The following is a 230,686-nucleotide window of genomic DNA, read 5'->3' on the forward strand; positions in this document are numbered from 1 at the left end:
AATGCTCAACGTGAATTTGAGCGACTCAGTAATATTTCAGTCAAAGGTTATTCATCTGCCAGTGAATTGGATAACGCACGAAATGCACGTGATATTGCTTACCAGAAAATGCTGTCAGCAAAAGCGGAGCTGGATGCAGGGAAAAATGGTGATCGTATAGAATTACGGCAACAATATCAGGCGGCATTGAATGAAGCTGAAGAAAAATTACAGGAGTTAAAAATTCAGAGTCATGATCTACAGGTAAAAGCTCCCGTTGATGGTGAAGTTGGGCCACTTCCGGCGGAGATCGGGCAACTTTTCAATGCCAATAGCCCATTGGCAACATTAGTACGTATGCCTGAAGCTTACTTTGTCTATAACTTGCGCGAAGATATTCTGGCTAAAGTCCGTAAAGGTGACAAAGTGACATTGCGTGTACCGGCTTTGGCTAATAAAGATATTGAGGCAGAAGTACGTTATATCGCTCCAATGGGCGATTACGCAACAAAACGGGCAACTCGTGCGACAGGTGACTTTGATCTGAGAACATTTGAAGTGCGTTTATACCCACTACAACCTGTTGATGGGCTGCGTCCGGGAATGAGTGCATTATGGCACTGGGATAAATAAGGTGGCAGCTTGATGAGCAGAAAAGCTGCGGGGCATGTCCTTGAATGGCGTGGTTTTGGATGGCACAGCTTTAAGCATGCGTTTACCCGCGAGCTGGTGGTTGCAGTCCGTAGCCCGATTTTTCACTGGCTGAGTTGGCTGTTTCCTCTGTTGCTGTTTATCTTAATCAGTGCCAATTTTTCGGAAGGAACACTGCTAAACCTGCCTGTTTCAGTAGTGGATAATGATCACAGTACCTTATCACGCACATTAATCCGCAACTTAAATGCGGCACCTCACGCTGATATCAAAACTTATGATAATGGCCTGACAGAATCATTAGAGAGATTGGGGAGTGCAAAGGATTACTCTTTACTCTATATCCCCCACGATCTAGAAAAAGATGCATTGAGTGGTAAACAGCCAACAGTGAGCATCTATTATAATGCCTTGTTTTATGGTTCAGGGCGTTATTCCGTTCAGGACTTCAGCGGATTGATGGCAGAAACAAATGCCAAATATCGTGAAATTATTGCGTCTGAAATTGGTCGTCAGCTTCCACCACTTGCTAAAGCGGCGATGTCTTATGACAGCCTGTTCAATACCAGTGGCAGTTATATCTATTACCAGCAATTTGCTGCAACCATCCATTTATTACAGCTTTTCGTCGTGACCTGTACTATTTATACGATGGCAAGAGGAAAGCAGCTCTTAAGCGCAAAATCTTTTGTACCGGCTTTATTAGGAAAACTTGCGCCTTACACCTTGATTTTTACCCTGTTGTTGATGATAGAAATTGCAGCATTGGTTGCATTTTCTGATGCCAAAGTTGCAGGTAACCCGATATATATGCCGATTGTTGGATTTTTCTATGTGATTGCGGCTCAAAGTATCGGTTTATTACTGTTTACTTTCACCAGTAGTGCATTGACGGCTTATTCGCTAATCGGAATGCTGGTCAGTATTGCGATGTCATTTTCTGGCATGGTGGTGCCTGAATTATCAATGGTATGGCCGGCAAGAGTTATTTCGAATCTGGAGCCATTGACTCACGCTTTAAATGCCATGTTCGATATCTTTCTGCGGGAAGTGTCATTAAAAATCATCCTGCATATTTGCATGCTATTGATGATTTATCCTTTGGTTTGTGCCTTGTTGATCCGTAATCGCTTGTGGAAACGGCTTAACCAGCCAGGAAAAGTTAATGATGCAGAGGAAGCAGATAAATGAATAACTGGAAGATATATTGGCAAACTTTCCGCAATGTATTGTTGGGAATGCTGGAAAAACCCTTGTGGTTAATGCTGATTGTTTCTCTGTGTGTGATGAGTCTGGTTTATGTCCGCCCTACATTATGGGATCTGCCCGTTGCGATTATTGATCAGGACAACAGTCACATGAGCCGTGCACTGATCCGCCACATTGATGCGACGGCGAAAGTTGAAACCAAAAGCTACGTTAGTCTTGCTAACGCCCGTAATGACATGTTACGACGGGAAATCTTCGCCATTATCATTGTGCCGCCGGATTTTGAAAAACGTCTTTTAGGCGGAAAAAATGTGACAGTACCGGTTTATGGTGACGCGACCAACCGTCTTGCTAATGGGCAGATTCAGCAGGATTTGGCGTTGGCGTATCAACAGTTATTATCTGAATATAATACACAGTTACTGCTGAAATCGGGTTTCAATACGGAACAGGTGAAAGTACTGCTACAACCGATTAAAGGAGAAACCATTGGATTATTCAATCCGGGGATCAGTTATGCCGCAATTGTTTTTCCCGGACTACTGGTGATGCTTTTGCAGCACTCTTTGTTGATTGCTTGTGTACGTGTGAGTATCACCATACGTGGCACTCCTAACGGTAAGCCTCCACTTCCTGTCTATCTGGGTGCTTTGTCTGCGCTGTTGCCTATTTGGTTGTTTCTGTCTGTGATCTTTTTTGTTTTGTGGCCATGGGTACTGGGATATCGGCAGGATGCACCAATTTATCAATTATTGCTGATAACTTTCCCGTTCCTGCTGGCAGTGTTGGGGTTAGGGAAACTGGTAACGGAGTGTTTGCGCAGTGTGGAAATGATTTATCTGACATTGGCGTTTATCACTACTCCTGTTTTCTATATTTCGGGGACTATCTGGCCGGTTCAGGCGATGCCCGGTTGGGTAAGAGCGATTTCATCCGCTTTGCCATCCACATGGGCAACCAAAATTATCGCAGGCATAAATCAAATGAACATGCCCTTACAAAGTATGTTGGGAGATATTGCAATGATCCTGTTCCTTGGTGTCGTGTACATGATCCTGGGGATTTTGGTTGGGATGTTGCGTAATGGTGAGCTGAGGGGACTGAGGATTTTTATGAAACGGCAGCGAAAGAATAAACAATAATCAAGAATTATCGTCAGACTGATAATGAAAATATATTGATTTGGGACGGGTTCCGTGCAAATGTCACTGGTGCTGATTTACTGGATCTCAGTGATAGAATTTTATTATCAATGCTTGAGATAGTATCAGGAAATATCACAGTATTTTGGCAAAATAACATGTTCCTTTTCACGAAAAGGGATCTGACTTGTGTTAGGTAAAATCCACTTTCCGTTTTGGTTTATTATCGTTAGCTGAATTTATCAAAGCGGAACAAAAAGAGGGCGCAGATCAGAACGATCGCGCGTTATCGTCATGTTAATCAGGGTCGAAATTCCGGTTGATGCCATGGGTATTGATCGCTTGCTGCGAGAATCCTTTGAGACATCGTCAGAAGCTGAGTTAGTTCATCGATTAAGAGAAGATGGCTTGTTGACGCTGGGTGTTGTTGCGACTGACGATGAAGGTCACGTGATTGGCTATGTTGGTTTCACACCTGTTGACATCAATGGTCAGGATCATAATTGGGTTGGATTGGCGCCATTGGTAGTGTCTGAACCGTATCGTCGTCAGGGCATTGGTGAGAAGTTAGTGTATGAAGGATTGGATAGCCTGAATGAGTTCGGTTATGGCGCAGTAGTCGTGCTTGGTAAACCTGAATATTATCACCGTTTTGGTTTCAGGCTTGCTAAAGAGTACCAATTACATTGCCAATGGCCTGATCGTGAGGAATTCTTTCAGATTTACACACTGGCTGATGTCTCGCTGGATGATTGTCATGGTTTAGTCACATATCCCAGTCATTTTGACTATGTGTAACTATAAGATGTAATTACAAGATGTAAATACAGAAGTAGTAAATACACGCTGAAGTAATGCCGGAGATACTCTGGCAACAACGTCTATTCTGATGAAGTCTCTGACAAATAGGTTGTTATACAGACAGGCTGGGTTGTAACCAGCCTCTCTTTTTGCTGTTTGTTTAGCTGCTTTACTCGGTATTCCAGCTTTAATGCCGTGCTCTTGTCCCGTACCAAACTGTGATAGACCAGAGTCAATGAGCCTTTTCCCCTCAAAGCTTTCGCCCCTTTTCCGCTACTGTGTTGTATCAGACGACGGGAAATATCTGTAGTAATTCCGGTATATAAAGAACCATTCTGGGTTTTTATCAAGTAAAGATACCAATCAGATTTGTTAATATTCATTATTTATATTAAATAGTTACAAATGTATAAATACGGTATGGGATTAAATCATTATGAGGCCATAGACTGCATTGTGGTTTTTGGAACAATGCAACATGATGAATTATATTAAATTACATATTTATTAACAGTAAGTGGCAGTATTTTTTATTCAAAATAACTGAAAAACTATAGCAATAATTGCTAATTATCATTTTTTGAAGAAGCGTATAACTTGATCCAAATCACAGAGAGACACTCTTTATATTGAAAAGTAGACAAAGGATCTAAAAATGAGAAATGCAAAATTTATTGCCGCTGTTTTAACACTATGTGCTGTTTCATTCGGTTCTTTTGCGGCAACTGAAGTGAGAAATGCTACAGGGGAGAAGATTGGAGTTGTTTCTGTGACGGGAGCAGAAACACTGGATAACCTGACAGAAGAGTTATCCAAAAAAGCTGACAAAGCTGGAGCATCTTATTTCCGCATTATTTCTGCTACTGGCGACAATAAACTGCATGGTGTTGCAGAAATCTATAAATAACTTATAGTTAAATCAGATTAAATCTTATACTACTGTACAAATATCAGAACACATGGCTGGATCAATATCCAGATGTGTTCTGGTTGAGATAAGCAAATATAACAATATGGAATTAGATGGAATTGAATAAAAATATCTTAACGATCTGCCAGTACCTTGCCGAGCAACATGTCTTCACAATTTGTACTTCTTCAAATCAGGATTTATGGTGCGCAAATTGTTTCTATGCTTTTGATGTCGATAAAATGGCACTCTGGTTTATGACTGAACCTGATACCCGCCACGGTAAAATGATGCAGGAAAACGCCGTAGTTGCAGGTACTATTGCCGGGCAAATTCACAATGTTTCCCAGATCAGAGGCATTCAGTTTCGTGGCGAAGTCGTTCCATTAACAGGTAAGGATGAAACAGTTGCCAGAGCAAGCTACTGCCACCGCTTTCCTATTGCGATAACAGCAAAATCGCCTATTTGGCAATTGAACCTGAATGAGATAAAAATGGTGGATAACACTCTTGGCTTTGGCAAAAAATTACACTGGCGGCGTTAGTATCAGTGCTGCAAATTTCGTATCATAAAATTATCGTAATTAATTATCGTAAATAGTGAATAACCTGATTACTACTGCCTCGCCAGATTAACGCCGGATCGTACGAAGCCTGTTCGAATTTCCCGTCAACTAACACATTAATATGACTGACAATTTCTTGTTGGAGAGCGCTTAACTCGTGGAGTAGATAACCTGTCCATAGCCAGATATCTTTATCCGGGCACTCTCTCTTTATCCGTTTGATCAGTTTGAGAATATCGGGTGTATTAGAGGGATGAAGAGGATCGCCGCCAGATAATGATATCCCTTGCCGTTTGATACGAAGATCTTTCAAATCAGCAATGATCTGATCTTCAACAGCCTGTGTGAAGGGACGACCTGAGTTAGCCCGCCATGTACTTTGGTTATAACAACCACGACATTGATGGGAGCAGCCAGCCACAAACAGAGTACAGCGGGTTCCGGGGCCATTAACCACATCAACCGGATAATATTGATGGTAATTCATGATATTAGCCAATTTGCCCATTGTTGAAATGTTTGATGCGACGTTTTACCTCTTCCTGTTTACCTGCATTAAACGGACGGGCATCAGGGCTGCCAAGATACCCACAAACCCGTCGGATCACAGAAACATGCGCTGAATCATGATTACCACAACGAGGACAGGCGAACCCTTTGCTGGTACAGGAAAATTCTCCGGTAAAACCGCATTGATAGCATTCATCAATTGGAGTATTGGTTCCATAGTAAGGGATAAGGGAATAACTGTAGTCCCATACATCTTCCAATGCCTTCAAATTATGTTGCAGATTGGGATATTCGCCGTAGCAGATAAAACCACCATTCGTTAATGGGGGATAAGGCGCTTCAAAGTCCAGCTTATCGTAGGGATTGACTTTTTTCTCTACATCCAGATGAAAACTGTTGGTGTAATAACCTTTGTCCGTGACTCCCTGGATCACGCCAAATTCAGCGGCATCAAGGCGACAGAAACGGTCACATAAACTTTCACTGGGTGTACTGTATAAACTGAATCCATATCCGGTTTCCTGTTTCCAGGTATCAACCGCTTTGCGTAATCGCTTGACGATAGAGATTGCTTTTTGGCGACGTTGTTCATCGTCAAATAGATGAATATGATCACCGTATAACGCATTAATCGTTTCATTGATACCAATATACCCTAATGAAATAGAAGCCCGCCCATGTTTGAAAATTTCGGCAACATTGTCATCTTCTTTCAATCTTACTCCGCAAGCGCCTTCCATATAAAGGATAGGGGCAACCCGTGCTTTGGTGTTTTCAAGGCGTTCAATTCGGGTCATTAATGCTTTTCTGGCAACCAGCAGACGTTGCTCCAGTAGCTGCCAAAAACGCGTTTCATTGCCTTTGGCTTCAATCGCGATGCGGGGAAGATTCAGGCTTATTACCCCCAGATTATTGCGCCCTGCATGAATTTGTTGACCATTCTCTTCATAAACACCGAGAAAGCTACGGCAACCCATTGGAGTTTTAAACGATCCGGTTACTTTAACCACTTGATCATAATTAAGAATATCGGGATACATGCGCTTGCTGGCACATTCCAGAGCCAATAATTTGATGTCGTAGTTGGGATCTCCAGGCTTATGATTCAGCCCGTCACGAATGGCAAAAACCAGTTTTGGGAATACGGCGGTTTTGTGATTTTTGCCTAAACCAGCAATGCGGTTACGTAAAATAGCCTTTTGAATCAAACGGGATTCGTTTGATGTTCCCAGTCCAAAACCGAGTGTCACAAACGGTGTTTGCCCGTTGGCGGTGTGCAGCGTGTTCACTTCATATTCCAAAGACTGGAAAGCATCGTAACACTCTTTTTCGGTACGGATTTCAGCATAGGCTGCGTGATCTGCAATATTCCACTCTTTTGCGATGGTCAAGTGTTTGTTATAGCTGGCTTTAACAAATGGAGCGAGTACTTCATCAATACGGTCGATGGTTGTACCGCCATAAATATGGCTGGCGACCTGTGCAATAATTTGGGCTGTAATGGCAGTAGCTGTGGAGATCGATTTTGGCGGTTCAATCTCGGCATTGCCCATCTTAAACCCCTTGGTCAGCATGCCCTGTAAGTCAACTAACATACAGTTAAACATCGGGAAGAATGGGGCATAATCCAGATCATGGTAGTGAATTTCTCCCTTTTCATGTGCCAGAACAACATCACCCGGCAACATATGTTGTTTGGCATACTGTCTGGCAACTATCCCTGCCAGTAAATCACGCTGAGTGGGGATCACTTTGGCATCTTTATTAGCATTTTCATTGAGTAAAGGCAGATCACTCTGTTCTATCAGGCCGCAAATTTCCTGATCTAGTCGATCATGCCATTCGTGGAGAGCCTTTTTCCCAACATTAACTGGCTGATCACTGTGCTGTATTACAACTGTTTTCATAATAGGGTTCCTCAATATGTTATCCACAAACTAAAACTGCATGATGGTCAGTTTTCAATTTGGTGTGGATAATCTTGTGTATAAACACTATATATAGTGATTTATTTATATTTAAGCACGATATATAGGTTTTTCTAGCCAATATACCATTCAATAAGTTGATCTAAGACAAAGAAAAGGGAAATTATTCTGAGGAGAAGCGGGGGGCAAAAAGAGAGAATACCAACCCTGATATTGAGTTATCAGGGTTGATGGAGCTATGAATTAGCTGCGGACTGCGATCGCTTCGATTTCAATTTTCACATCTTTCGGCAGACGAGCAACTTCAACACATGAACGAGCGGGAAAAGGCGCGTTATGTTCAGTAAAAAATGCTTCATAGGCTGCATTCACGGTAGCAAAGTCATTCAGATCTTTAACAAACACTGTAGTTTTTACGATATTCGCTACTTTCAGACCAGATTGTTCAATAATAGCCTTAACGTTTTCCAGTGATTGGCGGGTTTGTGCCGTGATATCTTCAGAAACGTCACCCGTTTTAGGATCAACAGGGATCTGACCGGAAGTGATAACCATGCTGCCCAGATCAACGCCCTGAACATAAGGGCCGATTGCGGCTGGTGCATTGTCGGTATGAATGGAATGTGACATTAGAGACTCCTGTTTAACGTCAGAGTGGAAAATTTTTGCGAGGTCAACATTATAGTGCCCCTCTGTCTGGCATCAACTGCGGTATTTTAATCGTTGCTGATGACAGCCTGACGATCAAACTCTTTTTCACAGTATTTGCAACAGACGATGACATCGTTAGCGGTTTTCATAACGCAAAAACTGCTTTCTACTGGTTCATTATGACTGATACAGTTACCGTTCGGGCATACAAGGATACCGTCAATCTGCTCTGGCAGGTTGATTGTCATCTTTTTCACGACAACGTAATTTTCAATATTATTCACAGTTGCATGTGGCGCATACATAGCGAGTTGATTTGCCTGCTGTTCTGTCAGGAACGTATTTTCAATCTTAATCAGATCTTTCTTACCTAATTGATTGGAGGGTAAATTCAGACCAATAGTAATGCGTTGGTCGGTTTCTGTGAGTTTGAATAGTGACAATAACTTAAAACCGACATGGGCCGGAATGTGGTCGATAACTGTGCCACATTTAATGGCTTCTACTTGTAATTGATGATCTTGCAGTGAATGGTCTTGGGTCATGTTGTGCTGTGAATACCGTTTAGGGTATTTCTCCTCCAGATATCAGGGGATCAGGGTCATGCACCTATTTTGTCATATAAGGTTTGGCATTTCATCTTGCATAATGAACATATCATAGTTGCTTGTGAAATCATTCCTTATGGTATTTCAACAAAATCATTTTGGTTCAATGCCTGATGGTAAATTTTTGTAATATCATTGAGAAATATATACTGTATTTCCATCAGTGTAATTCCAAATAATTATTTAATTTTCCCGACAGGAAGAAAATAAAATTTGATAGCCTGTATTTTTGTTGCTAGGCTGTAAATGTATTGTTGCTTTTAAAGAAACAAAATTAATGATCCAGTTTTTATTTCTTTAAATAACCAGTAAAGTCCATTTCAATGTAATATTTTGAAAAACAAGAGTAATATAAAGGTGAGTATGTTGCACTCTTTGACTGTGGAAAAAATCGTTACGGAAAGAACTTTTGAATGGAGCAGCATTAATAAAATACCCATCAATGAATGTCATGAATCTTTAGAGATAATTACCGAGACAGATAAAATAAAATCGCAACCCGTCTATTTTCTTGCTGATATAAAAGGTTCTGTTGAATATTGTGCAGTAAGAAAAAGTGTGGCTGAAAAGTTAGTGGAAGCCTCGCAATTGTTACCATCTCATTTAGGGATTTTGGTTTTGGATGGATGGCGTTCACGGGAAACCCAGCAGGCATTACAGGAAAAAACTCAGGCTAAAATAGCTGAGCAATACAGCCAATTATCCATTGAAGAACAAAAAAAATTACTGGAACAATTTGTGGCACCAGCTCCGACGGCACAAAATCCGATTAGCCCCCATCTGACCGGTGGTTCAGTGGATGTGACGCTGTTTGACATGACATCTGGAAAAGCATTGTTTATGGGGACTGAGTTCGATGAAGTGGCAGAGCTGTCTTATACCGCTGCGTTAGAAAATACACCGGAAAACAACATGCCTGCTACTTTATACCGCCGGATACTGTATCACGCCATGATTCAGGTTGGCTTTACCAATTTACCGACTGAATGGTGGCACTATGATTATGGTAATTCCTCGTGGGCTTTTTATAAAAACAGTAACGCCATTTATGGTGCTGTGGATGCAGATATAAACAAAACTACAACTTGAATGACAGCGGGTATATTGGCTTTAACTAAACAAAGGTTATTACAGGGGCAAATAATGAAAAGTACCTTAATTAGCGCTGATAATTCATTAATGCTTTGGGCTTTTATTATGGTTGCAGTAGCTTGTGCAATTATGATGGAGCAGAAGTATAAATGGGCAACTAAAATACCGGGTGCGATTATTGCTCTGGTAATAGCGATATTAGCCTCTAATTTACATATTATCCCGACTGAAGCTCCTGTTTATGATGCTGTCTGGGGATATATTGTCCCTTTAGCTATTCCGCTGTTGTTATTCAAAACTAATTTACAAAGCCTCATTAGAGGCAGTTGGCGGTTACTGATATTATTTTTAATTTCCTCTGTTGCTACGATGATTGGAACAATCATCGCTTTCCATCTGCTCAGGAGATATATTCCAGAACTGGATAAAATCAGTGGCATGATTTCCGCATCTTATACCGGGGGAGGTGTCAACTTTGCAGCGATGGCAGCTAAATTAGAGCCTTCTCAGAGTATGGTTGCATCCACCATTGTGGCTGATCATGTGATGATGGCAGGTTATTTTATTATCCTGATCGCTATATCGGGCTGGACAATGGCAAGGAAGTTCTGGGGAAGCCCTTACTCCGATGCGATAGATAATGGTCCCAATCTGGATAACTCCCAGACCTTCGCCGCAGCTTATTGGAAACCGAAAAATATCGCCCTGAAAGACATTGCATTATCGCTGGCATGGTCAATCTTTATCGCCGCTTTATCATTCCGTCTCTCATCATGGTTAAAGGCGTTATTTGGGCAACCTGACAATATTTATCAAGAGCTGGTTTTTAGTCTGATATCTGATAAATATCTGCTCCTTACCACGGTGACATTTATCCTTGTGTCGGTTTTCAAAAAAACATTCAGTAATCTAAACGGCACTCAGGAGCTCGGTACTTACGCTATTTATATGTTTTTTGTCGTTATCGGTATACCAGCATCAATTTACGCCATTATCAGCAACGCGCCGTTATTGTTTGTCTTTGTTTTCATCATTGTCATGATTAACTTGCTGCTCACCTTCACGGCGGGGAAAGTGTTTAAATTCAGTCTGGAAGAGAACATTCTTGCTTGTAACGCCAATATCGGTGGGCCAACCACGGCAGCAGCAATGGCAATCAGCCGAGGTTGGAATACTCTGGTCGGGCCGATTATGGTCATTGGCACAGTGGGTTATGTGATTGGTAATTACGTTGGCACGTTTGTGTATTTTGTCGTGGGGAAAATGTCATAGCCGGAGGAATGTTGTGTTGATAACATTTTCCCAAAAAAATTATGAGTAATGACCGATGCTGTTACCGTTGTTGTGTAACCGCTTACTTGATTGTCATCAGAGAAAATATTCAGGGATATTAAAACTGTTAAGTATACATCTTTCGACAAGAGACACATTTCATTATCACTAATAATAGAATCATTTTCTCTGTTTGATGTAGATACTTATGTATCGTTCGGAGAGAAAACGTTAACTTCCCCGCTTGCAGAAACTGGTAATTAATTATTATAAGGCCGCTGGATGCGGCCTTTTCTATACTCGCCAACGTAACACATCATTACACTCCCGATCCGTAATCTTCGCTGGGCAATATTGTTTTATATGATTATCAGGACAATATTGGCCAGGTGTAGTTTGTCGGACTCTAGTAAATTTTTCTGTTTGTTGAATACAAGCTCAGAATCACTTGCACCATGAGAGGATCACTGGTGTACAGAAAAATTACACTTGTACCTTCCACCCAAAGCATAAAAAACGCTCAGTTATGAATTAAAAATAAGCAATACCTTGCTCTGATAACGTCTTATTATTTATTGTATTTATTTTCACCAATCTGCTTTGCCTGCTCTATTGGAAGTTGTGATCTTTATCAAATTTCAGTCAGTATTATCAAGTGGGAGACAATTCGGTTTTCTCGTTGTATAAGAACGGAATAAGTATCACAATAAATCAGTTCGTCGTTTCTGATTCATCTGCCAATCCGTGGCCAATTTTTTGACCACCATGTTGAAAAATCGAGATTGTTATGAAATTCAAAACAAAAATAGAGCCTTATCGTGCTGCTGCGGGAGGTTGGGACTCATTGGAGGCAACAACACGCTTTGTCTTTGATAGTAAACAAGCATTAAAAAACATGGTTAACCTGATGCGCATGAACAAACCCAAAGGCTTTGATTGCCCAGGGTGTGCATGGGGAGATGATAATAAAAGCCTTTTCAGTTTCTGCGAAAATGGAGCTAAAGCAATGACCTGGGAGGCTACCCGTCGCCATGTAGACAACGAATTTTTTGCCAAATACAGCGTCAGTAAACTCTATCAACAAAGTGATTATTTTCTGGAATATCAAGGACGGGTCGTTGAACCGATGCGTTATAACCGTAAAACGGATCACTACGAACCAATTAGTTGGGAGCAGGCTTTTTCTCTTATCGCCAAACACATTAAGGCAATGGATAACCCCAATCAGTTGGAACTGTATACCTCTGGTCGGGCCAGTAATGAAGCTTCGTGGTTGTATCAGTTATTTGGCCGGGTATTGGGAACCAATAATTTCCCGGATTGTTCGAACATGTGCCATGAAGCAAGCGGTTTTGGGCTGCTGAAAAGTTTGGGTGTTGGCAAGGGAACCATTCGTCTGAATGATTTTGATCACGCTGATGCCATCTTTGTATTTGGTCAAAACCCCGGTACAAACCATCCACGAATGCTGCATAGTTTACGGCATGCTGCTGAGCACGGCGCCAGAATTGTCACCTTCAATACATTACGCGAACGTGGCTTAGAACGTTTTGCTGATCCACAAAAACCACTCGAAGTGGTCACGTCAATGGCGGGTAATATTAGCCATCGCTACTATCAGCCTAAACTGGGTGGAGATATGGCGGCTGTACGGGGTATGGTTAAAGCACTTTTGGAAACCCATAACGCACTTACGGGTGCCGGAAAAGCAGGTATTTTTGATCAAGATTTTATTTCGACCTACACCGAAGGTGTGGACGCTTATTTGCAGGAAGTTGCTGCTACTGAGTGGTCGTTTATTGAGGAACAATCAGGCTTAACGCAGGTACAATTACGTGAGGCTGCTGATATTTATCAGAACGCTGAACGGGTTATTTGTACCTGGGCGATGGGGATCACACAGCATAAACACTCTCTGGAAACCGTTCGTGAAATTACAAACCTGCAATTACTGTTTGGTCAATTGGGTAAACCCGGTGCAGGCGTATGCCCGGTTCGTGGTCACAGTAACGTACAGGGAAACCGGACAATGGGGATTAATGAACAACCTTCCCAAAATTTCCTTGATAGTTTGGCAAACCATTTTGGTTTTGAACCGCCTCGCACGCACGGTCATAATGTCGTAGAAGCGCTGGATGCTATGTTGCGTGATGAAGTGAAAGTGTTGATCGCTTTAGGCGGAAACCTCTCCGCTGCTGCGCCTGATAGCCGACGCACAGAAGAAGCGCTTCGGCATTGCGACTTAACTGTTCATATCAGTACAAAATTAAACCGGAGCCACCTTATTACCGGTAAAAAAGATGCTCTGATCCTGCCGGCATTGGGGCGTACTGAGCAGGATATCCAGCTCAGTGGTGCACAGTTTGTGACGGTAGAAGACTCTTTCAGCATGGTGCATGCTTCCGAGGGGGTGAATAAACCGCTATTTGATACCCAACGTTCTGAAACTGCCATTATTGCAGGCATTGCCGATGCGGTTTTGAGCAATACCCCAACAATTAACTGGCTGGAATTAGCCGGAGATTACAACAAAATCCGTGATCATATTGCGGCAACCATACCCGGATTTGCTGACTTTAATAAAAAATGTGAACATCCGGGCGGTTTCTATCTTGGCAATGCTGCGGCAGAACTGCGCTTTCCTACACCGAGCAAAAAAGCCCAGTTTAGCCACGCACCACTACCGAAAACACTGTTCCCGCAAATCGACGGAGCTGAAGTTCCCTTTACTTTGCAGACATTACGTTCGCATGATCAATACAACACCACCATCTATGGCTTGGATGACCGTTATCGTGGCGTTTATGGTCAACGGGAAGTCTTGTTTATGAACCCGGAAGATATTGCTCAATTGGGATATCAGGCAGGGGATCTGGTTGATATCGAGACAGTATGGCATGACGGTATTGAGCGTAAAGTACATGGCTTTAAACTCGTTCCTTATATTATTCCTCGCGGGAACCTTGCGGCTTATTACCCGGAAGCTAATCCGTTAGTGCCGATGGATAGTATTGGTAATGGTACTGGTACACCAACTTCTAAATCTGTTCCAGTGAAATTATCGTTGACTGAACTGAATGAATCAGAACCTCAGCGCCTTGTATAATTTTATGTAGCTCTGTTCAAGGAACTATTAACTCAAAAAATAGTTCTTTGAGCAGATATCGATTCAGGTTTGGTTGTTGAAATCACATCTGCATTTTCCATTTCATATAGCTTATTTCCTAATAACTCTAATAGCTGCTTTTCACTTAACTATATTCTCACTTAACAAAAATATTTTTTATTACAGGAATCAAATTGCATAAAAAGCAAATTGCATTATTGGCAATGTACTCATTATAGATTTTTCGGCACGATAATCATTGATATAAATATCGATTATAAATATTGATGTAAGCATGATATAGCTACAAAAAATTTCAGAATGATATTCACGGTCATTTTGTGGCGGTAGCATTCCCCAAATATATAGTTTTACATCCTATTTCAATAAAATTGACCATTTTTATTTTAAAAGAGGCTATTATGTCTATAAACACATCTCAAATTGCAGTTGAATATCCAATTCCCTCTTATCGTTTCATTGTTTCCGTTGGTGATGAACAAATTCCATTTAATAGTGTTTCAGGACTTGATATTAATTATGAAACCATTGAGTACCGTGATGGCGTGGGTAATTGGTTCAAAATGCCGGGTCAGCGTCAACCTATTAATATTACTCTGCGTAAAGGTGTTTTTCCGGGCAAAACTGAATTATTTGACTGGATTAATTCTATCCAGCTTAATCAGGTCGAGAAAAAAGATATTACCATCAGCTTAACCAATGATGCAGGCACTGAGTTATTAATGACCTGGAATGTGGCTAATGCTTTCCCTACCTCACTGACTTCTCCTTCCTTTGATGCGACCAGCAATGACATAGCTGTTCAGGAAATTACCCTGACAGCCGATCGCGTAACTATGCAGGCTATTTGAAACATTGATAGTTAATCATTTCGTATAAGGGTATTCTTATGACAACCGTTACCAGTTATCCTGGCGTTTATATTGAAGAATTAAATAGCCTGGCTTTATCCGTATCAAACAGTGCCACCGCCGTTCCTGTTTTTGCAGTGAATATAGAAAAGAAATATCTTCATGAAGATACTGCACTCCGAATTAATTCCTGGATGGATTATCTTAATCTGGTGGGCAACTTTGACAACGAAGATAAATTGTCAGTTTCTCTGCGGGCGTATTTTACTAATGGCGGAGGTTATTGCTACCTCATCAAAACTGCAAATTTAGAAAAACTCATTCCAACCTTAGATGATGTCACTTTGCTGGTTGCTGCGGGTGAAGATATTAAAACAGCAGCAGCCACTTTATGCCAACCAGGAAAAGGGTTATTTGCCATTTTTGATGGTCCTGAAGAAGCGTTGACTATCGCGAATGTAGAAACAGTCAAGAACAAGTATGACGCCACCGCGTTCGCCGCAGTTTACTACCCGTGGCTGAAAGCTGATTGGGCCAAGACGACCATTCCACCGAGTGCTGCTATAGCTGGCGTTTATGCTGCCGTCGATCTATCCCGTGGTGTCTGGAAAGCGCCTGCCAATATCGCATTGAAAGGCGGACTGGAACCTGCATTTCTGGTCACGGATGAAGTTCAAGGGAAATATAACTCTGGTCGCGCCATCAATATGATTCGACATTTCAGCAATACCGGCACCACCGTTTGGGGAGCAAGAACGCTGGAGGATAATGACAACTGGCGCTATGTCCCTGTGCGTCGCTTGTTTAACACCGTCGAACGCGATGTCAAACGTGCCATGAGCTTCGCCCTGTTTGAACCTAACAGCCAACCAACTTGGGAACGTGTCAGGGCAGCGATCAGCAATTATCTTCATGGACTGTGGCAACAAGGGGGATTGGCGGGCAGCAAGGAAGAAGAAGCTTATTTCGTACAGATTGGTAAGGGGATAACGATGACGCCAGAACAGATTAACCAAGGGCAGATGATTGTAAAAATCGGTCTGGCTGCTGTTCGGCCTGCGGAATTTATCATCCTCCAGTTTACGCAAGATGTAGAACAGCGTTAATCACATTGATTGATGAGGAATTATTATGCCCGCTAATCTAAAAACACCCGGCGTTTATATTGAAGAGGATGCTTCCCTTGCATTGTCTGTCAGCAACAGCGCCACTGCCGTGCCGGTTTTTATCGGTAAATTCACCCCAAAAAATGCAGTGTTAACCCAGGCCTGTATTCGTATCAGCAATTGGCTTGAATTTACTTCCGCTTTTTCTTTGGCACCAGTGACAGAAATTGTTATCCGCTCTAGTCTTGAAGCCTCTTCTGATGGAGCAACAAAAAAAGAAGAGGCCAAAAAAGAAAAAGTCGAAAATAAAGAAACTGAAACCCAAGAAACTCCCAAAATTCAAGCGCTCTCGGCAGCCGAAGAAGAGTCCAAAAAATGGATTCACAATATTGAGAAAGTCAATCTATCTCTGGCCGTAGAGGCCCTGAAGCTCTATTTTCAAAATGGAGGTGGGGCTTGTTATATCTACCCATTAAATAATATTAATGACCATTTGGCTCTGGCAGCTATCCCAGAATTAATTGAACAAAAAGGGGATATTACTCTACTGGTTTGTCCAGAAGCAGATTGGGATTATAAAAATAGAGTCTATGACGCAGTCAGTTCATTGTTGAATGATGACAAAGTGGGTTATTTTCTGATTGCAGATAGCCATTATGGTGAATCGATATCCGGGACGGGAAATAGCACTAAGATTGCCGCTTATTATCCTCAGTTGGAAACAAATCTGAAATTATCTACCTTACCCGACGATAAGGACGTTGTTATCAGTGGGTATGAGGATGGATCAGGCAAGGATAAGCTGAAAAATCTGGATGAACTTAAGAAAAAAGACGAAACACTGGCGCAGAATATTGATGCCATATTGCAGCAGCGACAACAAAATCAACTTACTCTTCCACCCAGTACCGCCATTGCAGGAATTTATTGCCAAACCGATAACCAGCGTGGTGTCTGGAAAGCGCCAGCCAATGTTGCACTTACAGGCATCAAAGGACTGACGGATAAAGTTGATGATGAACGACAAGGTGCCATGAATAACAAGGGCATTAATGTCATCCGTTCATTTACTGATCGTGGTCTGATGGTTTGGGGAGCCCGTACTTGTGCGCAGGCCAACGATATTCACTGGCGCTACATTCCTGTCCGCCGTCTGTTCAATTCCGTTGAGCGTGATATCCGTCAGGCACTGCGAGCTGTATTATTTGAACCCAATAATCAACCGACCTGGATGCGCGCCAGGGCTGCCGTTGACCAATATCTTTATAGTCTCTGGCAAAAAAATGCCTTGATGGGTGATCGTCCAGAAGAGGCTTATTTTGTCCATATTGGTCAGGATATCACCATGTCTGATACTGATATCAAACAAGGCAAAATGATCATGAAAGTAGGTCTGGCCGCAGTGCGACCGGCTGAATTTATCGTTCTGCAATTTACGCAGGATGTTGCTCAGTAATCTCCGAGATTAAACATCAGGCACTGTATTGGCAGTGCCTATCTCACCCAATTAAAGGAGATGACGATGGAAAGAATTCAACCGGGTGTAACCTTAACAGAAAGTATCATCACGGCAGGTCAGCAAGAGATACTTGGCGCAGTGCCGGTATTTATTGGTTATACCTCCCACGATGCACAACCAGCAAAAACCGCGGTACGTATCGACGATATGGCGGAATATATCCGGCTCTTTGGCGACAATCATTTGATGGCGTGGGCAATCAGACATTATTTCGATAATGGCGGACAACAGGCTTTTGTTTTACCGCTGCAAGGCAATATACCCTCGGCAAACATGACCCAAGCGGAAGCCGAAGCCCTGATAGCAGCATTAAGCTCTGACGCGGTGACAGAAGCCATTAGTGGTGAAACGCAGATTAGCCTGATTTTGGCACCGGATATTGCCCGACTGAATGACAGTGACATCAATGATCAACACACTTTAGTTAATTTGTGGTCTGAAAGTTGGATGACATTGCTGCAACTGAGTCAGATCCGTGCCAATCTCTTTGTACTGCTGGATGCGCCGGATGAGGTTGAACAGTCTCAGCAATGTCTGAAAGGCATCTCGTCAAAATATCGCCAATGGGGAGCCGCTTATTGGCCTCGTCTGGAAACCACTTATCAGGATCTGGTCAGCCCCAAAAATATCGTGCTCTCCCCCACCGCAGCCATTGCGGCAGTTATCCAGCACACAGATAGTGAAGTCGGAGTATGGAAAGCACCAGCCAATATTGCCCTGTCTCAGGTTATCCGGCCGGTTAAGTCTTATCTTCAAGGGAATGTGCTGTTTAACACCAATGGTACTTCACTCAATGTGATCCGCAGTTTTCCCGGCAAAGGCATACGCGTATGGGGATGCCGCACGCTGGAAAACACAGACAACACACCGTGGCGTTACCTGCAAACGCGCCGTCTGGTTTCTTATGTCACCGTTCATTTGGCGCAATTGGCCCGTATGTACATCTTTGAACCCAATAATGAACTGACGTGGATGAAATGCAAGGGACAAAGTTACAACTGGCTACGGCAACTTTGGTTACAGGGGGGCTTGTACGGTTCACGGGAAGATGAAGCATTTACTGTGTTGTTAGGGGTGAATGAAACGATGACCGAAGAAGATATCCGTGCCGGGAAAATGATCATGAAAGTCGCCTTAGCCGTCTTGTCTCCTGCTGAATTTATCGAAATCAGTTTGGTGTTTGATACCCAAACGGGCGCGCTTTTATCTTAAAAAGGAAAGAGCACCATGAATGATTATTATACACCCGTGGTATCCCACCGTTTTATGGCGAGTTTTATTTTTAATGGCATTCCTGATCCATTGGATATCCGTTTTCAACGTATTTCCGGCCTGAGTCGTGAACTTCAAGTCACTCAACACAGTCAAGGCGGTGAGAATGCCCGCAATAACTATCTGGCGGAAAAGATCCAACACGGCACATTAACACTCGAGCGTGGTGTGATGACGGTTTCTCCTTTGACCCGGATGTTTGATCGGGTATTGCGCGGTGAAAAAATCGCTTATGCCGATGTGGTGATTATGCTGTTAAACGAAAATTCACTTCCTTTGTCCAGTTGGACGTTGAGCAACGCTTTACCGGTACGCTGGCAAACCAGCGATTTTGATGCGAACAGTAACGCCATTTTGGTGAATACCCTTGAGCTTCGCTATCAGGATATGTGTTGGCTGGGAGTCAAAGTATGACAGTAGAAATCAGAGAATTAATTATTCAGGCAAAAGTAGTTTCATCAGCGCCAATACTACCAACACAAGCGACTGAATCAGCTCAACAAGGTCATTCTTTGATTCAGGAAAGTCTGGATGAAGCCATTTGGGTTGAAAAAATTAAACGCGAAGTGTTGGCAGCAATACGCGATGAGGAAGGGTGGCGTCCATGAGTTTGATAGAACGTGGTTTAGCGAAGCTGACCATTAACGCTTATAAAGACAGGGAAGGAAAAATACGGGCAGGCACCATTCAGGCCATATATAACCCCGATTCCCTGCAACTGGATTACCAGACGGATTACCAACAATCCCAGGCGATTAATAGCGAAAAACAGAGCAGCATTTATGTACAATCCAGGCCCGCAGGATTATCCCTTGAGCTGATCTTTGACGCCACGATGCCGGGCAACAAAACCCCCGTTGAAGCTCAGCTAATGCAGCTCAGGCAATTGTGCAGCGTGGATGCCACCAGTAATGAAACGCGATTCCTGCAAATTAAATGGGGGAAAATGCGTTGGGAAAACCGCGGCTATTTTGCCGGCAGAGCGAAAGGCTTATCGGTCAATTACACCTTATTTGATCGTGATGCCACTCCTTTGCGGGCGCGGGTCATCCTGACACTGGTGGCGGATGAAAGTCTGGTCTTACAGGAGACGGAGCAAAACCTGAAATCACCGGCGAAAATTGCCTTACGGGTACAGGATGGTGTTTCGCTGTCTCTGATGGCAGCCGGCACCGCATCAACGCTGTCTGGTGGTGTCGATTACCTGACACTGGCCTGGCAAAACGGTCTGGATAATCTTAACGGATTTGTACCGGGTGAGATATTGCAGGCCACCAGAGGAGACGCCTGATGAGCCATCAACTGAAAATCATTGCAGATGGCAAAATGTTGTCACTGTTGGCCGTTGTTGATGCAGATACCTATTACCGTGTTAACAGCATCCCGTGTGCCACGCTGAAACTCAGCCTGCCGGACAGACCGCTCTCCGCTTTCAGTCAGGCCGATATACAAGCAGAACTGGCTCATTGTCAGGCAGGGAAAACCCTGCGTCTGGAACTGATTGATAGTGGCAGGAAATCGGTACTGTTCAATGGCCTGATTACTCGTAACACGGTGAAGATCAAAAATAAGCAATTATTGCTTACTTTAGTCGTCAGGCATCGGTTGCAGCTAATGGTTGATACTCAGCACTCACAACTGTTTAAGGCCAGTAACGAAAAAACCATTCTGAACACCTTACTGAATCAGGCGGGTATCAAAGCGCATTTTGAACGGATAGCCGCATTGGATCAAAAACATGAACAAATGGTGCAATTTCGTTGTTCCGACTGGCGTTTTCTGTTGTGCCGGTTATCGGCAACCGGTGTGTGGCTGCTACCGACGATAGAAGGCGTTCAGCTTGTCCAGCCGGGTTCCCTGAAATCCAACCCAACCCATACCCTGAAAAGCCGGGGGGATGAGAAAAAAGATATCATCGTCAAAGATGCCAGTTGGCAGTTTGATAACCATCTTAACCCTGCTTCGCTGGAAGTCAGCGGTTGGGATATCAGTAAACAACAGGAATTATCGGGCGGTCGCCACGGCAGTATTGCCGTGGGTAAAGCAGCCCTCTCCCCTGACAGGCTGGCTTCTTTAAACAAAACAAGTTGGGACATTCGCTACAGCAGCCCGTTAACGACTCAGGAGAGTGGCTATCTGGCACAGGGACTATTACTAAATCAGCGCATCTCTGGTGTGACAGGCGAGTTCTTGCTTAAAGGTAATGGACGTTATCAGTTAGGGGACAACATTCAATTGACCGGATTTGGTGCACAATTGGATGGAACTGCAAGCATTACTGCGGTTCGCCATCGTTTTAATCGACGCATTGATTGGGAAACGACTTTGAGCATTGGCTTACAACAGGAATATCTGCCGATGTTGCCGGATGCTAGTGAACTACATATTGCGACAGTAGCGAAGTATCAGCAAGACAAAGCAGCCCTGAACCGCATTCCGATTATTCTGCCGGTACTGAATCGTCCGAATGAATTCTTATGGGCCAGATTAGGGAAACCTTACGCCAGCCACGAAAGCGGTTTTTGCTTTTATCCAGAACCCGGTGACGAAGTGATTGTCGGCTTTTTTGAAAACGATCCACGTTATCCGGTGATCCTGGGCGCAATGCACAACCCGAAAAATAAAGCGCCTTTAGAGCCTGCCCAGGATAATCAAGAAAAAGTGCTGGTGGTGAAAAAAGGAGAGTCTCAACAACAAATCAGGATTGATGGCAAAAAGAAAATAATCCAAATGAATGCGGGAGAAAACCAAATCGCGCTCCAGCAGGATAAAGACATTTCGCTGTCAACGAAAAAAGAATTAACGCTGAAAGCACAAACCATGAATGCCCAAATGGATAAATCGCTCAATCTGTCTGGCAAAAACAGTGTTGAGATCAAGGGTGGCAAAATTAATCTTACCCAGTGAAAGGTGAACAATGGAAAACCAAATACTGACACAACTCTACGGTCGTGGCTGGGCTTTTCCTCCCGCCTTTTCTCTTGAAAAGGGAGTGGAAATGGTGGAGGGAGCAGAAGATGTGCGCCAAAGTTTGCACATTCTGTTCAGCACCGAGCCGGGAGAACGTTTGATGCGTGAAAATTATGGCTGCGGATTAAATGATTTTATGTTTGAAAATATCCGTAACGAACTGTTTGCTGAAATCGAATCCCATATCCATGACAGCGTATTACGTTATGAATCACGGGCAGATATTACAGATATCCAGGTTCGACAGTCGCCAAATAGTAAGAGTACCTTGCAAGTGCAGGTTATGTATCACCTGCGGGGAAGCGATATTAACCAACAAATTCAAGGGGTACTGGCACTGAGTGAAGGCCGGGGAATGGAGGTGGTATGAGTGACGCTATTGCGACAGATGGTGACATACTACAGTTTGAACCCAACTTTGGGAATCGACAGGTAAAAATTCCCAACCCAGGCAGAATCAGTGGTACAGGACATGCACAGGTAAACGGTAAAAAAGTTTGCATTTTGGGAGATGAGAAGCGGGTTAGTGTTTCTGCAACTTATACCACAACAACCCATATGACACCGGGAACAGGCACCATTACTATCACCGCGTTAGATACCAGCCAGCAAGCCCTGCACTGTACCAGTGGTGCCGCCTTAATTATCAAAGGGCAAAAGTTTACCGCCATGTTTACGCCTCAATCACCAGCCATAAATAATAACGTGAACCCGCCGCAACCGGATGTTCCAGCTCCTTCATCGGGTAAAGGCAGTTTTATCACGCAACAAAACTTTGCCACCGTGAATTAAAGCATTGGTTGAATTAAATAGAAATTAAATGGTGTGAATAATCCATTTATTCACAGAGGAATTTCTGTGTCACACAGGTGATATTATGGAATTAACCGAGTTAAATAAAAAATTGTCAAATCTGGTGCCGATGAGCGATTTTAAATTAGATAATCGAACCAGTTTGCAATTACTCCAATATATTGAGAAGTACACAAAAATAATCCCATTCGATCATGGTGATAACCATTGGAATGATTTTTTCTTTATGGCGGATAATACGCCGAAGAAACTTGCCGAATTATATCAAGGGAAAATCGAAGCCAATGGAGAATTATTGCCTCATCAGGCTTTTCTGTTAGCCGTATTACGATTATTGGAAACACCAATATCTTTATTTAATACTTTACCTGCGGCTCATCGTAACCTCTATTACCGGGCACTTCTGGGGTTATCTCCCTGCCCGGCACAACCGGATCAGGTCGCCTTATCGGTGGAGCTGAATACCACAGTAACGGAACAACTACTCACTAAAGGCACTTTATTTGAAGCAGGGCAAGATGAACAAGGCAATGCCTTGCAATATGCGCTGGATGCCAGTTTGCTGGTGAACCGTGGTTATATCAGTGATTTGCGTTGGCTCCGAAACAAAGGACAGCAGCAATGGATGACCGCGACACCATGGGATTCAAAGGCACAGTTATCATTGCCATCTGGTGGGATACGGTTATTCAGTGAAACTGATCAGGATAAGCCTGTATTGGGTGGCGTATTAATGACTTCTGCACAACTGGCGATGGAAGAAGGAACAAGAAAGATAACGGTTACCTTTGAGAAAAATATTGATAGCCAAAATCTGGTGGCTCAAATCAGCAGTGGAAACCAATGGCTAACTTTACAGGTTGAGAAAAATAAAGCTGAGGGAGATAAAAAAGAAGTCATTCTGACGCTGGCAGATACAGAACCGGCAACCAGTGCGCCAGAAGATCTGGATAATCTGGTTTTCAGTGAGCCAGTACTCAGGCTACAGGGAAAAGACAGTCAAACCTTGCCTGCGGTGACAGAGCTCAGAGTGCAAGAAAAGGTCGTAACTAAAACCTCGTTTGAGACATATCATCTAAGCCCCTTTGGTTATTGCCCTGAAATTGAGCCATTGGAAGAAAATCCTGCTTTATATCTTGGTATCACTGACGTTGAGCCGGGGCAAACCCTATCGCTCTATTGGAAATTAAAATCGCCGCAGCAACCGAAAAACGTTTCCTGGTATTACCTGAACCAAAAGAATCAATGGGCTGCATTGGATGCGTGGGTCAATGATGCAACCGAACATCTGTATCAGGATGGCACCTGGCAGGTTGTACTGCCTGCGGATGCTTCTGCTCAAGCCACGCTAATGCCGACGGGGCGTTATTGGTTAAAGGCAGTCGTGGTCATTCCCGCACATGAAGGCTCATGGGGGAAAACCCCTTGGTTGTACGGCCTGATCTATAACGCCATCACCGCAACATTGGTGAATGCCGATAACATCAGCAACAGCCATTTCTCAACGCCATTACCGGCAGGCACAATTCAGCGTCCGGTTGAACCCATCATGGTAGTGGCATCGATCAGCCAGCCTTGGGCATCATGGAATGGACGTGTACCGGAAACCGACAGCGCTTTTTTTGAACGGGGAGCCCAACATCTGTCCCATCGTAACCGGGCCTTAACCTGGGGCAATATGGCGACACTGCTGAAAGAGCGTTATGTCAGTATTTTTGATGTTAAGTATCCCAGTAATGATGACCTCACCCGTGTACCCGCACTGGAGAAACAGCAACTGACCATCATTCCGGCCAATCGATACAACGACAGCGATGATCCTTTGCGTCCGGTACTAAATCCAGCGCGTCTGCAAGGAATGGCAGAGTGGTTACAACAAAAAGGCTCTCCCTGGGCTGAAATTGAGATCAGCAATCCTCAATACGTCGATGTGAACATCAATTACACGGTGATTTTTAAGCCGGATGTCAACGAAGATTTTGGTTATCGCCAGCTACGACAGCAACTCAGTGAGACATATATGCCCTGGAGCGTTAATGAGCAACGTCCCGTTATGTTGAATAACAGCATTAATTATTACCAGTTGCTGGCGACCATCCAGCAACAACCGCTGGTTGAGCGGGTCACTTGTCTGACGCTGTGTCGATCAGAGGCGGCTAAAGACAGTGATATCACCGCATCAGTGGAAGCCAAAGATAATGAAGTGCTGATTTTAGTCTGGGAAGCAGACAATAAGCTGCAATGCTGAGGAAATAACTATGAATAATCAAGATGCGCTGTTTCACAGCGTGAAAGACGATATTCACTTTGATACCTTGCTGGAACAGGCTCATCAGGTCGTTGAGCAACAGGCCGGAAAACGGTGGAGCGATACGGCAGAACACGATCCCGGAATGACTTTTTTGGAAGGACTCAGCTACGGTGTGTCAGATTTGGCTTACCGTCATACTCTTCCCTTAACAGACTTATTGACCCCTGCCCCCAATGAGCAGAAACAGCCGGATGGTATTTTCCCCGCTGAATTTGGCCCCCATAATATGCTGACTTGTGGACCAATCACCACTGATGATTATCGCAAAGCATTGCTGGATTTGCATAGCAGTGGCAGGACAAGAGCAGAACAGGATAAAGGGGATTTTCTGTTTCGTAACGTGCAATTGGTTCGTGAACCAGAAACGCAACGCTATACCTATTGGTATGATGCTACCAAAAGAGAATATAGTTTTGTCAGTCGTAAAGGAGCAAAAGAGTTTACGCTGCGGGGAAATTACTGGCTTTATCTGGAACCGACCCGTCGTACTCAGGAAAACTTAGCTGCCGCCAAACAGCAATTAACCGACTTTTTGACCAAGAACCGCAATATTGGTGAGTCGGTCAGTCAGATTATTTGGTCAGAACCGGTTGATTTTCCGTTGTTACTGGATATTGAACTGAGTGCCGATGTACAAGATATTGCTGGTATTTTTGCTGCCGTCTATAGCACAACAGAACAGTATCTGATGCCTGAAGCACAGCGTTACCACACGGAAACGCTGCAACATGCCGGAATGCGCAATGATGAAATCTTTGAAGGGCCACAATTGGAACATGGCTGGATCCCTGAATTGCCGGCAACCCGTGATTATACCAGGCGGCTTACGCTCAATCTTAGCCGGCTGGTTAATAAGCTGCTTGAAATTGAGGGCATTCAGAATGTTAATCGTCTTCGTCTGGATGATCATTTTGACAAGACCTTGATTGAGCCGATTAACGGAGATAGCTGGTCATGGTCAATTAAAGAAGGCTACTACCCTCGCTTGTGGGGTAAAGATCCCATCCATCAATTGGCACAACATGATGGCCCACTAAGAGTGATCGCCAAAGGCGGGATCAGCGTTACGGTGAGTGAACAACAGATTCGGGGCAGCTTACCTAATCCTTCCCTGATCCAGAATACACCTGTGGTATTGGCTTATGGACGGCATCGCGATGTGGGCCGTTATTATCCCGTCAGCGATACATTGCCCGCTTGCTACGAATTACAGCAGCCCTTATCTGAAATTGAAAATGAACATGCCCAACGTTTGTTGTCACTTCATCAATTTATGCTGCCATTTGAACAGTTGTTGGCTTGCGGCTGTCAGCAAATTGCCATGCTACCGAAATTACTGGCTTTTAAGCGTGAGGGATATGAAGTCTGGGGCGATCAATGGCCGTTTAAACCGGGTTCTGTCAATGATGACGTCCACCAGCGTTACTCGCCTGAATTAAAGGAACTGCTAAAACAGTTTGCGCACAATAGCGATCATGAATTGGATATCGTCAATTATCTGCTCGGCTATTTTGGCACCCAACGTGCACCGCGTACCTTTACCACCCCTATCGAAGATTTTCGCTCCGTGCAACAGGGCTATCTGAAGCAACAGCCGACATTAACTTATCATCGCGCCAATATTCGGATTGACCAAGTCTCGTCACTACAAAAGCGTATTGCTGCCCGTATGGGGTTAGGTGGTGAGCTGTTTAAACAGAAACCTGACCTGAGCAGACTGCCTTTTTATCTGGTGGAACATCGGGCATTGCTGCCAATCAAACCCAACAGCCAGTTTGATGAAGAGCAGAAGCCAGACTCTGTAACAGAAGAAAAAGACAGCCAGACTGATCAACATTATGTGGTGATTAAGCAAGCCGGCATTAAGGGCAAGCTGACACAAGGGCAAGTGATCAATTTAATCGTCTATGAGGGCGAACATAACGAAAACCGATTTACGGTACGTGGTCAAATGATAGTCAAAGCCGAGGGGGATCAGTTCTGGCTGGATGTGGATAACAGTACGCAACTGGAATATAACCTGGAACGGGTGCTGACAGCCGCCAAAGCAAAAAAACTGTTTTGGCAAAACAGCGTGGTCTGGATGGAAGACATGAACTACCGTCTGGCCTACGATAGCGATCAATCCCTGAATGGCAAGCCATTGCCTGATAATCAACGACGTCTGACCCGCACAGCACAAACTCCCTTCCCGGCCATGATTGCGGCAGGTAATGAAATTACCCTGACTAAACAGTCGGGAGTCGATTTGGTACAAATCGGTTTGGCACAAGGATCTTCTGATGAATCAGAAAAACTGTATGCCAACGTTGTCAGCTTTGATCGTATTAAGGGCACCTTGATTATTGAGCGTCAGCAACATTCTACGTTGGCATTTCCTGCCCCGGAAGAAGCCTGGCGGTACAGTTGGCATTTTTCCGGTGAGGAATATGAAAAGACAGATCGTTTCTCATTTGTGATTAGCGTGGTGGTAAATAGTGATTTAATTAAATCACGTGAACACAAAGTTGATCCATATCAATTGGAAGAGTGGGTCAAGGAAACGATTCTTACCGAATTCCCGGCCCATATTTCCATGATTATTCACTGGATGGACCGGGAAGCATTTTCAAATTTCGGTACGACTTATCAACGCTGGCAAAATAATGGTGCGCCACTAGGGGATGCTGCCTATTCGATTCTGGAGAGTTTGACACTAGGTAAATTACCTTCCGCTTTTAAAGGAATAGGAACAATGCGCATTGCTACATCGCATCAGAGAGAGGAAGTTGTCGGTAAAAATGGCGACCAATGGAATATCGATGGAATAAAACAAAACGAATTATTCTATGTTCCGAAAGAGAAAGAATAAAAAAATCAATCATCCACTAATAAAAACTTTAAATTAAAAATATTTTATGGAGTTAACCATGAAAGAACTTCGTTATTCTGAAAAAACACAAAAACAACAAACATTGTCTGACGCAAAAGGCGTTGGGCCTGAGACTGATAAATTAAAAGATAAGTTTAAAGAGGGAAGCATTCCCCTGCAAACCGACTTCAATCAATTAATTGATATTGCCGATATTGGTCGCAGAGCGACGGGACAAGCTCCCGATCAAAATGGCCCGGCAAAAGGAATGCATTTGGATAAAAATGGGCTTTTGCAGTTAAAATTAAATGAGAATTATTATAACAATGGAAATTACAGCCCTTTAAAATTGCATGATGATGTATTGGTTGTAGGTGTAGGCCCTGGTTTGACAACTTATACAAGGGCACACGAAATAGGTATTAAGGGTAAAGTGGGCCTTAATGTCAGTGATGATGGTGTATCTGTTAAGGCTGCCAATGGTATTGTTGTTGATGATAATGGTGTTTCAGTAAAAGCAGGTAACGGAATCACAGTTAATGCGGATGGTGTACAGTTAAAATTAAATGAGAAATACGACGATAGATATAACACCCCTTTAAAATTGCATAAGGATGTATTGGTTGTAGGTGTAAACGCTGGTTTGATAACTTATCATACTGAGGATAAAGAGTCACATTACATAGGTATTAATCCTGGCTATGGTCTTAAGATAGATGGTGATAGTGTTGCTATCGATACTGAGACTGTATTGCCAAGAGGTATGATTATGATGTTTTCTGGTGGTAATATTCCTACAGGATGGGCATTGTGTAATGGTGAAAATGGAACACCTGATCTGCGAGGAAGGTTTATTAAGGCATCATCAGACGGAGTGAAATCCTCTAGTGGAGGAAGTAATAAGATAAATTTCACCCCTCAAGGGAGTGTTAGTGTGAAACTGCATGAACTAACACTGGATCAGATTCCAGCTCACAATCATAAAACTAGCGTCAAAATAGATAGTAGTATATGGGGAGGTGTGGCTGGCAATGATGGCGAAAAATACCAAGGGGTAGGAATTATTGATCATTGGAATGAGTTTCCTATTGACAATTCAGGAGGGGGGAAAGGGCATTATCATGACGCAAGTTTTGCTGGTAAACTTAGTGAAGTTACTTTCGAACCGCCTTATTATTCCCTTGCTTTTATTATGAAATTATAATTATTTAACAATGGGCGTTACTATTTTCGCCCATTGAATTTAATCATAAATGATAAAATAAATATGGTTGTGAAAAAAATCAAGAAATGACTTTTAAAAAAGTGGTTGATAGGTTATTTATCTTACTGGATGTCGATAAATGTTATAGTAAGAAAATAATTAAAAATTGCTCTGAAACGTTTAAATCCAAAGTATGCTATTTAATTAATGAGGAAGTTGAAAAATGGTCAATTCAGAATGATGATTCTACATTGGAAAAAATAGTTCTAGCTCTTGGAGAGATAAATCTAGAAAATTTTGAACAACAATTTATTTATCGACTAACAAAAGAGTTAAAAAACAAAACTCATGAGTTCACTCTAAACATAAAAAATAATATTGATAATAACTTATCAAGTTCAGGAAAAATTAAATCCACAAGTAAGTTCCCATCAATATCCAAACGTAATTCCATTACATATGCTAATCCATATTCGGAACAATCTGCATTAAAGAATATTGATAATTATTTAAAACATGGTATCTGGAAATCACCAACTTTATGGCAGAAGATAAAAAATGTTGAATTCAGCTATTGGATAATAGAAAACATTAATCTTCAACCAAAACAATGGCTACATATGTTAGCTAAACACTGCTTACAACCTGTGGGGCTAAGTCGCTTAATTAAAATCTGCCAGCCAGACGTTCTTAGTATGCTTTGCCAGTTATTTACTGAAACAACAATATCCGAATTTGTTAATTTTCAAGCTAAGGTAATCACAGATACAAAAGTGACACCAGAAAAATTGAGTTTAGCGGCTGAATATTACCTGCAACATCAGATCAAATATACCCATGCCACACAACAAGCAGTTGGATTGCAAACTCAAAATAAGCAAACACCCCCTCAATCAGTGGCCACACATCAGCATTATGGTTTGATAAAGGAGACGATAAAACAAAACCCTGCAACTTTACAAAACAGAAAGCAACACAAGGAATTATTGCAATCGGCTTTAGCAGCATCAACGCAAATATCATCCATACCATCGGGTAATGGGATTCAATCTCCATCATCACAATCTGTTTTACCCATCAGCAACGCCGGCTGCATGATTTTATGGCCGTTATTACCAACATTTTTCCGCATCTTTGATTTACTGGAAAAGAACCAATTTATCAGCCTTGAAGCGCAAAGAGAGGCCGTCTGTTTACTTGACTGGCTGATTTGGGCGAAAGAGGAAATACCCGCATGGAGGTTAACACTCAATAAAGTAATTTGCGGCCTTCCTGTCAATGACAGCACGCTATGCAATCCTCCGGCACCAGCAACGCAAATTGCAATTAACCAATGGCTGGAAAAAACCATCGAACAACTTCCGGCCTGGAAAAAGATGGGCATAAACGATGTACGGCACTTATTTCTGCAACGTTCCGGGGAAATAAGCGAATTAAACAGTATGACAAATATCCATATTAAACCCGAAGATTATGATGCACTAATAAGCGAATGGCCATGGCCAATAAATATAGCGAGTTTTAGCTGGCTGCAACAACCCATCACCATCACGTGGTTATAACCATCAAACACAGTCAATGAGTCTGAGTAAAATTTTATGAATACAGCGCCTGTTTTCCCTGATTTATTTCAGCAAAACAATGACCCACATTTAGCGTTTTTATATAGCCAACTGGAACGTATCGATCTCATTCTTCAATATCATTTCCATTGCATATCAGGTCAGCGAGGTGAACTCCTCGATGAGTTCCTGTTAAGTGAAGAAGATGTGATAAACAGGCTGGATAATCCACTGGGTAAACCCCATTGGCTTAATGATGATTGCCTGACAATACCACAAACCATCACTCCTGTAGCCTCACGATTAACTGATCTGGTTGAACGTTTTGAACTGACTGATTTTGAAAGGGATGTTTTGCTGTTAGGTTTACTGCCCCATTTCGATAACCGCTATTATCACCTGTTTGCGCTGGTTCAGGGGGAACAACAATCCCGGCTGCCCTCTTTTGCGTTGGCTTTGGAACTATTTTGCCACTCAGTGCTGGAAAAACAGGCGCAGCAGGCCAGTTTTTTACACCAGGCTCCCCTGATTGGCTGCCAGCTATTATCGATAGAGAATCGTCAAAAAACGCTGTCCTGGCTCCAGACCCCTTTTATTACTGACAGCAGCGTATATCATTTTTTACTCGGTCATCACGATATTACGCCTGCTCTGGAACATTGTGTTGAGTGGATAACGCCCACAAAAATTGGCAGTTATCCCGCCGGCTTAAAAACAAGCATTGGGTAACATCCTGTTATCTGAACACGATGATATTCGGCCCGTTATCTTATTGCGAGGCATGGCCGATAGCGCCAGATCCCATGCTGTTGCCAACATGATGGCATCGGAACAGCGACAAACGCTGCTTGTGGATATCGCCAGACTGGCCGATAACGATGACAACGCCTTGCCCTGCCATATAAAAGCCATTTTGCGAGAAATTCGTATGCGCGGCGCCTGTTTATTATTGCGAAACTTTTGCTTATTCGCAGAACAGAATAAACAGCTGCTGGATTTCCTGTCAGGCTTATTAAGCCAACCTGAATTAAGGGTTATCTGTCTGGTCGAACCGTATTCACCGTTAGTATGGCTGAAAAAGATATCGACATTACTGATCGAAATGCCCGTTTTCACTTCGGTGGAAAAAGCGAGATTATTGACGGCTCACTTACCGAATCACTGTGCAAATGATATTGATGCAATAACTTTAAGCCAACGTTACACATTTAATCCCGCAACCCTGCCATTAATTTTACAAGAGGCGCAACTTTACCAACAACAGCGAGATCCTTCAGGGATCTTGCAGCAATGCGATATTCGCAAAGCACTCAATTTACGCGCTCAGCAAAATTTCGGCCAATTAGCGCAGCGAATTATCCCTAAACGTTCATTAAAAGACTTGTTAGTCTCTGACGAAATTACCCAACAGATACAAGAAATACTTGCGGCAATTAAGCATCGGGAAAAAGTTCTGGCAGGCGGTTTTAAAGATAAAGTGGGTTATGGCACCGGCATCAGTGCTCTGTTTTATGGTGATTCCGGTACAGGAAAAACCATGGCAGCAGAAGTGATTGCCAATTACATTGGTGTTGACTTAATCAAAGTGGATTTATCTACCGTCGTAAATAAATACATCGGTGAAACAGAGAAAAATTTATCACGTATTTTCGATTTGGCGGAACACGATGCCGGTATTTTATTCTTTGATGAGGCAGATGCTCTGTTTGGCAAGCGCAGTGAAACCAAAGATGCACAAGACCGACATGCCAATATTGAAGTTTCTTATTTACTGCAACGCATGGAGAATTTTCCGGGCTTAGTCATTTTATCGACGAATAATCGCAATCATTTGGATAATGCTTTTAATCGACGTTTTACTTTTATTACCCGCTTTACTTACCCGGATGAAACCATCCGTAAGAAAATGTGGCAGGCAATCTGGCCTGAAAATATAAAAGTCGCTCAAGATGTGGATTTCGATAAATTGGCGCAAAAAACAAGCGTAACAGGTGCGAATATTCGTAATATTGCTTTATTATCTTCACTTTTTGCCGCAGATAATAACCATAACGAAGTCAGTAATAAAAATATTGAAATAGCTTTATCACGCGAATTAGCCAAAGTGGGGCGCCTGAATTTCCAAAATTCATAGAAATAAAAATATCTGAAAATTAAATACACTGATGACTGAATAGTTATCACAATAATAAATTAAGAGGATTTTCTTATGTCAAAAACGCAAACCGTTATTGATGTCAATAAGGCAATGAAGACGATTCTGGAAAAATATCTGGATAAAAAAGTTGCGATCCGTTTTGATCTGCCTGAGCTGGATACCGTGCAATCTGATGCGATGGTGAGTGTCTTTCTTTATGATATCTATGAAGATCTACAGCTTCGTTCAACAGAATCCAGGGTGTTTAATGCCGCTTCAGGAAAGTTATTGCCGGGTTGGGTCAATATTAAATGTAATTATCTGATTACCTATTGGGAATCGAATAAACCCGCAACAGATCCCGGCAGCCCGGATAGCCAACCTGATAATCAGGCAATACAAGTCATGTCAAAAGTCTTGAATGCCTTAATTAATAACCGCCAATTAGCAGGCATTCCCGGCGCTTACACTCAGGTTGTACCACCGAAAGAAAGTTTAAATAGTTTAGGCAATTTTTGGCAATCATTGGGGAATCGTCCACGGCTTTCCTTAAATTATTCAGTGACAATACCCATTAGCCTTACTGATGAGCAAGATAATGTGACTCCAGTGAGCACTATTTCTCCTACAGTGGAACAAGTGACACAAACTCAGATATTATCCAACAGAACTCTCTGACAGAGATTAATGAAATTTCGGAATTTAATTTATTTTTATTTTACTAAATCCTTAAATAACAGTTTATTTAAATCGGAGTATTATGATGTATAGCTTAAAACAGAAAGAAGAAAAGAAAAATCCATCCCCGCGTCCTGCCCAAGATATTGTCAATGATGAGCATGTAATAACATCAAGAATAGCGGAATTGAGGAAAAACTTTCAGCAGACTGACGCGCAAACTGTGCGTCCACATATTGCCTCACGTCCTTTGAGAACAGCCCCATTTCAACAGACTACAAAAACACCTGTCGCCTCTGAGGTGAGCATCCCCGCCAGCACGACGACCAAAGCATCTGTCAGTAATACACAAACTCCAAAAGCGATACCAACTTCAACCCCGATGGCCTCAAACGGTGTAAAAAAACCATTTACATTGTATCGCGCAGATAACCGGGGTTTTGAAGAGTTACAAAAAAACAGCCCGGAGGGATTTAAGGCTTGGGTACATCTTGATAGTGAAAAAGCGAGAAAATTTGCCAGCGTATTCTTGGGTAATGACAATGCAGAAAGTTTGCCTGAACATATTATCGATGAAATTAATAAATGGAAGAAAGCGGGAACACCTAAGTTGAGTGATCTTTCCACATTTATAAAATATACCAAAGATCGCTCAACGGTTTGGGTTTCTACCGCAGTCAATACTGAGGCTGGTGGACAAAGTTCAGGAGCACCACTTTATGAAATATCAATGGAACTCTATGAGTTCGGGGTAGATAAAGGAAAATTGGTTCCATTACCGAATGGAAGAACGGGAAATATGAAACCTTCTATTCTTCTTGATACGCAAAATCTGGAAGATGCAACAATTATAGCCCTAAATCACGGACCAGTGAATGATGCTGAAATATCATTTTTAACAACTATCCCGATGAAAAATTTAAAACCCTATATAAGATAATGAGTTAATCAGGAATACTTTTTGCTTTTAGCATAAAAAGATCACTCACGAACAAACCTAATTCTAACTATATTTAAATAAAGCTTATAAATAACGATATAAATTTATTATATATTTTAAACATTCTATTGTTATTAAATAAGAATTTTTAATTTAGGAATCATATTCATGAATGCAATAATTTGTATATCCAATTATTGACAAATACTAATGTATATATATTATTACTGCATAATCAATGACTTCTGCCTGATGAGCTATTACATCAAATCATATAGTTAAAATAAAAATGTAACAAATTTATTAATAATTTTATAGCACCAGGAATAAATCCTATTGCATTTAGAAAGGAGTTAAGGTGTTTCTTTCAAAAGAATTAGCGAACTTTATTGTTGTAGCCAAAAATAAATCAATAAATAAGGCAACAAAGGAGCTTTTTATTACGCAGTCACCAATTAGCCGAAGTTTAAAAAAACTGGAGTTCTCATTAGGTGTAAAACTCTTTGTCAGAAAAGGTCAGGGACTGGCTTTAACAGAGGAAGGAGAGCATTTATACAATAAAGTTTTATCAATTTATGAACAACTTAAGAATATCGAAATGGATTACAAAAGTCATAAGTCCCCTTATTATGATATTTATAAAAAACAATATGATGATTAATGTAATAAAATTATAAGATAGATAAAAAATACTTCCAAATAATTATAGAACCATATTTAATACATTTTATTTATGGCGGCCCGGATAGCTTTACATCGGAAAAGATTAGATTCATCTGTAACATCTGGAAACGATTATATTATTTTTTAGATTAAATTATAAATATCAACAAACCTTAATCAAGCATTAAAGGAAACAACAATGACATACAGTTATGACAACAAAATGATTTATAAAAAAAAGCCGGTATTAAGTACGGCTCTGGAAAGTCTGCATCTCGATAAACCAGATACAGAAAGGGTTTCTGTTGCCTATCAGCACTTGCTGTCGTCTTACATGGATAATTTCCAGAATACAACGAGCTTGCTTCGTAAAGAGAAGAGCAAAAAAGCATTACAAAACTTTGCTGCCCATGCTGGCTATTTGCGTGATAAAGACGGTAAAGAGTATAAAGATCGTTTTGTTAACTTTAAGGATAATAATCGAAACCTGGCCCCTGGAAAATTATTTCCCGGTGTGAAATTAATACCTCAAAAAACTATTGAGGTAAACAGACCGATAGGGCCATGGAGAAATAAACTTGCCTATGATATCGAAGATATATTTAGAAATAATATGGCAAATGAATATCGGGTAACAAATACTCCTGCCTTTATTAAAGGATTACAGGATATGTATGAAAAAAATGGGCAAACGCTGCACCCGATGACTCAACGTCTGGTTGAAGAACATATTGCACATAACGGGGATATCTTGCCAACAATGGCAGGTATTGCCGGCCTGCATGCCGAAGTACAAGCGTTGAACCAGATATTTATTACAGCAGATCAGAATGAACCTCTAAACCCAGCACGCTATGACAAGGCAATGCTTCAATCATCAATTTTCACCAAACGGTTAACTACAGCAAATGCTGGAAAAGACTTCCCGGCATGTCATAACTGTTCGGGTATCATTAAATCACCGGCTAATGTGATTACGGGAATGGTTGACAGTGCAGGCAGTAATTTTTCTAAACAGATCGCAAAACGTTATCGTTCCCAGTCATTAAGTAATTAAATGATTTCTTTTGTGAAACTGGAAAATTTTTATTACCTAAAAATGACCATTTTCATCAAGTACTATTAACTAATAAACCGTTACCTGACAATATGAGAAGAAGATTTTAGGGGTAAGATACGCTATCAATCTGAATATGAGGAACTTGCAAATAATGCACGGTTTTATATCAATTTTTAAAAAATAATATTATGACCAAAATATAACTCACTTGGTCATAATATTAACGGCTGCTTATTTTTGTTAATAAGCTATTGCATTATTACGCGATAACGGCATTCTCATTCAATACCAGTGACAGCAGTGCCTGACGGGCGTAAATACCATTACCTGCCTGTTGGAAATAGTAGGCATAAGGTGTTTTATCCACATCAACAGTAATTTCATCGATACGTGGCAGTGGATGTAGTACTTTCAGGTTATCTTTGACATTGACCAAATCCGCTGCGCGCAGTACAAACTGGGCTTTGATATTGGCGTATTCAGAAGGATCAAGACGCTCTTTCTGTACACGGGTCATATACAGAATATCCAGCTCAGGCAGCACATCTTCAAAATTGTTGTGAATGCTGTAACTCACCTGTTTTTCATCCAGCATATGCAGGATGTAATTCGGCATGGAAAGGGCATCCGGTGCGATAAAGCAGAAATGGTTACCTTCAAATTTTGCCAGTGCCTGTGTCAATGAATGTACAGTACGGCCATATTTCAGGTCACCTACCATAGCGATTTTCAGGTTATCCAGCTTGTTTTGGGTTTCCTGAATGGTAAACAGGTCGAGCAAAGTTTGGGTTGGGTGCTGATTCGCCCCATCGCCAGCGTTAATGATCGGTATATGACCGGAAAATTCAGAAGCAAGGCGAGCGGCCCCTTCCTGTGGGTGACGCATCACAATCGCATCAACATACTGGCTGATAATAGAAATAGTATCGGCCAGTGTTTCTCCTTTTTTGCCTAATGACGTATTGCTGCTGTCCGCGAAGCCGACCACAGACGCACCAAGCCGCTGAATAGCTGTTTCAAAAGAGAGACGGGTGCGCGTAGAAGCTTCAAAAAAGCAGCTGGCGATAACCTTATGTTTCAGTAAGTCAGTCTGTGGATTGGCTTTCAGTGCTGCTGCCGTCTGCAATACCAATTCAAGATCTGTGCGGCTCAAATCATTAATTGAAATGATATGCTTGCGATATAACGGGTTAGCCATGTTTACATTCCTCTTTTATGACTTTTAGCCTTTGACTGGGCAGACAAAAAAAAGCCCCTCAACTGAGGGGCTTTTTAAATGATCGGTTTGGCAATGGGAAAAACAATACACCCAGGCTGCCAGTTGGCAGTGCTTCGTTAGATTGGTGTTTTGCAATGTTATATGCAATGCAGTATTTCATGTTTTCTCCCGGCAAATCGTCGCGCATTATACTCACGATTGTATTCACCGCAAGGTTTGTGGAAGAATTTTTATTTCAATCAGTGGCTCATGAACGAAGCCAGGGAGGGTATTAGTCGCTTTTGTCACCCAAACTGATTGCCATTTTGTTTATTGGTTTGGTTAAATAACGTTCACCGATTTATCATGATAAGTATAATTGATAATGTATTATAGTCTTATCAATTATATAAATATATTGAATATTTTATATAAAAATAATTTCATCTTTAATCTGCGAATAAAATATATTTGCGATTTTAGTGATTTTGATAACTATATAAAACATGACATTTATTTTAATAATCAGGATTATAATATGTTACTTTTTATTTTTTCATCAAATAAGTAAGAGGGTGGTATATGCCATTTTCTCCTCCTTTTAGAAATGAGTTTTTTGAGGGTGATCTGATATATGGTTTAACTGATGAGAGAGAACGTTATATCAGTCGTGTTGATAAATTTAAAATTGTTAAACATAAACTGACTAAATCTACTTCTGGACAAGAATTCTCTAAACCGGCAATGATTAATTATTATTTGATTCCGGTTGAAGAGGGAGAAATGGTATCTTTTTTAGATAATTTTAAGCGTTCAATAGGAAACAGGCAAAGAGTTCCCAATCAATGTCTTATTAATAGGGCAAATGAATACAAACGTTATCTTAATGTTGTTGCTTTTGAGGAATATGGAGAATATAAAGAAAGTTTCTATTCTCATCTTAGAAAACATAATAAATATTATACTGTGCTTGATGAAAATATAAGTAAGGATAATGTAATTATAGGAAGGAAATGTAAAGGGGGATTATCATGGGTAACTATGAGCAATTGCCAACTTACTGAGGATATGCATATACACTTCATCCTTGATGAAATAAATATAAAAGAAGTGATAGATAAAACAAGGGATTCTATAACTGCAAAAGAATTGAGGTGGATTTACAGACACAGAAATAATAAAAAAGTTGCTAGCAAAATACAATTTTGGTTGAATCAAGAACCTACTTTTCCACCTTGGGTTTCAGATGAAACATTATGGGCGAATTATTATCGGCGTAGTATACTTAACCACGATTTATCCGGGGAGTTTTCTAGATTATTTAACTACAAATACTGCAAAATCCTCAGCTAAATCAGTATTGGGAAATATTTCCCGGCATTCTGCCAATAATTGTGGACAATCTTTTTTGCTATAACGTCCGCTGATATGTGTTGCGATAAAATGTTTTACCTTAGCATCACGTGCCAGTGTTGCCGCTTGCTTAGTCGTAGAGTGTCCGCGTTCATTGGCTTTTTCTGCAAGGGCATCTTCCAGTGTGATTTCATGTACCATCACATCAACATTAGTGGCCAGTTTCAGGGCTTCCGTTGTGGGTTCTGTATCCCCGAAAATAGCCAGTGATTTGCCACGTATCGGCTCTCCCAGATAGTCTCTGCCACAAATCGTTCTTCCATCTTCCAATGTTATCGATTTTCCTTGCTTTAACGCTTGCATCCACGGGCCACGGGGAACTCCATCCTGATCCAGTTTTTGGGCATCAAGTACACCGGGTTTATCATGCTCTTCAATCCGATAGCCGTAACATTCCACGCGATGATTCAGAGCATAAGCAGTGACTTTCATTGTATCATCATCAAACAGTAATCCTGGTTGCACTTCGGTAATTTCTAATGGATAGGTCAGGAAGGAGCCACTTAGCTGTAATGCGGTTTCTACAAACTGGCGTATTCCTTTTGGGCCATATAGTGTTAAAGGAGCTGTAAAGCCTCCCATGGATCGGCTGCACAGTAAGCCCGGTAAACCAAAGATATGATCGCCGTGTAAATGGGTGATAAAAATCTTCTCCAGTTTGGAGATCTTAATTGGAGAATTAAGGACTTGATGCTGTGTTCCTTCTCCACAGTCAAACATCCACAGTGCACTGCGGAGCGTCTGTAAATCCAGAATAAGGCTGGTGACATTGCGCTCTTTAGTGGGAATGCCTGCGCTGGTACCGAGAAATCTCAATTCCATGTCATTTTCTCCTATACGCTTTATCTTGCGAGTTGGTTCCCGTTGGCTCTGTTAACAAAATCGGTGCGGAAGAACGCAGGGCGACATGTTCAATCTGGTCTGCGTCTGTCTAATATTTCTAATGTTGTGCGCAAAATTATGCTCAAAACTCTAATAGTAACTCTGCGTTTCATCCCTTTCCCTATCATTGAATTATCTCAATTTATAAATAACGATATTCAATATTGCAATAACTATAAGTGTTAACGCACTGAAGTCGCATGGAGTTCTAAGCAATGAAAGGAGAAAAAAATGAAAACAACTGAAATAAAAACCAACGGTTATAACTTATTGACGCAAAAGAATAGTGCTCTGGTAAGAATGTGGACGAATGGAGTCCCTGTTGATCCGAAAGCCATTACTCAATTACAGAATACCGCCAAGATGCCTTTTGTATTTAAGCATCTGGCAGTAATGCCGGATGTTCATGTCGGTAAAGGTTCTGCCATCGGTAGTGTGATCCCGACGGCGGTTGGGGTAGATATCGGCTGTGGAATGATTGCAGTCCGTACTTCACTGGTGGCATCAGATTTACCGGATAATTTGTTGAATATTCGTCATGCTGTCGAAGCCGCTGTGCCACATGGACGTAATATAAACCGTGGAGGACGAGATAAAGGATCATGGCATGATGCGCCGGAAATGAGAAAACGTTTTACCGTGAGCGATCAGAAAAGAGCTACTGCCCACGTAGAGTGTCGTAAAGACAGCGATGTGATTGATGAGATCCCGATGGCGTACAAAGATATTGATGCGGTAATGGCAGCCCAGTCTTCACTGGTGGAAGTTATACATACTTTGCGTCAGGTCGTTTGTGTAAAAGGATAATAAATAGAAATAGGTAAGAAAAAATGGAAAGGGAAATAGTCAGTCTAGCGATGAGAAAGCGTATCAAGAGGGAACTGGATAAGATAGAGAAAAAATATGACGTGCACATATTGTACGCCTGTGAATCGGGTAGCCGTGGGTGGGGTTTTGCTTCACCCGATAGTGATTACGATGTGCGGTTTATTTATGTTCATCCTATGGATTGGTATCTGAGAGTGGAAGCAGGACGGGATGTTATTGAACAGTCGATTACCGATGAGTTGGATATCAGTGGTTGGGAGTTACGCAAGGCCTTAAAATTACTGAAACAGGCAAATCCAACATTGATGGAATGGTTGGATTCCCCCATCATCTACCTGGCGAATGCGGCAGCAACCAATGGATTGAAAACGCTGGTGCCACATTTCTTTTCGGACATTAAAGCGCGTTACCACTATCTCTCAATGGCGAAGAAAAATTTCCGAGGTTATCTGCAAAGTGAAGAAATCCGGTTAAAAAAATATTTCTATGTATTGCGCCCGTTATTGGCTGTCCACTGGATCGAAATGGGCAAGGGTGTACCGCCGATAGATTTTGAAACGCTGGTGGAAGGAACAGTACATGATCCTCAATTAAAAGCAGAAATTGCCGATCTGCTGCGAATTAAACGATCTGCAAGTGAGGCAAAATATGGTTTGCGTAAGCCGAAAATTCACACATTTATTGAATCTGAACTTGATGAAACATTGGCGCGTTGTGAGCTTAGTGATAACTGTGAACGTAATCAGGAATTACTTGATAACTATTTGAAATGTTGGGTAATGAGATGATGCTAAAACAAAAAAATAAATAAATAAAAGAATGCCGATTACTGAGGGGGAAATATGGATCAAATCGATATATGAGAGTGATTTAATTTCATTAGTAAACATTGTTATCTCTCTTATCTTTAAGGATAAAAAATAATAATTATGGACTCCCTGCTGGCGTTTATGGTTGCCTAATTCACGGGTATTAATTCTGATTGAGTGCCGCGTTGGGTTTGAAAGCTTGTAACGGCAGAGGGAGACGCCTTTCAGTAATATTTGGAATTAATATGCCTGTAAGATTAAACATGTTCTGACATATTCTCTGTCCCTTACTATATTCAAGCAGAATATTTATATATGTCCTTCGTCTTTTAAGTTGCCTGCGTTCGTTCACCCCTGGCACCTAGTTATTGAGGCAGCTTCAGGACGGGGAGCGGATGTCAAAAGTGGTTCGCAACGGAGTTTAGTTGACAAAAACTGTTCCTGTCGAATATATGAGTATGAAATAACATCATAATTAAGCATTCTTACGTGCTCTTATTTTCGGAGATAAAAATGACAGTTTTGGATTCCTTACTTGCCTTTACAGTTGCGGCTACACTGTTAACTTTAACCCCTGGTTTGGATACCGCTTTGATTTTAAGAACAGCTGCGGCAGAAGGCGGGAAAAAAGCTTTTCAGGCTGCACTTGGGATCGATACCGGATGTTTGATATGGGGAGCGATGGTGGCATTAGGTTTAGGGGCGCTAATTGCCGTATCTGAACTGGCATTTAACATTCTGAAATGGTGCGGTGCACTGTATTTATGCTGGTTGGGGAGCCAGATGATCTGGCGGCCTGACTCAGATCTTGGTGGGGAAAACTCTTCTTCTGTGAAAGCATCGAATTGGTTTATCAAAGGAATGTTGGGAAATGTGTTGAATCCAAAAGTTGGTGTATTTTACGTCTCCTTCTTACCACAGTTTATTCCCCAGGGACATTCACCAATTATCTGGACATTTGGATTAGTGGCAATTCACATCATACTCGGCACGCTATGGTCATTGGCCCTGATTTATGCTACCCGGCCTCTTTCCCACATCTTACGCCGTGGGAACGTTATTAAATGGATGAATCGCACGACTGGCGGATTGTTTTTGTTTTTCGCGTTTAATTTGGCGTTGAGTCGGCGCTAACTTTGTGTCCAGGGTAAATGGATGCGATCAGCAAAGCTATAGCTTGAAAGATGACAGCTATATAGGATGTATCCTTATTTTTAGTAATTATTAATTGATGAATTCAATGTCGTTTAAGTTATTTTTGATTAAATCTTCCCCATTAAAAAATTGAATAAGGAGATTGGCCAGTACATCTGGGCGTTCCACCATTACAAGATGATCTGATTTTTTTATGATGGCAAATATTGAGTCTGGAAAAAGAGATGAGCAAATTTTAACATTTTCAGGCGGTGTGATGATATCGTATTCACCGGTTGTAAATAAAATGGGTTTATCAAAATTATCTGCTCTCTCGTATTTCTTTTGGTTCAAAAGATGCATTTGGAGATGCTTATATCTTTCTCCTTGATGTTGTGTTGATTCTAATAGTGTTTTTTTCAAAAGTTTATATGTCGTTTCTTTTCCTAATATATCAATGTCTGGTTCGAGACAGAGAAGGCTTGAAATTATCTTCTCAACAGACTCCTCATATTTTCCCTCAACTAGTAATTGTAACGCTGCATTTAGTCTGTTTTGAATGTGAAGTGGCTGAGTAAGTGCTGTGCCAACTAATACGGCTTTATTAATCCTGTCAGGCCATTGATACGCAAACGCCAGGGCGATAGCCCCACCGTATGAAATACCAATGAGGTTTATTGTCTGCAAGGAAAGGGCATCTAAAATATGTCGTGTACATTCGGCAAGAAACTCAAAGCTTTTATTGTCTGGAATATTGTCCGCAGATCCTATACCCGGTAAATCAACCATAATTAAAGGGCTGTCATCTTTGAGAAGATATTCAAGATGAGGTAAGGAGTACATATCCTGGAAACCACCAGCTATAACTAATTTGGGGACTCCTGTCGTGGTATTTATATCACCAATAACACGAAAGGCATATTTTACTCCATGCCATTCAATTTCCCTTCTGTCTTGAGGTGGAAGGCGGTAACTGGAATCAATAAAAGCAGCGAGGGATTCAACATTTCTGAATCTAAGTACGTCACTCCAATCTATTTTCTTTCCTAAATTTTCCTCAATAGAAATTTGTATTTCAACTAATGAAATGGAATCTGCTCCAAGACTGAAAAAATCATCTTTAATACTCATCGATTCTACGAGTAGCACTTCCTGGCATATTTTCAGTAATTCATTTCCAGTGTTATTTGGTAATGATGCTGTCATATCGAGCTCCTGTCATTATTTAATTAATCTTATATATTGATTGTCGTTCTGTGAAATTGGTAACTTAAGTATAAGATTAGATGATTTTTTGATTAGAGGAGGTTTCAGAAGACAGAAAATAAACTATTTTGCTACTGAAAAGTAATATAATGAAATTATAATTAAATGGTATTATAGGCTGGCATTGATAATGTTTGAGGATTGAGGCAGCCTTGCACGGTAAATTGGAATTCAAAAATCATGGGGAAGATACTATGGAAGCGTTATCCCCATGGCTGCCTGATAATGTGGTTCAAAAACAATGAAATGGTAATTTAAGTAGTGATGGATTGCTGATGGTTGCACATCAAATCACAAATTCAGCTCTTGTACCAACGTTGCTACCATGACAGCTTTAATGGTATGCATACGGTTTTCTGCCTGATCAAACACAATACTGTGTTTTGACTCAAACAATTCATTAGTGACTTCTAACCCACCATACAGTTTGAACTCTTCCGCTAATTGTTTACCAAGTGTTGTTTCTTCATCGTGGAAAGCCGGCAGGCAATGCAGGAATTTCACATTCGGATTTTCTGTCAATTTCACGATATCCATATTGACCTGATAAGGCTTTAATAAGTTAATTCGCTCCTGCCAGACGTTTTTAGACTCTCCCATTGAAACCCAGACATCGGTATAGAGAAAATCCACATCTTTAACGCCCATTGTAATATCTTCTGTCAGTGTAATCTTACCTGCCGTTTTTTTGGCCTGTTGTTGGCATTCTGCCACCAGTTTAGGCTCTGGCCAGCAGGCTTTCGGAGCGACTAAACGCAGATCCAAACCTGTCAATGCGGCTGCTTCTAACATTGTATTGCCCATGTTATTACGCGCATCACCCAGATAGGCCAGTTTTATTTCTGTGAGTGGTTTTTGGCTATGTTCCTGCATGGTCATGAGATCTGCCAGCAGTTGAGTCGGATGAAATTCATTTGTCAGCCCATTCCAGACAGGAACACCAGCATACTCCGCTAATGTTTCGACAATATGCTGTCCATAGCCACGATACTGAATGCCATCATACAAACGCCCAAGTACCCTTGCAGTATCTTTGATAGACTCTTTGTGGCCGATCTGGCTGCCACTGGGACCTAAGCAGGTGACATGTGCTCCCTGGTCATGGGCTGCAACTTCAAACGCACAGCGTGTACGGGTCGAATCTTTCTCAAAAATCAGGGCGATATTTTTTCCTGCCAGTAAGGGAGATTCTTTACCTGATTTTTTATTCGCTTTTAATTTAACTGCCAGTGTTAAAAGTGTATCAATTTCTGAGGGTTTATAATCAAGTAATCTCAGGAAATGATGTTGGAAAAATGGATTCATACAGCATTTTCTCCATGAGCAATATATTGAATTAATATTCACTATATATCGGTAAAAAATCTAATTACAACCCCTATAATGTGAATCGGTAATTTGAGGATCATTATGATAATTGGAATTCAGTCATTTACGACCAGTATTTTCTGTTTAACAAAATTGGATAGCTATATCCTTTGCAGGGAAAAGATGGGAGAATGCGAAACAGGATAGCCAACTGACAGGGGGATTGGCATGGCAGACCCACATGCATTAGAAGAACAGCGTGAAGAAACTCGCTTGATCATCGAAGAATTATTGGAAGATGGCAGTGATCCTGATGCGCTTTATATTATTGAACATCATTTTTCGGCAGAGGATTTTGATCTTCTGGAAAAAGCAGCTGTTGAAGCATTTAAACTTGGTTATGAAGTGACAGATGCGGAAGAGTTGGAAACAGAAGATCGCGTTGTTTTGATGTGTTGCGATGTGATCGGTGAAAGCCGTCTGGATGCTGAACTGATCAACGTACAGGTTGAGCAACTGATGGATCTGGCTGAAAAGATCGGCGTGAATTACGATGGTTGGGGTACATATTTTGAAGATCCGAATGCGCCGGATAATGAAGATGACGACGGTGCTCTTTTCCCGGATGAAGATGAACCCAGACTGCACTAACTTCTTTTCAAGAATCGGTTCATAACATATGCCCCGCGTAAACAGTGGGGTTTATTTATTGAAATCCAAAAGATATAGAGTTTGTTATAGTGCCTTGATCATTCTGATTTCACAATCACTGTGCCCGGTATTGCCCAGTGGTTCGTCAAGATAGCGAAAGCCCAGTTTTTCATATAGTGCAATGGCTGCTTTCAGATCTGCTGTGGTTTCTAAATAACAGCGTGTAAAGCCTTGTTCTGTGCCGAACTCCAGAGATTGTTTTACGATTTGTTTGGCAACGCCTTTTCCCCGCAGCTCCGATGAAAGATACATTTTTTGTAGTTCACAGGTATCATTGTCACCACCTGCCAGTGGCGCAATCCCTCCGCCTCCGACAATTTTCCCCTCCATTTCAACAACCCAGTAAGCGCTGCGTGGCTGGCTGTAAACTTCATACAGGGTATCCAGAATAGGATCGGCGACGGCGAAACCTTTGTCAGCGGTTAAACCGTGTTCGGCAGATACCTCACGGATAACAGCAGCAATGTCTGCATTGTCCTGTCGGGTGATAGGACGGATGATGTAGCCGTGTGTTGTACTGTTGGCCATTTTTTCCTCTTTGTATTTTTATTTTGTGATTAACGATAATCCGAGACAGTAGGTGTGTTTCGGAAAGTACGATGTAAGAAGCGTGGATATTGGAACCATGTTTCAGATTATCATCAATATTGTTGAGGTATTATTAAAGGATTCACGAAAATGATAAACAACACGGCATCATAGCGATGCCGTGGTTTTACGAATTGAGTGATGAGTTATTTCGAAATATCAGTACCGAAATATTTCTCAGAAATACGGGTATAGGTTCCATCATCTTTTATGTCTTGCAGTGCTTTATTGATGGCTTCTACCAATTCCGGATCACCTTTGCGCAGCAAAACGGCAGATTTACTTGCATCAGTCTGCTGGGCAACAATTTTAACTGGTGCGTTAGGGCGGTGTTTTTTGAAATCCAAAAATGACAGACGGTCATTTAAGGTTGCATCTGCCCGTCCGGTGACAACTAAATCAATGGATTGGTTAAAGCCATCCGTACTGACCAAATTAGCCCCATAAGATGTTGCTAACTGACCGTAGTTACTGGTCAGAGACTGAGCTGAGTGTTTTCCTTTGAGATCAGCGAATGATTTAATATTGTTGTTGTTATCTCTGGTGATCAAGGCAACCTGAGATGTTGAGTAAGGGATTGAGAAACTGTATTTGGCTTCCCGCTCTGGGGTGACACCCACTTGATTGATAACGGCATCAAAACGTTTGGCATCCAGCCCCGCAATCAGGCCATCCCATTTTACTTCCATAAACTCTGGTTTGACATTCAGGCGATGCGCAATTTCTTTGGCAATATCTACGTCAAAACCAGTGAGTTTGTTAGTGGTATCATGGTAGGTAAAAGGAGGATATGTGCCTTCTGTTCCAATCTTAAATACGCCAGAAGATTTGATGGCATCAAAATCTTTACCGGCATAGCTGGGAGCAGAAATAGCAAGGGCAGCGGCACCAGCCAGTAATAATTTCAAGAATACTTTCATTGTTTTTCTCCGAAGTAATTTTTCTTCAAATCAACTTTTTCAAACTAAATTTTTTTCAGAATAACGGTGGCACGGTGCTCTATATTTCCCAATCCGGTAAGGTTTCTGTCAGGGTTGAAATAAACTCGACAGTACGCTGTTGATTTGGGCGGGTAAACATGTGTTTTGCGCTTCCTGATTCAATAATTTCACCGAATTCCAAAAAGATAACATCATGGGCAAGATTAGCGGCCAGACGCAGATCGTGTGTTGCCATTAACATGGTCGTTCCTTCGTCCGCCAGCTGTTTCAATACTGAGACGACTTCTTTCGATAATTCAGGATCAAGGGCTGAAGTGGGTTCATCACACAATAATACTTTGGGGGATGGGGCCATCGCTCTGGCAATGGCAACACGCTGCTGCTGGCCTCCTGATAATGTGGTTGGCCAGGCATCAGCCTTATGGGACATATCCACTTTTTCCAGTAATTCAAGTGCTCGTTCTCTGGCGCGTTCACGCGGCCATTTTTGTACCCAAATCAGTCCTTCCATGATGTTTTCAATCACAGTGAGATGAGGAAAAAGCTGGAAATTCTGGAATACCATGCCAGTTTGCAGGCTAAAACGCTGGATTTCTTTGTGAGGCAGTCGCTCTTTACCTGTAAATGTGATTTTTTCCTTGCCGATCATTAGTTGGCCCGCTTGCGGAATTTCTAGCAGATTAATGCAACGCAACAGAGTACTTTTTCCACTGCCGGAAGGCCCGATAAGCGCTGTCAGATTGCCCTCCTGAATAGTCAGATTAATGTTTTTCAGCACCTTTTGTCCGTCGAAACTTTTTTCAATGTTAGAGAGCTGAATCATCTTTGACTTCCTTATTATTGCTATTTTGAGAGTATTGCCGGGAGAATTTCTTTTCCAGACGAACTTGCAGTGCCGATAGCAACGAACTCAGGATCAGATAAAGGATAGCTGCTTCGGTGTACAGGATCATTGGTTGGTATGTCACGGCAGCGATGCGTTGTGCAGCCAGGAACATCTCTGGCACGGTAATGACAGAAGCTAAAGAGGTATCTTTTACCAGTGAAATAAAGGTATTGGACAGTGGAGGTATTGAAACTCTTGCTGCTTGTGGCAGCACGATCCGACGCAAGGATTGCCACCAACTCATGCCGATGGAATGGGAAGCCTCCCATTGTCCTTTGGGAACGGAATTCAGAGCTGCGCGGATCACTTCCGAGGTATAGGCACCAACATTCAGGGTAAAGCCAATCACGGCAGAGGTGAATGCTTCCAATGTAATGCCGATGCTGGGCAGGGCGTAAAATATCAGGAATAGTTGTACCAGTAAGGGGGTTCCACGGATCAACCAAACATAAAAACGTACGACTGCAACCAGCGGCTTAGGCCCGTAAAGCCTGATCAGGGCAACAATAAACCCCAGTGTAAGCCCAAGAGCAAATGTAATCAGGGTAAGGGGAATAGTGAATGTCAGACCTGCGTAAAGCATGGGCCAAAGGGAATCGAGCGCTAAGCTGAGCCAGGATGGAGTCATATATTGTTCCTATATTTTATACCCGTCTTTCGTGTTGCAGCTTGCAATCCATTGGGTATATAGCCTAACTTCAAAAAGTATTTATTTCTTATGTGATTGTTTTATTGATGATATGGCAATAAGAGATCATAGTTATATAAAATAAAGTTATAGCTTAGAACTAATGGATAAGTTAGGAATATAAGGGAAGTATAGCGTCACTTGATTTGGAAAGATCAAGAGCCTGCTCCATCAGGCCCTGTTTGATTTATTTTGTTATTTCCTCGCCAAAATATTTATCCCAAATGCGTTGATAAGTGCCGTCAGCATTGATCTCAGAAATGGCTTTATCAACCGCGGCTTTTAATTCAGTGTCGTTCTTGCGCAGGAGCACGGCGGTTTGCGCTGCGTTGGTATCAGTTGCCACTATTTTTACTGGCGCTTCTGGTCGATGTTTTTTGTAGTCGAGATAGGAAAGTTTGTCATTAATGGTGGCATCAGCACGACCTGTACTGACAAGTTCCACCTCTTGATTGAAACCATTTGTACCGATAATTTCGGCACCATGTTTACGGGCAATCTGGGCGAAGTTATTGGTCAGGGTATGGGCAGAAGTCCGATCTTTCAAGTCACTGAATGTTTTAATTGTGTTGTTATCTGTTCGGATAATTAGCACGGCTTCAGAAATGACGTAAGGCAGAGAGAATATATATTTTTTCTTACGTTCAGGTGTAATCGCAATTTGGTTCATAACTGCATCTGAGCGTCCGGCATCAAGGCCCGCGATTAGCCCGTCCCATTTACCTTCAATAAATTCAGGTTTAACTTTCATACGCTGAGCAATTTCACGACCGATTTCCACATCAAATCCGGTTAGTTTTCCAGAAGCATCATGATAACTGAACGGAGCATAAGCCCCTTCCGTTGCAATTCTGAATACACCTGTGGATTGAATATTATCAAGGACAGATTTTGTATAAGCCAAATGCGTAAAACCTAATTGGATAATACTTGCTAATAATATCTTGCTTACAATTTTCATTTTACCTTCCTGATAAAGAGATTTATTATCAAATATAATACATGATTCATTTTTACGTCCAGCTGGTTTATATATAATATGAAATTATAAGGTATATTTTAATTTCCTTATTAAAATGTCAATAATCATCCATCGCAAACAGATAGTATTAAAAATATTGAATAATCATTTTTTTAATATAATGTTTTTATATCGTGATTTTGGGTGTGAATTTATTAATATTAAAATTTTGTGCTCAATGCAAAACTCATTATTCAGAAAAGGGATGCTGGATTATTTGCCCATCTGTATTCACTTTTACTGCAATAACTGTTTATTTTATTAGTAAACACACTGGCTCTATATTAAAGAGTTTAACTATACTAAACGGGCATATTGACCTTGCATCAAGATTTTTAACTTTGGAATCATGGCAGAGTGATGGTCTTCCAGTGAGGTTGGCAACAGAGAATGTAGTGCAGAAGCCCTTTTTTCAAAATAATGCCATACTCAGCCAATGTGATTGATCAGTCCCGTCTTTTCTTCTACCACGAGCGGTAGTACGAATCTTACTGCAAATGGATAGACTGATACCCTTTCTGCTGTTTATCGAATTTATTTTTTTATTTCATGAAAACTCCACCATATCCCAAATTTTTTCTCTCTTTTTTCTTTGTGCATAACGGAATACTTTTGAAGTGTTTTGTAGAATGCCTCCGTTGGGCCGAATTCTGCGAATGTCATAAACATTGTCCCTTCATCTGTCAGATAGTTACGATACTGGCTAAAAAGAGTTTCTCCGTAACTTGATATGGTATGTCCTGAAAGGCTTTTTTCTGACCAAGATTCGGGAGAAATTGGCCCATTAGCGAATATGTAATCATATTTACCTTCGACAGACTCAAAGAGATTACTATTCATAAAATGGATGTCAGTAACCTTATTCAAATAAGCATTGTTTTTAGCATGGTATAATATATGGTCATCGATATCTGTTGCTACTATCAAAGATGCGCCATTAAGAGCAGAATAAATGGCAAGAACACCACTGCCAGTTCCTATATCAAGAACTTTTTTCTCCGTAAAATTGTGATGTCTAATATTTTTTATAAGTAATGGTGTAGAATGCGTTTGTAATGGGGATGGAAGGAATACTTGAGGAATAACAGATAACTTAATTCCTGCCAGTGTGATTTTTACAGGGGTTCCATTATTTGTTCTTAATTTTTCCTGCTCCAACCACCATTTTATATAATTTTTGCTGTTCTTATTCATGGTAAACTCTTTTTGTTAGGATTATTTTCAATTATTAAGAATAGATGCGGTCGAGAGTTTTTCATTTCACGTGCCACACCATACAAAGATTGGCGTTTATCGCTTCATTATAATAAAAGCTAATGACCAATAGAAATCTGTAAAGGTCAAAACAGTTTAATTTCAGATGATGGGAATAATACTGAAAATTTGTTTGTAATCTCTGAATATTGCTGTTTCTGTGACTAAGCCTGTCTTTGGGAATATTGCTGCCACCCAGTCTATCAATTTGCTGTTAATTGCCGCTATTACAGATTTTGTTACGGGAGGCTTTTTTTAGGGGCATTTAATTGCTATTCCTCAGACGATTCTGTGCCGGTAAGAATCAAACCGAAATCTATTGGTATCTATTTTTTGATAATTATCTTAATAAGTCTTAAATCATTATAATGATTTAGTATATCAATCGGTGAAATTGAACAATCATCAATTAATTTGAGGAAAAAAAGCCACTGCATTTTTTTGCAGTGGCTTAATTCAATTTAAGAAATATTACAAGGCAGCAATGGTCTCTTTTTGCGCCAGTAATTTTTCTTTAGCAGCATTGTTTGTTGCCAGACGCTCACGTTCTTTGGTAACAACGGCTTCTGGTGCACGGCTGACAAAACCTTCGTTAGCCAGTTTGGTTTCGATGCTGTTGATTTCTTTATCCAGCTTCTCGATTTCTTTATCCAGACGAGCCAGTTCTGCGTCTTTATCTATCAAACCCGCCATTGGGATCAGTATTTCTGCACCGTTGATCAGTTTGGTCACAGAAACAGGCGCTTTTTCTCCGGCTGCCAATACAGTAACAGAAGAGAGACGGCCCATTGCCTGAATAAAGTTAAGGTTTTCAGCTACACGACGTTGTGCATCAGCATTTGCATCACGCAGCAGAACTTCCAGTGGCTTGCTTGGTGCGATGTTCATTTCTGCACGAATGTTACGTACCGCAATGATCGCTTCCTTGATCCACTCCAGATCGTTCAGCGCCAGTTCATCGACTTTAGCCTGATCGAATTCAGGGAAAGCTTGCAGCATGATAGTATCCGCATCAATACCTTTAACCACTTTCACACGTTGCCAGATAGTCTCGGTGATGAATGGAATGACTGGATGAGCCAGACGCAGCAAACCTTCCAATACTTCGATCAGAGTATGACGCGCTGCGCGGACTTCTGCTTCAGCACCTTTGTTGATAGCTGGTTTTGACAGTTCCAGATACCAGTCACAGAATTGGTTCCATGTGAATTCGTAAAGAATATTGGCGGCGATATCGAAACGGTAAGTATCCAGTGCTTCGCGATAGGCTTTTACTGTCTGGTTGAACTCAGCCAAAATCCAACGATCTGCCAGTGACAGTGACATTTCACCACCGTTTTGGCCACAATCCTGTCCTTCAGTGTTCATCAGCACGAAACGGCTGGCGTTCCATAGCTTGTTACAGAAGTTGCGATAACCTTGCAGGCGTTTCATATCCCAGTTGATATCACGGCCAGTAGAAGCCAGTGCTGCCAGTGTGAAACGCAGGGCATCAGTGCCGTGGGCTTCAATGCCTTCCGGGAACTGTTTTTCGGTACGCTTGCGGATTTTCTCTGCCATTTGTGGCTGCATCATATTGCCGGTACGTTTTTCCAGCAGAGTTTCCAGCGGGATACCGTCAATCATATCCAATGGGTCGATAACATTTCCTTTGGATTTTGACATCTTCTGACCTTCTTCATCGCGGATCAGACCGGTCATATAAACAGTTTTGAATGGTACTTGTGGTTTGCCGTTTTCATCTTTGATGAAGTGCATGGTCATCATGATCATGCGGGCAATCCAGAAAAAGATGATGTCAAAACCACTGACCAGCACATTCGTTGGATGGAAGGTTTTCAGGGCTTCAGTTTGCTCAGGCCAGCCGAGGGTAGAGAATGTCCACAGGCCAGAGGAGAACCAGGTATCCAGTACGTCTTCGTCCTGAGTCAGTACAATATCTGCACCCAGATTGTTTTCGCGGCGAACTTCTTCTTCATCGCGTCCAACATAAACATTGCCTTGTGCGTCATACCATGCCGGAATACGGTGGCCCCACCACAATTGACGGGAAATACACCAATCCTGAATATCCCGCATCCAGGAGTAGTACATGTTTTCGTACTGTTTTGGTACGAACTGGATATCACCGTTTTCAACCGCTTCAATCGCCATTTTTGCCAGTGGCGCTGTGCGGACATACCATTGGTCAGTCAGCATTGGCTCGATAACCACGCCGCCACGGTCACCGTAAGGTACGGTCAGCTCATGAGGTTTGATTTCTGCCAGCAGGCCCAGTTTTTCAAATTCAGCGACAATCGCCTTACGGGCAGCAAAGCGTTCCATGCCACGGTATTCAGCCGGAATTTCGGTCGAGTAAGTGTCAGAAACTTCACCATTAGTGTTGAAAACTTCTGCGGCTTCGCGGATATCGCCATCGAAGGTCAGGATGTTGATCATTGGCAGACTGTGGCGTTTACCGACTTCATAGTCATTGAAATCGTGAGCCGGAGTGATTTTCACACAGCCGGTGCCTTTTTCCATATCTGCATGCTCATCTCCCACGACAGGAATACGACGGTTGACCAGTGGCAGAATGATCTCTTTGCCAATCAGATCCTTATAACGCGGATCTTCCGGGTTAACGGCAACGCCGGTATCCCCTAGCATGGTTTCCGGGCGGGTAGTAGCAACAATCAGGTAATCTTTGCCTTCGGCAGTCTTGGCACCGTCAGCCAATGGATAACGCAGATGCCACATAGAGCCTTTCACTTCGCGGTTTTCGACTTCCAGATCAGAAATTGCAGTGCGCAGTTTAGGATCCCAGTTAACCAGACGTTTGCCACGGTAAATCAGATCTTCTTGATACAGGCGAACAAAGGCTTCTTTAACGGCTTTTGACAAACCCTCATCCATAGTGAAGCGTTCACGCTCCCAATCCACAGAGTTACCCAGGCGGCGCATCTGTTTGGTGATAGTGCCGCCTGATTCCGCTTTCCATTGCCAAATCTTGTCAATAAAGGTATCGCGGCCGTAATCGTGGCGGGTTTTGTTTTCTTCTGCCGCGATTTTGCGCTCAACAACCATTTGCGTTGCGATGCCTGCGTGGTCAGTACCGACTTGCCATAGCGTGTTTTTGCCCTGCATGCGTTGATAGCGCACTATAGTATCCATGATCGTCTGTTGGAATGCGTGCCCCATATGCAGGCTTCCGGTCACATTTGGTGGCGGAATGACGATGCAGAAACTTTCACGGCTGGTATCGCCATTCGGCTTGAAATAACCACTCTTTTCCCAGTGGTTATAAAGAGGTTGCTCTATCTCTGTCGGATTGTATGTTTTATCGAGAGATGGCTCAGATTGCGTTTTAGTAGCGGGTGTCTTTTCCATTGTATCTTGATATTCAATAGGTTGGCGGGGTTGCCATGGTCAAATTAAAGCCGACGCTACGATAGGATTTATATCGTTCGCGCGCTAACTGTTTCAGATTTTCATCAATAGGGACGAAGTCTATCACTTCATGGAAAGCCGTGGCAAAGTCTACAAAATGAGGAAGCAGCGTTACCAGAATATCACGGGGAGCGTTGCCTCTTTTTTGCGGCCAGCACAGTTCCACGGGGGCACCATGACGAGGGCCTTCTCCTGCAAGGTTATGTGGCACAAATTGATCTGGCTTTCGCTGCCATAGTGCTTCATCCAGTTTTTCGGCCTGTTGCTGGCTTTCACAAGCAATCAGAACCCGCTTCCCTGCACGCCATTGATCAGCAGCCAACTGACATGCCAGCCATTCATGCGGCTGCAATTCATCAAAAGACGATGATTCTTCCTGTAACGGTTTTTCCAACAACAGCTTTTCCAATAAATAGAAAGTAGCGTTTTTCATAAATTCTTTTACTGACAATGTCTCATGATTACAGAAAGCGAGTGATAGAAAAAATGATGGGCAAAGTGACGGAAAAGGGTATTGCTATTGCAATACCCTCAATCCCGTTGACTTTTTTAATACCTTTTACGTTAGCCTTTAAGCAAAAAATGGCTAGTCCGGGTATTAATCATCGGCATTCAAACCTGCACGATTTAACAGGAATTGTGACAACAGTGCAACCGGACGACCCGTTGCTCCTTTTGTTTTGCCTGAACGCCATGCTGTACCAGCGATATCCAGATGTGCCCAGTTGTATTTAGCTGTAAATCGGGACAGGAAAGCACCGGCAGTGATGGCACCACCAAGACGTCCGCACGAGTTGACCATATCAGCAAAATGGGATTCTAACTGCTCGGAATATTCGTCACCCAGTGGCAGACGCCATGCACGATCTCCCGCTTGTTCTGACGCGTTCAATAGCTCATGTGCAAGCGGGTTATGGTTGGACATCAAGCCTGTGTAGTGGCTTCCCAGCGCAACCATGCAAGCGCCTGTCAGAGTGGCAACATCAATAACCAGTTCTGGCTCGAAACGTTCAACATATGTCAGCGCATCACATAATACCAGACGGCCTTCCGCATCCGTATTCGTCACTTCAACAGTCTGACCGGACATGGTGGTCAAAATATCACTGGGACGATAAGCATGACCACCAGGCATGTTTTCGCATCCTGCCAATACCCCGATAATATTAATAGGTAATTGTAGCTCTGCGACAACGCGCATGGCACCATAAACAGAAGCGGCACCCCCCATGTCGAATTTCATCTCTTCCATGCCTTCGGCTGGCTTGAGAGAAATACCGCCGGAATCGAAAGTCAGCCCTTTACCCACTAACACGATAGGTTTCGCATTGGGATCTTTGCTGCCTTTATATTCGATCACTGACATCAGAGATTCGTTCTGGGAACCTTGCCCCACTGCCAGATAGGCATTCATGCCTAACTCTTTCATCTGTTCTTCACCAATCACTTTGGTGATCAGATTATCAGCACTGTCAGCAAGCTGGCGTGCCTGTGATGCAAGGTACGCAGCATTACAGATATTGGGTGGCATATTGACCAGATCTTTTGCCGCTTTAATACCGGATGCAATGGCAAGACCGTGCTGAATAGCGCGTTCACCGCTGGTCAATTCACGGCGAGTCGGCACATTGAAAACCATCTTACGCAAGGGGCGACGCAGTTCATTTTTGCTGCTCTTAAGCTGATCGAAAACATACAGAGATTCTTTTGCTGTTTCGACAGCCTGACGTACTTTCCAATAGTTATTGCGCCCTTTGACGTGTAATTCTGTCAAGAAACAGACCGCTTCCATTGACCCTGTTTCATTAAGGGTGCTGATCGTTTTCTGGATAATCTGCTTATACTGGCGCTCGTCCAGTTCACGCTCTTTTCCGCATCCAACCAACAGGATTCGTTCAGACAGCACGTTAGGAACGTGATGCAGCAATAAGGTTTGGCCCACTTTGCCTTCAAGTTCACCGCGGCGCAGTAAGGCACTAATATAACCGTTACTTATTTTGTCAAGTTGTTCTGCGATAGGGGACAGACGGCGAGGCTCAAATACGCCGACAATAATACACGCACTGCGTTGTTTTTCCGGGCTACCGCTTTTTACACTAAACTCCATGCGTTCTCCTGAATCTTAAAGACAAAGACAGATACAATCGCTAAAATACCACGTTCCGCGTTAAATCATCCCAAATAAAGTTCTCTGTTATGTTAAGCTGAGCATATTAATTTTAGATACTTAGCTAACGATAACTGTGCTCTAATTGAGAACGAATATATGGAATGCTTTGGTATCATTTTAGCAATGGGGAAGCCAAACTGATTCATATAAATGGTAGATATACGACGAAGTTAGCGACTTTCCTGCAAAAAGACAAGTTTTCACAGGCGTAATAAGCGTGATCATCATTAGATATCTGGTACGGGAAACTCTGAAAAGTCAAATCGCAATACTTTTCATCTTATTGCTGATTTTTTTCTGTCAGAAATTAGTTGAGGTATTGGGTGCGGCAGTAGAAGGTAATATTCCCGCAAATTTAGTTTTATCTTTGTTAGGCTTAGGCGTGCCGCAGATGGCGCAGCTAATTTTACCTCTGAGTTTGTTTCTTGGGGTATTGATGACATTTAGCAAACTCTATATGGAAAGTGAGATCACTGTCATGCATGCCTGTGGTTTAGGCAAAGGTGTGTTGGTGAAATCTGCTCTCATTTTGGCTCTGCTTACCGCAATGCTGGCAGCGGTCAATGTTATCTGGCTCACTCCATGGTCATCCAAATATCAGGCACAAGTGCTGGCAGATGCAAAAGCTAACCCAAGCCTTGCGGCGATAATGGAAGGGCAGTTCAAACCTTCCAGAGATGGCAACATGGTGTTGTATATCGGTGACGTCAAAGGAAATAATTTTGAGAATGTATTCCTTGCTCAGCTTCGACCAGTGCATAACCAGCGGCCTTCTGTGGTTATCGCTGATGGTGGGCATATGGAAGAGTTACCGAATGGCAATCAGGTAGCGGTACTTCATGAAGGAACACGTTACGAAGGTACTGCATTGTTACGTGATTTCCGCATCACAGAATTTCAAAACTATCGGGCAGTCATAGGGCACCAAAGCCCGGAAATTGACAACGGCAAAGTTGAACAAAAATCAATGGATGAGCTGTGGCATGGCAACGATCCGGATTCCCACTCAGAATTCCACTGGCGTTTAACCCTGATTGTTTCTGTCTTGATTATGGCGCTGATGGTTGTTCCGCTCAGTGCAGTCAATCCGCGCCAGGGGCGTGTGCTCAGTATGTTGCCAGCCATGTTGCTCTATCTGATTTTTTTCCTGCTGCAAAGTTCCCTCCATTCCAATGGCGGTAAGGGCAAACTTAACCCTCTGTTTTGGATGTGGCTGGTTAACGGTGCGTATTTTGCTTTGGCACTGGTGCTCAACGTATGGGATACCGTCCCGATGCGTAAGCTGCGTTCACGCTTTAAGATCCAAGGAGCAGCCTGATGTTTGGTGTATTAGATAGATATATCGGGCGGACGATCCTACAAACCATTCTGATGACACTGTTCACTCTGGTGTCATTGTCCGGCATCATCAAATTTGTTGAGCAGCTTCGTAAAGTCGGTCAGGGGGAATATACCGCTCTTTCTGCCGGCCTTTATACGCTGTTGAGTGTTCCCAAAGATATCCAGATTTTCTTCCCGATGGCAGCATTGTTGGGCGCACTTCTGGGTTTGGGAGCACTGGCAACCCGCAGTGAGCTGGTGGTTATGCAGGCTGCTGGTTTTACCCGCTTGCAAGTGGCTGGTTCGGTAATGAAAACCGCGATCCCATTGGTTCTGTTGACGATGGTTATCGGTGAATGGGTGGCTCCACAAGGTGAACAAATTGCCCGTAACTTCCGTTCCCAAAAGATGTATGACGGTTCTTTAGTATCCACTGCTAAAGGGATTTGGACAAAAGATGGTCAGGATTTTATTTATATCCAGAATGTGGGTAAAGATAACTCCCTGAATGGTATCAGTATCTATCATGTTGATGACAAAAGAAAACTGTTATCAGTGAGATATGCGGCTTCTGCTGTGTATGATCAGGGCAACAAGCAGTGGAAGTTGTCTCAGGTTGAAGAGTCTGATTTAAGTCAGTTCGGTCGGATCACTGGTTCACAGCGTATCTCTGCTGACTGGAAAAGTTGGCTGACACCAGAAAAACTGGGGGTTGTTGCTCTTGAGCCTGCTGCACTCTCTATTCGTGGTCTGCATCAATATATTACTTACCTGAAACAGGGTCAGCAGGATGCCGGGCGCTACGAACTCAATATGTGGAAAAAGATCTTTGCTCCGTTATCCGTTGCGGTCATGATGCTGATGGCACTCTCCTTTATCTTTGGCCCATTGCGTAGTGTTCCTATGGGGTTAAGAGTTGTAGTGGGGATAAGTACTGGCTTTATCTTTTATGTTCTCAATGAGATATTCGGCCCACTCAGTCTGGTTTATAGCATGCCACCAATATTGGGAGCACTGCTGCCAAGTTTGTTGTTCTTTGCAGTGAGTATTTACTTACTTTTGTACCGAAAATAACAGCAACTATCTTATATACAAATGAATTTTCTTATCGCCTCTGCCTTTAATGGTGGAGGCGATTTGTTTTGAGCTTTTGTATGACAGGCATATTTTGGATAAAATTAGTTTACTTGAGTTACTATTTGCTTATTATAAAATATAGTTATTTTCTGGTAATGGTACTCATTCCTTTAATTTATTTACCATCTATTCACTGCCTGTTTCTATTTTGTTTTATCTATCCTTACTTTTACTTATTGAAACTTGGGATTTGTGAATGTCATTAACATGTAAATAATCACTGTATCTTTCTGAAAAAACAGTTATTGATTGTTGTTGAGTCGCCGATGTGAGGTTTTTTTATGAAATACCTTAAATTTTTCCCAGAAGGATTCCATCTTTTTGAAGATGTACCTTATAACGCACCTAATGAGCGACGCTTGACTATATCGGGCCATGGCACATTAGGGGGAAGTCTTGGCACGCTAGATAGATCTTTAAATTTCATTAAACCGGAAAAATTAATATTGATTTTAAATAGATATCTTAAAAATGATATTTTTAGATATCGGCATATCCGTTTGTTATTCTGCTATTCGGCAGATAATAGGGGTTGGTATAGTGATTCTTTTGCAGGTAGATTTTCCCGATTACTACCTAATCCGGCCCGAATTATCGTCGAGGCTTATGAGGGAGTGATTGAAGTGATGGCCACTAATTATAATAAAAGAACCCGGGCTTTCGAAAATATATCACGATTAGATTGGAATGCTTCTGTCACTAACAATAGAGACGGAGAACCCAAAAGGGTATTGGCATCTGATTATGATATCGACGATATGTACGAGTTTCTGTTTGGGTCTGGAAGCACATGTAGTGAAACAACTCGTTTAAAGACTGCTTTTTGGAACTCAGTGAATGAATTTGAATACACATTTAAGACTTGTGATCCCGTTGAATTGAAGGACATCCTTGCTTCTCGGGTATTCTTTTGTAACGGAAGATCCAGCAGAAATATAAATGACTTCCGTTAATTTCTATCAGATACAGCCTGAATTTTTGAACAGTAAAACTCAGGCTGTTGCTTTTTTATCAATTATCTTTTTACCAATTCTAACGACTTTGCTCCTGAATTCTGATTATGGTTCTGTGCCAGCGCAGTGATCAGCTCATTTACACCCTTAGTAACACGATGGAACTTACTGTGCTCTTTACGAGTCATTACCACAAATACCCCGATATTTTTTTCAGGGATCATCGCCATATAAGTATTGAACCCGCCACCGCCGCCGGTTTTCTGATAGATACCCGGAATATCTTTTTTGCTATTCATATAAACCCAACCAAGCCCGATACCATCGGCCTGGCCTGCCACATCCATTCCTTTGATTGACGTCAGATCGGCGCGTTTAAAGTAGATACCCTGTTCACGGCTGGCTGTCTGCTTCCTCAACTGATTGTGAGAAGATAAAAACTGTTGCATCCAACGCTGCATATCGGCGGGGGTAGAATAAATTCCTCCACTGCCTGCTGCGGCAATAGTACTGATACAGGGACTGGATTTGATCCCTTCCATCAACCGGGCACATTGAGTTTGGGTAGGCGTCAGGGTTGTATCTTTCATCTTATAAGGATGGGTGATTTCTTCTCGCAGAAGTCGGGGATAAGGCTCTCCTGTCGCCTTGGAAAGCGCATCTGCCAATAAATCGTAGGCCAGATTGGAATAAGAAGCTGTTGTACCAGGAACGGCATTTATTTCAGCGGATTTCAGCCAAGTCCAACGATTGGATTGAGTTGGCCAGATAAACACCGGGCGTCCCCACTTTCCGCCAGGTTGTTCCCGTGGTAGCCCGCTGGTATGACTTGCCAGATGATACAACCGGATTGGTTGATTTGCGCTAAAGTTTGGTATACGGACGCCATAATAAGAATATTTCTGCAATGGATCGGTGATCCTAATCCGTTTTTTCTCTGCCAGTTTGATCATCACCTCGCTAGTCATCAATTTGGTGATAGAAGCAATACGAATTAAAGAATTCTGATTTGGCTTAATACCACTCCCTGGATAAGTTTCTCCAAAACTGCGATGCATGACCTGATTATTATCAATAACTACCATTGCCATACCTAACGGATTACCTTCATTAAAGATTGACTGGGCATACTGTTCAACCAGCGCTGAAGTTAGTTTTCGGCTGTAGGCATTGCCGTCAAACACTTCCCATTTTGTGGGCTGTATACTTGAGCGCTGAGTTTTGCTCTGATGTGAATGACCAGAGGTAGCGCAAGCTGAAAGCGCTAATGAAAGAGCGGAAACTATACAAAGTTTATAGAGCCGTTTGTTCATTTTTGGATTAACCAATCAGGGAGCGTAATTAATTGAGGGGACAAAACCGTTATTTGTTCTTCTTAAATATCGCAATAACGGCACCGATAATGAAGCCCAACAGAATACCAGCGAAGATCCAATTGATAAGAGTCATAGTTATTTACCTCAAGACAGTGTTTTGCTTTGAATTATATAAGGTGTTTATAGGTTGTCTATTGGTGATAAGGCGTTATAACGGGTTGATTGATGTTAGATAGAATGAATAAGGCTGAGATTTGAGCTTTTTTGTAGAAAAACAGGTAGATTTGCTTTTTTTTTCGGCGCTTGAACAAAATTGAAAGGATAAGTGTTGCGAATGGTCTTCTGACAAGTATAATGGCTCTCGTTTTCCGACCCCTTCAGTGCCGAAGTGGCGAAATCGGTAGACGCAGTTGATTCAAAATCAACCGCCTTCGGGTGTGCCGGTTCGAGTCCGGCCTTCGGCACCAACGGAATATCAATGGACGTCAACTGACGTCTTTTTTTATGTCTAAAATCCAGCAGTTACCCATCTTTTTCGTTATATTAACTCTCTCAAGGTCAACCGACTTCAACGTACATCTACCAACATATGTTGGTACAGATGATGGTATTTCTGGTTCGATAATGCTCGTACCAACAGGGAGGGCATAAGCATGGCGTTAACAGATATCAAAGTCAGAACAGCCAAGCCAACGGAAAAGCAATATAAGCTGACCGATGGCAGCTATGCATCTGCTCGTCCACCCGAATGGTTCTAAATACTGGCGTATGCAGTACCGTTTTGACGGCAAGCAAAAAATGCTGGCACTTGGGGTTTATCCTGACATCTCGCTGGCGGATGCCAGAACACGTCGTGACGAAGCACGTAAGTTGTTGGCGAATGGCATCGATCCGGGTAACACCATTCCTGATAATCGACATGATGTATCCATCCGATTTATGGATTTTATTCGTGATAACCCTCGTGCGCAGATGTTTGAGGACGATCTCTTCACTATTCGCTATTTCCAGAAGGGGACTGGGCACATCGCGTTTAAGCGTTTGGATCTGGTCGAAAAGATGAATGATATCGTGGCGAAGCACTATCCGGGGGCGTTGCCAGCAAAATGAGATGTGATGTTTTTATAAGCAGAGGGGAAAGTCGAAAAGTGTTATTCAAAGACTACGAGCTCACCGACACTGCTATCTACATCGTAGATCTCTGGCATACAAAAGAAGAATGATGAGGAAGCACTTTTTACGTTAACGAGTATTGCTTACCGATTTATAACTCTTTTTTGTGTTTTTTACTCATTAATGTGTTTTAATGGCATCCATTACTTTTAAGTAGGAGGTATGCCATCTTGCAAAACAAAATCAAAGAACTTCGTACCCAACTATCAATTACTCAGCGTGAGTTGGCAGATATGGTTGGTACCAGCCAACAGCAGATTCAGCGTATCGAAACAGGGAAAGTTGCGGCCAAATTGGGGCTAGCGCAAGCGATCAGCGCTGTCTTAAAGAAACCGTTAAGCGCTGTTTTTCCTGATAGCGATGACTTGCTGAAGAAATTGCGCAATCAAAGCAGTCGTAGTGACGATGAGCTGGAAAATATCGCCGCTAATGGTATTGAAATGGATGGTTGCTTTTGGAGTGTGAAACTCTGGTTACGAGGTCAGCAAGATTTTTTACTGTTACCTATTTCCCCGGCTGATAAGCGTCGTTTTTACTCATACTTTCAGGAAAGCGCAGTACCAGATCGTGAGCATTTTTTTGTTTTCGATTCTGAGCAGCATCGTTATGCCTTAAATGCCCGAGAAGTGATTTTCCACCAATTCCTGTTCGATGCGTTTCAACCTATTCCAGATGAAGAGGATAGCGATGCAAATGAGGAAAGCTATGGGAATGTCCATATCACTATAGTGAATGGTGGTCCTATTATTGAGCTGTGTTGTGAGCCTGAGATCTCTGAGGGCGACGGAATTGATGATATTGGTCAATTGAATGCATTTTTTGACATTCTTGAATCAGAGCCGGAATCAACAGAGCGATATCAGTTAACCGACATAGATGGAGAGGATGCTTTCATCCGTATTGGTTCTATTGCGATGGTCCGAATAGAGCTTGATGCTTTGGAGTCTGTCGAGGAAGATGATGCGTAATAGAATTCGGCATCTAACCCCAGTCATGCTCTTCCGGGATCGATGCCGAAAATCAATGAAATCACGTGTTGGTATCTGCGTTGGTATAATATCATAACGTTTATTATTAATTATTTTAAATCATGAGGTTGAGTGATATATGCGAGTCCGGCCTTCGCACCATTCGTTAGTTTTCTAACTTCTAATCAAGTCTATAAATTCCCTAAAAATTCCAATAAATCAACAAATTTCGTTATTTTGTCGTCTACTGTGGTCTGTTGCAATCAACATGCACCAAGGGGCATAATTTGGGGCATCTACACTTCGATTTTAAATGTGCCCAAAAATGAAACTAAACGCCCGATAAATCGAGACTACGAAGCCCAAAGAAAAAAACTACAAACTTGCCGATGTTATTATTTTGGAGAGTTATCCAATTAGTTTATTGTTGGTTGGTTCATTGCGCTATGCTGGCAGGCAAAGGGAATATTGTATCAGCAAATATGTCCGCACTGGAAAATGCACGGGATAGAGCACTGATTGTGGGCCACTCACTAATTATTTTGCCTGATCAAACTTGCTATGCAGGCGATGGTTCAGGCATTAAAGCGGCGATGAAGTTACTATCGAGAAGCATAAACAGCCCTATTCAACCCGCATTCCTGCTGTGGTGTTAGCGGTGAATAATAACGCCATGAGTTTCAGTGATCGCAGTGGCGGGGTGTCACGGCGCCGGGTGATTTTCAACTTTTCTGAGATCGTGCCGGAACATGAACGTGATCCATTTCTGCGGGATAAAATAGCGGCGGAATTGCCTGTGATTATCCAGCATTTACTTTATCGATTTGCTGCTCCGAAAGATGCAAGACGTTTACTGGCAGAGCAACAGAAATCCGAAGAAGCGCTAGATATCAAACGTGGCACAGATTCCTTAATGGATTTTTGCGGTTATCTGATTGCTTCCGATGAAGCTGATGGCATGTTAATTGGTAATGCGGAAATTATGCCGTTTAATCCCCGTAAATATTTTTATCATGCCTACTTTGCTTATATGAAAGGTAATAATCTGGATAAACCCATTTCTGTTACCTGATTTGGTATGGATATGCCGGGTGCGTTAGCAGAGTACGGCTTGCATTACCTGCGTAAGAAAAGTAAACAGGGCATTTGCAGCAATCTGAGCCTGAATATTGAAAACGTCAATGAATGGATGCTAAATTTAACAAGGGAAGACCTGCCAGACGAATAATTTTTTATTGAAATTTCTCAAAGAAATATAAAAAAGTGTTCACCACTGTTCACTCTATAATTTAAGCAAGATATATCAATGTATTATAGGGTGAATAGTGGTGATGAGTTTGGTTTCAAGTCATCACCCTTTAACAATATGAATTTAAATAAAAATATTTAAGAGTGAACAGTTTTATTACTAATTCTTTAACAGGGAGGGATAGATAAAAATGTTTTCTCTGGCAGGTGTTTTTCCAGCTTTCCGTGCTACTGGTTTAATTCATTAGCCAAGTAGCACGGAGAAGACAAGCGCAGCGCGTCAGTGTGGTTTTAATCTGTCGTCTTAAACAAAATATAACACAGGCAACTGTAACTATTTGTTTAATATGCGATATTAATTACGATTTTACAGCTTTCCCGTCAATCACACTAGAATAAATAATTATGGTATATTCTGTCCTGCGGTGTATCGAAAATATACAATTATCATGGGTAAGATAAAGAATTTTCTATATGTGGTTGTTTTTCGAATTGATAAAAATCATAAGTGAGGGTAAATGTGGATCAAGTTATTATTTAATATGTTGATAATAATAATTTTATTTATTTTTAGTAACATAGGATTTATTTCTATTAATTTAACTATAAAAGAAGTAATAATCCTGTGGACAAGTAAGAAATACACTCCATCCGAATTGTCTTTTTTTATTCATCTCACCAATTATATAATGCTGACTAACAATTTTCTGTTTGTTTTGTGCACTACCCTATTCTTGTTCCGAAAAAAATTAAGAAACAGTTTACGAATAATTTTTTTTATCTTTTTAGTTAGCCTACTGAATAATATAGCTACATTTATTTACACCCTAAATTTTTCAACTTTTTTTAAATTCATTAAAAATCAAGATATACATTGGATATTGACTTTATTTCCTGTATCAATGGTTATTATTTATATTCTTGCAAGGATAAAAAACAAATGAATAATAGGGATATAATCAGACAATCAAGGATTTTAGACAAACTCAACTCTCATACATTAAATATGTATGACACGACTTGTCGATGGCTACCTAAGGGTGTTTTTTTATGGGTAGAAACAAAGGGTACAGGCCATACATTTATTTCCGTTCATGCCGAAAGTGGAATAAGTGTATTTACCTATGGTCGTTATGCTGATACTGGACCATTAAGAATAACTGGTGATGGTGTTTTAATTTGGTTGCAAAATAATGAAGCAATAGAATATATGTCAACTGAGCTTTATAGAATGGAGGCTCAAGTTTATAACATCAGAGATGCAGATATTTTTGCAATAATGAGGTATTTTAAAGGCCTATGGTACACAGGTAAAAATATAGGCGGTACTTCCCGCCTGAGTCCACCAAAAAATTTGGGAAAATCATTGATGTTTATGATGTAACTGGGGTTAACTGTACAACTCACTCCGTTAAGGCGCTTAATTTCGCAAGCAGCGCAGTTTTTAAAAGAAAAAATATATTTTCTATCAATTATACTGAAGATTTTACTATCCCATATTCATTAAGAATATATATGAATGATATTGATACACTCAAGAAAAGTATGATTATCACTGATGTTACCTGGAGTTTTAAGCAACAAATGAGGAACACTAAAGGAGTAGTGCCTTTAAATGGAGCAGGAAAAGTGCAAGGAGCACTTGGTGTTGGTGCTAAATATTCAGGAACGCTAGACACTCAAAGTAGTGGATATGGTGGAGCAACTTTTGGCGGTTCGGCCGGTTGGAATTACACTCCGAAAGAAGAATAATCATAAATAATAAGTTACTCATCAATTATACTAAAGCGACTGAATAGACGCTTTAGTACTTCAATCAGTTAGAAAATTTTAGTCAATCAATTTATAGAATTTTGAAAAAATAATCTTCTTTTGGTGGCTGCCATAAATCTCTAGCAAAATACTTGTCATCCACAATAAAAGCAACACTATATCTAGCTCTTGTTATTGCCACGTAGAGTTTATTTTGGACTGTAGCTGTGGAATTTTTGGCAAATGGTTTTTCCTTTCCTTTTAGAAAATTAACTATAGATTCAGTAGGATGAATTAAGACATGTGCTGCTGTTTGGCCTTTGGCGTTACCAAAGGTTTTCAGGTTGCTATACTGTTCAAACTCTTTACCTGAGGCTGAGGAGTACCTGAGAATCATTGGTTGATACAGCTCAATGTAAGTTGCGGCATTATTCGGAGAAATATAGAAGACTCCTTGATGTTTTATATCTTTCGGAGGTCTAACTTTTGATATTGTTGGTACATAATTTTCTCCCTCGTGAACTGTATCCGCCAATTTGCAAATAAGATCAATGGATCGCCAGCAGTCGTTCATGGATTTTACCTTAAAACCCATTTTGGCATACGCAGCTAATTTATCAGCACTTGTTGAAGGTTTTTTGGGATTTGAAGAAGTATGATAAATGGTTTGTCTGAAATCACCAACTGCATGGAATTCGAGTTCTTTAGCCTTAACGATACGTTTTAGAAAGTCAAAGTCCCATCCAGCTAAGTCTTGTGTTTCATCAAGATAAACTCGTTGATAAATAGATTTTATCCTACTAGCGACATCAGCTTCAGATTCTGTAATTGTGCGACAGGCAAGTTTGGATATAAACTCTGTATGGGCTTGTCCTTTAGTGTCGAAGAAGTGTTTTGGATTGTACGTGTTACCATCTTTTTCTTTCCTTCCTCTTATCATGTATCCGTTTTTTATGTGAGGATTGCTACTATTAAGATTTATTCCAGTAATTCTACTAGGAAATATACAGCGTTGATAAGGTCTTACTATATCTTCCAAAATAAATGAGTACCAACCTTTAACAATAAATAGCTCTCTTCTAACTCTCCCCAACTCTTTGAACTAATGAATTAATTCATTCTGATTGCTTCGAGTGTAAGTTATAATTAGTACCTTAGAGTTATTATTTGTTAACTCTATTGCTTCTTTTACTATTTTCGTAGTTTTCCCAGCATCAGCACAGGCAATAAAAAGTTGCTTAGTCAAATTTCAATGCTTCCAATAAGTATTTGGGATACTGAATGGTTTTTTTGCTATCAAAGATTCGTATTGCAGAATCAACTTTCTTTGAACTATAGTCTTTATCGCTTTTTTCACCGATGTAAATTGACACAAAGTAAGGCTTTTTTCATATCTAAATCGGGTTTTTTATTAAAATTGTTATATGCTTTAGAAGATAAGGAAATTTTAGCTAGTGCGTCTAATGAATTAATATTTTTCGCATTAGCTTCAATTACAGATGGTTCGAGTGATTTTAATGAATCATTTTTTTCTGAAAAGAAACTTATATTGTCGAACTTGAATTTATTTGCGTAATCTTCAATGTTCGATTTGTAAGATCCATCATTTGAGGATGGCGTTCCTTGCAGTCAGCTCACCTCGTTGACCCGTCATACCTGGCGCTGCTCTATACGCCCATGATTGCCATCTATACTCTAATAAATATCATGCTCAACATGCCGAAAAGTGAGTTTCCAGCTGCGTATTCAAGAACAGTTTAATATCATCGTAAAATTCGCCCTGGTTACCTTTCGACCTCTGCACATAATCTGCCTTGCCTGCCACAATTTGGTTAGCAATTTGGTGCTGGCAACCCATGGCATCAATCATGATCGTCGTTTCTTCAATATCTAACAAGGCCAGAAGCTTCGGGATGGTTGTAATCTTATTGGACTTGTCCAAGACTTTGACCTGACCAAAACAAAGTTGATTCGCGACCGACCAGGCATTGACCAGATGGATTGCCTGAACACCATTAACCTTATCCCGTGTACCTCTCATCGTTTTGCCATCTAACGCAATAATGTCTCCTGATTTTTTTAAAAATAGACTGATTGATAGCTTGATATTTAAATTATTAGTTATTATATTAATGCATTGCACCCTTATGTTTAATGAGCATATTATTTTTTTGAAACAATCTTGTGATTGTTATAAGTGTAAATATCTTTTCTAAAATTTTGTTATTGGATTACAAGTATTATACTTGGATATTCAGAAGATAGGGTAGTGATATAGAATGTCTTTTTAAAGAAAAATTTTTTAACTTCATAATCATCTAAGCTAATTGTAAAATTTATTGAATTGATTTAAATCATATTATGGTAATGAAAAATGAATCAAAACAGTAAAGAAATATACATGTTAACTTTTGGACTACTTGGCTTGATTACATTAGGTGCTTTAGTTTCAATTAACCAATACTAAATTAACTTAAAGATACATTTAGTATTAATGTTAAGGTTATTTTGATAATTGCATTTTTGACTCAAATTTATTGTTCGTTAGGAATATTTTTTATTTCTCTATTGGGCGATAATTTTGAATGTGAAAAATTAATTTTTACTCAGATGCTGGCTAACCTGGACTATTAGTCTTTTCATCTTGTCAACATAAAAGTTGGCACTGATGACTGTATTTTTTTTAGAATACCATAAAACAGATAGAAAGTTATTGTAATTATTACAAGTGGATATTACTTAGTATATTATTAGCTCGAACAGTCAGTGGTTTTATTTTCTTAATTTTTGTAAAATATTAAATAGATTTAAATTAGTGAATTGATTTAAGGGAAAGAAATGGGAATTATAAAAACTTCATATGTTGATCGTGTTTATCTTCAAATTAAAAACAAAATCACTAATAATGAGTTCAAACCCAATGAACAACTGTGTATTTCTAAACTAACAGATCAGTTGAATGTCAGTTCTACGCCGATTAGAGAGGCGCTCAATAGACTTTTGCATGAACAATTTGTCATTAAAGGTGATAATAGAGGGTTCTATACGCGAAGTTTGGATTATAAAGAGCAATTAGAACTGGTTACTTTACGTGAAATACTCTTGCTATCTATAATTAAAATATACTTAAACAAAACATCTCAAGAAAATTTGAATGATTTTTCAAAAAAAATTGAGGATCTTATAAATAAAGAAACCAATTGTAATGCTGAAAAAATAAAAAATGTCGACAGTGAATTTACTGTTTTAATCCTCGATGCTATAAATAATAATGAACTAAGTAGGTTGTATACTAATTGTATAGAAAGAAATAGCTATCCATGGCATACTTTCATAAAACAAAATGCAGTATATTTCTTAGATATCTACGAGAAATTATCTTTCTATATAAAGAAACGTGATTTACTGAATGGCGAGTGGCTTATAAAGGGGATTTTTTGTAAATTAAAGAATAGTAAACACATAGAATTGTTATGTTTGGTTAGTGATTAAATATTTTTTTCAACCAAACATATTTTTAAAAAAATTTTATTATATTGTTCATCAAGAATAATGCTCACGTTTAATGAAAAAATTTACCACTTTATCATCACCGGAAAGCATTTGTAAAAAATCATATTCTCACTGGGAGATTTGATTAGAATATCCTTCCTCTTCTTATGATAGCATCTTGCCAGAGCTATCTTGACAATTACCGACCTGGCGGTTTTGATAATGACAACCATTTTCTGTAGTTTTTTATCTGTGCTCGACATCGATTTGTTTTCCTCTTTTGCCTGATTATGCCAATTATATAGGGTAGTTTTTATGTTGTAATGTGGCAGCAACTTAACCAGTGTAATGAATTTACGTTTCGATGAAATATTCGTCATGATAATAATATTACTAATATTCCATTTATTTCTTTATTGAGAGATTTATCCTGACAGATAGAGTATATGAAATCCGTATGTATAGTTCTGTGAGAGAAATGAGACAGTAATGTCTCACCCTACTTGATCCACGAAATTAATATCTATTAAGAACAAAATAGCTACTTAAAAATTATTCCCATATTATGAGCAAACACACGAGTAGTGGGTTTGCTCCCTATATTCTATATATTTAAACCACAAAGGTATGACAATATTAAATATTAGATGATTTTTTCCTTTCCGTTTCAAATCTAAAATCTTGTAGAGAATATTCTTTATCTGCTAAGTTAATAGCCTCTTCAATGCTCATAATAAGAGGTAGGTTGAATATTTTTGTTATTTCAGATAGACGTTCTTTCATTGTTCCGCTGATAATATAATAAGGAATTTTTAATTCATTTAGAGTTTTTAATAACATATCATCACAATAATCTCTAAAGTTTGTATTCATTGGACGATGACCATCTTTTTTTAACGGAAGTTCGTTCTTTAAATGGATGAATACATCGAATGTATCTTTCACATGTTGTTTGAAAGCATGGCCATATTGATTAGTGACTTGTTCAAAGAATACCATTTCTGGAGAAAGATTTGATCTAGGAATTGGATCCAGATGTCCTTCTTGATTGGGATTCATTCCATATTTAACACGGGCTGCAGCATAAATCCATTCTTGTAACGATGAACCATCAGAGACGAAATTATCTTTTAGTAGTGCTTCATGTACCGCCCTACCAATATGCCTTCTCATAGCTAATTGTAAAAATTCAGCGGGAGTACATTGTGCCAATCGTTTTCCGGGAACAGCATCAGGCATTATTTCACGAATTGTTTTTGCTAAAGTACGAGGATAGCCAGTTAAATGAGCTAACGCCATAACTGTCCTTGTTTTACCGGATGAATAAGTTCCTGAAATAGCTAATTTCATACCATATTTCCTATTTTATATTAAAAGAAGTTGGTAATTTATGCCCTAATGAACACTTTATTTTTATCCCTGCAAAATCTCCTTCAATATCGACATATCGCCAATACTCATTTCTAACTTTGAGTTTATAATTAGAAGTGATACGTGTTGTAGCATCATAATTAGATTGGAAATTTTTAATAGGTGTTGGTGCTTCGATTTCGGTTCTCAACATCCACAGAGTTTCACTATCTTTTCTATTAATATTATCAAGTTCATACATTAATACTTGAGCTAACTGTAGATGAACAACAAAACAGTCAACATGAGTGGCAGAAGGTTGATAGTAACCATCGATTCCATTAACTGAATGATAAAATTCAGGAATATTTAATTTCACTTTTGCTGAAGCTGTTTGATTTTCACTATCGTAACTTATATTTTGAAGAGATTGTCCACGAAGTTTAAAAAAGATCCCCATAATAGCGTGAATTGCTAGGCTCAAGAATATCTGTTGGAGATGTATAGCAACCATTTTTACAAATAATTTCTGCCACAGGGTGTTCTATCTCACAACGAGCTTCCATTTTTCCTATTTGACAATCAAAAATGGAAGTCATGGTATCATCATTTAATTGTAATTTTGATGTGGATTTCCAAATGATTTTAGCTGGAATATTATCAAGATCTTCTTGTGGAGTTATTCCTGATTTCAACTTTAAACTTTTCAGCCACATTTTTTTGCAATTAAAAGAGTCGAATTGAAAACTATGTTTCAAGAAAATTTCACAAAATTGAGTACTTAAGATTAGTGTGTCAATACTACTGAGATGTGGGCGTAAGTTTGTATCTTTTTTCTTTGACCAGTCTAATGGGTATTTGACTGATACGAGTGAAGTTAATTTTGGATGGTCATTTTCTGAATGATCAAATTGAATATCAATATTCTTGATATCATATACAACACGTCGGTATCCCATGCCAAAAAAACGTGTCTTACTATCACCTAAATAATCATCAATTGAATGACATAGAAATTTGGATTTCATAACTATCTCTCTTTAATATAAATGATATGGGGTTAGATATTATTTTAATCAGAGGTTATTTTTCTCTATAGTATTTATATATGCATTAATAATATCTTGCACATTTTTTATATCTGAAAAATGGTAGTCATTACCAAAAGGTTCAACTTTTAATCTTTCATTTAATTCCATAATTAAACGGGCAATCATAAGTGATGTAAAAGCTAAATCATCAATGAGATTTGAATTTTCATCTATTAAAATATTATTATAATCATCTCTAATGCTAGCCTGATTAAAAATAAATTTTACTTCCTTTATGATTATTTCTTTAACTGGAACTGGGTTTGTCTCTTTTAACATGATATTCCTCCATCAACGACAATGTTTTGACCTGTAATAAATGAAGCTTCATCTGAACAAATAAATAATGCTATTTTGCTAATTTCTTCAATTTTTGATAAGCGACCAATAGGTGTTCTTTTAATATCTGTTCACGCCTGTTTTCAGAAAGGTAAGACACCATTTCACTATCAAAAAAACCCGGTATCAGGGAGTTAATTCTTATATTAGCAGGGCCAAATTCACGCGCTAAGCTACGAGTCATGCCATCAAGAGCGGCTTTGGTTGCTGAATATAATGATACACCTTTATGACCCTTTATTGCATTTATAGAAGAAATATTAAGAATAACTCCTGTATTCCTTTTTAGCATGTTCTTACTACATTCTCTTGTAAGTATTATAGGTGCTAGTATGTTTGTATTAAGTAAAGAAATAATCTCATCATCTGAAGAAAGAACTAATAACCCTTCAGATAGTCTTGCAATATTATTTATCAAAATATCGATGTGACCGAATTTTGATTTTACATTATTGACAAATAATTTTATTTCATTCAAATCATTAGCATCAACGGATTCCCAATAGAAAAAATTAGCATTAGATAACTGTTGTTGAGTTATAAATTCATTTGCCTGACGGCTAAAAGTGGCAACGCGATAACCTTTATTAAGAAAGGCTGATGTCATTGTAGCTCCAAGTCCTTTGCTGCCACCGCTAATGACTACAGTTTTAGGGGGTAGCATTCGTAATCTCCTTTATTTTAAGTGAAGAACGCATTTTTTTAAATCGACTAGAATAGTGAGGTGCTATTGAAATTTCATAAATCATTGGAATTTTAAATTCTTCAAGAAAGTTTTTGCAATGAACGTATAATCGTGATCTTAGAACATCATAGTTTTCAGGTTCATTCAAATGTACAATAGCTTTAATTCCCATTCCTGTAATTGTGTTGGGAAATCCTACTACTGTTGCATCAGCTATATTATTAGCTTGCAAAAGAATATTCTCCACCTCATTTGGATAAACCTTTTCACCTCCAACATTAATAATATCTGATCTTCTACCTAATATTTTTACATAATCTCCATCAACTTCAACCATGTCTTCAGTATTGAAGTATCCCTCTTCATCAAAAGGTGATTGAGCATTTAAGTATCCTAACATAGCACAGTCCGATTTTATCCACAAAATATTGGATAGGACTTTGTATTTAAATCCATTATTACCAAGCTTAATCCATAATTCATTATTACTCTTAGATTTAGTCTGTAAAATACCTACTTCAGAGAGACCGTATGTTTGCTTTAACTTAACGCCTGGTAATTTTTCGCTAATCCTTTTTAAAGTAACCGGAGGCATTGGTTCAGTACCATAAGTAATTAATTTAAGACTTGATGTATTTGTTTTTTCTATAATTCTTGATATAAGGGCCATATTTAAAAAGGTTGGGGTGGTGGGTAAGACTTCTACAGACCATTTTTCTATGGCATTGAATACATTTTCAGGTGTGCGCAGAAGAGGAATAATTAATGTTCCTCCATGACTAATAGTATGTAATAGAGTATTAATACCGCCAATATGGTCTACGGAAAGGAATGAAAGGATTCTTCTGGCAAGTCTTTTTTCCAAATGCTTATCAATTAACTTATTGAAATCTAATACAGAAGCCTTTGGTTGCCCAGTGGTACCTGAACTAAAAAGTACTAAACCAGAATGTTTTATATCATGTATTTTTTTATATAATTCATGTTCAGCAATCTGACCAGTATCATTTAGTTCATAATCGTTGTTACTAACTTTGATTCTTACTTCAACCTGAGAAACATCCAAATATTCATTAAGTTTAATGTCTGGAATATCACTAATTGGAACGATAATATTATTATTATTAACAAGTGCTAGAATAATAGCAAAAGTTTTTGGAGAAAATTCTCCTTCTACAGATACAATCGCTCCCTCAGGGAGACCAATATCTTTTAAATAATTTATAACATCGATAGTATTAGAGTATAACTCTGAGTAAATATATCGGTCGTTTTTAAAAATAATTGCTTCAGTTGAATTAAATTTATTGCAACGTTCAATTAGCCAATGCAAAGTCATGTCATTCTCTCCTGTTTATGAGTTCTTTTGTTATATCACTTTTATATAAAAATGTTTCTATCTTTGAAAATATATTTCAATAAATATGATCCAAAGCTGTATTGACTATATTTATTCAAATTTTTAATTAAGGAGAAAATATTAAGGATTTAAAATGGTCAGTAATTTATTAAGATAGATTGACCATTATTTCTTAACAGGATAATAACATGAGCATTTCCTTTTCTGGATATATTTAAAGGCATCTACAATAAAAATGATAAGACATAACAGATATAATTTTATTTTCACTCATAAGAAAATGAATTTTGTTGACTATCTCCTTTGTCATGAGAATTGATATCCTTATTAAAATATTGATTGGAGTATGGAGAAATAAGGAATAGTAGAAGCTACCCTGCATAATTAGGGGTAGTCAAGTAAAAGTAGGGGAAAATATGATTGGAGGCAGATAAAACTACTGAACAATGGCCAGCCCGGTAAGAACGCTGGATACCAGCGTCCAAATAAAATACAGCGAATTGCGCCGAGCAGCTAAAGTTGAAAATAACGAATTCTATGGCTTCTTCAATGATGATGTAAGTAACGCACTGCCAGCAACGCAAAAGGCGGCCAGAAGAAGCATCAGCACAGATCCAACTAACAATGTGATAAAGCTGGGTATCCTTGTCGCAATAAGCGGGCCGATGCTAGCACCGATGAACAGAATGAACCCATTTAGAGCCATGCCTGCGCCACGATTGGGTGCTGCTATAGAGCCAAACTGAGTGATCATCGCCGGGACGGCAAGAGCTATACCAGTGACGAAAATCAAGCTACTGGTGGCGATGCCGATTAGGGATTGAGACAACATTGCTTCTAGTGCCAGACCCGATGCCGCAGTCACGTAACCAATAATTGAGACAATCGGCATGTTAAATCGGGTAGAAAGAGGGCCAACCAGCAGTGCTGCAAACATACCGGGTAGCCCAATTAAGCGCAGCAAAATGACCTTGTCTGGAGCAATGTTCAGCATCCACAGATGAGAACCCAATGCTGTGTACATGGCAACGAATGACAGCAATAGTGTGATATGAGCACATGATAGAAGTAGTACGGCTGGCCGTATGATAATTTTACCTAATGCCACAAAGCGATGTCCCAGATGTCCATCGACAATAGCACGCGGTGGTTCTTTGACCATTGCTGCGAATAGCGGAATAGCAACTGTCAGGCATCCTCCTGTCGCTATAAATACCCAGATCCAATCCCATTGTAGCGCTATCCAGGCGGCTAGTACCTGTCCAAAGATGCCTGCCACAAGGAAGGATGTGGACATAGTACCAATAGCAGTAGCACGATGGGGCACCGGTACTGCTTCAGTAAGATAGGCTAGGGCTATCGGTGCAAAACTGGATGCAGCTAGACCTTGCAGTATACGCAGTCCCGCCAGCCATGATAGTGATGGGGCGAAGGAACATGCGAATGTGGCGATCGACAAGATAATCAATCCCACCAACATCACTGGTCGGCGACCATACTGATCTGATACCGGTCCCCAGATAAGGAAACCACAGGCATAAGCCAGACTAAAACTTGTTGCGAGAGCAAATGTGGCACTCTCTGGATTCATTGACCCGAAATCCTGGCCAACATGCGTGAGTAGAGGAATTGCCATATAGAGCTGTGTCAGAACGAACAGGGCGATAGTAGCTAGCAAAACAACAACACTACGATTTGCGGTGTGAGTCTGATCGAGTGATGCTGATTTGCTTCCTGTATCATTAATTTTACTTATGTGATGTATTTGGTTACTCATTAGCTACTGTCTCCGATGCTGGTATCGTTGAACCAAAAATGATGGAATGAGTTCGACGTGTTGTATACAGTTTCCAGAATTCTTCGGCGATATCTGCCGGTTCTATCGTATTATTCTTGCCGGCTCCTCCCGGTGTTCTGTTGACAAAGCCATTGACAATTATTTCGCTCACATGAATGTCGTACGGTGCAAGAGTGTGAATCAGGATACTGGTGGTTTTGTGTTGGGCAGCTACACTGATAGCAAGCGCAGCGTGTCCAGTAGCAAAAATGTCAATTTTAGGATCATCTAGTGCCATGATACCGCTGGTGGTAAGTACGGAACCCTTGTGTGCTTTTAGGTCGGGTAAGCACTCCTGAATGGCGGCAATATAGCTAGTAACGCGGATCTCGAAACTTTTGCTCAGGTCTGAAGGTAAGGTAGACAGTAGACTGCCTTCGATGTCAAGGAAAGCGTTCCAGTGCAGGATGCCGATTGGCCCCAATGCGGCACGTACATCCGCAATAATTCGTTTCACCTCTTCAATATCACTTAAATCAGCTGGAAAAGCCCAAGCTTGGATGCCCTCAGCTGCCAATTCCTCTACCGCGGAGGACAAACGTTGTGCGTTGCGAGCGACAAGAGCAACGGGATATCCCGCTTTACCAAAACGATGAGCAACTGCGTGAGAGATCCCTGGACCGTAACCACAAATTAGTATGGTGTGCTTCATAATTCAATCTCCAACTAGAACGTTGGATTTGATTATAGTATGATTTTAGCGATGATAACAACTGTATAGATGAGAAAGTGTGCACGATGGCTTGGGATACCGAAGGAACAAAGCGCAAGATTTTGGAAGCAGCGGTGGCAGAGTTTGCTCGACTTGGTCCTGATGGTACAACGGTCGAAAAGATTGCTAAATCAGCTGGAGTGAATAAAGAACGCATTTACAATTATTTCGGCGACAAGCGAGCACTGTTCTCGGCCGTGTTGCGCAGAGAACTCGCTAAGGCAGCACAGGCAGTACCTATCATGTCTTTTGCAGTCGAAGACATAGGGGAATATGCTGGTAGAGCTTACGACTACCACTGCGAACACCCTGAACTTAGCCGTCTTATGCGTTGGGAAGGGTTGATTTTCGACGGTGAGGTTCCGGATGAGAAGCAGCGACGTGAATATTATGGCCACAAAGTCCAGGCTGTAATCAATGGCCAACGTCAAGGTATGGTTACACGAACTCTAGAACCCGACCATCTGGTATTTCTGGTGCTAGCATTGGCCGGCTGGTGGTCGGCTGTTCCCCAGGTAGCACGTATGCTAACTGGTTCTGATGATCGGCAAGAACAAGCCAGACGCAGAGCCTCTGTCATTGAGGCTGCTCGTCGTTTGGCATCACCATAAGTAGTGAAAACAAAATATTACAGGCTTAGCACCCTTAGCACCACAACCGAAAGGTGTAGTGAATTTGGTCTATTAAGGATATCTATTGTAGATGATAGGCACTAGTTGCGAAAACAATCGGCTATTTTATGGAGAACTTGTTGCGTATAACCTCCCAGATTGTGGCCTATATCTGAGGATGTTGGTAGATTATGTTCATTGTTTAAATATAAACAAAAAAAGCACTTCCCCTAAAAGAGAAAGTGCTTCTTCAACAACATGTTACTAGACTAGGATCAGTTCATGCCGTATTTTTTCAGTTTTTTACGCAGAGTACCGCGGTTGATTCCCATCATCAGCGCTGCGCGGGTTTGGTTACCACGGGTGTATTGCATCACCATGTCCAACAGTGGTTGCTCTACTTCAGCCAGTACCAGCTCATACAGGTCATTAACGTCTTGACCGTTCAGTTGAGCAAAATAGTTCTTCAGTGCTTGTTTAACTGAATCACGCAGAGGTTTTTGAGTTACCTGATCTTGTGAATTAACAGTAGCAACGGTTAGTACATCAGAATTTACGCGTTGTTCGAACATAGTTCTGTCAGCTCTTTTCTTTATTTACGCAAAAATTTTCGAAGTATGCTTCCAACACCTCCAGCTGTTCGCTGGCATCCTCAATGGCGTTGAATGAGCGCCGAAACTGGTCATCAGGAGCATGTTCCTTGAGATACCAAGATACATGTTTACGCGCAATACGAACTCCTTTGCCTTGACCGTAAAAGTCGTGCAACTCTCGTACATGCTCGCTCATCAAACGCTGCACGTTGCCAAGAGGCATCGGTGGCAGCAATTCTCCTGTTTCCAGATAATGCTGGATTTCCCGAAAGATCCAGGGTCTTCCCTGAGCAGCGCGGCCTATCATCAAGGCATCAGCCCCGGTGTATTCAAGCACTGCTCTGGCTTTTAGCGGGTCAGTAATGTCGCCATTAGCAATAATTGGAATGGCAACAGTCTGCTTAACTGTCCGAATGTTGTCGTACTCAGCTTCGCCATTAAACAGACAGGCTCGAGTCCTGCCATGAATTGTAAGAGCTTGAATACCACAACGTTCAGCCAATTGGGCAATTTCCACACAGTTCCGTTCTTCCGGTGACCAACCTGTACGGATCTTCAATGTAACAGGTACATCAACCGCATTGACTACCGCAGAAAGGATTTTTTGGACCAGTTCTGGATAACGCAGTAATGCAGAGCCTGCCAATTTACGATTTACCTTTTTGGCTGGGCACCCCATGTTGATATCGATGATCTGAGCACCATTGGCGACGTTGATTTTCGCCGCTGCCGCCATATCATCGGGATCACTACCGGCAATTTGTACAGAACGCACTCCGGGTTCGTCGCTATGAACCATACGTAGCCGGGACTTATCCGTCTTCCAAACCTGAGGGTTGGAAGAAAGCATTTCTGAAACTGTCATACCCGCACCCATGGTATAGCATAGTGATCGAAACGGGCGATCCGTTATGCCAGCCATAGGGGCTGCAATAAGACAGTTTTTCAACTGGTATTGTCCGATACGCATAGGCGAAGAAAGAGTGGCCAACTGTGACTAAGGGCGCGTATATTACGCATTTTTCACGAGATATGAAAGGCCAAACTTTGAGCGAAACGACATTTATAGCAGAATTTTTCCAGTTGATTTTTTCAAACTTGGTTTATTATCCTTAAATAACATAAAGTTATGTGTTTTTAATGAAATTTATTGTTCCCTGCATTTCTCATGATAAATAGAACGTATTAACACCAATTGATCCCTCAAGTAACCATTTTAGTGGATAATCTCGTTTTTCAATAGGGATTTGTTGCTTATTTTTTAACCCCTGTGATGCGACACCATTCTTCTTGTTCTGCAATCGGATCGATAATAAATTCATTACCATAGGCTTCAGCAACACTTTCTGCCTGATTTGCCAGTACCCCGGACAAACCTAATAATCCACCTGATTTTGGTAGTGAGCCAATGATCGGTGCCAGCTCGCGCAGCGGGCCAGCCAGTATATTGGCGATGACAATGTCACATTCTAAGTTGTCAGGTTGGTCTTTGGATAAATAGAGTGTCAGTTGCTCGGAAACACCGTTGCGTTCTGCGTTATCCCGGCTTGCCTGAATTGCTTGAGGGTCAATATCAATGCCGATAGCATGTTTAGCGCCAAGTTTCAGGGCTGCGATGGCCAAAATGCCTGAACCGCACCCAAAATCGATCACTGTTTTACCTTCCAGAGCAAGACCATCCAGCCATTGCAGGCAAAGAGATGTGGTCGGGTGTGTTCCTGTTCCGAATGCTAAGCCTGGATCTAGCATGACATTAACGGCATCGGGATCCGGAACTTCTCGCCAGCTTGGGCAGATCCACAAGCGATGACCAAAACGCATTGGGTGGAAGTTGTCCATCCATTCACGTTCCCAGTCTTTATCTTCCAGTTGTTCAATTTTATGGATAAAACCTTTACCAAGCTGAGGAATCTGCTCTAGCTGTCTGACAATCGCTTTCATATCAGTTTCAGCATCATACAGGCCGATAACATCGGTATCTCCCCATAAACGGGTTTCCCCCGGCAGAGGCTCAAAAATCGGTGTATCGTGGCTGTCCTGAAAAGTGATGGACACTGCGCCACTTTCTATTAGTTCATCACCAAGTGCTTCAGCTTGCTGTCCTGTAGTGTTTAATCTTAGTTGTATCCAAGGCATAAAAATTCTCTTTTAAACTGAATAAGTATGAAAAAATTATATCGCCGTCACTGAGATACGGCGGTTTGTTGTGGTTGTTTATTCCCAAAAACGTTTCCGATCCCGAATGCCAGTAAACTCAGCAGTAATGATGGCACTATCGGATGGAATCCAAAGAGGTGAATGTTGAAAGTCGCTAATAGGGTGTAGCTTACTGCACCGGTCAGCATAGAGGTTATTGCACCATGTGCATTAGCTTTTTCCCAATACAGGCCTAATACCAGTGGCCAGAGGAAAACGGCCTGTAATCCGCCGAATGCCAGCAGGTTCAGCCAGATAATCATCTCGGGTGGTTGCCATGCTGCCAGTAGCAGCAATATTCCCAGAAACAAGGTAGAAAAACTGGAAATGCGCGCCAGTTTTTTTTCCTTTTTGATCTGTTGTGGGAATAAATTTAAATAGAGGTCCTTAACGATTGTTGCCGAAGATTGCAGTAGCTGGGCATTAATCGTTGACATAATGGCTGCCATTGGCGCGGCCAGAAAAATCCCGGCAGCAATAGGGGGCAGGACGTTGATCATCAAAGTAGGGATCACTTGATCAGGGATCGTCAGATCAGGGATGATCGCACGACCCAGCGCTCCCGCAAGGTGCATACCAAACATCAGGATTGCCATGACGACCGTACCGATGATAATACCGCGGTGAACCGCTTTACTGTCACGATAGGAGATACAGCGCACAGCGGTATGCGGTAGCCCGATGACGCCAAAGCAAACCAGTACCCAGAATGAGGCCATAAATGGTCCTGTAAGGATATTATCGGTGCCATGAGGTGAAACCAGATTAGGATCGATGGTGCGCAGTGTTGAGACAGCTTCTGACAGTCCTCCGGCTTTATAGATAGTAGCAGCCAGCAATAGCACTGTTCCTAGCAACATAACCAGCCCCTGTAATGCATCATTGAGGACGCTGGCTCTGAATCCGCCAAATGCGGTATAGAGCGCGATAGAGACACCAAAAATCAGCAACCCAGTACCGTAGGGAATACCGGCAGCGGTTTCCAGCAAACGGGCACCGCCGATGAACTGTACAGTCATTGCACCAACAAAGGCAACTAACAGGCTCACGCTGGCAAACCAGACCAGAAAACGACTCTGATAGCGGGCATACAGCATATCGTTTAGTGTAACGGCGTTATAACGACGGGCAAGAATGGCAAATTTTTTCCCCAATACACCAAGAGAAAGCCATATTGCCGGTAATTGGATCAGGGATAAAAGAACCCAACCGATACCGTATTTGTAAGCAGCCCCGGGGCCACCAATGAATGAGCTGGCACTAATATAAGTCGCTGTAATAGTCATGGCCAGTACGAAACCACCCATTGAGCGATTACCGAGAAAATACTCATTCAGGAATGCACCTGTTTGGCGGCGGCGATAAGCATAGAAAGATAGCAGAAAAACCAGCGCCAGATATCCCACCAGAGGCAGGATTACTTCATTTTGCATTATCATCCACCAAATTGTCCTCTAATGGGACTTCCTTGAAGACAAATTTCACCATCATCCAGCAGAGGATGATAAATAGTATCGGCAGCATTAAACAGGATAATTCGAACCAGAGTGGCAATCCGGTGAATCCAGTTGTATTACCGGGTAAATAGGCACTCAGCAACCAACCCACAAGATAAGCTAACGTCAGAAATACTGCCCAGCGAGCTTCTTTATGGGATTGAACAAATCGTCTGTCCATCTGTTCTCCAGGGAATTTACATAAAACAGTTGATATAAAACAAGGGAGGGAATTGTACGGTAACATACAGATTTATTCAGAAGAAAATGTGCCGTCACAATATCAAAAGAATATGGAGCTATCTGAGAGTAAAAAAATCCCATCTTTTAACAGATGGGATTTTATGCAGGATAATAATGAATGTCAGAAAGGCACTTTACTTAATCTTGTAAGCCGAGTTTTTTCTCCAGATAGTGGATATTGGTTCCGCCTTTCCGGAAATTTTCGTCATTCATGATGGACAGTTGCAGATCGATATTGGTTTTGATGCCATCAATAATCAACTCTGCCAATGCGTTCTTCATACGTGCAATCGCCACTTCACGGGTTTCTCCGTAAGTGATTAATTTACCGATCATAGAATCGTAATAAGGCGGTACGGTATATCCCGCATAGATATGGGATTCCCAACGTACTCCGAAACCACCCGGAGAGTGGAAATGGGTGATTTTGCCTGGACTTGGCAGGAAAGTTTTTGCATCTTCAGCATTGATACGGCATTCGATCGCATGACCTTCGATCACAATATCTTCCTGTTTAATGGACAAAGGCATACCAGAAGCTATGCGTAGCTGTTCTTTAATCAGGTCAACACCGGTAATCATCTCTGTAACCGGGTGCTCAACCTGAATACGGGTATTCATCTCGATAAAGTAGAATTCACTGTTTTCGTACAGGAATTCAAATGTACCCGCTCCGCGATAGCCGATTTCGAGACAGGCGTTGGCACAGCGCTCACCAATGCTGCGACGCAGTTCTGCCGAAATACCCGGTGCTGGTGCTTCTTCCACGACTTTCTGGTGTCGGCGCTGCATGGAGCAGTCACGCTCAGCGAGGTAGAGTGCATTACCCTGACCATCAGCCAGTACCTGAATTTCAACGTGACGTGGGTTCTCAAGGAATTTTTCCATGTAAACCATGTCGTTGTTGAAAGCGGCTTTGGCTTCTGCACGGGTCATGGCAATGGATTGTTCCAGATCTTTATCACTGCGAACAACACGCATACCACGACCACCGCCACCACCAGATGCTTTGATAATCACCGGATAGCCGATACGCTGTGCAATTGATTTGTTCTTCTCTGTATCATCTCCCAATGGGCCGTCAGAGCCGGGAACACATGGAACACCCGCTTTTTTCATGGCACTGATAGCAGAAACTTTATCTCCCATCAGGCGGATTGTTTCTGCTTTCGGGCCGATAAAAGTAAAGCCTGAACTTTCCACTTGCTCAGCAAAGTCTGCGTTTTCAGACAGAAACCCATAACCCGGATGGATGGCTTGTGCACCGGTGATTTCAGCCGCAGAAATGATAGCCGGAATATTCAGGTAACTTTTTGCGGATGCAGCCGGGCCGATACAGACAGTTTCATCTGCCAGCAGGACGTGCTTCAGGTCACGGTCTGCCGTAGAGTGCACAGCAACAGTTTTGATGCCAAGTTCTTTACAGGCTCTCAGGATACGCAGTGCTATTTCACCGCGGTTAGCTATGACAATTTTCTCAAGCATGAAACGCCTCGTTATTCGATGACGACCAGTGGCTCGTCAAATGCAACAGGTTGACCGTCTTGCGCCAGAATCGCTTTAACTACGCCGGTTTTGTCGGATTTGATCTGGTTCATCATTTTCATAGCTTCAATGATGCACAGGGTATCCCCCTGTTTAATGTGTTGACCGACTTCAATGAAAGGTTTCGCATCTGGGTTTGGTGAGCGGTAGAATGTACCAACCATTGGTGAACGAACTATATAGCCGCTGATCTCTGCTGGGTTTTCTGCTGGGTCTTCTGCTGCGGCTGTTCGAGCTGCTATGGCAGGTTGTACAGGCTGTTGAACAGGGGCAGAAGCGTATTGTTGAGTGACTGGTATGACCTGGGTTGCCGTAGTGCGACTGATGCGAACTGACTCTTCACCTTCAGAAATTTCCAGTTCAGAAATGCCAGATTCTTCAACCAGCTCGATCAATTTTTTTATCTTACGAATATCCATGAGTGTGATTCCGTACTCTATTTATGTAATTAGTTGAATGTCGACAAGCGGTTGACCGCTGCCTGTAATGCGAAACTATAACCATCAGCACCCAAACCGCAGATCACGCCAACTGCAATATCGGAAAGATATGAGTGATGGCGGAACGGCTCGCGGGCATGCACATTGGAGAGATGAATCTCAATAAATGGGATATCTACCGCCAGAAGTGCGTCGCGTAGCGCCACGCTGGTATGTGTAAATGCCGCAGGGTTAATCAGAATAAAGTCAATATTGCCCCGCGCTGTATGGATCCTCTCAATCAATTCGGATTCTGCATTGGATTGCAGATGGGATAATTCAACTCCCGATTGGTGAGCTTCTTTTGACAGTTTGCTGACGATGTCATCAAGCGTTAACTTACCGTAGGTCTCAGGCTCTCGTGTTCCCAACATGTTCAGGTTGGGGCCGTTCAAGAGTAAAATGCGAAACTTGTCTGCCATTGTGCGGGTATCTCCGGCAATCTGTCAACAATCGTTCAAGATAACTTGATGTCAACAGTTTGTCATCTCTTTCTGCTATCAATATTTGTAAATTTGGCGATAAAGCCCGACATTATAAACATATCGTGACATTTAGCAGCTAAATACTGGTCTTATCAGCACAGTTTTATCCGCTTTGGCTTTATAATCTTGCTGTTATAGGCTCGTTTTACCGTACCCTCACCAGTGTTCTGCCAGTTACCTGATTGTTTACCAGCTTATTGGAATATTCGATCGCCTGGTCTAATGAAATTTCATTGGCTGTTTGTTGGTAAAAGGAATCAGGCAACAGTTCCTGCAATCGTTTCCAAATCTCAGGCCGTTTCGCGGCGGGCACTGCTGCTGATTCAACGCCTTGTAAACGAACATTACGCAGAATAAATGGCATAACAGTAGCAGGCAGATTAATGTCACTTGCCATACCACAGGCTGCTACCGTGCCGTTGTGAGAAACTTGTGCCAGTAATTTGGCCAGAATTGTACCGCCGACAGTATCAATGACACCTGACCAACGTTGTTTTTCCAGTGGGCGGGAGGGTTGATTGAAATCGGAGACAGGCAGGATCGCTTTTGCTCCCAGTGAAAATAGATACTCCTGATTTTCCAGTTTACTGCTGATGGCGACAGTGGAATATCCCAACAGAGACAATAAGGTAATTGCAGTACTACCGACGCCACCGCTGGCACCTGTAACGGCAATTTCCCCGCTTTCAGGTGTTATTTCTCCTTGTTCCAGTGCCATAACACATAGCATGGCAGTAAAACCGGCTGTACCGATAATCATGGCTTGTCTGGTAGTTAACCCTTGTGGCAATGGTGTCAGCCATTCCCCTGAAACTCTGGCCTGTTGTGCTAAGCCGCCCCAATGATTTTCGCCTACCCCCCAGCCAGTCAATAAGACCTGCTGACCTACATGAAAACGGGGATCTTCTGAATGGCGGACAACCCCGGAAAAGTCGATCCCCGGTATCATCGGAAATTGGCGGACAATCTTCCCCTTGCCAGTGATAGCAAGGGCATCTTTATAATTGAGGGTTGACCAGTGAATATCGACGGTAACGTCACCGGGTGGAAGTTGAGCGCTATCAATGTCCTGAATAGATGCTGATAGTGTACCGTCTTGTTCAAGCAATAAGGCTTTCATAATTCCTCTCCATTGATGGGTTTTATGTCTGTCACCATCACGATTCTTATGATTTCATCTCTTATGACATCATCAATATAGATAAAATTGAAAATGCGGAAATGGATAGGTTGCAATATTGTGATAGAAAGTCGCAAAACGGTGATTACTTAATTTTGTTTAAGATGACATTGTAAAAGATAAAAATGTTCTGGATAACAATCAGAATATTAATAATACCTTTCATTTTTATACCGCAATGGCTCAATAATCAGCAAATTTATCCCTTGCTCGTGTATTTCAGGAACAATTGTAGTGAATAATTTTTTCACGAATTTTCAGGGGCTTTTGAGAGTCATTCTGACATTCAATACATTGCCTTTATTGAAATTACTGGATAGCCGTATCAGGGCAGATAAAAATTTCTGATAAAAAGTGAATTCTGGTTGAACTTGCTGAAATCATTATAGGTCAACACAGAAAAGGAAAAAGTGGGTTAGCAACATCGCGGGATACACCATATATACACTATACTGTTGGTTTTTAGAGCATTTGGATATTTTGGGATTTAGTGATGGGGTTATTGGTGGAATTAACCCATTTTTATGCAGTTTTTTTCTGCTCTGTCAGAAAAAAGTAACGTAGAATATCGTGTTTCTGATGTGAATAACGTAGCCACTTTCATTGAAGTAGTAAAAAGTAGTTAGTGATGCGCCTTGTCGCTGCTTCATGTGGTTGGTAGAGTAGACGGACAACATCCGTCCCCAGCTTGCAGGATTATCCTTTCGTTATGTTAAAGAAATTTCGTGGCATGTTTTCCAATGATTTGTCCATTGACTTGGGTACTGCCAATACCCTTATTTATGTCAAAGGTCAGGGAATTGTCTTGGATCAACCCTCTGTTGTTGCTATCCGGCAAGACAGAGCCGGTTCACCAAAAAGCGTTGCAGCCGTCGGGCTGGAAGCAAAGCAGATGTTGGGACGTACTCCGGGGAATATCGCAGCCATTCGCCCAATGAAGGATGGTGTGATTGCTGATTTTTATGTCACGGAAAAAATGTTGCAGCATTTTATTAAACAGGTTCATAACAACAGCTTTATGCGTCCTAGCCCACGTGTACTGGTCTGTGTACCTGTGGGTGCTACGCAAGTTGAGCGTCGCGCTATTCGTGAATCAGCCCAAAGTGCGGGTGCACGTGAAGTCTTTCTGATTGAAGAGCCTATGGCAGCAGCAATCGGTGCGGGTTTACCTGTTTCTGAAGCGACAGGTTCCATGGTTGTTGATATTGGTGGAGGGACAACTGAAGTTGCAGTGATCTCCCTCAATGGTGTGGTTTATTCTTCCTCTGTCCGTATTGGTGGCGATCGCTTTGATGAGGCGATTATCAACTATGTTCGTCGCAACTATGGTTCATTAATTGGTGAAGCGACAGCAGAGCGCATTAAACATGAAATCGGTTCTGCCTATCCGACAGATGAAGTTCGTGAAATCGAAGTGCGTGGCCGTAACCTCGCGGAGGGTGTGCCTCGTAGCTTCACACTGAATTCTAATGAAATTCTGGAAGCCTTGCAGGAGCCGCTGACAGGTATTGTCAGTGCGGTCATGGTGGCATTGGAGCAATGCCCACCAGAGCTGGCCTCTGATATTTCAGAACGTGGTATGGTGCTGACAGGTGGTGGCGCACTGCTGCGCAATCTTGACCGTTTGTTGATGGAAGAAACAGGAATTCCTGTCATTGTGGCTGAAGATCCTCTCACTTGTGTTGCCAGAGGTGGCGGCAAAGCGCTGGAAATGATCGACATGCACGGTGGCGATTTGTTCAGCGAAGACTGAAAATAACTCTGCGGGCTGGGAGGCGTTTTTATCAGTGCCTCCTTGCTGTTTATCCGAGAGTTTATTGTTTATAACTCTTTTATTGTTTATGACACAAAACAGCTCAACAATGCGCAACTTATGAAGCCGATTTTCAGCAGAGGGCCTTCCCTACAATTACGACTCTTTTTTGCTGTTATTATTGCCATTATTCTGGTTGTGGTAGACAGCCGTTTTGGTTTTTTCAATAAAATCCGTAGCTATATGGATACGGCAGTGAGTCCTTTTTATTTTCTTGCCAATGGTCCCCGCCAATTCCTGGATGGTGTTTCCGATTCTTTGGCCACCCGTAAACAACTTGAACTGGAAAATAACACCCTGCGCAACGAGTTGAGATTACAGAACAGTAATCTTTTACTGTTAGGACAATTAAAACAAGAAAATGCCCGTTTGCGTGAATTATTGGGATCACCTTTACGCAGTGATGAACATATGATGGTATCGCAGGTGATTTCCGGTGGTATGGATCCTTATCGCGATCAAGTTGTTATTGATAAGGGCGCGAAAGATGGTGTCTATGAAGGGCAACCCGTTATCAGTGATCGTGGTGTCGTTGGTCAAGTTATCTCAGTAAGTCAATTAAGCAGCCGGGTGTTGTTAATTTGCGATCCAACCCATGCATTGCCGGTTCAGGTACTGCGTAATGATATTCGTGTGATTGCCGGTGGTGCGGGATGTACAGACGATCTTCACCTTGAACCGCTACCAAGTGATACAGACATCCGGGTTGGCGACGTGCTGGTAACATCGGGCCTTGGAGGCCGTTTCCCGGAAGGTTATCCTGTAGCAGTGGTTTCCTCTGTCAGGGTAGATAATCAGCGGGCTCATGCGGTTATTCATGCGCGCCCATTGGCAGAATTACGGCGCTTGCGCTATCTATTATTGTTATGGGGAGCGGATAATAACCCGTCTGAACCATTGCCGCCTTCCGAAGTGTACCGGGCAGCAAATGAACGTTTGATGCAGATGTTACCGCAGGTGCTGCCAAATCCCGCTGACGCTAAGCCCCAATTTCCGACAGAAGATTTAGGTGAAGGTAAAAACAAAACAGAGAAAGACGGAAGAGAGAAAGAGGGAAATAGGGCGTCATTCCCCGTAACAAAACCGTCATCTCCGGCAGCCGCATCAAGCAAGCTGCCAGCCGCGGAGAATCGTGGATGAGTCAGTATAAAGGGCGTGGCCGTTGGGTTGTCTGGTTATCTTTCCTGATCGCAATGGTGCTACAGAGTATGCCGTGGCCGGAGCAGTTTGATATGTTCCGGCCTACCTTACTCGTGTTGTGCCTGATCTACTGGCTCCTTGCTATCCCTCATCGTGTCAGTGTTGGTACTGGTTTTATTCTGGGTATCCTGATGGATTTATTACAGGGGAGTATTCTTGGCGCACATGCGCTGGCTTTCAGTCTGATTAGTTTTCTGGTCGCGTTCAAATTTCAGCTCATTCGCAATATGGCACTCTGGCAACAGTCCCTGATTGTGATGGTACTTTCGACACTGATAAACTTATGTGTTTTTCTGGCTCATGCCTTGATACCAAAGATTATTTTCCATCCTGAAGTATTCTGGAATGGTCCTGTCAATGGTATTCTCTGGCCCTGGCTATTCTTATTAATGCGGAAAATCCGTCGTCAATTTTCAGTTCGTTAAAGGCGGGCTCTGTTTTTTAATGGACGGCTTTCAATGAACTCTTGTCAATGAACTGATAGAAAGGATGACTCACGATGAAAACCCTTTACTTGGCTTCCTGCTCACCACGACGGCGTGAGCTGGTGGAATTGTTGGACTTTAATTTTCAGATCCTGACACCACAGGTCGAAGAGAAGTGGCAAGAAGGGGAGTCTCCGCAGCACTATGTTAATCGATTGGCCAGAGAAAAATCGCAAGCGGGAGTGAAGATTGCACCGGAGGATTTTCCAGTTCTGGGTGCGGATACAATTGTTGTACTGAATAATCGCATTCTGGAAAAACCCCGTAATGAGCAGCACGCTGCTGAAATGCTGCAAGAACTGTCAGGGCAGTGCCATCAAGTCATGACTGCTGTTGCTTTATCGAACAATCAGCATACCTTAAGTGAGTTAGTCATTACAGATGTGATGTTTCGCCATTTATCCCAGCGCAAAATACGGGAATATATTGCAACTGGGGAACCAATGGATAAAGCCGGTGCTTATGGCATTCAGGGTAAAGGCGGTTGCTTTGTCAGAAAGATTAATGGCAGTTACCATGCTGTTGTCGGCTTACCATTGGTGGAAACGTATGAATTAATCGAACGATTTTTAGCGTTAGCTGATGGGAAGGATCATTCATGACAGCAGAGTTATTAGTCAATGTAACACCATCCGAAACGCGGGTTGCTTATATAGATGGCGGTATTTTGCAAGAAGTTCATATTGAACGGGAAGCTAAACGGGGAATAGTTGGCAATATTTACAAAGGTCGTATCAGCCGTGTTCTGCCCGGTATGCAGGCGGCTTTTGTAGATATCGGGTTGGAAAAAGCGGCTTTTTTGCATGCATCCGACATTATGCCCCATACAGAATGTATAGCCGGTGAGGAACGGAAGAACTTCAATGTCAGGGATATTGCTGAGTTGGTTTGTCAGGGGCAGGATCTGCTTGTTCAGGTAGTGAAAGATCCCCTTGGCACGAAAGGTGCCCGTTTGACAACGGACATTACCCTGCCATCACGTTATCTGGTATTTATGCCGGGTGCCTCTCATGTTGGTGTTTCTCAGCGAATTGAAAGTGAAGAAGAACGTGAACGCCTGAAATCCATCGTGATGGATTATTGCGATGAACATGGCGGGTTTATTATCCGCACCGCCGCAGAAGGAGTGAGAAAAGAAGAACTTGGGCAGGATGCGGCTTTTTTGAAGCGTCTGTGGCGTAAGGTTATTGAGCGTAAGAAACGCAATATCACTAAAACGAAAGTATATGGTGAGCTTGCATTGGCGCAGCGTATTCTGCGTGATTTTGCAGGAGCCTCTCTTGATCGCATTCGGGTTGATTCCCGTCAGACCTATCTGCAATTGCAAGAATTCATTGATGAATACATTCCTGAAATGAATGCCAAACTGGAGCATTATCAAGGAACTCAGCCGATATTCGATCTGTACGGTGTAGAGAATGAAATTCAGCGCGCCCTGGAACGCAAAGTAGAATTAAAATCGGGTGGCTATCTGATCATCGATCAAACCGAAGCCATGACGACTATCGATATTAATACCGGAGCTTTTGTTGGGCATCGCAACTTAGAAGAGACTATCTTTAATACTAATATTGAGGCGACTCAGGCGATTGCCCGCCAGTTAAGGCTGCGTAATTTAGGCGGGATCATTATCATTGATTTTATCGATATGGGTAATGGGGAACATCGCCGTAGAGTATTGGCTTCTTTAGAGCAGGCATTAAGCAAAGATCGTGTGAAAACGACTATTAATGGTTTTTCCCAGCTTGGGCTGGTGGAAATGACACGAAAACGCACACGAGAAAGTCTTGAACATATCTTGTGTGATAACTGTCCGACTTGTCAGGGACGTGGCACCGTGAAATCTGTTGAAACGGTATGCTATGAAATTTTACGGGAAATTGTACGTGTTCACCGCGCCATTAATGCAGATCGTTTTCTGGTTTACGCATCTCATGCCGTGAGTGAAGCCCTTAAGGGGGAACACTCTCATGCTTTAGCAGAGGTAGAAATTTTTGTAGGCAAGCCAGTGAAAGTGCAGGCAGAACAACTCTACAGTCAGGAACAATTTGACGTTGTTATGATGTAATTACACGGGATTGAGTGATACTTCATATTTTTCAGGTTGCCTCTCTGTTTGGCTACAGTCATTCTGAAATGTGGCGTGAAATCTATTGGGTAGAAATATGCTGACAACCAAGGAGAAATGAGTGAGGCGACTGCTCGGGATATTATTAGCGACAGCCGCAATAGTCATTATCATTGTGGCTCTGCTTGTCAGCGGGTTACGTTTTTCCCTGCCACATATTAATGATTATCGTCAGCAATTGGCGCATAAGATTTCTGAATTGACGGACATTTCTGTCGATATTGGCTATATCAGCGGAAACTGGCAGCCATTCGGCCCCCAGTTGGAAGTCCGTGATCTTCGTGCTGTAACGGGGGAAACGGATATTAAAGCCAAAAAAGTGACGCTTTCTCTGGATATCTGGCGTTCACTGCTACAACGGCGCTGGCATTTCCGCGATCTCTCCTTTTACCAGCTTCAGGTTGATTATGATAAACCATTATTGGATGGGGAAGGTGAAAGCCTGTTTCCCAAGCCAGATGGCTTGTCCTCCCTGTTCCTTGAACGGTTTAATCATTTTGATTTGCACGACAGCAGCCTGACCTTTCCGACTCCATCGGGAGAAAAGATCCGGCTGATATTGCCGCAGCTGACATGGCTGAATAAAGATAATCGTCATCGTGCACAAGGCAATATTAATCTGTCTTCGATTAACGGACAGGAAGGTGTTGTGCAGGTTAAATTTGACCTGAAAGATATCAATAGTGTTTTAGATAGCGGCACGATTTATTTGCAGGCTGATGATATTGATATGCGGTTGTGGTTTAGCCGTTGGTTAAAAGACAATACCGGCCTGGAGGATGCCCGATTCAGTCTGGCGAGTTGGATTACCCTGAAAAATGGGAGGATTGATAACGGACATCTGCAACTTAAGCAGGGGCATGCCAACTGGCATGTGGGTGATGAAAAACATCAGCTTACCGTTCATGATTTACTCCTGCAAATGCGCCGTCAGGGAGAAGGCTGGCTGTTTGATATCCCCAATTTGGCGAGTCTGAAAACGAATGGTCAGCAATGGCCCGCAGGCCGTATTGCGGTATTGTATGCTATGCAGGCGCGGAAATATCAGAACAAAGATCATTGGCGGGTTCGAGCTGAAAATCTTCAGCTTGAACGCCTGAGTGGGATGTTGCCGATGATCTCTTTTGTGATCCCCGATATTGTTAAAGACTGGCAATACCGGCAACCCAAAGGATTAGTCAGCAGTCTTGCCCTTGATATCACCCCCGAATTACCTGATAGCGCGGAGATTGCCATCAAATGGCAGGATGTCAGTTGGTCTCGTTGGAAAAAGTTACCTTCAGTCAATCACTTCAGTGGTGCATTAGAAGGAAATAAACAGTGGGGAAACTTTAGATTTGAGCTGAAAAACAGCCTCATTGATTACCGGGCTATGTTCCAGGCACCATTTGATATTGCCAGCAGTGAAGGAAAAATCATGTGGAAAAATGGTCGGGATGGCTTGAAGATATGGAGTCAGGGGCTGGATTTGCAGGCCAGATCATTATGGATAAACGGAAATTTTCATTACACAGAATCCCAGAATCAGCAACCAATGCTAGGGATACTGGCTGGAATTCGTCTGGATGATGCGGGTGAAGCATGGCGTTATTTTCCCAAGCCATTGATGGGCGAATCGCTGACAGAATATTTAACAGCGTCGTTGATCAAAGGGAAGGTAGACAATGCTACTTTGATCTTTCAGGGGAACCCTCATGATTTCCCATTCAAGCATAATAATGGTCAGTTTCAGGTATGGGTTCCTCTGCGCCATGCGACATTCCAGTATCAGCCTGATTGGCCGGCCCTGTTTGACCTGGATCTCGATTTGAATTTCCAGAATAACGGCTTGCAGATACAAACAGAGAAAGCGAAATTAGGAAAAGTTAATGCCTCCCGGATCTCTGCTGTTATCCCCGATTACGAAAAAGAGAAGTTATTGATTGATGCTGAAATATCTGGAGATGGAAAGGATATCCACGATTATTTTCATCATAGTCCATTGACAGAAACGGTTGGTAGCGCGCTGGATAATTTGCAACTTAACGGTCAGGTTGATGGAAAACTTCATCTGGATGTGCTTCTGGAAAATGGTACAACCGATGCGAGTGGAGAGGTTGTATTGAAAAATACCGACTTGTTTATCAAGCCATTAGATAGCAAGATGAAGCACCTTAGTGGTAAATTCCGCTTTGATAATGGGGTTTTGCAAAGTGATACGCTTTCTGCTTATTGGCTTGGAAATCCCCTCTCTTTGCGATTTACCACTCAGGATTTACCGGGATATTATCGGGTCAATGTGGATTTGGATGCTCGCTGGCCTGCTGCAACATTACCGAAACTTCCGGTTAAAATTCGTCGTCAGCTATCAGGACGATTGGACTGGCAGGGAAAAGCGAACATTATGATCCCTTCACAGACCGAACCTTCACAAAGCAGGCCATTACAACATGGGGCGAAATATCAGATTGCAATCAACGCTGATTTGTCACATATCAGCAGTACACTGGTTGGACTGGAAACAGAATCTTTACGAGCATCGAATAACATCAATCTTCAGGCTACAGGGGATACGAGCCAACTTCGGGTTACCGGCTCATTGGGGAAAAGATATGCGTTCAATAGCCAATGGTTATTGGAGAAAAATTATGTCCGTTTACAGCGTGGCACTCTGAATACGGATGGTAATGGCATACCTGATTTACCGGAAAAGCCAATGCTGGCATTACACTTACCTGCGATTGAGGGTGAAAAATGGCTGGCACTGATTGAACCCTTGAAAGCTGAATCAGCAGCAAATAACAGGCTGAGATGGCCTGAGCTATTTGAAATATCAATGCCTTATTTGGATATCGGAGGACAGAGTTGGCATAATCTTATACTCAGTGCGACTAACCAACCTGATGGTCTGCATATCAATGCAATTGGTGAAGAAATCAATGGTGATTTGTTGATTAATGCTGGTGGAGTATGGCAGGCAACACTCAATTATCTCTATTATAACCCTATGTTTTCGGAGAGTTCTTCCAGCGATAATGAGTCGTTAGCTTCAAACGCAGCAGAAACAGAAACGCCAAAATATGCTCTCAATCATTGGCCTACACTCAACGTTAAATGTGATGAATGTTGGCTTGCCGGATTAAACATTGGAAAAATTTCAGGGACGGTAACACCAGAAGGTGACGCCTTGAGTCTGACTAATGGACGGGTAGAAAACAGTGCTGGTAAATTGACATTATCTGGGCGTTGGAGTGAAAGTAATACAGGAAATTATACTTGGGCTAAGGGCCAGATATCCGGGAAAAAATTTGATGATATGGCAGCCTATCTCGGATTTATTGTTCCAATTACTGGCGCTTCGTTTAAGTTTGATTTTGACCTGAACTGGAAGGATACACCGTGGAACCCTGATGTTAAAACGCTCAATGGCGCTTTAACAGGAAAAGTGGGGAAAGGAGCAATAGCAAAACTAGGCGGGGGCAGAGCAGGACAACTATTAAGGTTAGTTAGTTTTGATGCATTGTTACGTAAATTACAGTTGGATTTCAGTGATACATTCAGTAATGATTTTAACTTTGATTCTATGAGCGGCGATGCAGCGATAAAAAACGGTGTCATGTATACCGATAATTTCCGCATTGATGGGCTGGAAGCGGACATTCATGGAAAAGGCCAGATAAACTTTATCCGCCATCAGCTTAATATGGAGCTGGTGATCACCCCGGAGATATCAGCAACAGTTGGTGTGGCGACAGCTTTTGCGGTCAATCCTGTGGTAGGCGCTGCTGTTTTTGCAGCGACAAAAGCGTTAGGCCCGCTGTGGAATAAGATATCGGTCATTCGCTATCGGCTAACGGGTAGTCTGGAGCAACCTAAAATTGATGAAGTTTTACGTCAGCTTAAGGAGAATAAAGGGTCATGAAAAACGCCAATGTTGCACTCTTACAATTATGCAGTGGTACGAATATCAAACATAATTTAGCGCAAATTGAACAGCAGATTAAGCAGTTACCCAAAACGGTAAAATTGGTTCTGACGCCAGAGAATGCATTACTGTTTGCTGATGCTGATACTTACCGCGAATATGCAGAAGAGCAGGGAAAAGGCCCATTACAGCAAGCTGTAAGTGAAATTGCGCAACGTTATGGTCTCTGGTTGTTGATTGGTTCAATGCCGATGGTCAGCCGGGAAGATCCGAGCCGCATAACCAGCAGTAGCTTATTGTTTGATGATCAGGGTGAGATTCGTGCCCGTTATGACAAAATCCACATGTTTGATGTCAATATCAAGGATGAACATGGCTCTTATAACGAATCTTCCATCTACCAACGTGGGGAACATATCACCGTTGTTGATACACCAGTTGGTCGTTTGGGTATGACCATTTGCTATGATCTGCGCTTCCCTGGGCTGTTTCAGGCACTACGGGAGCAGGGCGCTGAGCTGATTTCTGTACCTGCTGCCTTTACCAGACTGACGGGTAAGGCACACTGGGAACCACTTTTAAGAGCCCGCGCAATTGAGAACCAATGTATCATATTGGCACCCGCACAAGTCGGGGTGCACGGTACTCGCAGAACATGGGGGCATTCAATGGCGGTAAATGGTTGGGGAGAAGTCATCAAGAAGAATCCTCTGACTGTCAGTGCACTACAGCTCAGTATCCGACGGGACAGTTTGACCCACATGCGTGAGCAGATCAAAGTGGTGAAACATAATCGCTTCCGTCCACAACTGACTTCTTTGATAAAAAAGAATACAAATTAAGGTAAAGAGTAATCACTATGAGTTTAACTTATGTCAGTGAACATTTACTGACTGCCAATGAACTGAGTCATAAAGATTTATTTTCTGTTTTGGGGCAATTAGCAGAACGCCGTCTGGATTATGCCGACCTCTATTTTCAATCCTGCTACCACGAAACATGGGTTTTGGAAGATCGCATCATTAAAGATGGCTCTTATAATATAGATCAAGGAGTGGGAGTCCGGGCGATTAGTGGTGAAAAAACCGGTTTTGCCTATGCCGATCAGATCACACTGAATGCTTTGCAGCAGAGTGCAAAGGCAGCACGCAGTATTGTAAGGGAAACAGGCAATGGCACCGCACATACACTAGGTGCTGTGACATATAATGTTTTGTATCCGGCTGTCGATCCACTGCAAAACATGAGCAGGGAAGAAAAAATTGCTCTGTTACATCATGTTGATCAAATCGCACGTGCAGAAGATCACAGAGTGCAGGAAGTGAATGCCAGCCTGAGCGGTGTTTATGAACAAGTATTGGTTGCAGCGACGGATGGAACATTGGCTGCTGACATTCGCCCACTGGTACGTCTTTCTGTCAGCGTATTAGTTGAAGACGATGGCAAACGTGAACGTGGTTCCAGTGGTGGTGGTGCTCGATATGGTTATGAATACTTCCTGCAAACCGCAGATGGACAGACATTGGCAGAACAATTTGCCCGTGAAGCTGTTCGCATGGCGTTGGTGAATCTTTCTGCTGTTGCTGCTCCGGCGGGAACAATGCCGATTGTATTGGGAGCCGGTTGGCCGGGTGTTTTATTGCATGAAGCGGTGGGTCATGGTTTAGAAGGTGACTTCAACCGCCGTGGTACATCTGTTTTCTCTGGTCAGATTGGGCAAAAAGTAGCATCTGAACTGTGTACTGTGGTTGATGATGGCACGATTGAAGGCCGCCGTGGCTCATTGTCTATTGATGATGAAGGTGTTCCGGGGCAATACAATGTTCTGATTGAGAATGGTATATTGAAGGGCTACATGCAGGACAAACTTAATGCGCGTTTGATGGGAGTCGCACCGACAGGTAACGGACGTCGTGAATCTTATGCCCACTTACCGATGCCGCGCATGACTAATACGTATATGCTGGCAGGAAGTTCTACACCAGAAGAAATTATTGCCAGTGTTAATCATGGGCTGTATGCACCGAACTTTGGTGGTGGTCAAGTGGATATCACTTCTGGCAAGTTTGTTTTCTCAACATCAGAAGCGTACTTGATTGAAAATGGCAAAATCACCAGGCCAGTAAAAGGCGCAACATTGATTGGCTCAGGCATTGAGGCCATGCAGCAGATTTCAATGGTTGGCAATGACTTAGCCCTTGATAAGGGGGTTGGTGTATGTGGTAAAGAAGGCCAGAGTGTCCCTGTGGGAGTTGGACAGCCCACATTAAAACTGGATAACCTGACTGTAGGCGGAACAGCTTAACATTTTTTGAATATACCTGTTTTTTTGAGTATCTCTGTCGTCTTTCAAGTTGCAGCTTTGTTGGATGCGCTCGCTCACCCCAGTCACATAGCTATCTATGCTTCTGGGGATCTACGCCCTTGCTGCCGCGATGCACCTTGAAATCTATTGGGTATAGCCTGATCAATTAAGCGTGGAGGTTAGTATGAAAAGAAGGGTGCTGGCAGGTGTATTACTGGTTCTGGTTGTTATATCCATTATTTTTATCAAAGATGTTGGATTACCTGGTTCTGATAAAACTCAGCAAGCTATTGCGATAGCGGGAAACGTTCCGTCTCAACAGATTGATATTCTGACTGAGCATCATCGGGTCGCGGATTATGTGCGTCAGCATAGCAGGTTACCTGGCTATTACATCACAAAGAAACAGGCTCGTCGTTTCGGCTGGGACGCTCGTAAGGGCAACTTGTGCGAAGTATTACCGGGAAAAGCAATTGGTGGAGATCGGTTTTCCAATCGTGAAAATAAGTTGCCAAATCAAAAGGATCGTCAGTGGTTTGAAGCGGACGTGAATTATAATTGTGGGCGCCGGGGTAGTAACCGGTTACTCTATTCTAATGATGGTCTTATCTATCTGACACTTGATCACTACAAGACTTTCACAAAGCTGGAAGAATGATATGAAAAAAGTGGAATTCGATTTTGACTATATCCCTGATTTAGAAACCTTCTATAGTCAGTTCAAGGAGTGTTTCGATCTTGATGATCATTTTGGTGCTAACCTGGATGCTCTATGGGATGTAGTAACGAGTGAAATTGGGTTGCCAGTTGACATTAGTTTTATCCGCCTGGATGTGCAGAAACGACCGCGCTTTGCTGCACTGGTACTCTTGTTTCAAGAGGCTGAAGAAGAGCTGGAAGGGAAATTACTTTTTAATGTGAAAAATTAAGCTCTTCTCTGACCTATGACAACACCTCCGTATTTGTCGAAACGCGGAGGTGTTTTTAAATTTCCGTGTAAAATTTTATCAGCTTCAAACTGACCGAAAATCAGGTTGCCTGGATTACTGATTATTTATTAATAACATGGCTATCATCGCCGGAAAAATATTTCTCAACGTTCTTAAATGCACTGTCGAAATAAATGTCATAACAGCTTTTAGTGACATAACCGATATGCGGGCTGCACAGGACGTTATCTCGTTTTAATAAAGAGTGATTGATATCCCAAATGGGTTCAATATCAAAAACATCCAGTGCTGCAAAACCCGGAGTACCCAGATCGAGGGCTTTCTCAAGTGCATCTGCCTCTATCAACCCGGCTCGCGCGGTATTGATCAGGACAGCACTATTTTTCATATGAGTGAGGTCGGAGAATGTGACATTGCCGGTAGTTTCTTTTACTAGGCGTTGATGCAGAGTAATGACATCAGATGTTTTAAAAAACTCTTCGCGGGAATGTGGAACAATCAGACCATGTTGGCGTGCTTGTTCTTGTGCGCGTGCCGAGCCCCATACCTGAACTTTCATATCAAATGCACGCGCATATTTTGCAACTAACTGACCTATTTTCCCATAGCCCAGTATCCCAAGCGTTTTGCCGGCAACGGTATCCCCCAGTTCAGTTTGCCAATAGCCTTTTTTCATCGCTTCTACTGAAGAAACAAACCTGCGAATGGAACTTTGGATCAACAGCCAGGTTAATTCTGCGGCTGCAATGGGAGAGCCTGTACCTTCTACGACAGCAATGCCCCGCTGTTTGCACAGTGCCAGATCGATATTGTAAGCAACTTTTCCTGTTTGACTGATCAGTTTTAAGTTGGGTGTTTTAGACAAGAATTTCTCATCAATGAGTGTTCTTTCACGGATCAATATTAGTGCGTCAGCCTTGGATAATAACTCTTCTGCTTTAGGGTCACGGTCAATGGCGTCAAGGTGGATTACCTCAAAATCACTGTTCTGGGATAAAGTTTGAAAGTGTTTTGTAGCATGTTGATAATCATCAGGAATAACAACTAACGGCATTTGAGATATCCTTTGTGTAAATTCTAATAAGATAGAGAACAGGATAAAAAGGCAGTTAAGGTTATCTCATTTTTTGTTACAATGCTGCAACATTAAGATTAAAGTGTTAACTTAAGCCATTCTAATGTGATAACGAAAAAAAAAGAGAGAGGGAAATTACCGCCAGTTCTCAACGAAATGGCGGTGGAGAGGATACTAAGCCGATTCTGATAGCTCTTTAAGATACTGGAATATCTGGCGGTAAGATTTCGGTGGTTTGTTAGCTGCTTTCTCTTTTTTAGCGTTACGAACCAGAGTCCGCAGTTGCTGGCGGTCTGTGTGCGGATACAGTGACACGATTTCTTCAAGTGCACTGTCACTTTCAAGTAATTTGTCCCGCAACTCTTCCAGCTTATGTAGCATAATAACCTGTTGGTTATGACGGTTTTTCAGTTTATCCAGTGCAGTGGTAATTGGCTCAGGATCACGGGCCCGCAACAATTTGCCAATCAGTTGTAATTGACGACGGAGACCTTCACGCTTGATTTTCTGTGCCAATTCAATAGCGGCCAGCAGATCTTCATCCAACGGAATGCGTTCCAGTTCGCTCTTGCTCAATTCAACCAGCTCTGCACCTAGTTTTTTCAGTATCTCAGCATCCCGCTTGATTTCACTTTTACTGACCCAGATTATCTCTTCTTCTTCCTCTTCAGCAGGATAATTGTCGAGCCAATCTTCAGGCTGCTTTGCCATAATCGTTTTCCTTCTAAAAAGGCCGGATAAGGTACACTTTGGAACATGACCTATCGTCCGGTGGGTGTTAACATCTTAATATCGTGTATTGTAACTGGGAAAATTGTCTGATTACCACTCGGCATTAATATTGAAAGCCGAAACACGCATTTTTCCTGATAAATCTTCTCTTTAATTCATGTGGTTAATTAATGATAGTTACCAATCAACAAATCGCCGAGCAGCGCAAACAACTGGAAGATGCGGTTTCTCACGCTCTGGAATTAGCGAAAGCAGGCAGTGATGCTGCGGAAGTCGCAGTCAATAAAACGACGGGGATTAGTGTCAGTACCCGTTTCAGTGAAGTCGAAAATGTTGAGTTTAACAGCGATGGTGCATTGGGGATCACCGTTTATCACCAGCAGCGCAAAGGCAGTGCCTCTTCTACCGATTTAAGCCCGGAAGCTATTGCACGTACTGTACAGGCCGCCATTGATATCGCTCGTTACACTTCACCTGATCCCTGTGCTGGCCCCGCAGACAAGGAATTACTGGCGTTTGAGGCACCGGAGCTGGATTTGTTCCATCCCGCGGATTTGGATGCTGATAAGGCGATTGAGTTGGCTGCCCGTGCTGAACAGGCTGCATTACAGGCAGATCAGCGTATTACCAATACCGAAGGGGGTAGTTTTAACGGTCATTATGGCATTCGGGTCTTTGGTAATAGTCACGGTATGCTACAGAGCTATTGTTCAAGCCGCTATTCCATGTCGAGCTGCGTGATTGCAGAGCAGGATGGCAATATGGAGCGTGATTATGCTTATACTGTGAGCCGTCGTTTTGATGAGTTGCAATCGCCAGAGTGGGTTGGGCAGGAAAGTGCTCATCGTACATTGTCTCGTTTAGGTGCGCGTAAACTCTCGACAATGAAAGCGCCTGTGATTTTCTCTGCCGAAGTTGCTACCGGCCTGTTTGGTCATTTAGTTGGAGCGATCAGCGGCAGCAGCATCTACCGTAAATCATCTTTCTTGCTGGACAGTCTGGGTAAGCAGATCCTGCCTTCATGGTTGACCATTGAAGAACAACCACATTTGCTGAGAGGGTTGGCTTCTACGCCTTTTGATAGCGAAGGTGTGCGCACACTGCCGCGTGAAATTATTAAAGATGGTGTTTTACAGTCATGGCTGTTGACATCATATTCTGCCCGTAAACTGGATCTGGCGAGTACAGGCCATGCAGGTGGTATTCATAACTGGCGTATCGCGGGGCAAGGGCTGGATTTTGCAGGCTTGCTGCGGGAAATGGGAACCGGCCTGGTAGTGACGGAACTGATGGGACAGGGCGTTAGTGCTGTGACTGGGGATTATTCTCGCGGTGCGGCCGGTTTTTGGGTCGAAAATGGCGAAATACAATATCCAGTCAGTGAGATCACTATCGCAGGTAACCTGAAAGATATGTGGGCAAATATGGTGACAATAGGTAATGATATTGAAACACGTAGTAACATTCAGTGTGGATCAGTATTGTTGTCGGAAATGAGTATCGCCGGTCAATAGGGATACTCAATCAACAACAGCCAGTTTGGTTCTACTGAGCTGGCTGCGAGTTAACGGTGATATTCACCTGCTGCTTCCGGTTGATAAAGTATTTCTAATACTTTTATCCGGGTTTTTTCACCATTAGGCAATTCCCAGGTTATTTCATCATTTACCCGTAGCCCTAAAAGTGCCGCGCCTAAAGGTGCCATCACGGACAGTTGTTTTGTACTGTCTTGCAGAGAAGACGGGTAAACGAGTGTGCGGGTCCGTTCTTCATTATTACTGAAATCAATAAATTTAATTTCACTGTTCATTGTGACAACATCTGCGGGTATTTCTACTGGCGGCACAATTTCAGCTCTATCCAGCTCTTCATTTAATGCATCCGCGATACTGCTATTGGCAAACGCAGGTTGTTCCAACAGAGAATCTAAACGTTCTGCATCTAATTCATTGATAATAATTTTAGGTTTTGTCATACCACGCTCCAAATTAAGCTCAATACAAAATAACACCCCGCAACGCAAGGAGGGGGGTGTTATTTTCAAATGTGATTAAAGTGATATTAGGCTGTTCTGACGTGAAAATAAAGAGATCATGATCACGAACTGTTTTGTGTTGTTAATGAAATAAGATTTAGCCAGACACTATATTGGATTACATTTTTTATTGGTTTTAGATACTGTGTTTGTTACCGTTCCAGTAAAAAGGGAACTAGTTTAGCAGAATATGTGAGCGTTACTTTCTATCTTATTCTTCGTCAAAGCCAGAATTAAATAGCTCAACAATAGCCGCCAGAGCCTGTTGTTCATCCGGTCCGGTTGCTTCAACTTCAATGTAACTACCCTGTTCGGAGTCCAGCATCAGCATAGCGATAACACTATGAGCCTCCGCCTGAATATTACTGCTGTTGCGCAGAATGACCTGAGATCGAAACTGCTGCACAAGATCATGCAGTTTCATAGCAGGCCGGGCATGCATACCGAGTCGGTTTTTGATCTCAAGTCTTTGTTTAACTGCCATGGCCTGCTTTATTTTGATTGGTTGCGTTAAGTTCAGTTACTTACGTTTTTCCAGTGTGCGATGCCGTGATTGCACATTTTTACCACGGGAGCGGAAGTAATCAGCTAACTGTTCTGCCACATAAACTGAACGGTGTTTACCGCCGGTACAGCCGATAGCAACTGTCAGGTAGCTGCGGTTATTGGTTTCCAGCATCGGCAGCCAGAGTTCAAGATAACTGCGGGTCTGGTAAATGAAGTTATGCACTTCTGTATGGCGATCCAAAAATGCGGCAACAGGGCGATCCAACCCTGTCATCGGGCGCAGTTTTGGATCCCAGTGCGGGTTTGGCAGGAAGCGTACGTCGAAAACGTAATCTGCATCAATCGGAATGCCATGTTTGAAGCCGAAAGATTCAAATACCATTGTCAGTTCACGTTCACGTTTACCCAATAAACGCGTTCTGAGCATTTCAGCCAGTTCATGGACTGACATCTCAGATGTATCAATGATCAGATCCGCCCGTGAACGCAGTGGCTCCAGTAGATCGCTCTCTTTGTCGATGGCGCTTTCCAGTGACAGATTTTTGCTTGAGAGTGGATGCAGACGCCGGGTGTCACTGTAACGACGGATCAATGTGTTACGATCTGCATCAAGAAACAGAAGCTGCGGTGAAAAGCTGTCCGGTAATTTTGTCAGTGCTTCTTCGAAAATTTCGGGTGATTCCGGCATATTTCGCACATCGATACTGACTGCTGCTGAAATATCACGCTCAGCTAATGTATTAGCCAGCTCCGGAAGTAACACTACCGGCAGGTTATCTACACAGTAGAACCCCATATCTTCCAGTGCACGCAGGGCTACGGATTTACCAGAACCAGAACGACCGCTGACTATCATCAGCACCATGAGATGACTCCCCTTAATGTCTCAGCGGTTCGTTAGAACCGCTGCTGTTTTTATTGCTTTTCAACAATCAATTGTAACCGCAATTGTAATCGTTATTTATTCAGTAAGATTTTGTATAGTTCTTCATCACTTTGCGCTGAACGCAGACGACGACAGAGATTTTTATCTGACAGTCGTTTTGCAATCAATGAGAGTGAATGCAAATGGATCTGACACTGGTTAGATGGAACCAATAAAGCAAATAGCAAGTCAACAGGTTGATTATCAATAGCATCAAAGGTAATCGGTTGTTCCAGATGCAAAAATACACCAACGGCATTATTTGAGCATTCTGTTTCCAGCTTGCCGTGAGGAATAGCAATCCCATTGCCAATACCTGTTGTCCCCACTTTTTCACGGGAAAGAATGGCTTCAAATACAGCATATTCTGGTAAATTAAGCTGTTTTGATGCCAGCTCGCTGATAATCTCTAAGGCGCGCTTTTTACTCGAACAAGGTACGTTGTTACGCGTACATTCGGATGAAAGCACTGAACTTAGTGGTAAATCTGTTTCGTTGTTCATTTCTTTATTCACTTAGGGCTTGTAATACCAGATGCCTGAGTTTAGACATCTGGTATCAGAGCACTATTTATGCTTATGCCATTGAGCCTTCTGGTTGTTTCTTTCGTTAGCTGCGTTCATTTATTGCCTGCTTTGATGCAACCGGAAGTCCATTGGATATAGATAGAACAGTGCTAATCTTATGACAGCCCCGTTGTCTGAAAACTATTAATGTTGTCTCAATTTACTTTTATGTTTGGTCAATTGACGAGCCAGTTTGTCTGCCAGCGCATCAATTGCTGCATACATATCTTCATGCTCTGAACTCGCATGCAACTCTCCTCCATTGACATACACCGTGGCTTCAGCGATTTTCTGCACCTTTTCCACTCGGAGGATGACCTGAATAAGGTTAATCTTATCGAAATATTGATCCAATTTGCCGCATTTTGTGTTCACAACGTTGCGTAGTGCATCAGTGATTTCAAGATTGTGGCCTGTAACATTGAGTTGCATAGTGTTTTCCTTCTCTGTGTTGTTCAAACCAATTTTTTACGTTGGTTTGAAGGCGGGATGGATAACGACTCTCTATATTTTGCGACAGTTCGACGTGCTACCTGAATGCCTTGCCCGGCAAGTAAGTTTGTCAATTTACTGTCACTTAGTGGCTTGGCCGGGTTTTCTGCCGCGACCAATTTTTTCACCAGTGCCCGTATCGCCGTAGAAGAGGCTTCACCTCCGCTATCAGTATTAACGTGACTGGAGAAAAAATATTTCAATTCAAAAATCCCGCGTGGACTATGCAGATACTTCTGGGTTGTCACACGGGAAATAGTGGATTCATGCATGTCAACCTGATAGGCGATATCAGCCAGTACCAGTGGTTTCATGTATTCCGCACCATATTCAAAGAAATCTTGCTGTCGCTCCACAATGCAGTTACTGACTTTCAATAACGTTTCATTGCGACTTTCGAGACTTTTTATCAACCATTTGGCTTCTTGCAGGTTATTACGGATAAACAGGCTGTCACTCTCATTATGAGATTGTTGCCCTAGTGCGGCATAATGCTGATTAATGCGCAGACGAGGGATGTTATCGGTATTCAGCCTGACCTGCCAGCGTTCATTCTCTTTCTGGACTAATACATCGGGAATAACGTATTCGGATTCTCCGGTATTCACCATTAATCCGGGCTTCGGCTCCAGTGACTGAATGATATCAATTGCTTTTTTTAATGCACTTTCTTTTAATTTGCTCTGTCGCAACAAATTTCGAAAGTCTCGGTTGCCCAATAGTTCAAGGTACTTGCTGGTAACCAATTTTGCTTCGTTCAGGTAAGGTGTTTCTGCTGGCAGCATTGCAAGCTGGATCAACAGGCACTCACGTAAATTACGTGCCGCAACACCAGTGGGATCAAAGTGTTGTACACGCTTGAGTACGGCTTCGATTTCTTCTAACGTCAGTTCATCATCACCAATGCTGGTAAGGATTTCCTCGACAGGGACTGTCAGGTAGCCTGTTTCGTCAATGGCATCAATGATCGATGTGGCGATGGCTGAATCTGTTTCAGTAAAGGGAGTCAATGCAGCCTGCCACATTAAATAATCTTGTAATGTCTGGGTTGTTTCACCTTGATAGACGGGAAAATCATCCGCGCTGTAGTCATTTTTTGCTCCCAGGGATGTACCCGCGGTGTAAATTTCATCCCAACTGGTATCAAGGGGAAGCTCTTCAGGCATATGCCGTTGTTCAAGGGCTTCAAGAGTATCCATGACTTTTGTTTCGGTATCAGGATATGTTTCTGCATCAGGGGCTGTTTCCGCATCAGAATAGCCCTGAGTATCAATTTCTTGATGCAGGTCTTCTTGCTCAAGCATAGGATTGGCTTCCAAAGCTAGTTGGATCTCCTGTTGAAGTTCAAGCGTAGAAAGTTGCAACAAACGGATAGCTTGCTGAAGTTGCGGCGTCATCGTCAATTGCTGACTGAGCTTGAGTTGCAAACTTTGCTTCATAACGTTCTCACTTCCTCCTGAACTGATACTTAATGCTCCTGAACTGAATGCCCCTGAATTTTGCCTGACAATGTGCCTTAAAGCCGGAAGCCCTCACCCAAATAAACGCGCTTAACTTGCTCATTACTGAGGATATCTTCTGGTGTACCGTGGGCAATCAAATGCCCCTGACTGACAATGTAAGCGCGTTCACAAACATCCAGTGTTTCACGGACGTTATGGTCAGTAATCAGAACGCCCAGACCACAATCCCGTAGGTGTTGAATGATCTTTTTAATATCAAGAACAGAAATAGGGTCAACACCCGCAAAAGGTTCATCCAACAGAATAAATTTAGGATTAGCGGCCAGTGCGCGGGCGATTTCCACACGGCGGCGTTCACCACCGGACAATGATTGGCCAAGGCTATTACGCAAATGAGAAATATGAAACTCTTCCATTAATTCTTCGGCGCGCGCTTTGCGCTGTTCCTGATTGATATCTTTACGGATCTCAAGAACCGACATTAAATTATCGTACACGCTCAGCCGACGGAAGATTGAGGCTTCCTGTGGCAAGTAACCAATGCCCCGGCGGGCACGTTCATGCAGAGGTAGCAGGCTGATATCTTCATGGTCTATAGTGATAGTACCTGCATCACGTGGCACAATGCCGACGACCATATAGAAAGTCGTGGTTTTACCTGCACCGTTTGGCCCAAGCAGGCCTACGATTTCACCTGATTTTACTTTCAGGCTGACATCCTCAACGACCTTACGTCCCTTATAAGCTTTTGCCAGATTGTCCGCGTTTAATATTGCCATACGTCGTTAATACTCTTTTTTATGAACACCAGTTTTTATAAACATCAGTTTTTATGAACATCGGTGTTGTTAACACCAGGGCCTTTTTCCTGTAACTGAGAAGGTAACAGAACGGTGGTGACATGTTTACCTTTATCACTAAAGGCTTCCATTTGCTGTGTTGGCACTAAATAGGTGATTTTATCGCCTTTGATGTTACTGTCGAGCTGTTCAAGATAAGCATTGCCTGTCAGTGTGACTAGCTCACTACTCATTTCATAGCGCATTTTCGAAGCATGGCCTTTGATGGGTTTACCATCATCCTGTAATTGATAAAACGTTGCAGGATTGCCGTAGGCTTCGATAACGGTTTTTTTTTGAATCACCGTCAGGGCGCGTAACTACGACCTTATCAGCCCGAATATCGATAGAACCTTGTTTTACGATAACGTGATCCGTAAATGTGGTAACGTTCCTCGTTACATCCAAAGATTGTCTGGCTGAATCAATGGTAATGGGTTTTTTTGTATCATCTTTCAATGCCAGCGCAGGCTGGCTAACTGCAACCAGTGTACTGGTAATCAGGATATTACGGATTAGGTTCTTCATGTGGAATCTCATAGCGAGTGCTCACCTTTTCAATCAATTCAGCTGTTTTGTCTCGTAGATTGCCGCGCATTCTCATACCAACAGATTGCAGCCCGACTCCCTCTAAAGTGACTTTATCGTCAGATACGACGTCCTGAGTCACGAGATTGACTGTTGCATTATCTGTTGTGATCTTTTGCAATTGTGATGCGTCATTTAGGCTGTCCACTTGGACATCCCCATATAAGTAGAGCATATCATCATGGGTAAGTTTTGCTTTATTGGCGCGTACTGTCCATGTTGGTTTCGGGGATGTGGATGAGCCATTAGCGTCAAAAGTAGTCAATACTGGCTTGGTAAACCAAGTCAGTTTTGTTTCCGTATAATTTTTAACATCATCTGCCACTAGTTTATAAGCCAATTTACCCCCTGGATCATAAACAAATGTGATGGCTTCCTCTGTTTGATAAGTAGGATAACTATCATCTAAAATTGGTGATAAGGTGTCTTGATTTGAATTGGATAAATTCCAGCCAATCAATGCAAGCACAATCAAAGTCAGTATTGCGATCAGCCAGGATTGAGTTCTGCTCATTCTGTTTTCAGTTCATATTTTATATTGATAACCCTTTGGCATCTTCAAGCTTATTCTGAGCGAAAAGCACCAAATCACAAAGTTCTCTGACTGCTCCACGACCACCAGCAATCTGAGTCACATAATCCGCCTTCGGCAGCAATAATGGATGAGCATCGGCCACCGCAGCCGATAACCCGACCTGAGCCATTACAGGCCAATCAATCAGATCATCGCCGATATAGGCAACCTGTTCAGGTTGTAGCGTTAGTTTATCCAACAGTTCCTGATACGCCAAAATCTTATCGTTCTGACCTTGGTAAAGATATGTAATACCAAGAGTTTTTGCGCGATTTTCCAGCAATTTGGCTTGGCGGCCAGTTATAATTGCAACTTCGATACCGGAGGTAATTAAACAACGGATACCGTAACCATCACGAACATTAAAGGCTTTCAGCTCTTCACCTTCGTTGCCCATATATATCAGGCCATCCGACATCACACCATCAACATCGCAGATCAATAGACGGATCTTTTTGGCTTTCTCGATAATTTCTTTATTAACTGGGCCATAACAGGTATCCAGATATTCGTTTTGCTTCATTCAGGAATTCTCTACTACATTAATTGTCACTGGCGTTGCGTTATAACTAGTATTAAATTGTGACAGGCCTTTGGTTACAGGCCTGTTTATTACTATTTTACCAGATTTATATGACGGGTTTTTATACAACTCCTGCTTGCAGTAGATCGTGCATATGTAATACACCAAGCAAGGTATTGCCTTCTGTAACCAGCAGGGAGGTAATATGACGTGATTGCATCAGATTCAGGGCATCAACAGCTAACGCATTCGGTTTGATGCGGATCCCCCCCGTGGTCATAACGTCAGAAATTTTGGCGTTGTTTAAATCAATACCCATATCGAAAACGCGGCGTAGATCCCCGTCAGTAAAGATACCATCGATCTGCATATCATCACTACAGATGACCGTCATGCCCAGTTTTTTCCGTGTGATTTCTATCAATGCTTCGCGCAGGGTGGCTGTGCGGGGTACTCGGGGAATATTATCACCAGTGGTCATCAGGTCACCGGCCAGTAGCAAAAGTTTACGTCCAAGTGTACCACCGGGATGGGAAAGGGCGAAATCTTCTGCGGTAAAACCACGGGCTTCTAGTAGTGCAAGGGCCAGGGCATCGCCCATGACCAGCGTTGCAGTTGTGCTGGTTGTGGGAGCCAATCCCAATGGGCAGGCTTCTTGTGGTGTTTTGATGCACAGATGGATATCAGAGGCTTTGCCCATACTACTGTTACAGTTATTTGTCATACAGATGAGTGGAACTTTTTGCCGCTTAAGTATCGGAATTAAGGCGAGGATCTCATTGGATTCACCGGAATTGGAAATTGCTATAACAATGTCTTTTGGGGTCACCATGCCGAGATCACCGTGACTGGCTTCTCCGGGGTGGACAAAGAACGACGGAGTTCCGGTGCTGGCAAATGTTGCTGCCATTTTTCTTCCTATGTGGCCGGATTTACCCATCCCCATGACAATGACTTTGCCCTCGCAGCCAAACATTAACTCACAGGCTTTGCTGAAATCATCATTGATGTATTGTTCCAGTCTCGCCAATCCGTCGAGTTCGATATGTAATACTCTCTTACCTGCTTGCTGAAAATCGATCTTAGGCATTTCTACTCCCACTTCTTCCCATTCAATCGGTAATTATTCAGTACATTAATCACCGGATATTAATCACCAGACATCACAAAAAGTACGATAAAATAAGCGATAAAACAGCTGAGTAATAGCCCGCCGTTCAATCGGTTCAACCGATGTTTTCTTCTCACACAGAATATCGTGAATAGTACACTTGCTGCCATCATGATCCAGAAATCCCGGGAAAAGGCATAGGATGAAATAACACTGGGTGAAAATATGCTGGAAATACCTAATACAATGGTCATGTTGAAGACATTAGAACCAATGATATTTCCTATTGCCATATCATTTTCACCTTTAATGGCCGCAGCAATAGAAGTAGCAAGTTCAGGCAGGCTTGTTCCCACAGCCAAAATTGTCAGTCCAATAACCAGATCACTGATACCATAAATATGTGCAATCACGGTGGCATTATCAATTACCATGCGGGTAGATATCGGCAGGATAATTAACCCTAAAACAACCCAAAGCAGCGCGATCCCTTTGTTGCCTTCAATGGGCAGTTCTGAGTCCCGCTCCCGTGTGTAGTTGTCGATATCATTACATTGGGAGCTTGCTGTCATTTTTATCATTATTGATATGAAAAATAACGCGGTAAACAACAGGACAATACCATCCAAACGACTCAGGTAGTTATTGGACAACAAGTAACCTGCAAATCCTATAATCAGCAACATCAGGGGCAATTCTCGCCGCAGAATTTCTGATTGCACTGTTATTGGACGAATAAGTGCGACGGCGCCGGTAATCAACAGTAAATTTGTAATATTAGAACCGATTGCATTACCCACAGCCATGTCTGGTAACCCATTCAGACTTGCGGTGACAGATACCATCAATTCTGGCAAAGAGGTGCCGATTCCCATAACCACCAGGCCAATAATAAAAGGTGGTATTTTTAATGCACGGGCAAACACCGCAGCACCATATACTAATCTATCAGAACCATACACCAGTAAAATCAACCCGGTAATCAGCAGTACAATAGTCAGAAACATGATGTGTTCCTTAGATAAGATTTCATTGAGCACAATGGTGTTGGTTGATTTTTAAACAAAAATATTTATTTAGTCAGAGTTATATATTCTGAAGGTCGAATGATAAAAAGTAAAATTTGCTATCACTTTGCTAACGCAAATTTGGCAATTTTTTTGTAGTATGCATCACTGATTATTTGGAAACAGTAAGCAATTAGTTTATTAACAATTAAGGGCTATCAATAATGAGTCAACAAACAGAAAATCTTATTGAGATCAGCGGCATGTATTTTACCCGTGGTCAACGCCCAATTTTTGCTGATATTAACCTGACCGTCCCTAAAGGAAAAATAACCGCCATCATGGGCCCTTCCGGTATTGGGAAAACGACTTTGCTGCGTTTGATTGGTGGGCAAATCCGTCCTGATTGTGGTGATATTTGGTTTGATGGCGATAATATCCCAGCATTGTCCCGCCCCCGCCTTTATGCCGTCCGTAAGAAAATGAGCATGTTATTTCAGTCAGGTGCGTTATTTACGGATCTGAATGTTTTTGACAATGTCGCTTTTGCTTTACGTGAGCATACCGATCTGCCCGAAGAGTTAATTTATACTACGGTAATGATGAAACTGGAAGCGGTAGGATTACGTGGTGCCGCTCAATTGATGCCTTCGGAGTTGTCCGGGGGTATGGCAAGGCGGGCAGCTTTGGCGAGAGCGATTGCACTGGATCCTGATTTAATCATGTTTGATGAGCCGTTTGTTGGTCAGGATCCGATTACAATGGGGGTTCTGGTAAAGTTGATCGATGAACTTAATCACGCTCTTGGTGTCACCTGTGTTGTGGTTTCTCATGATGTTCCTGAAGTATTAAGTATTGCTGATTATGCTTACATTGTGGCTGAACAAAAGGTCATTGCAGAAGGTACACCGGAGCAACTGAAAATGAATCAGGATCAACGAGTACGACAGTTCCTTGATGGCATTGCTGATGGGCCAGTGCCTTTCCGTTTCCCTGCGGGGGATTATAAAACCGAGTTATTAGCTAATAAAATTAGTTAGTAACAAAATAGTTATTAGGATATTGGAATGTTGATGTTAACACGGGCATTGGCAACATTGGGCAGACGGGCGATTGAAATTGCCGCTTCATTCGGCCGTGCGGGGTTCATGCTGTTCAGCGCAATTATTGGCAAACCAGAACCTGCCAGACAGTGGTTATTATTGCGTCAGCAGCTTTATAGTGTAGGTGTTCAGTCACTGCTGATTATTGTCGTTTCAGGTTTATTTATTGGCATGGTTTTGGCGTTGCAGGGCTATTTGGTGCTGAAAACTTTCAGTGCTGAAGGTAGCCTGGGCATGATGGTAGCTTTATCGCTGTTGCGGGAATTAGGCCCGGTAGTGACGGCACTATTGTTTGCTGGTCGCGCAGGATCTGCATTGACCGCAGAAATTGGCCTGATGAAAGCAACAGAACAAATTTCCAGTTTGGAAATGATGGCAGTTGACCCATTGCGTCGGGTCGTCGCCCCGCGTTTCTGGGCTGGTTTTATCAGTATGCCTTTATTATCGCTAATCTTTGTTGCAGTTGGCATTCTGGGCGGTGTGATGGTCGGTGTGGATTGGAAAGGCATTGATAGTGGTTTTTTCTGGTCTTCCATACAATCAGCGGTGGAGTGGCAGAAAGATATACTTAATTGTTTTCTTAAGAGCGTAGTTTTTTGCCATCACGGTTACATGGATCGCGCTGTTCAATGGTTATGACGCTATCCCAACATCGGAAGGGATCAGCAGGGCAACGACGCGCACGGTGGTCCATGCGTCGTTGGCAGTATTGGGCTTGGATTTTGTGTTGACGGCACTGATGTTTGGGAACTAATTCGATGCAAAGTAAGAAAAATGAAATTTGGGTTGGAAGTTTTGTCTTAATTGCAGTGGTAGCAATCATTTTTTTATGTCTGAAAGTCGCTGATATTCGGTCTTTCGGTAATCAGACCACTTATCGTATCACTGCTGCCTTTGACAATATTGGTGGATTGAAAGAACGTTCTCCTGTCAAAATCGGGGGCGTTGTTATTGGCCGGGTAGGGAAAATCTGGCTGGATAAGAAAACCTATACGCCACAGGTCGGGCTGGATATTTTCACGCAGTACGACAATATTCCAAGTTCCAGTTCTCTTTCTATTCGGACCTCTGGTCTGTTGGGTGAACAATATGTCGCGTTGAATGTAGGGTTTGATGATCCTGATTTGGGCGTCACCATGCTGAAAGATGGAGATAAAATTGAGGACACTAAACCTGCGATGGTTCTTGAAGACTTAATTGGTCAGTTCCTGTACAAGAGCGGAGGCGGGGAACATCAGTCTTCTGCTGCTCCTGCACAGGCACACTAACCAATAATCCACTGCTTAGGAGAAATGCTAATGATGTTTAAGCGATTACTTATGGCTGCCTTACTGGTGGTTGCACCATTTGCCAGTGCTGTTGATCAAACCAACCCTTATGTATTAATGAAGGATGCAGCGGAAAAAACGTTCTCTCGTCTGAAGAATGAACAGCCGCAGATTCAGGCGAATCCTGAAATACTGCGTCAGATTGTGCATCAGGAATTAATGCCTTATGTGCAGGCAAAATATGCAGGGGCATTGGTATTGGGGCCTTTCTACAAGCAAGCGACACCAGAGCAGCGTGACGCTTATTTCAAGGCATTTGAGTCTTATCTGGAGCAAGCTTATGGTCAGGCTCTGGCAATGTATCATGGACAAAATTACCAGATTGCTCCTGAGCAGCCACTGGGTGATAAGACCATCGTAGCGATCCGCGTCACCATCACAGATCCTAATGGTCAACCACCTGTTCGCCTCGATTTTCAGTGGCGAAAAAACAGTAAAACCGGGTACTGGCAGGCTTACGACATGATAGCAGAAGGTGTGAGCATGATTACGACAAAACAGAATGAGTGGTCGGAAATTCTGCGCCAGAAAGGTATTGATGGTTTAACTGAGCAACTGAAAATCAGTGCACAAGTTCCAATCACTTTGGAAAAGAAAAAGTGATATGAAAAACCGGGAAAAGGATAAAGTGCCTGATAGAATGCAGTTAAGTTGGGAACAAGAAGGAAATACGCTGTTTCTGAAAGGTACGTTGGATCGCGATAGCCTGTTATCCTTTTGGCAGGAAAGAGACAGCGTATTGGCTCAAATAGATAATATTGATGTTTCCCAACTTGAACATGTGGATTCCACGGGGCTGGCCTTATTTGTTCGCGTAAAGGGCGACAGGCAGCAACAAGGCAAAGCGCTGACATTTTCTGGTATAAGGGAGCGCCTGCAAACGCTTATTGCGCTTTATGGTCTGCAAAGTATCTTTGCAGACCATTTATAACCGGAGAAGAATTCACCAGAAAAAGGCAATCCACCTAAAAAAATGTCATGCTTTTGTTCTATATACTCTATGGATTTCAGGACGTAGCTAACAACGCTGCAACCAGAAAGACGGTGGGTATAATTATCGCCCTTATGAGTCCTTGTCTTATAAGGGCGTTTTTCTTGGTTTAAGAGTCGCCTGGATTCCATTACGATAGGCGTCTACTATTATTTTAACAGCGAGTGTGAGCAAACTATGGATACTAATGAAATTAAAAAAGTACTGATGGAAAAGTTGGTACTTGATGAAGTTATCGTTAGTGGTGATGGCAGTCATTTTCAGGTAATTGCAGTGGGTGAAATTTTTGGTGAGCTAAGCCGTGTCAAACAACAGCAGGCAGTTTACGCACCCCTGATGGAATACATCGCTGATAACCGCATTCACGCACTGTCAATTAAAACCTACACACCAGCACAATGGCAACGTGACCGCAAGCTCCAGGGGTTTTGAGGTTGTTTGCATCGCCGCGAACAGCACACTTTGAATTAAATAAGAGAATCATGACAGATGGATAAATTTCGAGTGAAAGGGCCTACCTGCTTGTCAGGAGAGGTGACTATTTCCGGGGCAAAAAATGCCGCATTACCAATCCTGTTCGCAGCGTTGCTGGCGGAAGAGCCAGTTGAATTACAGAATGTTCCTGAACTAAAAGACATTGATACCACAATCAAACTGCTGAACCGTTTGGGAACGAAAATAGAACGTAATGGTTCGGTATTTGTTGATGCCAGAGGGGTCAATAAATATTGTGCGCCTTATGAGCTGGTTAAGACCATGCGTGCTTCTATTTGGGCATTGGGGCCACTGGTGGCACGTTTTGGGCAGGGGCAGGTTTCTTTACCCGGTGGTTGCGCTATCGGGGCCCGTCCTGTCGATCTTCATATTTCCGGACTGGAACAGCTTGGTGCGAAGATTGTACTGGAAGAAGGGTATGTTAAAGCATCTGTAGATGGTCGTTTAAAAGGTGCCAGCATCGTCATGGATAAAGTGAGTGTCGGTGCAACGGTAACTATCATGACAGCAGCAACACTAGCGGAAGGTAAGACCATCATTGAAAATGCAGCACGTGAACCTGAAATCGAAGATACGGCCAATTTCCTGAATACATTGGGTGCAAAAATTACGGGAGCAGGAACTGATCGTATTGTGATTGAAGGTGTCGAGCGTTTAGGTGGTGGCGTTTATTGTGTATTGCCCGATCGTATCGAAACAGGAACTTTTCTTGTAGCAGCGGCGGCTTCCCGTGGAAAGGTTATCTGTCGCAAGGCTAAACCGGATACATTGGATGCTGTTCTGGCTAAATTACGTGAAGCCGGAGCTGATATTCAGGTAGGTGATGACTGGATTAGTTTAGATATGCATGGCAAGCGACCAAAAGCAGTAACATTTCGCACTGCACCACATCCGGGCTTCCCGACTGATATGCAGGCACAATTTAGTTTACTGAATATCGTTGCTGAAGGTGTGGGTATGATCACCGAAACTATTTTCGAAAATCGTTTTATGCATATCCCTGAATTGATCCGTATGGGTGCACATGCAGAAATTGAAAGTAACACCGTACTTTGCCACGGTGTAGAAAAATTATCTGGTGCTCAGGTGATGGCAACAGATTTACGCGCTTCTGCCAGTTTGGTATTAGCTGGCTGTATTGCGGAAGGAACGACCATCGTCGATCGTATTTACCATATTGACCGGGGCTACGAGCATATTGAAGATAAGCTGCGCGGTCTGGGCGCCAATATCGAACGCATTAAGTAAGATAAATATACTCTCTCCCCAATGTGTGTGGGGAGAGAATACGCGAGAGAGAATTGAGGAAAGAGCTGAACTGAAAACCTGAGCGTTTCCCATTTAATGATGGATCTCAGTGTTCATCAAATTCCTCAATCGTAACGTTGAAAGTGAGGGTTTGTCCATCGCGCAAGACGGTAACAGGAACGATGCTACCGGGGCGGATTTCAGCAACCTGATCCATTACTTCGGGAGGTGAAATTGCAGGTTTATGGTTGAAGCTGATGATGATATCCCCCACTTGAATGCCTGCCTTTTTGGCAGGGCTGCCCGGTAAAAGCTGGAAAACCCGAACTCCCTGAATTTGATGAATATTGGTTCCTGAAGAACGAATATTAGGCAGTTCTTTTGTTGAAATACCGATATATCCTCTGATAACTCGCCCGTCACGGATTAATTTTTGCATGATTTTTGTTGCAAGCTCTGTGGGAATGGCAAATCCTAATCCTTCAGGTGTAGAACCAAACTCAGACTTATCAAATGACAGTGTATTGATGCCCACCAGTTCGCCTAATGTATTAACCAGTGCGCCGCCGGAACTACCCTGATTAATTGACGCGTCTGTTTGCAGAAAATTTTGTCGCCGTGTCGGGCTGAGTCCAACACGCCCGGTCGCACTGATAATGCCCTGAGTAATCGTCTGCCCTAAGTTGTAAGGGTTGCCGATTGCCAGCACGATATCGCCCACATGGGGAGTGCGTTTGAGATTGATAGGGATCACCGGGAGATTTTCAGCGTTTATCTTGAGGACAGCCAGATCAGTCGGGCTATCAGAGCCGACCAGCAGCGCCTCATAAAAATGCCCATCTTGCAACGCCACAATAATAGATCCCACTTTATTGATGACGTGTTTGTTGGTGAGTATATAGCCCTGCTCACTCATGATGACGCCGGAACCCAGAGGGATAAGCTCTCGTGGTTCATGGGAAAAGCTACCTATGCTGGTGCTGTAGATGTTAACAACAGCAGGAGCTGCCCGGCGAACGCCCTGACTGTAACTGGAAGGTTTTTCTGTATTGTTGCTGTATAGGAAATTATTTAACTTATTGGGACGCAGTGATGGTATGGCAACCAGTAAAATCGCTGCAATAAGTAATCCTACCAATATGGAGCGCAGTAATTTGATCAGCATGGCATTATTCAAGAATCAATAAGTTAAAAAAACATAGCACAGAAGCGAACAGACACAGCTTATGCTGTGTCTGCCTTTTCTATACCTTTTATCTTTCGGGTTGTTTGTTGTCACACTGTTTGTTGTCACCTCACAACCTGAAATTCATAGAGGTATATATCGATTAATTATTCAGCAACAGGTAAATGTTATCGCTACCACGCAGAATATTCAGGGCAATAACGGATGGTTTTTCTTCCAGTATCTTTTGTAGTTCGTTGATATTTTTAACGCGAACATTATTAGCACCGATAATTAAATCATTCTTCTGTAAACCAACCATTGCCGCTGGTGAATTTTTGGCAACTGCATCAACTTTTACGCCAGGAGTATTATTCACTATGCTAGTGCTGAGAGTCGCACCTTGCAGAGCAATACTCAGTTTTTCCGCTTTAGTTGCCTGATTTTTACTGTTTTCCAGTATGACGGTTACTTCCATTGGTTTCCCTTTACGCAGTAAACCAACTTTGACCTCTTTACCTGGAAGGGTAGTACCAATCTTCGCCCTTAACTCAGCAAAGCTATTAATTTTTTTGCCATCAATGGAGACCAGTACATCTCCTGGCTTGATACCGGCTTTAGCCGCAGCAGACTTAGGCGTGACTTCACTGACAAATGCACCTTGTTGCGCATCAATATTCAGTGCTTTGGCGATATCTGCTGACATTTCGGTGCCTCTGATACCGAGCAGGCCACGTTTTACTTCACCATGAGCAATCAGTTGATCGGCTAAATTCTTGGCCATATTACTTGGGATGGCAAAGCCAATACCAACATTGCCACCGCTTGGTGCGACGATAGCAGTATTAATACCGATAAGCTCCCCTTTCAGGTTAATCAGAGCACCACCAGAGTTACCCCGGTTAATAGAGGCATCGGTCTGAATAAAGTTTTCCAGACCTTCCAGATTCAGGCCACTACGGCCAAGGGCGGAAATGATCCCTGAGGTAACGGTTTGCCCCAGCCCAAATGGGTTGCCGATGGCAACAGCATAGTCACCGACACGTAGCTGATCTGAGTTAGCAAATTTGATGGCAGTCAGATTCTTGGCATCTTTTAACTGTAAAAGAGCAATGTCAGTTTGTGGGTCACGCCCGATGAGTTTGGCGGAATATTCACGTCCATCGTTGAGCTGGACTTTAATTTTATCCGCATTGTTGATGACGTGATTGTTAGTAAGTACGTACCCTTTATCGACATTGATAATGACACCAGAACCTAATCCCTGGAATGGACGACTTCTTTTTTCCATTGGCGGAAAACCTGGCCCAAAGAAAAACTGGAAGTCTTCTGGTAGCTGGAGCTGTTGGGTTTGCACCTCAGTACCAGCAACATGTACGGTAACGACGGAAGGAAGAACTTTTTCTAGCATTGGAGCCAGGCTCGGCAATTCTTGAGAGGCTATGGCGGCAGGTAAAGCTGCATTACTTACCATTGGAACCGAAGCCAAAGATAATCCAATACTGATCGCAAGTGCACTGAGTAATGTGTTTTTACTTTTCATTGAATACGTTCTCTTACATACCTAAGCCAGAAAAGGAAAATCGTACTTAAAATTCCCATCTCATAAGGAAACCCCGTTTCCTGAGAAATTATACTGATTGAGACAGGTCTCAAGCATATTGTTTCGTTGCAGTTATGACTACCAAGTATTCAGCAAAGTTCACTAATAATGTAGTTTTGTTGAATGTCTTTACAGGGATTTACCTGAATAAGAAATAAAAAACAAACGTATACAACAGGATAAAATAGCTTGCCGTGGCACCGATTGTCACCACGGCAAGGGGATTTATTGTTTTTGGTCTTGAATTGGACGAAACAGGCCAGATGCACCTTCAGAATAATCTCGCGGAGGCATATCGGTGACGATTTTATTAGAATCGGTCTTGGATTCGTTAAGACGGTAATTAAAGGGATTATCCTGTACAGGCATGTTTGGCATCAGCTCATTGGAGCTTTTGGCCATATGCTGATACAACTGGCGATAATCACGAGCCATATTATCCAGTAATTCGGCGCTGCGGGCAAAATGGCTAACCAGCTCTTTACGATACTCTTCAAGTTCTGCCCGATTTTTCTCCAGTTCTGCTTGTACAGCATTTTGCTGACGCAATTTTGTGCTGCCAAAGCGGACAGCCAGTGCTCCGATGATAAAACCAATAATTAATCCGATCAGTGCGTATTCCCAAGTCATGGCAACTCCTTTATTAACATCACAGCTATCACTATAACCGTTAATTCAGTCAGAGTGGAATATTGATTATTATTTAATTAATTTATATATCACCTGAGATGTTAATTTTATACGAATTTGTCATGATAGGTTGTGAGTTATACCCAAGGTATGTAGACCGGGAATAAACAATTTTTAAGGATTACCACGTTAATGTCACCGATTACACCTTCGTCTCTTTACCAAATTGCGCTGTCTGATGGTCAGTATCAACCTGATGAAGTGCAGCACAATACAGTTGTCCGCCTGGATATCATTTATCATGATCTCGTGCAGTTTTCTGCCAGTAGTACCTTACATTCAAGTGGCGTGAAGGCAAATGGATTGAAAGGCCTATTGAATAAATTGCTGAAGCGTTCATCAACAGAACAGATTCGTCCGATTCAGGGGCTTTATATGTGGGGAGGCGTGGGACGAGGAAAAACCTGGTTGATGGATATGTTTTTCCAGAGTTTGCCTACTGAACGGAAATTACGCCTTCATTTTCACCGTTTTATGCTACGGGTACATGAAGAATTAACTGAACTACAGGGGCACGAAAACCCTCTGGAAGTTGTGGCGGATGGTTTCAAAGCACAAACGGATATACTCTGCTTTGATGAATTTTTTGTTTCTGACATTACGGATGCCATGATACTTGGTACATTGTTAGAAGCTTTGTTCAGGCGGGGAATTGCATTGGTAGCAACATCAAATATCCCACCAGATGAACTGTATCGGAATGGATTACAACGCGCACGTTTCCTGCCAGCGATTGAACAAATCAAGAAATATTGTGACGTGATGAATGTAGATGCCGGAATTGATTATCGATTGCGGACGCTCACTCAGGCACATCTTTATTTGACGCCACTGTCGGAAAGTACCCACCAAGAGATGCATCAGGTTTTCCTGCGTCTGGCCGGGCGGGAAGGTGAGCCAGCTCCGGTACTGGAGATTAACCATCGTAAGATGCCTGCGATTAACAGTGTTGATGGTGTGTTGGCAATCAATTTCAAGACGTTGTGTGAGGATCCCCGGAGTCAGTTGGACTATATTGCTTTGTCTAAAATCTATCACTCTGTTTTGCTGCATGACGTACCGGTGATGACGGTGTTGAATGAGAGTGCTGCGCGGCGTTTCATTGCATTGGTTGATGAATTCTATGAACGTCACGTGAAATTGATCATCAATGCTGAAGCCTCAATGGAAGAGATTTATCAGGGAGAATTACTCCGTTTTGAGTTCCAGCGTTGTCTGTCCCGTTTACAGGAAATGCAGAGTGAGGAATATTTACAGCGCCCGCATCTGCCTTGATATTCGGTGAAATTATAGAGAGATTTCGCCAGGATTACCGTTATCTGGCGGGATAATTATTGAATTTGGGGTCGATTTTTTATTGCGACTTCTCTATAATCTTGCGACCCCACGTTACAGCAGGATTTTTTATTTCCCGAAAAACTTGCATTAGTGCCGGCATAGGCTATTCGAAGGGGTAGGTTTGCTGGACATGAGTCGTGTGAGCCTCAAAAAAGTTTCTGAACCTCGAGCGTTCACCAACGTGTAACTTATAATTGGGTAAGCTTTAATGAAAACTTTTACAGCTAAACCAGAAACCGTAAAACGCGACTGGTATGTTGTTGACGCAGACGGCAAAACTCTGGGCCGTCTTGCAACTGAAATAGCTCGTCGCCTGCGCGGCAAGCACAAAGCGGAATACACTCCGCACGTTGATACTGGTGATTACATCATTATTGTTAACGCAGAGAAAGTTGCTGTAACTGGCAACAAACGTGCTGACAAAATCTATTATCACCACACTGGCCACATCGGTGGTATCAAGCAAGCGACCTTTGAAGAGATGATTGCCCGCCGTCCTGAGCGTGTCATTGAAATCGCGGTTAAAGGCATGCTGCCAAAAGGGCCACTGGGTCGTGCAATGTACCGTAAACTGAAAGTTTACGCGGGCAGTGAGCACAACCACGCGGCACAGCAACCACAAGTTCTGGACATTTAATCGGGATTATAGGCAATGGCTGAAAATCAATACTACGGCACTGGTCGCCGCAAAAGCTCCTCCGCTCGTGTCTTCATTAAGCCAGGTAGCGGTAACATCGTAATCAACCAACGCAGTCTCGAAGTTTACTTCGGTCGTGAAACTGCGCGCATGGTTGTTCGTCAGCCACTTGAGCTGGTTGACATGTTGGACAAACTGGATCTGTACATCACTGTTAAAGGTGGTGGTATCTCTGGTCAGGCAGGCGCAATCCGTCACGGTATCACCCGTGCACTGATGGCTTATGATGAGACTTTGCGTTCTGATCTTCGCAAAGCTGGCTTCGTTACCCGCGATGCGCGTGAAGTTGAACGTAAAAAAGTGGGTCTGCGCAAAGCACGTCGTCGTCCACAGTTCTCCAAGCGTTAATTTTTTGCCGCCATGGTGGCATTGGATTAATGTTGAAACCCGCCATTTTTATGGTGGGTTTTTTTATCTTCGGGTTTTCTTTCCTTTGTGAATACTCTTTTTTTTCCAGAAAAAAAAGCATATTGCAGAGATAAGTCTCTGAACTCCGATATATCATCATTAATTCTTAATCTACTTCCCCACAAAATGTTCAAAATCTGGTAGACTAGTGACAATTTTTTGCCTTATCCATGCGTTTGCCTGATTTGTCTATAATCCTCGGATAATAATCGCGAAGCCGGATGAGAATATGAGCGAGAATAGCCATTGTTCATTGAAGGGCTGTTCGTTCCTTTTTTTAGATAAACTTGGAGGTTTTCATGGCTGTCGCTGCCAACAAACGTTCGGTAATGACTCTGTTTTCCGGCCCGACCGACATTTTTAGCCATCAAGTGCGAATTGTACTGGCGGAAAAAGGGGTCAGCGTTGAAATAGAACACGTTGAAGCAGGCAATTTGCCACAGGATCTTATTGACCTGAACCCGTATCAGACGGTTCCTACCCTGGTTGATCGTGAGCTGACTCTTTATGATTCTCGCATCATAATGGAATATTTGGATGAGCGTTTCCCGCATCCACCGCTCATGCCTGTATACCCTGTTGCACGTGGCTCCAGCCGTTTGATGATGCACAGAATTGAAAAAGACTGGTATTCCCTGATGTACAAAATTCAGGGAGGGAATATACAGGAAGCCAATGCTGCACGGAAACAGCTTGCTGAAGAGTTGCTGGCGATAGCACCTATTTTCAGAGAGATGCCTTTCTTCATGAGCGATGAATTCAGTCTGGTAGACTGTTATCTCTCTCCTCTGTTGTGGCGTTTACCTGTACTGGGTGTTGAGTTGTCTGGCCCGGGAGCCAAAGATCTTCAAGTCTATATGCAACGTGTATTTGAACGTGATGCGTTTCTGGCTTCATTGACAGAAGCGGAGCGTGAAATACGTTTACAGTCACGGAGTTAATGTATGGGTATGACTCAAATATCTCCCCGCCGCCCTTATTTACTGCGGGCACATTATGAATGGCTGCTGGATAATGATTTGACTCCGCATATCGTTGTGGATGTTACTCAATATGGAGTAAGCGTTCCGATGGAATATGCGCAGAACGGGCAGATCATCCTGAATATTTCCCCACAGGCGGTTGGTAATCTGGAATTAGCCAATGACGAAGTTCGCTTCAATGCTCGTTTTGGTGGGGTAGCACGGCAGGTTTCTGTTCCTATGTCTGCTGTGATCGCGGTTTATGCTCGTGAAAATGGGGCCGGAATGATGTTTGAGCCAGAAGTAGCCTATGAAGCGGGATCTGGGCAGGAAGATTCCGATTCTCCGGCGGCTGATAATCTGGTGCTGATTCGTGATATGAAAACACAGCGTGATAATCATTCCCCTGATGATGAACCACCTCAACCACCAAAAGGCCGTCCGACATTACGTGTGGTAAAATAGGCACGTAAACCATGCAGTACCAATAAACCGATAAAATAAAGGAGATAAACATCTCCTTTATTTTTGGTTGTATTTATTGGTTATTGGTATTGTATTACAAATATTCAGTGTAAGACTGGTTCAACTCCCACTGACATATCTCTATATTTTCTTTGTCCTTTCTGCTTGCTGATTTTTTGGCTGCCGTTAAACTTTTAGCTACATTTCGAACAAATTGCTCTTTTTTTTCCAAACCTATTAATGTTGGTGGAATATTACAGATATCACTTGATAAGGAAGGTTTGCGTTTGTTTGCCAGCGTTAGAACTTCAACAGGATTATTAATTAAGGCAAAAGATAAGGAATTAAAAATCTGTTTGGAAAAGTCTTGATGTATGTTGGGAGTTAATTCAAAAGCGATTTTTACCCATTCAGGATTTCCGGTCGTAATATAATAGGCAATTTCATTCCTTTTACCTTGTTCACCGATTTCAGCAACGATGGAATTCACTCCCCTCTCTTTTACTTGCTGTCTGATTTCTGTAGGGGTGGATAAACCAGCGACCGAAGGGGAGCTAATCAAGAGTATGAAGGGGAGCAAAGATATTTTAGTTAGTAAACGCATTTAGTTCTCGGAGTTACTATTATGTAATTAATTTTAAATTGGTTATTATTTAATTAGTTATTTTATTCTACTTGAAAGCGCAGGCTTCAAATCTGTAATTTGCGTATAAATCATCATCTTATTTCATTAATCCTTCATATCTTCTTTATATCCGGCAGGTATATGCTGAAACCTTTCTTTAAAAAAGAAATAAAACCTATTTTTAAGATTAGCTAGGATATTAAATTCAAATATTTACTTTTGGGATATAAGAATAGTCGCATAACACAAAAAAATACAATAATCATGGTAGTAAAAGGGAAATTATTACTACCTCTATAGTAGGTGGTGGTTATAGAGAACAATTTTCTGTGCACACAAAAAATGTACCAGACGAATCAAAAAATATCAATAAATTGATCGTCAATAACGATTAATTTTATATATATTGATAGGATTCATCAATCAAATGAAAAATGATCACTAATTCCAACAAGAGGTGGTTTTAGAATGACAATAAAAGAGAAGTGAGAGTCTATTTTGTGAGATTTTCTCCGATCAAAAGACCGGAGAAAAATTCAGGATAAAATGAAATTAAACCTCAAGGTAATCAAGAATGCCGGAGGCGGCTCCTCTGCCTTCAGCAATGGCGGTGACTACTAAATCAGAACCTCTGACAGCATCTCCACCAGCAAAGATTTTAGGGTTGCTGGTTTGGAAAGGAAAATCACTGGATTCGGGGGCGATAATGCGTCCTTGTTGATCAAGATTGACCTGATATTCATCCAGCCATTGCATGGTGTGTGGTTTGAAACCAAACGCCATAATCACAGCATCAGCTTCAATGATAAACTCTGAATCTGGCATGATTTCAGCCTGGCGCCGGCCTTTTTCATCCATTTCACCTAATTGTGTTTTAGCTACTCTGACACCTCGAACATGACCTCTATCATTGACTTCAATGCTGACTGGTTGGAGGTTGAATTGGAATTCAGCGCCTTCTTCCCGGGCATTTTTTACTTCACGGCGAGAACCGGGCATATTGTCTTCATCCCGCCGATAGGCACAAATCACTTTGGTTGCACCCTGACGGACAGAAGTACGTACGCAGTCCATTGCCGTGTCACCACCCCCCAGAACCAAAACCCGCTTACCTTTCATATCAATATAGGGTTGTTCCGGTAATTCTTCATAGCCCATTAAATGACGGGTATTGGCAATTAGAAAAGGCAGAGCATTATATACCTCGTCGGCATTTTCATTTTCCAGGCCGCCATGTATGGACTGATAAGTTCCAACGCCCAAAAAGACGGCATCAAATTGCTTTGTGAGTTCAGCAAGTGTGACATCTTTCCCTATTTCTGTATTTAGGCAGAATTCGATACCCATTTCGGTAAAAATTTCTCTGCGTCGGCTCATGACCTCTTTTTCCAGTTTAAAAGCAGGAATACCAAATGTGAGCAATCCGCCGATTTCAGGATGTCGATCGTAAACGACAACCTGCACACCATTGCGTGTCAGTACATCAGCGCATGCTAATCCAGCAGGGCCTGCACCAACGACGGCGACTCGTTTGTCTGTCGTGCTCACGTGTGACATATCGGGTTTCCAACCCATCGCAATAGCAGTATCGTTAATATAACGCTCAATATTACCGATAGTGACGGCACCAAAGTCGTCGTTCAGTGTACAGGCACCTTCACACAGACGATCCTGCGGACAAACCCGTCCACAAACTTCCGGCAGGCTATTTGTTTGATGGGATAGCTCTGCTGCTTCAATAATGCGGCCTTCATTGGCTAATTTTAGCCAGTTCGGGATGTAGTTATGTACCGGGCATTTCCACTCACAATACGGATTTCCACATGCGAGGCAGCGATCTGCCTGCGCCTGAACTTGAATTTCAGAAAAAGGCTCATAAATTTCCACAAATTCTATTTTGCGGATTTTCAACGCTTTTTTTGGGGGATCGACACGCTGTAGGTCGATAAATTGATAAACATTTTGACTCATTCTTAACTCCTACTGCGCCTGAACTCGCAATTCTGCGGAGGAGCGGCTGCGGTGCCCCAGCAGTGCACTGACATCACTGGACTTAGGTTTAACCAGTGCGAATTTATTGACCCATTGTGACCAGTTTTCCAGAATACTTTCACCGTGTTGGGAGCCGGTCAGGCGAACATGTTCGGTGATTAATCCGCGTAAGTGTTCTTTATGAATGGAGAGGGTATCAATTGAAAGAACTTCGACTAATTCAGAGTTAACCCGTTTGCGGAAATCATCAGATTCATCGAGAACATACGCGAACCCTCCTGTCATACCTGCACCAAAGTTGACTCCTGTGTTACCCAGAACACAGACTATTCCACCTGTCATATATTCACAGCCGTTATCTCCGATACCCTCAACCACGGTGATGGCACCTGAATTTCTGACTGCAAAGCGTTCACCTGCACATCCGGCGGCAAACAATTTTCCGCCAGTTGCACCATAAAGGCAGGTATTGCCAATAATCGTTGCTTCGTGACTTTTGAATGCAGAGCCAACCGGAGGCAAAATAACAATCTGTCCACCTGCCATACCCTTACCGACGTAATCATTGGCATCACCGGTTAATGTTAATCCAACTCCGCCTGCGTTCCAGACCCCAAAACTTTGTCCGGCTGTTCCTGTAAAATGTAATTTTATTGGGTTACCCGCCAGCCCCTGATCACCATGTATTGCGGCAATCGCGCCAGACAGTGATGCCCCGACAGAGCGGTCAGTATTCTGGATATCAAAATAGAATTTTTTACTCTGCGCTTTTTTTACAAAAGGCAGGGCCTGATTGATAATCGCTTTATTGAGCACACCCTGATCAAAGGAAGGGTTATCTTCAGTGCAATACTGGGCTTTGCCTTCATGGGGCTGTGCTGTTTCCAGTAAAGGTTCAAGATTGAGTTTACTCTGCCTGGCAGAGATACCTTCCAGTATTTCAAGCAAATCTGTGCGGCCAATCAAATCTGTTAATTTGCGTATTCCCAGTTGAGCCAGAATTTCACGCGTTTCCTGTGCGATGAAGCGGAAATAATTCATTACGCGTTCAGGCAGCCCGTGATAATGAGACTGACGCAATTTCTCATCTTGTGTTGCTATTCCGGTTGCACAGTTATTGAGATGACAAATTCTCAGGTATTTACAGCCGAGCGCAACCATTGGTCCCGTACCAAAACCAAAACTTTCTGCACCTAAAATAGCGGCTTTGATAATGTCCACACCTGTTTTTAACCCGCCGTCAACCTGAAGACGAATTTTATGGCGCAAACCATTAGCGACCAGCGCTTGCTGGGTTTCTACCAGGCCGAGTTCCCACGGACAACCGGCATATTTTACAGAGGACAGAGGACTTGCTCCTGTTCCTCCGTCATAGCCGGCGATGGTGATTAAATCAGCATAGGCTTTTGCTACTCCGGTAGCGATGGTTCCTACACCCGGCTCTGAAACCAATTTCACAGAAATCAGGGCATTAGGATTGACCTGTTTCAGATCAAAGATTAACTGGGCCAAATCTTCGATAGAATAAATATCATGATGCGGTGGTGGCGAAATCAGAGTCACACCGGGAATCGAATAACGTAGTCTGGCGATATAAGGTGTCACCTTATCTCCCGGTAATTGTCCGCCTTCACCGGGTTTTGCTCCCTGGGCAACTTTAATTTGAATGACATCGGCACTGCTTAAATAAGCAGGAGTGACGCCAAAACGCCCGGAAGCAACTTGCTTAATCCGGGAAACTTTTTTCGTACCATAGCGAGCGGGATCTTCTCCACCTTCGCCGGAATTAGAGAAACCACCCAGTGTATTCATTGCTTCAGCCAGTGCTTCATGTGCTTCAGGGCTTAGCGCACCAATTGACATAGCTGCGGTGTCAAAACGTTTGAACAGTGCTTCGGCGGGTTCGACTTCTTCAATGGAAATCGGCTCTCCTTTTGGCGATATTGCCAGCAGGTCGCGTAGTGTTGTGATAGGACGGCCGTTAACCAATTGTGAGTACTTCTGATAATCACTGTACTTGCCGCTATGAACTGCTGTTTGTAAAGTACTCACGACATCAGGGTTATAAGCGTGATATTCCCCATTGTGGACATATTTTAGTAATCCACCCTGATCGATGGTGTGGCGGTGCAGCCACGCCCGTCTGGAAAGGTTACGTAAATCTTGTTCGAAGTCGTTGAAATCAGCGCCTTCAATCCGGCTGACGACCCCATTGAAGCAGAGAGCTGTTATTTCAGAATGTAAGCCGACAGCTTCAAACAACTTAGAACAGCGATAGGAAGAAATCGTGGAGATGCCCATTTTGGACATGATCTTATATAACCCTTTATTGATACCATTACGATAATTCAGCATCACACGGGCATATGGGGTATTGATTGTGCCGTCATCGATCATTTTGCCCAATGATTCATACGCCAGATAAGGGTAAACAGCGGTAGCACCAAAGCCAAGCAACACCGCGAAATGGTGTGGATCGCGGGCACTGGCGGTTTCGACTATCAGGTTGGCATCACAACGCAAACTTTTTTCCACCAAACAGTGCTGGATGGCACCAACTGCCATTGGGGCAGGGATCGGTAATCTTTCCGGAGAAATATTACGGTCGGATAAGACCAGCAATACCGCACCATTACGGACACGTTTTTCTGCTTGTTCGCACAGGGTTGAAACTGCGGTTTTGAGATTAGTTTCTTGTGGGTTAAACGTTAAATCCAATGTTTCTGCGCGATAATAAGAGCCTTGCTGTGTTGTCAGTTGCACAAAATCGGGATAGAGCAGTACCGGGGATTCGAAACTCAGGCGGTGGGCCTGTCCTTCAGCTTCACAAAAGACATTCATCTCCCGGCCTATGCGGGTGGACAGTGACATAACATGTGCTTCACGCAGCGGATCGATGGGAGGATTGGTAACTTGAGCAAATTGCTGGCGGAAATAGTCGTAGATTATGCGTGGGCGGCTGGAAAGTACGGCAAATGGTGTATCATCTCCCATTGAACCTGTTGCTTCCTGACCATTCTCGCCGAGTACGCGGATGATTTGATCCAGCTCTTCATTACTGTAGGCAAACTGTTTGTGATAGGTTGCCAGTATGCGATCGTCAAAATCCCGTGTGCCAACTTGTTCTTCTGGTAATTTTTCGAAAGGAATCAGGTGATTGACATTCTTTTCCAGCCACTCTTTATAAGGATGGCGGCTTTTTAAATCATTATCGGTTTCGGCAGAATGGAGAATTCGGCCTTTCCGGGTATCGATTACCATTAATTCACCTGGGCCGATGCGCCCTTTTTCTACGACTTCATCGGGTTGGTACTCCCAGATCCCCACTTCTGAAGCACAGGTGATCAGTTTATCCTTGGTAATAACATAACGTGCCGGACGTAAGCCGTTGCGGTCGAGGTTACAGGCTGCATAGCGCCCGTCTGAAATAACGATACCAGCCGGCCCATCCCACGGCTCCATATGCATGGAATTAAAATCGAAGAAAGCACGCAGATCTTCATCCATATCTGGGTTGTTCTGCCAGGCGGGGGGAACCAGTAAACGCATTGCACGGATCAAATCCATACCGCCATTAAGAAACAGTTCCAGCATATTATCCAGTGAACTGGAATCTGAACCCGTTTCGTTGACAAAAGGAGCCGCAGTTTGTAAGTCAGGGATCAAAGGGGTACGGAATTTATAGGCTCTCGCTTTGGCCCATTCGCGGTTTCCGGTGATCGTATTGATTTCACCATTATGAGCCAGATAACGAAACGGCTGTGCTAATGGCCAGCGAGGGACGGTATTAGTTGAAAACCGCTGATGGAACAGGCAGATTGCTGACTCCATGCGTAGATCTGCCAAATCTGAGTAAAACCGAGGCAGATCAGCCGCCATACATAGCCCTTTGTAAATCGTGACCAGATTGGAGAGGCTGCAAATATAAAAATCGTCATCGGTAATGCGTTTCTCTATACGGCGACGGGCAATGAATAGACGACGTTCCAAATCCTGTGATCGCCATCCGGCAGGGGCATTAACAAAAATTTGTTCAATGCGGGGGAGGCTTGACAGTGCGATGTTGCCTAAAATATCGCGATTGATAGGGACTTCTCGCCATCCGGCAATGGACAGCGTTTCATTTTCTAATTCTTGTTCAATAATATCGCGGCATGATTGGGCTATCTGGCTATCCTGACTCAAAAACAACATACCGACGGCGTAGTTCTTTGCCAGACGCCATGATTGTTCATTGGCAATCATCTGGAAAAACCGGTCAGGTTTTTGCATTAATAAGCCACAGCCGTCACCCGTTTTTCCATCTGCCAGAATTGCTCCCCGATGTTGCATTCTGGCAAGTGCATGTATTGCTGTGCGCACAACCTTGTGGCTTGGCTCCCCTTCAATATGTGCGATTAATCCAAAGCCACAGTTATCTTTTTCCTGTAATTTGTCATACAACATGGTAAAGCTCCCAAGTTCTGTCCAACTCTTACATCACTCACGAGATGATATAGATTATTATTGCTACAGACGTCTGAATTGCGCCCTCAGTCAAATACCATTTGTTTTAGTTTGTTTTACCGGTAATAACTATTTGTCAGTCATAACCGTTAATAGAAACAGCAGAGCGAAATGATATTGTATTTCTGTATAAGGTCACTGCATAAATATGAGCTGGGGAAAGAACCAACAGGTAATTTTCAGCGAATTCCCAACTTAGCGAGAAAAATAAAACAGGTCAAATAATGTTAGATCGTGTTTTATGTAATTGAAAAATGCATATCAGTTTGAATTAAAATAAAAATATTGTTATTGCCTTATTATGTGACTCAGATCATGACTTAGAGATGATGTGAGTTATATCACTAATTTATCCATAGTATGTGTTTTAAATATGCTTAAAAAATGACTTTTTTTAGAATATTAATCTTTTCCCATGAATATTATTGGCATGTTATTGTGTATTTTGTGTTCGTTAAGAGTAAATGGTTGATCGATTTTTGTTCTTTTATAAGTAACTAAAATCAGGTTTGATTTATTATTCTGTTTTTTTGATTTTTTATTCTTTTAAGGGATTAAGAACAATATCCCTTAACGAAGTTGGGCTTTATTTAAGTTATGATTCAATCTGGTGATTTTACTTGGAGTTGTTATGAAGCTGATCAGGGGGCTTGCCCAATATTACGTTGATTTAATGATGAAACTGGGATTAGTACGCTTTTCGTTACTATTGGCATCTGTTCTGGTGATCCTGGCAATGGCGATGCAAATGGCAGTGACATTTGTCTTGCATGGGGAAGTACAACGTATCGATTTAATCCGTTCTATCTTTTTTGGTTTATTAATTACGCCGTGGGCGGTTTATTTTCTCTCTATTGTCGTCGAGCAACTTGAAGAGTCCCGCCAACGCTTATCCAGTTTGGTGGCAAAGCTGGAGGAAATGCGTCAGCGTGATGCAATATTGAATCAGCAGCTAAAAGACAATATTACTCAATTAAATCAAGAAATCAGCGAAAGGGAAAAAGCAGAACAAGCTCATCTGGTGTTGCTGGAAAAATTGAAATTAGAAATGGAGTACCGTGAAAAAACACAGATTGAATTTGAACAGCAATCGGTTCTGTTGCGTTCATTCCTTGATGCTTCACCTGATCTGGTTTATTACCGCAATGAAGATAATGAGTTTTCTGGCTGTAACCGTGCGATGGAACTGCTGACAGGCAAAAGCGAAAAGCAGCTGATTGGTCTGACACCGGTAGAGGTTTACGACAAAGAGATCGCCAGCAAAGTGATGGAAACAGATGAAAAAGTCTTTCGTCATAACGTCTCGCTGACTTATGAACAATGGCTGGTTTATCCTGATGGACGCAAGGCCTGTTTTGAGCTGAGAAAAGTTCCTTTTTATGATCGTATTGGTAGACGTCATGGCCTGATGGGATTCGGACGCGATATAACGGAGCATAAGCGCTATCAGGACGCGTTGGAGAGTGCCAGCAGGGATAAGACTACCTTTATCTCTACGATTAGCCATGAGCTTCGTACGCCTTTAAATGGCATTGTCGGTTTAAGTCGTATCCTGCTGGATACTAATCTGACACCAGAACAGTGCAACTATCTGAAAACAATCCACGTCAGTGCGATAACTCTGGGTAATATCTTTAATGATATTATTGAGTTAGATAAAATTGAGCGCCGTAAGATCCAACTTGATACTCAGCCGATTGATTTTACCGGCTTTATGGCTGATTTGGAGAATTTGTCCGGATTGTTGGCACAACCAAAAGGAATTCGGTTTGTTTTAGAGCCAGAATTGCCATTACCTGCCAAAGTATTGGCTGATGGTACTCGCCTGCGTCAAATTCTATGGAATTTAATTGGCAATGCCGTGAAATTTACCCAGAAAGGTGAAATCAGAGTGCGTATCTGGTGTGAAAAAGAAGATCGCCTGCTGTTTGAAGTCACTGATTCCGGTATTGGTATCCCTTCTGATGAACTAGAAAAAATCTTCGCTATGTATTATCAGGTGAGAGACAGCGCTGGCGGACGTCCGGCAACGGGGACAGGGATCGGCCTTGCTGTATCCAAACGGCTTGCACAAGCTATGGGAGGTGATATTACGGTTAAGAGTACAGTAGGGGAAGGATCTTGTTTTACCTTGTCTGTGATTGCCCCTGCGATTGATGAAAACGCTGCGGGAGGGGAAGAAGAAGATTCACTGCCATTACCCGCACTGAATATCCTGTTAGTTGAAGATATTGAGCTGAATGTCATTGTTGCCCGTTCTGTTCTGGAAAGACTCGGTAATAGTGTAGATGTCGCCATGAATGGTCGTGATGCTCTGGATATGTTTGATCCCGATGAATATGACTTGGTGCTGCTTGATATCCAGTTACCGGATATGACTGGATGGGATATTGCTCGTGAGTTGCATAAACGTTACCAGAATCACACTCTCCCTCCACTGATCGCTCTGACTGCCAATGTTTTGAAAGACAAAAAAGAATATCTTGAGGCAGGTATGGACGAAGTTCTTAATAAGCCTCTTTCTGTTAAGGAACTGACTGCCGTAATGGAAAAATTCTGGGGTAAACCGGCTGAATCTGCACCTCTGTTACCAGAGGCAATTAACTTGAAAAAGGGTGAAGAATTCCTTGATGAACTCCTTGATTTAGAGATGCTCAATCAGTACATCGATTTAGTCGGTCCGAAGATGATTGCTGATAATCTGACCATCTTTGAAAATATGATGCCAAACTACCTTGCTTTACTGGAATCGAATATGACAGCAAAGGATCAAAAAGGCATTACGGAAGAGGCTCATAAAATCAAGGGGGCTGCCGGTTCTGTCGGATTACGTCATTTACAACAATTAGCACAGCAGATCCAATCACCGGATTTACCAGCCTGGTGGGATAACGTGCAAGAGTGGGCAGATGAGCTGAGTCAGGAATGGAAACATGATACGGAAACATTGAGAAACTGGCTGGCGAGCGCTACAAAAAAATAACCCCAACCGAAGTTGGGGTGCGCGAATACTGCGCCAACACCAGGGAAACTTGTTTGCCCGCTTATCTAAGATTTATTTTAGGCGCGAGCAATTAAAGAATTCTTCCACACAAAGTACAAGTACCAACATAGCAAAGATAAGATTTTTTGTTACAAGATTCATTAAAATCTGTGATGAAGATTGGTGTTTAACCCTCTAAGGGGTTAAGCATTAATCTACTACAAATGGAGAGGAATATGAAATCTGTTGCAGTTATATTAAGTGGATGTGGGGTCTATGACGGTAGTGAAATCCACGAATCAGTTTTAACTATGCTCTCTTTGAGTCGTTTGGGAGCTGAAGTATCTTTTTTTTCGCCTGATGAGTCACAACATCATGTAATTAATCATCTTAATGGAGAAGAAAAACAAGAAATTCGTCACATAATGGAAGAGTCAGCCCGTATAACAAGAGGTAATATTCAGCCATTATCTGAGGTTGATGTTAATACTTTGGATGCACTGATTGTTCCCGGCGGTTTTGGCGCAGCTAAAAATTTATGTAATTTCGCATTTAAAGGATCTGATTGTGAAATAAATAATGATTTTTTAAGTGTTGTGCGAAATATGCACCAAAGAGGCAAGCCAATGGGTTTTATGTGTATTGCACCTGTTATGGTTCCCAAAATATTAGATAAACCGATAAAAGTCACTGTAGGTAATGATCCCGAAACGGTAGCACAGATAGAAAAAATGGGAGGGGTTCATATAGAGTGTCCGGTTGATGGCATTGTTATTGATTTTGAAAATAAAATTGTAACAACGCCAGCTTATATGCTTGCTCAATCTTTATCTGAGGCTGAAATTGGGATAGACAAATTGGTCAGAAAAATATTGGAAATGATTGAGTAATAGGATGAAAAATCCTTTTTCAATATTATGGCACTGGTTGAAAAAAATTGTGTGTATGATCACTTTTTTGTGGTTTGTTGCTGTAATCACATTTTCATTTCTGCCGGTGCCGTTTTCTATGGTGATGCTGGAGAAGCAAATCAGTGCGTTAGTGTCAATTAATTTATCTTATGTTTCTCGCTCTGCCTGGGTAGCTCAAGAGCAAATTTCACCTTATATGGCATTAGCCGTGATTGCTGCCGAGGATCAACGGTTTCCGCAACACTGGGGGTTTGATTTTCCAGCGATAGCAATGGCAGTAGAACATAACAAAAAGTATCGGAAGCGAATACGTGGTGCTTCCACCATAACTCAGCAAACCGCTAAGAACCTCTTTCTGTGGGAAGGACGTAGTTGGGTGAGGAAAGGGCTGGAGACGGGAATGACGGTTGTGCTGGAGCTACTGTGGTCAAAGAAACGCATTTTAACAGTCTATCTCAATATTGCTGAATTTGGTGAGGGTATTTTTGGTGTGGAAGAAGCTGCTCAACACTATTTCGGCAAACCAGCCAGTCGATTGACAGCTTCTGAGGCCGCTCTTTTGGCGGCAGTGTTACCTAATCCTCTCCGCTATAGGGTTGATGCACCTTCTGCTTATGTGTTGCAACGTCAGCGATGGATCTTACGGCAAATGCAGTTATTAGGGGGACAGAGTTATCTAAAAACAAATAAATTGAGTAAATAATTTGAAATGCGGTGCTCAGGAAACAGTAGAAAAACCCAAACAAAGCAGCACTTTTTTGTGCCGCTTTGTTTGTAATAGTTTATTTGGCAGAGTTTGTTGGAAAAAAATTAACCGTGACGTTTTACTGTTGATACCGTGATTTGTATCGTGCTAATCGCTACTTTCAATATCAAATCTAATCAAGATAAATGAATGCAGTGGTTACACGTTTAACCCCGTCAGTTTCACTGGCAATCTTCGCGGCATCAGCCCCTTCCTGCCTGGTAACAATGCCGAACAAAAAGACTTCGCCATTCTCAGTCACAATTTTAATATTTGATGACTTCACCGCATCACTGGCCAGAATTTTCGAACGTACTTTCGTCGTCAGCCAGGTATCTAAAGATGCAGTACTGAGTGCAACAGGATTACCTTGTCTGATTTCGTTGTAAACTACACTAACCCCTTCGACTTTTGATGCTATCTGCTTGGCCCGATCCGCCAGCTGCATGTCTGGGCTCTGGCCGGTTAATAACACTTTTCCATCATAAACTGTGGTAACGATACGAGCCCGGGACTTAATTTGTGGGTCTTTGCTGATGTCATTACTGATACGAGCTTCTAAAGTGGTATCGTCAACTTGTTGCCCGACTGTACGGGGATCGGTGCCTGCTTTGGTTGCAATAGCAGCAGAGCCGATGATGGCAGCACCAATACATCCCTGTAATAACATTGCACTACAAAATACCAATAATAGAGAAAATAACCGCATTATTTGGCTCCTTAGTCATCCTGATGAGGGAATAACGTATTGTCGATTAAGTCACACAGACAGTTAATTGTCAGTATGTGCACTTCCTGAATTCTGACACTGTGATGGGAAGGGATGCGGATTTCTACATCTTGTGGCCCCAACAACCCTGCCAGTTCACCGCCATCAAAACCCGTCAATGCAACAATAGTCATATCACGGGTGACAGCGGCTTCTACTGCTTTGATAATCGCCCGATTGTTTCCATGTGTAGAGATAGCCAGCAGAACATCTCCGGTCTGCCCCAGTGCTCTGACTTGTTTTGCGTAGATCTCTTCTGGCTGTTTACTGCCGGCGATGGCAGTGATCACCACATTATCAGCATTCAGCGACAACGCTGGCAGACTTGGTCGCTCTGTCTCAAATCGGTTTATCATACTGGCTGCAAAACGTTGTGCTGTTGCGGCAGAGCCGCCGTTGCCACAGCACAGGATCTTGTTGCCATTCAGCAGTGACTGAACCATCATCATTGCGGCGCGGGATATCGCGTCGGGTAATGCCTCTGCTGCTGCGATTTGTGTTTGAATACTTTCGGTAAAGCAGACTTTAATTCTATCCAGCACGTTATGACCTATATATTTCTATTTTATTGATCGAATAAGTATACCCTTCATCTTTCGAGTTGCCTCTCACCGGAGGCCACTCGAAATCTATTGGGGGAAAACATTCAGAACCTATCAGATAGGTTTTCATTTAAATTGAAAGCATCCTTCAACCATACAAATTTCTGACCGGTAATTGCACAAACATCAAAGCGGCAGGCCGCAGTCTCAATACATTCATCACGCTGGTAAAGCCAGAACGAGGCGGTGCGCAATATCTTTCTGCGCTTGCTTTGGGTAATTGTAGTAACGGCATCACCGTATTGTGCATTTTGGCGGAAACGGACTTCGACAAAGACCCATGTTTGTTTATCACGCATGATCAGATCAATCTCCCCGCCACGAATTTTCACATTCTCTGCGACAAAGACAAGACCTTGTTTCTGCAAAAACTGTTTAACTTGCTGTTCATAATGGCATCCCTGCGCATAGCGATTATTTTTGGTTTTTTTCATCCTGAAATTACCGGTCAAAAGGAAAAAGTAATTTATTGTACCGACTGTATGGCAATATTTTTGTTTGTATTCTGAACAGAAACACTGTCTGCGGTACTGTTAATCGTGCTGTCAGTATTATCAGCGGGGTTATTTGCTGTCATACGGCTCTCAACCATAATGCGTCCATTATTAAATTGCATCCACGGTAGCTGACGGGATATTGTACAACCCTCTGTGATGGAAAGCTCTCCGGATGCTCCATTCATATTGAACCCGATACCTTGTTGTAACTGAGCAAAATGATTGGCTAATGACCAGGCATCGATTCCCATCGCGTAAAGTCGCATAAGAGAATAATCATTACCAAATTTATTTGCGGCCTGTTTCATCAAGGGAATATTTGTTCCCGTCAATAACGGAACATCGCTAAATTGCATACCATCCATTTCCAGACGAAAATCTGGCCCGGCATCTGCTTTATTGCTACGTGAATTGGCATAAAGAGCGGGTTTTTTACGAGAACTGATTGCCATATCAATCATTGGCTTGATCAGCGCTAATTCATCCGTTGTCGCAACGATGTAAACCGCATCAATTTGCTCACCGGAAGTGCTGGTAACAGCAACAGATAAGTTCTTATTAGCTTGTGGCTCGTCAATAGCAGGAGTAGAAGTACTGACAGAAATGGGTGTGCCGGATAAACGAATCCCAACACCACGGTTCATGGATTGTCTCATCTCTGTTGTTGTTCCGAAGGATTGCTGTAATGCGTTGGAACCGCCTAATTTCTGCCATTCGGCTGCAAAGGCTTTTGCCACTCGATCACCCAATACAGTACGCGGTACTAACACCAATGGATTATGTTTCTGTTGATGCCAGATATGCAAAGCAGCACTTTTAGCCTCATCTTCCGGTGACAGGGAGAAATAACAGATATTGGAATGAGGTTGTAATATGTCTGGTTTATTAAGAGCCAGAATCTCTAATGGTGTATTGATCTGGGCCAATTGCTCAACCTGAGGTTTCAGCAATGGGCCGACTACCAGTGTGACGCCATCCTGTTCAGCTTGTGCCAACAGATTAGCCAGAGGCTGGCTGCTGGTATCATAGATTTTCACGGGATGATCATTGACAGGGACCGGACTGATCGTAAATTGTGCTACTGTACTGGTATCGCCGGAATTATTTTCAGGGTTTTCGGTATCAGCATTTGCCATATCTGTTCCTGCTACAGCTCTGATAGTATCACCCGTTGTTGTATTATTTGTATTTCCGATATCGGAAGCTCTGGTATTAACGGAATTAACATTGGCAGAATCATTTGCACTCACAGGTAGTTCGGGTTGTGGCAAGCCTTTTTGTGCATCAAGGAAGCCCTGGCGGATTGCCTCCCCAAATGCTTTTGCCTGGCCACTCAGAGGCAGAAATAGCCCTATACTGGCCTGACGATCTGTGGGGGTAAACAGTATTTGTTGCAGGGCAGCAGGTAAACTCCGGGCAGCGGGGTTATCCGGATAGCGAATTTGCCAGTCACGAATGGCAGAACGTAGTTTATCCTGATCCTGCTTATTGGTCTGATAAGCATTTAGCAGATCCAGCCACCCCTGAAGCGTATATTCATTGGCATTAATTACCAGTTCGCTCAGTTGTTGTGAAGTCAGATGCGTCAGTACCTGCCATGTATCATCAATGTTTTTCTGACGTGCAGTTTCATTTACTGCATGTGGCTCCAGCGCAATATAAGCACGGATGACATCCAGAGAAGGATGGTTATCAGCAGCATCAATAATAGCCTGATAGCGGTTAATCTCTGCGCTGATCTTGTCTTGTGGCCCAGAAGGTGGTTGCCCTTGCGGTTTAGGCGTGGTACACCCTGCAATAATCATAGTCGTCAGCAGTGCTGAGCAGACTAAACCAGTTTTGAAACGCACAAAAATTGAGGGAAGCATACTGTATCCAGTGATGTTTTTTTCAAAGATGCTCAATTTTAAATCGGTCATTCGGATGAAACAATGAATCAACCCAATCGAGCAGTGATTACGACATCTACGCTGTATGTTGTGCCAACCCCTATTGGAAATCTGGGGGATATCACTCAGCGTGCACTTGAAGTTCTTAAACATGTCGATCTGATTGCAGCCGAAGATACGCGACACACTGGCTTATTGCTTCAGCATTTTGCCATTAATGCGCGCATGTTCGCACTTCATGATCATAATGAACAGCAGAAAGCAGATCAATTAATTGCGAAATTGCAGCAAGGTCTGAGTATTGCACTTGTCTCTGATGCCGGAACACCGTTGATCAACGATCCGGGGTATCACGTTGTCCGTCGCTGCCGTGAAGCGGGTATTAATGTTGTCCCATTGCCGGGGCCTTGTGCAGCAATTACAGCATTGTCTGCCGCAGGGCTGCCTTCTGATCGTTTTTGCTACGAAGGTTTTTTGCCAGCGAAAAGTAAAGGACGCCGGGATGTATTACGCGATTTGGCGCAGGAGCCGCGGACATTGATCTTCTATGAGTCCACACATCGCTTGTTGGACAGTTTAGAAGATATTGTCACAGTATGGGGGGCGGATCGTTATGTGATATTAGCGCGGGAGCTGACAAAAACATGGGAATCTATTCAGGGAATGTCAGCTGGAGAGTTACTGGCATGGGTCAGGGAAGATGAAACCCGCCGGCGGGGAGAAATGGTGCTGATTGTTGAAGGATATCGCAAACCAGCAGATGATAGTCTCCCTCCAGAAGCCTTGCGGACACTGGCATTACTGCAAAAAGAGCTACCGCTGAAAAAGGCTGCGGCACTGGCGGCAGACATTCATGGCGTGAAGAAAAATGCCTTATACCGTTATGCTCTTGAGCAAACCGAAGAAGGTTCATGAAAATAGCGGGAACATGAAAACCCCTATACATCAGGTGATAAACCCTTTATAATCCGCGCCGGAGTTGGCTAGACAGTCGCTGCTTTACTCTTTCTTTCGGGAGCCTCTTTCGGAAGAAAGTAGTAAAGGAGAGGAAAGTCCGGGCTCCACAGGGCAGGGTGCCAGATAACGTCTGGGAGGTGAAAGCCTACGACCAGTGCAACAGAGAGCAAACCGCCGATGGCTCAGTTTTGTAAGAAACTGAGATCAGGTAAGGGTGAAAGGGTGCGGTAAGAGCGCACCGCGCGGCTGGTAACAGTCCGTGGCACGGTAAACTCCACCCGGAGCAAGACCAAATAGAGGTTCACATGGTACGGCCCGTATCGAACCCGGGTAGGTTGCTTGAGCCAGCGCGTAAGTTCTGGCCTAGATGAATGATTGTCCACGACAGAACCCGGCTTATCGGCCGACTCCACAGATTCAGCCCTATAGAGCATCCGCTTTATAGGGCTTATTCATTTCAGCAGATATATTCAGGCAGAAATACTAACTTCCCAAATCGATTAGCAAGCCCTGAAATGAAGAGATTGCCCGCAGGCGCAGTTGTGGCTCGTCTTGAATAAATATCCCATCCCCACATTTGATATTCACATTAAACTGGTTGTTGATATAGCTCTGAGCATGAATCTCAACATTACCACTGACAGATTGCAGATAAGCGCGTTTCCCTTGCAAAGATATTGTCCGGGTATCATTAGCTTGCAGCATAAGAGAGCTTATCCAGGCTGATTGGCGCAGGCACATACTGTTTTTTTCGGCTGTGGGTGAGGCCAACAAAGTCAAGGGTTGATCAGATAACACTCTACGTTGTACAGACTGTGGTGCCTGGTGAGAATTGGCATTAAGCCAGAGTTGTAAGCGGTTCAGCGGTACTTTATCACTGATATTGTGCTCGCTGTAGCGCAGATCCTGACGGGTGGAGAATAGCAGACACTCTCCTTGACGGGCCTGATTATAATTTCCGGCACTGTCACGGTACTCGGCCTCTCCTTGCAGGATAATATTCAGGATATCGACATGAGGATAAGCCTTTGGCTTGAATTCTGCTTTTGGAGCAAGGATCTCCTGATTAAGTACCCGAAGTGCTCCATAGTTCAAAAAATTTGGGTCAAAATAGTGGCCGAATGAAAAAGTATAACGGGCTTTCAACCAACCATAATCGGCTTTCCCGCATTGATTTGCTGTTCTGGTTATTATCATGACGACTATCTCTTTGCCATACGTCTGCCATATATTTATTTGTTATATATCTATTGCACTTGATCTTAATTATCTGGACGTTGAAATGTTAGCCAGTTAATCTGTTCTCTACATTCAAATTTACTGATTGAGAAATATATGGGTAAATAACATGGGGAAAGAACGAGCGCTTACACTGGAATCTTTGCGGGTGATGGATGCGATAGACCGGAGAGGAAGTTTTGCCGCAGCAGCGGATGAATTGGGGCGGGTGCCTTCTGCATTAAGTTATACTATGCAGAAACTGGAAGAAGAGCTGGATGTGGTGTTGTTTGACCGCTCCGGACATCGTACAAAGTTTACCAATGTCGGCAGAATGTTGCTTGATCGGGGCAGGCTATTGCTTGAAGTGGCGGACAAACTTACGGCAGATGCACAAGCGCTTGCCCGTGGTTGGGAAACTCATCTGATTATTGTCTGTGAAGCGCTGTTTCCCGTTGCGTCATTATTTCCTCTTGTGGACAGGCTGGCAAATAAAGCGAATACTCAGCTTTCATTAATGACCGAAGTGTTGGCTGGTGCCTGGGAACGGCTGGAAACGGGCCATGCAGACATTGTGATTGCACCAGATATTCATTTCAGGGCATCTGCGGAAACCAATTCACGAACACTTTATTCCATCAAGAACGTCTATGTTGCCAGTGTGGATCATCCTATTCACCTTGAACCGGAACCGTTATCTGATGCCACACGGGTTAAGTACCGAGGGATAGCCGTGGCTGATACAGCAAGGGAGCGTCCGGTACTGACAGTTCAACTTTTGGATAAGCAATCACGCTTAACGGTCAGTTCACTGGAAGATAAACGACGGGCTTTATTGGCAGGGTTGGGGGTTGCAACGATGCCATATACAATGGTGGAGAACGATATTGCAGAAGGGCGTCTGCGGGTCATTGGTTCGGAATATACTCATGAAACCAACATTATTATGGCATGGCGGCGTGACAGGATGGGGGAAGCTAAAGCCTGGTGTCTGCGGGAAATCCCCAAATTATTTATGAAATAAATAAGCGGAAAGCCCCTTGCAGGTAAACAGGCAAGGGGCTTTTTTTGTAATAGCAGGCAATTACCAGTTCTTATTCAGTACACGGTCAATACTGAATTTGCCTGGCCCTGTCATTGCCAGCATGAGATAACCAGCACCGATAGCGAAATTCTTCAGGAACATAGTCTGGTTCATGCCATCTGAAAAATCATTGTGGAACAGAATTGCAGTCAGAATACAGAAAATAAAAGTAAACACTGCTGTAGTACGGGTCAGTAGTCCTGACAACACCGCAATTCCGCCACCGAGTTCAAGTAAGATAGTGAGTGGCAGTAGAATTCCAGGGACCTTCATTGCCTCCATGAATTCCTGCGTTCCTGCGTAAGCACTCCCTAATTTTCCATAACCTGCAATAATAAACAGAACTGACATTAAAATACGCGCCACTAATAAGCCACTATCTTCAAATTTTTTCATCAACATCTCCAGGTATGTGTTCTAAAAGCACAATTAGCTAATATTTTCTTGATGGAGAGTATTCTAAAGAGAGGTATTACAGGTTGATAGTAAGGAATATTAACAATTTAGTGCAATTTTTTTGAAGAAATAACCCAATGTACATAAAGGGATTTGAAGAAGAACAATAAAAATGATTAACGCCTGTTCAATATATTGCGTAGGGTATTGATGTGCGCCCAAATGCTAATCAGACGACGTGACCAGTGATAAAGTTTTCTGGGATGACGAATACCATAGAGCAGTAATATACCACTACCAATAGCAAGATAAGGTTTGAAAGAGAGTAGCGTCTGCCAGCCACGATCGTAAGAACGGGTGATGGTAAGCCAATGCTGGCCATAAGCTGAGAGAGATTGTCGTTGCTGCTGAATTTCTTGTAATAATGCTTGTTTTTTCCGTTCTCGCTGCTGACGCCGTGATTTATTCATGGTCATTCTCCAACATCTTGCGATCTATCCTGAGTTGCTCACGGGTTGCATTAAGAAAAGTCAGCTGGCGGGATTTCCTGATAGTCCAAATTGTGCCAAATACGGCGAGAAGTAGCAGAGTTCCTGCGGCAATGGCTATGACTGTAGCCTGATAGGCCGGATCGACAGCCAGAAAGACCAGTATCAACAGACATATTATGCCAAAGGCTGCAAATAACAGCGTGAACCCTGCCAGCAACAATAATTGTACCAGTGTGGCTGCACCCTCTTCCAACTCAACGGCTGCAAGCTGAATGCGAGTCTCAACCATACCGGCAACCAGAGTTACCACTCGTCGTAAGGTATTAAATATTCCTTTTCCTGGACCTTGTGAATGGGATGATTGGGTCATTTCAGCGTCTTGCCAGTAATACGCCCAATACGATACCCACGGCGGCGCCGATACCTACGCTAGTCCAGGGGTTGTCACGGACATAACTGTCTGCACAGCCTGCTATTTCTTTTGTCTGATCTGCTAGTTTATCACTGGCATCACTAAGAGCTGTGCGGGCATCTTTCACCATTTTTTCTGCTTTGCTACGTAATTTTTCTAACTCAGCTTTGGACTTATCCTCGGAGCTGTTTAGAACTTCTTCCAGCGTATCCGCAAGGGATTGCAATTCAGCACGTAATTCTTCAGAGTTTTTCATCTGTGGCATAGAACTCTCCTTACTATATTTACAACGGATATCTACAACGGATGAACTTCTACCTTAGACGCTTTTATAGGGAGTTTAAAGTCGAAATGGTGAAAAATTACCACACGATGCGACAGATTTATCCTAAATTTTAGCCGATTTTTCTGTAGGCATTTTTTGTAAGGGAGAGTACAAGGGATAGTGCAGTACTTCAACGTTGAATTCGTGTTTGCGATTATATGAGGTTTGTGTTTTTTGTTGTCCCAATGTCAAATCTTGTTGGTTTTATGCTGAATTTTTTAATGTTATTCTCTTTATTGCAGGATATCACTTTTTAGCGTCCGAAAATCAAAACATTATTGGAGTTTTGTGCCCATTCTCTCAGAATGTTTATTGTACAAAATCAAATTATGGGTTTGAAGTCACCTGTACAGAAAACTCCCTTTAGGAAAATAAACGCTTTAAATATCTATTTATTAGATTTTATTTTTCGGGTTAAAAAATCGGGGATAAATATAGGAAGTTGTTTTAAATACCATCAAGGAGAAAATCTATTGCGGCTTTAACCTCGTTGCGATAATGAGACGCCTCGCAAAATTCTGCCCCCAAAGCATTAACAGGTATACTTGCTAGCTCGTGAGTCATTACCGCATATTCTTTGTCATCTATCAGCCTGATAAGAGGGATCATTCTAATCGGACGACTACTGCCAGGATATTTTTCAACAGGCAGTAACGGAATAATAATTCTGCGGTTTAACTGCCCGATAATGTCGTTAGTTACGTCTAGCAATAGAGGATAAATAGTGGTTCTGCCCGTATTACGGTAAACTGTGAATTGCATAGTTAAAATGTCCGGTATTCATCACTGAAACAGCCATGTTCGTCATGGAAACGGTTTAACGCCTCCAGAGCTTCCATATTTTCTGCCCTCCATTTCCGCGCTTCATGAAGGCGTAATTCGGCATCAAGGGCAGCAGTCAGTGTTGCGCTAAAGTTGATACCTGCTTCACGTGCCCTGTTAAGTAAGCCACGTTCTACAGTCATAGTGACGCTCTGTGTATTGCGTTGTTTTGCTGTCATGATTTCTATCCATCCGCCAAGATTTACGTGTAATGTACACGTAAATATGCACGGTTTCTAGTATTGGAAGTCGAGTCACAGTTTTTGTCTAATCCTTTATGCTCTCTCACGAATTACTTTGTTAAACAAAATCTGGGAGCATACCTATTACGTAATGACATTTATTTGAGGTTCAGGAATCCTCTGTTCAATTCATTATTTGGTCGTATTCTTTCCAGAAAATTTGGTATTACTCAACCAAAGGAACGCCGTATTTTCAAAATGACTATAAACATTAATTCTGACATTTCCGATAAATGCCCATGGCAAACACGCATTGATTATCTATCCCAAAAGATCTTTGCGTTGCAGCAACGTTTGAGATATATGGAGCTGAGTCGGTTTATCGTGTTTATTAGTCTGCTCGGGCTGGTTTATCACTTATGGCAACAATCAGAGCGGGAGTTGTATCTATGGCTAACGGTAACTGGTGGTGTGTCGTTATTTGTTGCTTTAGTCTTCTTGCATCATCATATGCAGGAACAATGACAAAACTATCGCACACTGATCATACTTAATAAAGAAAGCTTAGAACGTATTAATCGGAATTTCTCAGCACTGGCACTGTGCCCGGTACATGTTGCTGGTCATTTCAGTGAACAGGATCGTGCACTCAACATCGTTTGATGTTAGTTAATGGCCGATGTGTGGGGGTTATTGCAGCCTACGATCGCAGTGAAATTAAGCGGTTAAATTGGGGAACATTGAACTCTATTTTTTCATTTTACCCTTTCCCCCAAGCCATCAAGTGCATGTATAGATTACTGTACCCCTAACGGCTTTCGCTTTGATAGTCATTTATGGATGGTACTCAAACTACAATAATCTGCCACCCTGTAACATCGTTATCTACAATGCTACAGAGAATAATGGAGAGAATTATTGGGCTGAATTATTTGTGCGTTTCTTACGCCAGATGAACGTCAGGCTGCCAATTAAGCCAATAAGTAACAGAGCTACGGGTAATAACACCAGAAAATTCATAAGGTATTGTTCGTACTGGCGGAACAAGGGGCTTTTACCGAGAGCATAGCCCAGAGTTGTCAGGATAATTACCCATAAGAAACCACTTAGCCAGTTGAACATCTGAAAACGTGCGTTGTTCAATCCTGCAAGACCTGCCAATGTAGGCAGTAATGTTCTGACAAACGCAAGAAAACGACCAATTAGCAGGGCTGATAGCCCATGACGGTGGAACAGGTTATGGGCGCGTTGATGATAATGTGAAGGAAGATGTGACAGCCAGCCCCGGACTAATTGGGTATTACCAAGCCACCTTCCCTGAAGGTAACCTACCCAACAGCCGAGGCTTGCACCGGCAGTAAGGATGACTAACGTGGCAGGAAACGACATTGCATCTTGGGCGATCAGGACACCAACCAATATGAGTAAGCTGTCACCTGGCAAAAATGCTGCGGGTAACACGCCATTTTCCAGGAACAGGATTGTGAAGAGCAGGAGGTAGATTGCCCATACCAATGACGGGTTAGCGAGTGTTTCATAATCTTGGTGCCAAAGTGCATAAATGAGGTCTGTTACAATTTCCATCAAGTGTTCCTAAAACGCGGGTTAAGGATTACATCTTACTTTTATGGTGTATTTGTGGTGTATTTATGGTGTATTTCTATTATATAACAATAAAATACAAAGCATTATATTAAGATTGTCAATAAAGTGCCTTTGTACGCCTTTCAAAAGGCATTAATAAGTGACAGCGACACTCTAACAAAATCATCAGTAGTGAAACAGAAAATTTTGGTGATCAATTGAACATTAATACGGGGAAGAAAATAAAATCGTCCAGATATATCAATTGATTAATTGTTTTATCAGGTTTTAACAAAACCGCACTATTTACTTATTTACTCTTCCATCTGCCTGAATTTCCGATTTTTCCAGATACAAAATCCATCATTTGTTGGTTGATCAAGAAATTAATCCGTCAATAATATTGGAGATAATGCAGATCACAGTTATTGTCTCAAAAACCAATTATTCATTTAACCATTTGAATTAAAATAAAACTTTAGTTTTTTGTTTTTCTCTGTATTTCGTCAATATCTGATCAAACAGTGAATCTGTCGCTTTGATCACACAAATGTGACTATTTTGTTATCAATTGTTGAGCTGATTGTATATTTTCACTAATTACTCTTTTTAGTTCTCTGTACTTTTCTATACTGGAAAAGCAAATACAAAAACAACAGGCTTATTAAATCTAAATATCAAATGGATAGATTATGGAAAAACAACAAAAAGGCTTTGTACAATATATTGTACAAGGGAGCCTCGTTACACAAATTATTATCGGATTAGTTGCAGGGGTATTACTGGCATGGGCAGTGCCTTCTGCCGCACAATCAGTCAGTCTATTGGGAACACTCTTTGTTGGTGCTTTGAAAGCTGTCGCACCAGTTCTGGTGTGGGTTCTGGTTATGTCTTCTATTGCAAACCATAAAAAGGGCCAGAAAACCAATATCCGACCGATTTTGATTCTCTATATTGCCGGAACTTTCTTCTCAGCAGTGGTAGCTGTTATCGGCAGCATACTGTTTCCATCGACATTAATTCTGGTGACTAATGATGCCCAGATGTCACCACCGGAAAATATTGTTGAAGTGCTAAGAGGAGTGTTGCTCAATGTCGTTGCTAACCCAATTGACGCGATATTGAAAGGTAATTATGTTGGTATCCTGGCATGGTCGATTGGTCTGGGTATCGCGTTACGCCATGCAAAGGAATCAACTAGATCAATGGTGCAGGATCTGGCCGAAGCCGTGACTCTGGTTGTTCGTGTTGTTATTCGTCTGGCTCCTCTTGGGATTTTCGGTCTGGTTGCCTCCACTATCGCCACAACAGGATTTGAAACGTTGTTTGGCTATGCACAACTGTTGGTTGTACTACTGGGGTGTATGATTGTTGTTGCACTGGTTGTTAACCCATTGATTGTCTACTGGAAAATACGCCGTAACCCTTATCCTTTAGTTTTTGCCTGCTTACGTGAAAGTGGAGTAACTGCATTCTTTACCCGTAGTTCAGCAGCTAATATTCCGGTTAATATGGCAATGTGCCGTCGTATGAATCTGGATGAGGATACCTATTCTGTCTCAATCCCTTTGGGAGCAACGATCAATATGGGGGGAGCTGCTGTTACCATTACCGTATTGACGCTGGCAGCGGTAAATACCCTGGGCATAACTGTTGATATCCCAATGGCAATACTGTTAAGTGTAGTCTCAGCAATTGCAGCATGTGGCGCATCAGGTGTGGCGGGTGGATCACTATTGTTGATCCCGTTGGCATGTAGCATGTTCGGTATCTCCAATGAGATTGCTATGCAGGTTGTGGCAGTAGGTTTGATTATTGGTGTATTGCAGGATTCGGCTGAAACGGGACTGAATTCTTCAACAGACGTACTCTTTACGGCTGCGGTGTGTCAGGCAGAAGATGCAAGACAAACATCGGAACAATTAGCACGGCGCTAATCAGTTGCAGAAATAAAACGGTGATAATGAATCGCTCGTTTGTTATCACCGTTCCTCTATTAGCCTTTTATTTTTTACTAAATCTTAATTGCCAGTCGAGTTCCCTGATCAATTGCCCTGCGGGCATCCAGTTCGGCGGCGACATCGGCTCCGCCAATCAAATGTACGTTTTTACCCGTTGCTTGCAGAGGTTGATAAAGTTCTTTCAATGGTTCTTGACCTGCACAGATAATTACATTATCCACCTCAAGGCATTGTTGCTCACCATCGTGCAGGATATGCAGCCCTTGATCATCAATTTTCAGGTATTGCACACTGTTCAACATAGTGACCCCCCGCATCAGTAAGCTGGCCCGGTGAACCCAACCAGTAGTTTTACCCAAACCTTCCCCGACTTTGGAGTCTTTGCGCTGCAACAGATAGATTTTTCGTGGTGAGGGTTCCATGTGCGCGCCTTCTGGCTGTAATCCACCACGATGGGAAAGAGTCTGATCGATTCCCCATTCTTGGCTGAATGCGTGGCTGCTCAGGCTGCTGCTCTGTCCGCTTTGGCCCAGATATTCCGCCGTATCAAAGCCAATACCACCAGCACCGATAATGGCAACGCATGGGCCAACATCGCGTTTATGCTTTAATACATCCAGATAAGTCAGCACTTTTTCATGATCAATACCATTAATGTTTGGTGTCCGTGGCGTGATACCTGTGGCAATGACCACTTCTTCAAACGAAGCAAGCTGGTCTGCCGTTGCGGTATGATTCAGTCTTACTTCAACACCATTCAGCGCCAATTGACGCTCGAAGTAGCGCAGTGTTTCATGGAATTCTTCTTTGCCGGGAATTTGTTTGGCAATATTAAACTGCCCGCCAATTTTATTTTCTCGTTCAAATAAGGTGACATGGTGCCCGCGACTGGCAGCAGTGACCGCGAAGGATAACCCAGCCGGCCCGGCACCAATCACTGCGATAGTTTTGGGTTGCTTCACCGGTTCGACGATAAGTTCTGTTTCATGGCAGGCGCGTGGATTCACCAGACATGACGTCAGTTTCCCGACAAATATTCTGTCCAGACACGCCTGATTACAGCCAATACAAGTGTTGATTTCATCTGCGCGGTTCTGTTCGGCTTTTAACATAAACTCAGCATCTGCCAGGAAAGGGCGAGCCATAGAAACCATATCTGCGCAGCCCTCACTAAGGATTTGCTCCGCAACAAGGGGATCATTGATGCGATTCGTTGTGACCAAGGGAATACTGACTTTTCCCATCAACTTTTTGGTTACCCAACTAAATCCGGCTCTGGGCACCATTGTGGCGATTGTCGGAATACGGGCTTCATGCCAACCGATACCGGTATTGATGATGGAAGCACCTGCTTGTTCAATCTCCAGTGCTAATTGTTCGACTTCCTGCCAACTGGAGCCATCTTCCACTAAATCCAGCATAGAAAGGCGATAGATAATAATGAACTGTTTTCCGACAATAGCGCGTACTGCTTTGACAATTTCCACGGCAAAGCGCATACGGTTTTCAAAACTTCCTCCCCATTTATCCTGACGATGATTAGTACGGGCAACCAGAAACTGATTGATGAGGTAGCCTTCTGAACCCATGATCTCAACACCATCATAACCGGCCTGTTGTGCGAGTTGAGCGCAGTGGGCAAAGTCCCTGATAGTCTGTTGGATATCCTCTTCGGACATTTCTTTAGGCATAAAGGGGTTAATTGGTGCCTGAATAGCTGAAGGGGCAACGAGGTTTTTCTGGTAGCTATAACGCCCGGTATGCAAGATTTGCAGGGCAATCTTACCGCCAGCCTGGTGTACTGACTCTGTAATGATCCTATGATGAGGTAAAGCATCATCACTATTTAGAATGCTTGCTCCTGCTGCAACAACGCCCTGTGGATTGGGGGAAATACCGCCTGTAACAATCAATGCCACACCAGCAGCAGCCCGCTCTGCATAGAATTGTGCCAATCGCCTGGCTCCATCAGGATGTTCTTCAAGTCCTGTATGCATTGAACCCATCAAGACACGGTTTTTTAAGGTAGTAAAGCCTAAATCCAGCGGGGTAAACAGATGAGGGTAATTGCTCATTACATTCTCCATCGAATAATTTGGCGACTCATACAGTATTATTGTTTTCAATATGACTTAGCTATTAGCTAAGTGGTCGGATGAGATTGGTATCAAATTTAGATGGTTCCAGCCCGATTGGAATCACTTTGTTAATTGATTGTGACAGGTATCATGAAATCACCTATACCCAACAGATTTGAAGATACAGTCAATAAAGTCGTAACTTGAAAAACGAAGGTCATATCAACAAAAAATATTTCGTTGTAACTTATTAGTTATTTAAGATAAGGATAATTTTCTCAACTATTCTGCACTGAATGGAGAATAGTTTTTCTATAAGAGACCAGTAATACAAAGGTAGTTGTATATAAGATTAGAAATAAATAAGGACAGTAACACGATGCAAAACATAACCGAATGGGTCACTCTGACCGGAAAACATGTCACGTTAGTACCTTTAACGCAGGAGCGACACGATGAATTCGCGCGTGCCATTGAAGATGGGCAATTACATCAATTGTGGTATGCCAATGTACCAGCTCCGGATGGGGTACAAACAGAAATTGAGCGTCGTTTAGCTCTTCATGCACAGGGAAAGATGTTGCCTTTTACCGTTATTGATAATCAAAGGAATGTGGCAATTGGAATGACGACCTATATGAATATCGATGCCAATCTTCCCAGACTGGAGATTGGCTCGACATGGTATGCAAAATCAGTCCAGCGTACGCCTGTTAATACGGAAGCAAAATTCCTGTTACTGGAGTATGCGTTTGAAAAAATGGATTGTGTTGCTGTGGAATTTAGAACCCACTTCTTGAATCACCAGAGTCGCAGGGCAATTGAGCGTTTGGGCGCAAAATTGGATGGTGTTCTGCGTTGCCATTTACGAACAAGGGATGGTTCAATGCGGGATACTTGCGTATATAGCATTCTTCGTAGCGAGTGGCCTGCCATAAAAAACCATCTTATCTGGCTAATGGCGAAGCCTCGCTAAGCATCACATCAGGAATAGTTTCCTAATGATGGCTAATTGGTAAGAGAAGCTTTGATATGGCTATCCAAATCATCCAGTAGTTGATAACGGCGACGGTATTCCGCACGTTTCTTACTGGGAATTTCATCCAGTGATTTTCTTTCGATATTGGATGGCAGATGGAAATCATTATTCTCTTGCCTGATGCCATTCAGAGACTCCCAAAAAGCATTATAATCCGCTACCATCAGGTGCTTTTTCTTATGCCAGTAGCGAATACTACGATAAATATGTGTTTCATTACTGACCGCTAAGATTTGCTCACAATTCGTATGTTCAGCAAAACGACAAATAGATTCGATCAATAAACGCTTAGGAAACAGGCCGTAACACTCTTTAGTTGCATTACGGATAACATCCAGAGAATTATCCCTTTTGGCAGGGCCTTGTAAGACACCGATAAACAATGTTTGTTTACCATTAACGGTTAATAAGGTGAATGCACATTTTGCCAAAGTGACATTTTTTTCTGTAGTTATATATAGCGCAAGTTCACCTTCTTTATTCAGGTTGTCTAAAGAATCTATATATACATTAAATGATTCATTTTTTCCCTGGATAGTTGCCAGTAAATAAGAATTAGTATTAAATATCTTATCAATAACAGTGGGTGCTAACTGTTGAAATAAAATTCTATAATGCTCACTGAGTGCCCCGACAATCTGATTGCGCTTGAAATTAATACTCAGATATGGACGATGTAATTTACAAGGTAAGCTAGGCTGTTTCTTTAAAATATCCAGATAAATTGGAGTATTAGCAATTCTATCCAGTAGCTTAAGTGTAGAGACAGGCGTAAAAATGCTGCGTAAAACGAACTTTGCCCGATAACTGGATGAGTCCCAATATACTCCGGGAGAAACACGCTGTCCGACAAGATCGGTAAACAGCTTCACGCCTGAATATGTTGCAGTTTTAGATTGTTGTAGATATTTCATTGATTGTAAAATCCAAAATAATAGACAGCGCATTATTTTACCATTTTTCTATTGGATATATCAAAATGTATTAAAAACAGATTAATTTAGCTTTACTATCTTGATTTTCAGGTAAATTTTAATTTTTCTATTTTATCAGTATTACTTTGTTTTATTTTTTGTTCAATGTTGATTGAATAAGTTAATTCGTTGGTTATAACTTTATGTTTTTATTTTTGTCTTATTTGCTGGTGATATGTAATGTTATATTTATGATCAAGACTATATTGATAAAAGATTACCTGTGAAATATTAAATATCATTCCAAGTGATATACCCTTCGTCTTTCAAATTGCCTCTCACCGGATGCCAGCCTTTGGCTGGCAAATTCGTTTCCTTGCCGCCTTAACGCATCTTGAAATCTATTGGGTATAGGTGTTAAGCAAGTTTCATATGTAGTAACGGGAATGGATTTCCTTGCCCATCAATCTCTGAGCGGGAAAAAGTTTTAAACCCCATATGTTGGTAGAAGCCGACACCTTGTTGATTTTGCTCGTTCACATCCAGCTCATCAATCTGCAATTCGCTGATTGCAAACTTTAACAACATTTTGCCAATTCCTTTGCCGCGTGTTTGTGGTGACACAAACAGCATTTCAACTCGATTTTGATCGACACCAACAAAACCTACAGTGACGTGTTGTTCATTCACTGCCTTATATACGACCAGATTGGGTAAGTAATTGTTCTGGATTAATGGACGTAATTCGTCGATCATACCCTGAGACAGAAAATTATGAGTCGCCCGTACAGAGGCTTCCCAAATCTGGATCAGTGTTGCGAAATCATCTTCGGTGGCTTTCTGTATCTGCATTAAATCCCTCCACATTAATTTAATTTGCCAATACACGGTCTTTGCGGCAAAGACCTGCCAGCAGCATATAAACCGCAGTGGTCAGTAAGACAAGGAAAAAGAAATTCATTAGCCCATTGTTTTGCATAGTTCCACTGTGTTGAATTGCGCTGTGCTGGAACATAAAACTGCCTGCTCCTAATGGGCCGATAGCCGAGCCGATGCTATAACTTAACAGCATAACTTGTGTTGCTGCGACAATATAGGATGAATCAAGTTTGTCACAAGCAAGTGTAATGGCAATTGGGTAGAGGGCAAAAGAAGACATCCCTAAAAGTGCTAGTGCCACGATCATGATGAGGTAACTTTCAGAAAGATAAGTCATGCCTATAGCGAATACGCCGAGCAGTGAAGCCATTGCTAATAACAGTATCTTACTTATTATAATAGACAGCTTGCTGATAATCGGCTGAATTACCATTCCACCCAGAATAATTGCAGCCATTAATACTCCAACCTGTTCAGTATTGAACTTACTTTGGCTTAATGATAGAGGCATCAGACCGTAGATAGTGCCCATCACAATCCCTGATGTCATACAGCCGACAATTGCAGGCTTACTGAACCGAGTGATTTTTTTCAGCGATAAGCGTTGGTGATTCAGTATCGGTGGCTGCCCATGATGTACAAATAACGGGGGCAGAGTGGCAATCAGTAGCAGAGCCAGAATGGCTGCGAAAGGTATTATTCCCTGCGTGCCAATAAAACCGATGCCCAGCTGACCAAGTGTTGTGCCACCATAGAGTGATGTCATATAAAGGCCCAGACGCCTGGCGCGCTCTTTGGGACTATCACCAATCAATAACCAAGATTCAACCACCACAAAAATACCGGCAACGGCAATTCCCGCTATACAACGAACAAGCAACCAGATTTCTTTATTGGGAAAAAAAGGTAATACCACAACCGTTACAGCTAAAAGCAATAAAAAACTTACAAATGAAAAACGATGTCCTATTTTGGCAATAACAGGTTCAATCATTATTGAGCCTATTAATAAACCTACGTAATAAGCACTGGCTAACCAGCTGGCATAGCCCGTATCAATGCTGAAACCTGCCATCGATAATGGGATTAAGCTCATCAAGTAACCAGAAGCGATCGCAAATACAGTCAAGCCCGCGACAGGTACAAATGCACTGTCATTTTTGCGCAGCAGTTTCACTACTGTCGTCTCCACATAAAAAAAATCAGTCAGATATGTGCTGCTTCTCATCAAGATCTTGCCGAACAGCAAAGCAATAACGATATATGCCAAGGACTGGGATATATCTTGGTGATTTAAGCAGTAGATAAGTTACTCAAGAATCTTGAGTTGTGCGGACTATAGCCCTTTCTATCAAATAGATACAATGAGAAAAACTAATACTGATGAATGAAAAGATTTATGAAGACAGAGAATATAATTAAAAGGCAATTATTAGCATTTATCCTTAGCAGATATCTAATAATTCACATCAGTTTTTGAGCGGGTATAAAGTGAAAGTCTCATTTTTTCAGTAGATTAGTTAGATGGATGTAATAACAGATCTTCGTTTTAAAGTTAACCATCTAATTATTGCAAGAGCTCATCAAAATTATTATGTGATATATATGCTGATTTTATAGCTCCTAAACCCGATTGAAAAAGTTATGAGATAACTTAATGAAAAAAATGAATAATCGATAAAGAAGGAAATGAGCGCTTAGTTTATGTGTTCCCGGTGAAATTGATAACAGGAAAGCGTGTTGTCTCAGAATGTGATGTTTGTTTTATCTGTGAGCAAAAAATACGTAAGGCAAAAAAAACTTAGTTTTGAAGAGATTAAACAACGAGCTAAATGCGCACGTAAGACCCCCGGAAGTTCTGCACAGATTTCGATTCGGTATGAACGTAATGTTTATGTTGCTGAATATGCTAAACATATAGCTAAAAGCATTTGTCAGCTTTGCTTATTACCTGCACCATTTTGTAATTTCCAAGGAGATCCCTATCTAGAGACTCATCATATTAAGTGGCTTTCAAAAGGAGGAGCAGACACTATAGAAAATACTGTTGCATTATGTCCAAATTGTCATAAAAAGATGCATGTTGTTGATGTGGAAGAAGATAAACAAAAACTTCGTCAGCGAGTTAGTGACTTATTGGCTGAATCTAACTAATTCAAAAGTCCAACCATTAGTAAGTCAAATTATTTAAGTTACCTTCAATACTTGGTGGAGTGGGCATTTATTGAACTTTAGTGTCACGTCCAAATTTGTAGAATGTTTGAGATAAAAAACAAGGAGTGCCTTCTCACTTCAATTCGACTCCTTGTTTTTCTTCATTTAAATCAAGCCCAACGCTGGATCACCAGTGAAGTATTAATCCCACCAAAAGCAAAGTTATTGCTCTGGATAAATTCAGTCTGGATTTCACGTGGCTGGTGCATAATGTAATCTAACTCACCACAGGCCGGGTCAATTTCATGCAGATTGATGGTAGGCGCGAACCAACCCTCATTCATCATTTCAATGCTCAACCAGGCTTCCAGAGCACCGCAGGCGCCGAGCGTATGGCCGAAATAGCTTTTCAGTGACGAGATAGGAGTTTTGTTGCCGAAAATATTGGCAGTCGCCTGACTCTCTGCAATATCTCCCCGATCTGTTGCTGTGCCGTGAGCGCTGATATAACCGATATCTGCTGGCTGAAGCCCTGCTGATTTCAGTGCCATTTCCATACAGATTTGCATCGTTTCTGATTTTGGCTGAGTGATATGGGAGGCGTCACAGTTAGTGGCAAATCCGATGATTTCGCCATAAATTTTTGCTCCACGAGCTTTGGCATGTTCCAGCTCTTCAAGAATAAGCGTTCCGGCACCTTCACCGATCACCAAACCATCGCGGTTCGTATCAAATGGGGAAGGAGTTGTTTTGGGTATGCTGTTTTTTTGGCTGGTGGCGAACAGCGTATCAAAGACTGCCGCTTCTGATGGGCATAACTCTTCTGCACCACCAGCGACCATCACAGTCTGATAGCCATTACGAATGGCTTCCCAGCCATAACCAATGGCTTGGCTGCCAGAGGTACAGGCGCTTGAGGTCGGGATGACTCTGCCACGCAGCCCAAAGAATAAACCCGTGTTAACCGCTGTGGTATGGGGCATCATCTGTACATAAGTTGTACCGGTAATATTGTTGGTGTGTTTTTCAGTCAGCATAGTGGCAAATTCACTAACCGGTTTAGTGCTGCCTGTTGAAGAACCATAGGCAATACCTGTTTCACCATTAGTGAGTACTGGATCACCAAGTAGACCTGCCATTTCAAGAGCCAGTTCAGTTGCACGTGTTGACATAAGTGAAACACGCCCCATAGAGCGAATGCGTTTGCGGGTATAGTGCTCAGGCAAAGTGAAATCTGTCACTGGTGCACCAAGATGAGTATTAAGCCCGTCATATTCTGCCCACTCAGGCATTTGCTGCACCGCATTCGTACCGGTTTTTAAGCCGGAAGAAACGGATTGCCAGTCGTGGCCTAAAGCGGTAATGCCGCCCATTCCTGTGATGACTACCCTGCGAGTCATAGCATTCCTCCGTTGATTGAGATCACCTGACGGGTTACATAACCAGCAATGTCAGACATCAAATAGCTGGCAAGACCGGCAACTTCATTTGCTTGTCCCATACGTTTCATAGGGATCATGTGCATAGCTTCTTTTAAAACAGGCTCTTCAATTTGAACCATATCTGTATCAATCAGCCCCGGCGCGATGCAATTCACGGTGATTTTTCGTTTTGCCAGTTCGATTGCGAGCGCTTTTGTTGCTCCGATAATCCCCGCTTTGGCAGCACTGTAGTTGACTTGCCCGCGGTTGCCCATCAAACCGGAAACCGATGACAGTGTGATGATGCGACCGCCCTGACGCAGGCCAATCATTGGCATGATGCAGGGATGGATAACATTGTAAAAACCATCCAGATTGGTGTGAATGACACTATCCCACTCACTTCCGTCCAGTGCCGGAAACGCCCCATCTTTAGCAATGCCGGCATTACAGACAATGCCGTAGTAAGCACTGTGCATTTCGATGTCTTTTTCCAAAATTGTGCGGCAGGTGTTGCGATCTGAGATATCAAAACTCAGTATCCGCCCATTACCTCCGCTGGATTGGATCTGCTCAAGTGTTGCTTCTGCACCTTTAGTATCACGGTGATAATGCACAACGGCGGTGAACCCGTCTGCTGCCAATTGGCAGGCGATTGCCCTGCCGATCCCTTTACTGGCACCGGTCACTAAAACTGAACGCATTATACTGCTCCATCCCGTTTAAATAATTGTTTAATCTCTTCTTTTTCTGGTTGATAGGTGTTCAGACGTCCTGTTACCAGTACAGCACCGTTACAGCTAATTTCACCTTCAAAACTGCCGAATTTTTCATCTTGTAGTAACAGATTCATTCGAATATCTAAGACACTGCCATGTGTGAAGACCGGCACTTGGCAACGTACGGCTCTGCCGCCCAATAACATGCCCAAAGACGTGTCTTCTTCTTGTCGTTCTTTGCGATGCCAGCCAGACCAAACGCCGATAGTTTGTGCCATCATTTCAATAGCAAACCAGTTTGGCAGATGATTTTCTTCATTGAGGAAAGATGACAGTACACCTTGCTCATCAACTGTCACCTGACAATGGACACTTTCGCTGGAAACATTGATAACCTTTTCCAGTAACACCATTGGCGCTTCATGGGGGATGTAGTTATCAACAGGTAAATAGCCAGACATCATACCGCTCCCAGGATCAGGCTGGTGTTGTTTCCGCCAAAAGCAAATGAATTGGACATCACAATGGGTTTTTCTAACTGTCTGGATTGAGTCAGCAGGCCGCAGTTAGCCAGTGATGTATCTATGCCTGAGCGGGAAAAATCTTGTGGTGGCAGCGGTAAATTATGGGTCAGCAACAGCCAGCAAAGGCCGGCTTCACAGGCACCGGCAGCTCCCAGAGTATGACCTGTCAAATGTTTGGTTGAACTGCAAGGGATGTACTCACCGAAGAGCTGGTTGATGATAAGTGATTCCATCTGGTCATTGAGTTTTGTGCCTGTTCCATGCAGATTTATATAACCAATTTCTTGTGGAGAGAGTCCTGCATTGTTCAGTGCCATATTAATGGCTTCGATAGCCCCTTTTCCTTCAGGATGCGGGGCAGACATATGCCACGCATCGCTGGATTCCCCTACGCCGAGCAGTGCAACGGGATGGGGTGCCCGTGTCAGAAGTAACAGAGTTGAAGCCTCACCAATGGTAATACCCTGGCGCCCCTTGCAAAATGGTTCACACAATGTTTCAGAGAGTGCCTCAAGGCTGTTAAATCCGTTGATTGGCATACGGCTGAGTGTGTCTGCACCACCGACAATCGCTACATCTGCCATGTCCATTTCGAGCAGGCGCTGGCCACTGATAATTGCTCGTGAACTGGAGGAACAAGCCGTGGAAATAGTGAAAGCAGGCCCTTCAATACCAAGATAATTGGCAATGAATCGGGAAGGATCACCCAGTTCCTGTTGATAATAGTGATAGTGCTCATCAGCTTGTTGATTTACTGTCCGGCTGACATGTTCGTCACCTTCATTAAGGCCGGAAGTACTGGTTCCCATAATGACAGCAACCCGTGCCCGTCCATACTGTTTTATAGCTTCATCGACTTGTGGTTTTATCTGCATTAACGCGGCCAGTAGTAGCTGATTGTTACGGCTATTGTGTTTGTGCAAATGCGCAGGAATAGCAGGCAACTCAGCATCAATTCCCCCCAGACAGCAGACTTTATTGGGCTGTAACCAACCAGAGCGCGCATACATGCCGGGAGCGTACCCCTGCGTAAGATTCTGCGCGATGTCATCTACATTATTACCCAGAGCATTGAGCATACCCATGGCAGAAATATAAATCATGTTTTACTCTTCTAAATGCTGAATAGCGATGTCATAACCAAAAATAAATTGCTGAACGTGTACCGGACGCCGTTTGCCATTTTGGATGTCATAATGGATTTCTGTAACTAATTTTCCTTGATTATCATGCAACTGCCTGATTTTATTGGTGTCCTGTAGCGTCCATCCTTCGGGTAAACGCGGGATCCATGCGGCAACCGGCCAATAACTGAGCATGATATCTGCCAAGACTTGACTGGCTGGTGGAATTTCCGGCAATACAAGGGATTGTTCGGCATGAATGCCATCTTTATCATAGTTTAACCTGAACAGACGGATACCCAGTGACGACAGGCCGGCCAATGATAACTGATGTTCATTGGCATTAAGCAGGACAATCAGTGATTGCTGTTTGCCATTCACGGTTGCCGTTAATAATTGTTGTTCATTGATGGCGGGCATTATGCCCGGTTCAGGCAGTGAGATGCGCACTCCCGGTTTAAGCCATGCGTTGGGAGTACCATGTTTGGGAAGGTTGGTACAAGCTGTCAGCAGACATACCAGTGATAGAATGAATAACCGCATCATGCTTTTTTGTTCCTTTTGGGACGTTCGGGCATTGCCAGTGGCGAGAGCAGAAATGCGGTGAAAATTCCACTGCATAAGACAATGCCAAAACTACTGATTGCCTGAGTGCTACTGAATACCAGCATACCCAGAGTAAGCAGCGAAGTGCACATCGCGACTGTGATCGCCAGTAGTGAAGTGAGTGGTGTACCGCGAGGGTTGCTGAAAAACAGGGTATAGTTGATACCAATCCCCAGTACCAGCACCAATGCTAATATTGAGAAAAGATTAAGGCTATAGCCACTGAAGCCAAGAACAGCCAGTGCACATCCGAGGGATAGCAGTGACGGCAATATACTGATTGTGCCACGGCGCAAGCCGAGTCGAATGATATAACTTACCGCGATTAATACAACTGAACCAGCCAGCAGCCAGCCAAGTATGGTGCGATAAAATTGAAACATTTCATCAAATGCCAGTTTGCGGTCTACCCAGCTGATACCTGCTTGTTTCTCCGCTAACTGGCGCATAAGCACACTGTCTTTTACCCCCGTTACTGGTAACAAGACACCGCTCTGACCGTTTGGCAAAGTGATCCACATCAAACGCCATCCCTCACTGACAACGCTGTTGAGCCAGTTATTGGGTGTGACAGTCATGGGACGGAGATCGGGTTGTTTAACCGGTAAGCCGGCTTCTGTCAGACGCGTGATGATATTCGGCACAGCTGCTTTAAGCAGTTCCAGGTCTTTATGTTGCTGTGCAAGGGAAGATAGCGGCAGTTGTTGATAGCTTATGATCATGCCTTGCTGTTTTTCTGCATCCAGTTTGGGAATAAATGCTTCCAGACGCTGTAATGTTTGCTCTGCACTATCGCCATAAACAACGAACCATTTTTGATCACTTCTTTGACCGGTCAGTTCGGCAATACGTTTTTCTTGCTGATGAATATGCTGAGGCAATACCTGTAATTGGGCGATGTCATCATTGATCTCTAAGCGTGAAATACCCAATAAGGCAAAAACCGCCAGAGCAACAGGTAGCCCAGGATAAAATACGCGGTTGCGTCGCCATAATGCCAGCCAGCGCATTAACATGACCATCGCCGGGATTGGGCGAACCGGCAGATTTTTAGCCAGTATGGGATACCAACAGATTACGGTCAGGCAAGAAGCCATCAAACCCGCAGCCGCAAATACAGCTAACTGACGTAAGCCGGGGAAGGGAGCAAACATCAGGATGAGATAAGCAATGACAGTTGTTGCCAGCGCCATCAGCAACGCAGTCAATACCTTGCGCATACTTTGCCACGCTGTGACTTCCTGCCCGTGCACCATACGTTCGGTCAGGTAATAAATGGCATAGTCAGCAGAGATGCCGATGATACTGATGCTCATAACCAGTGTCATAAAGTGAAGTTCGCCAAATATACCCAGTGTTACAACCGTTCCGGCCAGCGCACCTATACTAACGGAGAGAACGCACAGCAATAAGGGTTTCAGGGAGCGGAACACACCATAGATCAGTAGCAGGACCCCCAGTATTGTTGCACTGCCCAGTGTTGAAATATCATGTTTGGCCTGCTGGCTGGCGTAATCGCTGTAAAACAGTGTTCCCCGTGACATGACTTCGGTATCGGGAAAGCGGGCTTTCAACGATTGTTCCAGCCTGTTCAGCTCGGTGACTGCCTGATGTCCCTGCTGCATATCGAATGAAGAACCGTTGAGTTCAGCATGAAGCAAATACCACTCTCTTCCAGCATTATCCTTAGCGACCAACCAGCCGTTTTGTAACCGTAACTGACTGGATGTTTGTTGAAGAGCCAGTTGTGATCCTCTGACCAGCATGAGTGGATCGTTACTGAGTTCTTGCCCACTGACGCCTGAAAAAGCTGAATAGACTTGAGACAGGATCCAGTTTGCCTGTTGAGTACCTTCTGATTTCAGCCTGTCACGGGTTGCAGGATCGAGCATGGCGTTACGGTGCTGGTAGTAAAAAGCTCCCCATGCTTGCTGTTGTGCTGCTGTCATCGGCCCTTTAACCTGAGTCAGGAATGGCGTTTTTCCTAGTTGTTCCAGCCAATATTGGGCTGGTGCGATGTTTTCTTTTGTGCCGGAACTGACCATCCATACTAATTGACGATCAAGGCGCTGCATAAACTCATCTTTTAACTCCGGTGGCATATCTCCGGCACTTTGTGCAGGTAAGAGCGCCAGTATACTGGTAGATAAGCGCGATTGTGGTAACAAAGTGACCAGTGAAACCACAAGGATACTGCATATCAACAACCAAAATATTGCCAGCAGACGCGGATTAAAATTTGAAGTGTTGCTCTTCTTCATTACTCAGCATCTCTGGTGTTAATCGGTGTTTGGTAAAAAAGAGTTCAGTGCGATCGCCCTGTTTATCTATCAACAGGATAGAATCAAGGTTAGCCTGACCATTTAAGGTAATAACCGTGAATAGCTTATCCAACGGAGACGTTTTCGGCGTGAGTGCCAACTGCCATTTTTCCTGCCCCAGATCTTTGAACCCGGTTGTAAAATTTTCCTCCAATACCGCACGATCCGCCTGGAACAGTGCCCGCATCAGATGATTGAATTGAAACATCTGAGGATTGGAATCAGCAGTAATGACTTGAGGCGTTTGCCCCGCAATGGCCTGAACCATGCGGCTGTCATCCAGTACCAATGTGAGGGGAAAAGGTTTTTGCTGATGCCACCAAAGCCCTCTGTGTTGTGCAACCAGCATTTCACCACGGGAATACAGGGGTTGGGCCATACCCTGAATTTGGCGCTCTTGAGTAAATTCTGCCCGCACTACCGATTGTTTTGCGAAACGTTGCTGTAACTCTTCAAGCGTAACCGCGTGTGCTGAGCCATTAACCGCCAGAAGCAGTATCATCCACCACCATCTTTTCATGGTTTGACTCCCATGCGTTCAAACAAAATATCCGGGCTGACAAAACTCATTTCCTGTGTTTTCTCTTCAACTGCCACTTGAATGGTGTAGCCTGTAGTGGTTTTTCTACCGCTTGCAGCATCAAAAACCTGATAAGCCACTTTCAGCCGGTTCTCAAACTCTTCTATGGTTGCTCTTACACGTATTTGCTGCCCAAATTGCAGTGGCTTGCGATACTTAATCCGTGCATCAACAACCGGCCAGACATAGCCTGATTTAATCATTTCACGGTAGCCATAATTGAATTGGTTCATCAAGGCTTCGCGGGCAATTTCAAAATAACGGAAATAATTACCGTGCCAGACAACGCCCATTGGGTCGGTGTCATGGAAGGGGATAGTTAATTCAACTTCGCTGGTAAAACGGGGATCCGTCAACATTCCTTACTCCTTGGCTGTTTTATTTGTGGGGAGTTGCCAAAAATCGAAAAAGTTAAACCAATCAAGCGGAGATAACAGCGCATAATGTTCCAGACGGGAAGCGTAGTGATCGACCGCCTGCTGTAGTGCCTGATCTCTTTGTTTGCGGGGAAGTTCCAGTGGATTGGCAAAAGGCTCACAATAAATTCTGAACTGATTATTTTGCCGTAGAGCAAACATCAGTAATACCGGACAGCGTAATACGGATGCAAGAATAAATGGCCCTTGTGGGAACGGTGCCAAATCGCCAAGAAATTGGCTCCATACTATTCGGCTTGTATTGGTATGTCGGCTGGCATTGCTACGGGATGAGTTGACGGCGATACGATCTCCGACGATTGCTACCCATTCTCCCGCATCGATTTTTTCTTTCAGCAGAATGGCTGTGTCTGCACCGACATCGGTAACAGGTAATAGATTAATGCCTGCTTGTGGTGATACTTCTTCAATAATTTGTTTAAAACGTTGGGCATGTTCAGTGAACACTAAGGCATTAATCGTCTGTTGACCGGCATGCTGAGCCAGTGCCCGGCAGACTTCAATATCACCCAGATGAGAAACCAGCAGGAGTTTCCCGCTCGATTCCCCGCCCAAAAGCGTCTCTTCTGCACCTTCAGCGAATTCAACATCTTTGCCCAATTTCAGATCACCACGCCAGCTGGCAATTTTGTCCAGCATCGCACCGCCAAAACGCAAATAGTGGCAATAACTGTTTAGCCCATGTGGGATAGTCATATTTTTGCACTGCATCGTTTGTTTCAGACGGGCAAGATATTGTTGTGATGCTTGACGTTGCGCACCGCCGGTTATCCAGAAATAACCCACGACGGGGTAAAGCAGCCATTCAAACGGCTTGCGTCCGAGCCAGCGGTAAACTGCCAGCATAAACTTCATGCCATACAAACCATTACGCTCTTTAATATCCGACCAGTGAGGTCGTTTGCGCCACCATCGGTTACGTAACAGTAAAGCAGGAATACGCGGCAACATGCCAAAAAATAAGCGGGTATGCATCCATGAAATGCTGAGATTATCCCGGAACGCATGAAAGTGAGACAAGCCATTTGCGGGATAAGTGACCTTTGTGGGGACAAATTCGCTTTCCGTACCTTGCCAGTACAGCCGAACCATTATTTCAATGTCAAAGTCCATTCTGCGGCCAATCTCTCTCTTTGCCAGTAATTGCAGAGTGGGCGACAGTGGATAGACACGAAAGCCACACATACTGTCTTTAATGGAAAGAGAAAGCGTTTCTACCCAAACCCAAAAATGAGTCATATAACGTCCATAAAGCCGGGACTTAGGTACAGAAGCGTCATACATCGGGCAGCCGGAAATCAGACGATCCGGGTACTGTTGAGCTTTGGATAAAAACCGGGGGATATCTTCAAGACAGTGTTGACCATCGGCATCAACTTGCAAAGCGTGACTATAGCCAGCGTTTGCGGCAGCCCGCATTCCTGCTATCACGGCACCCCCTTTGCCCTGATTTTGTCCAAGGCGGATCAGGGTGACATTGGGTATCGCTGCCGCCAGCTTTTCAAGACAACGTTGAGTCGTGATCTCACTGCCATCGTCTACGATAAAACAGTGAAGTTGGCAGGAAGATAATCGCTCCAGTACCGCAGACATTGTTGCTCCGTGGTTATAACAGGGAATAACCACGCACGGTTTAATCGTATTCACATTCAGTGACATAACTTAATTTTCCCCTGGCTGGCCGTTTTGTATTCTCCGCCGTTTGGTGTTTCCACATCATATTGGAAAGTCAGGAGATGCTTTTTTTCTTCCCATTGGAGTTTTAACAGTAAATTATCTTCCGGTTGTAGAGGAAATTGGAACTTCACCATTTCAATAGAAGAAAAGGCCCAGCCCGGTGCCAGCAAAGTCTGAGCATAATGCATTACCCAATCGATCTGGGCTACGCCGGGCAAAAGAGGCTGGACGGGGAAATGTCCACGAAACCAGCTAAGGTCAGGATCTAAATACAGGCGTATAATGGCCTCGTTTGGAGCAGGTTGCTCAAGATGGATTTCAATGGGGTTCATTAAATAGTTCCTGTAACTCAGGCCATGAGCGTTTGCTTTGGGCATTCAGGGGGATAGCAGTGACTACTCGCCAGTAACGGGGAAGTGCGACGGATTCCAGCCAGGGTTTTAACTGACGATGCCAATCTTGTGAAAATTTTCTGTTTCCCTGTTGTCGGTAGTGTTTTAGTGTTTCATTATCCAAAACAATGACAGCACCGATATGGCAGCGTTTTCCTCGATTGATGGTGAGCACAGCGGCATCGACGATCCCATCTATTGTACACAAACGGCGTTCAATTTCTGACAAAGAGATCCGTTTTTCTTCGATCTTAACCAAGCGATCACGGCGCCCCAGTAGTGAGAAATTACCTTGTTCATCAAATAAAAGCTGGTCATCCAAAACCATTCCGTCGGAAGCGGAAAGCAGAGGAGAATAAACGCGTAAATTATTCTCCTCATCTTTTTGGAAAAAGACGCCGGGGAAGGCTTTCCAGACAGTGTTATCTGTTTTGCGGGTACGCCAGGCCATGATCCCTGTTTCGGTACAGCCATAAATTTCATTTGGTATGGTATTGATCCACTGCGTGACTCGTTCAGCATCTGCAAAATTTAATGGTCCACCCGCAGAAACCACGAAAGAGCAATCGGGAGCAGGCAGAGTATCATCTAATCGTTGCAGAAATGCAGGGCTGCTAATCAATGCATAACGTGCCAGGGGCGTATGTGTTAAAGGAGCCTGTGAGCGATTGGCGAATTGTTCCGGAAATTCTACCATTTTGCGTTCAAATGGCAGGCCAAGGGACATCGGTAGCCAAATACGGAAGGTTAATCCATATAAATGCTGGTGGCTGACTGAAGCCCGGATAACACAAGATTGCAGCGAGTTCCCCCATAAGGAAGCCAGCCATTGGGCTTCGAGATCCATCATTGCTACGGGTTTGATGACCTGTTTAGGCATACCACTGGAACCTGAGGTGAATATCACCAGAGCTGCATCCGACGCTATGTGGGGCAGAATTATTTTTGACGGAATTGTTTTGGGCAGAGTTGTTTTGAGCAGAGTTGTTTTAGACAAAATTGCTTCAGGTGCAATACTGTCTTGTTGATGTGGTAAAGCGTGCCAGCAAGGACAGGACAGTTTCAGGGGCAGATCTGTCAGTACACCGTCAAAACAGGATTGTTGTTCCTGTAACTGAGCTTCACGACAATGTCCCGGAATAACGGGAGTTTTACCTGCATGTAGTGTGGCTAATAGTGCAACACAGAAATGGTAACTGTCATCGAAACATAATGCCCAGCGTGATGCGTTATGATTTCTCAAACGAAGATATAACGCAGTAACATCCTGCCGAAATGTACTCAGGCTGATGCAATGATTACCCCAGACTATAATCCTTTCAGGGGGGAGCTCTTCTGATAGCCATTGGGATACAGGGTAGGTTTTCATCTCTTCTGAATCCGTTGGCGTACCAGCCATTCAATAATAATAAGCAACCCGATTAATAGGTAACTGATCATACCGTTCCACAGTGTCCACAGTGTCATATTGTTGTACAGACAAGTACCGAATGCGACTGTGCCATTGAAAATAAAAAACCAGCACCAGATATAAGTCACTTTGCGTGTATAAGCGACACCTTCAGGGGGTAAATCTGGCTCTTTTATCCGGGCCAGCCGTTCCACGATAGGAGGGCCGTAGCACAACGAGCTACCAAAGAGAGTGAGTAAAACTGCGTTTACTATCACTGGGTAATACATCAAAAGATGATGATTTCTCAGGAAAAAACTTGCTAATCCTAATAATATCCCGGCAATTGATAATATCCAGCCAGTATTCCAATGTGTGTACTGCTGTTTATCTGTTTTATGTTTGCTTAACCCTTTGTTTTTACTTAGCAGTAAACGAAAAACAAAAAACAGGATGATAATAGGCAATACGGCATTAAATTGCCCATAGCTGACCATCGCCCATACCAGAAAAGGCCAGGCGATTAACATCACGGTATTGGCAATCCGAAACAATAAAATTAACGGCTTCAATTAACTACCCGGGATTCTTTCTTACTGCTTATGTCGGTGCTTGATTTGAGGGATTACTGTTCTTGTAACAGTTGTTCCACCGCATCGACAACGTCCTGAACTGTGCGGACAGATTTGAATGCTTCAGGTTTAATTTTGCGTCCCGTTTTTTTCTGTAAGTGAACGACCATATCAACAGCATCAATGCTATCGAGTTCCAGATCTTCATAGAGGCGAGAATCAGGAGTAATGTCTTCAGGAGAAAGTTCGAACAGTTTAACCAAAAGCTGTGATACTTCCTGATAAATTTGTTGTTTTTCCATGATCTTCCTCTGTTCTTATGCCTGCTGTGACTGGATATAAGATGCCAGTGTGGCAACAGAAGAGAAATGCTGGCGCATTTCTTCACTTTCAGCAGATAACACAGTGCCATAACGGTTTTTGATCGCCAGACCTAACTCCAGTGCATCAATGGAATCTAACCCTAGCCCGTCGCCAAACAGAGGCGCTTCGGTTTCAATATCAGCAGGAGTGATATCTTCCAGATTCAGTGTATCTATAATTAATTGTTTTATTTCAATAAGTAAGTCTTGGTTTAGTTCTTGCATTATTGTGTCCAACATCTAGTAATTTGATGGTGTTAATAATTGGGTGAGTTGACGATTAAGCTGGCGGGCAGCAATAGTGTATCCGCTCTCCATATCAACAGCAAAATCCTCATTGGTGAGCTGTTCACCAACTGTGATGGTGTAAATTGGTTTCTTGGGTGGAATTTGATACCACTTGCTTTTCTTATCCAGCATCTTCTGGCTGCAAGTAATATGTACAATCCGTAAATCACACTCACAACGTACAGCAATATTGGCAGCTCCGCGCTGGAGTAAAATTGGGTGACCGGGGGTTGTACGCGTCCCTTCCGGAAAAATCAAGATATTATTACCAGAAGCTAATCTCTCACGACAAACAGGCAGCAGAGTTGCTGCTTCATTGTTGATGAGATAACGGGCGGAGCGGATCACACCACTGACGAAAGGGTTACGCAACAGTGCGGATTTCACGATGCAATCTGCATCCGGCAAATGTGATGCCAGAATGACGTAATCCAGTAACGTAGGATGATTAGCAACGATCAGGCAGCCTTTATCCATGCGCAGTTTATCAATGCCACTAAAATGATAATCCAGCACACCTAGTTTTCTGGTCAGAAAAAGGAACAGACGGAAACAAGCCGAAATACTATGCCGGGCAATGCGACATCGTTTTTCTGGATTGCGCTGCAAAATCAGCAATAAATTGAACCAAATAAGAGAAAGCAACAGCCCACCAACACCAAACAGGGCGAAACAAAACCCGGTCATAAGCAGACGCCAAAACCAATTAATTCGTTCGGTTATGTTGCTTGTCATCCTTTGCCTCATACTATTTTTTCCATACTATCTATTTGTTCCGTGATATCTATTTGTTCGGTACTATTGGCTCCATACTGCCGGCTCCAGTGCCATTCACAATGATCCCCTGTCACGGTAAAACACGGTTCTCCATTTAACCAGCCGTGTAGAAATTGCAGGCTTTGGGGAAGGGAAGGGGCAGTTTTCTGTGATGAGCGTTTTTCACAATGCAGATCTTTTCCTTGTTCCAGAAGCAGGGCAACAGCGAATGGATAAGTTGGGGTATTTTCATCTATCACATTGAGGTAAAAATCGGGGATCTTGCCATCAAAATCGACGAGCAATACTTTGTTGTAACCTGCATGCAGCAGAGTTGCGACTTCAAATAACCCTTGCTGGAAACTGTCTATTCCCGCAGAAACAGAAGAAGAAACCAGGGGTGCTTTGGCAACGATGGTCAGGTTTCCCACGGACGAATTATGGACTGACATGGCGAAATTGGTTGGAGAAACGCTTTCTGTGTGCGCCAGATTCATCAGTATTTGGTAATTTCGTTCCAGTTCACCATGACGGCTGGTATAGACAATGGCATCCACCTTATTCCGGTGCAAAATACTTAAACCACAATCTACAGCCAGACGGCTGCCTGAATTCAGGCGGCGGGCTGTCATCATGGGTAATTGAGAGCATTTTGCCAGTGGGTTTGAACCGTCTATAACCGCAGGTGAAATAGCAGACCAGTTTTCCCACTCTTCAGGAACAGAAAGACCCGGTGCCACGGCTTGCCAATCTGTAATGTCCAATGTCAATTTCATGAAATACCGTTTATTACTTCTTCTTGCAGATCAATAGCGTGTGCCCAAGCCCTAACTGATCAATTTTGTTTTCTACTACAAACCCGGCTTTATCGAGGAATTGATTAAAATCACTCATGCTATAAAAACGGCTATTGCCATTTGCCATGCAGGTAAAATAAAGCGAAGTCGCATTGAGGCTGTAGGCTGCGGCTTCAAAGGGTTGACAGTCCCAAAATAATTCCATGATGCATACTCTGGCATCAGGTTTCATTGCTGCTGATATTTTACGCAAAATGTCGACAATCTGTGTTCCGGAGAAACAGTCGAGGAACTGACTCATCCACCAGATATCGGCGTCTTTGGGTAATTCACAATCCGATAACATATCAACAGGATGGCCTGAAATACGTTCAGCCATGCCTTGGCCGAGTATATTTTCTTCAACCAATCTAATTTGCTGGGGCAGGTCCAGAATAGTGACGTTGACTTTACTGTCATATTGGCAACAGCGCAATGCCCATTTTCCTGTATTTCCACCAACGTCATAAATCAATTTAGGGTTCAGGGAGAAAATGGACTTTAACGCAGCATTGAAAGCTGAATCAGAATAGAAATGATCAAATGAGAACCAGCTTGTTTTTGCAGGCTCTGGTAATTGGCTGAGAGCCGGGTAGATTGTAGGCCATTCACCAAATACTTTTAAGCCAGCGGGTTTATTTTTTTGCAGCGATTCTTTCAGATAAAACAGGCCCTGATAGCATACGTCTTGAGTAAAATCCATATTGACGCGTGTCATTTTATCATGCAATAAATAGTGACCTATTTTACTAAGAAAATAACGGTTATCGCGTTTCAGGATAATTCTGCCACTTAACCCCATATCCAATAAAACACCTACACCGTAGCTGTCTAATTGTGAAGCACGACAGATATCCTCTTTAGTTGCACCTTCTTTATGGTTTTTATCCAGAAAAGATAAAATACCAAAATCACGCAGACCAATAGCGGCCTGGAATAGCATTGGCGCAAAAGCAATACGTTGAGCTTCAGTAATAGCTTCAAACGCACTCAATTCATCTTTGTCATAAGTATGGGGAGTGGTCATATATCCGGATATCCGATATGTCTGTAAAATTATAGGATTAAAGCCTATCTCATCAAGGGGTTGTGATTGACCAGAATAGGCTCTGAAATAGAAGTTTACTGATTAGACAGTAAAGCTAAATTTAATTGAATGTCTTTATCCAGATTGTTGACCCAGCGGTTATAATTACGGTGAATATTTCCTTTTCTTTCCATCATCTTACGACTATTAACATAATTGATAGAATAATTTTTTTCAGTGTAGTTAATGCGTATTTGTACATCATGAGCACGACTCTTCAGGTAACCATCAATAACACCAGGTGAGACTTCAGTCATTGCCCATTTACGTTTTTTTACCCGCTTCCAGGATAGCTTTTTTCACTGTAGACAATGAACTTTTTGTCACAATTGTTGTTTGCGGAGTTAATATTGGCGCTGTACGGGCACAACCCGCGAGCATAGCAACACAAGCCAGACTGATTAAAATCTTGGATGCGGTTTTCATTCTATTTCCTCTTGCTAAGTGTGAGTGTCTCACAAGTAATGTTTCCATTTTTAAAAGGCTATATTAAATAAATTATTATCACGTCGCTACAATTACTCTTCTTTTAGCAGCCTGTTGGTTATTTTCTGTGCATTACATACCTCGAATTTATTACTGCTATCTACAGATAGGTCATAATAAAAATTCGGCTTATAGACTGTAGCTCTTATGTTTCCCTGTGATTTTTAAATTAGGCAGATTAAGAACTTGTCTCAATATTTATTAATTGTTACAGACTGTTTTCTCAAATTCTGATATTGGTTATTTTATTTAGATATAAAATTTCGGTAATTTTCATTATTTAATTGATAAATTAAATATTACTTCACCAGTTTTCATTATGTAGTTTTTGATATAATTATTAATTATTAATTAAAATAAAACTAAAATGTAAGCATTCAGGTTGCTAACCAACTTTCCCATCACTCATATTTAAAATATTATTTAATAACAATTAGATACAGGAAATAAGAATCCGCATTAATATTCACATATAAAAAATGAGCCATTATAACGTCGTTTTCTTATTCATAGCCGTTAACAGCAATCACCAAATATTCTATTGCTAATGATGAATCTCTAATTTTTTATTGTTAATAGCCTGAACTGAAAATAAGCACCATTATTGTTCAACGCATGAACCATTATTGTGCAAATCGTTGTTTGCTAACACACTTGTTTAAGCTAATAGTTTGAATATTAGTACATATATTATTTGGCATGCGTATTGCTGTGAAACTCCAATCATACTAATTGGAGTTTCACAGCATGGCACCAATGACAGGTTATACCTTAAAAGATTGGCAGGACCGGATACGACAAAATGCAACATCCATTTCTGCATTATTGCAACAGCATCTGGATTCTTTTTTGCCGGATGATAATGCCTGGATCTATCTTGCGACTCCGGCGCAATTACAAATTCAGATTGACCAACTTCTGCCTGCTTATCAGCGTAATCCTGACGCATTTCCTTTGTTTGGCATTCCGTTTGCTGTTAAGGACAACATTGATGTTGCTGACTGGCCGACCACTGCTGCTTGCCCGGCCTTTGAATATATCGCTGCTGATGACGCTACTGTGGTTGCCAGATTAAAAGCGGCAGGAGCAATCGTTGTCGGAAAAACAAATCTGGATCAGTTTGCTACCGGATTAGTCGGAACCCGTTCGCCTTTTGGTGCAGTAAAAAACAGTTTCAATGCAAGTTATGTCAGCGGAGGTTCCAGCTCTGGCTCTGCATCTGTAGTCGCCAGAGGATTGGTGCCATTTGCACTTGGAACAGATACCGCAGGTTCTGGGCGGGTGCCCGCGGGTTTCAATAATATTGTTGGCTTAAAACCGACCAAAGGCTGGCTTTCTGGAAAAGGCGTTGTACCTGCCTGTCGGCTCAACGATACCTTGTCTGTTTTTGCTCTGGCCGTGGAAGATGCTTTCAATATCGCCTGTCTTGCTGGTGGATTTGACAAAAATGATGTTTATTCCCGCATCAACCCGGCTTCTGCCCCTGCAACATTACCGGATAATCCCCTCTTTGCCATCCCTGAGAATCCTACATTTTGTAATGACTCCATTGCCGAAGCTGCATGGCTGGATGCTTTGGACGAGCTGCAAGCCATCGGCGTCACACTGCATCCCATTGACTTCTCAGCGTTCAAACAACTGGCCGAACAACTCTATCAGGGAGCATGGGTTGCTGAACGCACGGCTGTAGTTGGAGAAATGCTAAATTTCCCGGAAAAAATGGATCCAGTGGTACACCAAATTATAGCCAGTGGTGGGAATTACAGTGCTGCCGAAGCATTTAAGGCGGAATATCTGCGGGCAGAATTGGCACGGGAGATCCAACAGACGCTGACTAAGTTTGATGCTCTTGTCGTTCCGACCACACCAACAATCAGAACCATTGAAGAAATTAAACAGGAACCGATTCGCTATAACTCAGAATTTGGCACTTATACCAATTTTACCAATCTGGCAGATCTCTCCGCACTCGCTTTACCTGCACCTTTCCGGGCTGATGGGCTGCCAGCGGGTATTACCTTACTCGCGCCTGCCTGGCATGATCGTGCGCTTGCATCATTCGGGCTCCGTTGGCAACAGCACCTTGCATTACCTCTTGGGGCATTACCTCTTGAAGCAACAGGAAAAACATTTGCTGGAGATAGAGCAGAATTATCGCGGTCAGAGCAGCATATTCGTGTAGCAGTGGTTGGTGCCCATCTTCGGGGCATGCCACTGAATTACCAATTAACTGATCGTAAGGCCGTATTTGTTGAAACCACTCAGACAACCAGTTGTTATCGGCTTTATGCGCTCGCCAATACCCAACCCGCTAAACCCGGATTAGTGCGTAATGCTGAAGGTGCTGCGATAAGTATTGAGCTTTGGGATATCCCATTGGCCTATTTTGGTGCATTTGTTGCTGAAGTTCCTCCTCCACTTGGTATCGGTTCACTGGAGTTAGCCGATGGCCGATGGGTAAAAGGTTTTATCTGTGAACCGACAGCACTGAATGGTGCAACTGATATCACTGAATTTGGTGGCTGGCGTAATTGGATCATCAGTCAGGAGGTGGCAGATGTTTAAGACTGTATTGATCGCTAACCGTGGTGAAATTGCCTGCCGTGCGATCCGCACTCTGAAACGCCTTGGTATTGTTAGTGTGGCGGTGTATTCAGATGCAGATAAAAATTCACAACATGTCAAAGCGGCAGATATTGCATTGCCGCTAAATGGGGGAAAAGCCTGTGAGAGTTACTTGTGCATCGATAAAATTATTAATGCCGCGCGGCAGAGTCGTGCAGAAGCTATCTGGCCGGGGTATGGTTTTTTGTCTGAAAGTGTGCTGTTTGCAGAAGCGTGTGAAAAAGCAGGTATCGTCTTTGTTGGCCCGACATCGCAGCAAATTGGTGAATTTGGTCTGAAACATCGGGCCCGTGAATTGGCCGCAGAAGCGGGTGTACCGATGACACCGGGAACGGGGCTGCTTAACTCACTGAATGAAGCACTCAGTGCGGCTGAGGTTATCGGATATCCCGTCATGCTGAAAAGTACAGCCGGTGGTGGAGGCATCGGCCTTAGCCACTGTGATGATGCCAATGAACTGCGTCAGGCATGGGAGAGTGTACGTCATTTGGGGGAGCAGTTTTTCAGTGATGCTGGTGTATTTCTGGAACGATGTATCAGACAGGCTCGTCATATTGAAGTACAGATATTTGGTGATGGCAAAGGCAATGTAGTGGCACTGGGAGAGCGTGATTGTTCTTTGCAGCGTCGCAATCAAAAAGTTGTAGAGGAAGCGCCTGCTCCTAACCTGTCAGAACAGATCCGCACTAAGCTACTGGCTTCCGCAGTACAACTGGGCAAGTCAGTCAATTATCGCAGTGCAGGTACGGTAGAGTACATTTACGATGTTGAACAGGATGAGTTCTATTTCCTTGAAGTCAATACCCGTCTGCAAGTTGAACATCCTGTAACTGAATGTGTAACCGGGCTCGATTTAGTGGAATGTATGTTACGGGTTGCTGCTGATCTGCCAGTTAATTGGCAGTATCTAAAACGTGCACCAGTCGGCACCGCGATTGAAGTTCGCCTGTATGCAGAAAATCCGTTGAAGAATTTTCAGCCCAGTCCGGGCGTACTGACGGAAGTTAAATTTCCTGATGATGTACATATTGAAGGTGTACGTATTGATAGTGGTGTGAGTACGGGCAGTGAAGTTTCTGCATTTTACGATCCGATGATTGCCAAAATGATCGTTTATGGAGAAAACCGCGATAAGGCACTGAACAAACTGCGAGAGGCATTAGATTGTTGCCAATTGCACGGTATTACAACCAATCTGGAATATCTGCGTCAGATTACAGCCAGCGAACCATTCCAAAAAGGGCAGGTCTGGACTCGGATGCTCGACAACTTCGAGCCACACGCAAATATTATTGAGGTATTGCAGCCGGGAACCTGGAGCAGTATTCAGGATTATCCCGGTCGACTGGGGTATTGGGATATAGGTGTACCACCATCCGGCCCGATGGATGACTTTGCTTTCCGGCTGGCTAACCGTATTGTCGGTAATCATGAATCTGCCGCCGGGTTGGAGATTACGTTAGCGGGGCCAACGTTACAGTTTCATTGCGACACGTTAATTGCACTGACCGGGGCAGACTGTCCGGCTCTGTTAGACGGGAAAGCCGTGCTTTATTGGCAGCCACTGCATGTCAAAACCGGACAAGTTCTGGCGTTTGGTCGCACACAATCTGGCTGCCGGACATACCTTGCTGTCAGAAATGGTTTTGATGTGCCTTGCTACCTCGCAAGTCGCTCCACCTTTGCGCTTGGACAATTTGGCGGGCATGCTGGCCGTACCTTAAAAATTGCCGATATGCTTCCGATCTCACAACCGTCATTACCTGCCTGTACAACACCAGCACCTGTAAGTACCCCACAGGCACTTGACCCCGCGTTAATCCCTGTCTATGGCGAAAAATGGCACATCGGGGTACTTCATGGGCCGCATAGCGCACCAGATTTTTTTGCACAGAACTACATGGATGAGTTTTTTTCCAGTGAATGGCAGGTACATTACAACTCGAATCGTTTAGGTGTGCGCTTGATGGGTCCGAAGCCTGTCTGGGGTCGTCACGATGGCGGTGAAGCGGGTTTGCATCCTTCAAATATCCATGATTGCGAATATGCCATAGGTTCCATCAATTTTACCGGGGACTTCCCTGTGATCCTCACCCGTGACGGGCCTAGCCTTGGCGGCTTTGTTTGTCCGGTAACCATAGCTAAAGCTGAACTGTGGAAAGTCGGGCAGGTAAGACCGGGGGATCGCATCCGGTTCTACTCCATTACTATTGAGGAAGCTGCCGCTCTGGAAGAACAGCAAAATCGTGCCATTACTACGCTGAAATCAGTCCCGTTACCTAATCAAACAGCAGTATCAGACACACCGCTATCAGTATCTGAAGAGGAAAGGTGTGGCGCTGTACTGGCAGCAATTGCAGCCACTGATTCTGCGCCAGCCGTTGTTTACCGTCAGGCGGGTGACAGCTATATTTTGATTGAATATGGCGAGAATGTTCTGGATCTGGCATTACGTCTGCGAGTCCACCTGCTGATGGATAAACTACATGATTTAGCAGAGGCGGGGATCAAAGAGATTGCTCCGGGTGTACGCTCCCTGCAAGTCCGTTATGACAATCAGCAAATTGATCAACAGAGACTTGTGGCTTTATTACTGTCTTTAGAAGAGCAACTGGGTGATGTCAGTGCGATGAAAGTACCATCACGCATTATACATTTGCCGATGGCATTTGAAGACAGTGCAACACTTGGGGCTGTAAGTCGTTATCAGGATACTGTGCGTACCCGTGCGCCTTGGTTACCTAATAACGTTGATTTTATTCAGCGCATTAATGGACTGCCGGATCGAGAAACCGTGCGCCATATTATATTCGATGCCAGTTACCTGATCCTTGGTCTGGGAGATGTATACCTGGGGGCACCGTGTGCGGTTCCAATCGATCCCAGACATCGCTTGTTAAGTTCGAAATACAATCCGGCACGAACCTTTACCGCAGAAGGAACCGTGGGTATTGGTGGTATGTACATGTGTATATATGGCATGGATTCCCCTGGTGGTTATCAGCTGGTGGGACGAACTTTGCCTATTTGGAACAAATTTCTGAAGAACGAACAGTTTGCTAAAGATAAACCGTGGTTGCTGCGTTTTTTCGATCAAATACGTTTTTATCCCGTCAGTGAGCAAGAGTTGGGGCAGTTGCGCGAAGATTTTCGAGAAGGACGTACTGCTATCCGTATTGAAGAAACTCAGTTTGACTTTGCTGAACACCTGCGATTTTTGCAAGAAAATGCCGAAGATATTGCCCGTTTCAAGCAACGACAGACAGTGGCTTTCGAAACAGAAATAAAACATTGGCAACAGGAGGGGGAAAGCTCTGTTCTGAACATTGAAAAACAACCTAAGGAGGTTGATATCAATGAAAGTGGAGTACAAGTCAGTGCGGATATGAATGGAAATATCTGGAAAATATTAGTCAAGCCAGGTGATGAAGTGACAAAAAGACAGCCGCTGATCATTGTAGAAGCTATGAAGATGGAGCTGGTTATTTATGCACCACAATCTGGGCGTATCAAGCGCATCAGTTGCCAGCCGGGGCATCAGGTCAGCCCCGGTGATGCATTGCTGTGGCTGGAATTGGAGAGCATCTAATGTATCAGTGATATCACATACCCCTATTAAATAAGAATACACACATTCGGGGTAAAATTACGCAACAAGTTAAAATCTCTGAAAATAAATTCATTGGAAATAATAAGATGCGTGTATTAAAGATTATTTGCCCTGAATGTGGTGCCAAGGCTGCCATCAGTAAGACCAATCGAAAGCACCCTGAAATTGCCGATCTTTACTGTATGTGTTCTGACATTGAATGTGGTTATCGATTCGTCATGAATCTGACTTTTTCGCATACCTTAAGCCCTAGCGCTAAAACTGGCGATAAATTGTTGCAGACTGTGATCAATAACCTCAATCCACAACAACGCCAGGCAGCATTAGATTTGTTGAAAGTCAGCTCTGTTACTTGATATAAAATCACATTTTATCGAACCACACCCATGGGGTGAATTCAGTCACCCCTATCACTTCAGTCAAATATCCTCAATTTCTTCATACTTACATCTCATCTCTATTTTGTTTGGCTGTTTAATCATCAATAACTGTTTTATCGGACAATCACGCTATGGGGAATCAGGCCATCAATAAAGAAGCACCTTAAATTGCAGATTATTTCGATTTGAATCGGCTATTGAGTCATATCCGAATTTATCAGAACTAAACCCTTCGCAGCATTTTAATAGATCCGCAATAATACATTTGATTCAAACGGAAGGGATTATGTGTGAGAGCGCATCGGCGAAGGATTGCCACCCGCTTATGAGCTAAAGTGGCTTTTTACCCGTAGTTTTTTACCCGTAAAGAAGGCAAGGATTGAAACTGAAAGCGATATGTATGAAATGAATAAGTTACAGCAATTAACCACATTTTTACGGGAAAACCTACCAGAATTCATGTGTAAAACGGAATTTACCTGTGAAACGGGAGAAATCCGCTTTATTCAGGCTCAACGGGATTTAGGGTTGGGACAATACCAGATGTTTATCCAGAAATATAAAGCAGTGATTAAGTGGGAGAGTTTTCCACACAGGGAATATGATCCCCGATATATCTCACTGTTAATCAACGCCTGGCTGACAGAGCAAAATGATGAATTGAGGGATCGTAATCAGGGACAGGAATACCCAACTATGACTGTCAAAGTGAATGAAGAAACTGCTGTTATCGTGGTGTCGTTATCACTGTCAGAGCCTGTGATTATGCGTGAGGATAAAAACGGTATTGTCCCCTTTGATGGTAAGCGCTGGCTGCTGGCAACCCCTGAAATCTGGTTTGCTGAAAATGATGTTATTCATATTGTGGATGAGTCAGGAACGCCAGTTGGGTAAATCTGATAATGATTAATGGGTTGATTCAAGGAATTGCAAAACACATCTGCAACCTTGAACAAGGAAAACATAAATAAAGGAATAAATTATGTGGCCACATGTGCAGGTTAACCAAGTTAACCAACTGCAAGGCGAAACCAAGGAAATAGAGCGCGTATTGCTCTTTGTTGGGACGGGAAAAACCAACACAGGCAAAACGATCTCTGTAAATACTCAGACGGATTTTGATTCTGTATTGGGAACAACAGATACCGCTCTGAAACGTAATGTACTGGCGGCGATGGCAAACGCAGGACAAAACTGGTCTGGGTATGTCCATGTTTTGCCGGAATCGGCAGATGAACTGGCCTTTGTTGAGGTGGTGACAGCAGCACAGCGTGTTGCCAGTGTAGAAGGATATGTGCTGACAGTCGGTGCGACTAAAGCCATTATCAAGGCTGCGCAGACTTTGCGGGCAAATACCATTGCTAAGTTTGGGCGTTGGCAGTGGGCTATTTTGGCTGTTGAAGGAACACAGCCGAAAGAAACCTGGTCGGATTATGTTACTCGTCTGTCTGATCTGCAAAAAGGAGAAGCCGTTTCATCGATCCAATTAGTGCCGTCTCTGTGGGGCAATGAAGCGGGGGTATTAGCGGGCCGTTTGTGTAATCGTGCCGTCACGGTGGCAGACAGCCCGGCACGAGTCCAGACAGGGCCATTGATGGATCTGGGAACAACAGATTTTCCGCTTGATGGGGCAGGGAAGCCGATTGATTTAGCAACACTACAAGCATTGGAAAAATTACGTTTCAGTGTGCCAATGTGGTATCCCGATTACGATGGTATGTATTGGTCAGATGGCCGCACATTGGATGTGGAAGGCGGAGATTACCAGAGTATCGAAAATCTGCGTGTTGTGGATAAGGTCGCGCGCCGTATTCGTTTGCAGGCTATCGCTAAAATTGCTGATCGCAGCCTGAACAGTACACCGGGCAGCATCGCAACGCATCAGGCGTATTTTGCCCGTACTTTACGTGAAATGTCTCGTAGTACAGAAATTAACGGTGTGACATTTCCGGGGGAAGTGAAATCACCTCAGGATGGTGACATTGTTATCACATGGCGCAATAAAAACACGGTAGAAATTTATATCACTATTCGCACTTACGAATGCCCGAAAGGGATCACGGCGAGTTTGTTGCTGGATTTGGGAGGGAATTAAATGAGCCAGCGTATTTCCGGCCAGTCGGTCGATTTTAATATGGATGGGGATCTGGTTCATGCGGAAAAGGTCAGTCTGTCCGTTACTGATAATACAGCCGCCGCCCAAACACAGGGCGTACCGGATGGTTATATCTCCGGTGATGTAACAGCAGAAGGGGAAATTGAGCTCAGCACTAAGTATTTGGATATCGTTACAGCCAAAGCACGTGCTGCGGGTTCGTGGCGGGGTATTCAGCCTGTTGATCTGATGTGGTACGCCAAAGCAGGTAATGAGGAAATGAAAGTTGAAGCTTACGGTTGCAAACTGATCGTGAGTGATATTCTGGATGTTGACCCTAAAGGCGGCAGTGTGATGACACATAAAATTAAATTTGTTGTCACATCACCTGATTTTGTCCGTATTAATGGTATTCCCTATCTGGAAGCAGAATTGACCCGTAATCTGATAGGCTAAAAATAAATATTCATGGAAGGACATGAAAAGATCTTTATTACATTCGTGTAATAGGGCTAATCATGACATCAGGGACGATGTTTATCAAAAAATTAATTGTGTTAATGGATAAAATAAAGGAATTAAATCATGACCAAAGAAAATAAAATTATTACTTTACTGGTTGGCGGAAATGAAATTAAATTTGAGCCAAATATTGTCGCTTACAATAACATGATTAATGATATGACAATGGACAATAAAATTGTGCCGATTGTTACTTATTTGCGTCGTATTGTTCAGTCTGCTTCTAAACCTGCTCTTGATGAACTGTTACAAATTCCGGGTGCAGCAATGCAGTTGGTTGAAAAAATCAATTCTGAATATGCACCTAAACTGGAAATTGAAATAAAAAACTAAATGCACGGGTTAAGGCTATCGACAATAGCTTATTCGAGCAAGCCTTAACTTTGCGTCGTCATTATTTACCAAATGAAAATGATGATACGGAAAATTTAGCCCGTGCAATTTGGTTAGATAATCGATATTGGGAATATACGCGTATTGCAACTGCAAATGGAATTGCATTGGCATTAAAAGGTGAGCCATGAGTCAGCTTGATTTTATATTAAATTTAATCAATAGGGTTACAGAACCACTTGATCGTATAAAAAATGCAGTCTCTGGCGTTGCTGAAGAATCACAAAAGGCATTTGGCAAAATTTCGGCGGGTGGGAAAACAATAGCTGACTCGTTCTGGTCAACGCATAGCTTCCTTGAGCCAGCCATTCAAATGGAGGATGCCCTGCAATCAGCCTCATTACAGGGAATTGATAGCAGCGTTATGGCAAAAATCGCCAAAGATTCTGTGACATTTAGCTCACAATATGGCAAATCAGCCATTGAGTTTGTGAAATCAGCGACGGAAATTAACAGGGCCATACCGGGACTGGAGCAAACGGAATTGCCCCAGATGACCAAAATTGCCAATATCACCGCCGTTGCTCTGAAAACCAGCTCAACGGATGCGGCGAACTATATGGGGAAAATGTTTGACCTGTTCTCAGATCATGCTGAGTCTGTGGGGCATCTTCAGTTTGCTGAAGAACTATCAGGCAAAGCTGTCTTTATGGCGCAGACATTTGGCACCAGTATGCCCGAAGTGACACAGCTGCTGGAAAATACCCGTAAAGCAGGGACAGATTTTGGTGTGGGGATAGATGAACAGTTGGCTGTATTGGGGCAGTTACAGGGTACGTTGGGAGGCGATGCCAGCCGCGCTTATGAGGCGTTTTTATCGGTTGCAACGGGTGGCGCGAAAAGTCTGGGACTGAGTTTTGTTAATGCTTCCGGCCAGATGCTTTCCATGCCGGAAATGCTGGAAAAACTACAGGCCAAATATGGCACAAGCATTGAAGGTAATCTGAAAGCTCAGGCTGAGATTGAAGCAGCATTTGGCGACTCTGCTGTGGTGGTCAAAGCACTTTTCAACGATGTTGATGTGTTAAACAAGAACATGGCTGCGCTAGGTGCAAATGATGGAATGGAGCGTACCCGTGAAATGGCGGCGCAGATGGCAGATCCGTGGCAGCGGTTACAGGCAATCTGGGAGAATCTTCATATTCTAATTGGTTCAGCATTGTTGCCGGTTATAAAACCTTTGGTTAATTGGCTCGCGGATACCAGTCAGATATTAGTTCGTTGGATGAAATTGTTCCCCAATATCGCTCGTTGGGTTGGATATATCACGCTTGCGATTATGAACTTTGCCGTTGTGGGGGCAGTAGCTAATATCGTGATGGGAGTTTCTAAATTTATCCTGATTGGCCTGAGAGGGATCATGGCAGGTTTTACCATGATCACGAAATTGGGCACTGTGGCAGTATGGCTTTATAACGCGGCTATCATAGCATTTAGTGTCGCTCTGAGAATATTACAGGGTACATTGCTGGTTATCCGTGGGGCAGCTATTTTGGCAGGGATGGCATTTAATTTTATGAGTTGGCCAGTATTATTGATTATCGCTGCTATCGCGTTGCTAGCTTATGGCATTTATAAGCTGATTCAGAATTGGGATGAAATCAAAGCAGCGATTATGGATACAGAGGCATTTAGTATATTGGTGTTTGTTGTGAAGTCGGTTGGAAATGCTTTTGGAGCATTCTTCGATTGGGTTATTGATGGCTGGAATAATCTGTGTAATTTATTCAGTAATTTTTCACTGTCCGATATGTTTTCTGGCCTTGGAGACATATTAAGTTTTATTCCCGGTTTCGAAATTGGATCTATTGGAGCCAAAGTAATTGGGGAAATGGTTAATGATCCAATGGAAAAAACAACGGCTTCCAATATGGGAGTAGGGAAAAATACTCAAAAGTTGATAACTCAGCCCAATAATATGTTGCAGGGACAATCCCAAACTATATCTCAGCAAATTATGCCTCAGACTGTGCAATCAGTTAATCCGTTGGAAAGTGAAGGCGTATTAACAGGCGGAAAAAAACTGGGCATTAATAGAAATGGCATGATGAGTGAAGTAGCGAATAATTCACAGACTATTAATGATAACAGCCGCCGCATTGAAAGTGTGACATTCAATGTTTCCAATGGCATGACGCCGGATCAATTTACGGAATGGGAACAAGTGGCCTATGGATGAGCTTAAATATGTTGATTTATTAATTAATGAGCGTGATTTCACGCTCAATTCAGGGAATGAACCGCATTTCTGTAATAACCGGGTCTCTATTGGACAGGATTGTGTTCACGCAATTATTGAAAGTGGTCTGGCAACAAATTTAATTGCTGAACGCAGTCCGACATTACGTGCAGATATTCAGACTCAGATGGTGATCCTAATCGAAAATGATGAGCGGATTATTCCGGGCACCGTCAGCATCAATGAAGAATTACCGACCAAATTATGGATCACGGCGGAAACCTACGATTTTGGCCGTATTAATGTGAGTGTGGGAAATGGACACTAAACCAACGATGGATTATGAAAAGGTACTGCGTGACAGCGGGATGCCGACCACGGAAACCGAAATCAGCCAGGCATTTGCGCAGGTTGTGGATGAAGCCGGGCTGGTGACCAACACCTCGCGCATGTCCCCGTTCTGGCGGCTGATTAGCACGATTGTCACGCGCCCGGTACTGTGGCTGAAAGAAGCATTAATCAACGTCACGCTGAAAAACATGTATCTGGCGACGGCATCGGGCACATGGCTGGATATGTTCGCGTGGGGCGTCAACCTGAAACGTAAACCTGCTTCTGCCGCACAGGGGGTGCTCCGGTTTTATAAAGCGGCGGGCGCATCGGCTGTCACCGTGCCCGCAGGAACGGTTATCCAGACCGAGCGCATTAATGGTGAAATCTATCGTGTCAGCACCACGGAAAGTGTGGTCATCGCGGAGGGTGTCAGCAGTGCGTTGTTGCCTGTAACTGCCGAGGCCGCAGGCGGCGCATTTAACCTTGCGCCCGGTTATTTTCGGCTGTTGCCTGTGGCGGTGTCCGGCATTGAGCGGGTACAAAATGAAGAAGGCTGGCTGTTAACGCCCGGCGCGGATGCGGAATCCGACGATGAATTACGCGACCGTTGCCGCAACCAGTATAACTTGGTTGGCAATTATCATACTGACGCTGTTTACCGGGGTATGATTGCCGCCGTGGCAGGATTAAGCATTGACCGTATTTTCTTTCTGCATGATGCACCCCGTGGGGCAGGCACCGCCAATGCGTATCTGTTGCTGGATTCGGGCGTAATCAGCCAGCCGTTTATTGACGCGGTGAACGATTACATCACTAATCAGGGGCATCACGGGCACGGGGATGATATGCAGTGCCTGCCAATGCCGGAAACGCAGCACGCATTGACCGTCACACTGTTTGTGGAAAATCTGGCGAATTACAGCCCGGAACAAATCACCCGCCTGAAAACCGATGTGGGGAACCTTGTTCGCTGCGCCTTTCGGGAAAACACCGATTATCCGGTGAAGAAAACATGGCCCTATTCGCGTTTTTCTTTTTCAAATCTGGGGCGGGAAATTCACCGTGAGTTCAGTGAGGTGGGATCACTGACCTTTTCACTGGGCGATATTCTCAGTGAACTGAGTGTGCCGCGTCTGCAAGCGCTCATCGTGGAGGTGAAAAATGGCTGAGTTCAGGGAACGTCTTGCCCGGCTGGCGTTGCCGTCATGGATGAACAAGGGCGAGCCTGCCAAATTACTGCACGCCGCGCGGGCATTCTGGTCACAGGTTTATGACTGGCTGACATGGCCACTGGCCCAACTGGATGCGGAAACCTGTACTGAGGCGCTGTTGTCAGTACTGGCCTGTCAGCGGGATATCCAGCGCTTTAACGGCGAACCGTTGCCGCTGTTTCGCAAGCGGGTGAAGTACGCCTTTATCAACGCCAGAGACGCAGGCAGCATCGCGGGATTTATTGCCATCTTTGAACGGCTGGGGGTGGGTTATGTGGAAATGCTGGAGCGCCAGCCCGACATTGACTGGGATGTGATTATCCTGCGCCTCAGCGACGGACAGATAGCCGCTAACCCGGATTTGCTGATGAATATCATCCGGCAATATGGCCGCACCTGCCGCCGCTATCGGTTTGAAGTGATCGCTAAAAATCAGTTACTGATGCGTGTGGGGAGCGTGGGCGCAGACTATTGCTGTTATCACGCGGCGATGCCAATCCAGCCGTTATTGTTAAGGGTCGGTCATATCGCGGGCGTTGCCGTCTGTGACAATGCCAGCCTCAAGGAAAATACCGCACCGAATGTCACTTACGGTGCTTCATTATAAGGAAATAGTATGTCTTCAGTGATTACTGTCGATTTTGAAAAATGGAAGGCCCAGCAGGTTGCTGCCGGAAATGCAGTGGTGCTGGATGAATTTGTCTTTGCCAATGTGCCGGATTTAGATCTGTCTCAGGCGATTAGCCGCAGTGAGCCACTGCCCGCAGCGCAATATATTGTCCATCGTCAGGCGGTGAATAAAACGGGGCTGGCCAGTGAGAACGCCGTGGCTTACAGCGTCACACTGGGCACGGAAGTGGGCAACTTTGATTTTAACTGGATTGGCCTGATAAATAAGACTTCCGGTGTGATTGGCATGATCACCCATGCGCCAACCCAGAAGAAAATCAAAACTGCCAATGGGTTGCAGGGCAACGTCTTAACCCGCTCGTTCTTGCTGGAATTTGCTGGCGCGGCTGTAGAGACCGCCATCACGACGACCGCGGAAACATGGCAGATTGATTTTACCGCACGTTTATCGGGCATGGATGAAATGCAGCGCCTGATAAATACCGACAGCTACGGTGAAGCAGCGTTTTTTGACGATGGTTTTGCCGTGGTGCGTCAGGGTGAAAAGTATCTGGTGAAAAAAGGGCTGGCTTATGTCGGAGGGTTGCGTGGGGTACTGGAGTTTGACCAGACCTTGAATTCTATGCGCAATACCCGTGTGTATGCCGATTTTAGCTATCAGGGCAATCTGGTGAGCCAGTGGAAAACCGTAGTGAAAATTACTGTTTCCAATGAGCTGAAAAATTATGTGGATGCGACAGGATATCCGCATTATGTGTTTGCGGTTGCGAGTATTGATGATAACGGGAATGTGATTGATTTGCGTCCTAAAGGTGCATTGAGTGATCGTGATATTGCTGACTTGCAAAAAACATTGGGCAAAGTTCAGCAAGACTATGCGACGAAATCAGAATTATCCAACGGCCTGAATGAGAAACAACACAAAGGCGATTATGCGACGAATCCGGCACTACAGGCTGTTAACGACAATGCAAATAATCGGTTGGCGATGCACCTGAATGGGGCAGACATTCCTGACAGGAATGCGTTTGTTAACAATCTTGGCTTATCTGACACTGTCGAGCGTGCACAAAATTCATTGGATAAGCGCACGGGAGGTAACATTAACGGTGCTATCAGTGCCCCGCAGGTGTTTTCAGAGTCTCTTTTTAGTCTGGGATATGGTGAACGCAATGGGATGCGTTCAGGGGCTGTTGATGATGCCAGTTTCGAAGGTAATAACCTTGAAATTCTATCTTGGTTTGGTATTGGCTTTAAAGCGTCGATTGATCAAAAAACGCGTATTTTTCTCAATACTCGTAGTGGTCTTATTGCAACGAAAGGAGACATTCGTGCAGAGAAGATGCTCTATGCCGGTGACGCGGTGTTAACGCCGTGGGGGGATATTTCAGGCAGTACGTGGGGAGGGTTTCTTAGTCACTGGATTGATAAGCATTATGCCAAAAAAAGTTCAGGAGTATTAGGTGATAATGGTTGGTTAAAAGACGAATCAACAGGGCTGATTATGCAGTGGGGGATAGAGTCTAGCAGTAACCGGAATTTTAATTTTCCACGTGCGTTTGACGAGAAATGTTTCGCGGTATTTGTCACCAACACTTCATCGCAAGGATGGCGTATAGATAATGCGTTCGGTTACCCAATCAGCCAGGCGGAATTTTTTGCAGCGACAAAAAATGACGAAGGTAAGGTAGGTAGCTTTTCAATTGCATGGTGGGCGATAGGGAAATAATGATGAGTTACAAGATGAAAGATAATAAAACGAAGTCAGCCAGCAGCGATTATTTTTATAGCGCCTCAATAAACGGTTTTTTCTATAGGCCTCCTGAATCACGAGGGGCTGGCGCTTATCCTGATGATTTGAAACCTGTCAGTGATGCGCTATACCGGGAGATATTTGCAGGACAGAAAAACGGTAAATTAATTGTGGCTGGCGTTGATGGTTTACCGATATTGAAGGAGATACCGCCGCCAACGCCTGAGGAATTGCAAGAAAAGGCCGAGTTCGAAAAACGGCGATTGTTAAAGAAAGCGGCAGAGAATATTGGCATATGTCAGGATGCACTTGATTTGGGCATTGCGACAGAGAAGGAGGAGTCCACATTAGCTAAATGGCGGCTTTACCGGGTGTTACTCAATCGGGTGGATTGTTCAACATCACCTGATATTGACTGGCCGGAGAAACCCGAATAATGCACTGGCAGTGTAAAATCCTGCAATTATCCCCGAATTTGTCGGGGATATCCGCCGCCATCGTGCCCGTACACCCGTTTCTCTACGGGGTCGGGCAGCAGGCCGACAGCGGCAGTTACTTAAGCCCGACGAACGCCATTCATTACCTGTCAAATAAACTCACGGGCGCAGGTAATCTGAATGCCCTTGTGTTGATGGTTTGTGCCAAAACCCACGATGAATTTATGCAGCATCTCACGCAATTTTCATCGGTGTTGCCATTGCCGGTCTTTTCGCAGGTCACACGCATGGCAAAAACCGCGGGCAGTCTGGCTACCACCAAAATGCAATTGCCGGGCAAACAGGGCGGCGGGCTGCCACAGCCGCAGCCCCTATCAACGGCAACCAGCCGTTTAGCGGCCAATGCCCGGTTGATTGCACAGGCCAAAGCACAGGCCAGCGCAGACAGCAGTTTGGCGGGGTTAAAATCCCAGTTAACAGGTTTTACCGCCGCCAGACAAAACGCCTTGCAGCAGGTCAGTGATGCCCTGAATGGAGCTCTGGGCAAAACGGCCAGCGTCTGGGTATTTACCGGAAAAGGCAATGGCACACTATTGGCGGAGAAAATGCGCAAAAATATCCCGGAGCCGGACGCCGTTTATACGCTGGCAACGTTGTTTGTCGGGAATGACCTCAGTTCATTAGAAAGGATGCTAAACCATGAGCCAGATTATCACCCTCGCCCTTGATGGCGAGGCCATTCCGTTAAAAAGCCTGACCGTCACGCCGTCCGTGATGTTTCAGGATCAAGATCAAAGCGGGCAGTCATCCAGTACCGCTGTCGCCGAACAGGGCATCAAGCCGAAAGAGCTGCGTATCACGGGGATTATCCCCTTTACCGAACAGAAAACCCTGTCGCGCTTGTTTGCGCTGGCAGAAGCGAAAGAGAACGGCAACCTGAAACGCTACCGGGTGGCTAATCTGACCGCGCAGGCCATTAACTTCCGTATTGGCACATTTACGGGCACGATTGATGCCAGCAAGGTGGACGGTAAGCAGGCATGGCAGGTCACTTTTACCTTGCGGGAGCACTTGTCTGTAGCGGAGAAACGTGATTCTCGCGCAGCCAGTAATATTCAGGTTAAGAAACAAACAAAACAGGGCGGAGGTGTAATCAAGGAAGAACCAGAAGAATTAAGCTGGTTTGAACGTTATGTATTGAAGCCGATTAATGATTGGATAGGACCAGCCAAATAATGACACCGATTAGCCGACTTTATCTCTCCGGCGATGAAATTCATTTGGTTGACGCCAATATCATGCTGGAGTTGTCATCTTGTGGCCGTGGTTTTATCACGGCTGAAACAACCACCGATTACACTGGAAAACTTGTCCGTCTGGATGTGGGTTACCCGGATTTAGTGCTACGTTGGTTTACGGGTTATGTGGAACGTTCGCAACCCGCACAGAATGGTTATCAACGCTTATTTGTGCGTGAACTGGTAGGCGTGTTTGATCATCAGTGGCCTTGTTCGTTTCAGCATCCGACTTTGCGGCAGATTACGGACTGGTTGCAGGAACACAGCGGGCTAACTTTCACCCTACCGGATGCGCCTTATACAGATAAACCTATTCCACACTACACTCACAATGGTACGGGTTACCAATTGCTGGCGAATCTGGGACTGGTCTTTGCTATTGAAGACTATATCTGGCATCAGTTACCGGATGGTTCGGTTTATCTGGGTAGTTGGGTGCATTCGATGTTTGCCGGAAAGTCTGTCGAGATCCCCAATGAATTCAGCCAGAATCAGTCGGCGGGTAATACCATGACCATTCCGATGATCCAATCCCTGCGACCGGGTTTTGTAGTTAATCAGCAACGGCTGAGTAAGGTCAATCTGAATAATGAAAATATGACCATCACATGGTTACCCAAAGGCCGGCAGGAAAGCAAAACTCCCGCCCAGCGCCAGATTGATGCCGCCTACCCGGAATTATCAGCCGGGCTGCATTTACCGAAATTTGCCCGTATTGAGGCGCACACCGAAAGTACGGCCAGCGGCGATATCTCCGACCCGTTCCGCCCGCGCTATGCGGTTGATGTGCAATTGCTGGATAATAACGGCAAGGATGCCGCCGCCCCGGTTTATCGTGCTGTGCCGCTGCCTTTGCCGATGGCAGGCGGTGAATCGGGTATGTTTCAATATCCGCCCCTCGGCACGATAGTTGAAATTGCTTTCGAAGGAGGCCGACCAGATAAGCCGTTTATTCGCCAGACCTTAAGTCAGGGCAACACGCTGCCCGATATCAAGCCCGGTGAACAGTTGCAGCAGCAGAGGGCGGAAGTCTCACAGCGCGTGACGCAGGAAGGAAGCTGGATACGTCAGACCGACCAGACTATTAATGAATCGTCCATGCACCGTGAAGTCAGGGCCGACACAGAAACCCGCACCGTGGTAGCACGGGAAACCACGGTCCAGGCCACCGATAAAACAACGGTGTTAGGCACATCGACCCTACTGGCGGGTGCGATTCAGCAAGTGGCTGATGGTGATTACAGTCTGGCGGCCTCCTCAAATTACCTCGCCTGTGTGGGAAAAGATGCCAATATCGACGTGGGGCAAAAGCTGATAGAAAAAATCGGCCTGCTTCGCCAAAGCATCGCCGGAGTTAAGCAAGAGATAGTTGCGCCCGTGGTTTGGGTCGGCAGCCAGCAAATCAATGTTATGACACTGATGTTAGACACGCTGGATGTGGTCAAGGAACTGGCTGAACTGACCGCTGCCCATACCCATCACAATACCGGCACCCCGGAGAACGCTAGTGCAATACGCAACACGGCGCATAAATCTGATGGGCTGAAACAGAAGTATTCGCCGGTGATTGGCTAAAATGGTGTTATTCTTTTTTATAGAGATTCCAATCGTTTTTATTCTTAACTGAAAACCACCTCCTGTGGAGGTGGTCAGCAACAAGTTTTGGCTCTGCCTTATTGGTTTTTAGGTTTTACAGTAGCAGAAGTGGCAGGGACTTGTTTTTAGGGATTTTAGTACGCCCCTCTGGGGTGAAATTGGCTTTATTGGATATAAGTCCCGCTTGAAATTTGGACTTGTGACAGCCAAAAACAATTTCTATCTCGAAGGGCGACTCGAAAGATGAAAGGTTATAATGTTACTGATATAATTTAATGTTTTTATTCATGACTCATCGAGCCAACGCAGCGCAGTCTCAGCAAGACTAAGCCTTTTTTCTTCAATAGAGTTACTGTAGGTACGTTCCTTTTCGTTAATCGTACGGGTCACTTCATGGCGCTTATATCTGTCTATCAATGTCTCTCTTCCTCCTGGCTGTTTATTTGCTTTCATATCCTTATTTATTTCAACAGAATGACTTTTGAAGTAATCATTATAAGTATTCATTAGGCTCATTGACTGTGCATGTTTAAAAAAATCAATAGGTAATAATTTTATTGCTTGATCGAAAAATACAACCCGAGCCGTCTTTAATGAATCATCACCCAGTTCTGGAGCATAAGGTGCATGATTTTCTCTAATAAATTCTACTTTATCATTAAAAATATCTTGATGAAGCTTTACAAAGTGATCACTATATTTATGCATCTTTTTCAAAAAATGAAGTGAAAAAAGTAAGCAATCCGCATCACTATTTTGTATTTGGTTATAAATATAAAGAGTTTTTATGTTAGAAACATCCTTAAGTCTGAAATTTAATATGAAAAAAATAAACTGATTTTTTCCGCGGCTTGAATCAACAAAAATGATAGAAATATTATCATTCATATCTTTAAAAACATTAGCTGCGGCAAAATGCACCCCACCATTATCAGAGTTAATCACAAACCTCTTGTGTTCATTACTCTTTAAATTGTTTAATTCATTTATAGAGTTAGCAAACTCACGTGCAGTTATAATAGTAGGGTGAGCATTCATATCAGAATATTTTGCATTTAAATTCTTTAGTATTATTTTACAGTTTAACATATCCATCCGCATATCACTGAATTGAATGTTATTTTGTTTATTTGATTGGATTTTAGCTATATATCGGTTTAATGAGTCTTTATCAGGCATTTTTAATACTCCAATGGTTATCTGAAAAAATCATAATTAGTTGATTTAGATTCTTAAAAAGATATCCCAAAAACCATCTCTCGTTCTGCTTTTTCGGGAATTTGCCTTTATCCTGAGTAACACAGGTAATTATGATAGTGTTACCCTTGTCAAAAATTACATTTATTGTATTTTACCCAACTTCGCGCTCAAAGAAAGTACTTAGTGATTTTTCAAGGGGCATTGATAGAAAATAAAATCTCTTATCTGAGGAAATATAATCATTATTCAGGAAACTTACGCTTTTCATCTAATTCACTGGGTTCGTTTAATTTTTTCACTTCCTGTATTGTGGTATTTTTTATTACTGAATAAGAGAAATAAATCACGATCAATTTGAACAGATTCCCCTGCATATATAGATACAACGTAACCAATTGAATTTAAATTATAATCACTCTTAATTAGCTGTATTTCCACACCCTCTCGTAATATGTCGTTTTTGTCGGCATGATTCATCTGGTCAGAATGTTTTTTTGCGCTTGCTCTGCCAATTCTTCAGTTTCAAAGATGCCGAGAATAAAAAAAGCTTTGATAACCGGATATATTTAAAATTAAAAAATAATAATTAACGCTGTTCATTGTAAATTCACCTTAATACTGTTTATTTAAACGGATTAGCATAACCAGTAATAATTCTAAATGGAATTCCTTTCGAAAAACGTTCACTCACCCGAAAATGGAAGAAGTCAGCATCAGGCTGTTTCCTATCTACGCTTATCCCAAGACAATCCAAGAAATTATCGATTTTAGCGATGTAGATATCTTGGGCTGACTGACCTCTGAGATTGCAGACACCTTTGTCGATACCGAAGAAACGGATCTCGTCAGCGGTGACGGCAGTAAAAAAGCCAAAGATTTTCAGTCTTATCCCTGCGATACCTGTTGTGCTTTAATAAATTCGGACACTTTGGTAAAGGAATAGCATGACGTTAACTAAGGTGTCTTTATGAAACGAAAATCACCCCAAAAATTTACCGATGACTTTAAAAAAGAAGCCGTTAATTTGGTTGTTGAACAGCACCATACGGTCCCACAGGCGGCTGAAGCGTTAGGTATTCCAACAAAACTCCTGTATACGTGGCGGAAACAGGCTGTTGAGCAAGCTAAACCCAACGCGTTAACGCCAGATGAACGACAGGAGTTATTGCAGCTGCGTAAAGAAAACAAGCAACTGAAAATGGAGAAGGAGATCTTAAAAAAGGCGAGCGCCTTCTTTGCGAGAGAACGGCTGTAAGGTGTTGGTTCAGCAACGACGCTCTTTAAAGCAAGCCGGGAAAGCCTGGGGTATCGGATGTTGGCGAAAAAATTACGCAAAGAAGGCTTCACTATCAGTGACTATCGGACCCGGAATTTAATGAAGCAGCTTGGATTATCCGTCAGACAGCGTAAACGCTATCGGGCACCGCGCAAAGGTAAAGCCCTGTCAACGGCCTGTAACCTGCTCAACCGGAATTTTAATCCGCTTGCGCCGAATGAAGTGTGGGCCGGAGATATTACGTATTTGAAAACGCCTGAAGGTTGGCTCTATCTGGCGATAGTGATGGATTTATATTCTCGCCGGATAGTGGGCTGGCAGATGTCGACGGAGATAGACACGACACTGGTTAGTCAAGCCTTGACGAAAGCATATTACTTACGGCAACCGTCAAAAGGCGGCGTGTTTCACAGTGACAGAGGGAGCCAATATATGAGCCAGCAATACTGGGATCTACTCAGCCGCTACGATATGAGAGCAAGTCAGGGGGATGTGGGTGCCTGCTGGGATAATGCTGTTGTTGAGCGTTTCTTTGGCAGCTTAAAACATGATTGGCTCTTCAAAAACTCGCATGAAAATCCGGCAGAGATGAAACAAGATGTCCTGGATTATCTGCATTATTACAATTTAACTCGATTACACACGGCCAATAATTATTTAACACCCGTGGAATATGAAATAGCCTTCGAGAAAGTGTCCGATTTTTCTTGAGCAGAACACACCCCGGAGAACGCCAGTGCAATACGCAACACGGCACATAAATCTGATGGGCTGAAACAGAAATATTCGCCGGTGATTGGCTAAATTAAGACTTGATTTATTGACCTTGCTTCGGCGGGGTTTATTTTTATCTGGCCTGATGAGAGTAAACAAAAAAGTTGACCGTGTAAGCATAAATGTTTACTACAATATCATGTTCAACAGAAAGGAGGAGTGGTGAAGCAAAGCGAGTTTAGACGGTGGTTAGAAGCTCAAGGCGTCGAAGTTTCAAACGGTACAAACCATCTGAAACTGAAATATAAGGGGGAGACGAAGCATTATGCCGAGACACCCCAGCCAAGAGATAAAAGAACCACTGAGAAAAGCAATTCTTAAGCAATTAGGATTGTGATAAAAACCAGCCTCGTAAGGGGCTGGTTCTCGCCATAGGTCACCATTAGACACGATGCGATATCCAGTAACACTAGAGCCAGTGGAAGAAGGTGGTTATTTCGTCTCGTTCCCGGATATCCCCGAAGCCTTGACTCAAGGGGATACACGGGAGGAAGCGCTAGAGATGGCACTTGATGCGCTAATAACGTCTTTTGAATTTTACTTCGAAGATAACGAGAAAATCCCGCTTCCCAGTCCGATAGGACAAGATGATGATTATGTCGATGTGCCCTTAAGCATAGCCTCTAAGGTGCTTATGCTTAATGCGTTTATTGATTCTAAATTAACGCAAACTGAACTCGCCAGCCGTATGGGTGTGAAGAAACAGGAAGTCACGCGCATCTTTGATTTACGGCATTCAACTAAGATAGATACAGTTGGTAAGGCCGCAGCGGTTATCGGGCATCAGTTAACTTTGTCAATGCAATAAAGTATCACCCTCACTTGAAAGGCTGCGCGAAAAACGTGGCCTTTTTCATATCCCATAGAACGTAATCAGACGCACATAGCACGATTTTAAACCTCGTAGCGGTGAATTTGGATCACGTCTCTGCGTTGCGCTTGCATTGCACTATCCCCACGAAATAAACGTAAACCTGAGGTAAAACGCACTACTCCGCACCCGCCTGCACGTTTTGGATCAAAAAATTATTTCAGTTTTAAAATCCTACAAGGCAAATACTTCCTATCTATTTATACTTATTGTTAATTTTCAATAAATTATAAAATTTACAACTACTGTATAAATAACCAGAAATAACCTAGAATACTTGCCTACGGTATCCTATAGGTATCCTAGAGCCTGAAAACGACTCACAGGATACCCTAATCGCTTGATAACAATAGAAAAGTGAAATACTCACTTTTTAGTATAGAGAGGGGAGATGTGGAAACTTTCAAATTTACGAAAGCTAAACTAGAGAGCTTACCACCCGCAGAGCGTGGGCAAATTGAATATGGGGATACATTAGTAAATGGACTACGTATTCGTATCGGTACGAGCGGAGTTAAGAGCTTTTGTATTTCCAGAAAGAGGAACGGAAAGTTTATCCGCGCTACATTAGGTCGGTTTCCTGATCTTTCCATTGATAACGCAAGGGCAAAGGGGCTTGAGGTTCTTGGTGAGGTAGCGACCACAGGCCAGAACCCAAACATAACTAAGCGTATCCATGAAAAAGCAACCGTGACGTTATCGGATGCCTTAGACACCTATATCTCTAACAGAGGGCACAGATTAAAGCTCGCTACTGCTAATCAGTACCGTTCCATATTAAAGAATTTTTCCGGTGATTGGATGATACAGCCGCTTGCATCAATAACGAGGGAACGTGTCGAACTCAGGCATAAAGCGATTACTGATGGTACTGTTTGGTTTGGGGCTGATAAAGCAACATTACGCGCAGGTGTGGGTAGTGGCAGTAAAGCACAGGCCGATTTATGGGCTAGGTCATTAAGGGCTATTTATCGTTTTGCGCATGACTATTACCGAGATGAAGAAGAAAGGGTTTTACTTCCTGATCCACCTACCGCAGTGTTGAGCACAACGCGTAAATGGCATGGCACAGTAAGAAAAACGGAGCGTATTCGAACACATGAACTTGTACGCTGGTTAGGTGCGGTAGCTGCTGTTCGGGAGAAAGCCGAAAATGAAAGGGATGATGTCGCAGTTGCTGCATGTGATGCGGTTGAAATGGCTATGTTTACTGGATTACGTAAGTCAGAGATTTTTAACCTTACTTGGGATCGTGTGAATATGGGAGGCCGTTATTTCTGGATAGAAACAACCAAAAACGGCGATCCACTCGAACTTCCCATTACAGATACCTTAAGGAACTTGTTTCGTCGACGTTTAGTAATGAAGCAAGGAGAACAGGATTTCGTTTTCCCAGGTTTGAGAGGTGTTATCAAAGAATGTCGCCATATTATTGAGCGCATCAGTACCGCTACTGTTCCTGAACCAAATTTGGATATGCTCCAGCCGATACCCTTCAAATGGCACGATGCCCGTCGCACATTCGGTACAATCGCTGAATTAGTGGGAGTCGGTAACTATATTCTGAAACGCCTGATGAATCACAGAACATTGCGCAGTGCCGATGTTACTCAGGGGTATTTACATTTTGGTGCTGATGAATTGCAGGAGCCAGCTAAAAGAATAGAACAAGCCATACTGGAACATGCAGGCTTGGTAGAAAATACAAAGGCATTAGATCAAAGAATTATTTCTATGCTGTCTGGAATGAAAGATGAGGATAAGAGAAGAATTCTTTTTCAATTATCAGAGCAGGAAGACTAAAAAACGGATTATGAAAGATGAAATTTAATACAACTTGATATTTGGTTTGTGTATCAATGCATAACTTTGTTATGACTGATTTTTATCCTTTCTGTATACGGTTTTATACAAGGTGATTTACTATTTTTGATGGTCATTTATAAATAATATATCACTACTGATAATCAATAATACATGGTGGTAAAAGTGAGCATACATCCTTCCGCAACAATCTTAGAAAAATTTACCAGAGCAGAAGCAGCAATTTATCTTGGTGTTACCTCACAAACGCTTGCTAATTGGGCATGTACAGGAAAAGAAAAAATTCCATATCATAAATAGGCCGTAAAGTTATTTATTTAAAATCAGATCTTGATGGCTATTTGGCATCTGCTCGCCGCGTACAGACAGCTTAAAAAATAATGTCTTTTCTATCCGCAAGGCTTTGGAACAAGATCTTTGTGAATGGTTATTGAATAATTTTATTTATTAGGTATGTGTCTATTAATAATAGAAAATATCAATAACCTATTTTCCTGAAAATAGTTGTTACTAAAGAAAATCATGAAAAATAAAAAAACGGATAATAGCCGTTGCGGATATCCCTATGCCAGAAATCGGAAAAGCAATATTTTAATTATCGGTATAACAGTTCACTTGACCCAAAAAGAAAGGGATAGCATGAATAATGCTACCCTTAATCAGCTATCTTCAATAGTGGGAGTAGAACACAGGGATTATTATCGATTAGTTGGTTATTGCTCAGATGATGCTTTGGCTCTGCGTTGGCGGCGTTTGATTTCACCTTGTAGAGCGGTGACAATAAACTGTGCTGTGCTTTCACCTTCTTCTTTCAATACTTCTATAGCTTCGACAACCTCATGTGGTGCTCTAGCTTGTATCTTTTGTGATTTTTTATTTATGTGGTCTCTTGTCATATATGGGTTCTCATGTCTTATATGGAATCCAGTTGGTGCTTATACTGGCATCCAGTTGAATGTTGTAGCATTCAAAATAACAAAGCCCAACAGTGTTGTAGCACTAGTTGGGCTTCTAACCACAACATTATCGGAGCTAATGCTATGGCTGGCACACAGTCTAACCAAACTCGCCCTAAATTTACATGCCTAATTCATCCCCAGCGCCTTATCATCATTCTGGCGGGTATCTCCTTCCTGAGATCCGTTTCCCGTCAGGAGGTGCGCTGTGGGTAAAAAAACTCTTTCATTAAAACAGCAGAGTATCGCACGCAGCTAGCAGCCTCTGTTTTCACGTTTATTCTCGAAAAGTCACAGGAAGAATGCACCATTGAACTCAATAACTTGATTTTGTTGGCGCGTGATATCAATCAGGAAATACAGCAAGCATTGTTGAAACATACACCACAGCCCTTGTTGATGACATTGTTAGGTTATGTAGTGAACAGACATCAGAACGCGATACCGTTAGATCAGGCCATGTATCGGGCAGGGTTAGCTATATCGTTATTTGAGGTCATTCTTGACAAAATTGGCAGGGATTACTCCGAAGAACTGCGTGATCTGCTGGCGCTGGCCTGTGATTTTAACCAAGACGTCTATTACGCACTGTGTGCGGCTGTCTATGGAGGGGAATAAATTATGAGTCAACGTTCCTCACAGCCTAAAAACCCTACAGAAATCCGCCCGATAGACGTTATTCGAACCGTGAAACAATCCGCCATGAATCACTGGCAAAGCTTGTTGCCAGCCTGTGGCGTGGATGTTCCGCCAAAGGGGAAGCATGGCGCTTGCCCGATATGCGGTGGCACTGACCGTTTTCACTTTATAGATGATAACCATCATGGCGACTGGCATTGTCGCCAGTGCGATCAGCCCAATCACGGGGATGGTCTGGATTTAGTGGCAAGAGCTAAAGGTATCACTATTCTGACCGCCGCTAAGCAGGTTGCTGATGTATTGGCAATGCCATTCCCTGAAACTAAACCAGTTAAAGAGCAGCCCCGAACAGTGAAACCCATTGCAGAACGAATCGCGGAGCTGGTGGCAAAATCGATAAGGGGAGAATCTCCGTATTTGGCGAAAAAGGGGCTGCAATGCCCCAATCAGCGGCTATTACAGAATTCTCTATTGCTGGTAACTCAGACACTGGACGGCACTATCACGGGCGCTCAGACTATCAAGCCAAACGGCGAAAAACGCCTTGTTTCCGGTACACAGAAGAAAGGGAGCGTTATTCCGGTATCTGAAATTACTGGAATGCCTGACACGATCATCATTACCGAAGGTTACGCGACAGCGCTGACTGTCAACCAGTTACATAATGATGGCGCGGTACTGGCTGCCATTGATGAAAGCAATTTACTGAGTGTTGCCGAATTGGTCAGAAAGCAATGGCCTGAATCGAAAATCATTATTGCGGCTGATAATGACTGGCACGAGCCAGAAGAACGGGACAAAAACGGCAAGCTCAAAAAGAACGTCGGGAAAATTGCCGCTGAGAAAGCTGCCAAAACTGTAGACGGCTGGGTAACACTGCCACCGACAGAGCATAAGGCTGACTGGGACGACTACCGACAACAGCACGGCACAGAGGCAGCAAAACAGGCATTCAGTAACGGGTTATATCAGGTCAGGGAGAAAGCGCCAGTGAACGCAGAAGCACCGGAGAACTACGAAACGAAGCCCAAAAAGGCCAATAACAATCTGGCACAGATGGCAGCCAGTCAACGCGGGGCATTATTGGTTGAGCATTACCAAAAAATCGTGGTACATGCTGAAAGCGAAGCGGTTTATCACTATAACGGTACGACATGGGAAACTGTGTCAGATAACGAGCTGCGTCGCGCAATGGTGGCAATCTTCGACCAGCATGGAACCCCTTATAGCCCGAATGGTATTAATAATGCTATCTGTGCCATGAAATTACAAATTCCAGTCATTGGCGAACAACGGCAGGATTTAATCGGGTTTCGTAATGATGTGTATAATTTATCGACACAACAATTTACCCCACACCAGCCGGAACACTGGTTAATGAACCATAACGGCATTGAGTTTACCCAGCCTGCTATCGGTGAAAACTTGCCGGATCATGCCCCTGACTTTTATCGCTGGTTGTCTCATGCGGCAGGGCAGAATGAAAATAAGATGAATCGTATCAAAGCTGCCCTGTTTATGATCCTGGCAAACCGTTATGATTGGCAGCTCTTTATTGAAGTCACCGGCGAAGGCGGCAGCGGTAAAAGCGTATTTACATATATCGCCACCTTACTGGCGGGAGAGCACAATACCGCCAGTGGCAATATGAGAGCGCTGGATGAAGCCAGAGGCCGTTATCAGTTTGTTGGCAAGAGCTTAATTACGCTGCCCGATCAGGTTAAATATGTCGGTGAAGGGGCAGGCATTAAGGCCATTACCGGCGGCGACCTGATTGAAGTTGACGGGAAATACGAGAAACAGTTTTCTACCATCATCAAAGCCGTGGTATTAGCCACCAATAACGAACCCATGAGCTTTACCGAACGTAACGGCGGCATTGCACGGCGGCGAGTGATATTTCCGTTTAATATTCCGGTCAAAGAATCCGAGAAAGACCCACAGTTACCGGAGAAAATCAGTCGTGAACTGCCAGTGTTTATCCGTCATTTATTAACAGAATTTGCCGACCAGAATAAGGCTAAAAAACTGCTACAGGCGCAACGCGACTCGAACGAAGCATTAACGGTAAAGAGTCATTCCGATCCGTTGTATCGTTTTTGTGGTTATCTGGTGTCAGTCAATGATGTGAGCGGAATGAAGATGGGGAATAAGAATATCAGCCCACGCGCACCAAGATTGTACTTGTATCACGCCTATCTCTCTTTTATGGAAGCGCATGGCTTTGAACGTCCGCTGACACTGACGAAGTTTGGTGAATCCATTCCCAAGATTATGCTGGAGTACCGAAAAGAGTATCGAAAAGTGCGTACCAAGAAAGGCTATTCCTATAACGTGGAATTATCGGAAGAGGCCGAAGAATGGCTACCATCAGTGCCTGAGTGTCGAGATTTTAAATCGCCTGTATAAAACTTTTGGCTTTAAGTCTGCACTCCATACACCAATTCAAATATCTAACTGTATTTAAAAGAAAATAATCGATGTATAGTTATTTTTTAGCTATACATCAACTCTACATTTTCTTCATTAATCTAAAAAATGGGTGAACAGATGATACAGTCAGTGAATATCATATTAATTGCATCAGACCCATATGTAGCAAGGCGTTCAGGGTATTGTGCAGAGGGTGCATAACTGAGAGGGTGAAAAAGATTTTTAGGGGGCTTATGGCTGGTAAACAAAATCAGAAGCAAATACCGTGCACAATCTGGTTTTTATTTTTTGGTACTACCTCAAATTAAAATGATGTAATCATCTGATTTTATTTAAGAATGGAAGTTAATCACAATTTCATTGATGGATTTTCATTCACACTGGTATAGATAAATAATTCTGTTATATCCTGTTTCATTACGCATTCATCAGGAGTGCTGTCACAGGAGACAAGAATGTCACACATCATTTACTTGTCGTTAAAGGGCAAGAAGCAGGGTTTAATTTCAGCAGGTTGTTCAACGCCTGAATCAATTGGAAATCGGTATCAGAAAGGACGTGAAGATCAAATACAGGTATTGAGCCTGAATCATTCGATGAGCCGTGACCAGAATGTTAATCATCAACCCGTCAGTTTTGTGAAACCCATTGATAAATCCTCTCCCCTGTTAGCGATGGCAATAGACGGAAACGAATTGCTGGATGCCAGTTTTGTGCATTACAGGACAAGCCAGATGGGACAACTGGAATTCTTTTATGAAATCAAGCTGACCAGTGCCACGATTGTGGATATTTCCTATAATTATCCGCATTCAATCAATGATAATGGTGCGATAGCCCATGAAGTGGTGATGCTCGATTATAAGTCCATTTCATGCAACCACATCGCCGCAGGGACTTCGGGCTACAGCATTACGCAATTAGCCGGACGTGAAGAAGGCAGGCCGCTTTTATCTGGGGTCTCGAATGTTAAGCCACTTAAGAAGCCGCTGGTTGAAGAAACTCCGGTAAAACCCGCTAAACATCATGCCCGTTATCGTTGTGTGGATGATGACGGCAATCTTTTAACCGAACGCAAGTATCGGGTTTGCCTGCCGGATGGTCAGATAAAAGAAGGAAAGACTGATAAACAAGGTTACACCCAATGGCATCTTACGGATGACAAAAATAAACTTGAATTTCATATTTTAAAGGATTAATGCCATGCCAACCTATACCGTTCAGACAAAAATAGAATCCAACGTACCTGTTGAAAACCTGCTTTATGACTTAACCATTTATCGTCAGGATGCAAAAGGACATTTCCATATCTTGCTTGATGTTTTTCAGGAGAAACTACAGAGTAATTATGAAACACAACAGCATATCACGCAGGAAACAGACGACGATCTTTCTGTGATTTATATCATGCAAATGATGCTTCACCGCAAACATGGCTCAAATATATTTCCGGCACTGCAAACCCATTTTAAGAAAATGTATACCCTCGGTGAATTAACTTCCGGTAAAGCCTGTTCGGAGAAAAAAAGGGAAAATGCCTGTTATTTTGAAAGTACGATTGAAACAAAACCTGTCAGCGACGGGGATAATACCGTTGAATTAAAAATCACTATTCCTGAACGACCTTTTATTGCGAAAGAATATCCCATTGGTCATGAAAAAGATCCGTTCGAGAAAAGTAAAATTGAATCGGAAATTCAAAGTGCACTTTCTAAAAGAACCTATCCAAATCAAGGTGGTGCGAGTTTATGTGGCCCTGCCGCTTTTTTTTATTGCCTGCAAATAGACAGGCCTGATATTTATGAACAGGCTGCCCGCGAATTATGGAAATATGGCAAAACTAAAATTGGTCAACTGGAAATTAAACCGGGAGAGGGTTGCCGACATCCTAATGGCACTTTTTATAATCAGTATGGAGCAAGAATATCAGGATTAGATTGGTTGACATTAGCCAGCTTAAGAGACTCAGAGAATATGATTATGAGTTACGATGAGGTTGATGATCGCGTGGCTGGTATTACAATGTGGGGTAAATTATCAGAATGGTTTGAAAAAGCAGGCTATGAAAAAGTTTTTGACAATATAAGTCTTTCCCATAGTAATATTACCGACATAATGACTTTAAACGACTATATGAAAAAAGGATATAGAGTTGTGAGTTTAATATCTGCTGGAATGCTAAAATCTTATCCAGGGGAGACTTCAGCTAAAAACCATTGGATTGTCTGGGAGGGGGAAGTATGTAATTCCATAGGATTATCAATAAATTCTAGCAATAGAATAAATAATGATACTATTGTTAACTTGAATTTATTTTCATGGGGTGATGTTGATGAGCAAATTAGAAGTAATAAAAGTTTAAGCTATTTTTTAAAACACACATTTGGAGGGTTGGTTTTTAAACCAATCAAATAAATCATGAGATACATTATTCTTTCTATTTTTTTTATTACTGCATGTTCGTCACCTAAAGTAAATTTCATACCAGAAAGTAGTGAGTTACCAAACGCTCTTATAAATAAGGATTATGAAACCATTATATCGATATATGGTGAAACATCAGAACACAATGAGTTTTTAAGCAAGAGAAACTTATTTGTAAATATAACTCCGCCGGATTCTGGTATCATTTATGAACCAACAAAATTATCGTATTTAAGGGCTGGTGAAGAAAAAGTTAGAGATAATTACAATAAATTAATTATTAAAGGAAAACCTATTATATTAGGTGATGTAAAAATTAACATATCAGGATTTACTTATGGAACAATGTACACTAGTGGATCTGAGTTTAATAAAACCTACACCATAAAAGTAAAAGAATAATTGTCATTATAATGGCGATTTATATCGCCATTTTTGTATGCTTGCTCAACATGACGAGAACTCTTCCTTATTATTTTTCATGATGTTAAAAATAAAATCCATTATAAAATGAAATCTTGTACATATAGACATCATGAAAAAATTACTCGAACTACGTCAACAAAAATCCGATTTAATCCATCAAATGCGTTCGCTTCTCACCAACGCTGAAAACGAAAAGCGCTCACTCAATGCTGATGAAGCCAAACAGTTCGACGAACTGCGCAGCCAGTCCGACACGCTGAATACTGAAATTGCCCGTTATGAAGCCTTGGCTGATGAAGAACGCAGTCAGGCAAAAAAACAGCCGACTAGCAAAAAACTCAGTAATGATGAACTGCGCCACTATGTTCTGACGGGTGAAACTCGTTCCCTATCTACGGGAGTCCCGTCTGAGGGCGGCTATACCGTTATCCCTGAGCTGAACAAACAAATCATGCAACAACTGACGGATGAGTCAGTCATGCGCCGGATTTGTACGGTGAAAACCACACGCAGCAATGAATATAAACAGCTTGTTTCGGTCGGTGGCGCAACCGTGGCACACGGGGAAGAAGGCAAGGCGCGCAGTGAAACAACAACGCCGAAAATGGAAGAAGTCTGCATTAAGTTGTTCCCCATCTACGCTTACCCTAAAACCACCCAAGAGATTATCGATTTTAGCGATGTCGATATCTTAGGCTGGCTGGCTTCCGAAATTGCCGACACATTTGTTGATACCGAAGAAACAGATCTCGTGAGTGGTGACGGCAGTAAAAAAGCGAAAGGCTTCCTGTCTTATCCCCGTGATGTCAAAGCCGACAAGATTCGTGCATTTGGCTCATTGCAAAAATTGGAAGTTACCGCGCTGTCCGCCGATAGCCTGATTGACCTGAAATTCTTACTCAAAAACAAATACCGTAAAAATGCTGTCTGGGTGATGAACTCCGGCACAGCCGCTCAGGTGCAGAAGCTGAAAAACGGCAATGGCGATTATATCTGGCGGGAACGTTTACAGGCGGGTGATCCCGATATGTTGCTGGGCTTGCCTGTCCACTACCTCGAATTTATGCCAGAGGGTGTGATCGGTCTGGGTGACTTCAAACGCGGCTATTTCATTGTTGACCATGAAACCGGCATTCGTACCCGTCCTGACAATATCACCGAGCCGGGATTTTATAAGGTACATACGGATAAATATCTGGGGGGCGGGCTGGTGGATTCCAACGCAATTAAGGTACTGGAAGTGAACGCATCCAGCAACTAAGCAGAAGGGGTGTCGCGCCCCTTTCCAAGCCTTGGAGTCCATCAATGAAGAATGATTTTGAAATCCGCACCGCTTCACTGTTTGCCAGCAATAAGACGCTGACCGGTTATGTGATTAAATGGAACAGCCGATCACATGTGCTATGGGATGAGTTTATCGAACAGTTTCGTGCCGAATGCGTTTAACACCAGTTTAGCGGTGGGAGCCGATATCAGGGCATTGTACGAGCATGACCCGATGAACCTGTTAGGCCGTACCACGTCCGGCACGTTGCAGCTTGTCGAAGATGCCACCGGATTGCGCTTCGAACTAACTCCGCCAGATACGCAATTGGGGCACGATGTATTAACACTGGTTGAACGTGGGGATATACAAGGCATGTCCTTTGGTTTTCGTGCTATTAAAGATCAGTGGGATACCAGTCAAACACCCTATATCAGAACAGTATTGGAAGCCGAACTACGGGAAATCACGATCACCAGTTTACCCGCCTATCCTGAGAGTGGTGTGGAGATTGCCAAGCGTTCACTGAATGCCGCTAAACCCTGCTCTGTGGATTTGCGTCATTACTGGCTGCAACTGTCCGAGGTGTAATGATGTGGCCTTTTACACGCAAAGTCCCTGAGACCCGCAGCATAACGCTGGATGAATTTTTCTTTCTGGCAGGCATATCTAATACCAAATCGGGCGAGCATGTTTCCCCCTCCACGGCGGAAGGTTTACCCGCTGTGATGAACGCTGTCACGGTGATTAGTGAAACGGTGACCTCCATGCCTTGCTACCTCTATCGGGTTCAGCACCAGAACGGCAAAGAATCCCGCGAATGGTTGAGTGATCACCCTGTTGATTATCTGCTGAATGAGTGCCCGAATGATTGCCAGACTCCCTATCAATTCAAAAGAACTCTGATGCGTCATTGCCTGCTGAATGGCAATGCGTATGCGGTGATAATCTGGGGGAGGGATGGTCAGCCACAGTCATTACACCCTTACCCGCCGTCAGCAGTCGTACCACAACGATTATCCGATCATCGGTTCGCGTATACCATCACCGAGCCTTATAGCGGCAAGGTCAAAACCTATCTACAAGAAGAAGTGTTACATCTGCGCTATGCCACCGAAGATGGTTTTCTTGGGCGCTCGCCTGTCACCGTTTGCCGCGAAACACTGGGTTTGGGGCTGGCACAACAACGCCACGGTGCCAGCATCATGAAAGATGGCATGATGGCGGCGGGCGTGATTAAAGCCGCTGACTGGCTGGACGGGATAAAGGGAAGTAAGGCACTGGAAGCCCTCGAACGTTACAAGGGGGCGAGGAATGCAGGGAAAACGCCCATTCTTGAAGGTGGGATGGATTACCAGCAGTTAGGCATGAGTAACCAAGATGCCGAATGGCTGGCCTCCCGTCGTTTCACCATTGACGATATCGCCCGTATGTTCAATGTCAGCCCGCTCTTTCTGCAAGAATATTCAAACAGCACTTACAGTAATTTTAGCGAAGCCTCCCGCGCCTTTCTGACTATCACTATGCGTCCGTGGCTTGCCAATTTTGAGCAACAAATCAAAGCCGCCTTGCTGATGAATTCTCCAAAGCGGGGTATTCGTTATCAGGTCGAATTTGATACTGCCGATTTGTTGCGTGCCAGTCCGAAAGAACGTTTCCAGAGTTATGAAACTGCCATTAAATCCGGCGTCATGTCACCGAACGAAGCCCGCGAGCGCGAGGGTTTATCGCCCCGTGAAGGCGGTGATGAATTCAGTCAGGCATGGAAGCAAACCGTCGAAGTGAAAAAACCAGCGGAGAACAAGGCATGAGAGCAGGCAGATTGAGACACCGGATCACGCTTCAAAAAAACGAATCAAGCCGCTCGCCAATGGGTTCGGTGATTAACAAATGGGTGGATGTTGCCGACGTTTGGGCAGAAGTACAACCGATTAGCGGGCGCGAACTGGTCGCATCTGGTGCCGTGCTATCCGAAGCCACGGTGCGTATCTGGCTGCGCTACCGCGATGATATCACCACAACAAACCGCATTATCTATCAAGGTGCCAGCACCCACGGTAAGAGTTTTGCCATCGTTGCCGTTATCCCAGATCCGAAACACACTCGCTTAGAACTGCTTTGCAAGGGAGGCGTGAAATATGCTTGATATTGACATTCCTCTGAGTGAAATCAGGCAGCATTGCCGGATTGATGAAAGTGATACCCTTGATGATGCATTGCTTACCGCTTACGCCGAAGCCGCACTTGAAGTCTGTCAGCAACATATCGGCAAGCGGTTTGATAATGGTCTGAGCTTCACGCCAGCAATTAAAGTGGGCTGCCTGCTTTATATCGGACTGCTGTATGAAAATCGGGAAATGGCAACGGATATTGAGCTTAACGAAGTTCCGTTCACCATTAAATCACTGTGGTCTGTCTATCGTGATGTGGGCGTTTACTGATGCCGTGGCAACCGTTAAAACGCTGTAGTTATCCGACCTGCCGCGAGCGAGTGAAATCAGGCCGCTGTGAGCAACACCAACGGGAAGCCAGACGCCAGCAGGATAAGCAACGAGGTACTCGTACCCAACGCGGCTACAGTAATCAATGGGGACGCTATCGGTTGCACTACCTGAAAGCTAACCCGTTATGTGTGATTTGCCTGAAAACCAATACCTATACCCCAGCTACCATTGTGGATCACATTGTCCCGATACTGGGTGACAGTGATGTGCTGTTCTGGCCTGCATCGAACCATCAGGCATTATGCCAGACATGCCATAACCGTAAGACCGTACAGACAGACCCCATCACCAAAGCGAAGCGCAAGCAGGGTGCTTATCGAGATCAGGAAACCGAAGCGGCAAGGTATCGTGATTGGTTATCAAAAGAATAATAACGAAACGAAATAACGGGGTGGGGTATCAAAAATGACAAATGTCCCTTCTAGCGGAACCGCCCCCTCCTTCAATTTTTACGCACGGCAGTTTTTTTGAAAATAAAACAATAAGGACAAAAAATCATGGCAAGAGCGCCAAAACCGCCAACCTACCTTAATGATATCGCCGCCAGTCAATGGAAGGCCAAAGGTAAAATTTTAAGTGAGCGGGAAGACCTGAACGCCGCTGACTGGAACAATTTAGAACTGTATTGCGTGAACTATGCCATTTACCGAAAAGCGGTAGCAGACCTTGATATGCGGGGCTTTAGCATTGTTAACAGTCAGGGCAGCGAGAGCCGAAATCCATCATTGAGCGCTAAAGCCGATGCTGAAAAAATCATGATAAAAATGTCCTCATTGCTGGGTTTTGATCCGGTATCACGGCGTAAAAATCCGGTGGAAACCGAGGAAGAAGACGAGCTGGATCGCCTATGAACGCATGGGAACAGTACGCTTTTGCTATCGAAAACGGCACCATTCCGGCCTGTCAGCGGGTAAAACAGGCCGTGAAACGCTACTATAGCGACCTGAATAACCCGCTTTATCTGTTTGATTCGGCAGTAGTCGAACGTTTTATTGCTTTTTCTCGTGTCTGTCCGCATGTCAAAGGCCACCTGCGCGGTAAACCCATCATGCTTGAACCGTGGCAGCAGTTCGCTTTTGCTAATCTGTTTGGCTTTAAGGTGAAAGCGACCGGACGCCGAAAATATCGCAGTGCCTATATCCAGGTGCCGCGCAAAAATGCCAAATCCACCGTTGCCGCGATACTGGCTAACTGGTTTTTGGTGATGGAACAAGGCCAGCAGGATATCTACACCGTTGCCGTGAGCCGGGATCAGGCGCGGATTGTCTTTGATGATGCCCGCCAGATGTGCCTGTTATCCAAGCCCCTGAAAAAACGGGTCGCTATCCAGCAACATAAAGTTACCTACCCAAAGAGCAACAGCCTGTTAAAGCCACTGGCTGCCAAAGCCGCCACGATTGAGGGTACAAATCCTAGTCTGGCAATTGTCGATGAGTACCATTTACACCCCGATAACGCCGTGTACTCTGCGCTTGAATTGGGGATGGGTGCCCGTCCCGAAGGACTCCTGTTCGCCATTACCACCGCAGGCAGTAACGTGATATCGGCCTGTAAACAGCACTACGATTATTGCTGTCAGATACTGGATGACGAAGAACAGAACGAATCGCTGTTCGCCCTGATTTACGAACTGGACGATGAGAGTGAGATTGATGATGAAGCGCTTTGGATTAAAGCCAATCCCAATCTTGATGTCTCGGTAGACAGTGCCGCCCTGCATGACACTATCCAGAAAGCGCGCGGCATTCCCTCACAATGGACAGAAATGCTAACCAAACGCTTTAATATCTGGTGTCAGGGTGAAACCCCGTGGATGGGCGAAGGCGCATGGAAAGCCTGCCAGCAAGATTATGATGAAAATGACCTCAAAGGACTGGAGTGCTACGCCGGACTGGACTTATCTTCAACAGGGGATATCACCAGCATTTGTTACACGTTCCCCGTGGATAACGAACTGTTATTACTGACCCGTCATTACCTGCCCGAAGCCCAACTACAAAACCCCGCCAATAAGAATCGGGCGGTTTATCGCCAATGGGTGCAAGCAGGCTGGATACGCACCACCGCAGGCGACTGCATTGATTATGACCGTATCCGTGATGACATTCTCAACGACAGCCAGCAGTTTGATATCAGGCTGGTCGGCTTTGATACATGGAACGCCACGCACCTAAGAACACAATTACAGGGCGCAGGGCTGGATGTTGAGCCGTTCCCGCAAACCTATATGCGCTTTAGCCCCGTAGCTAAATCTGCTGAGGTGTTCGTGAATCGCAAGGTCATTCGGCACAACGGCGATCCGGTGCTGGCGTGGGCAGTGTCCAATGTCGTGATGGAAACCGACGCGAACGCCAATATCAAACCGAACAAAAAGAAATCCGCAAACAAGATTGACCCTGCAATTGCGTTCCTGATGAGCTTTGGTACATGGCAGATTGAGCATGAAGAGTTCGCATTTAGTCTCGGTGATGAACAGAAACGGCGACTGGCTAACTTTAAGGGGATTTAGTTAACACATTAATTTTATTTTTTAAATGTTTTCGAAAAACAATATTTGTTGATAATGTTACCTCTAATTGATGTTACTGTTTAATGTGATAAAGATTCACAATAGAATAATAAGGTGATAAATGAACAATATAACAGAAATTACATGCGTAGGGGATTATCTTCGTGTTGTTAAAACACTTTCCCCACAGAATGGAAATGTATTTTATCGAGGTCAAAGAGATTCGTGTTATGCTATTAATTCAAGTTTAAGTAGATTATTGAAAGATACTAAAATTAAACCTATTGAAGTTCTCTCATATAATAGTTATCAAGGTACTCTTAAGTCAATCAATATTTCAAAATATGAATTAGCAGATGAATTATATTCCACATTTAAGGAAAAACATATAGTTTACCCTGATGTGAATATTATTAATGGCTATAGTATGAATGATATTGACCTCCATGTGACTGCTCAGCATTATGGATTATCAACCCGAGTAATTGATTGGACTTATAGTCCCTTAATTGCATTGTATTTTGCAACAGAAAAAGAGAAAGGTAATGGAATAGAAAACGAGAAGGGTGAAAAAGATGCCGCAGTGTTCATGATTTGGAATGAAAAATGTAATAAACTAGACGTATGCTCTAGCGAAAGATTTTTCAGAAGAATAGAAGCAGAAAAAAAAGTCCATAAAAAAATATCTGATGAATGTGAAGCTTTTTATTCGGCTCACGGTCATCAATACGAGAATGAAAAAGATGCATTGAAAATATATATTTATGATTTTTATAAAAAAATAAAAGGTTATATTGATGATTTAGAATATGGAAGCCCAATAAAATTAAATTCATTTTGTCATCTTATTGATCTTATTAAAAAGCATGATAACTTAGATAAAGATGCTTTCAGGGATGAATTGCTTAATTTTTCGATAATGTTTCCTTGTGAATCAAGTAACTATTCCAGATCTAACGCCAGCATAAATATCTTTAATGATCATAAAATAATGATAGAGCCGTTGCCAATTAATCAAAGAGTAAAAAACCAACAAGGAGTTTTAATGTTTTGCAATAAAATTGAAGGTGACATTTATCCTTTAAGCGAATTTAATGAACAAAATACTATAAACCATATTGATGATGAGTCATTATCTAAAATTTCCAAAAACACTGGATTATTGAAAATAATCATACCGAAAGACAGTATTAAGAGTATAAGAAATGAATTAGAGTTATACGGACTCTCGAAAGCTTGGATTCGCATAATAAGTGCAATTTCTGAGAAAGGCGGTCAGTTGCTATAGTAGGCATCTTTCTCGCCAAAGGAAAATGCGCTATGACCTATACACAACTGACCGAAACAGAAAGATATCAGATTTCTAGCCTGAAAGAAGCGGGTTTTTCACAACGGGCGATTTCAAAGTCACTCAATCGAAGCCCCTCAACGATTAGCCGGGAATTGAGACGAAATCGGGAAGCAAAGAAATATTCTCCTGAACAGGCTCAGTTTAAGGCCGTAGCACGCCGGCATTTTGCTATAAAAGCAGTCAAAGTGAATCCAGAGATAGAAATGTGGATCAAACAGTTAATTTGGCAAGATTTAAGTCCCGAACAGATTGTGGGTTATCTTAAACGGGAAGCCAAAATATCTTTACATCATGAGACGATTTATCGATTGATTTATAAAGATAAAAAGAATGGTGGTGATTTATGGCAACATCTCAGAATGGCGAAAAAACCGTATCGTAAACGCTATGGAAATTATGAGCGCAGAGGCAAAATTAAAAATAGAGTCAGCATTGATAAACGCCCAAAATTTGTTGATAAAAAGCAGCGTATTGGTGATTGGGAAGGCGATACTATCGTTGGCCAAGATCATAAAAGTGCATTATTGACACTCGTTGAACGAAAATCATTATTTACTATTATTATTAAACTTGAAGATAAAACAGCAGAAGGGGTCGCCAAAGCGGCAACAAGACACTTATCACTGATAAAACATAAAGTTAAAACAATTACCTTTGACAATGGCCTCGAATTTGCCGAACACGAGCGGATCAGTAAAAATTTAGAGGCAAGAATTTATTTTGCTCACCCGCATTCCCCTTGGGAAAGAGGGATAAATGAGAACATAAATGGATTAATTAGAGATTACTTCCCAAAAGGAAGCGATTTTAATAAGGTATCAGAGCGGGAGATTAACCTTGTGGCAAACCGATTAAATAATCGTCCTCGTAAAACACGAGATTACAAAACACCGAATGAGTTATTTAAAGGAGTACCCACTCAATTACTTCGCTCATTACGGTGTTGCGCTTAATATGTGAATCCAAGAAGACTTTGTGTATCCTGAAATAATGTCTTTCACTGAATATATGCAAGCTAAAATAGTATCGCGTTATATGTAATATAATTTTTAGGATATGGCAGATTGAACATGCAAACCTAAATCTGCCTTATCCATAAAATAAATAATAGCAACACCTTTAATTCTTTTAATGGTATAAAACGTAAAAAAATTAAGCAGTTTTATTGATTCTCTTATTGAATCAGATAAACCAATCAGTTAAAGTAGCCCTGCCATTAGCAAAATCTAGTGGTCAGGGATTTGCACCCCTGTTAGAACGATCCACTGGTAGGAAGTTTCTGCCAGTGCGCCTGCTCGCACCTATTCAATGGTGGTTCAGGCAGGGGAGGCTTCGGCCTCGCCGGACGATCGTTCCCGGTAGTGCAAACCCTGTCTGAATCGCCACCATCAATTTTAATTAATGGAAGGGGTAGCAGGAATGAATAACGTTAGAAATGACTGGCATCAAGCCGATATTATTGCTGCATTACGTAAGCGCGGTACAACCTTAGCAGCTGTTTCCCGTGAAGCGGGACTCAGTTCATCAACATTAGCGAATACACTTTCTCGTCCGTGGCCTAAAGGCGAATGGATTATCGCTAACTATCTCGAAATACATCCCTCTGAAATTTGGCCTAGCCGCTACTTTGATTCGTATGGTCAACCCATTGAGCGTAAAGTGCGCGATAAGCCATTGGAATAATCACCTATCTGCTTGTTATTTATCTAGGCGTCTTAATGTTCAGGGGATGTGATTAGTGTCACAGAGGGAAATACGAGAACGCTTCATTACCGTAGCGGTGTTAATCGGTTATACATAAAGCTACTGCCAGAAGGTATCCTATGGGTATCCTAGAAAAAACTAAGGGATCGCACTTTTGATGCGACCCCTTGATAATTCTGGTGGCCCCTGCTGGACTTGAACCAGCGACCAAGCGATTATGAGTCGCCTGCTCTAACCACTGAGCTAAGGGGCCGTTGAAGTGGGAGGATTATACGGTACAGTGTGGCACTAGGTCTAGTCCTCAAAATTCATATGCGTGTTTTATAGGCAAAAATCAGTATCTTTTAACGTATTTAAACTATTTATAGTCACTATGAAATATTTTTTAGTGATACTGATTGCCTTTTTGATAAATTTCTCTGGTTATTTATTGCCTCTTGGTTATTGTTTGAACATAAAAATATTGTTGGTTATGTTTTGTGTTTTTTTGATTTGAAACCGTTCTTATATTTTCCTGTAAAAATATTTTTGTAATTCAAATATGAACATATACAACTTATCAGAGGCTGTTTTGGCCCATCGTAAACTGGAAGATTATTTTTTCTCATCTATCAGCCGAATGTATCAACATATCGGTACTGGGGTTCGAGCCTATGTAACAGGTGTTGAAACTGATGCATTAAATTTTTTGCTGGTGGTAGGTGAACATGAACAAACCGCAGAAGAGCTAAAAACAGGGATTCAGTTACTTGATGAGAAAGCGAATGTACCGTTTTTGATTGTTACCGCGGTGTCAGATAGTCAGGTTTTGGCGGTTATTCAGCAGGCTGGGTTTGTGTTTGCTCCTGATTACATAACTACCGTCATGCAGCTCGATTTGATGAATTGGCATATGGCGGATGAGGGTGTTGGAGGTTATGAAATCCGGCGTGTTGACCACTGTTTGGTTGATTGGGCTATTCCGGTAGAAAGTGCATTTGAAACAGGTCATTTTATTTCCGGGCAGTATCAGCAAAGCCATCAGATGGCATTGAACGCTGAAAAGTGTCTGCAACATTACGCCCTGTACATAGATAGTCAGCCAATCTGTGCTTTAACTTTATCAAGGCTGGACAATATTATCCGTCTTGATGATATCAGTACAGTGAGAGAAAAGAAGAGAAGAGGGTATGCTTCTGCTTTGATTAACTATGTGCTGAAAGAAGCTAAGTTGCATGGTGCGACTACGTGTTATCTGGAGGCTTCGCGTGATGGAAATGGTTTATATCGTCGTATCGGCTTTAAACCATTATTTGAATGTCAGGGATTTATTCGTGAAGAGAAAGCTATGTATGAATAATAAAAAAGCGTCTGTCGGAACAGACGCTTTTCAGGTTTTTCAGCATATCCCTTGATTAGTCGTCAAGGAAGCTGCGCAGTACTTCTGAACGGCTTGGATGACGCAGTTTGCGCAGAGCCTTAGCCTCGATCTGACGAATACGCTCACGGGTTACGTCAAATTGTTTACCAACTTCTTCCAGTGTATGGTCAGTGTTCATATCGATACCAAAACGCATACGCAGAACTTTCGCTTCACGTGCAGTTAAGCCTGCCAGCACATCGTGGGTGGCAGAACGCAGGCTTTCTGAAGTGGCAGAATCCAGCGGCAGCTCCAATGTAGTATCTTCAATGAAATCACCGAGATGTGAATCTTCATCATCACCAACTGGTGTTTCCATGGAAATTGGTTCTTTGGCAATTTTCAGTACTTTGCGGATCTTATCTTCCGGCATCAGCATACGTTCTGCCAGCTCTTCCGGTGACGGTTCACGTCCCATTTCCTGTAGCATCTGACGGGAAATACGATTGAGTTTGTTGATCGTCTCAATCATATGTACAGGAATACGGATGGTACGGGCCTGATCCGCAATAGAACGGGTGATAGCCTGACGGATCCACCATGTAGCATAAGTTGAGAACTTATAACCACGGCGGTATTCAAACTTATCAACCGCTTTCATCAGACCGATATTACCTTCCTGGATCAGGTCAAGGAATTGCAGACCACGGTTGGTGTATTTCTTGGCAATCGAAATAACCAGACGTAAGTTTGCTTCAACCATTTCTTTCTTCGCACGGCGGGCTTTTGCTTCACCGATTGACATGCGACGGTTGATATCTTTGACTTGATCAATAGTTAAGCCGGTTTCTTCTTCAATCTGGCGCAGCTTTTGCAGGCTACGCATTACCTCTTCTTCAACTTCCAGCAGTTTATCAGACCATGGTTTGTTCATCGCTTTTGCAGCAGTAAACCATGTGTCATTCGTTTCATTGCCAGAAAACAGAGTGATGAAGTTTTTCTTCGGCATTTTGCTCTGTTCAATACACATCTTCATGATTTGACGTTCTTGAAGACGTACGCGATCCATCATAGAACGCATGTTGTTAACCAAATAATCAAACTGTTTTGGTATAAGGCGGAATTGCTTGAATACTTCGGACAGTTTTAAAATTTCCGCTGCAGTATTTGGATGGCTGCGACCGTACTGTTTGATTGTCTGACGGGTAGTTTCATGTTGTTCACGCAGCTCCAGAAATTTCTGGCGAGCCAATTCTGGGTCGATGCTGTTATCGTCTTCACTGTCAGTATCGTCATCCCGATCTTCATCGTCATCATCGTCAGAATCATCAAGTTCTTCCTGAGGCAGTTCAGAACCAACGTGAGTAGCTGTCGGTGCAAGATCCTCTTCTGCATTAGGATCAACAAATCCTGTGATTAAATCAGACAGGCGGCTTTCACCTGCTTCAACAAGGTCATACTGTTCTAACAGATAGGTAATAGCTTCAGGGTATTCGGCAACGGAGCACTGTACTTGATTGATGCCATCTTCAATGCGTTTTGCAATGTCAATCTCACCTTCGCGAGTCAGTAGCTCAACTGTACCCATTTCACGCATGTACATGCGAACCGGATCGGTAGTACGACCGATTTCTGACTCGACACTGGATAACACTTGCGCTGCTGCTTCTACAGCATCTTCATCGGTGTCGTTTGTGTTTTCTGCCAACATGAGATCATCGGCATCAGGTGCCTCTTCCATTACCTGGATGCCCATGTCATTGATCATTTGGATGATATCTTCTATCTGATCAGAATCGACGATATCTTCCGGCAGATGGTCATTGACCTCAGCATAGGTCAGATAGCCTTGCTCCTTACCTCGTGTGACAAGTAGCTTTAGCTGTGACTGCGGGTTTTGCTCCATAAGACGGTATCCACACTTCAGAGTATTGGTTGGTGTCGGTCGGCGAAACAAATTATGCCAACAATAACATTTAGGGGCATTTTCGTTATATTGCCACTGCCCTCAATAGCGGCAACTGTAGGGCTATCTCCCTACCTCATTCGGCATTTAAGCCGTAAATTCTGGATTCATTTTTTAGCGCTGGATTCAGAAATCAGCCAGACTTCTTTACGTTCTTCCGGTGTCAGACCTTCAGTTCTTTCTTTAGCCACCAGAAAGTTAAAACGTTCTTCCAACGCCGATGCGAAAAGATGATTCAACGCATCACTAAACGTTTTTTCAGCAATTTCTTCTATCTGTATATCGTTCCATGCGGCGAGTTTTTCAAGCTGTGTTGCATACTTATTGTCGCGGTATTGCTCCAAAAGTTGCCCGGTTGTTAAGCCTGGCTGAGCAAGGCATGTGTCGACAAGCTCTATAAATAACGGTAATCCCGCTATCTGAGCAGAAAACATTCCCTGTAATGAAGGAACTAATGTCGCTAAATGCGGATTTTGCACCAGCAATGCGATAAGTATGCGCATTGTTGTTGGTTTCAGTTTTAGCGCCTGATATGTATTGGTATCTTTTTTGACAAGTTTTGCCAGAGATCGTTCCAATTGTGTCGTATCAGGTATGCCCAGTAGTTTCCCAAGTTCTTTAAGCAGATAGAGCCGCAACGCTTCTCCCGGAACCTGACTAATCAATGGCATAGCAAGTGAGTTAAGCTTGGTTGCTCCTTCCGGGGTACTCAAATCAACCTGTGGTAGCAGTGAATCGAACAGAAACTCAGATAAAGTTTGTGCTTTTTCCATTCTCTGTTCAAAAGATTCACGTTTTTCTTTACGGATCAGTGAATCTGGATCTTCACCATCAGGCAAGAACATAAAACGTAATTGCCGGCCATCATTCAGATAGGGTAGTGCTGTTTCCAGTGTTCTCCATGCAGCATCACGACCTGCACGGTCTCCATCGTAACAACAGATGACGTTATCGGTTGTCCGGAAAAGTAACTGAACGTGCTCAGCAGTTGTGGAAGTTCCCAGTGAAGCTACGGCATAATCAATGCCAAACTGAGCCAGTGCGACAACATCCATATAACCTTCAACCACCAATAACCTTGAAAGGGAATTGTGGTTTTGCTGTGCTTCATAAAGGCCATATAATTGACGACCTTTATGGAAAATCTCTGTTTCCGGTGAATTGAGGTACTTGGGAAGTGCATCCCCCAGCACTCTGCCCCCGAATGCAATGACCCGCCCCCGGCGATCACGGATAGGGAACATGATGCGTTCACGGAAACGGTCATAAGTGCGGCCATTGTCATTCGTGACCAGCATTCCGGCATCGTTCAATTGCTTGCGCTCTTCAACGTTATGGGCAAACCGTTTCAGGGCATTATCCCACCCCGCCGGAGCGAAGCCGATTGCAAAACGCTGAATGACTTCTTCACTGAGCCCACGCCTGGCTAGATATTGCCGGGCTGCCTGTCCGTTTGGTATTGTCAGTGAATGTTGATAGAAACTGTTTAGTTTATCCATCAACTGATAAAGATTTTGTCGTTGGTGGCGCTCAATATGGCCGCCACCAGAACTTGCCTCATAAGGGACTTCCAGCCCGTGCATAGCAGCCAGCTCTTCAATGGATTCGACAAAGTCTAACCTGTCATAATTCATTAAAAAATCAATGGCATTACCATGCGCCCCACAACCGAAGCAATGATAGAACTGTTTATCGCCATTAACAGTAAATGAAGGGGTTTTTTCGTTATGGAAAGGACAACACGCCTGATGGTTTTTACCTTTCTTTTTAAGAGGCACTCTGACATCGATAAGATCAATGATATCGGTTCTAGCTAATAAGTCATTGATAAATGCGCGTGGAATTCGTCCAGCCATAAGCCCTTTTACGCCTGTTGATGAACGAGAATAAGCCGCGCTTTCTCTGGGAAAGCACGGCCTTTAACTGCAGTAGTTTGTCAATATAACCATTATGCGGATAGACCGCAAAGATTAGTACAAACGAGTGCGGCGTGCGTTTTCACGAGCCAGCTTTTTAGCATGGCGCTTAACTGCAGATGCTTTAGCACGTTTACGTTCAGTCGTTGGTTTTTCATAGAATTCACGACGACGAACTTCTGCTAATACGCCTGCTTTTTCGCAAGAACGCTTGAAGCGACGCAGAGCTACGTCAAATGGCTCGTTTTCACGTACTTTAATTACTGGCATGTGCCTCTCACCTCAATAGAAATCGGGTTTGTCGCTGGCGTGATAGTGCCAGCCGTCTTTAAAAATGGTGCGGAATTTTACTTCAATGAACACGGCTTTGTAAAGTGCCGAGGAAAATTGAAACACACAACGCCACAGATTATAGTTTGTTTTTTTGGACGGAAAACGAACAATCTACTGCTGACGTTATTAACATTAACCACACAGGATATTCAGATATTCAAGTAGGAGTCTGATTATAGACTAAACAGAAGAAAGAGTCAGCATGTAAAATGGAGACGATTGTAATTGAGTTGATGTGAATAGTGGTCGTAAGTAGATAGTGATACACTGGTGTTTGCTTTAATTATAGTGGCGAGTGACAAGTACAATGCGAGTTTTAGGTATAGAAACGTCCTGCGATGAAACCGGAATCGCAATTTATGATGACAAATCCGGTCTGCTAGCCAATCAATTGTACAGTCAGGTAAAACTACATGCTGATTATGGAGGGGTTGTGCCTGAGCTTGCATCCCGTGATCACATTCGTAAAACGGTTCCGCTGATTCAGGCGGCCTTGAAGGAAGCGGGATTAACGAGTAAAGATATTGACGCTGTTGCTTATACCGCAGGCCCGGGCTTAGTAGGGGCATTGATGGTTGGAGCAACTATTGGCCGTTCATTGGCTTTCGCATGGGATGTACCCGCCATTCCTGTTCATCATATGGAAGGCCATTTACTGGCACCTATGTTGGAAGAAAACAGACCTGAATTTCCTTTTGTCGCATTATTGGTTTCTGGTGGGCATACTCAGCTCATCAGTGTGACTGGTATTGGTGAATATAAATTGTTGGGCGAATCTATTGATGATGCCGCAGGTGAAGCTTTCGATAAGACGGCAAAACTACTGGGACTGGATTATCCGGGAGGCCCGGCTCTTTCCCGCATAGCACAGAAAGGTAAAGCAGGCCGTTTTGTTTTCCCCCGCCCAATGACGGATCGTCCGGGACTGGATTTTAGTTTCTCAGGTTTGAAAACTTTCGCAGCCAATACGATTCATAAGCACATTGGTGGTGATGCTGAACAAGATGAACAGACTAAAGCAGATATTGCTCATGCATTTGAAAATGCGGTTGTTGATACGCTGACAATAAAATGCAAACGAGCACTAGAGCAGACTGGTTTTAAACGATTAGTTATGGCGGGAGGGGTTAGTGCAAACCGGGCATTACGCATTAGTATGCAAAATATGATGGAAAAATTGCGTGGTGACGTGTTTTATGCCCGCCCTGAATTTTGTACTGATAATGGAGCAATGATTGCGTTAACAGGGATGATCCGCTTGAAAAGCGTTACCAAAGGCGCTTTAGGCGTGACTGTTAAAGCTCGCTGGCCATTGTCTGAGCTTCCTCCGTTGTAAAAGTAATTTACATGAAAAAGTAAAGCAGAGTATTCATCAAATGAAAGAAGGAAGGTACTACTCAAATATTTAATACCATTGAATATTGAGTAGTATCTTCCTTCTTTTCGAATTAATAAATTTAAAATATTGCTATATTTTTATTTAAAATCTATATCCAATACCAACATTAAATCCATTAATATAATTGTTTGTCCCCTCACCATATGGAATTGTGTCAGTAAATTTTGACAGTGTACCTTCATAAGCGAGGTAAAGAGTGATATTTTTAACGGGATTAATTTCAATACCAGCACCATAGGCAATATTATTAGTGCGCAGAGAAAACTTAGTATTATGCTTGTTATCAATCTGTTGATAGGACATATCGGGATTGAGGCCTTGCCATGTTCCTACATGTCCAGTCGAAGAATCTATATTATTAATATTATCACTCACTCCAAAGGGGGCACTTATATGATATGTTACATGAGAAATACCAAGTAAGCCATAAATGCTCAAATAATCATTTATGCGGTAAGCTGGACCTGCCATTAGGGAGAAATATTTTGTTCTATATGAATTTCTTGCCTTAGAATATGTAGGCGCAACAGGTTTAATGCTCTGATTATTAAACCAAAAACTCCTGTCTCCACGACCCTGCATATAAGTAAACTGACCAATTATGCTGACTGGGGAGTCCCATTCATAGCGATAATGAATGTTAAATCCATTAAGATTAATTTTGTCAGCAGGTTTGGTTATCTTGCCTCTTGCATACCCAGCAGCTATGGTATGTGTATCAGCATTAGCTAATGAACCATACATAAAGCTGAATAAGGCTAAAGTTGTTAGAAGCGCTTTTTTCGTTACCATGATGAGAGACCTTTCATATTGTTAACTGATCTAATTATAGGTGATTTATAAAATATGAAAAAACTGTTGTTTATTTTATTCACATAGCGATTTATGTTTTTCTAATTAGAACTTATATCCTATTCCAATGTTAAATCCGTGTATTAACTTAGTTTTGGCTGATTTTGTATCATATGGCCCATTTCTGCCGTTAGCAAAGGCCTCATATGCAAAGGGGTCAGTTGACATTTTCTGGTATTTCGTTATGGAGCCTTCATAATTGAAATAAAGGCTGATATTTTTAACGGGATTAACTTCAATACCGGCACCATAGGCAATATTATTTGTTTTTTGAGGAACCTGAATAGACACATGTTTCCCCGCCTGTTTATAGTTATATGTATTTATTCCCCGAGAAAAAATCGTATCATGTATTGTTGTTAAAAAATGGTGATTTAGATAATAACTATCTGTCCATCGTTTTGCATTGAATGATGTATGCGAAATACCCAGTAAACCATATATACTTACATAATCGTTTATACGATAAGCAGGTCCTAGCATTAGAGAGAAATATTTCGCATCAGGTTTTTCAGTTTCCGGCCCAGAGTATTTCTTTAATATATTCTTTAAACAATTAGAAGACATACTACCTGGACACTCAGAGTTCACCGCTATCCTCGTCAGGGCTTGTGAGTTGTGATAATCCAGAAAACTTGGTAATGAATCATCTCCCCTCATATAGGTGAATGTTCCAATAATACTGATTGGAGAATCCCACTCATAGCGATAGTAAACATTAACTCCCTGAAGTTTTGTTACTTTGGCTATCTTACTTTTCGCATACCCTATTCCTATAGTATGTGAATTTGCATTGGCTAATGAACCATATATAAGGCAGGACGTAGCCAACGTCATTAGAAGCGCTTTTTTTGTTACCATGATTATATACCTTTAATGTTTATTAGCTGAACCAAGTATAGATAATTTATAGAATATGCAAATGAAAATTTCCAATTAAGTTATTAATATTAATGTATTTGTATTTTTTGTTATTTTTAAAATATTGAGTGTTATTTTTAATAACTTAGGTTGAATAATAATTCGTAGTGCATTCTTTTGATGCTTTTTTTATTTGTGTGTTTTTCTCCCTGATTACTGAGTGACAAATAAAACCCGGTTATTTTACTGATAAAATGGGTGTTACCGATACCGAGTACCAGATAATCGAAATGACTGCCTTGTTTCATATGGATACGTATTGAATCCAGTATTTTTAAACATTCGATTAACGCCAGTCATTGACAGTTACGGCTGGCACATCTTCAATCACTAATTTATTGGGTTCTTTAATCACAATGGCTTTCATTCTGCATCCTTTAACTACGCGGGTTGGTTCTGGGAAAGCTTTTATTGGATAAAGTGGTTTAATATTGGTTGATAAATTAAGTATTATATTTCAAATTGGTCATCCAAATTGTTTTTTTTCACCCTATCAACCGTAAAAATAAATTATAATGGTTGAAAACAGCGCGAATCATGACAGGTTACAAAAGTATCATCTTTATATAGCAGGGTAATGGTAAAATTGGTTGACCATGTTTTTGATTGAAATATACTCTGCAATTGAAGAATTCAATTTAATTTTGCAAAGTTGTCAATTAGCTATGGATAATCAATATCGTTCGTACCGGTACTTAGGTCAGCAGTTAAAAGAACTCATTGTGTCTGGCGCATATCCAATAGGAAGCCGTCTTATGCCAGAGCGTGAAATTGCGAAACAATATGCGGTAAGCCGCTCGTTGGTCCGTGAAGCTCTGATCATGCTTGAGATAGAAAATCTTGTCTCAATAAAGAAAGGGTCAGGGGTGTATATCATTAACCACCCGGACCTGATTGCTAACGAGGCAAAAAATAATGACCACGGCCCATTTGAGATATTGCAGGCGCGTCAGGTGATCGAAAGCGCCATTGCTGCATGCGCGGCCATCTCTGCAACCAAAGCAGATATCCAGGAAATTCGGGCATTACTTGAAGAAGAACGTAAGAAAGTCAATTTGAATGAGAGTGGTGAGGAGAATGACCATAAATTCCATATCCTGATTGCCAGAGCAAGTAAAAACGACATGATGGCGAAAGTTATCGAAGAAATATGGTCTGCCCGCCTTAACAGCCCTATGTGGGACAAGCTACATGAGCATATAGAAGATATAAGCTATCGTAAACAGTGGCTTACTGATCATGAAAATATCTTGAATGCATTACAGCGACGTGATCCTGAGTTGGCAAGAAAAGAGATGTGGCAACATTTGGAGAATGTAAAAAATACGCTGATGGTGCTCTCTGATTTTGATGATCCCCATTTTGATGGTTATTTGTTTGAAACGATCCCTTATCAAACTATTTTTGAATCAGCGAAAGATAAATAGTGATAGAATATACCTGGCGTTGGTACGGACTGGGTGATCCTGTTTCTTTAAGCGATGCCAGGCAAGCCACAGCAACAGGTATTGTTTCCGCACTTCACCATATTCTGATGTGGCACCCTAATTTTGGTCACTGTTATAGAGGTGATACTCTCACTTCAACAATGAAAATAAGTGACGCAATGTAAAGATGTTTTAATTCAGAATCTAAACGGGCAGCAGCGTTACTGGTGCTTGATCAAAACTACTCTATTGCCGAAGCGGCCAGAGCAATGAGTGTCAGCAAGTCTGCCATGGGAAAATGGGTAAGTCAGTTAAGACATGAACGGCAGGGCCAATTGCCAAAGGAAACGCCAATCACACCGGAACAGCTTGAAATACGTGAACTGAAGAAAAGAGATCATGTATTAAATAGTTAGATCTTGGTGTTAAATAGTTTGTCATAATGGTGAGACTCTTATATTTCTCATTGCTTTCCAAGCCATTAACGAAGCCCTTTTCAAAAAAATTTTCACATTACGAATAAGCTGCCACATAAATTGGCAACAATGATTGCGTGTCACCGTTTCATGAAGTGATTGCCATAACCGTTCTATTTTGTTTAACCAAGGCGAGTAGACCGGAAGAAAGAGAAGCGTCACAGTGGGATTATTCGACAGCCATTCTCTGACCTTTTTACTTTTATGGATACCGTAATTATCTAAAATCACGCTCAGCGTTTCTGCATCACGATATGCGCGTTTCAATGCTTCTAACATTTTGATAAATAAATCTGAGTTTTTCCTCGTGTAACCCGTAGATACGACCTTTCTTGTTTGGGCATCAAGGCAACCGGCAAAATAATATTTTTGATTTTGACCCGGTGTCACAATCCGTTTCTGCTGACCTTTAAAGTACCAGTCAGCGCCAATTTTAGGGTTAAAATCAATATCCACTTCATCTTCATAAACAACGGGGTGTTTCTCTGAAGCCCGTGAAAGTGCCTCAGCAATACGCGCCATTTTTTCGTCATATTCGGGATCCGGTTGTTTTAATGTCGGTGCCGCCCGCCGCCAGACAATGCCTTGTTTGCAGAAGTAACGGTAAAGTGTGCTGATGGAAAGTGCAATATGCAGATATTTTCTGAGTAAAAACACAAAAAATGCAAGACTCCAACGAGAACCGATATAGCCAAACTGTTGGGGAGCGTGCTCTAAAAAATAATAGAAGAGAGGCAGATAACGGGCTAAATGCCACTGAATATGACGCCCCGCGGGTAAGCTCTGCAAGCCGGCCCATCCTTGTTCTCTAAACTTTTTCAGCCAACGCCAAACGGAAGATTCGGCGCAGCAAAGTATCCCAGCGACTTGAGGAACAGAATGTGTTTTGCACAGTAGAAGTATCCCCATGATCCGGCGTGCATAATTTTTATCAGGTGTTTTTTGAACGATTTTTTTCATCTGCCGCCGTTCATTTCGGGAAGTGGGTGGTATGATAAGCATAACTCGATCCTTTTTTCTGTGATTTTGCGTTTTGGGAACAAAAATTTCGCAAATTTAGGATCGAGTTTCTTTGAGACTCCTGCCATTTTGAAAAGCTATTTAAAAATAATGTTCACGTTCAATAAAAGTTCCTATCACTTTATCGTGTATTTCTTCAGATTTGGAATAACCTATCGTTTTTCGATTCAGCCGTTTTATCCGGATACGAAGAGTGAGATGAGTTCTCTCGATACGTTGGGTAAATTTCTTTCCCGTGAGATGTTTTTTATATGACTGATACTTTTTATATCGTAGATTAGAAGCAAGCTGTTCTTCACGCATCAATTTTCGTACTGTCTTATGGTTAAGAGGGTATCCTTCGTTGCGCAAGGCCAGTGTGATCCGGCGATAACCCTATCTTCCTTTATGATAATGAAAAATCTCTCTAATTTTTTGTTTTTCAACTGCATAAGGGACCTCACGACAATGCATTTTTACCTGATAGTAAAAAGTGCTGCGAGGAAGCACAGCAATGGACAAGAGTAATGCAAGAGGATGGCCAGACCTTAATTCAGCGATTATTTTTACCTTGTCCGCTGTTTCGGGGTCTTTTTCTGAATCAAGGCCCGCAGGTATTCCAACTCTTCCTCCACAGTGTGAAATTCAGGAGGTTGTGCTGTTAGCTTATAGGCAGGGATATTTTTTGCTTTCTTTGGCACTTTGGGACAGCCTCTGGGGTTATTGTTAAGCGCCATAATACCCCCTTCACGATAAAGACGCTCCCATTTACTGACGGTACAAGCGGCTGCAATGGCAGGAACGGCTGTAAATCAGGAGAATAACGAGCATAAAAAAGAATCAAAACCGCTGTTATCCAAAAATGATAGACTAACACTGGAGGGGATTCAGTCCAGTCTGACCCGTGAATATCAACTTGCCAGTATGTCTGTCAATGTGTTGGGGATGATGCTACGAAACTGGTGGGATGGCGATGATGATGATTTATTCAGCCATGAAAACTTAAAGAAAATTGCCGACAAAAAAGGTACGGTGGAAACACGGGTTCGCTACCATTTTGTGGAAAATCCCCAGACAGGTCAACTGACCGCGGTGGGATACCATACCAGTGAAGAGAGTAAGCTGGAGCCGGTAAAAGTCCGCCATGTGCAGCATAATGCATCTTTAAATCGGTATGAATTTTGGGAAGATGGTGCTTAATCGCCGACATTGGTCTGGTATCAGAATGCGGCATCCGGTGGATTATCGCAGCAGGATATTGGTAAATCGGTTTCACAAGATTCTACCGTCAATGTCAAAGTAGCTGTGTTGGATCCCCAAGCCACAGGCCAGACACCGGGACTTCCGATACCAGAGGAAAGGGACTGGCGGGATGGCGATTACGTTAACCCACAGCAGGATCCGAATGAGATTGGGGGAAATAGCACGTCTACGCCAATACCGGATGCAAAAGAGAATGGGTACATATGATAGTGAATTAAATAGAATTAAGGATTAAATAATGTTTAATATGGTAACAACAGATTCTGTTATTGAATTTCTAGGAGAGGCCGCTCTTCCATCGTCAATAATTATTGATGACTTTAAGGAGGAATTCCATCTGCCAGTGACTTATTGGAACATACATGATTATAGAAAAAGTTGGTACAATTCTCTTAAAGAAGGTCTACAAAAAAGAGAGCATGCTGCATTAGCGGTTTCTATGTATGAACCCAGTAATATAAATTTTATTTTTACATGGATAATTTATTTTAAAGATAAAGAGGTTTTTATACAAAATCAAACCTTATTTATAGATGATTGTCCAAATTTTTCTCCTGACAGAATCAATGACTTTATTGAGCCTCGTTATACAAAAACCGACAGTGGTGAAAAAATATCTGAATGGAGTACAGATCTAAATAGCATACTAGAGTTTTATAAAACACTAGAAAAAGAAATTTAGAAGTTAAAATGCCGTCTTCAGAGAAGGTGGCATTAGTTTCGTATCAGAGGGATATATAAAGAGTTTTAAAAACTCTGCTATTTCTATTAGCTTAAAATATAATGCGGTATAACTGATACCTTTGAAGATATTGAAATAGACTCAGAGTGTGAGGACTAATAATGTACAGGTGATTTTTCCATGAGTCATATAAAAATAATGTAAAACGGATCTATTGGAATTTTCGCTGGGATTACCAAAAAGGAGACGTTATTAATGTCAATGATGAAATTAATTATTGAAAATGAGCCTGTGGAAGATGTTCTGATGCTTTTTGCACTTACAGCCTCTTTTCCTTCATTGGATAGAATGTATACTTATTATAAATTTGAAGCAATTGCTAATCAAGATATTTGTGTTATTTTACAAATGATTATATATAAAGGGAAACTATCTGAAGGTGATAGCGGTAAGACTATAAAAGGACCTAATTGGGTCGCTCCTGACTTTGTGAAAACAGGTAAGTATGATGCCATCTATGAAGAATATCTTAAGAGAAAATCTGAAAAATAGATAAAGTTAAATATATTTTTCATAAAGTACCAATCTTAAGAGGGGAAGTGAGTACTTCTCCTTTTTTTAAATCTATGTCCCATCCTAAATAAGGTCTATCTGTCTAACTTTGCTTAAGAAAGGCATAATATTTAGTCCGCTGGATTTTAAACGCAAACCGTTACAACTAGGTGACGAAATGGAGCATTGTTGGACAGGAGAGACTGCTGCATAAATGCCCATGATTTTTATGCTCTTCAGCTCTGTCGCAGGCAATATATGATATTCACGCGCTTCTATACGGCCATCTCCTTATTCTATCGTGATATTTACGTGAACTCGAAATGACGCAATTATATTCCTGCCCTTTGTTTGGTATCAAAAATGTACTAACTGGATTTTTTAAATCTTTATCAAGACGAAAAAATATATCAATGTCTGGCGCTATGCTACCACTAAATTCATATGTATCACTTATCCCTAGAGGCGATAGAGTAACGACTACAAATCTGGAAAAGCCTGGATGAATAAACTCCGAGCTGGCAGACATTATCCCAGTCCTTGTATTTATGTTATACCTATTGTTCACGTTTAAACCAACGTACTTTGATCCAAAACTTGATAGTTTTTTAAAGCACTCAGCGTCACATTGAGGCGCTAAAGTAGTATCCTGTAATACGGCATGGACAAATTTCAGTATAACTTTAGCTTCTCCCTCAAAAGAATTGGCATGAGTTTCTTTAATTTTTTTCATAAATTGACTCCATTGTAATGGTAAATCATGTCTGAATTAGATTAATTAATAAACTCTCAAGTTAACTATATATTATGGTTCATATACAGAATCTTAATAACTAAGTCTTTCAAAACATGTATCCAATATTTTGTTTTTACATGACTTTCTTTGCGGTGTTTTGAAGGCATCCTTGATTTTGATACAGGGCGAAAGCGTGAACGTTTTTTGAGCTTTAGCTATATATAAAAAAACAGCCTTCGAGCAATAATCACTCAGACTGGTCTTATTAAAGCATTAGTTAGTATTTTATTTACCTATTTGATTAAAAATAAGTCTTTTACTCTTTCGCCCTGTTAACACAACAACATGACTTATTTAAATTATCGAAACAATTATCAATAGATTAAATAAAGGAAAATATAAAATTCAAACTCAATTAAGGGATAGCGTCCTATCCCCTAAATTTTAAGCGCTTAATTTGCCTACTTTCCTTTGGACAACACTTTCTGCATCACCCTCTGACCGAACATGCCGGCAGATTGTCTGACCTGCCCCACGCCCTGGCTCATCATGTCCCCCACATCGCCCATCCGCACTCCGGCCCAGGCCAGTGCCCCCAGCCAGATCATCGGCAGCACAATAAACAATGTCCCCATCACCAGTCCCATAATCAAATCATCCGAGGTGTTCTGCATGCCCGCCAGATTAAACAGACTGTGGGTGTCTGAGCCGTACAGGGCGTCCAGCAGATGACTGTCCAGCCAGCGCGCCAGCTCCCACCAGAAGGTCAGGAAATTCAGGGCAAAAATCACAAACGTCAGGGTGAACACGGTCTTAAACTCATACCCGGCAAACAACAGCAGCAACGGGATTAAGATATATAGCGCCATCAAAATCACCGCCTGCATCATCGGCAGTGCCTGTCGCACGGCATCAAACATCGGCATACTGAGTAATCCGCCCAGCAATGCCCCGGCGGAGGCACCGATCCGGTTAGCGCCATCCAAAAGACGGGGATCGGCACTGCCGCCATAGCTGGCATACACCCCCCCTGCCTGAGAAACGGTCAGGTTCACCGGACTGACCAGACGGCGGATCACTGCTTCCTGATATGCCTGTGTGTCTTTGCCCAGTATTTTCAGTGTCGCGGACAGACGCAGCCACAACCCCGGATCAGCCTGTGCAAGGACCCGGTCTTTCAGACCGGTGTGGGCGGCTGACCACCAGCGGCAGGGTAAACAATCCGGTCGCAATCAGCATGTGCCACAGGCCATTATTCACTACCCAGCCGAGCAGGGTCAGGAAATATTCCAGATAACTGTTGGTGGTCATATCACACTTCCCTGACTGACTGACAACGCATATTCACACAACAGGACAAACAGCAGGCTGACCATCATCACCCGCCTCAGCGTTGCGCGGTATTCCGCCTGATGTTTGACCCTTTGCCAGATTTTCCGGCCGCCCCAAATCAGCAGCGTATAAAGGCTTAATCGCCACAACAGCCAGAGCGATTGATAATTTGCCATCCCGCGATTGATGGCAGACAAGGTGTCGGGATAACGTATCCCTGTCCAGCCGATGGCTAACGTCACTGTCATCACCATAGCGATAATCAGTAATAACCTAACGCCTTGTCTTAATCCTGAACGTTTCTCTGCCATCATGAGCCTGACCTGTGCGCTTCCAGCTGAGAAAAACGGGCATCCTGGCTTTCCGGTACCTGTTTTGTGGATGGGCGTTAATGAGTTGCGTATCCCGTTCAATAATGGTCAGGATAGAATTACGGGACAGCACCTGTTTCAGTGCCATTTCATTCTTTAACGCACTAATTTCCCGGTCCAGTGCTGCAATCCGGCGTTCACCTTCCGCCAGCGCTTCCGATTGTGCCGCCGCATTGGGTTCGGACATGCCGGTGATAAGCATCCGGCGCATCAGTAACGCCGTTTCGGTGGTCTCACTCATCGCCAGTTCCCCGGCCAGACGCGCGGTCAACGCAGCATTGTCCGGGTCTCGCTGCAACGCCTGAATGACGCCCTGCGTCACCGTCAGGCTGCCAGTTTTCAGTCTGGTAAGATTCGCCGCCGTCGGTTTTTCGTAAGCGTACGGGGAACCCCACCTAGCCAGAGGGAATTCACTGATTAAAATAGTGTCACCTATTCTTATGATGGAAAAAACCCACATGAGCCAATCCTGGTTTACTCAAGCTGAGTGGCGGGACCTGTTTGAACAGCAGAAAAAATCCGAACTGACTGTTCGCCAGTTTTGCCAAAAGATCGGTATCTCAACAACCCGGTTCTATCACCACCGCCAACGTGGCTCCCGTCCACAGGAAAAGCCCTCTGGGTCGGCTGCCCCGTCTGCTTTTATTAAAATCAGTGCCGCTCAGGAAAAATCCGCCTCATTCAGCATGCCCCCTATTTTATTTGAAACACCGTATGGCACACTGCGTTTCCCTGCCGGTACAGAGACCCACGTCATCATTGCGATTATCCGGGGGCTCGCCGCATGAAAATGTTTGTGGATGTCCCGGACGTTTATTTGTGCCGCCCGTTTATCGACTGCCGAAAATCCATCAACGGGCTGGCGGTCTGGGTGGGCTGGAAATGCCACTGTCGTCGACGCAAACCGCGTTATTCCTCTTTTGCAACAAGAAGCGGGATAAACTCAAAATCCTGTACTGGGATAAAACCGGGTTTGCCCTCTGGTACAAGCGGCTGGAAAACGCAAAATTCAAATGGCCTGCCGCCGTCAACAGCCCCTCCCTGAGCCTGACGGAGCAACAGCTGCATAGGCTGTATCAGGTTATGATGTCATCGGCCATCAGCCCTTCGCCGTACAGGATTGCCAT

The 230,686-nt window shown here is 43.0% G+C and carries 219 protein-coding genes, 2 tRNA genes, 1 other RNA gene and 17 pseudogenes (2 of these 239 only partly in view); 130 read left to right on the forward strand and 109 right to left on the reverse strand.

Going from position 1 to position 230,686, the window contains the following annotated elements:
- The 4 genes from BDD26_RS02000 to BDD26_RS02020 form a co-directional block, all read left to right on the forward strand.
- Positions 1 to 612, forward strand: partial view of an HlyD family secretion protein gene (locus BDD26_RS02000; protein ID WP_038261530.1) — the 3' portion only. The gene continues 360 nt to the left of window position 1, outside the view; 612 of the gene's 972 nt are visible here — the last part of the coding sequence; its start codon lies off the left edge, out of view; it ends in the stop codon at positions 610 to 612.
- A 12-nt stretch (positions 613 to 624) separates the two neighbouring features.
- On the forward strand, positions 625 to 1,821 hold the full coding sequence (locus BDD26_RS02005) for an ABC transporter permease (RefSeq protein ID WP_038261533.1): 1,197 nt from the start codon (positions 625 to 627) through the stop codon (positions 1,819 to 1,821).
- Positions 1,818 to 2,981, forward strand: a complete 1,164-nt coding sequence (locus tag BDD26_RS02010) for an ABC transporter permease (RefSeq protein WP_115825407.1) — start codon at positions 1,818 to 1,820, stop codon at positions 2,979 to 2,981. The genes BDD26_RS02005 and BDD26_RS02010 overlap by 4 nt, the downstream gene beginning before the upstream one ends.
- Positions 2,982 to 3,275: 294 nt before the next feature.
- Positions 3,276 to 3,779: a GNAT family N-acetyltransferase gene (locus BDD26_RS02020; protein WP_038261539.1), complete on the forward strand. Its 504-nt coding sequence runs from the start codon at positions 3,276 to 3,278 to the stop codon at positions 3,777 to 3,779.
- 83 nt (positions 3,780 to 3,862) lie between these two features.
- On the opposite strand, the gene BDD26_RS02025 is transcribed toward BDD26_RS02020, so the two are convergent.
- Positions 3,863 to 4,159: a GIY-YIG nuclease family protein gene (locus BDD26_RS02025; protein WP_269667617.1), complete on the reverse strand. Its 297-nt coding sequence runs from the start codon at positions 4,157 to 4,159 to the stop codon at positions 3,863 to 3,865.
- A 278-nt stretch (positions 4,160 to 4,437) separates the two neighbouring features.
- Between BDD26_RS02025 and bhsA the strand changes: the two genes are divergently transcribed.
- Together bhsA and BDD26_RS02035 are read left to right on the forward strand one after the other, a co-directional pair.
- Positions 4,438 to 4,689: a multiple stress resistance protein BhsA gene (gene bhsA / locus BDD26_RS02030; RefSeq protein ID WP_115825408.1), complete on the forward strand. Its 252-nt coding sequence runs from the start codon at positions 4,438 to 4,440 to the stop codon at positions 4,687 to 4,689.
- 116 nt (positions 4,690 to 4,805) lie between these two features.
- Positions 4,806 to 5,237, forward strand: coding sequence for a YhbP family protein (locus BDD26_RS02035; protein WP_115825409.1), 432 nt, complete (start codon positions 4,806 to 4,808; stop codon positions 5,235 to 5,237).
- Between the two features lie 43 nt (positions 5,238 to 5,280).
- Here the strand turns inward: BDD26_RS02035 and nrdG are convergent, their stop codons facing one another.
- The 4 genes from nrdG to pyrI form a co-directional block, all read right to left on the reverse strand.
- A complete protein-coding gene (gene nrdG, locus BDD26_RS02040) occupies positions 5,281 to 5,745 on the reverse strand; it encodes an anaerobic ribonucleoside-triphosphate reductase-activating protein (RefSeq protein WP_115827473.1) in 465 nt (154 codons plus the stop codon).
- 4 nt (positions 5,746 to 5,749) lie between these two features.
- Positions 5,750 to 7,675, reverse strand: a complete 1,926-nt coding sequence (nrdD, locus tag BDD26_RS02045) for an anaerobic ribonucleoside-triphosphate reductase (protein WP_115825410.1) — start codon at positions 7,673 to 7,675, stop codon at positions 5,750 to 5,752.
- Positions 7,676 to 7,939: 264 nt separating this feature from the next.
- A complete protein-coding gene (gene ridA / locus BDD26_RS02050; RefSeq protein ID WP_038261552.1) occupies positions 7,940 to 8,326 on the reverse strand; it encodes a 2-iminobutanoate/2-iminopropanoate deaminase in 387 nt (128 codons plus the stop codon).
- Between the two features lie 86 nt (positions 8,327 to 8,412).
- Positions 8,413 to 8,892 (reverse strand): aspartate carbamoyltransferase regulatory subunit, encoded by a 480-nt coding sequence (pyrI, locus tag BDD26_RS02055; protein WP_038261555.1) that lies wholly within the window; start codon positions 8,890 to 8,892, stop codon positions 8,413 to 8,415.
- A 426-nt stretch (positions 8,893 to 9,318) separates the two neighbouring features.
- Between pyrI and BDD26_RS02060 the strand changes: the two genes are divergently transcribed.
- From BDD26_RS02060 to BDD26_RS02165, 23 genes are all read left to right on the forward strand, one after another.
- Positions 9,319 to 10,044, forward strand: coding sequence for a M15 family metallopeptidase (locus BDD26_RS02060; RefSeq protein ID WP_051502282.1), 726 nt, complete (start codon positions 9,319 to 9,321; stop codon positions 10,042 to 10,044).
- Between the two features lie 54 nt (positions 10,045 to 10,098).
- On the forward strand, positions 10,099 to 11,319 hold the full coding sequence (locus BDD26_RS02065) for a DUF819 family protein (protein WP_115825411.1): 1,221 nt from the start codon (positions 10,099 to 10,101) through the stop codon (positions 11,317 to 11,319).
- Between the two features lie 787 nt (positions 11,320 to 12,106).
- On the forward strand, positions 12,107 to 14,425 hold the full coding sequence (locus BDD26_RS02070) for an FdhF/YdeP family oxidoreductase (protein WP_115825412.1): 2,319 nt from the start codon (positions 12,107 to 12,109) through the stop codon (positions 14,423 to 14,425).
- Between the two features lie 422 nt (positions 14,426 to 14,847).
- Positions 14,848 to 15,297 carry a phage tail protein gene (locus tag BDD26_RS02075; RefSeq protein ID WP_038265209.1) on the forward strand — a complete coding sequence of 150 codons (450 nt, stop codon included), beginning with the start codon at positions 14,848 to 14,850 and terminating at the stop codon, positions 15,295 to 15,297.
- Between the two features lie 38 nt (positions 15,298 to 15,335).
- The gene (locus BDD26_RS02080) at positions 15,336 to 16,403 is read left to right on the forward strand and encodes a phage tail sheath family protein (RefSeq protein ID WP_115825413.1); all 1,068 of its coding nucleotides are present in this window, start codon (positions 15,336 to 15,338) and stop codon (positions 16,401 to 16,403) included.
- A gap of 25 nt (positions 16,404 to 16,428) precedes the next feature.
- Positions 16,429 to 17,859, forward strand: coding sequence for a phage tail sheath family protein (locus BDD26_RS02085; RefSeq protein WP_115825414.1), 1,431 nt, complete (start codon positions 16,429 to 16,431; stop codon positions 17,857 to 17,859).
- 66 nt (positions 17,860 to 17,925) lie between these two features.
- Positions 17,926 to 19,134, forward strand: a complete 1,209-nt coding sequence (locus tag BDD26_RS02090) for a phage tail sheath C-terminal domain-containing protein (protein ID WP_115825415.1) — start codon at positions 17,926 to 17,928, stop codon at positions 19,132 to 19,134.
- A 15-nt stretch (positions 19,135 to 19,149) separates the two neighbouring features.
- Positions 19,150 to 19,608, forward strand: coding sequence for a phage tail protein (locus BDD26_RS02095; protein ID WP_115825416.1), 459 nt, complete (start codon positions 19,150 to 19,152; stop codon positions 19,606 to 19,608).
- Positions 19,605 to 19,802 (forward strand): DUF5908 family protein, encoded by a 198-nt coding sequence (locus BDD26_RS02100; protein WP_038265222.1) that lies wholly within the window; start codon positions 19,605 to 19,607, stop codon positions 19,800 to 19,802. The genes BDD26_RS02095 and BDD26_RS02100 overlap by 4 nt, the downstream gene beginning before the upstream one ends.
- Positions 19,799 to 20,485, forward strand: coding sequence for a CIS tube protein (locus BDD26_RS02105; protein ID WP_038265225.1), 687 nt, complete (start codon positions 19,799 to 19,801; stop codon positions 20,483 to 20,485). The genes BDD26_RS02100 and BDD26_RS02105 overlap by 4 nt, the downstream gene beginning before the upstream one ends.
- On the forward strand, positions 20,485 to 22,101 hold the full coding sequence (locus tag BDD26_RS02110) for a phage baseplate assembly protein V (RefSeq protein ID WP_115825417.1): 1,617 nt from the start codon (positions 20,485 to 20,487) through the stop codon (positions 22,099 to 22,101). The genes BDD26_RS02105 and BDD26_RS02110 overlap by 1 nt, the downstream gene beginning before the upstream one ends.
- A gap of 10 nt (positions 22,102 to 22,111) precedes the next feature.
- The gene (locus tag BDD26_RS02115) at positions 22,112 to 22,534 is read left to right on the forward strand and encodes a GPW/gp25 family protein (protein ID WP_038265230.1); all 423 of its coding nucleotides are present in this window, start codon (positions 22,112 to 22,114) and stop codon (positions 22,532 to 22,534) included.
- Complete coding sequence (locus tag BDD26_RS02120) at positions 22,531 to 22,956, forward strand: hypothetical protein (protein WP_115825418.1); 426 nt, start codon at positions 22,531 to 22,533, stop codon at positions 22,954 to 22,956. The genes BDD26_RS02115 and BDD26_RS02120 overlap by 4 nt, the downstream gene beginning before the upstream one ends.
- An 85-nt stretch (positions 22,957 to 23,041) precedes the next feature.
- Positions 23,042 to 25,225, forward strand: coding sequence for a baseplate J/gp47 family protein (locus BDD26_RS02125; RefSeq protein ID WP_115825419.1), 2,184 nt, complete (start codon positions 23,042 to 23,044; stop codon positions 25,223 to 25,225).
- 10 nt (positions 25,226 to 25,235) lie between these two features.
- Positions 25,236 to 28,139, forward strand: a complete 2,904-nt coding sequence (locus tag BDD26_RS02130) for a hypothetical protein (protein ID WP_115825420.1) — start codon at positions 25,236 to 25,238, stop codon at positions 28,137 to 28,139.
- Positions 28,140 to 28,197: 58 nt separating this feature from the next.
- Positions 28,198 to 29,343 carry a tail fiber protein gene (locus BDD26_RS02135; RefSeq protein ID WP_211305440.1) on the forward strand — a complete coding sequence of 382 codons (1,146 nt, stop codon included), beginning with the start codon at positions 28,198 to 28,200 and terminating at the stop codon, positions 29,341 to 29,343.
- Positions 29,344 to 29,429: 86 nt separating this feature from the next.
- Positions 29,430 to 30,905: a contractile injection system tape measure protein gene (locus BDD26_RS02140; RefSeq protein ID WP_115825421.1), complete on the forward strand. Its 1,476-nt coding sequence runs from the start codon at positions 29,430 to 29,432 to the stop codon at positions 30,903 to 30,905.
- 36 nt (positions 30,906 to 30,941) lie between these two features.
- Positions 30,942 to 31,634: a hypothetical protein gene (locus tag BDD26_RS20610; RefSeq protein WP_342353454.1), complete on the forward strand. Its 693-nt coding sequence runs from the start codon at positions 30,942 to 30,944 to the stop codon at positions 31,632 to 31,634.
- On the forward strand, positions 31,627 to 33,039 hold the full coding sequence (locus tag BDD26_RS02145; protein WP_342353455.1) for an ATP-binding protein: 1,413 nt from the start codon (positions 31,627 to 31,629) through the stop codon (positions 33,037 to 33,039). Before BDD26_RS20610 ends, BDD26_RS02145 begins: the two co-directional genes overlap by 8 nt.
- 75 nt (positions 33,040 to 33,114) lie before the next feature.
- Positions 33,115 to 33,720 carry a Pvc16 family protein gene (locus BDD26_RS02150; RefSeq protein ID WP_342353456.1) on the forward strand — a complete coding sequence of 202 codons (606 nt, stop codon included), beginning with the start codon at positions 33,115 to 33,117 and terminating at the stop codon, positions 33,718 to 33,720.
- A gap of 82 nt (positions 33,721 to 33,802) precedes the next feature.
- Positions 33,803 to 34,660 carry a hypothetical protein gene (locus BDD26_RS02155; protein WP_147298994.1) on the forward strand — a complete coding sequence of 286 codons (858 nt, stop codon included), beginning with the start codon at positions 33,803 to 33,805 and terminating at the stop codon, positions 34,658 to 34,660.
- 358 nt (positions 34,661 to 35,018) lie between these two features.
- Positions 35,019 to 35,321, forward strand: a complete 303-nt coding sequence (locus BDD26_RS02160) for a LysR family transcriptional regulator (protein ID WP_115825423.1) — start codon at positions 35,019 to 35,021, stop codon at positions 35,319 to 35,321.
- Positions 35,322 to 35,522: 201 nt separating this feature from the next.
- Complete coding sequence (locus tag BDD26_RS02165) at positions 35,523 to 36,380, forward strand: YwqJ-related putative deaminase (RefSeq protein WP_115825424.1); 858 nt, start codon at positions 35,523 to 35,525, stop codon at positions 36,378 to 36,380.
- A gap of 262 nt (positions 36,381 to 36,642) precedes the next feature.
- Here BDD26_RS02165 and pyrB read toward each other — a convergent pair whose 3' ends face one another.
- A complete protein-coding gene (gene pyrB / locus BDD26_RS02170; RefSeq protein ID WP_038265258.1) occupies positions 36,643 to 37,581 on the reverse strand; it encodes an aspartate carbamoyltransferase in 939 nt (312 codons plus the stop codon).
- A gap of 582 nt (positions 37,582 to 38,163) precedes the next feature.
- On the opposite strand from pyrB, the gene BDD26_RS02175 reads away from it, so the two are divergent.
- Positions 38,164 to 38,934, forward strand: a complete 771-nt coding sequence (locus BDD26_RS02175; protein ID WP_115825425.1) for a hypothetical protein — start codon at positions 38,164 to 38,166, stop codon at positions 38,932 to 38,934.
- On the opposite strand, the gene rnz is transcribed toward BDD26_RS02175, so the two are convergent.
- Positions 38,899 to 39,816, reverse strand: a complete 918-nt coding sequence (rnz, locus tag BDD26_RS02180; protein ID WP_115825426.1) for a ribonuclease Z — start codon at positions 39,814 to 39,816, stop codon at positions 38,899 to 38,901. The two genes, BDD26_RS02175 and rnz, sit on opposite strands and share 36 nt — an antisense overlap.
- Before the next feature lie 306 nt (positions 39,817 to 40,122).
- Here rnz and BDD26_RS02185 point away from each other — a divergent pair, with 306 nt between their 5' ends.
- The 3 genes from BDD26_RS02185 to BDD26_RS02195 all read left to right on the forward strand — a co-directional run bounded on the left by BDD26_RS02185 (position 40,123) and on the right by BDD26_RS02195 (position 42,647).
- Positions 40,123 to 40,683 (forward strand): RtcB family protein, encoded by a 561-nt coding sequence (locus BDD26_RS02185; RefSeq protein WP_425330434.1) that lies wholly within the window; start codon positions 40,123 to 40,125, stop codon positions 40,681 to 40,683.
- A gap of 23 nt (positions 40,684 to 40,706) precedes the next feature.
- The gene (locus BDD26_RS02190; RefSeq protein WP_038265266.1) at positions 40,707 to 41,492 is read left to right on the forward strand and encodes a nucleotidyltransferase domain-containing protein; all 786 of its coding nucleotides are present in this window, start codon (positions 40,707 to 40,709) and stop codon (positions 41,490 to 41,492) included.
- 534 nt (positions 41,493 to 42,026) lie between these two features.
- Positions 42,027 to 42,647 carry a LysE family translocator gene (locus BDD26_RS02195; RefSeq protein ID WP_115825428.1) on the forward strand — a complete coding sequence of 207 codons (621 nt, stop codon included), beginning with the start codon at positions 42,027 to 42,029 and terminating at the stop codon, positions 42,645 to 42,647.
- A 90-nt stretch (positions 42,648 to 42,737) separates the two neighbouring features.
- Here the strand turns inward: BDD26_RS02195 and BDD26_RS02200 are convergent, their stop codons facing one another.
- Positions 42,738 to 43,853, reverse strand: a complete 1,116-nt coding sequence (locus BDD26_RS02200; protein ID WP_038266673.1) for an alpha/beta fold hydrolase — start codon at positions 43,851 to 43,853, stop codon at positions 42,738 to 42,740.
- 351 nt (positions 43,854 to 44,204) lie between these two features.
- Complete coding sequence (argF, locus tag BDD26_RS02205) at positions 44,205 to 45,218, reverse strand: ornithine carbamoyltransferase (protein WP_038266676.1); 1,014 nt, start codon at positions 45,216 to 45,218, stop codon at positions 44,205 to 44,207.
- Positions 45,219 to 45,449: 231 nt separating this feature from the next.
- On the opposite strand from argF, the gene rraB reads away from it, so the two are divergent.
- Complete coding sequence (gene rraB, locus BDD26_RS02210; protein ID WP_038266679.1) at positions 45,450 to 45,872, forward strand: ribonuclease E inhibitor RraB; 423 nt, start codon at positions 45,450 to 45,452, stop codon at positions 45,870 to 45,872.
- 84 nt (positions 45,873 to 45,956) lie between these two features.
- Here rraB and BDD26_RS02215 read toward each other — a convergent pair whose 3' ends face one another.
- The 9 genes from BDD26_RS02215 to pepA form a co-directional block, all read right to left on the reverse strand.
- Positions 45,957 to 46,460 carry a GNAT family N-acetyltransferase gene (locus tag BDD26_RS02215; protein ID WP_115825429.1) on the reverse strand — a complete coding sequence of 168 codons (504 nt, stop codon included), beginning with the start codon at positions 46,458 to 46,460 and terminating at the stop codon, positions 45,957 to 45,959.
- A gap of 206 nt (positions 46,461 to 46,666) precedes the next feature.
- On the reverse strand, positions 46,667 to 47,440 hold the full coding sequence (locus BDD26_RS02220) for an amino acid ABC transporter substrate-binding protein (protein WP_038266685.1): 774 nt from the start codon (positions 47,438 to 47,440) through the stop codon (positions 46,667 to 46,669).
- 79 nt (positions 47,441 to 47,519) lie between these two features.
- Positions 47,520 to 48,284, reverse strand: coding sequence for an amino acid ABC transporter ATP-binding protein (locus BDD26_RS02225; RefSeq protein ID WP_038266688.1), 765 nt, complete (start codon positions 48,282 to 48,284; stop codon positions 47,520 to 47,522).
- Complete coding sequence (locus BDD26_RS02230) at positions 48,268 to 48,975, reverse strand: amino acid ABC transporter permease (RefSeq protein ID WP_038266691.1); 708 nt, start codon at positions 48,973 to 48,975, stop codon at positions 48,268 to 48,270. The genes BDD26_RS02225 and BDD26_RS02230 overlap by 17 nt, the downstream gene beginning before the upstream one ends.
- A 247-nt stretch (positions 48,976 to 49,222) precedes the next feature.
- Positions 49,223 to 49,996: an amino acid ABC transporter substrate-binding protein gene (locus tag BDD26_RS02235; protein WP_115825430.1), complete on the reverse strand. Its 774-nt coding sequence runs from the start codon at positions 49,994 to 49,996 to the stop codon at positions 49,223 to 49,225.
- A 594-nt stretch (positions 49,997 to 50,590) separates the two neighbouring features.
- Positions 50,591 to 51,250, reverse strand: a complete 660-nt coding sequence (locus tag BDD26_RS02240) for a N5-glutamine methyltransferase family protein (RefSeq protein ID WP_115825431.1) — start codon at positions 51,248 to 51,250, stop codon at positions 50,591 to 50,593.
- A 531-nt stretch (positions 51,251 to 51,781) separates the two neighbouring features.
- Positions 51,782 to 54,679 (reverse strand): valine--tRNA ligase, encoded by a 2,898-nt coding sequence (locus BDD26_RS02245; protein WP_115825432.1) that lies wholly within the window; start codon positions 54,677 to 54,679, stop codon positions 51,782 to 51,784.
- Positions 54,680 to 54,692: 13 nt separating this feature from the next.
- Complete coding sequence (locus tag BDD26_RS02250) at positions 54,693 to 55,172, reverse strand: DNA polymerase III subunit chi (RefSeq protein WP_038266699.1); 480 nt, start codon at positions 55,170 to 55,172, stop codon at positions 54,693 to 54,695.
- 165 nt (positions 55,173 to 55,337) lie between these two features.
- On the reverse strand, positions 55,338 to 56,846 hold the full coding sequence (pepA, locus tag BDD26_RS02255; protein WP_038266703.1) for a leucyl aminopeptidase: 1,509 nt from the start codon (positions 56,844 to 56,846) through the stop codon (positions 55,338 to 55,340).
- A gap of 280 nt (positions 56,847 to 57,126) precedes the next feature.
- Between pepA and lptF the strand changes: the two genes are divergently transcribed.
- From lptF to BDD26_RS02270, 3 genes are all read left to right on the forward strand, one after another.
- A complete protein-coding gene (gene lptF, locus BDD26_RS02260; RefSeq protein WP_038266706.1) occupies positions 57,127 to 58,227 on the forward strand; it encodes an LPS export ABC transporter permease LptF in 1,101 nt (366 codons plus the stop codon).
- Positions 58,227 to 59,303 carry an LPS export ABC transporter permease LptG gene (gene lptG, locus BDD26_RS02265; RefSeq protein WP_038266709.1) on the forward strand — a complete coding sequence of 359 codons (1,077 nt, stop codon included), beginning with the start codon at positions 58,227 to 58,229 and terminating at the stop codon, positions 59,301 to 59,303. Before lptF ends, lptG begins: the two co-directional genes overlap by 1 nt.
- Before the next feature lie 344 nt (positions 59,304 to 59,647).
- On the forward strand, positions 59,648 to 60,319 hold the full coding sequence (locus BDD26_RS02270) for a hypothetical protein (RefSeq protein WP_038266711.1): 672 nt from the start codon (positions 59,648 to 59,650) through the stop codon (positions 60,317 to 60,319).
- A 62-nt stretch (positions 60,320 to 60,381) separates the two neighbouring features.
- On the opposite strand, the gene ampH is transcribed toward BDD26_RS02270, so the two are convergent.
- The gene (gene ampH / locus BDD26_RS02275) at positions 60,382 to 61,632 is read right to left on the reverse strand and encodes a D-alanyl-D-alanine-carboxypeptidase/endopeptidase AmpH (protein ID WP_115825433.1); all 1,251 of its coding nucleotides are present in this window, start codon (positions 61,630 to 61,632) and stop codon (positions 60,382 to 60,384) included.
- Between the two features lie 385 nt (positions 61,633 to 62,017).
- Here ampH and BDD26_RS02280 point away from each other — a divergent pair.
- From BDD26_RS02280 to BDD26_RS02315, 7 genes and pseudogenes are all read left to right on the forward strand, one after another.
- A tRNA-Leu gene (locus tag BDD26_RS02280) sits at positions 62,018 to 62,102 on the forward strand.
- 186 nt (positions 62,103 to 62,288) lie between these two features.
- A pseudogene (locus BDD26_RS19675) lies at positions 62,289 to 62,535 on the forward strand (Arm DNA-binding domain-containing protein); the annotation flags it as partial.
- A pseudogene (locus BDD26_RS19680) lies at positions 62,530 to 62,745 on the forward strand (DUF4942 domain-containing protein); the annotation flags it as partial. The pseudogenes BDD26_RS19675 and BDD26_RS19680, both read left to right, overlap by 6 nt.
- A gap of 233 nt (positions 62,746 to 62,978) precedes the next feature.
- Entirely contained in the window at positions 62,979 to 63,776 is a 798-nt protein-coding gene (locus tag BDD26_RS02295) for a helix-turn-helix transcriptional regulator (protein ID WP_115825434.1), read from the forward strand.
- Positions 63,777 to 64,216: 440 nt separating this feature from the next.
- A pseudogene (locus BDD26_RS02300) lies at positions 64,217 to 65,004 on the forward strand (primase-like DNA-binding domain-containing protein); the annotation flags it as partial.
- Positions 65,005 to 65,964: 960 nt separating this feature from the next.
- Positions 65,965 to 66,408, forward strand: coding sequence for a hypothetical protein (locus BDD26_RS02310; RefSeq protein ID WP_115825436.1), 444 nt, complete (start codon positions 65,965 to 65,967; stop codon positions 66,406 to 66,408).
- 131 nt (positions 66,409 to 66,539) lie between these two features.
- Positions 66,540 to 66,776: a hypothetical protein gene (locus BDD26_RS02315; protein ID WP_115825437.1), complete on the forward strand. Its 237-nt coding sequence runs from the start codon at positions 66,540 to 66,542 to the stop codon at positions 66,774 to 66,776.
- A 91-nt stretch (positions 66,777 to 66,867) separates the two neighbouring features.
- Here BDD26_RS02315 and BDD26_RS02320 read toward each other — a convergent pair whose 3' ends face one another.
- Both BDD26_RS02320 and BDD26_RS02330 read right to left on the reverse strand, forming a co-directional pair.
- On the reverse strand, positions 66,868 to 67,815 hold the full coding sequence (locus BDD26_RS02320; RefSeq protein ID WP_211305441.1) for a UvrD-helicase domain-containing protein: 948 nt from the start codon (positions 67,813 to 67,815) through the stop codon (positions 66,868 to 66,870).
- A 672-nt stretch (positions 67,816 to 68,487) separates the two neighbouring features.
- The gene (locus BDD26_RS02330) at positions 68,488 to 68,817 is read right to left on the reverse strand and encodes an ISAs1 family transposase (protein ID WP_244922629.1); all 330 of its coding nucleotides are present in this window, start codon (positions 68,815 to 68,817) and stop codon (positions 68,488 to 68,490) included.
- A 797-nt stretch (positions 68,818 to 69,614) separates the two neighbouring features.
- On the opposite strand from BDD26_RS02330, the gene BDD26_RS02335 reads away from it, so the two are divergent.
- Entirely contained in the window at positions 69,615 to 70,268 is a 654-nt protein-coding gene (locus tag BDD26_RS02335; RefSeq protein ID WP_051502428.1) for a GntR family transcriptional regulator, read from the forward strand.
- A gap of 636 nt (positions 70,269 to 70,904) precedes the next feature.
- Here BDD26_RS02335 and BDD26_RS02345 read toward each other — a convergent pair.
- The 9 genes from BDD26_RS02345 to BDD26_RS02385 form a co-directional block, all read right to left on the reverse strand.
- Positions 70,905 to 71,618: an AAA family ATPase gene (locus BDD26_RS02345; RefSeq protein WP_115825440.1), complete on the reverse strand. Its 714-nt coding sequence runs from the start codon at positions 71,616 to 71,618 to the stop codon at positions 70,905 to 70,907.
- A 10-nt stretch (positions 71,619 to 71,628) separates the two neighbouring features.
- The gene (locus tag BDD26_RS02350; protein ID WP_211305442.1) at positions 71,629 to 72,102 is read right to left on the reverse strand and encodes an AvrD family protein; all 474 of its coding nucleotides are present in this window, start codon (positions 72,100 to 72,102) and stop codon (positions 71,629 to 71,631) included.
- Complete coding sequence (locus tag BDD26_RS02355) at positions 72,062 to 72,646, reverse strand: AvrD family protein (RefSeq protein WP_115825442.1); 585 nt, start codon at positions 72,644 to 72,646, stop codon at positions 72,062 to 72,064. Before BDD26_RS02355 ends, BDD26_RS02350 begins: the two co-directional genes overlap by 41 nt.
- Before the next feature lie 48 nt (positions 72,647 to 72,694).
- Entirely contained in the window at positions 72,695 to 72,988 is a 294-nt protein-coding gene (locus BDD26_RS02360; protein ID WP_038265644.1) for an acyl carrier protein, read from the reverse strand.
- Positions 72,982 to 73,113, reverse strand: a complete 132-nt coding sequence (locus BDD26_RS20710) for an SDR family oxidoreductase (RefSeq protein WP_115827475.1) — start codon at positions 73,111 to 73,113, stop codon at positions 72,982 to 72,984. The genes BDD26_RS02360 and BDD26_RS20710 overlap by 7 nt, the downstream gene beginning before the upstream one ends.
- Positions 73,059 to 73,712: an SDR family NAD(P)-dependent oxidoreductase gene (locus BDD26_RS02370; RefSeq protein WP_115825443.1), complete on the reverse strand. Its 654-nt coding sequence runs from the start codon at positions 73,710 to 73,712 to the stop codon at positions 73,059 to 73,061. Before BDD26_RS02370 ends, BDD26_RS20710 begins: the two co-directional genes overlap by 55 nt.
- Positions 73,699 to 75,072 carry an ANL family adenylate-forming protein gene (locus BDD26_RS02375; protein ID WP_115825444.1) on the reverse strand — a complete coding sequence of 458 codons (1,374 nt, stop codon included), beginning with the start codon at positions 75,070 to 75,072 and terminating at the stop codon, positions 73,699 to 73,701. The genes BDD26_RS02370 and BDD26_RS02375 overlap by 14 nt, the downstream gene beginning before the upstream one ends.
- A gap of 556 nt (positions 75,073 to 75,628) precedes the next feature.
- Positions 75,629 to 76,870: an MFS transporter gene (locus tag BDD26_RS02380; protein WP_115825445.1), complete on the reverse strand. Its 1,242-nt coding sequence runs from the start codon at positions 76,868 to 76,870 to the stop codon at positions 75,629 to 75,631.
- The gene (locus BDD26_RS02385) at positions 76,863 to 77,582 is read right to left on the reverse strand and encodes an SDR family NAD(P)-dependent oxidoreductase (protein ID WP_115825446.1); all 720 of its coding nucleotides are present in this window, start codon (positions 77,580 to 77,582) and stop codon (positions 76,863 to 76,865) included. The genes BDD26_RS02380 and BDD26_RS02385 overlap by 8 nt, the downstream gene beginning before the upstream one ends.
- Positions 77,583 to 77,668: 86 nt before the next feature.
- On the opposite strand from BDD26_RS02385, the pseudogene BDD26_RS19870 reads away from it, so the two are divergent.
- Both BDD26_RS19870 and BDD26_RS19875 read left to right on the forward strand, forming a co-directional pair.
- Positions 77,669 to 77,830: pseudogene (locus tag BDD26_RS19870) on the forward strand (TetR/AcrR family transcriptional regulator); the annotation flags it as partial.
- Between the two features lie 54 nt (positions 77,831 to 77,884).
- Positions 77,885 to 78,253 carry a hypothetical protein gene (locus tag BDD26_RS19875; RefSeq protein ID WP_232217425.1) on the forward strand — a complete coding sequence of 123 codons (369 nt, stop codon included), beginning with the start codon at positions 77,885 to 77,887 and terminating at the stop codon, positions 78,251 to 78,253.
- Positions 78,254 to 78,528: 275 nt separating this feature from the next.
- Here BDD26_RS19875 and fis read toward each other — a convergent pair whose 3' ends face one another.
- The 9 genes from fis to acuI form a co-directional block, all read right to left on the reverse strand.
- The gene (gene fis / locus BDD26_RS02395; RefSeq protein ID WP_010847912.1) at positions 78,529 to 78,825 is read right to left on the reverse strand and encodes a DNA-binding transcriptional regulator Fis; all 297 of its coding nucleotides are present in this window, start codon (positions 78,823 to 78,825) and stop codon (positions 78,529 to 78,531) included.
- Positions 78,826 to 78,832: 7 nt separating this feature from the next.
- Complete coding sequence (gene dusB, locus BDD26_RS02400) at positions 78,833 to 79,816, reverse strand: tRNA dihydrouridine synthase DusB (protein WP_038262339.1); 984 nt, start codon at positions 79,814 to 79,816, stop codon at positions 78,833 to 78,835.
- 284 nt (positions 79,817 to 80,100) lie between these two features.
- Complete coding sequence (prmA, locus tag BDD26_RS02405; protein WP_115825447.1) at positions 80,101 to 80,982, reverse strand: 50S ribosomal protein L11 methyltransferase; 882 nt, start codon at positions 80,980 to 80,982, stop codon at positions 80,101 to 80,103.
- A gap of 47 nt (positions 80,983 to 81,029) precedes the next feature.
- Positions 81,030 to 82,475: a sodium/pantothenate symporter gene (gene panF / locus BDD26_RS02410; protein WP_115825448.1), complete on the reverse strand. Its 1,446-nt coding sequence runs from the start codon at positions 82,473 to 82,475 to the stop codon at positions 81,030 to 81,032.
- Positions 82,465 to 82,719: a YhdT family protein gene (locus BDD26_RS02415; RefSeq protein WP_038262332.1), complete on the reverse strand. Its 255-nt coding sequence runs from the start codon at positions 82,717 to 82,719 to the stop codon at positions 82,465 to 82,467. Before BDD26_RS02415 ends, panF begins: the two co-directional genes overlap by 11 nt.
- A 200-nt stretch (positions 82,720 to 82,919) precedes the next feature.
- Positions 82,920 to 84,266, reverse strand: a complete 1,347-nt coding sequence (gene accC / locus BDD26_RS02420; RefSeq protein WP_115825449.1) for an acetyl-CoA carboxylase biotin carboxylase subunit — start codon at positions 84,264 to 84,266, stop codon at positions 82,920 to 82,922.
- Positions 84,267 to 84,277: 11 nt separating this feature from the next.
- Complete coding sequence (accB, locus tag BDD26_RS02425; protein ID WP_038262327.1) at positions 84,278 to 84,745, reverse strand: acetyl-CoA carboxylase biotin carboxyl carrier protein; 468 nt, start codon at positions 84,743 to 84,745, stop codon at positions 84,278 to 84,280.
- A 29-nt stretch (positions 84,746 to 84,774) separates the two neighbouring features.
- Complete coding sequence (gene aroQ / locus BDD26_RS02430) at positions 84,775 to 85,227, reverse strand: type II 3-dehydroquinate dehydratase (protein WP_038262325.1); 453 nt, start codon at positions 85,225 to 85,227, stop codon at positions 84,775 to 84,777.
- 208 nt (positions 85,228 to 85,435) lie between these two features.
- Positions 85,436 to 86,410 (reverse strand): acrylyl-CoA reductase (NADPH), encoded by a 975-nt coding sequence (acuI, locus tag BDD26_RS02435; RefSeq protein ID WP_115825450.1) that lies wholly within the window; start codon positions 86,408 to 86,410, stop codon positions 85,436 to 85,438.
- 769 nt (positions 86,411 to 87,179) lie between these two features.
- Here acuI and mreB point away from each other — a divergent pair.
- The 10 genes from mreB to BDD26_RS02485 all read left to right on the forward strand — a co-directional run bounded on the left by mreB (position 87,180) and on the right by BDD26_RS02485 (position 99,234).
- Positions 87,180 to 88,223, forward strand: coding sequence for a rod shape-determining protein MreB (mreB, locus tag BDD26_RS02440; RefSeq protein ID WP_010847922.1), 1,044 nt, complete (start codon positions 87,180 to 87,182; stop codon positions 88,221 to 88,223).
- Between the two features lie 120 nt (positions 88,224 to 88,343).
- Entirely contained in the window at positions 88,344 to 89,423 is a 1,080-nt protein-coding gene (mreC, locus tag BDD26_RS02445; RefSeq protein WP_038259607.1) for a rod shape-determining protein MreC, read from the forward strand.
- Entirely contained in the window at positions 89,420 to 89,908 is a 489-nt protein-coding gene (mreD, locus tag BDD26_RS02450; RefSeq protein WP_038259550.1) for a rod shape-determining protein MreD, read from the forward strand. Before mreC ends, mreD begins: the two co-directional genes overlap by 4 nt.
- 74 nt (positions 89,909 to 89,982) lie before the next feature.
- Entirely contained in the window at positions 89,983 to 90,570 is a 588-nt protein-coding gene (locus BDD26_RS02455; RefSeq protein WP_115825451.1) for a Maf family protein, read from the forward strand.
- Positions 90,567 to 92,036: a ribonuclease G gene (gene rng, locus BDD26_RS02460; protein WP_038259552.1), complete on the forward strand. Its 1,470-nt coding sequence runs from the start codon at positions 90,567 to 90,569 to the stop codon at positions 92,034 to 92,036. Before BDD26_RS02455 ends, rng begins: the two co-directional genes overlap by 4 nt.
- Positions 92,037 to 92,157: 121 nt before the next feature.
- A complete protein-coding gene (gene yhdP, locus BDD26_RS02465) occupies positions 92,158 to 95,997 on the forward strand; it encodes an AsmA2 domain-containing protein YhdP (RefSeq protein WP_115825452.1) in 3,840 nt (1,279 codons plus the stop codon).
- Positions 95,994 to 96,842: a deaminated glutathione amidase gene (nit1, locus tag BDD26_RS02470; RefSeq protein ID WP_038259554.1), complete on the forward strand. Its 849-nt coding sequence runs from the start codon at positions 95,994 to 95,996 to the stop codon at positions 96,840 to 96,842. The genes yhdP and nit1 overlap by 4 nt, the downstream gene beginning before the upstream one ends.
- Positions 96,843 to 96,859: 17 nt before the next feature.
- On the forward strand, positions 96,860 to 98,305 hold the full coding sequence (tldD, locus tag BDD26_RS02475; protein ID WP_115825453.1) for a metalloprotease TldD: 1,446 nt from the start codon (positions 96,860 to 96,862) through the stop codon (positions 98,303 to 98,305).
- Positions 98,306 to 98,489: 184 nt separating this feature from the next.
- Positions 98,490 to 98,963, forward strand: coding sequence for a ribonuclease domain-containing protein (locus BDD26_RS02480; RefSeq protein WP_038259556.1), 474 nt, complete (start codon positions 98,490 to 98,492; stop codon positions 98,961 to 98,963).
- 1 nt (position 98,964) lies between these two features.
- Positions 98,965 to 99,234, forward strand: a complete 270-nt coding sequence (locus BDD26_RS02485; protein WP_038259557.1) for a barstar family protein — start codon at positions 98,965 to 98,967, stop codon at positions 99,232 to 99,234.
- A gap of 121 nt (positions 99,235 to 99,355) precedes the next feature.
- On the opposite strand, the gene BDD26_RS02490 is transcribed toward BDD26_RS02485, so the two are convergent.
- Together BDD26_RS02490 and yjgA are read right to left on the reverse strand one after the other, a co-directional pair.
- Complete coding sequence (locus BDD26_RS02490; protein WP_115825454.1) at positions 99,356 to 100,309, reverse strand: D-2-hydroxyacid dehydrogenase family protein; 954 nt, start codon at positions 100,307 to 100,309, stop codon at positions 99,356 to 99,358.
- A 195-nt stretch (positions 100,310 to 100,504) separates the two neighbouring features.
- Positions 100,505 to 101,041: a ribosome biogenesis factor YjgA gene (yjgA, locus tag BDD26_RS02495; RefSeq protein WP_038259558.1), complete on the reverse strand. Its 537-nt coding sequence runs from the start codon at positions 101,039 to 101,041 to the stop codon at positions 100,505 to 100,507.
- A gap of 191 nt (positions 101,042 to 101,232) precedes the next feature.
- Here yjgA and pmbA point away from each other — a divergent pair, with 191 nt between their 5' ends.
- Positions 101,233 to 102,576, forward strand: coding sequence for a metalloprotease PmbA (gene pmbA / locus BDD26_RS02500; RefSeq protein WP_115825455.1), 1,344 nt, complete (start codon positions 101,233 to 101,235; stop codon positions 102,574 to 102,576).
- 50 nt (positions 102,577 to 102,626) lie between these two features.
- On the opposite strand, the gene rnk is transcribed toward pmbA, so the two are convergent.
- From rnk to BDD26_RS02560, 12 genes and pseudogenes are all read right to left on the reverse strand, one after another.
- On the reverse strand, positions 102,627 to 103,037 hold the full coding sequence (gene rnk, locus BDD26_RS02505) for a nucleoside diphosphate kinase regulator (RefSeq protein ID WP_038259560.1): 411 nt from the start codon (positions 103,035 to 103,037) through the stop codon (positions 102,627 to 102,629).
- A gap of 271 nt (positions 103,038 to 103,308) precedes the next feature.
- Positions 103,309 to 103,581: a PTS phosphocarrier protein NPr gene (gene npr / locus BDD26_RS02510; RefSeq protein ID WP_115825456.1), complete on the reverse strand. Its 273-nt coding sequence runs from the start codon at positions 103,579 to 103,581 to the stop codon at positions 103,309 to 103,311.
- A 36-nt stretch (positions 103,582 to 103,617) separates the two neighbouring features.
- Positions 103,618 to 104,469 (reverse strand): RNase adapter RapZ, encoded by an 852-nt coding sequence (gene rapZ, locus BDD26_RS02515; protein ID WP_038259562.1) that lies wholly within the window; start codon positions 104,467 to 104,469, stop codon positions 103,618 to 103,620.
- Positions 104,470 to 104,561: 92 nt separating this feature from the next.
- Positions 104,562 to 105,032, reverse strand: coding sequence for a PTS IIA-like nitrogen regulatory protein PtsN (ptsN, locus tag BDD26_RS02520; RefSeq protein ID WP_038259563.1), 471 nt, complete (start codon positions 105,030 to 105,032; stop codon positions 104,562 to 104,564).
- 207 nt (positions 105,033 to 105,239) lie between these two features.
- On the reverse strand, positions 105,240 to 105,527 hold the full coding sequence (gene hpf / locus BDD26_RS02525; protein ID WP_038259564.1) for a ribosome hibernation promoting factor: 288 nt from the start codon (positions 105,525 to 105,527) through the stop codon (positions 105,240 to 105,242).
- 23 nt (positions 105,528 to 105,550) lie between these two features.
- A complete protein-coding gene (rpoN, locus tag BDD26_RS02530; RefSeq protein WP_115825457.1) occupies positions 105,551 to 107,026 on the reverse strand; it encodes an RNA polymerase factor sigma-54 in 1,476 nt (491 codons plus the stop codon).
- Positions 107,027 to 107,103: 77 nt separating this feature from the next.
- Entirely contained in the window at positions 107,104 to 107,829 is a 726-nt protein-coding gene (gene lptB, locus BDD26_RS02535) for an LPS export ABC transporter ATP-binding protein (protein WP_115825458.1), read from the reverse strand.
- A gap of 44 nt (positions 107,830 to 107,873) precedes the next feature.
- Positions 107,874 to 108,417, reverse strand: a pseudogene (gene lptA / locus BDD26_RS02540) (lipopolysaccharide ABC transporter substrate-binding protein LptA).
- On the reverse strand, positions 108,398 to 108,991 hold the full coding sequence (gene lptC, locus BDD26_RS02545; protein WP_038259568.1) for an LPS export ABC transporter periplasmic protein LptC: 594 nt from the start codon (positions 108,989 to 108,991) through the stop codon (positions 108,398 to 108,400). The pseudogene lptA and the gene lptC overlap by 20 nt, the downstream one beginning before the upstream one ends.
- A 19-nt stretch (positions 108,992 to 109,010) precedes the next feature.
- Positions 109,011 to 109,574 (reverse strand): 3-deoxy-manno-octulosonate-8-phosphatase KdsC, encoded by a 564-nt coding sequence (kdsC, locus tag BDD26_RS02550; protein ID WP_038259569.1) that lies wholly within the window; start codon positions 109,572 to 109,574, stop codon positions 109,011 to 109,013.
- A 121-nt stretch (positions 109,575 to 109,695) separates the two neighbouring features.
- Positions 109,696 to 110,664 (reverse strand): arabinose-5-phosphate isomerase KdsD, encoded by a 969-nt coding sequence (gene kdsD, locus BDD26_RS02555; RefSeq protein WP_115825459.1) that lies wholly within the window; start codon positions 110,662 to 110,664, stop codon positions 109,696 to 109,698.
- 59 nt (positions 110,665 to 110,723) lie between these two features.
- Positions 110,724 to 111,692, reverse strand: coding sequence for a calcium/sodium antiporter (locus tag BDD26_RS02560; protein ID WP_038259571.1), 969 nt, complete (start codon positions 111,690 to 111,692; stop codon positions 110,724 to 110,726).
- 224 nt (positions 111,693 to 111,916) lie between these two features.
- On the opposite strand from BDD26_RS02560, the gene mlaF reads away from it, so the two are divergent.
- The 7 genes and pseudogenes from mlaF to murA all read left to right on the forward strand — a co-directional run bounded on the left by mlaF (position 111,917) and on the right by murA (position 116,857).
- Entirely contained in the window at positions 111,917 to 112,732 is an 816-nt protein-coding gene (gene mlaF, locus BDD26_RS02565; protein ID WP_115825460.1) for a phospholipid ABC transporter ATP-binding protein MlaF, read from the forward strand.
- Positions 112,733 to 112,765: 33 nt separating this feature from the next.
- A pseudogene (mlaE, locus tag BDD26_RS02570) lies at positions 112,766 to 113,549 on the forward strand (lipid asymmetry maintenance ABC transporter permease subunit MlaE).
- Positions 113,550 to 113,553: 4 nt separating this feature from the next.
- Positions 113,554 to 114,063: an outer membrane lipid asymmetry maintenance protein MlaD gene (gene mlaD / locus BDD26_RS02575; RefSeq protein WP_038259573.1), complete on the forward strand. Its 510-nt coding sequence runs from the start codon at positions 113,554 to 113,556 to the stop codon at positions 114,061 to 114,063.
- A 33-nt stretch (positions 114,064 to 114,096) separates the two neighbouring features.
- The gene (gene mlaC, locus BDD26_RS02580) at positions 114,097 to 114,726 is read left to right on the forward strand and encodes a phospholipid-binding protein MlaC (protein WP_115827476.1); all 630 of its coding nucleotides are present in this window, start codon (positions 114,097 to 114,099) and stop codon (positions 114,724 to 114,726) included.
- 1 nt (position 114,727) lies between these two features.
- The gene (gene mlaB / locus BDD26_RS02585) at positions 114,728 to 115,054 is read left to right on the forward strand and encodes a lipid asymmetry maintenance protein MlaB (RefSeq protein ID WP_115825461.1); all 327 of its coding nucleotides are present in this window, start codon (positions 114,728 to 114,730) and stop codon (positions 115,052 to 115,054) included.
- 237 nt (positions 115,055 to 115,291) lie between these two features.
- Entirely contained in the window at positions 115,292 to 115,546 is a 255-nt protein-coding gene (ibaG, locus tag BDD26_RS02590; protein ID WP_038259574.1) for a BolA family iron metabolism protein IbaG, read from the forward strand.
- Between the two features lie 57 nt (positions 115,547 to 115,603).
- Positions 115,604 to 116,857 (forward strand): UDP-N-acetylglucosamine 1-carboxyvinyltransferase, encoded by a 1,254-nt coding sequence (gene murA, locus BDD26_RS02595; protein ID WP_115825462.1) that lies wholly within the window; start codon positions 115,604 to 115,606, stop codon positions 116,855 to 116,857.
- 106 nt (positions 116,858 to 116,963) lie between these two features.
- Here murA and degS read toward each other — a convergent pair whose 3' ends face one another.
- The 3 genes from degS to zapG form a co-directional block, all read right to left on the reverse strand.
- A complete protein-coding gene (degS, locus tag BDD26_RS02600; RefSeq protein ID WP_038259576.1) occupies positions 116,964 to 118,022 on the reverse strand; it encodes an outer membrane-stress sensor serine endopeptidase DegS in 1,059 nt (352 codons plus the stop codon).
- Between the two features lie 163 nt (positions 118,023 to 118,185).
- Positions 118,186 to 119,565 (reverse strand): serine endoprotease DegQ, encoded by a 1,380-nt coding sequence (gene degQ, locus BDD26_RS02605; RefSeq protein WP_038259577.1) that lies wholly within the window; start codon positions 119,563 to 119,565, stop codon positions 118,186 to 118,188.
- A gap of 285 nt (positions 119,566 to 119,850) precedes the next feature.
- Positions 119,851 to 120,255 carry a Z-ring associated protein ZapG gene (gene zapG, locus BDD26_RS02610; RefSeq protein ID WP_038259578.1) on the reverse strand — a complete coding sequence of 135 codons (405 nt, stop codon included), beginning with the start codon at positions 120,253 to 120,255 and terminating at the stop codon, positions 119,851 to 119,853.
- Positions 120,256 to 120,447: 192 nt separating this feature from the next.
- On the opposite strand from zapG, the gene zapE reads away from it, so the two are divergent.
- The 5 genes from zapE (at position 120,448) to sspB (ending at position 124,185) form a co-directional block, all read left to right on the forward strand.
- Positions 120,448 to 121,590: a cell division protein ZapE gene (gene zapE / locus BDD26_RS02615; protein WP_115825463.1), complete on the forward strand. Its 1,143-nt coding sequence runs from the start codon at positions 120,448 to 120,450 to the stop codon at positions 121,588 to 121,590.
- A gap of 271 nt (positions 121,591 to 121,861) precedes the next feature.
- Positions 121,862 to 122,290: a 50S ribosomal protein L13 gene (gene rplM, locus BDD26_RS02620; protein ID WP_038259580.1), complete on the forward strand. Its 429-nt coding sequence runs from the start codon at positions 121,862 to 121,864 to the stop codon at positions 122,288 to 122,290.
- Between the two features lie 15 nt (positions 122,291 to 122,305).
- Positions 122,306 to 122,698, forward strand: coding sequence for a 30S ribosomal protein S9 (rpsI, locus tag BDD26_RS02625; protein ID WP_021323578.1), 393 nt, complete (start codon positions 122,306 to 122,308; stop codon positions 122,696 to 122,698).
- Positions 122,699 to 123,057: 359 nt separating this feature from the next.
- On the forward strand, positions 123,058 to 123,699 hold the full coding sequence (gene sspA, locus BDD26_RS02630; RefSeq protein WP_038259581.1) for a stringent starvation protein SspA: 642 nt from the start codon (positions 123,058 to 123,060) through the stop codon (positions 123,697 to 123,699).
- A gap of 3 nt (positions 123,700 to 123,702) precedes the next feature.
- A complete protein-coding gene (gene sspB / locus BDD26_RS02635; RefSeq protein WP_038259582.1) occupies positions 123,703 to 124,185 on the forward strand; it encodes a ClpXP protease specificity-enhancing factor in 483 nt (160 codons plus the stop codon).
- Positions 124,186 to 124,279: 94 nt separating this feature from the next.
- Here sspB and BDD26_RS02640 read toward each other — a convergent pair whose 3' ends face one another.
- From BDD26_RS02640 to gltB, 3 genes are all read right to left on the reverse strand, one after another.
- Positions 124,280 to 124,789 (reverse strand): hypothetical protein, encoded by a 510-nt coding sequence (locus tag BDD26_RS02640; protein ID WP_244922630.1) that lies wholly within the window; start codon positions 124,787 to 124,789, stop codon positions 124,280 to 124,282.
- Between the two features lie 573 nt (positions 124,790 to 125,362).
- Positions 125,363 to 126,781: an FAD-dependent oxidoreductase gene (locus tag BDD26_RS02645; RefSeq protein WP_115825464.1), complete on the reverse strand. Its 1,419-nt coding sequence runs from the start codon at positions 126,779 to 126,781 to the stop codon at positions 125,363 to 125,365.
- A gap of 9 nt (positions 126,782 to 126,790) precedes the next feature.
- Complete coding sequence (gene gltB, locus BDD26_RS02650; protein ID WP_115825465.1) at positions 126,791 to 131,248, reverse strand: glutamate synthase large subunit; 4,458 nt, start codon at positions 131,246 to 131,248, stop codon at positions 126,791 to 126,793.
- 691 nt (positions 131,249 to 131,939) lie between these two features.
- Here gltB and arcB point away from each other — a divergent pair.
- The 3 genes from arcB to mtgA all read left to right on the forward strand — a co-directional run bounded on the left by arcB (position 131,940) and on the right by mtgA (position 135,905).
- A complete protein-coding gene (gene arcB / locus BDD26_RS02655; protein ID WP_115825466.1) occupies positions 131,940 to 134,291 on the forward strand; it encodes an aerobic respiration two-component sensor histidine kinase ArcB in 2,352 nt (783 codons plus the stop codon).
- A gap of 236 nt (positions 134,292 to 134,527) precedes the next feature.
- Positions 134,528 to 135,181 (forward strand): isoprenoid biosynthesis glyoxalase ElbB, encoded by a 654-nt coding sequence (elbB, locus tag BDD26_RS02660; protein WP_038259587.1) that lies wholly within the window; start codon positions 134,528 to 134,530, stop codon positions 135,179 to 135,181.
- Positions 135,182 to 135,185: 4 nt separating this feature from the next.
- The gene (mtgA, locus tag BDD26_RS02665) at positions 135,186 to 135,905 is read left to right on the forward strand and encodes a monofunctional biosynthetic peptidoglycan transglycosylase (RefSeq protein WP_038259588.1); all 720 of its coding nucleotides are present in this window, start codon (positions 135,186 to 135,188) and stop codon (positions 135,903 to 135,905) included.
- 175 nt (positions 135,906 to 136,080) lie between these two features.
- Here the strand turns inward: mtgA and dolP are convergent, their stop codons facing one another.
- The 4 genes from dolP to BDD26_RS02685 all read right to left on the reverse strand — a co-directional run bounded on the left by dolP (position 136,081) and on the right by BDD26_RS02685 (position 139,683).
- Positions 136,081 to 136,656: a division/outer membrane stress-associated lipid-binding lipoprotein gene (gene dolP / locus BDD26_RS02670; protein WP_038259589.1), complete on the reverse strand. Its 576-nt coding sequence runs from the start codon at positions 136,654 to 136,656 to the stop codon at positions 136,081 to 136,083.
- Between the two features lie 11 nt (positions 136,657 to 136,667).
- Entirely contained in the window at positions 136,668 to 137,258 is a 591-nt protein-coding gene (gene diaA, locus BDD26_RS02675; protein WP_038259590.1) for a DnaA initiator-associating protein DiaA, read from the reverse strand.
- A gap of 104 nt (positions 137,259 to 137,362) precedes the next feature.
- Positions 137,363 to 137,752 carry a YraN family protein gene (locus BDD26_RS02680; RefSeq protein ID WP_115825467.1) on the reverse strand — a complete coding sequence of 130 codons (390 nt, stop codon included), beginning with the start codon at positions 137,750 to 137,752 and terminating at the stop codon, positions 137,363 to 137,365.
- 32 nt (positions 137,753 to 137,784) lie between these two features.
- Entirely contained in the window at positions 137,785 to 139,683 is a 1,899-nt protein-coding gene (locus tag BDD26_RS02685) for a penicillin-binding protein activator (RefSeq protein WP_115825468.1), read from the reverse strand.
- A 63-nt stretch (positions 139,684 to 139,746) separates the two neighbouring features.
- On the opposite strand from BDD26_RS02685, the gene rsmI reads away from it, so the two are divergent.
- Both rsmI and rnpB read left to right on the forward strand, forming a co-directional pair.
- The gene (gene rsmI, locus BDD26_RS02690; protein WP_038259593.1) at positions 139,747 to 140,619 is read left to right on the forward strand and encodes a 16S rRNA (cytidine(1402)-2'-O)-methyltransferase; all 873 of its coding nucleotides are present in this window, start codon (positions 139,747 to 139,749) and stop codon (positions 140,617 to 140,619) included.
- Positions 140,620 to 140,679: 60 nt separating this feature from the next.
- Positions 140,680 to 141,076: RNase P RNA component class A (gene rnpB, locus BDD26_RS02695), an RNA gene on the forward strand.
- A gap of 68 nt (positions 141,077 to 141,144) precedes the next feature.
- Here rnpB and BDD26_RS02700 read toward each other — a convergent pair.
- Positions 141,145 to 141,858 (reverse strand): pirin family protein, encoded by a 714-nt coding sequence (locus BDD26_RS02700; RefSeq protein WP_115825469.1) that lies wholly within the window; start codon positions 141,856 to 141,858, stop codon positions 141,145 to 141,147.
- A gap of 151 nt (positions 141,859 to 142,009) precedes the next feature.
- Here BDD26_RS02700 and BDD26_RS02705 point away from each other — a divergent pair, with 151 nt between their 5' ends.
- The gene (locus tag BDD26_RS02705; RefSeq protein ID WP_115825470.1) at positions 142,010 to 142,903 is read left to right on the forward strand and encodes a LysR family transcriptional regulator; all 894 of its coding nucleotides are present in this window, start codon (positions 142,010 to 142,012) and stop codon (positions 142,901 to 142,903) included.
- A 60-nt stretch (positions 142,904 to 142,963) separates the two neighbouring features.
- Here BDD26_RS02705 and BDD26_RS02710 read toward each other — a convergent pair whose 3' ends face one another.
- The 6 genes from BDD26_RS02710 to BDD26_RS02735 form a co-directional block, all read right to left on the reverse strand.
- Positions 142,964 to 143,359: a DoxX family protein gene (locus BDD26_RS02710; RefSeq protein ID WP_038259596.1), complete on the reverse strand. Its 396-nt coding sequence runs from the start codon at positions 143,357 to 143,359 to the stop codon at positions 142,964 to 142,966.
- Positions 143,360 to 143,535: 176 nt separating this feature from the next.
- Complete coding sequence (locus tag BDD26_RS02715) at positions 143,536 to 143,829, reverse strand: YqjK-like family protein (RefSeq protein WP_038259597.1); 294 nt, start codon at positions 143,827 to 143,829, stop codon at positions 143,536 to 143,538.
- On the reverse strand, positions 143,822 to 144,220 hold the full coding sequence (locus BDD26_RS02720) for a phage holin family protein (RefSeq protein WP_038259598.1): 399 nt from the start codon (positions 144,218 to 144,220) through the stop codon (positions 143,822 to 143,824). Before BDD26_RS02720 ends, BDD26_RS02715 begins: the two co-directional genes overlap by 8 nt.
- Position 144,221: 1 nt before the next feature.
- A complete protein-coding gene (locus BDD26_RS02725; RefSeq protein ID WP_038259599.1) occupies positions 144,222 to 144,527 on the reverse strand; it encodes an ElaB/YgaM/YqjD family protein in 306 nt (101 codons plus the stop codon).
- Positions 144,528 to 145,034: 507 nt separating this feature from the next.
- Positions 145,035 to 145,349, reverse strand: coding sequence for a CcdB family protein (locus BDD26_RS02730; RefSeq protein ID WP_115825471.1), 315 nt, complete (start codon positions 145,347 to 145,349; stop codon positions 145,035 to 145,037).
- Between the two features lie 2 nt (positions 145,350 to 145,351).
- Positions 145,352 to 145,588, reverse strand: coding sequence for a type II toxin-antitoxin system CcdA family antitoxin (locus BDD26_RS02735; protein WP_115825472.1), 237 nt, complete (start codon positions 145,586 to 145,588; stop codon positions 145,352 to 145,354).
- Between the two features lie 165 nt (positions 145,589 to 145,753).
- Here BDD26_RS02735 and BDD26_RS19345 point away from each other — a divergent pair, with 165 nt between their 5' ends.
- On the forward strand, positions 145,754 to 146,116 hold the full coding sequence (locus BDD26_RS19345) for a hypothetical protein (protein WP_170140359.1): 363 nt from the start codon (positions 145,754 to 145,756) through the stop codon (positions 146,114 to 146,116).
- A 390-nt stretch (positions 146,117 to 146,506) separates the two neighbouring features.
- Here the strand turns inward: BDD26_RS19345 and BDD26_RS02745 are convergent, their stop codons facing one another.
- Positions 146,507 to 147,175 (reverse strand): DedA family protein, encoded by a 669-nt coding sequence (locus BDD26_RS02745; protein ID WP_115825474.1) that lies wholly within the window; start codon positions 147,173 to 147,175, stop codon positions 146,507 to 146,509.
- A 692-nt stretch (positions 147,176 to 147,867) separates the two neighbouring features.
- Here BDD26_RS02745 and sstT point away from each other — a divergent pair.
- A complete protein-coding gene (sstT, locus tag BDD26_RS02750) occupies positions 147,868 to 149,112 on the forward strand; it encodes a serine/threonine transporter SstT (protein ID WP_038259604.1) in 1,245 nt (414 codons plus the stop codon).
- 77 nt (positions 149,113 to 149,189) lie between these two features.
- On the opposite strand, the gene BDD26_RS02755 is transcribed toward sstT, so the two are convergent.
- Complete coding sequence (locus BDD26_RS02755) at positions 149,190 to 151,211, reverse strand: NADPH-dependent 2,4-dienoyl-CoA reductase (RefSeq protein WP_115825475.1); 2,022 nt, start codon at positions 151,209 to 151,211, stop codon at positions 149,190 to 149,192.
- 382 nt (positions 151,212 to 151,593) lie between these two features.
- Here BDD26_RS02755 and BDD26_RS02760 point away from each other — a divergent pair, with 382 nt between their 5' ends.
- Positions 151,594 to 152,190 carry a GNAT family N-acetyltransferase gene (locus BDD26_RS02760; protein ID WP_115825476.1) on the forward strand — a complete coding sequence of 199 codons (597 nt, stop codon included), beginning with the start codon at positions 151,594 to 151,596 and terminating at the stop codon, positions 152,188 to 152,190.
- Between the two features lie 32 nt (positions 152,191 to 152,222).
- On the opposite strand, the gene BDD26_RS02765 is transcribed toward BDD26_RS02760, so the two are convergent.
- From BDD26_RS02765 to BDD26_RS02775, 3 genes are all read right to left on the reverse strand, one after another.
- Positions 152,223 to 153,167 carry a VirK/YbjX family protein gene (locus BDD26_RS02765; protein ID WP_115827477.1) on the reverse strand — a complete coding sequence of 315 codons (945 nt, stop codon included), beginning with the start codon at positions 153,165 to 153,167 and terminating at the stop codon, positions 152,223 to 152,225.
- Positions 153,168 to 153,584: 417 nt separating this feature from the next.
- Positions 153,585 to 154,019, reverse strand: a complete 435-nt coding sequence (locus BDD26_RS02770) for an acetyltransferase (RefSeq protein WP_038266847.1) — start codon at positions 154,017 to 154,019, stop codon at positions 153,585 to 153,587.
- Positions 154,020 to 154,038: 19 nt separating this feature from the next.
- Positions 154,039 to 155,274: an MFS transporter gene (locus BDD26_RS02775; RefSeq protein ID WP_170140360.1), complete on the reverse strand. Its 1,236-nt coding sequence runs from the start codon at positions 155,272 to 155,274 to the stop codon at positions 154,039 to 154,041.
- 512 nt (positions 155,275 to 155,786) lie between these two features.
- Here BDD26_RS02775 and BDD26_RS02780 point away from each other — a divergent pair.
- A complete protein-coding gene (locus BDD26_RS02780) occupies positions 155,787 to 156,200 on the forward strand; it encodes an HNH endonuclease (protein ID WP_099119488.1) in 414 nt (137 codons plus the stop codon).
- Positions 156,201 to 156,370: 170 nt separating this feature from the next.
- On the opposite strand, the gene BDD26_RS02785 is transcribed toward BDD26_RS02780, so the two are convergent.
- The 18 genes and pseudogenes from BDD26_RS02785 to BDD26_RS02870 form a co-directional block, all read right to left on the reverse strand.
- Positions 156,371 to 157,600 carry a beta-ketoacyl-ACP synthase gene (locus tag BDD26_RS02785; RefSeq protein ID WP_115825477.1) on the reverse strand — a complete coding sequence of 410 codons (1,230 nt, stop codon included), beginning with the start codon at positions 157,598 to 157,600 and terminating at the stop codon, positions 156,371 to 156,373.
- Positions 157,597 to 158,328 carry a 3-ketoacyl-ACP reductase FabG2 gene (locus tag BDD26_RS02790; protein WP_115825478.1) on the reverse strand — a complete coding sequence of 244 codons (732 nt, stop codon included), beginning with the start codon at positions 158,326 to 158,328 and terminating at the stop codon, positions 157,597 to 157,599. The genes BDD26_RS02785 and BDD26_RS02790 overlap by 4 nt, the downstream gene beginning before the upstream one ends.
- Entirely contained in the window at positions 158,325 to 158,801 is a 477-nt protein-coding gene (locus tag BDD26_RS02795) for a hotdog family protein (RefSeq protein ID WP_115825479.1), read from the reverse strand. The genes BDD26_RS02790 and BDD26_RS02795 overlap by 4 nt, the downstream gene beginning before the upstream one ends.
- Positions 158,801 to 159,967, reverse strand: a complete 1,167-nt coding sequence (locus BDD26_RS02800) for a beta-ketoacyl-[acyl-carrier-protein] synthase family protein (RefSeq protein ID WP_115825480.1) — start codon at positions 159,965 to 159,967, stop codon at positions 158,801 to 158,803. Before BDD26_RS02800 ends, BDD26_RS02795 begins: the two co-directional genes overlap by 1 nt.
- Before the next feature lie 3 nt (positions 159,968 to 159,970).
- Positions 159,971 to 160,534, reverse strand: a complete 564-nt coding sequence (locus BDD26_RS02805) for a DUF3261 domain-containing protein (RefSeq protein WP_115825481.1) — start codon at positions 160,532 to 160,534, stop codon at positions 159,971 to 159,973.
- On the reverse strand, positions 160,531 to 162,855 hold the full coding sequence (locus BDD26_RS02810) for an MMPL family transporter (RefSeq protein WP_115825482.1): 2,325 nt from the start codon (positions 162,853 to 162,855) through the stop codon (positions 160,531 to 160,533). The genes BDD26_RS02805 and BDD26_RS02810 overlap by 4 nt, the downstream gene beginning before the upstream one ends.
- A complete protein-coding gene (locus BDD26_RS02815) occupies positions 162,827 to 163,435 on the reverse strand; it encodes a LolA family protein (RefSeq protein ID WP_099119489.1) in 609 nt (202 codons plus the stop codon). Before BDD26_RS02815 ends, BDD26_RS02810 begins: the two co-directional genes overlap by 29 nt.
- Positions 163,432 to 163,854, reverse strand: coding sequence for an acyl-CoA thioesterase (locus BDD26_RS02820; protein WP_115825483.1), 423 nt, complete (start codon positions 163,852 to 163,854; stop codon positions 163,432 to 163,434). The genes BDD26_RS02815 and BDD26_RS02820 overlap by 4 nt, the downstream gene beginning before the upstream one ends.
- Before the next feature lie 3 nt (positions 163,855 to 163,857).
- Complete coding sequence (locus BDD26_RS02825; protein ID WP_115825484.1) at positions 163,858 to 165,591, reverse strand: glycosyltransferase family 2 protein; 1,734 nt, start codon at positions 165,589 to 165,591, stop codon at positions 163,858 to 163,860.
- Positions 165,582 to 165,941: an ApeI family dehydratase gene (locus BDD26_RS02830; RefSeq protein ID WP_038266822.1), complete on the reverse strand. Its 360-nt coding sequence runs from the start codon at positions 165,939 to 165,941 to the stop codon at positions 165,582 to 165,584. The genes BDD26_RS02825 and BDD26_RS02830 overlap by 10 nt, the downstream gene beginning before the upstream one ends.
- A complete protein-coding gene (locus tag BDD26_RS02835) occupies positions 165,928 to 167,370 on the reverse strand; it encodes an AMP-binding protein (protein ID WP_115825485.1) in 1,443 nt (480 codons plus the stop codon). The genes BDD26_RS02830 and BDD26_RS02835 overlap by 14 nt, the downstream gene beginning before the upstream one ends.
- Positions 167,367 to 167,963 carry a COG4648 family protein gene (locus BDD26_RS02840; RefSeq protein WP_244922631.1) on the reverse strand — a complete coding sequence of 199 codons (597 nt, stop codon included), beginning with the start codon at positions 167,961 to 167,963 and terminating at the stop codon, positions 167,367 to 167,369. The genes BDD26_RS02835 and BDD26_RS02840 overlap by 4 nt, the downstream gene beginning before the upstream one ends.
- 53 nt (positions 167,964 to 168,016) lie before the next feature.
- A complete protein-coding gene (locus BDD26_RS02845; RefSeq protein WP_370700606.1) occupies positions 168,017 to 168,265 on the reverse strand; it encodes an acyl carrier protein in 249 nt (82 codons plus the stop codon).
- Positions 168,266 to 168,280: 15 nt separating this feature from the next.
- The gene (locus BDD26_RS02850) at positions 168,281 to 168,550 is read right to left on the reverse strand and encodes a phosphopantetheine-binding protein (protein WP_038266812.1); all 270 of its coding nucleotides are present in this window, start codon (positions 168,548 to 168,550) and stop codon (positions 168,281 to 168,283) included.
- Between the two features lie 15 nt (positions 168,551 to 168,565).
- Positions 168,566 to 169,348: a lysophospholipid acyltransferase family protein gene (locus tag BDD26_RS02855; protein WP_115827480.1), complete on the reverse strand. Its 783-nt coding sequence runs from the start codon at positions 169,346 to 169,348 to the stop codon at positions 168,566 to 168,568.
- A gap of 8 nt (positions 169,349 to 169,356) precedes the next feature.
- Positions 169,357 to 170,145: a beta-ketoacyl synthase chain length factor gene (locus BDD26_RS02860; RefSeq protein ID WP_115825486.1), complete on the reverse strand. Its 789-nt coding sequence runs from the start codon at positions 170,143 to 170,145 to the stop codon at positions 169,357 to 169,359.
- Between the two features lie 13 nt (positions 170,146 to 170,158).
- A complete protein-coding gene (locus BDD26_RS02865) occupies positions 170,159 to 171,232 on the reverse strand; it encodes a methyltransferase (RefSeq protein ID WP_115825487.1) in 1,074 nt (357 codons plus the stop codon).
- 95 nt (positions 171,233 to 171,327) lie between these two features.
- Positions 171,328 to 171,718: pseudogene (locus tag BDD26_RS02870) on the reverse strand (hypothetical protein).
- A gap of 807 nt (positions 171,719 to 172,525) precedes the next feature.
- Here BDD26_RS02870 and atzF point away from each other — a divergent pair.
- From atzF to BDD26_RS02950, 17 genes are all read left to right on the forward strand, one after another.
- Positions 172,526 to 174,343: an allophanate hydrolase gene (gene atzF / locus BDD26_RS02875; RefSeq protein ID WP_115825488.1), complete on the forward strand. Its 1,818-nt coding sequence runs from the start codon at positions 172,526 to 172,528 to the stop codon at positions 174,341 to 174,343.
- Positions 174,336 to 177,992 (forward strand): urea carboxylase, encoded by a 3,657-nt coding sequence (gene uca / locus BDD26_RS02880; protein WP_115825489.1) that lies wholly within the window; start codon positions 174,336 to 174,338, stop codon positions 177,990 to 177,992. Before atzF ends, uca begins: the two co-directional genes overlap by 8 nt.
- A 107-nt stretch (positions 177,993 to 178,099) precedes the next feature.
- Positions 178,100 to 178,369 carry an Ogr/Delta-like zinc finger protein gene (locus BDD26_RS02885; RefSeq protein WP_038266798.1) on the forward strand — a complete coding sequence of 90 codons (270 nt, stop codon included), beginning with the start codon at positions 178,100 to 178,102 and terminating at the stop codon, positions 178,367 to 178,369.
- A 420-nt stretch (positions 178,370 to 178,789) separates the two neighbouring features.
- Positions 178,790 to 179,287, forward strand: coding sequence for a phage tail protein (locus tag BDD26_RS02890; protein WP_244922632.1), 498 nt, complete (start codon positions 178,790 to 178,792; stop codon positions 179,285 to 179,287).
- A gap of 85 nt (positions 179,288 to 179,372) precedes the next feature.
- On the forward strand, positions 179,373 to 180,488 hold the full coding sequence (locus tag BDD26_RS02895) for a DUF2586 domain-containing protein (RefSeq protein ID WP_176551363.1): 1,116 nt from the start codon (positions 179,373 to 179,375) through the stop codon (positions 180,486 to 180,488).
- Positions 180,489 to 180,944 (forward strand): DUF2597 family protein, encoded by a 456-nt coding sequence (locus BDD26_RS02900; RefSeq protein ID WP_038266791.1) that lies wholly within the window; start codon positions 180,489 to 180,491, stop codon positions 180,942 to 180,944.
- Between the two features lie 129 nt (positions 180,945 to 181,073).
- Positions 181,074 to 181,343, forward strand: coding sequence for a putative phage tail assembly chaperone (locus tag BDD26_RS02905; protein ID WP_115825490.1), 270 nt, complete (start codon positions 181,074 to 181,076; stop codon positions 181,341 to 181,343).
- Between the two features lie 50 nt (positions 181,344 to 181,393).
- The gene (locus tag BDD26_RS19430; RefSeq protein ID WP_169923060.1) at positions 181,394 to 181,534 is read left to right on the forward strand and encodes a DUF6890 family protein; all 141 of its coding nucleotides are present in this window, start codon (positions 181,394 to 181,396) and stop codon (positions 181,532 to 181,534) included.
- Positions 181,531 to 183,582, forward strand: coding sequence for a phage tail tape measure protein (locus BDD26_RS02910; RefSeq protein WP_115825491.1), 2,052 nt, complete (start codon positions 181,531 to 181,533; stop codon positions 183,580 to 183,582). Before BDD26_RS19430 ends, BDD26_RS02910 begins: the two co-directional genes overlap by 4 nt.
- On the forward strand, positions 183,575 to 183,910 hold the full coding sequence (locus BDD26_RS02915) for a DUF2590 family protein (RefSeq protein WP_038261656.1): 336 nt from the start codon (positions 183,575 to 183,577) through the stop codon (positions 183,908 to 183,910). Before BDD26_RS02910 ends, BDD26_RS02915 begins: the two co-directional genes overlap by 8 nt.
- Entirely contained in the window at positions 183,900 to 185,084 is a 1,185-nt protein-coding gene (locus tag BDD26_RS02920) for a baseplate J/gp47 family protein (RefSeq protein ID WP_115825492.1), read from the forward strand. The genes BDD26_RS02915 and BDD26_RS02920 overlap by 11 nt, the downstream gene beginning before the upstream one ends.
- Positions 185,077 to 185,733: a phage tail protein gene (locus BDD26_RS02925; protein ID WP_115825493.1), complete on the forward strand. Its 657-nt coding sequence runs from the start codon at positions 185,077 to 185,079 to the stop codon at positions 185,731 to 185,733. Before BDD26_RS02920 ends, BDD26_RS02925 begins: the two co-directional genes overlap by 8 nt.
- A gap of 9 nt (positions 185,734 to 185,742) precedes the next feature.
- Entirely contained in the window at positions 185,743 to 187,485 is a 1,743-nt protein-coding gene (locus BDD26_RS19435; protein ID WP_170140361.1) for a phage tail-collar fiber domain-containing protein, read from the forward strand.
- 14 nt (positions 187,486 to 187,499) lie between these two features.
- Positions 187,500 to 187,946 (forward strand): tail fiber assembly protein, encoded by a 447-nt coding sequence (locus tag BDD26_RS02935; RefSeq protein WP_170140362.1) that lies wholly within the window; start codon positions 187,500 to 187,502, stop codon positions 187,944 to 187,946.
- Positions 187,946 to 188,674, forward strand: a complete 729-nt coding sequence (locus tag BDD26_RS02940; protein WP_115825495.1) for a hypothetical protein — start codon at positions 187,946 to 187,948, stop codon at positions 188,672 to 188,674. The genes BDD26_RS02935 and BDD26_RS02940 overlap by 1 nt, the downstream gene beginning before the upstream one ends.
- Positions 188,646 to 189,182 (forward strand): baseplate complex protein, encoded by a 537-nt coding sequence (locus BDD26_RS02945; RefSeq protein WP_115825496.1) that lies wholly within the window; start codon positions 188,646 to 188,648, stop codon positions 189,180 to 189,182. The genes BDD26_RS02940 and BDD26_RS02945 overlap by 29 nt, the downstream gene beginning before the upstream one ends.
- Positions 189,182 to 190,819, forward strand: a complete 1,638-nt coding sequence (locus tag BDD26_RS02950; RefSeq protein ID WP_115825497.1) for a type VI secretion system Vgr family protein — start codon at positions 189,182 to 189,184, stop codon at positions 190,817 to 190,819. Before BDD26_RS02945 ends, BDD26_RS02950 begins: the two co-directional genes overlap by 1 nt.
- 306 nt (positions 190,820 to 191,125) lie before the next feature.
- Here BDD26_RS02950 and BDD26_RS02955 read toward each other — a convergent pair whose 3' ends face one another.
- Complete coding sequence (locus BDD26_RS02955; protein WP_038261639.1) at positions 191,126 to 192,019, reverse strand: YopJ family acetyltransferase; 894 nt, start codon at positions 192,017 to 192,019, stop codon at positions 191,126 to 191,128.
- 712 nt (positions 192,020 to 192,731) lie between these two features.
- On the opposite strand from BDD26_RS02955, the pseudogene BDD26_RS19880 reads away from it, so the two are divergent.
- The 6 genes and pseudogenes from BDD26_RS19880 to BDD26_RS02990 form a co-directional block, all read left to right on the forward strand.
- Positions 192,732 to 192,932: pseudogene (locus BDD26_RS19880) on the forward strand (phage major capsid protein); the annotation flags it as partial.
- Positions 192,933 to 193,007: 75 nt separating this feature from the next.
- Positions 193,008 to 194,027: pseudogene (locus BDD26_RS02970) on the forward strand (IS3 family transposase).
- Positions 194,028 to 194,252: 225 nt separating this feature from the next.
- Positions 194,253 to 194,427: pseudogene (locus BDD26_RS02975) on the forward strand (type II toxin-antitoxin system HicA family toxin).
- A 54-nt stretch (positions 194,428 to 194,481) separates the two neighbouring features.
- Positions 194,482 to 194,898, forward strand: coding sequence for a type II toxin-antitoxin system HicB family antitoxin (locus tag BDD26_RS02980; protein WP_038261628.1), 417 nt, complete (start codon positions 194,482 to 194,484; stop codon positions 194,896 to 194,898).
- Positions 194,899 to 195,354: 456 nt separating this feature from the next.
- Entirely contained in the window at positions 195,355 to 196,764 is a 1,410-nt protein-coding gene (locus BDD26_RS02985) for an integrase family protein (protein WP_115825499.1), read from the forward strand.
- Between the two features lie 174 nt (positions 196,765 to 196,938).
- Positions 196,939 to 197,159, forward strand: a pseudogene (locus tag BDD26_RS02990) (helix-turn-helix domain-containing protein).
- Between the two features lie 339 nt (positions 197,160 to 197,498).
- On the opposite strand, the gene BDD26_RS02995 reads toward BDD26_RS02990, so the two are convergent.
- The gene (locus BDD26_RS02995; RefSeq protein WP_115825500.1) at positions 197,499 to 197,681 is read right to left on the reverse strand and encodes a YlcI/YnfO family protein; all 183 of its coding nucleotides are present in this window, start codon (positions 197,679 to 197,681) and stop codon (positions 197,499 to 197,501) included.
- A gap of 384 nt (positions 197,682 to 198,065) precedes the next feature.
- On the opposite strand from BDD26_RS02995, the gene BDD26_RS19440 reads away from it, so the two are divergent.
- The 16 genes and pseudogenes from BDD26_RS19440 (at position 198,066) to BDD26_RS03080 (ending at position 212,974) form a co-directional block, all read left to right on the forward strand.
- Complete coding sequence (locus BDD26_RS19440) at positions 198,066 to 198,359, forward strand: hypothetical protein (protein WP_244922633.1); 294 nt, start codon at positions 198,066 to 198,068, stop codon at positions 198,357 to 198,359.
- 3 nt (positions 198,360 to 198,362) lie between these two features.
- On the forward strand, positions 198,363 to 200,789 hold the full coding sequence (locus BDD26_RS03010) for a primase-like DNA-binding domain-containing protein (RefSeq protein ID WP_115825502.1): 2,427 nt from the start codon (positions 198,363 to 198,365) through the stop codon (positions 200,787 to 200,789).
- A 479-nt stretch (positions 200,790 to 201,268) separates the two neighbouring features.
- Entirely contained in the window at positions 201,269 to 202,012 is a 744-nt protein-coding gene (locus BDD26_RS03015; protein WP_244922634.1) for an Hcp family type VI secretion system effector, read from the forward strand.
- 4 nt (positions 202,013 to 202,016) lie between these two features.
- Positions 202,017 to 203,228, forward strand: a complete 1,212-nt coding sequence (locus BDD26_RS03020; protein WP_115825503.1) for a hypothetical protein — start codon at positions 202,017 to 202,019, stop codon at positions 203,226 to 203,228.
- 3 nt (positions 203,229 to 203,231) lie between these two features.
- A complete protein-coding gene (locus tag BDD26_RS03025; protein WP_115825504.1) occupies positions 203,232 to 203,639 on the forward strand; it encodes a hypothetical protein in 408 nt (135 codons plus the stop codon).
- A gap of 133 nt (positions 203,640 to 203,772) precedes the next feature.
- A complete protein-coding gene (locus tag BDD26_RS03030) occupies positions 203,773 to 204,924 on the forward strand; it encodes a phage major capsid protein (RefSeq protein WP_115825505.1) in 1,152 nt (383 codons plus the stop codon).
- A 44-nt stretch (positions 204,925 to 204,968) separates the two neighbouring features.
- Positions 204,969 to 205,518: pseudogene (locus BDD26_RS03035) on the forward strand (HK97 family phage prohead protease).
- Between the two features lie 2 nt (positions 205,519 to 205,520).
- The gene (locus tag BDD26_RS03040; RefSeq protein WP_425330417.1) at positions 205,521 to 206,738 is read left to right on the forward strand and encodes a phage portal protein; all 1,218 of its coding nucleotides are present in this window, start codon (positions 205,521 to 205,523) and stop codon (positions 206,736 to 206,738) included.
- Positions 206,735 to 207,073 carry a phage head closure protein gene (locus BDD26_RS03045; RefSeq protein ID WP_115825507.1) on the forward strand — a complete coding sequence of 113 codons (339 nt, stop codon included), beginning with the start codon at positions 206,735 to 206,737 and terminating at the stop codon, positions 207,071 to 207,073. Before BDD26_RS03040 ends, BDD26_RS03045 begins: the two co-directional genes overlap by 4 nt.
- Entirely contained in the window at positions 207,066 to 207,368 is a 303-nt protein-coding gene (locus BDD26_RS03050) for a head-tail connector protein (protein ID WP_115825508.1), read from the forward strand. The genes BDD26_RS03045 and BDD26_RS03050 overlap by 8 nt, the downstream gene beginning before the upstream one ends.
- Complete coding sequence (locus BDD26_RS03055; RefSeq protein WP_115825509.1) at positions 207,368 to 207,802, forward strand: HNH endonuclease signature motif containing protein; 435 nt, start codon at positions 207,368 to 207,370, stop codon at positions 207,800 to 207,802. The genes BDD26_RS03050 and BDD26_RS03055 overlap by 1 nt, the downstream gene beginning before the upstream one ends.
- Positions 207,803 to 207,928: 126 nt before the next feature.
- Positions 207,929 to 208,282: a phage terminase small subunit P27 family gene (locus BDD26_RS03060; RefSeq protein WP_115825510.1), complete on the forward strand. Its 354-nt coding sequence runs from the start codon at positions 207,929 to 207,931 to the stop codon at positions 208,280 to 208,282.
- Positions 208,279 to 209,940, forward strand: coding sequence for a terminase large subunit (locus BDD26_RS03065; protein ID WP_115825511.1), 1,662 nt, complete (start codon positions 208,279 to 208,281; stop codon positions 209,938 to 209,940). Before BDD26_RS03060 ends, BDD26_RS03065 begins: the two co-directional genes overlap by 4 nt.
- Positions 209,941 to 210,061: 121 nt before the next feature.
- Positions 210,062 to 211,228, forward strand: a complete 1,167-nt coding sequence (locus BDD26_RS03070) for an FRG domain-containing protein (RefSeq protein WP_115825512.1) — start codon at positions 210,062 to 210,064, stop codon at positions 211,226 to 211,228.
- A 32-nt stretch (positions 211,229 to 211,260) separates the two neighbouring features.
- Positions 211,261 to 212,244 carry an IS30 family transposase gene (locus tag BDD26_RS03075; protein WP_115825513.1) on the forward strand — a complete coding sequence of 328 codons (984 nt, stop codon included), beginning with the start codon at positions 211,261 to 211,263 and terminating at the stop codon, positions 212,242 to 212,244.
- A 466-nt stretch (positions 212,245 to 212,710) separates the two neighbouring features.
- Complete coding sequence (locus tag BDD26_RS03080) at positions 212,711 to 212,974, forward strand: helix-turn-helix domain-containing protein (protein WP_115825514.1); 264 nt, start codon at positions 212,711 to 212,713, stop codon at positions 212,972 to 212,974.
- A 198-nt stretch (positions 212,975 to 213,172) separates the two neighbouring features.
- Here BDD26_RS03080 and BDD26_RS03085 read toward each other — a convergent pair.
- Positions 213,173 to 213,248 (reverse strand) — tRNA-Ile (locus BDD26_RS03085).
- 318 nt (positions 213,249 to 213,566) lie between these two features.
- On the opposite strand from BDD26_RS03085, the gene BDD26_RS03090 reads away from it, so the two are divergent.
- Entirely contained in the window at positions 213,567 to 214,334 is a 768-nt protein-coding gene (locus BDD26_RS03090; protein WP_244922635.1) for a GNAT family N-acetyltransferase, read from the forward strand.
- A gap of 55 nt (positions 214,335 to 214,389) precedes the next feature.
- Here BDD26_RS03090 and rpoD read toward each other — a convergent pair whose 3' ends face one another.
- The 3 genes from rpoD to rpsU form a co-directional block, all read right to left on the reverse strand.
- Complete coding sequence (rpoD, locus tag BDD26_RS03095; RefSeq protein ID WP_038260463.1) at positions 214,390 to 216,240, reverse strand: RNA polymerase sigma factor RpoD; 1,851 nt, start codon at positions 216,238 to 216,240, stop codon at positions 214,390 to 214,392.
- A 167-nt stretch (positions 216,241 to 216,407) separates the two neighbouring features.
- Positions 216,408 to 218,156, reverse strand: a complete 1,749-nt coding sequence (dnaG, locus tag BDD26_RS03100) for a DNA primase (protein ID WP_115825516.1) — start codon at positions 218,154 to 218,156, stop codon at positions 216,408 to 216,410.
- Between the two features lie 114 nt (positions 218,157 to 218,270).
- Entirely contained in the window at positions 218,271 to 218,486 is a 216-nt protein-coding gene (gene rpsU / locus BDD26_RS03105; RefSeq protein WP_001144069.1) for a 30S ribosomal protein S21, read from the reverse strand.
- 370 nt (positions 218,487 to 218,856) lie between these two features.
- Here rpsU and tsaD point away from each other — a divergent pair, with 370 nt between their 5' ends.
- Positions 218,857 to 219,885, forward strand: coding sequence for a tRNA (adenosine(37)-N6)-threonylcarbamoyltransferase complex transferase subunit TsaD (gene tsaD / locus BDD26_RS03110; RefSeq protein WP_038260465.1), 1,029 nt, complete (start codon positions 218,857 to 218,859; stop codon positions 219,883 to 219,885).
- Positions 219,886 to 220,029: 144 nt separating this feature from the next.
- Here tsaD and BDD26_RS03115 read toward each other — a convergent pair whose 3' ends face one another.
- Entirely contained in the window at positions 220,030 to 220,740 is a 711-nt protein-coding gene (locus BDD26_RS03115) for an Ail/Lom family outer membrane beta-barrel protein (protein ID WP_115825517.1), read from the reverse strand.
- A gap of 105 nt (positions 220,741 to 220,845) precedes the next feature.
- Complete coding sequence (locus BDD26_RS03120; protein WP_115825518.1) at positions 220,846 to 221,661, reverse strand: Ail/Lom family outer membrane beta-barrel protein; 816 nt, start codon at positions 221,659 to 221,661, stop codon at positions 220,846 to 220,848.
- Between the two features lie 725 nt (positions 221,662 to 222,386).
- On the opposite strand from BDD26_RS03120, the gene BDD26_RS03125 reads away from it, so the two are divergent.
- From BDD26_RS03125 to BDD26_RS03135, 3 genes and pseudogenes are all read left to right on the forward strand, one after another.
- Positions 222,387 to 223,148: an FCD domain-containing protein gene (locus BDD26_RS03125; RefSeq protein ID WP_038260469.1), complete on the forward strand. Its 762-nt coding sequence runs from the start codon at positions 222,387 to 222,389 to the stop codon at positions 223,146 to 223,148.
- Positions 223,149 to 223,150: 2 nt separating this feature from the next.
- Positions 223,151 to 223,252, forward strand: a pseudogene (locus BDD26_RS03130) (mannonate dehydratase); the annotation flags it as partial.
- An 81-nt stretch (positions 223,253 to 223,333) separates the two neighbouring features.
- Positions 223,334 to 223,543: pseudogene (locus tag BDD26_RS03135) on the forward strand (transposase); the annotation flags it as partial.
- A gap of 42 nt (positions 223,544 to 223,585) precedes the next feature.
- Here the strand turns inward: BDD26_RS03135 and BDD26_RS03140 are convergent.
- The 3 genes and pseudogenes from BDD26_RS03140 to BDD26_RS20715 form a co-directional block, all read right to left on the reverse strand.
- A complete protein-coding gene (locus BDD26_RS03140) occupies positions 223,586 to 224,626 on the reverse strand; it encodes an IS630 family transposase (protein WP_115825520.1) in 1,041 nt (346 codons plus the stop codon).
- A gap of 99 nt (positions 224,627 to 224,725) precedes the next feature.
- Positions 224,726 to 224,965 (reverse strand): annotated as a pseudogene (locus BDD26_RS19885) (IS1 family transposase); the annotation flags it as partial.
- A gap of 224 nt (positions 224,966 to 225,189) precedes the next feature.
- Positions 225,190 to 225,360, reverse strand: coding sequence for a hypothetical protein (locus tag BDD26_RS20715; protein ID WP_170140364.1), 171 nt, complete (start codon positions 225,358 to 225,360; stop codon positions 225,190 to 225,192).
- A 55-nt stretch (positions 225,361 to 225,415) separates the two neighbouring features.
- Between BDD26_RS20715 and BDD26_RS20720 the strand changes: the two genes are divergently transcribed.
- The 4 genes from BDD26_RS20720 (at position 225,416) to BDD26_RS03165 (ending at position 227,120) form a co-directional block, all read left to right on the forward strand.
- Complete coding sequence (locus BDD26_RS20720) at positions 225,416 to 225,823, forward strand: S-type pyocin domain-containing protein (RefSeq protein ID WP_115825521.1); 408 nt, start codon at positions 225,416 to 225,418, stop codon at positions 225,821 to 225,823.
- 9 nt (positions 225,824 to 225,832) lie between these two features.
- Positions 225,833 to 226,093 carry a hypothetical protein gene (locus BDD26_RS03155; RefSeq protein WP_115825522.1) on the forward strand — a complete coding sequence of 87 codons (261 nt, stop codon included), beginning with the start codon at positions 225,833 to 225,835 and terminating at the stop codon, positions 226,091 to 226,093.
- Positions 226,094 to 226,124: 31 nt separating this feature from the next.
- Positions 226,125 to 226,568 carry a hypothetical protein gene (locus tag BDD26_RS03160; RefSeq protein ID WP_115825523.1) on the forward strand — a complete coding sequence of 148 codons (444 nt, stop codon included), beginning with the start codon at positions 226,125 to 226,127 and terminating at the stop codon, positions 226,566 to 226,568.
- Between the two features lie 255 nt (positions 226,569 to 226,823).
- Positions 226,824 to 227,120: an immunity protein gene (locus BDD26_RS03165; protein WP_115825524.1), complete on the forward strand. Its 297-nt coding sequence runs from the start codon at positions 226,824 to 226,826 to the stop codon at positions 227,118 to 227,120.
- Positions 227,121 to 227,385: 265 nt separating this feature from the next.
- Here the strand turns inward: BDD26_RS03165 and BDD26_RS03170 are convergent, their stop codons facing one another.
- The 5 genes and pseudogenes from BDD26_RS03170 to BDD26_RS03185 all read right to left on the reverse strand — a co-directional run.
- Positions 227,386 to 227,853: a hypothetical protein gene (locus BDD26_RS03170; RefSeq protein WP_115825525.1), complete on the reverse strand. Its 468-nt coding sequence runs from the start codon at positions 227,851 to 227,853 to the stop codon at positions 227,386 to 227,388.
- A gap of 464 nt (positions 227,854 to 228,317) precedes the next feature.
- Positions 228,318 to 229,061 (reverse strand): annotated as a pseudogene (locus BDD26_RS03175) (conjugal transfer protein TraG N-terminal domain-containing protein); the annotation flags it as partial.
- Entirely contained in the window at positions 229,009 to 229,167 is a 159-nt protein-coding gene (locus tag BDD26_RS19450; protein WP_170140345.1) for a hypothetical protein, read from the reverse strand. The pseudogene BDD26_RS03175 and the gene BDD26_RS19450, both read right to left, overlap by 53 nt.
- Complete coding sequence (locus BDD26_RS03180) at positions 229,164 to 229,502, reverse strand: hypothetical protein (protein ID WP_244922636.1); 339 nt, start codon at positions 229,500 to 229,502, stop codon at positions 229,164 to 229,166. Before BDD26_RS03180 ends, BDD26_RS19450 begins: the two co-directional genes overlap by 4 nt.
- Positions 229,499 to 229,932: pseudogene (locus BDD26_RS03185) on the reverse strand (integrating conjugative element protein); the annotation flags it as partial. The gene BDD26_RS03180 and the pseudogene BDD26_RS03185, both read right to left, overlap by 4 nt.
- Positions 229,933 to 230,017: 85 nt before the next feature.
- Here BDD26_RS03185 and tnpA point away from each other — a divergent pair.
- Together tnpA and tnpB are read left to right on the forward strand one after the other, a co-directional pair.
- Positions 230,018 to 230,347, forward strand: coding sequence for an IS66 family insertion sequence element accessory protein TnpA (tnpA, locus tag BDD26_RS03190; RefSeq protein WP_244922637.1), 330 nt, complete (start codon positions 230,018 to 230,020; stop codon positions 230,345 to 230,347).
- A gap of 31 nt (positions 230,348 to 230,378) precedes the next feature.
- Positions 230,379 to 230,686 carry the 5' portion of an IS66 family insertion sequence element accessory protein TnpB gene (gene tnpB / locus BDD26_RS03195; protein ID WP_170140365.1) on the forward strand. 46 nt of this gene lie beyond the right edge of the window, so only the first 308 of its 354 coding nucleotides appear in the window; its start codon is at positions 230,379 to 230,381; its stop codon lies off the right edge, out of view.

Source organism: Xenorhabdus cabanillasii (assembly GCF_003386665.1).
GTDB lineage: Bacteria > Pseudomonadota > Gammaproteobacteria > Enterobacterales > Enterobacteriaceae > Xenorhabdus > Xenorhabdus cabanillasii.

Excerpts from the sequence above, each read along its gene's own strand:
- BDD26_RS02005 (WP_038261533.1), top strand. The coding sequence starts at position 625 with ATGAGCAGAAAAGCTGCGGGGCATGTCCTTGAATGGCGTGGTTTTGGA.
- BDD26_RS02010 (WP_115825407.1), top strand. The coding sequence starts at position 1,818 with ATGAATAACTGGAAGATATATTGGCAAACTTTCCGCAATGTATTGTTG.
- BDD26_RS02020 (WP_038261539.1), top strand. The coding sequence starts at position 3,276 with ATGTTAATCAGGGTCGAAATTCCGGTTGATGCCATGGGTATTGATCGC.
- bhsA (WP_115825408.1), top strand. The coding sequence starts at position 4,438 with ATGAGAAATGCAAAATTTATTGCCGCTGTTTTAACACTATGTGCTGTT.
- BDD26_RS02035 (WP_115825409.1), top strand. The coding sequence starts at position 4,806 with ATGGAATTGAATAAAAATATCTTAACGATCTGCCAGTACCTTGCCGAG.
- nrdG (WP_115827473.1), bottom strand. The coding sequence starts at position 5,745 with ATGAATTACCATCAATATTATCCGGTTGATGTGGTTAATGGCCCCGGA.
- nrdD (WP_115825410.1), bottom strand. The coding sequence starts at position 7,675 with ATGAAAACAGTTGTAATACAGCACAGTGATCAGCCAGTTAATGTTGGG.
- ridA (WP_038261552.1), bottom strand. The coding sequence starts at position 8,326 with ATGTCACATTCCATTCATACCGACAATGCACCAGCCGCAATCGGCCCT.
- pyrI (WP_038261555.1), bottom strand. The coding sequence starts at position 8,892 with ATGACCCAAGACCATTCACTGCAAGATCATCAATTACAAGTAGAAGCC.
- BDD26_RS02060 (WP_051502282.1), top strand. The coding sequence starts at position 9,319 with ATGTTGCACTCTTTGACTGTGGAAAAAATCGTTACGGAAAGAACTTTT.
- BDD26_RS02065 (WP_115825411.1), top strand. The coding sequence starts at position 10,099 with ATGAAAAGTACCTTAATTAGCGCTGATAATTCATTAATGCTTTGGGCT.
- BDD26_RS02070 (WP_115825412.1), top strand. The coding sequence starts at position 12,107 with ATGAAATTCAAAACAAAAATAGAGCCTTATCGTGCTGCTGCGGGAGGT.
- BDD26_RS02075 (WP_038265209.1), top strand. The coding sequence starts at position 14,848 with ATGTCTATAAACACATCTCAAATTGCAGTTGAATATCCAATTCCCTCT.
- BDD26_RS02080 (WP_115825413.1), top strand. The coding sequence starts at position 15,336 with ATGACAACCGTTACCAGTTATCCTGGCGTTTATATTGAAGAATTAAAT.
- BDD26_RS02085 (WP_115825414.1), top strand. The coding sequence starts at position 16,429 with ATGCCCGCTAATCTAAAAACACCCGGCGTTTATATTGAAGAGGATGCT.
- BDD26_RS02090 (WP_115825415.1), top strand. The coding sequence starts at position 17,926 with ATGGAAAGAATTCAACCGGGTGTAACCTTAACAGAAAGTATCATCACG.
- BDD26_RS02095 (WP_115825416.1), top strand. The coding sequence starts at position 19,150 with ATGAATGATTATTATACACCCGTGGTATCCCACCGTTTTATGGCGAGT.
- BDD26_RS02100 (WP_038265222.1), top strand. The coding sequence starts at position 19,605 with ATGACAGTAGAAATCAGAGAATTAATTATTCAGGCAAAAGTAGTTTCA.
- BDD26_RS02105 (WP_038265225.1), top strand. The coding sequence starts at position 19,799 with ATGAGTTTGATAGAACGTGGTTTAGCGAAGCTGACCATTAACGCTTAT.
- BDD26_RS02110 (WP_115825417.1), top strand. The coding sequence starts at position 20,485 with ATGAGCCATCAACTGAAAATCATTGCAGATGGCAAAATGTTGTCACTG.
- BDD26_RS02115 (WP_038265230.1), top strand. The coding sequence starts at position 22,112 with ATGGAAAACCAAATACTGACACAACTCTACGGTCGTGGCTGGGCTTTT.
- BDD26_RS02120 (WP_115825418.1), top strand. The coding sequence starts at position 22,531 with ATGAGTGACGCTATTGCGACAGATGGTGACATACTACAGTTTGAACCC.
- BDD26_RS02125 (WP_115825419.1), top strand. The coding sequence starts at position 23,042 with ATGGAATTAACCGAGTTAAATAAAAAATTGTCAAATCTGGTGCCGATG.
- BDD26_RS02130 (WP_115825420.1), top strand. The coding sequence starts at position 25,236 with ATGAATAATCAAGATGCGCTGTTTCACAGCGTGAAAGACGATATTCAC.
- BDD26_RS02135 (WP_211305440.1), top strand. The coding sequence starts at position 28,198 with ATGAAAGAACTTCGTTATTCTGAAAAAACACAAAAACAACAAACATTG.
- BDD26_RS02140 (WP_115825421.1), top strand. The coding sequence starts at position 29,430 with ATGACTTTTAAAAAAGTGGTTGATAGGTTATTTATCTTACTGGATGTC.
- BDD26_RS20610 (WP_342353454.1), top strand. The coding sequence starts at position 30,942 with ATGAATACAGCGCCTGTTTTCCCTGATTTATTTCAGCAAAACAATGAC.
- BDD26_RS02150 (WP_342353456.1), top strand. The coding sequence starts at position 33,115 with ATGTCAAAAACGCAAACCGTTATTGATGTCAATAAGGCAATGAAGACG.
- BDD26_RS02155 (WP_147298994.1), top strand. The coding sequence starts at position 33,803 with ATGATGTATAGCTTAAAACAGAAAGAAGAAAAGAAAAATCCATCCCCG.
- BDD26_RS02165 (WP_115825424.1), top strand. The coding sequence starts at position 35,523 with ATGACATACAGTTATGACAACAAAATGATTTATAAAAAAAAGCCGGTA.
- pyrB (WP_038265258.1), bottom strand. The coding sequence starts at position 37,581 with ATGGCTAACCCGTTATATCGCAAGCATATCATTTCAATTAATGATTTG.
- BDD26_RS02175 (WP_115825425.1), top strand. The coding sequence starts at position 38,164 with ATGCCATTTTCTCCTCCTTTTAGAAATGAGTTTTTTGAGGGTGATCTG.
- rnz (WP_115825426.1), bottom strand. The coding sequence starts at position 39,816 with ATGGAATTGAGATTTCTCGGTACCAGCGCAGGCATTCCCACTAAAGAG.
- BDD26_RS02190 (WP_038265266.1), top strand. The coding sequence starts at position 40,707 with ATGGAAAGGGAAATAGTCAGTCTAGCGATGAGAAAGCGTATCAAGAGG.
- BDD26_RS02195 (WP_115825428.1), top strand. The coding sequence starts at position 42,027 with ATGACAGTTTTGGATTCCTTACTTGCCTTTACAGTTGCGGCTACACTG.
- BDD26_RS02200 (WP_038266673.1), bottom strand. The coding sequence starts at position 43,853 with ATGACAGCATCATTACCAAATAACACTGGAAATGAATTACTGAAAATA.
- argF (WP_038266676.1), bottom strand. The coding sequence starts at position 45,218 with ATGAATCCATTTTTCCAACATCATTTCCTGAGATTACTTGATTATAAA.
- rraB (WP_038266679.1), top strand. The coding sequence starts at position 45,450 with ATGGCAGACCCACATGCATTAGAAGAACAGCGTGAAGAAACTCGCTTG.
- BDD26_RS02215 (WP_115825429.1), bottom strand. The coding sequence starts at position 46,460 with ATGGCCAACAGTACAACACACGGCTACATCATCCGTCCTATCACCCGA.
- BDD26_RS02220 (WP_038266685.1), bottom strand. The coding sequence starts at position 47,440 with ATGAAAGTATTCTTGAAATTATTACTGGCTGGTGCCGCTGCCCTTGCT.
- BDD26_RS02225 (WP_038266688.1), bottom strand. The coding sequence starts at position 48,284 with ATGATTCAGCTCTCTAACATTGAAAAAAGTTTCGACGGACAAAAGGTG.
- BDD26_RS02230 (WP_038266691.1), bottom strand. The coding sequence starts at position 48,975 with ATGACTCCATCCTGGCTCAGCTTAGCGCTCGATTCCCTTTGGCCCATG.
- BDD26_RS02235 (WP_115825430.1), bottom strand. The coding sequence starts at position 49,996 with ATGAAAATTGTAAGCAAGATATTATTAGCAAGTATTATCCAATTAGGT.
- BDD26_RS02240 (WP_115825431.1), bottom strand. The coding sequence starts at position 51,250 with ATGAATAAGAACAGCAAAAATTATATAAAATGGTGGTTGGAGCAGGAA.
- BDD26_RS02245 (WP_115825432.1), bottom strand. The coding sequence starts at position 54,679 with ATGGAAAAGACACCCGCTACTAAAACGCAATCTGAGCCATCTCTCGAT.
- BDD26_RS02250 (WP_038266699.1), bottom strand. The coding sequence starts at position 55,172 with ATGAAAAACGCTACTTTCTATTTATTGGAAAAGCTGTTGTTGGAAAAA.
- pepA (WP_038266703.1), bottom strand. The coding sequence starts at position 56,846 with ATGGAGTTTAGTGTAAAAAGCGGTAGCCCGGAAAAACAACGCAGTGCG.
- lptG (WP_038266709.1), top strand. The coding sequence starts at position 58,227 with ATGTTTGGTGTATTAGATAGATATATCGGGCGGACGATCCTACAAACC.
- BDD26_RS02270 (WP_038266711.1), top strand. The coding sequence starts at position 59,648 with ATGAAATACCTTAAATTTTTCCCAGAAGGATTCCATCTTTTTGAAGAT.
- ampH (WP_115825433.1), bottom strand. The coding sequence starts at position 61,632 with ATGAACAAACGGCTCTATAAACTTTGTATAGTTTCCGCTCTTTCATTA.
- BDD26_RS02310 (WP_115825436.1), top strand. The coding sequence starts at position 65,965 with ATGAATAATAGGGATATAATCAGACAATCAAGGATTTTAGACAAACTC.
- BDD26_RS02315 (WP_115825437.1), top strand. The coding sequence starts at position 66,540 with ATGAATGATATTGATACACTCAAGAAAAGTATGATTATCACTGATGTT.
- BDD26_RS02330 (WP_244922629.1), bottom strand. The coding sequence starts at position 68,817 with ATGAGAGGTACACGGGATAAGGTTAATGGTGTTCAGGCAATCCATCTG.
- BDD26_RS02335 (WP_051502428.1), top strand. The coding sequence starts at position 69,615 with ATGGGAATTATAAAAACTTCATATGTTGATCGTGTTTATCTTCAAATT.
- BDD26_RS02345 (WP_115825440.1), bottom strand. The coding sequence starts at position 71,618 with ATGAAATTAGCTATTTCAGGAACTTATTCATCCGGTAAAACAAGGACA.
- BDD26_RS02355 (WP_115825442.1), bottom strand. The coding sequence starts at position 72,646 with ATGAAATCCAAATTTCTATGTCATTCAATTGATGATTATTTAGGTGAT.
- BDD26_RS02360 (WP_038265644.1), bottom strand. The coding sequence starts at position 72,988 with ATGTTAAAAGAGACAAACCCAGTTCCAGTTAAAGAAATAATCATAAAG.
- BDD26_RS02370 (WP_115825443.1), bottom strand. The coding sequence starts at position 73,712 with ATGCTACCCCCTAAAACTGTAGTCATTAGCGGTGGCAGCAAAGGACTT.
- BDD26_RS02375 (WP_115825444.1), bottom strand. The coding sequence starts at position 75,072 with ATGACTTTGCATTGGCTAATTGAACGTTGCAATAAATTTAATTCAACT.
- BDD26_RS02380 (WP_115825445.1), bottom strand. The coding sequence starts at position 76,870 with ATGAGTAACCAAATACATCACATAAGTAAAATTAATGATACAGGAAGC.
- BDD26_RS02385 (WP_115825446.1), bottom strand. The coding sequence starts at position 77,582 with ATGAAGCACACCATACTAATTTGTGGTTACGGTCCAGGGATCTCTCAC.
- BDD26_RS19875 (WP_232217425.1), top strand. The coding sequence starts at position 77,885 with ATGTCTTTTGCAGTCGAAGACATAGGGGAATATGCTGGTAGAGCTTAC.
- fis (WP_010847912.1), bottom strand. The coding sequence starts at position 78,825 with ATGTTCGAACAACGCGTAAATTCTGATGTACTAACCGTTGCTACTGTT.
- dusB (WP_038262339.1), bottom strand. The coding sequence starts at position 79,816 with ATGCGTATCGGACAATACCAGTTGAAAAACTGTCTTATTGCAGCCCCT.
- prmA (WP_115825447.1), bottom strand. The coding sequence starts at position 80,982 with ATGCCTTGGATACAACTAAGATTAAACACTACAGGACAGCAAGCTGAA.
- panF (WP_115825448.1), bottom strand. The coding sequence starts at position 82,475 with ATGCAAAATGAAGTAATCCTGCCTCTGGTGGGATATCTGGCGCTGGTT.
- BDD26_RS02415 (WP_038262332.1), bottom strand. The coding sequence starts at position 82,719 with ATGGACAGACGATTTGTTCAATCCCATAAAGAAGCTCGCTGGGCAGTA.
- accC (WP_115825449.1), bottom strand. The coding sequence starts at position 84,266 with ATGCTTGAGAAAATTGTCATAGCTAACCGCGGTGAAATAGCACTGCGT.
- accB (WP_038262327.1), bottom strand. The coding sequence starts at position 84,745 with ATGGATATTCGTAAGATAAAAAAATTGATCGAGCTGGTTGAAGAATCT.
- aroQ (WP_038262325.1), bottom strand. The coding sequence starts at position 85,227 with ATGGCAGACAAGTTTCGCATTTTACTCTTGAACGGCCCCAACCTGAAC.
- acuI (WP_115825450.1), bottom strand. The coding sequence starts at position 86,410 with ATGAAAGCCTTATTGCTTGAACAAGACGGTACACTATCAGCATCTATT.
- mreB (WP_010847922.1), top strand. The coding sequence starts at position 87,180 with ATGTTAAAGAAATTTCGTGGCATGTTTTCCAATGATTTGTCCATTGAC.
- mreC (WP_038259607.1), top strand. The coding sequence starts at position 88,344 with ATGAAGCCGATTTTCAGCAGAGGGCCTTCCCTACAATTACGACTCTTT.
- mreD (WP_038259550.1), top strand. The coding sequence starts at position 89,420 with ATGAGTCAGTATAAAGGGCGTGGCCGTTGGGTTGTCTGGTTATCTTTC.
- BDD26_RS02455 (WP_115825451.1), top strand. The coding sequence starts at position 89,983 with ATGAAAACCCTTTACTTGGCTTCCTGCTCACCACGACGGCGTGAGCTG.
- rng (WP_038259552.1), top strand. The coding sequence starts at position 90,567 with ATGACAGCAGAGTTATTAGTCAATGTAACACCATCCGAAACGCGGGTT.
- nit1 (WP_038259554.1), top strand. The coding sequence starts at position 95,994 with ATGAAAAACGCCAATGTTGCACTCTTACAATTATGCAGTGGTACGAAT.
- tldD (WP_115825453.1), top strand. The coding sequence starts at position 96,860 with ATGAGTTTAACTTATGTCAGTGAACATTTACTGACTGCCAATGAACTG.
- BDD26_RS02480 (WP_038259556.1), top strand. The coding sequence starts at position 98,490 with ATGAAAAGAAGGGTGCTGGCAGGTGTATTACTGGTTCTGGTTGTTATA.
- BDD26_RS02485 (WP_038259557.1), top strand. The coding sequence starts at position 98,965 with ATGAAAAAAGTGGAATTCGATTTTGACTATATCCCTGATTTAGAAACC.
- BDD26_RS02490 (WP_115825454.1), bottom strand. The coding sequence starts at position 100,309 with ATGCCGTTAGTTGTTATTCCTGATGATTATCAACATGCTACAAAACAC.
- yjgA (WP_038259558.1), bottom strand. The coding sequence starts at position 101,041 with ATGGCAAAGCAGCCTGAAGATTGGCTCGACAATTATCCTGCTGAAGAG.
- pmbA (WP_115825455.1), top strand. The coding sequence starts at position 101,233 with ATGATAGTTACCAATCAACAAATCGCCGAGCAGCGCAAACAACTGGAA.
- rnk (WP_038259560.1), bottom strand. The coding sequence starts at position 103,037 with ATGACAAAACCTAAAATTATTATCAATGAATTAGATGCAGAACGTTTA.
- npr (WP_115825456.1), bottom strand. The coding sequence starts at position 103,581 with ATGGCAGTTAAACAAAGACTTGAGATCAAAAACCGACTCGGTATGCAT.
- rapZ (WP_038259562.1), bottom strand. The coding sequence starts at position 104,469 with ATGGTGCTGATGATAGTCAGCGGTCGTTCTGGTTCTGGTAAATCCGTA.
- ptsN (WP_038259563.1), bottom strand. The coding sequence starts at position 105,032 with ATGAACAACGAAACAGATTTACCACTAAGTTCAGTGCTTTCATCCGAA.
- hpf (WP_038259564.1), bottom strand. The coding sequence starts at position 105,527 with ATGCAACTCAATGTTACAGGCCACAATCTTGAAATCACTGATGCACTA.
- rpoN (WP_115825457.1), bottom strand. The coding sequence starts at position 107,026 with ATGAAGCAAAGTTTGCAACTCAAGCTCAGTCAGCAATTGACGATGACG.
- lptB (WP_115825458.1), bottom strand. The coding sequence starts at position 107,829 with ATGGCAATATTAAACGCGGACAATCTGGCAAAAGCTTATAAGGGACGT.
- lptC (WP_038259568.1), bottom strand. The coding sequence starts at position 108,991 with ATGAGCAGAACTCAATCCTGGCTGATCGCAATACTGACTTTGATTGTG.
- kdsC (WP_038259569.1), bottom strand. The coding sequence starts at position 109,574 with ATGAAGCAAAACGAATATCTGGATACCTGTTATGGCCCAGTTAATAAA.
- kdsD (WP_115825459.1), bottom strand. The coding sequence starts at position 110,664 with ATGCCTAAGATCGATTTTCAGCAAGCAGGTAAGAGAGTATTACATATC.
- BDD26_RS02560 (WP_038259571.1), bottom strand. The coding sequence starts at position 111,692 with ATGTTTCTGACTATTGTACTGCTGATTACCGGGTTGATTTTACTGGTG.
- mlaF (WP_115825460.1), top strand. The coding sequence starts at position 111,917 with ATGAGTCAACAAACAGAAAATCTTATTGAGATCAGCGGCATGTATTTT.
- mlaD (WP_038259573.1), top strand. The coding sequence starts at position 113,554 with ATGCAAAGTAAGAAAAATGAAATTTGGGTTGGAAGTTTTGTCTTAATT.
- mlaC (WP_115827476.1), top strand. The coding sequence starts at position 114,097 with ATGTTTAAGCGATTACTTATGGCTGCCTTACTGGTGGTTGCACCATTT.
- mlaB (WP_115825461.1), top strand. The coding sequence starts at position 114,728 with ATGAAAAACCGGGAAAAGGATAAAGTGCCTGATAGAATGCAGTTAAGT.
- ibaG (WP_038259574.1), top strand. The coding sequence starts at position 115,292 with ATGGATACTAATGAAATTAAAAAAGTACTGATGGAAAAGTTGGTACTT.
- murA (WP_115825462.1), top strand. The coding sequence starts at position 115,604 with ATGGATAAATTTCGAGTGAAAGGGCCTACCTGCTTGTCAGGAGAGGTG.
- degS (WP_038259576.1), bottom strand. The coding sequence starts at position 118,022 with ATGCTGATCAAATTACTGCGCTCCATATTGGTAGGATTACTTATTGCA.
- degQ (WP_038259577.1), bottom strand. The coding sequence starts at position 119,565 with ATGAAAAGTAAAAACACATTACTCAGTGCACTTGCGATCAGTATTGGA.
- zapG (WP_038259578.1), bottom strand. The coding sequence starts at position 120,255 with ATGACTTGGGAATACGCACTGATCGGATTAATTATTGGTTTTATCATC.
- zapE (WP_115825463.1), top strand. The coding sequence starts at position 120,448 with ATGTCACCGATTACACCTTCGTCTCTTTACCAAATTGCGCTGTCTGAT.
- rplM (WP_038259580.1), top strand. The coding sequence starts at position 121,862 with ATGAAAACTTTTACAGCTAAACCAGAAACCGTAAAACGCGACTGGTAT.
- rpsI (WP_021323578.1), top strand. The coding sequence starts at position 122,306 with ATGGCTGAAAATCAATACTACGGCACTGGTCGCCGCAAAAGCTCCTCC.
- sspA (WP_038259581.1), top strand. The coding sequence starts at position 123,058 with ATGGCTGTCGCTGCCAACAAACGTTCGGTAATGACTCTGTTTTCCGGC.
- sspB (WP_038259582.1), top strand. The coding sequence starts at position 123,703 with ATGGGTATGACTCAAATATCTCCCCGCCGCCCTTATTTACTGCGGGCA.
- BDD26_RS02640 (WP_244922630.1), bottom strand. The coding sequence starts at position 124,789 with ATGCGTTTACTAACTAAAATATCTTTGCTCCCCTTCATACTCTTGATT.
- BDD26_RS02645 (WP_115825464.1), bottom strand. The coding sequence starts at position 126,781 with ATGAGTCAAAATGTTTATCAATTTATCGACCTACAGCGTGTCGATCCC.
- gltB (WP_115825465.1), bottom strand. The coding sequence starts at position 131,248 with ATGTTGTATGACAAATTACAGGAAAAAGATAACTGTGGCTTTGGATTA.
- arcB (WP_115825466.1), top strand. The coding sequence starts at position 131,940 with ATGAAGCTGATCAGGGGGCTTGCCCAATATTACGTTGATTTAATGATG.
- elbB (WP_038259587.1), top strand. The coding sequence starts at position 134,528 with ATGAAATCTGTTGCAGTTATATTAAGTGGATGTGGGGTCTATGACGGT.
- mtgA (WP_038259588.1), top strand. The coding sequence starts at position 135,186 with ATGAAAAATCCTTTTTCAATATTATGGCACTGGTTGAAAAAAATTGTG.
- dolP (WP_038259589.1), bottom strand. The coding sequence starts at position 136,656 with ATGCGGTTATTTTCTCTATTATTGGTATTTTGTAGTGCAATGTTATTA.
- BDD26_RS02680 (WP_115825467.1), bottom strand. The coding sequence starts at position 137,752 with ATGAAAAAAACCAAAAATAATCGCTATGCGCAGGGATGCCATTATGAA.
- BDD26_RS02685 (WP_115825468.1), bottom strand. The coding sequence starts at position 139,683 with ATGCTTCCCTCAATTTTTGTGCGTTTCAAAACTGGTTTAGTCTGCTCA.
- rsmI (WP_038259593.1), top strand. The coding sequence starts at position 139,747 with ATGAATCAACCCAATCGAGCAGTGATTACGACATCTACGCTGTATGTT.
- BDD26_RS02700 (WP_115825469.1), bottom strand. The coding sequence starts at position 141,858 with ATGATAATAACCAGAACAGCAAATCAATGCGGGAAAGCCGATTATGGT.
- BDD26_RS02705 (WP_115825470.1), top strand. The coding sequence starts at position 142,010 with ATGGGGAAAGAACGAGCGCTTACACTGGAATCTTTGCGGGTGATGGAT.
- BDD26_RS02710 (WP_038259596.1), bottom strand. The coding sequence starts at position 143,359 with ATGAAAAAATTTGAAGATAGTGGCTTATTAGTGGCGCGTATTTTAATG.
- BDD26_RS02715 (WP_038259597.1), bottom strand. The coding sequence starts at position 143,829 with ATGAATAAATCACGGCGTCAGCAGCGAGAACGGAAAAAACAAGCATTA.
- BDD26_RS02720 (WP_038259598.1), bottom strand. The coding sequence starts at position 144,220 with ATGACCCAATCATCCCATTCACAAGGTCCAGGAAAAGGAATATTTAAT.
- BDD26_RS02725 (WP_038259599.1), bottom strand. The coding sequence starts at position 144,527 with ATGCCACAGATGAAAAACTCTGAAGAATTACGTGCTGAATTGCAATCC.
- BDD26_RS02730 (WP_115825471.1), bottom strand. The coding sequence starts at position 145,349 with ATGCAATTCACAGTTTACCGTAATACGGGCAGAACCACTATTTATCCT.
- BDD26_RS02735 (WP_115825472.1), bottom strand. The coding sequence starts at position 145,588 with ATGACAGCAAAACAACGCAATACACAGAGCGTCACTATGACTGTAGAA.
- BDD26_RS02745 (WP_115825474.1), bottom strand. The coding sequence starts at position 147,175 with ATGGAAATTGTAACAGACCTCATTTATGCACTTTGGCACCAAGATTAT.
- sstT (WP_038259604.1), top strand. The coding sequence starts at position 147,868 with ATGGAAAAACAACAAAAAGGCTTTGTACAATATATTGTACAAGGGAGC.
- BDD26_RS02755 (WP_115825475.1), bottom strand. The coding sequence starts at position 151,211 with ATGAGCAATTACCCTCATCTGTTTACCCCGCTGGATTTAGGCTTTACT.
- BDD26_RS02760 (WP_115825476.1), top strand. The coding sequence starts at position 151,594 with ATGCAAAACATAACCGAATGGGTCACTCTGACCGGAAAACATGTCACG.
- BDD26_RS02765 (WP_115827477.1), bottom strand. The coding sequence starts at position 153,167 with ATGAAATATCTACAACAATCTAAAACTGCAACATATTCAGGCGTGAAG.
- BDD26_RS02770 (WP_038266847.1), bottom strand. The coding sequence starts at position 154,019 with ATGCAGATACAGAAAGCCACCGAAGATGATTTCGCAACACTGATCCAG.
- BDD26_RS02775 (WP_170140360.1), bottom strand. The coding sequence starts at position 155,274 with ATGAGAAGCAGCACATATCTGACTGATTTTTTTTATGTGGAGACGACA.
- BDD26_RS02785 (WP_115825477.1), bottom strand. The coding sequence starts at position 157,600 with ATGACTCGCAGGGTAGTCATCACAGGAATGGGCGGCATTACCGCTTTA.
- BDD26_RS02795 (WP_115825479.1), bottom strand. The coding sequence starts at position 158,801 with ATGTCTGGCTATTTACCTGTTGATAACTACATCCCCCATGAAGCGCCA.
- BDD26_RS02800 (WP_115825480.1), bottom strand. The coding sequence starts at position 159,967 with ATGATTTATATTTCTGCCATGGGTATGCTCAATGCTCTGGGTAATAAT.
- BDD26_RS02805 (WP_115825481.1), bottom strand. The coding sequence starts at position 160,534 with ATGATGCGGTTATTCATTCTATCACTGGTATGTCTGCTGACAGCTTGT.
- BDD26_RS02810 (WP_115825482.1), bottom strand. The coding sequence starts at position 162,855 with ATGAAGAAGAGCAACACTTCAAATTTTAATCCGCGTCTGCTGGCAATA.
- BDD26_RS02815 (WP_099119489.1), bottom strand. The coding sequence starts at position 163,435 with ATGAAAAGATGGTGGTGGATGATACTGCTTCTGGCGGTTAATGGCTCA.
- BDD26_RS02820 (WP_115825483.1), bottom strand. The coding sequence starts at position 163,854 with ATGTTGACGGATCCCCGTTTTACCAGCGAAGTTGAATTAACTATCCCC.
- BDD26_RS02825 (WP_115825484.1), bottom strand. The coding sequence starts at position 165,591 with ATGTCACTGAATGTGAATACGATTAAACCGTGCGTGGTTATTCCCTGT.
- BDD26_RS02830 (WP_038266822.1), bottom strand. The coding sequence starts at position 165,941 with ATGAACCCCATTGAAATCCATCTTGAGCAACCTGCTCCAAACGAGGCC.
- BDD26_RS02835 (WP_115825485.1), bottom strand. The coding sequence starts at position 167,370 with ATGAAAACCTACCCTGTATCCCAATGGCTATCAGAAGAGCTCCCCCCT.
- BDD26_RS02845 (WP_370700606.1), bottom strand. The coding sequence starts at position 168,265 with ATGGAAAAACAACAAATTTATCAGGAAGTATCACAGCTTTTGGTTAAA.
- BDD26_RS02850 (WP_038266812.1), bottom strand. The coding sequence starts at position 168,550 with ATGCAAGAACTAAACCAAGACTTACTTATTGAAATAAAACAATTAATT.
- BDD26_RS02855 (WP_115827480.1), bottom strand. The coding sequence starts at position 169,348 with ATGACAAGCAACATAACCGAACGAATTAATTGGTTTTGGCGTCTGCTT.
- BDD26_RS02860 (WP_115825486.1), bottom strand. The coding sequence starts at position 170,145 with ATGAAATTGACATTGGACATTACAGATTGGCAAGCCGTGGCACCGGGT.
- BDD26_RS02865 (WP_115825487.1), bottom strand. The coding sequence starts at position 171,232 with ATGACCACTCCCCATACTTATGACAAAGATGAATTGAGTGCGTTTGAA.
- atzF (WP_115825488.1), top strand. The coding sequence starts at position 172,526 with ATGGCACCAATGACAGGTTATACCTTAAAAGATTGGCAGGACCGGATA.
- uca (WP_115825489.1), top strand. The coding sequence starts at position 174,336 with ATGTTTAAGACTGTATTGATCGCTAACCGTGGTGAAATTGCCTGCCGT.
- BDD26_RS02885 (WP_038266798.1), top strand. The coding sequence starts at position 178,100 with ATGCGTGTATTAAAGATTATTTGCCCTGAATGTGGTGCCAAGGCTGCC.
- BDD26_RS02890 (WP_244922632.1), top strand. The coding sequence starts at position 178,790 with ATGTATGAAATGAATAAGTTACAGCAATTAACCACATTTTTACGGGAA.
- BDD26_RS02900 (WP_038266791.1), top strand. The coding sequence starts at position 180,489 with ATGAGCCAGCGTATTTCCGGCCAGTCGGTCGATTTTAATATGGATGGG.
- BDD26_RS02905 (WP_115825490.1), top strand. The coding sequence starts at position 181,074 with ATGACCAAAGAAAATAAAATTATTACTTTACTGGTTGGCGGAAATGAA.
- BDD26_RS02910 (WP_115825491.1), top strand. The coding sequence starts at position 181,531 with ATGAGTCAGCTTGATTTTATATTAAATTTAATCAATAGGGTTACAGAA.
- BDD26_RS02915 (WP_038261656.1), top strand. The coding sequence starts at position 183,575 with ATGGATGAGCTTAAATATGTTGATTTATTAATTAATGAGCGTGATTTC.
- BDD26_RS02920 (WP_115825492.1), top strand. The coding sequence starts at position 183,900 with ATGGACACTAAACCAACGATGGATTATGAAAAGGTACTGCGTGACAGC.
- BDD26_RS02925 (WP_115825493.1), top strand. The coding sequence starts at position 185,077 with ATGGCTGAGTTCAGGGAACGTCTTGCCCGGCTGGCGTTGCCGTCATGG.
- BDD26_RS19435 (WP_170140361.1), top strand. The coding sequence starts at position 185,743 with ATGTCTTCAGTGATTACTGTCGATTTTGAAAAATGGAAGGCCCAGCAG.
- BDD26_RS02935 (WP_170140362.1), top strand. The coding sequence starts at position 187,500 with ATGAAAGATAATAAAACGAAGTCAGCCAGCAGCGATTATTTTTATAGC.
- BDD26_RS02940 (WP_115825495.1), top strand. The coding sequence starts at position 187,946 with ATGCACTGGCAGTGTAAAATCCTGCAATTATCCCCGAATTTGTCGGGG.
- BDD26_RS02945 (WP_115825496.1), top strand. The coding sequence starts at position 188,646 with ATGAGCCAGATTATCACCCTCGCCCTTGATGGCGAGGCCATTCCGTTA.
- BDD26_RS02950 (WP_115825497.1), top strand. The coding sequence starts at position 189,182 with ATGACACCGATTAGCCGACTTTATCTCTCCGGCGATGAAATTCATTTG.
- BDD26_RS02955 (WP_038261639.1), bottom strand. The coding sequence starts at position 192,019 with ATGCCTGATAAAGACTCATTAAACCGATATATAGCTAAAATCCAATCA.
- BDD26_RS02980 (WP_038261628.1), top strand. The coding sequence starts at position 194,482 with ATGCGATATCCAGTAACACTAGAGCCAGTGGAAGAAGGTGGTTATTTC.
- BDD26_RS02995 (WP_115825500.1), bottom strand. The coding sequence starts at position 197,681 with ATGACAAGAGACCACATAAATAAAAAATCACAAAAGATACAAGCTAGA.
- BDD26_RS03010 (WP_115825502.1), top strand. The coding sequence starts at position 198,363 with ATGAGTCAACGTTCCTCACAGCCTAAAAACCCTACAGAAATCCGCCCG.
- BDD26_RS03015 (WP_244922634.1), top strand. The coding sequence starts at position 201,269 with ATGTCACACATCATTTACTTGTCGTTAAAGGGCAAGAAGCAGGGTTTA.
- BDD26_RS03020 (WP_115825503.1), top strand. The coding sequence starts at position 202,017 with ATGCCAACCTATACCGTTCAGACAAAAATAGAATCCAACGTACCTGTT.
- BDD26_RS03025 (WP_115825504.1), top strand. The coding sequence starts at position 203,232 with ATGAGATACATTATTCTTTCTATTTTTTTTATTACTGCATGTTCGTCA.
- BDD26_RS03030 (WP_115825505.1), top strand. The coding sequence starts at position 203,773 with ATGAAAAAATTACTCGAACTACGTCAACAAAAATCCGATTTAATCCAT.
- BDD26_RS03040 (WP_425330417.1), top strand. The coding sequence starts at position 205,521 with ATGTGGCCTTTTACACGCAAAGTCCCTGAGACCCGCAGCATAACGCTG.
- BDD26_RS03045 (WP_115825507.1), top strand. The coding sequence starts at position 206,735 with ATGAGAGCAGGCAGATTGAGACACCGGATCACGCTTCAAAAAAACGAA.
- BDD26_RS03050 (WP_115825508.1), top strand. The coding sequence starts at position 207,066 with ATGCTTGATATTGACATTCCTCTGAGTGAAATCAGGCAGCATTGCCGG.
- BDD26_RS03055 (WP_115825509.1), top strand. The coding sequence starts at position 207,368 with ATGCCGTGGCAACCGTTAAAACGCTGTAGTTATCCGACCTGCCGCGAG.
- BDD26_RS03060 (WP_115825510.1), top strand. The coding sequence starts at position 207,929 with ATGGCAAGAGCGCCAAAACCGCCAACCTACCTTAATGATATCGCCGCC.
- BDD26_RS03065 (WP_115825511.1), top strand. The coding sequence starts at position 208,279 with ATGAACGCATGGGAACAGTACGCTTTTGCTATCGAAAACGGCACCATT.
- BDD26_RS03070 (WP_115825512.1), top strand. The coding sequence starts at position 210,062 with ATGAACAATATAACAGAAATTACATGCGTAGGGGATTATCTTCGTGTT.
- BDD26_RS03075 (WP_115825513.1), top strand. The coding sequence starts at position 211,261 with ATGACCTATACACAACTGACCGAAACAGAAAGATATCAGATTTCTAGC.
- BDD26_RS03080 (WP_115825514.1), top strand. The coding sequence starts at position 212,711 with ATGAATAACGTTAGAAATGACTGGCATCAAGCCGATATTATTGCTGCA.
- rpoD (WP_038260463.1), bottom strand. The coding sequence starts at position 216,240 with ATGGAGCAAAACCCGCAGTCACAGCTAAAGCTACTTGTCACACGAGGT.
- dnaG (WP_115825516.1), bottom strand. The coding sequence starts at position 218,156 with ATGGCTGGACGAATTCCACGCGCATTTATCAATGACTTATTAGCTAGA.
- rpsU (WP_001144069.1), bottom strand. The coding sequence starts at position 218,486 with ATGCCAGTAATTAAAGTACGTGAAAACGAGCCATTTGACGTAGCTCTG.
- tsaD (WP_038260465.1), top strand. The coding sequence starts at position 218,857 with ATGCGAGTTTTAGGTATAGAAACGTCCTGCGATGAAACCGGAATCGCA.
- BDD26_RS03115 (WP_115825517.1), bottom strand. The coding sequence starts at position 220,740 with ATGGTAACGAAAAAAGCGCTTCTAACAACTTTAGCCTTATTCAGCTTT.
- BDD26_RS03120 (WP_115825518.1), bottom strand. The coding sequence starts at position 221,661 with ATGGTAACAAAAAAAGCGCTTCTAATGACGTTGGCTACGTCCTGCCTT.
- BDD26_RS03125 (WP_038260469.1), top strand. The coding sequence starts at position 222,387 with ATGGATAATCAATATCGTTCGTACCGGTACTTAGGTCAGCAGTTAAAA.
- BDD26_RS03140 (WP_115825520.1), bottom strand. The coding sequence starts at position 224,626 with ATGCTTATCATACCACCCACTTCCCGAAATGAACGGCGGCAGATGAAA.
- BDD26_RS20715 (WP_170140364.1), bottom strand. The coding sequence starts at position 225,360 with ATGGCGCTTAACAATAACCCCAGAGGCTGTCCCAAAGTGCCAAAGAAA.
- BDD26_RS20720 (WP_115825521.1), top strand. The coding sequence starts at position 225,416 with ATGGCAGGAACGGCTGTAAATCAGGAGAATAACGAGCATAAAAAAGAA.
- BDD26_RS03160 (WP_115825523.1), top strand. The coding sequence starts at position 226,125 with ATGTTTAATATGGTAACAACAGATTCTGTTATTGAATTTCTAGGAGAG.
- BDD26_RS03165 (WP_115825524.1), top strand. The coding sequence starts at position 226,824 with ATGTCAATGATGAAATTAATTATTGAAAATGAGCCTGTGGAAGATGTT.
- BDD26_RS03170 (WP_115825525.1), bottom strand. The coding sequence starts at position 227,853 with ATGAAAAAAATTAAAGAAACTCATGCCAATTCTTTTGAGGGAGAAGCT.
- BDD26_RS19450 (WP_170140345.1), bottom strand. The coding sequence starts at position 229,167 with ATGACCACCAACAGTTATCTGGAATATTTCCTGACCCTGCTCGGCTGG.
- BDD26_RS03180 (WP_244922636.1), bottom strand. The coding sequence starts at position 229,502 with ATGATGGCAGAGAAACGTTCAGGATTAAGACAAGGCGTTAGGTTATTA.
- tnpA (WP_244922637.1), top strand. The coding sequence starts at position 230,018 with ATGAGCCAATCCTGGTTTACTCAAGCTGAGTGGCGGGACCTGTTTGAA.